Below are 230,686 nucleotides of genomic sequence, written 5' to 3'. Positions count from 1 at the left end.
GTTGGGTTCAACAACAGCCGCAGGTGGAGGTGACGGCGAGGCATTGAAGTTAGGGACAACATTTGGTTCTACTTTGGCAGCAGCAGAGGGCAATACTTGATTTGGTTGAACGGAAGGCGTTGGGGAAGTTGAAAGTAGTCCGTTTAAATTCCAGCTAGAATCCTTGCGGGAAAATGACCAAAACAGAATCGCTCCGATGGTGGCAAAGGCAATAAGAATGGCTATAAATTCATCAAAGCCAAGGGCAGTTCTTTGAGATGACTCCGGTTCAGAAGGAGGTCTATTTGTCATCGTGATTACCCTAATAGCAGTAAAATTTGTGTCTAAACAAATTAAGCCATAGATGTCTCTTTTATACCACTACTCTAATTAGCGCTAATACCGTTTCTCTAAAATATGACGAGAGATTCAACACTTCGGCTAGCGAGAGTGTTGAAGCGGAGCGTCTCCGGCTCCGCTCCTAAATTCTGGCTTCTGAATTCTTCTTCAATTCCTGCTCAAAGTACCCTGAGTAAGCTGGGAATACTGTCTATGGCTTCCAAATTGCGAATTTCTGCCAAAGCTTCCCGAAATTCCCCTTCCCTGACATCATGGGTAACAACTACAATCTCTGCTAGTTCTTCCTGAAAACCAGTTTGGACAATTGATTCTAAGCTCACACCATGATTACCAAAGCAAGTACCCAATTTGCCGATAACTCCGGGTTGGTCTTTGGTGAGAAAGCGGGCGTAAAATCGAGTCACAAGTTCTGTCATTGGCGCAATTTGACAGTATTCTTGATGCCCACAAGTTAACAGGGGATTTGGAACTGCTGTGTTGCTTTTGAGGGCTGCAACTAGATTCAAAATATCTGACGAGACGGCGCTGGCTGTTGCACCAGCTCCCGCTCCAGGCCCGAAAAACATAACTTGCCCGATGGGTTCTCCTTCAACAAGAATGGCGTTATACACACCATTTATGCTGGCTAGGGGGTGTGTTTTCGGTACTAAAGTGGGATGAACTCTGACAGAGAGGGGAGATGAGAGAGTAACTCGTTTGGCGATCGCTAACAATTTAATCACAAATCCCAATTTTTCGGCATAAACAATATCTGTTTTACTGACTTGCCGAATTCCTTCAGAATAAACATCTTGTAGGTTGATGCGTCCACCAAAACCTAATGATGCCAGGATGGCAATTTTATCTGCGGCATCCAAACCATCTACATCGGCTGTGGGGTCAGCCTCTGCATAACCTAAACGCTGAGCATCAGCTAACACATCACCAAAGTTGCTGCCTTCTGTTTGCATCCGCGTCAGGATGTAGTTAGTCGTACCGTTAACAATACCAGTGACAGTGTGAATCCGATTAACACTTAAAGACTGCTTCAGGGGTTGAATTACTGGAATTCCACCACCAACAGCGGCTTCTAGCATGACATACACGCCGGCTTTATTCGCAGTTGTGAAGATTTCCGCACCAAAACGAGCGATCGCGGCTTTATTCGCAGTTACTACGTGCTTACCATTACTTAAGGCTTTGAGAATAAGCGATCGCGCTGGTTCTAATCCACCCATCACCTCAACAACTATATCCACTGCTGGGTCGTTGACAATCGCTTCTAAATCTGTACTTAAAACTTCCGTAGGCAATTCTACTGCACGTGGTTTATTAAGCGATCGTACCCCTACCCGATAGATTTCTATCTCCTGTAACAAAGGATGACGCCCAACTTTATCTTGTAAAAGTTGCACCGTACCCGTTCCCACAGTGCCTAATCCCAATATACCTAGCTTTACACCCACAAATTTTGCACCCAATTCATTTTTAAATAAGAATTCAAAAGTCAGAATAGTGTGGAATTTAGATCCGCCACTCATTGTTCGCCTTTGGCGTCTCCCTTTGGGAGAAGACCATACTCATCAAAGATTCAATGGGGGATTTAGACCTCTTTATTTATCCGCCCAACGAGAACTTTAACACTTAGAACTTTTGCCTCAGTTAACCATACAAAACAATTGTAGGGTGGGCATTGCCCACCCTACTCATTTAAAACTCAAAACTCAGGGAGAAGTCAAAGAGGCTTGCGCCGTTCTGAACTTCTGTTACTTAGTAAGTTTCTACGTGCCAACGATGGGCTTTTTTGAGTTCCTTTTGGTAATCACTCCAGGTTACGCCTTCCTTAGCAGCTGCTGCTGTTAAGGCAGCATCGATACCTTCTTCCATACCTCGCAAACCGCAGATGTAGGTGTGGGTTTTTTCATTTTTAATTAATTGCCACAATTCGTCTGCGTGTTCGGCTACACGGTCTTGGATATACATCCTACCGCCTTGGGGATTTTTTTGTTCGCGACTGATAGCAGCAGTGAGGCGGAAGTTCTCAGGATATTTTTCTTGAATTTCTTCCAGTTCTTCCTTATATAAAAGGTTTGGAGTTGTCGGCACGCCAAATATCAGCCAAGAGAACCCCTTAAATTGGTATTCTGGGTTAGCAGCTCTTTCCTTATCTTTAAACTGACGCCACAGATAAGCCCGCATCGGCGCAATACCTGTTCCAGTTGCTAACATGATGACATTGGCATCCGGGTCGTCGGGTAATAGCATTTCCTTACCGACTGGGCCTGTGATTTTTACTTCTTCCCCAGGTTTGAGGAAACACAGGTGAGTAGAGCAAACACCGTAGACTGTTTCGCCAGTTTCTGGATGCTTGTATTCCAACTGACGGACGCACAGTGATACTGTCTTATCATCTACATCATCGCCATGACGAGTTGAGGCGATCGAGTACAGTCTGAGTTTTTCCGGCTTGCCGTTCTTGTCTAATCCTGGGGGAATAATACCAATACTTTGACCTTCTATATACTTTAAATCACCGCCGGAAAGGTCAAACTTAAGATGTTGAACAATACCAATTCCGCCTTCTTTTACTAACGGTTCATTGGATATTACCTTACCAATAAATGGGGCATTGGGCCGATAAGTATTAACAGGAACGTCGGCGCCTTTTTTGGCTTTCGCTTGAGTCATGGTGTTGCCTTTTTTGTCCTTCTTGGGCTGTTCTTCAGCACTGTTAGCATTTACAGGTGTGGCTTTACCATTCCCTTCACTGTTAGTAGCTTCCTCAGATGTGGCTAACTCACTGACTTCGCTGTTAGCATTCCCAAATGAGGCTTTACCATTAACCTGCTCTAAAGCACTTATGGAATGGATACTAACAATTTTGCCGCCTAGGCGAGTGATCCGTCGCATTTCTTGATTCATGCGGTTGTAAGGCACTCTGATGAACACACTGCCACTTTTACGAATTGGGTAGTTTGTTTTATCAGTCTCTTCGTTCTGACGCAGACCTACCACTTCGTAAACGAAGACGCGGCTACCTAATTCATTATTGGCAGCACCCTCAACAGCACCTTGATTGTACATTCGTTCTACCACTCCGATATTTACTTAACCGTTTTTCAAAAAAAACTATTCCCATCCAAGCCAGCTTTAGTTTACCGGATTTTCGTTTCACAAAACTGGCCCTCTGGGGAAACGGCATTATTAACTAATGCCTTGTTAAGTACACTCACCAAAGACACGCAGGCATAGCAAAAAACACACCTGTTCATCTTCTAAAGTAGAAGATAAGTCTTTTGGAGAATGTTAATAATGAGTCAATTTAATCTTTTTTTCGTTAACTACCACCCTGATCAGGAGATAGTTTTTTGCTATCTGAAGATATAAACGACAAAGGTATACACAGTGAGAGGTTTGCTTTGATTGGTAGAAATTACCACTCATGTTGCCTTCAAATGCTACCTATGCGCTTTCCTTCTCTAGGTTTTTATGGCGGGGAGTCTTAACCTTAAGAAGAGTTTCTCCCGATTGGTTTTACTTCCCCAATTTTACCAGTCTCACAAAATATTTTTAGCTATATTAGCCATCTAGTTATGGCTAATTACATAACTAGAATAACTTCAGCTACAAACATCACTATAGAGAGAGGCATTGTATAAGCAACTATAATAAGTTTTACTTGATGTGAAAAATCTGTCAACCTCTATTAAGTATCATGCTATAACTTTCACTCTTATATCTTAGATAACATCGAGAAAATTGCTACCCAGAATATTACTAATCCTAGTAGCTCTCTCATTCTTTAGATAGATTCTAGCTGTAAATAACTCATTTATCGCTCTAGTCGCAATTCAATTTCGCAATAAACAAAAAATTTGCTGCCAAAAAAAATTATACCTTATAGACTTGATTTATAGAGTCACAACTAGGTAACGGGGATCGCTACACCAATTATGGGTGGGAATGTTCGCTATTTTAAAAATAACAAGTAAATTATCAAGATTATTGGTGAACTCGTAAATTCTTCTTGACAGCAAATCTTGTAGGGGATACCCCATTCTGTTAAAATCAAATATACCACTAGGATTAAATACTTAGCTAGCACTGAATCCCGACTTATTTGACGAGTAACAACTATTCCTTTGTTGTCTACCCGTCTGACACTTTGTCGCAGTGCTGGGTAGCAAAGACGCAGGATAAACCAAAGGGGTAAACTCCTGGCTTAAAAATCTGCTGTGTGAAAAATTATTGATTGACACATCTTTAGCATCTAGAGGAGATTTATGACAAGTAAGCCGGAACGCGTGGTATTGATTGGAGTAGCCGGAGACTCCGGGTGCGGTAAATCTACGTTTTTGCGTCGTTTGATAGATTTATTTGGTGAAGAGTTAATGACAGTTATCTGCTTGGATGACTATCATTCCCTAGATCGCAAACAGCGTAAAGAAACAGGAATAACTGCACTTGACCCCAGGGCGAACAATTTTGACTTGATGTATGAGCAAATTAAAGCGCTCAAGGATGGTCAAGCGATTGATAAGCCGATTTACAACCACGAAACCGGTTTGATTGATCCGCCAGAACGGATAGAGCCGAATCACATTGTAGTGGTTGAGGGGCTGCATCCTTTATATGATGAGCGGGTGCGATCGCTGATTGACTTTAGCGTTTATTTCGACATCAGCGATGAAGTCAAAATTGCCTGGAAAATCCAGCGAGATATGGCTGAACGCGGTCACCGTTACGAAGATGTCGTAGCTCAAATAAACTCCCGTAAGCCCGACTTCAGCAAGTATATTGAACCACAAAGAGAATTTGCCGATGTGGTTCTCCAGGTATTACCTACAAATCTAATTAAAAACGACACAGAGCGTAAAGTCCTCCGGGTACGTATGCTCCAGCGCGAAGACAAGGAAGGCTTTGAGCCAGCCTACCTCTTTGATCAAGGGTCAACAATTAATTGGACTCCCTGTGGACGTAAGCTGACCTGTTCTTACCCTGGTATGCAACTGTACTACGGTTCAGATGTATACTACGGTCGTTACGTCTCAGTACTAGAGGTAGACGGTCAATTTGACAACTTGGAAGAAGTAATTTACATCGAAAACCATCTCAGCAATACATCCACCAAGTATCAGGGTGAGTTGACTCAGTTATTACTCCAGCACCGTGAGTACCCAGGTTCCAATAATGGTACTGGTTTGTTCCAAGTGCTGACAGGTCTGAAAATGCGTGCTGCCTATGAGCAGTTAACAGCTAAGGAAGCAAAGTTAGCGGTTAAAGTTTAAAGCAGCAGTGTTTGTGTCAAAGTTAGCAGGGGCGCTTTTTGGTGTCCCTCTTTTTTTGTCTAGAAATCTACATCTTGCAGGTAAGTGAGAAGATTAATAGTGTTTTTTGCTTAAACACCTGTTACTCAGCTTTACTAAGAGTGTAAAGCAAAACCACATAACGTGAATGGCTGCTTGTAGAGAAAAATTCAGGTTGCTTCAATTAGAAATAATTTTGATTCTATTTCTCAAATAAATTTTATCTATAAATATTACGTCCTTTTAACAATAAATATTATCTCTTGTACAAATTTTTCTGAACATAGTGAGAGATTCACTACTCAGGTATAAATATTGTTATGATTTCAGACATTAGTAGCTACACTAAATATTCACATTTTAGTTAGCTAAAAACTCTCAAAGGAGGAAAGACCTTTGTCTCGTCGCTATCTATTTACCTCAGAGTCAGTTACAGAAGGGCATCCAGATAAAATCTGCGATCAGATTTCTGATACCATTCTTGATGCTCTACTGACGCAAGACCCCAGCAGCCGAGTTGCTGCTGAAGTAGTAGTTAATACAGGCTTGGTACTAATTACTGGTGAAATTACTACCAATGCTAATGTAAATTACGTTAATCTCGCTCGGAAGAAAATTGCCGATATTGGCTATACCGATGCCATCAATGGTTTTTCTGCTAATAGCACCAGTGTTATTGTAGCTTTAGACGAACAATCACCTGATATTGCTCAAGGTGTCAATACCGCCCAAGAAACCCGCGAGCAAGATAGTGATGAACAGTTCGATAAAATTGGTGCGGGCGATCAAGGGATAATGTTCGGTTTCGCTAGCAACGAAACACCAGAACTGATGCCCTTGCCCATCTGTTTAGCTCACCGCTTTGCTCGCCGACTGGCAGCAGTTCGCAAAACAGGTGAATTGCCATACCTGCGTCCCGACGGCAAGACGCAAGTCACAGTCATTTATGAAGACGGACGCCCTGTAGGTATTGATACAATCTTGATTTCTACCCAGCATACAGCAACTATTGGAGAAATCACAGACGAAGCAGCAGTGCAAGCCAAAATTAAGGAAGACCTCTGGTCAGCAGTGGTGGAACCTGTTTTTGGTGACATTGATGTTAAACCTGATCAGGGAACACGTTTTTTAGTTAACCCCACCGGCAAATTTGTCATTGGTGGCCCACAGGGAGACTCTGGTCTGACAGGACGAAAAATCATTGTTGACACTTACGGTGGCTATTCCCGGCATGGTGGCGGTGCTTTTTCGGGTAAAGATCCCACAAAGGTAGACCGTTCTGCGGCTTATGCGGCTCGCTATGTGGCGAAAAATATTGTCGCTGCTGGTTTAGCAGAAAAAGTTGAAATCCAGCTATCGTATGCTATTGGCGTAGCACGTCCAACGAGCATTTTGGTAGATACCTTTGGCACTGGCAAAGTGGATGAAGACACCTTACTGGAATTAATCAAGCAGCACTTTGAACTGCGTCCAGCAGGAATTATCCATGCGTTCAATCTACGCAACTTACCAAATGAACGAGGCGGACGTTTTTACCAGGACGTCGCGGCTTACGGTCATTTTGGACGGACGGATTTAGACTTGCCTTGGGAACAGACCGACAAAACAGAATTGTTGAAAAAAGCAGTCAACGAATCATTGGCAGCGATCGCTCAGGCACTAACCTAAGTTTCTCTGCTACTGCAAAAATCTAATTTAGGTATATGAGGGTGTTAGCAACTTGCTTATGCCCTCATTTTTTTTAGAGGGAGACGAGAGAAAAAGAACTAATAAAGAAAACTCTGTAATCCGAAAACTGCTGGTATATCTGGGTTCAACGAGGAAAATACCGAAGTTGAAAATTGATGAAAAAGAATAACTCGTCTGCACCGGAGTTTACAACTACAAGCTTACAAGCACGTCGTTTTCGATTATCTTTTCTCTACGCAGTGCCGATTGGGGTATTGGGGGGATTGATTGGCTTGGGTGGTGCAGAGTTTCGACTTCCAGTCCTGGCTGGCACTTTGGGCTATTCAGTACGGCAAGCTGTACCTTTGAACTTAGCCGTCAGCTTAATTACGATCGCAGCTTCTCTGGCAATTCGTGGCAGTACGCTTTCCTTTAGCCAAGTCATTCCATTACTGCCTGTGATTTTATCTTTAATTACCGGAGCGGTGATTACTGCTTTTTTTGGGGCGGCGATCGCCCACAGACTATCAAACGAACAGCTTGAGCGAATCATCCTAGTGCTATTGGTTTTGATTGGCATAGCCTTGATAATTGAGGGTTTTCTACCTCAACAAATAGCAGCCTTGTTACCCCCTACTTTGAGTTGGCGCATTCCAGCAGGTATTTTTTTTGGACTAGCAATTGGATTAGTTAGCAGTCTACTTGGCGTTGCAGGTGGTGAGGTGATTATCCCAACGCTTGTTTTTGCTTTTGGTGTAGATATTAAAACAGCAGGGACAGCTAGTCTTCTAGTTAGCTTACCGACTGTGCTAGTGGGCGTGATCAAATATGCTAGTCGCGGTGCATTTGCAGATCGTACAGTCTTGGGCAACACTATAGCGCCTATGGGAGTTGGCTCAGTAATTGGAGCGATAATTGGAGGAATGCTTGTCGGGATTATTCCAGCAGCGTTACTAAAAATGATGCTAGGGGTAATTTTAAATATCTCCGCGTTTCGAGTTTTTCATAAAGCTAATTCCTCTAATCACAAATCTGAGAGCTAAATTTAGCAAATATTTTCAGTTTTGTAGGGTGTATTATCGCGTCAGCGTAACGCACTATCAGATTTTCGGTGCGTTAGGGCTAAAGTCCATAAAGCACCCTACTGGCGTGACTTTTTAGCGTAGATATCCGCTCAATGCTAATAAGAAATCCCCTCTGCCTTTGCCATAGAAAAGTAGTTACAAGGCAGCGGGGTTTCATTATCTTAATATTTTTGTAGGGGGTATTTTAGGGATAATGCTGGCAGATAACCAGTTTCTCTGATTTAAAACCGACGAAACCCCATAATTTATTTTTGAATCCGCCTACTTAGTTCAGCCTATTTCCAATCAGGAATTTCTGCGTCTTCCCCACCAATGCCGATTCCAGTGTTATAGATTTCTGCACCAGTGATATTCAGATTATCCATTGATGCTTTATACACATTAGAATCGTGGATTGTAGCGCGAGTAAAATTTACTCCATTGAGATTGGCTTGCTTCAAATTCACGTTGGTGACATAAGCCGATGTTAAATTAGCACCTGCCAAGTTTGCACCAGTTAAGTCTGCACCCTCAAGGTTAGCCCCTACAAGATTGGCTCCTTGCAACTTAGCTCCTCTCAAGTCAGCACCAATTAAATGAGCGCCACTGAGGTTTGCTCCTGATAGATTGCACTTGATACATTCCCCAGTCGATAACAACTTTTGCAAGTCTTGTGGATTCTCAGCTTTAACCACGCTATTAAACAGTAGGGGAGTTGCTAAGGCGATCGCCGCTAAGAGCTTAAGTTTCATAATTTTCCCCCTTCATAAATCAAGTTGCGTCCGTTCTTTCCCTCACGCTTCTATTATCTCACTAATTTTCTTGAGCATATAGATTGACCTTACAAATTAGTTGTGATATGAAACAGCGATGAGCGTGATGGTAAAAATGGGAATAAATCTGGTTTTATGCTGTTTTTTGGCGATAAATCCACAAAAATTGCCAGTATTAAATCACTGTTAAATGTTTTGAATAGCTGACATCAATTGCAATGATTTTGTCTGAGTTTGATAAGTATTTATACTTTGGAAATTAATTATTCTTCATAGAATAATTACGGTTGGTTTAAGACATTAAAAATTCTTGCATGTACTGATTAACCAACTCAGGTTTTTCTTGCTGCAACCAATGGCTACAATTGGCTATGTACTTGATTTGAAAGTCCCTGACATAAGCTTCTGTGCCGTAGCTGAGTTCCTTGCCAAGTGCGGTGTCTTTTTCTCCCCAAATCATCAGGGTTGGCACTTCTAAAACTCCCTTATTTGGATTTAAAATTTTCTGTTCAAAAACATTGCGGTAATAGTTTAACATCGCTGTCAGCGCACCGGGTTTTGCTACAGCTTTTTTATAAGCATCAATATCCGCTTGAGTAAAGACATTTTTATTAACTGCCATGCCTTTAAAAGCCATTTCAATTACTTGGTAGTCTGAAGCTTGTAGGAGTAATTCCGGAAGCCACGGGAGTTGAAAGAAAAACATATAAGAACTACGTACTAGTTGTTGAGGAGTACGGAAGCCTTCAGCGAATTTGGCAGGATGAGGTAGATTAAGTATAATTAATCGCTCTAGCATTTCGGGGTGTGCGTAAGCAAAATTCCAGGCGATCGCACCACCCCAATCATGTCCTACCAAAACACACTTTTGGTATCCTAATCCTTTAATTACTCCTTCTACATCTTTAATAAATTCATCCATCACATAAGCTGATTGTGCTTCTGGCTTATCACTGTCGTTGTAGCCGCGTAAATCAAGCGCAACAACTTTAAAATTCTGGGCAAATTCTGGTATTTGATATCGCCAAGAGTACCAAAATTCAGGAAACCCATGCAGCATTAACATCAAAGGGCCTTCGCCTTGAGTAACGTAATGCAATTTCACACCATTGGTAGTTATATATTCGTGTGTCAAAGAACTTTCTATTACAGACATTATTAATATTGCTCTACTTGTGTAAAAGGTTATCAACTAAGTAAAAGATATTTTAATTATTGTGTATTATTAGCTGCCTTAACATCTATAGATAGAAAGCATTATCACAGTATTCTTTTAGTCAAGCAGTTACACAACTCTTCTCTAGGTAGATGTATATTTTAGATAAATACTGCTAGAAGAAATATCATGACTCCATCCAACTAAAATGACACAACAGCTAATAGACCATCCTTCATTATGGATTGAGCGACTAGCGCGATTTGGTTATATTTCTAAGGGAATAGTTTATGGTATTGTTGGACTCTTAGCAGTACAGGTTGCGTTCGGTACGGGTGGAAGAACGACTGATACAAAAGGGGCTTTACAAACAATTGTCAGCCAACCATTTGGTAAATTGTTGCTAGCGATAGTAGCAGTTGGTTTAATTGGATACGTGCTTTGGCGATTTATCCAGGCAATAAAAGACCCAGAAAATAAAGGCACAGATGCTAAAGGTTTGGCAGTGCGAGTTGGTTATGCAGTTAATGGTTTGATATATGCTGGGTTAGCTGTTAGTGCTGTGCAAATTGTCCTTGGCTCAGGCGGTGGTAGTAGTAATTCCACTGAAGATTGGACAGCACGTCTGCTTTCTCAACCCTTTGGTCAATGGTTGGTGGGAACTGGAGGGGCATTTATTATTGGTTTGGGTTTCTATCAGTTGTATAAAGCTTTTACTGCTAAGTTTCAAAGAAAACTCAATTTAAGTGAGTTGACTGATACAGAACGCAACGGGGTGATAAGCATTTGCAGATTTGGTTTGCTGGCAAGGGGTGTTGTGTTCTGCATTATCGGCTGGTTTCTGATTCAAGCAGCAACTCAATATGATGCTAGTGCTGCTGGGGGTTTGGATGAAGCGTTACAAACTCTGGCACAACAACCTTACGGTTCTTGGCTTTTGGGTATTGTAGCCTTTGGTTTGGTTGCCTACGGGATTTATCTACTGGTTCTAGCGCGGTATAGCAATATAATTCGTAATTCGTAATTCGTAATTCGTAATTAATCAGTTTAGGATTGTATCCTCCACGCCCTTGAAGACCACCAAATCTGAAATGATGGTGCTTGCTCTGATACCAAGTAATTATAAATTACGAATTAGCAATTATTTGATCAGCTGGTCATGGGGTAAAAGAGATTGAAAACTAATGAGCATAGCAGAAATCCGCGGTGTATGGTTGACGACGACTGATAGTAAAGTTCTCAGGTCAAAGCAACGCATTGCTGAGGCAATGGACTTTCTGGCTGAGACGGGATTTAATGTAGTGTTCCCTGTTGTTTGGAACAAGGCAGTAACACTGTATCCTAGTCAAACAATGCAACAGACTTTTGGGGTGGGAATTGACCCTATGTGCTTTGGTCGTGACCCCTTAGAAGAAGTGGTGGTGGAAGCGCGGCGAGTTGGATTGAAAGTTATTCCTTGGTTTGAATACGGGTTTGCCAGTTCTTACAATTTGAATGGCGGTATGCTGTTGCAAAAGAAACCGGAATGGGCGGCACGTGACTGCAACGGAAATTTACTGAAGAAGAATGGCTTTGAGTGGTTGAATGCCCTTGACTCTCAAGTGCAAGAATTCTTATTAAACTTGGTGCTGGAAGTTGCAAATAATTATGATGTTGATGGGATTCAAGGGGACGATCGCTTGCCAGCATTACCCTGTGAGGGAGGCTATGATGAGGAAACTATCACACGCTATCGCCAGCAGTTTCAGAAAAATCCGCCACAGAACCCTAAAGATTTGCAATGGCTAAAGTGGCGTGCAGATATTCTCACTGAGTTCTTGGCACGTCTCTACCGAGAGGTGAAAGCAGTTAATCCTAACTTATTGGTATCGATTGCACCTAATATCTATGATTGGGCTTTTAAGGAATATCTGCAAGACTCACCCACATGGTTAAAGCGGGGACTAGTCGATATCATTCACCCGCAGATTTATCGTCGCGACTTTAGGAGCTATCAAGCGATCGCTGATAAACTGGTAAGCCAGCAGTTCACAAATAAAACACTGCCAAAGTTAGCACCGGGAATTCTGATGAAGCTTGGCTCTTACTGTATTAGTCCAGAATATCTGGTGCAAGCAGTTGAATATAATCGCCAGATTGGGATTCAAGGTGAGGTATTCTTTTTCTATGAGGGTTTGCGAGAGAATAATAATGCCCTTGCGAAAGTTTTGCGAAATGGCCCTTATGCTAAGTCTGCATTATTTCCCACTTTGTCAGATTTGAGTGGGAGTGATGTGAGTAATAAAAGGTCATCTTCAATTTTGCAAAGCTTGGGAAGATTTTTCCGAAATCTTTAATGACAAAGCATTTAGCCTAAATGCTTGCGGAAAATACCAAAATGAATGCGCGATATACTGAAATGAGTAAGCAAACCCCAGTTTGAGAAAGCAATATCTGTAAATGCTTGCTGAATCTACTGAAATGAGTAAGCAAACCCCAGTTTGAGAAAGCAATATCTGTAAATGCTTGCTGAATCTACTGAAATGAGTAAGCAAACTCCAGTTTGAGAAAGCAATATTTGTAAATGCTTGCTGAATCTACTGAAATCAGAAAGCAATCAAGGATATTGAGAAAGCAAACTGGGGTTTGAGAAAGCAATAAGGCATTTTGCTTATTGAATTCCACTTGAGCAGGAAAGACAGAGACCAGCAGATGATTAGACCACAACGGTTGTAAATATTCTTAACTCAGAATAAACCTGGTATGTACAGATGACAAAGCGATCGCGTCTCTTGCCTGGACAACTTGAATGCGATCGTCTCTAACTGGTAGTAGTATAGAGGCGATTATCACATTAGACTTATTATAAAAGTTTTGATATCAAACTCTTTCTCTGTACCTCTGCATCTCTGCGTGAAACAAAAAAATATTTATGTAAAAACCCTACAAAACAATAAAAGTACGTTTTGTTTCTGTCTTAAAAGCTCATGAACCTATTACTGATATACTATAAAATAAATAATTTATAAGCCTAAAATATAAAATGCAAGTAGAACAAATAATTAAGACTCTAAAACAGGATTTAGCAACACTTTTTGAAAAAGATATTTCCTATGATATATATACCCAAGATATCTATTTTCGAGACCCAGTAAACAAATTTAAATATAAATTTAACTACCGCATTATATTTTGGACTTTGCGATTTCACGCACGACTATTTTTTACCCAAATATACTTTGATGTGCATGAAGTATATCAGTCAGCCGAAGACATTATTTTAGCAAAGTGGACAGTACGCGGAGTTTTACGCGTTCCTTGGAAAGCAAAGGTATTTTTTAATGGTTATTCCACGTATAAACTAAACCTAAATGGTTTGATATACGAGCATATAGACACTTGGGATCGTAAACCAGGAGAGATTTTACGGCAGTTTTGGCAGAAGGGAGAAGACAGTTATTAGCTCAATAGGTTCTATCATGAGTTATTGATAATTATGTTGATATAAATTTGTTGATTTTAGATGAAGCGATCGCTTTTTGTAAAAAGTACCTAATTCAAACACAGCACTCAAGCTTGGGAAGTAATCAAGATGTCTAAACTGTAGACTCTATATCAGGACGTACGCCTGATCTAAGCCCTAGCGATACCAGTTTCTACGTCTAAGGATATAAATGGATATAAATTTGTTTAATTTTGACGTATTAATGAGATATTTATTAAATTGAAAAATTAATTCAGATAGAAACTTATGGCAACCGAGCAAGACCTTCAATCCCTTTTTAATAAATTAGATGGCGATCAAGACGGCAAAATCTCCATTAATGAGCTTTTTTTAAGTCCTGGCTTAAGTGCAATCATCTCATCAGAAACAAATACCAGTAGCCCCCAGGAGTTAATAGCACAGTATGATTCAGACAAAGACGGTAGTATTACCTTTGAAGAGTTCAAACAAGCAGTTGAGAAAGCAAGTAATTTAACTTAGCAGTCAAAAAACCCAATACCAAATAACCAATAGCCCAAATCCCTCTCTAGCCCAAGCTAAGAGGGATTTGCAATTTCTAGGTCATTGGTGACTTGCTAGCCCTTCAGGATGATCTTAGAGGCGAAAGGCTGGCTGTAGGCGATTGTGGGAGGGGATAAGAGCGATCGCATCTACAGAATACTGTTGAAGAACTTCTTTCTCGTCCTTATCCAATACGGTTCGGTTAAGTGAAGAGACGGCGATTTATCGCCGTCTCTACAAAGAACTAATTATTGTAAAGACGGCGATTTATCGCGTCTTTGTGATCTATAACTTTCATTAAAAAACCTTATCCGAACCGTATTGCGTCCTTATCTGACTGCTGAAGAAGATGCTTTGCTGGAATTAGTGTTAAAACTGATTGAAGATTTTGAAGAAAAGCACTATCAGCTTAATTCTTCAACACCTCATTCAAGGCTTTTTCATTTTATGGAAGTTAGAAGTTTAGAACAGGGTGATTTAGTGGAAATTCTTGGTTCAAGTGAGATTATTACTAAATTTATTAATGGTGAGTTAAAACTTACTAAAGAACAAGCTAAAGATTAGGGAAGTTTTTTCATGTTGATGTAAGTTTGTTTATTTTAGAGTAGGCGATCGCTTTTTTATAGAGACAGCTAGTTTAGATACACTAGCTGACCATTTCTTTTGCCCAACTTAATTGCGATGAAAGCTTCTAGCTATTATTAAATTAGAAGTTTCCTTGTATCGTTTTTAGCTAAGATTTTGTATATACTTATAATCAGTATAAAAAACTAAAGAGCCATTTAAAATGCCAAAGGATAGCCCAAAAGTTAGCCTAGATGCACTTATACCGAGAGAAGCATTTGAGGTTCAAGGACAACAAGCTCAAATTATACTCAATAATATTCCTATGATACAAATTCGTAATTTAGAGCAAAAAGATTTTTTCTATCCATTTTTACGAAAACCTGATTTTCAACGAGAAACAAATGAGTGGGATGCTCTGAAAATATGTGACTTTATTGAAAGTTTTTTAGATGGTGATTTAATACCAGCTGTTATTCTTTGGAGAAGTGATAGTGGTTATTTTTTCGTAATTGATGGCTCACATAGGCTAAGTGCTTTAATAGCCTGGATAAATGATGATTATGGCGATAAAAATATTTCCAATAAATTTTATGATGGATATATTACAGAAGAACAGAAAAATGCTGCTCAGGAAGTTAGAAAACTAATTAAGAGTAAGATAGGCTCTTACCAGGATTATGAATTATCAACACAGCACCTAGACAAAATAGATCAAAAAGCACTTGAGAGAGCAAGAAATTTGGGTAGTTTGGGTATCCAACTTCAGTGGGTTGGTGGTAATGCATCTAAAGCAGCAGATTCATTAAACTTGTCCGAAATATTAACTTAGGAAAAGAAAAATGGTAAAACGTTAGATTGGGCGTCTACCATTTTCCACAATTAGTTATGATTTTAGATTATATACAAAAGTATCCACTACGAACAAAACAGATTTTAGGGATTAGTTACGAACAATTGCAATCACTGCTAAATTGCGCCTTAAAACGAAATCGATACATCAAAGCTAAACAAGAGAGTCATAAAATTAGAATTAATGCGGCTGGTGGTGGTCGTCCCGAAAAGTTATCAACCGAAGAACAAGTATGTTTATGTCTATTTTATCTAAGACAGATGCCAACATTCCAAGTATTAGGAATGCTATTTGGTGTTTCCAAAACCGAAGCTAATGATACATTTCACGACTGGATACCAATTCTTCGTGATATATTACCTGCTAGTTTATTAGAACAAGTATCAAATAATGAAAGTGATTTACTATTTGTTCAAGAAGTATTAACAAATTTTAGGCTATTAGTCGATAGCTTAGAACAGCCAATATATAGGGATTCTGACCAAAAAGAGCAACAGAAATATTTTTCTGGAAAGAAGAGACAACATACATTAAAAAGTCTGATAATTGGCATACCAGAAGGCAAAGATATTGTAGAGGTAGAAGTAGGTGTTCCTGGGCCAACAGCAGATATAAAATTGTTTCGTCAATCTCAAAATAAATTTGATAAATCTCAACCCTTTTCAGGTGATAAAGGCTTTCAAGGAGGTGAGAATATCACTACTCCTCATAAAAAGAAACCAAAACGAGAATTAACTCAACAGCAAAAAGATGAAAATAAGGCTTTATCTAGTAATCGGATATTCATTGAACATTTGATTCGATTACTTAAAATATTCCGCATAGCCTCACAAAGATTTCGCTTAAAGCTTGAGACGTATGAGCAGATTATTTTAACAGTTTGCGGATTAGTTAGGTTAAGAATTGGTAGCTTAGTTCTGCCAACTTAGCTAGTAGCAAAAATCATAAATTTTTAGAAATTAGGAGTTAATTTTTATGCCTCTAAATTATCACTAACTATCTCAAAGCCTTATAATTACGTATTTACGAAGATATCAAAGTTTTGCCCCAAAGCTTTGAACAGTCTGGCTTTGGAATTTTCGGACAAGTCTATTTTTTAACATTAATCAAAAAGCAGCACCTATTAGCCCAACCGAAATGCGTTTATTGAAAGCTAGGAATAAACCTAATGGCGTTGCTGCTCGTGCAATTATGAGAAGTGGTAATGGTCATAAATATTGGTCGGAGTTCTCACAAGATAAACAAGATAAAATTGAAAAATTAGCTCAAGAAATACATCAACTTATTTTTGAGCCTAAGCTTAAAAATCCTATGAAAATTACAGATGTTCCAATGGTAGGAAATCTATCAACTTCACAGAAAAATGAATTTATCTTAGAATTTGTCAATATAGTTAACAATATAGAAGTAGAAAATGAACTGGATTTGAATGATGATTCAACAGGAGAAAATACTGTACAATTCTTAACGAATTGTCAAAAATTAGCACAGAGAATAAATGCTAATGATCCTTCATCTCTTGGACTTCATCCACTTATATACTTCTATACTCGTGATAGTCGATATAGAGTAGGTTCATTTTATGGTGTTGTTAGCTTAGTATTATATTTAGGAAAAAATAAATCCTATGATAAATTTATAAAATGTAGGAAGGATTTTGAATTTGTGATTTGGCAACATGATGATATAGTTCCACAAATTGTAAGTAAAAGTAGCGCAGTCAAGGCACGAGAAAAGGTTAGAGATTTTTATTTGAAAATAGTTGAAAAATTAACACAAGGTGTAGATAGAAAAAATGTTGTGAAGGAGATTGTAGCCGATAAAACTTTTGGTTCCTTAAAAATAAAAGCTAGAGCTAACATAAGTGAAACTCAAAGTAAATCTTTTTCACGGGAAACTAAAGCAGCTGCTTTCATCAGAGATGCTTTACCTAAAGTTCAAAGATGTAAAATCTGTGGTGGCCATCTTCACAGTCACTCTATATCTATAGACCACAAAATAAGAAAAGAAGATGGTGGCTTAGGTAATTTAGATAATGCACAGTTAACTCACCCATACTGCAATACAACATTCAAAAATTAAATGTTTTTAAAGCATATACTAAAGTATAAATAGATGGTGCTTTACAAGAAAGGCTCAACTTAGCATTCTCAACACGCTTTTTCAGATGCGTTACCTTTCAATAAAGCACTTACTATTTTTTCACCGCCGGATACTGCTGCAAAACCTGCTGTAAATATTGCCCAGTATAAGACTTAGAATTAGCTGCAACTTCCTCCGGCGTCCCCACAGCAATTAATTCTCCCCCTTTATCGCCACCTTCTGGCCCCAAATCTATCACCCAATCAGAACAACGAATCACATCTAAATTGTGTTCAATCACTAAAATTGAATTGCCTTTATCCACCAAACGTTGCAACACATCTAACAATTTGTGGACATCATAAAAAGATAATCCTGTTGTCGGTTCATCGATTAAATAAAGCGTCTTACCTGTAGCACGTCTAGACAATTCTGTTGCTAACTTCACCCGCTGCGCTTCGCCACCAGATAAAGTAGTCGCAGGTTGTCCCAATTGAATATAACCCAACCCGACATCAAATAATGTTTGCAAACGAGCGACAGCTTTCGGAATGTTTTGAAAAAACTCTAAACTCTCCTCAACTGTCATGTTGAGAACATCAGAAATTGACTTATCTTTGTACTTCACTTGCAAAGTTTCACGATTATATCTTGCACCTTTACAAACTTCGCATTGCACATACACATCAGGTAGAAAGTTCATTTCAATGACATTCACACCTTGTCCACTACAAGCTTCACAACGTCCACCTTTAACGTTGAAAGAAAATTGTCCAGGTTTGTAACCTCTAGCTTTAGCTTCTACTGTTTGCGAAAATACATCCCGAACTGCATCAAAAATACCTGTGTAAGTCGCAGGGTTGGAACGTGGTGTACGTCCAATCGGAGATTGATCTATAACGATCGCTTTATCAATAGCATTTAATCCCTGAATTTTATCTAACTCTTTCGGTAAAGGAACTTTTTTCGTCAGATGGTGTTGCAGAGATGGATAAAGTAACTCGTTAATTAGAGTTGATTTGCCAGAACCAGAAACGCCAGTAACCGCGACAAGTTTACCTAATGGGATTTCTACATCTATATTTCTTAAATTATTGCGGTGGGCATTTTTGATGATTAAACTACGTCCATTTCCTTCTCGACGTTCTGCTGGGGTGGTGATTACCCTTCTTCCTGACAAATAAGCACCCGTCAAAGAATCTTCTGCTGCTAGCAACGCCTGAAAATCACCTTGGGCGATAATATTTCCGCCATGAATTCCTGCACCAGGGCCAATATCTACAATGTAGTTGGCTGCACGAATTGTTTCTTCATCATGCTCAACTACAATTAATGTATTACCTAAATCGCGCAATTTAGTTAAGGTTGTGAGCAATCGCCCATTATCTCGTTGATGTAAACCAATACTTGGTTCATCTAAAACATAGAGAACTCCTGTTAAACCAGAACCAATCTGCGTTGCTAAACGAATGCGTTGTGCTTCCCCACCAGAAAGCGTCATTGCTGGACGGTCAAGAGTGAGGTAATTTAATCCTACATCTAACAAAAATTGCAATCTAGATTTGATTTCTCGGAGTACTAAATCAGCAATTTGTGTCTGGCGATCGCTTAACTTTAACTGATCAATTCTCTCCCGACAATCCCAAATTGATACGCTAGTTAAATCCAAAATATTATGTTGTCCCAACCGTACAGCCAAGGCTTCCGGTTTTAAGCGCTTGCCTTTACACACCTCACATGGCTGATCAATTAAATAATCTTCCAGTTTTTGCTTAATCAGTTCCGAACCACCTTCATACTGCCTTTGGAGTATCGGAATTACCCCTTTAAAATTTTGCTTCTTTTCTGCCTTATTACTTGCTTCTTCTTTCTCTCCAAATAGAACAATCTGTTGCTGTTCTCCTGTTAGATTGCTCCAATGTGTTTGTAATTCAAAACCATAAGCTTGCCCCAAGCTGTAGAGCAATTCTAGATAATAAGAATTATCTTTTTCAGACCACGGGGCGATCGCCGCATAAATTGGCGTGTCCGGGTCAGGTACTACTAAATCAGGTGAGAACCTTCTTAAAGTCCCGATACCATGACAATGAGGACACGCACCATAAGGTGAATTAAACGAGAACAATCGCGGCGATAATTCTTCCATTACCGCCCCATGTTCGGGACAAGCAAAATTTTCCGAAAATACTAATTCTTGTTCGTTGTCAGACCCCTCGCCTTCGGCTCCCCCCCTTGGCAAGGGGGGAGTTTCCTCAGAAGGTAGACTAACAAGAATGCTGGCAATGCCACCTGATTGCTTCAGACACGTAGACAAAGAATCGACCAGACGCTCCTGTATACCAGCCTTTTTAACGAGACGGTCAATCACCACTTCAATGGTGTGAGTAAGATTTTTATCTAATTCAATCGAATCAGAGAGTTCGCGCACTTCGCCATTGACACGCACACGGACAAAACCTTGGGAAGCCAAACTAGATAAAAGTTTGCGGTGAGTACCTTTTTTACCCCGAACCACAGGGGCGAGAATTTGGAATCGGGTACGATCTGGTAAATCTAAAATCCGATCGCACATTTCATCAATTGTCTGTGGCGAGATACAGCGATCGCATAGCGGACAATGAGGTTCACCAGCGCGACCATACAACAACCGTAGATAGTCATAAATCTCCGTCACCGTGCCAACAGTAGAACGGGGATTATGAGAAGTTGACTTTTGATCAATAGAAATTGCTGGACTTAAGCCTTCAATTGCTTCTACATCCGGCTTATCTAATTGTCCTAAAAATTGCCGTGCGTAGGCGCTGAGAGATTCCACATAGCGCCGCTGTCCTTCAGCAAAGATAGTGTCAAACGCCAGAGAAGACTTACCCGAACCAGAAACGCCAGTAAAAACAATTAGGCGATCGCGTGGCAATTCCAAGTCAATATTTTTCAGATTATGCTGCCTAGCACCCCGAATACGTATAGTATTCTGGCTGTTGCTGTTTGGGTGCGGAAGATGCCCATTTAACACAGAAGCTTGCGTGTCGGTTTCTGAGCTTCGGAAATTCTGGGATGCGGCTAGCTTTTTATCTGACATATTTGCAAGCTGATGGTGAGAGGCGGCGTGAAACAGTTCTTAATAATACTATCTTTATTGTCTTTATAGTAGAACAATCGTACTGTTTCAGCTACGATGATTAATCATCTACTGTTAATAGGGCAGGCATTGGGGAGCCACTGCGGTCTTCTCCCTTGGCGCTAGTCTCTCCCTTTGGGAGAAGGGGAAACGCCAAAGGCGATAGCGAAGTGGTAGCGAGTCATCGAGCGTCTGGGCTTTGCCCAAGTGGAGCAAGTGGCGTCATGGGGCATTGGAAAAGAGATTTTCATGCTCTAATCGTGTTGATTTATCATTTGGGTAGGTATTTAATTTGCAGCATTATTACTGAAAATACTCCTAAAGGTGTAAGCGATCGCTTAAAAAACGACTTCTCCTAAGTAGGGGTGGAGAAGTGAGAGAGTAGGACATCAGGCAGAATAATCAATGCCCCATGCCCAAAAGTAATTTTCTAATTTTGACTTGAGATATTTTGATTATGCTAGCCAACGCAGCCAGTTATCAAATTACTTGGGAGAAGTTACCAGATGATTTTGTTTTAGACGACGAGCCAGTGGATAACATTAATCAGCCTGCCCTTGCTGCGGCTCTCACAGAAAGCTTAGAACAGGCTGGAAGATTGCCAGCTAATGCCCTCGCCATTACTAACTATGGTGTCTGTGCCACTTTAAATGGTCGGTTCGTCGTTAAAGCACCAGATTGGGGATATGTGCCATCAATTCGGGTTTCCAGAGAGGAGATTAAGCGTAGTTATACCCCACGACTCCAAGGCGATATCCCAGTAATTGTTATGGAATTTCTCTCAGATACCGAAGGTGGAGAGTATTCCAGTAAACCAACCTATCCTCCTGGTAAATGGTTTTATTATGAGCAAATTTTACAAGTGCCAAACTATGCAATTTTTGAGCCAGACACAGGAGGATTAGAAGTTTATCAGCGAGATGATTCGGGACGTTATCAACTGCAAACAGCGGATGTGAATCAGCGCTACTGGATTGGTGAAATGAGCCTGTTTTTAGGCATCTGGCAAGGAAGCCGAGAAAATCGCATCGGCTATTGGTTGCGTTGGTGGGATGCTCAAGGAGAGCTATTGCTTTGGGGTTCAGAGTTAGCAGCAAAGGAACGACAAGCGAAAGACGCGGCTCAACAACAAGCAGAACAAGAGCGTCAACGGGCAGAACAAGAACGCCAGCGTGCTGCGAGATTGGTAGAGCAGTTAAAAGCGCTAGGAGTAGAACCAGAAGTATAAATCTCTTCAAAAAATCACCTAAGTAGAAACGTTGCATTGCAACGTTTCTACTTAGGAAAATCTCCAATTTTTTCCGAGCAATCTAAGCTAAATCCTAGACATTTTTTAGTTTCCAGCAATTGCCTAACTGCACTGCCCGGTAGACAAATCATCAAAGTTGCTGCGATCGCAGAGAGTGCAGCAATAGTAACTAGACTGACTACAGTAGTTCCTCGTCTACGTTTTATAACAGCAATTAAATTATCTATCCCAGTACCAGCACCAATAACCTGAATTGGCTTCAGCGCTTCTAAAGCCATAGCTGCATTAGCATAGCGACGTTTGCGGTTACGTTCCACCATTTTCAGTAACCAAGAGCCAAAACGCGGGCTGAGTTGAGGAACCAATTTTTGGAAATTAAACCGATAGTTATCGTCAATTAACTTAACAACATCAACAGAACGGGTATCAGTGAGTAAGCAAATCAATGTCACCCCTAAACTATACAAGTCTGATGCTTCAGTCAGAGCATGACCAAATTGTTCCTCTGGTGGCATGAAACCTGGGGTTCCGGCTACGAAACTGCTAAGAGCTATTTTTGCACCCTGCATCCTAGCCAAACCAAAATCAACTAGATAAGCATTCAGTTGCTCATCAACCAAAATGTTCTCTGGTTTAATATCTCGATGGATGATTGGGGGGGCTTGCTGTTGCAGATAAACCAAAATTTCTAAGATTGACAGAGCAATTTGCTTGATTTGTTCAGGATGAAAGCTGCGTTTTAACTGCAAGGATGGAGCATTCTTATACTCCTGCACCAAATAAAAAACCCCTGAGATTTCAAAAGAATTTATATAACGGGGGATATGGGGATGATTTAGTTGTTGAAGTATTTCTATTTCGCGCTCATACACTTTCACGCCCGACAAGTCACTACCCGCACTAGTAACACGAAACTCTTTGATCACTACCAGTTGATTGTAGTTGAGGGAATTAGCTAGGTAAGTGATGCGTCCACCTTCGCGGTTACGTCCTAGTTCACCGATAACTTGATAGCCTAGCCGGGAAAAATCTGGATGGTGATTTAAGGGAATTGCCCCTTCAAATCCATTACGCGCATCAAGCTCCATTACACACACCACATGAGTTTGATTTTGCCAAGGTGCAATTAAAAAAAGTAAGATCCACTCACCCAGATTGTTAGCTGCATTTCTACCCTGTCTGCGCCAAAACGCATAGGTACAAAGTTATTACTCGTGTGTTGCGTCTCGGCACAAAATAATCACCTTTGCGCTAGCCAATCGACAATCTGGGCATTTACTACATCTGGAACTTCATCGTGGGGACAATGACCGGCGTTAGGAATAGGAACAATTTTGATTTCCTTGCCATTCTTACGCGCCTCCTCGTAAATCTTAGCCCCTGAAATTGGTGTCCAGGGATCATCTGCACCCCAAATTACCAGTATAGGACGTTCTACTTTCGGCAAAAGTTCCACAGGACTTGGCCCAGGGGGTGCTGTCAGAATAGAAGCAAAAACTTGTTGCGCTCCTGGATCACAAGAGGGAGTATAAAGTAAATCAACTAGTTCATCAGTAACAGCTTGGCGATCGCGGTAAACTTGGTAAAGAGTCCGACGAATTTGGGCTTTTTGACGAATGCGGTTAAAAACAAATTTACCTGTAATTGGCGATCGCACAAACCTGTTAAAAGCTCCCATCACAATACGCAGCGGCGGATTCAATTCGTGAGGACGATGACTCAATCCACCCGCACAGTTAATCAAAACACCACCAGCAGCAATTTCTGGATGTTCTACTAGTACTATCAAGCCCAAAAGTGCGCCGATGGAGTTGCCAATAAATACAGCTGGTTCTTGAATGTGTGCTGTGCAAAAATCTTTCAGCAATTCCACCCATACTTCTGTGCTGTAATTAATTGGTGCTTTATCAGAACCCCCAAAACCCAAAAGATCCAAAGCAAAAACTTGGTAGCCAGCATTTGCTAAAATAGGAATATTTTTGCGCCAATGTCCAATGGAAGCACCAAAGCCGTGAACTAATACCAGAGGGCGTCCTGTACCCATGACGGTGTATTGAATTTTGTATCCCTGCCAAGTCCAAAAGAGTTTTTCAAAGCTGTCTTGTGTTCCTAGCTGCTGTGTAATGAAAGTCATTATTAAGATTCATAAAGTGTTTCTTAAATATAGTAATCTTCTCTGAGGGCAAACAGCCTGAACAAAATGCTATTTTTAAACCAGCCCAGTTGAGTTGAAGTCTTTACCCTATGACCCTTTCTGCCAACCAACTCAAGACCGAAATTATCTACCCCGACTCTGATGGTAAACCAATGGCGGAGAGTGACCCAGCACGGGATTATCTAATTTATGGCGTAGAAACCTTAGACATTTATTTCCAAGACCGAAATGATGTTTACGTCTCAGGGAATCTGTTCATTTACTACAAAAAGGGCATTCCTAGTGCCGTAGTTGCTCCTGATGTTTTTGTGGTGTTTGGCGTAGAAAAGAAAAAGCGCCTCAGCTATAAGGTTTGGGAAGAAGGGGGAAAAGTCCCTAATTTCGTTTTGGAAATCACTTCTGCAACCACCCAAGAAAACGATGAAGAGGATAAACCCAAGAAATACTCACTTTTAGGTGTGCAGGAATACTTTCAATATGACCCTACTGGCGATTATCTCAACCCACAACTCAAGGGTTCCAGTTTGGTTGAGGGTAAATATCAACCCATAACATCCAACCTTTTACCTGATAGTGTCTCGTCTATTCACAGTGAAGTATTGGGTTTAGACCTGGGACTGATTAACGGAGAATTGCGGTTTTTTGACCCCCAAACTGGGAAAAAACTGTTAAGTCATAAAGAAACAGAACAAGCCCGGCAACAAGCAGAACAAGCCCGACAGGATGCAATACCTCGATTATTGGAGTTGGGGTTGAGTGTGGAACAAGTTGCTAGCGCCCTGAGCTTACCTGTGGAAGCAGTAAGGCGCTTTGTCCAAGAATGATAAGGAAAAATCGCTATGCCCCCAACTTCCGTCAACCTATAGCTAGAACCAAGTCAAAAAGTCATTTTCGAGCCTGTTTATTGGCAAAGGTTTGCAGAGATTCTCTTGGAGTTGGGGCAACAGCACTCATCTTGAATTGTTTATACCAATGGGATTCTGGAAATCATAGCTCCGCTACCAGAGCATGAACGGTCAAAAATCTTACTTGCAGATTTAGTCAAAACCCTGCAAAGCTGACACGATTGATAATGAAGATAGGCGTTATCTTAATATAATTTATGTTCTTAACTTGGTTAGACAGCAATTCTTGGCTGCTGGAAATTGGCAGACAACGGATACTAATTGACCCTTGGTTGGTTGGTTCGTTAATATTTAGCAATTTGGATTGGCTATTTAAAGGCTCGCGACCTCAAGAACGTCCAATACCAGAGAATATTGATTTAATTCTGCTGTCTCAAGGTTTGGAAGACCATGCTCATCCACCAACACTCAAGCAGCTAGACCACAACATTAAGGTAGTAGCTTCGCCTAATGCAGCTAAAGTAGTACAGCAGTTAGGTTACACTCAGGTAACAGTTCTCGCTCATGGTGAAACTTTCACGCTGAATAATCAAATAGAAATCAAGGCTACTCCTGGCTCTCCCATTGGCCCTATGTTGGTGGAAAATGGTTATCTCCTCAAAGAGTTAGAAAGTGGTGTAACAGTTTACTACGAGCCTCACGGTTATCATCCCCCCCAAGTTAAGCAGGCTGCACCAATCGATGTAGTCATTACACCACTTATTGACATGAAGTTGCCTTTACTTGGGCCGATTATTCAGGGAAATAATAGTGCCTTGGAAGTAGCAAAGTCTTTACAACCCCAAGTAATGATACCTACAGCTGCTGGTGGAGATGTGCTGTTTGAGGGATTGTTGATGAAATTTATTCAGACTAAGGGAAGTGCTGAGGAATTTCGTTTGTTATTACAGAAGAACAATCTGGCGACGCAGGTAATGGAACCAAAACCAGGCGATCGCATTGAACTAACATTAGAAAAGCGTGCATTAGCAATCTAAGTTTGAGAACAAGTCGGTTGCCATGTTTGACAACGCGGCAACCACTAACTTTGTTCTATAGTTGAATCTTCTTGCCCATCTTTTTGCATATAAACTTCTCTAACGGGAAAGGGAATTGTAATCCCTGCTTGCTGATAGCGTTTGTGCAGTTTTTTAATAAATATATGTTTCCCAATCCGCTGGTCAAAGTATTCACTAACTCGCATATAGAGTGTAAAATCTATACTAAAATCACCAAAATTGTGAAATCTAATATATGGTTCATTTGCTATTAAGTTGGGTGCAATTTCTTGCATTACCTCTTTAGCAACTTCCACAGTCACTTTTTCAACTTTTTCCAAGTCACTATCATAACTGACTCCTACATCCAGGGTTAAAGTAATTTCTTTGGCAGGTAAATGATAGTTAGTAAAAATGGCAGAGGATAATTTAGAATTTGGAACAATTACTACGTTATTAGATATTTCTTTAATTGTCGTATTGCGCCAGGAAATATCGAGAACATATCCCTCATGACCAGCATCTAATTTTACATAATCTCCAGTTCTAACTTGTTTAGAAATAATTAAATAAAATCCTGAAAACAAATTTGCTAGTGTGTCTTGTAGTGCTAAACCAACTGCTAGACCACCAATCCCTAGAGTTGTGACTATCGGTGTAATCTCAACACCCACAGTTTGCAAGATGATTAATGTTCCTAAACTAAAAACAGCAATTTTAGCAAGATTAGAAATTAGTGATGTAGGAACACCTTCTGTTCTTTGAATAAATAAATTAACAAAACCAGCCGTAAATTTAGCTAAAACTAATGTTACTGAATACAGCAACGCAATAGTGAGAATTTTTTGCAGAACATTAGCAATATCCGGTTTGATGGGTGAACTCAAAATAGCCCCAAAAAAACCGCCGAGAACAAACCAAATAAAAGTCATCCGATGCAGAGAGCGAAATATAATATTACCCCCTGCGATTCGTTTGTTCTTAACAAATATTTCCATTCTTTTAAAGATAACTTTCTCCCCAATTATTCCAGCCAGTAAGCCAGCTAAAATAAAAGCGATGGGCGCAATCCATTCAATCATATAAATTTGAAATGTTGAGTTTTAAATTTGACTAATCAGCATCTTTGATGTGATTATGGCTAAATTCTACCTTGTTACTTGTCGGATCATCTGCTTAAGATGCTCTGGACTCAGGATATCTTACACTTTTAGAGATTGCGTTTGATCTCGTAAAATAAGTTTGAATTTTGAATGAGTGAATTTTGAGTTCCGCGCATCGGTGCTAAGCGTATTTGGCATCAGACTATGATTAAAAATTAATAACATGGACTTGCCAATTATTTACCACCCAGATTACATTGCCCCACTACCTGAAGGGCATCGCTTCCCAATGTCCAAGTTTCGGCAACTCTATGAATTGCTATTAGCTGATGGTGTAGCGAATCAAGAACAATTTCATACTCCTGAACGTCCGCCACAAGAGTTGATAGAGTTAGTTCACACCGCAAATTACGTTCAAGCTTACTGTCAAGGAACCTTAGATCCCAAAGCACAGCGTCGCATTGGCTTACCTTGGAGTCCAGCTTTAGCAAATCGTACTTGTGTAGCGGTAGGTGGTACGATACTTACTGCTAAGTTGGCACTAAGTCAAGGTTTAGCTTGCAATACTGCTGGTGGAACTCATCATGCTTTTCCCAGTTATGGATCTGGTTTTTGTATTTTCAATGATTTAGCGATCGCTTGTCGAGTTTTGCAAAAACTTGAACTTGTTCAGAAAATCTTGATTGTCGATTTAGATGTCCATCAAGGAGACGGCACTGCTTTTATATTCCAAGATGATCAAAGTGTTTTTACTTTTTCCATGCACTGCGAAGTCAATTTTCCTGGTACTAAACAAAAAAGCGATTTAGATGTGTCATTACCAGTAGGAATGGAGGATGACGCCTATCTACAAACTTTGGCGAATTATCTCTCAAACTTGTTGACAGAAGTCCAGCCAGATTTAGTATTCTATGATGCAGGCGTTGATCCTCATATAGGCGATCGCTTAGGAAAACTAGCCTTAACTGATACTGGGATTTTCCGTCGGGAAATGCAAGTTTTAAGTACTTGTATGAGTAGCGGTTACCCCGTCGCCTGCGTTATTGGCGGGGGTTATGCCGATGATATGAAGTCCTTAGTTTGGCGTCATTCACTGCTACATCGCGCCGCCACTGAAGTTTATCGGCAGTACAAACTATAGCCATTTAATGGATAATTATGATCATAATCAAGAAAACCTATATATAGCAATCCTAAATCCTTTATCAAATTCTTTATCTCTCTTTCCTTCGCGCCCTTCTCTGCGTTCGCGCAGCGTGTCGCAGACAGACGCTATGCGAATGCGCCCTTCTCCCAAAGGGAGACGCTAGCGCGTAGCTTGCTTCTCCGTAGGAGTATGTGGTTCGTTAAAAAGTATTTTTCATAAATCACCTAATATTAATATAGTTATTTTCACTCTCCAGAATGAGAGAAAATAAAACTCAGAAAACTTTGTGGGCAAAGGCAGCAGTGAATGAGCAACGCCAAAATAAAAATATATGAACTATCACAAGAATTAAACTTGGATAGCAATCAGCTATTAGCAATTTGCAAAAAACTCAACATTACAGCCAAAACCCAGAGAAGCACAATCTTAAAATCTGAAGCAGAACAAATTCGCGCAGCCGCAAAGAAATTAGTTGCTAAAGCTGCTAACTCTTTCCAAAAAAGTTCCTTAAATAACAAAACAGGTTCAGAAGATTGGGGCTATATATTAGGAGCTTCAGCAATTGATAGTTTGATTCGCAATTTTGAAGGTAAAACTGCTCTTGAAGCATATCCCGAATTTACCCAGCGGCGCGATCGCGCTAACGAATTAATGCTGGAATGTTTCAGCCGCGAACCTTGCATATTTTATGTACGACGCCAAGGCGCTGGGAAAGAACCAGGAGAAGAAATTTTAGAATTGACAATAGCAACAGATTGTGAATTTAAATTACCTACAAAACTTGAGAAGCTCGGAAAAATATTAGGATTTAGAGCATCTGTACAACAAGATGGATATGGTGGTTTAAAAATACTTTCCGTTCAGTTATTACAATCTTCACGTGGTCATGCCGATGGCTACGCAGTACCTTATCACTTACGTCTCTTATCTCATCACCGACATCGTATTGGCATTCCAACAGACACATTAACACATCTAGCAGCGATGCCAATTTGCGGCGACCATGTACCTACAGAAGACCAGCTAAAAGCGTGGAAAGCGTTTTTGCAGGTTGAAGAAAACATCGCTAAAGCACGTCAGTTTTGTGTGAGTTACGTCAATTACAGCTATGGCTCAGGTACAAAACGGATAAGTTTTGAGATTGATATAAAATCAGCTACCCTAGACGGTTCTAAAGAAAATTATTTAGATGTAGTGAACTTCTGGGAAAGAGTAAAACAGGCAAAAAATGATGACTTGAAGCTTTCTGAAACTCCTCCTACAGGAAAAAACTTATACAACAATCGCCCATTAGGAACTATTGAAAAAGTTGATGCTAAAGCTGGCATTATCAGCATCAGATTAGAACGCGAATTAGCTGAATATATAATATCAAAACGTTATCAATTACCAAATACTGGATTCTTATTTTTCGATGCAGCCGGGGACTTAAAACAAATCCAGCGCAAAAAAGAAGCCTTAGAACAATTAAAGCAAGGACGTACTCAAAATCCTTACTTGGGCAACTTTTTATTTGATGCTTCCCAGGCAAGAGGAATTAAAAAAACTGTTCAAATTCAACCACAAAATTTATTATTATCCTCTGCCAATCATGGACAAAAGACAGCAGTAGAAACTGTGCTAGCGGCTGATGATCTTGTACTCATTCAAGGGCCTCCAGGTACAGGTAAAACTACTGTAATTGCCGAGATTTGCTATCAAGTTGCCCTGCGCGGTGGGCGTACTCTAATTACTTCTCAAGCCAATCTCGCAGTTGATAACGCCCTAAGTCGATTAGTTCATAACCCTGTAATTCGGGCTGTGCGGAAGGGTAGAGCCGAAAGAGTTGGTGAGGAAGGACAGCCATTTTTAGAAGACCAAGTGATTGGCACATGGCTACAAAATACCGCTACTGATTGTGAAAATAATCTTACTCAACGGCTCGAAAATGTAAAACTTTTCCATCAATTACTGGCATTATTACCACGTTTTACAGCATATGTAAAACTTGAAGAAGATTTCAATCAGCTAGAAAATGAATTCAATAAGGACAAAGTAAATTTAGAAGCAGATTATAAAAATCAAGAAACAGTTTATCAGGAAGCTTTAGTACGTAACAGCGAAGTTGAATCTCTAGTTACTGGTTTGGAAAACCTGTTAAATACTGCATCAAATGTTAATTGGGAAGCTTCAGAAGTGACAAACTTTTTGCCACGTCTTCAGCCCTACACAGAAAGTAACAGTGTAGTCAAAGACTTTTTAGCTAATGTTCGCAAAGCTATTAAATATACTGATGAACTCGGCTTGGTTCGCCCGCCTCGTGGTGCATTTGGATTAGCAGTTTGGTTGCGTGAAACTGTAGCGTCTGAAATTTCTGAATTGAAAACAGCAGTTAGTTATGCTCAAAATGCGAGTGCAGCTATCTTAGAAGTGGCAGAGTCGGTGCAGATTTTCCGAGATAATTCTATCTATTTGAATCAGTTACAAACAGATTACCAAGAATTTTTTACCAAGCAGCAAATTTTACAACAAACAATCCGAAGTTGGGAAAATCGCAAACGTGAAATAGATTATATTGTTACAGCAGTTAAAGAATGGAAGTCCACTGCATATTCTCAAGTGTATCAAATATTAAAAGATTGTCAGCAATCAGGTTTACCCCTGACTGAAAACCTTTTGAATTTGCCATTGGGTTTATTGATGTTTGCTAACACGTTAAAATTACCAATTCTACCAATAGTATATAAAATTAGCTTACCAGAGTGGGAACTATTGGTAAAAGCGATCGCTTATGAAATTGATGGAGGTTTTAATGATAGGCGGGGTAAACAGCATAATTTTAGCTATTTTTTACAGCAAAGTTTTAGTGAGATTCCCATAGTACTATCAAAAAGCGATCGCACTCAATGGCAAGAAACTTATCAACAGTTTAATAATTATCAATTACTTACCCCAAAACAACGAAAATTACTAGTTGAGAATACCCAGTTTTTTCTCATTAGAATGCAACAAAATTATGGTAAATCGTGGGAATGGGATAATATAGATTCTACTCTCACCCGAATTACACAAGAACTACTAGATAGTGTTCTTGAAAATGCACGCAAATGCGTTTTAAAAGTCAAAACTGAAACTGAACAACAGCTTCAAAGTGTACAAAAACAACTAAATGAACTTCAGAGTAATGGCATTACCCAGGATAAAATATCTGCTACCCAATCTCAGGTAGAAGCAGTTAAACAAGATTCTCATTTGAAACTTGGGCGAGTTATTAATATTTTACAAGAACTTTACCAGCAAAAAAACTTACCTGTTCAGTTCCAGCTTTTAGCGGAACAATATCTTGCCAAGCAATCAAAAATTTGGGAACAGCCCCAAGAATTCGTCATCCAAATAAATTCTTGGGAAAGTTGTATAAATCAGCTTGAAAGTTTAATTTCATCATTAGAGCCTTTTAGCATACTAGAAATAATAAAAAATTATTTGGATGAATATCTTTCAACTATTAAAGAAGAAAATAAAGCTTCTAAGCAGCAACTTGATAAATTAAAAATTAAACTACGTAAGTTAGAAAAACAAGTACAGCCAAAAATATCAGAAAGTTTAATAATAGAACGTAACTGGTGGCAAACAGCATGGCAAGAAATATCTGCTAAAGTCAAGCTTAATATTTCTTATACTGACTTGTTTAATTTAGAATTTTTATACAGCATCAATCTTCAGTTTGAATCTTGGCAAAAGCAACTCAAAACAGAAGAAACTTATCTGAATCGATATCAAAATTTTGTACAAGATTGGATAGGAAAATTAAGAAATCCAACGGAACGCGATCGCAACGATTTAAGACGTGTTTATCTAGATAATGCCAACGTCGTCGGTATCACCTGTGTTCAGGCTGCAAATTATAATTTTTCCCAAGAGTTCAAATCCTTTGATGTCGTAATTATTGATGAAGTTAGTAAATGTACTCCACCAGAGTTATTAATTCCTGCTTTGAAAGCCAAAAAGTTAGTTATGGTAGGCGACCATCGGCAATTACCACCTATGCTCGATACTAGCACTGTAGAGGAAGTTGCTCAAACAATTGGCGGTTCACGAGAAGAACTACGATTTTTAGAAGAATCACTTTTTAAAAGTCAGTTTGAAGCTGCTGACCAAAGCATCAAACAAATGCTAACTACACAGTATAGAATGCACCCCATGATTATGGGAGCAATCAATCAATTTTATGATGGAAATCTAGAATGTGGTCTTGTAGAACCAGACACAAAACGCGCCCATAATCTAACAGGCGAAATTATCCAAGAATCTCATCATCTTATTTGGATAAAAACACCTATAGAGAATAACTTTTTAGAAGAACGAAACGGAACTTCTTATTTGAATCTTCGAGAAGTTGATATAATTGAACGCTTGTGTCAGCAGTTCGAGAGTGCTTGGTCTTCTAGAGTTGCTAATGGTGAAGCGAAAAAACAAATCGCCGTTATTACATTTTATGGCGCTCAACTGCGAAAAATTGATGAGCGACTGCAATCTGAACTTTTCCCTTCACTAGAAATTCGTACTGGAACAGTAGACAGATTTCAAGGTATGGAAAGACCAGTTGTAATTGTCAGTATGGTTCGTAATAACAGTAAGGGAGATGTGGGATTTGCCAAGAAACCAGAACGGGTAAATGTGGCTTTTTCTCGCGCTCAAGAACTACTAGTAATTGTAGGTTGTCACGATTTATTTACCCAACAAGTCGGTAAAGTCGGAAGTATGTATTCTGAAGTTTCAAATATTGTACGTCGTCATGGAGGTTTTGTAGATGTTTCTCGCTTCTTCTGCTAAACCTATTGATGATAGCCTTCAGAATTTGGTAGATGAAATTGAGACAAAATCCCCTAGCTTATCGGTTTTAGCAGCGCGTCAATTTCGCTATAGCTTGCATCAAACTTCTGTAGAAGTAAATATCAAAGAACCCCGACCGTTTAATGTACTTGAAGAATTTATTATCCGCGCTGCTATTGAATTTCAACCTCCTCCAACAGAGGAAGAATTAGCCTCTGTGCTTGGACTAGACCCTGTATTTATTAAAAGTACAATTGTAACTCTTCGTGAATTACAAACTATATCACTAACATCCCCAATTACAGTCACCTCTGAAGGACGTCTGTTTTATGAAAAAGGGACTGTACCACAGCCGCCGTATTCTGTACAAATTTATGCTATTACAGACCCTTTAAGTGCAAAGCTTACTTTTCAGTCTGAAGCTTTAAATGATATCTTAATAAATCTGCCTAACTTAGCAGATTTTATCACTATTAATAATACGATAACTCAAATTCCTTCGTTAAAACTTGAAGAAATCCAACAAAATATTCAGGATTCAGGTCTGGCTCTTCATGTACCAACAGAAGGGAAAATTGTCACTTCCTTTAGGGTATTAGCTTCGACTCAAACAATTTGGAAAAAAATATCGCTTTTCGTTCTCTTCGATGCAATTGAAGAGAAATTGAGCATTCAAATCAGAAATGGAAAGCAAATTTTAGATATAGCATCAAATTCACTAGAAAAGTTACACAATGAAGGTAAAATATCCTTACAAACATTATGTGAATTGTCAGATGAAACCATCACTTTTGAACGTAAGCTGATTCTCAAACAGAAAAATGCAGAAGTAGAGGCTCGACTTGAAAAAGTTAGACAACAGACTCTAGAAAACGCCACAAAACCAGTTGTAGAAACGGATAATTCTGTAATTGCAGGTACAGCGATACAGTTACGCGATGGACAAATTTCGCAAGCCTTTTCAGAAGTTTTAAATTCGGCACAATATCAGATTTTAATCTATTCTCCTTGGATAAGTCAGGCAGTGGTAGATGGCAAATTCCTGACTTTACTACAAAATTTAGTTAATCGCGGAGTTTGGATTTTGATTGGATATGGAATTTCGCGACGACAAGAAGATGAAGAACGACCAATACCATCAGAAGTAGAGAAAAAAATTCGAGCGATAAAAACGCCTGATGGTTTACCAGGTGTACAGGTTTTTTGGCTGGGAGATTCTCATATCAAAGAAATAATAGTTGATCAAAAAATCCATCTTTGCGGGTCTCATAACTGGCTGTCTTATCGTGGCGATTACCTACCACGAGGCGAATCAGTTTATCAAGTTACCATTCCCAATCAAGTCCAAGAAGCCTATGAATTTCTTGCTAGACGCTTCCAAAACTATGCTAAACAATTATGGGCAAATGCTCTAGAAAACCGCGATTTTAAACTAGCTGTAGAGCCTTTTTGGATTTGGGGTGCGCTAGGTATGGAAAAAGTTGCACTCGAAAAGGTAGAACAAAATAACTGGCTAGAACTTCTCCCAATGTGGCTGAATGTAGCACTTCAAGGTTTAAAGTCTAAAAATTTACTACCTGATTCAACAAGTTTTACAACTGCACTTTCTTTGCTTAATCAGGTTTCAGGTGAAGAAACTTTTATCGATTCATTGCAGCAAGGATGGCGTAAAGTTATAGAAGCGATCGCCACTAACAATCGTGATACAGCTTTAAACTTACTCAGCCCTGAAGTATGGGCTAATTTCCTCCGTCTCCACATTGCCCAAGAGAGTGATTTACCCGATACATTTATCTTGCAGCACACTGTACCTCAGAGGCAAGGAAAGGAGCAAATCAAGACAAAGGTAAAACGAAAAGGAACAATAACCTCATAATCCTCCAGTTTATCCAAGCTCTATTTATGAGAAGATAATTGAGCATTTAACTAGGAATTGAAAAGGTAATTGCGACTCTAAATAATTCTAAATGAGTAATTGACAATCAATTAAAAATTAACAATTAGGAACTATCAAGAGGTATATTTTTACTACTTCAGCATTCACAAATACTCCGCAGGATAGCGAAGATATCTGCCGTTCTAAGTTTTTAGTTAGATGATTCTTAAGTTTTTATTTACCTAAATAGAGATGTAAAAAATGCGTCTAATTCGATACAATTAATAGGCTCAGAGAGCCGAGGAGAACTAAAGTGGTCTTATTAAAAGGCTTTGAAATTGAGATGTACACCGGCACACCTCAGGGTGAAATCGTCGGTCTCTCCGATAAAATTATTGCCGCGTTGGATGGATTTGTGCGGGAGCCAGATAGCCGTAACGTGGAATACATTACTCAACCATCCCATAGTTATGAGGGTTTGTTGTGTGCGTTGTTACGTCCCCGGCGAGAGTTGCGAAACTACCTCAACCACTTGGGTAACTACACGTTGATACCAGGAAGCACCTTGTCTTTAGGTGGTAGCGATCGCTTTATGCGTTCCGATCCAACTAACCCCTATCACGACTACATCGAGAACACCTACGGTACAAAAGTAGTCACCGCCAGCGTTCACATCAACGTAGGCATTAGCGACCCAGAAATATTAATGCGGGCGTGTCGGGTAATCCGCGCAGAAGCACCTTTATTTCTCGCCCTGAGTGCCTCATCTCCCTTCATTGATGGCAAAGCTACAGGCTATCACTCCACCCGTTGGGGTGTGTTCCCGCAAACGCCTACCCATGTACCGTTATTTGCCAGCCACGCCGATCATATTCAATGGGTCGAAAATCAACTCGCCGCTGGCACAATGCAAAACGTACGGCACTTGTGGGCATCAGTACGACCAAATGGCGATCGCCGTCCCTATGACCTAAATCGCTTAGAACTACGAATTTGCGATTTAGTCACAGATCCCATTGCTTTGCTAGCGATTACTGCCTTGCTAGAAGCGCGTTTATTGCAAATCATCGAAAATCCCAGCATTGACCCATTAACCCAAAGTACCTTCTCTCCTGATGAACTTATCAGCCTGACCGCTGACAACGAAGTTGCTGCTGCTACTGCTAGTCTCGATGCTCAGCTAAGGCATTGGCAAGATGGTAGAAGCATCCTAGCTAGAGATTGGATTGCTCAAATGTACGATGATGTGTGGGCGATCGCAAAACAACAAGGCTTTGGCTGTTTCCTTTCTCCTTTGCACAAAATCCTCCGTGAAGGTAATGAAGCCCAACAGTGGTTGCAGCTATATAAAGTCGGTTTTGACAGCCACTGTGTAATTACCCAAGCTATTGTTGCTACCCAAGAACGCGAAATTGAACTTGAAGACAATTTATGTTCGTCTTTGACGGCTTAACATCCACTGTCGTCACACAAAAGGTAGATATCCAAGAGTTACTTGGCTCTGCGAAAGATAGTAACAATTACGTTTTCTACACAAAAAGTAACTTTGCCTGATAATAAGCCAAACTTACTCTCAGATAGTATTCTGGGAGTATTTGTGTCTCATTTTAAAAATCTAATCAATGGTGATAACTTGATGATTATTAACAAAACCTATATGTCGCCTCTACCTTTTGGTAGATTTCATATTGACCATTGATTGCTTTATACAATACGTAGATTCCACGAACAATGCCCCAGGTAGTTTTAGTTCACCCGCAAATCCCTCCTAATACAGGCAATATTGCTCGTACCTGTGCCGCAACGGGTACGGAATTGCACTTAGTGGGGCCTTTAGGGTTTGAAATCAGCGATCGCTACCTTAAAAGAGCTGGTTTAGATTACTGGCCGTATGTCAAGCTACACTATCACGAATCGCTAGAAGCCTTTAAAATAGTCCATCAGGAACGTGGAGGCAGATGGTTAGGTTTTACCGTCAAAGGAAGTTTTAACTATGTCAGCTTTGAGTTTCAAGCCGATGATTGGCTGTTGTTTGGCAGTGAAACTACAGGTTTACCAGCAACAGTTCTAACAGCAACTGATGCTAACCTCTACATTCCTATGGCTCAACCTGGAGTTCGAAGTTTGAACCTGTCTGTGAGCGTAGCTGTTGGTTTATTTGAAGCCCGTCGCCAGTTAGGTTGTTTACAATAACTGTTAGCAAGAACGTGGGTAAGTAATATTACTTAAGTGTTTTCCCAAAACAATTGATAAATCTAGCATTATTGCAACAAAACTTCTCTAGCTGTAACACTGATAATGTCAGTTAATATACTTAAAACTATAATTTATTCAAATTGTAGTCGAAGACACTTACACTTCCGGACAGTTTGTTATAAGAAATTTGTATATAAAATTCGGGACAATAGCAAATTTGAATGATAGATTTTGATGAATTCAAATCGTCTGAGATTGGGGAACAAAAACGCTTAACCTCTGTCTCATGGTGCATTTGAGCTATTTTTGCTCGAATAGCAGAAAAAAAGACCAAAAAACTGACTGTGAGTTCGTACGGTTGTTTTTTAGGGAATAATCAACGTAGAGTCTCGTGTTTAGGAAGACGGATTTGGTTGAAACACCTTGAAGATATCTACAGGAGAGGACAACACTTTTCCAAAAGCCGCAGCAATTAAATTCCTGGCAGCGGCAGGGGAATTGCCTCTATAGTGGTTATCCAACCTCCGCGATTGAAGCAAGACAGGCGCGGAAAATTGCAAAGAGCAAAATGTCTTAGTGTGTGAGGAGTAGTTGAGACAAGTAAGCACAGCAATTTTAAGTTTTGCTAACAGGTGTGAACTTGTCTAAATCAGAGAAGCAGGTTAATCTTGCGTAAGCATCTCTGGTGAAAATGATCTTGATCTGTAGTTCGTTGTGATCTAAATCATTGACTAGTATCCAGCTGAAAAATCGAGATCAGTTAAGCGCTAGTGATCATAGGAGGTCGTCTTTGAAACGAGCATTGAAAAAGAGAGTAAAGGCTGTGTTGAAAAATACCCCAAGCAGCGATGATGCCCCGGTAGAACAGTTAAATGTGATTAATCCAAAAGTTAACAGCCGGACGCGGACAAAAGCCGCCATGATTGGCTTGGCAATCTCAGTGGGAGCAACCAGCTTTTTGGTGACTCGACAAAGCGATCAAGCCCAAGCAGCCGTACCTGTGGGCAGCCAAAAAGCTACCTCAACGATTCCAACTGCTCCTGGCACTAAGGTGAAATTTGCCACCGCAAAGCTGAAGTCACCAGCCGTCTCCTTAGTGAGCGTGCCTGAAAATCCTCTCATAGTGGAACCTACAGCAGTTTCACAAGTGCCTGGGCTTGAAGCTAAATGGCAAGTTGCGGCAAGTGGAATGTCTGTGCAAGTTCCAGCATCAGAAGCGTTTTTCCAAGCAACAACAAATTATAAAAATTCCAATTACCTCAAACCTCAGTTGGCACAAGGATTGAACAATACTTCAGCCAATACAGGTTTACAAACAGCAAACAACCTATCTGAGACAATACAAAAAGATATTGTTGCTGGTGGTAAAAATGCATCCCTGGCTGCCCAGCCACAAACAGCGGCAGGATTGGACACAGCCAACAGTGAAGAAGTTGATGCACAACTCAGGGCGCAACAAGAGTTTGCACTCAATCGCTTACAAGAAAAGTCGAACCGTTTAAGAAAAAGTCTGGCGGAGTTGCGGTCTGGGGAGAGCAAAAATTTATCACAACCTAGTATTGGTTCAGCGCAGCCAACGACTGTTGTGGAAAAAACTTTACTAGCACAGTCAGAAACTTCTGGCGATGGCAGCAAAGCCAATTTGATATCGAGATTAAAACAGAACAGACAGACAAGTGAGTCAGCGCAGCAAGTAGCATCATCTGCAATCACTGCACCCAAAGTTGTCGCGTCGTCGTCTGCCACAGCTTATGAAGTTAAACCAGGAGATACACTAGCAGCGATCGCTAGTCAGCATGGTACTTCAGTAGCAGAATTGGTTCAGGCAAATAATCTCAGCAATCCTAACCAACTAAAAATCAGTCAACAACTGGTTATTCCTACTGCTGGCGTTGAGGCAACTGCATCAGTTAAGTCTACTTTTGTAGATTCCAGTAGTATTGTTGCCCAAGTACCCGCTACCCCTGTAAACACAGCTGGTATCAACTTAAATCTACCTGCTGCTTCACAGTTGCCAGCTATTGCTGACACTAGCAGCATTCCTGTTCCAACATCAGCACCTGTAAATAATCAGATTCGGGCAAACAATGCTGTTGTCCCAAAAACACGCCCCAGCGCTGTTGCCTCTTATGGCGTAGGTGGTGATATTCCAGAACCAGCAGTTTTACCTGCAACACAACCACCTAAAAAGCCAGCCCAAAAGGTAGCAAGGGCAAGAACTGAGCGCCTGGAAAGCTTACAGTCAGAAATCCAGAGATTACAGGCGAAGTACCGCGCTCAACAATCTGGAAATTTAGCTGTGACAGCAGCTACTGAAACTGATACAGCTGCTGTGCCAATTCCTGTTGCTAGTCCCAACAATTTCGCAACATCCAACATTGCTGCTCGACCAAATAATGTTGCAATACCGATTGCAGTTCCTACACCAATTGCAGCTAGTAGCTATAGCATCCAACCGATTAAACCCCAATTGCGTGCTACTAGACCTACTAACGAGCCAGTAAATCCAGAGTTCCTGCCTAATCTAGGGGCTGATGATCAGTGGACTCCCTCTGTCAATCCATCTGGCAAAAGGATAGCAACACCCCCCAGCAATTTAAATGCTACTGACTCTTTAGGAAAGCTGCGGGGAACAACTGTTTCTCCTCAGATGTCGATACCACCTTTGGCAGCAGTAGATCAATACCTGCCAAAACCGATTGACGAAACTACACCCCCCCCATCGACTTCAACCATAGCTTACGCTTGGCCAGCCGAAGGAGTTCTGACTTCTGGCTATGGCAAGCGCTGGGGAAGAATGCACAAGGGAATTGACGTTGCTAACTCCACTGGAACGCCAGTTGTAGCCTCGGCTAACGGTGTGATAGAAAAAGCCGGCTGGAACAGCGGTGGCTACGGCAACCTCGTCGATATCCGCCATCCTGATGGCAGCATGACCCGCTATGGCCATAACAGCAAGATTCTGGTGCAAGCTGGTCAGCAGGTGCATCAAGGAGAAACAATTGCTTTAATGGGCAGCACTGGTCGCAGCACTGGCCCACACACCCACTTTGAAATCCATCCTTCAGGCAAGGGCGCAGTTAACCCAATAGCTTTACTATCAGCTCGCCTGTAATTGTTGGCTGTCTGTGACTCAACACTGCTTTGTTTGTTGAGGGAGGAAACTCCCTCTTCTACCTACGATCATCACAATGAACTCGTGATACAGTTCGTAAGGCAGTCCGGTCTTCTCCCTACAGCCATTCTCCTAAAGGAGACCAAGGCGAACGGGCATCCTACGGCAGGCGCTAGCGCAGCGTAAAGCCTTTTCTTGTCTTCTATCGGTGACGCTGGGCGAACGGAGACACCAAAGCGTAGCTTACTTCCACCAAGTGGTACGCTTAGAGCAAACCTGTGAGCGCCACTCTTTCGCCTTGGTCTCCACAGGAAAAAAGTAATTTGTAATTAAGAGAGTTAGAAGCAATAAAAAAATTAATTGCACAATAGACTAGTATTTAGCAAATTCCTATGCTAGATTAGAAAACGATGTAAAAAGATATGGCTCAGTAGCTCAGTTGGTTAGAGCACGGGACTCATAAGCCTGGGGTCGTTGGTTCAAATCCGACCTGAGCCACTTTAAAAGTTATCAAGAGCGAGTTATGAAACTTGTGATTTAAGGAAGCCTTGACTCAAACTTGTTGCTGACTTGTGAGTCAGTTAGAGTAATTAAACTTACTCTCTAGGCACGATTTTTCCTCAAAATTTCAAAGCCCATAAATTAACTCTCAAAACTCCTAACTCAGAACTATTGTATATGGCGGATCATCTCAGCGACTGACCAAGCTTGAGCGATCGCTCCTCTGGGTGTATGAGGTGCGTCGCCATCAAAAATCTCAGAAATAGAGTTAAGACAAGCGTCAGACAAAAAGTGATCAACTAGCGGTTGCCAATCAAAAGGCAATGGTTGTTCTGGGTAAAAACGCTGCCAAGCACGAATATAAGGCCCAATCAGCCAACTCCAAACAGTGCCTTGATGATAGGCGCGATCGCGTTTGTGGGGGTTGCCTATATATTGTCCTATATACTCTGGATCGCCTGGATCGAGGCTGCGAAGACCATAGGGAGTGAGCAAAGTGGTAGCTGCCAGCTCCAAGACTTGACGCCCTTGCTGGGGAGAAAATCCACAATGATGTAATGACAGCGCCACAACAGCATTGGGACGAATCTGAAAATTTCGGCGATCATCAGGCTCAATGGTGTCGTATAGATACCCTAACTGAGAATTCCAGAACTTTTGTAAAGAGGCTTTTACCTGTTGTGCTTGCTGAGCATAACGCTGCCCTTGCTTAGCAAGGCGCACTGGTTCAGCAACCTCAAGCTTGCTCAAGCGTTCTGCCCACTGGCTTATCCAGCATAGAGCAGAATACCACAGCGCATTAATTTCTACTGGCTTACCGCGCCGAGGAGTGACAGGTTGCGCCTCAATTACCACATCCATCCAAGTAAGGGCTACACCACGAGCATCCCAACTTACCAGACCATCAGTCGCATCAACCTGGATATTGTAGCGTGTGCCACCGACAAAGGCTTTGTAGATTTGCTGTACAACTGGAAATTGCTCTGCCAAAAACTCCCAATCTTGCGTAGCTTCTAAATAAAGCCCTAAAATTTCAATCCACCATAGCGCTGCATCAATACTGTTATAAATCGGTTCGCCATTGACATCGGGAAATGCATTAGGAATCAAACCTTGGCGACAGTAATGTCCAAAAGTTCGTAATAGTCCTTTTGCTAAGTCAAAGCGCTGTGGAACTAGTGCCAAACCCGGTAAGGCAATCAAGGTATCACGTCCCCAATCATTAAACCAGTGATAACCAGCAATGATTGTGGGACTCGCAATAGAAGCTCGGTAGACAATGAACTGATCACCAGCTTTCAGCAGTTGCTGCAAGATTGGGGATGGGGTATCGGATATTGGGCATTCGGGAGCCATTGCTGTAGTGAGGCAGTCCGGTCTTCTCCCAAGGGGAGACGCCAAAGGCGATAGCGCAGCGTTAGCGAGTCCACGAGCGTCTGGGGGTTTCCCCCAGGAGGAACTGCCGAAAGGGTTTCCCGACTTGAGGTAACTGGCGTCATGGAGTATGAGGTGCTGGTAATTTTTCTCTTGCTCCCCTGCTTCCCTGCCAAAAAGTTGACAGAGCCGTTCTTGTTCAGCTTCCACGGCTTCTGGAAAGGTTTCGGTGGGGAGGATACTTTGCTCTGGGTCGGGAAAGCCTACTCGTGCTTCTAGAGTCACTGTATCTCCTGGTTGGAGAGTCACTGTTAAGTAACCAGGGCTGTAAAGGTCTTCCTTGTCTCCTAATCCTCGTTGTGTTTCCTCTGGTAATCCATAATTCCAATACCAAACTGCATCTGGATGATAATTTCCTTTTGTCCAGCGCAAATGCCAAGGTATGCCGAAGCGCCCAGAATTGATCGCTTGCAGACAGACTTGCTGTTGCTCCAGCAATTGCGAGAACTGTAATTCTGTACTAGCAGTTTGCTGATGGTGAAAATCGCGATCGCCTATTAGGAGTCTCAGCCGTAAAATCGCTGCATCTGTTCCCTCATAGCGGTACTGAATTAAAACGCGATGGCAAAATTGAGGTTGGGGGGATTGGACATGGGGCATTGGGCATTGAGTGAACTCTTCCCCTTGTCCCCTTGTTCTTTGCTCAGACTTCTCTCCTTGTCCTCCAGTCCCCAATACCCAGTCCCCAGTCCCTATCCCATAAGGCATGACCAATTGTCTGCTTAACTGCCAGTTCTCATCACCCCAAATCCATTTTGGAACTGGGTTAATATCAAAACAGCGCAGCAGTTTGTAGCCTGTCGGCTCAATCTGACGGTTGCCCCAAAAATTTGTCCCCAGAGCCACAACGCCCCCTAATACTTCTAAGCTAGCTTCTAAGTGCGAAAGCAGCAGAGTCCTTCCAGAAGGCGGGTTTGTAGCGGCAAACAGCCAGCCATGATAAGTGCGTGTACGGACATCAGAAACTGTACCACTGGCAAAACTTCCTAAGCCATTAGTCAGCAACCATTCTCTTGTATCTAAATCTGGCATTTGCTACTCAAAATCGTTATGACTATGATATAGTCGTAACAGATCGTAATTAAACTGTGAGTCAGCCCTGAAGGAAGGATTAACCCGACCTAACGGACTGCGTACCCGAAAGGGTAACAGCGTGGAAGGGTAAGTTTTAGCTAACCCAAACTCCAACGCTACTAACTAGACGGATATAAGTAGAAGGAGAAATAGGTTAATGTCCCTCACTTACGGAACAGAAGGAAGCCTCCGCGTTGGTCAACAGGCTCCCGATTTTACAGCAACGGCTGTGGTGGATCAGGAATTTAAGACAATTAAACTTTCCGACTATCGCGGTAAGTATGTCGTCCTGTTTTTCTATCCCCTAGACTTTACCTTTGTTTGTCCCACTGAAATCACAGCATTTAGCGATCGCTACGACGAATTCAAGAAAATTAACACGGAAATCCTTGGGGCTTCCGTAGATAGCGAATTCTCCCACCTTGCTTGGATTCAAACTGATCGCAAGTCCGGTGGTGTCGGCGACCTGAATTATCCTCTAGTTTCGGACATCAAAAAAGAGATTAGCGCCGCTTACAACGTCCTTGACCCAGCAGCAGGCATAGCCTTGCGTGGTCTGTTCATCATCGACAAAGATGGTATCATACAGCACGCTACAATTAACAACTTAGCTTTTGGTCGCAGCGTTGATGAAACCCTGCGGACATTACAAGCAATTCAGTATGTTCAGTCTCACCCCGACGAAGTTTGCCCAGCTGGTTGGCAACCAGGGGATCAGACAATGATTCCTGACCCAGTGAAGTCTAAAGTCTACTTCTCTGCTGTCTAAGATTCCGTTAGTTGGAAAACTCTAACCCAGCTTATTAGATTTAAAGGCAGAATCAATTACAACCACAGATAAACAGAGATAGACATTTATTAGTGTCAACTCAGGTCTATCTGTGGTTTTTTGATCAAATAGAATTTTTAAATACTCAAAGGTAGAAATATGCTTACTTCAACTGATTTTAGTGGTTTATTGAATGAGCGGTTCTTTCGCAATTTTTTACCAGTTCCTGCAACGCATCAACTGAGATTAGGAGTAGGAACACCAGACTTTCAATTGCCAGATATTACTAACGGAACTTTAGTAAAATTATCTGATTACCGAGGTAAGCAGCCAGTTTTGCTCGCTTTTACTCGCATCTTTACTGAAAAGCAATATTGTCCTTTTTGCTTTCCTCACATCAAAGCTTTAAATGAAAACTACGAGCAGTTTAAAAATCGGGGTATTGAAGTTTTAATGATTACTAGTACTGATGAAAGGCAGAGCCAAATAGTTGTTAAAGATTTAGGCTTAAAAATGCCATTACTGAGTGATCCTAGTTGTCGTGTATTTCATACTTATAACGTGGGGCAAGCTCTAGGAGCGCCTTTGCCAGCACAGTTCGTATTAGATCAAGAAGGCAAACTTCGCTACTGGCATTTATTTTCTTTTTTGGATCACAATGCTAGTGTTGAGACACTGTTAGAACAATTCAATTTAGTGGAAGCGTAGGATAGATTACCCCAGCTTTTCAAATCTCTAAATTGATTTGTGGAATAACTATAACTAAATTAAAAAAATTGCTAATCTTTTCAAAAGATTAGCAGATATTACTTATTATTAATCGGAGCGGCGGGATTTGAACCCACGACCTCCACTACCCCAAAGTGGCGCGCTACCAAGCTGCGCTACGCCCCGGTCAGAATTACTATCATACTGCAAAACTAGAGGAGAAGCAAGAGGCAAATTTAAAAAACCTTGAGCATCCCAACAGCTTGTAACAAACTTGGGACAGCAGCAGCATTCCATGTGCCTTCTGCACACCGCCCTGTATTCAAGATCAAGCGCAGGCTGTAGTCATCCGGATACCCCTCCACCTCCATCCATAACAAATCGGTTTCGGCTTCACAGGCAATTTTCTCCTCATCCATCAATTCAGCGGCGAGTTGTTTCATGGTGTCTGCTAACTGTGCCAGTAGACGACAAAAATCATTTAACTCAGCTTCAGTTAACTCGATCGCCCAATCATCTGTACCAACTAAACCTTTAAATTCAGGCGCATCAGGATTCCAGCCAATACGCCAACCAGATCCGCTTTTGAGAACACGTTCCATTAGTAGTAGAGACGCGATTCATCGCGTCTGTACAGGAGTTAAGAGTAGAGACGCGATTAATCGCGTCTGTACAAGAGTTAGGAGTTATATTTGTCTCCCTTGTCCCCCACTCGTCAATTATCTCAGCAGTTGTGCGCCTCCCTGTTGGGGTTGCTTTGGGGTAGGTGAAGGTGAAGTATTGGGGGTTGGGGCTATTGTGTTTTGATTCGGATTAAATATATTAACTAGAACTTGTACTAGGGCATTTCGCTGACTACGGTTGAGACGTGCGATCGCTGCTTTATCGCCTTCTATAGGATTTTCTCGCAATGTATCACTGCTTGGATAAGCGCTGTCATACATAATTTCATTCGCACCGAGGTAATCAGCTAAAGTCAGCTTCCAATCTAAGCGATAAATTGGGGAACGCGCTTTTACATAAATGTGATATCTAATCAGGCGACTTATTAAAGTATTGTTGTCGGCAACTTTCCCATTTTCTTTATTGATGTACTTATTTTCTTTTGGCAAATTAGGCAATTGCTGATATACCTGTTGCCATACATCACCAGGAGTGATTCTTTGAGCGATCGCAGGTTGGATACTGAGTAAATTTGGATGTATTGACCTACTCACCCCTGAACCAAAAACTATTACACCCACCACTATCAAAGCAGTGAGTGCCTGCCAAGGCTTGAACAGGGGTTGAATGAACGAGAAATTTTTGCTCATTCTACCTTTTCAAAAGCTTTTGCTTATAACTCGCCTATAATTTCTGGTTGGGTTAGTTCATCGGACATCTCGATGATTGCCCTTAGAACTGGCTTCATCATCGCATCTTCGGCGCTTTCAAAATCTTCGTAACGCCGACGCTTGGCACGATTTGCCACTTGAACCGTAATGCGATAGCGATTTGAGGCTGCACTAATCAGATCCTCAGCACGATGCATAATCTGAGACTGGGTTGTCTCGAACTTAGAACGCTTTAGCATAATCAGTGGTTCTTAGGGTCATTCCCCAGTGTAGCAGTACTAATCAATCTATTGTAATGTGTACTATCGCTAGCAACCTCTCTCTTGATAGAGGCTACAAGCTTCCTAGTCAAATTATAAGTAACTTGTAATACTACACGAATAAAGCAACACTACCTCATGGCTGACCTTTTAGAAACTGCTATCAACGCAGGAAACTTTAATACTTTGGTAAAGGCTGTTGATGCTCTCCAACTCAGAGAAACTCTTCAGAGTCCTGGCCCTTTTACAATTTTTGCACCAACTGATGAAGCTTTTGCCAAACTGCCAGAGGGTACTTTAGATTCGCTGCTACAAGACATTCCCAAGCTGAAAAAAATTGTGACTTATCATGTCGCTTTTGGCGATGTCAGGTCTGACGACTTGGTACAAATTAACGAGGCGGACACAGTTGAGGGATCAGTTGTGGCAATTGAGTCTAGTAACGGCAAATTTAAGGTGAATGACGCCAATGTTCTGAAAACTGATATTCTGACAGACAATGGCGTGATCCACGTGATTGATGCAGTGTTGATGCCTGCAATAGTGGCTGGGAAGTAAGGGGATTGAGAGTCCTGAGTGAGGAGTTAGGAATATAGACGCGATTAATCGCGTCTGTACAGGAGTGAGGAGTTATTTCTCGCTCATCTCCCCAATCCCCAACCCCTAGCCCCCAGTAGCCAGAATACATCCGCTGCGTGGAGGAATATCTAAGGATAATTTGTGAGTTTCTCCTTCACTATTCCACTCAATCTCGGCAGTGCCGTATAACAGCTTGTTGGGTTGAGTTCGCAAATTTGTGATATCTACATTCACTTTTGTTGAACCTGTACCAGCATTAACGCCAATAATTAATTCCTCTGTGCCTAAAGTTCGGGCAAATATGTAGACTGCTCCTTGAGCATAGAGGACTTGATAATCACCTGTACGCAAAGCTGGGTAAGCGTGACGGATGGCAATCAATTGGCGGTGAGTATCGAAAATATCCTTATCCCAGTTAGCTTCTAAAGGAAAGCCACGACGTGAGTCTGGATCTAATGCACCAGGTAAACCAACTTCATCACCATAGTAAATACTGGGTGCGCCAGGAAAGGTTAGTACTAGTAGGGTGGCTAATTCTACACTGGCTTTGTCGCCACCAGCAATGCTCAGCAATCTTGCTGTATCGTGACTTGCGAGCAAGTTGAGTTGAGTCAGCTGAATTTCCCAAGGGTAAAATTGCAGTAGTTCTTGGATTGTGCTGGCATACTCAGCCGCAAATAAGGGTGGATATGGTTTATAGTCGCGGCTTTGCACTTGTTCTAAGTCTACGCGATCGCCTGCTGCAAAGGCTATTGTTGGCCCGGCAAATAAATAATTCATCACGCCGTCAAATTGCGTACCATCTAGCCACTCACGAGAATCTCCCCACACTTCACCGACAATGTAAGCATCGGGATTGATAGCTTTGACTCGTTCACGAAACTCCTGCCAAAAACCAGGAGTTTTGATTTCAAACGGTACATCCAACCGCCAACCATCAATGCCGAATTTAATCCAATATTCGGCAATTTCCATAATATATTCCCGCACTTCTGGGTTGTCGTGGTTAAATTCTGGCAAGGCGCGATTGCCAGCCCAACCCGCGTAGTTAGCAGGAAATTCCCCGTTATAGGGTGAAAGCGGCCAACCTTCGATTTTGAACCAATTTACCCAAGGCGAATGGGGGCCATTTTCTAAAACATCGTGGAAAAAGAAAAAGCCCCTACTGGAATGGTTAAACACCCCATCCAGAACAACTTTGATATTCCGTTCATGGGCTGCGTCTAGCAATTCCTTAAAAGCCTGATTGCCGCCCAGCATCGGGTCAACTTGATAATAATCGTGGGTATGATAGCGGTGATTGCTAGCCGATTGAAAGATGGGTGTGAAGTAAATCGCGTTAATCCCTAAATTCTGTATGTAGTCTAATTCTTCTAGGACGCCCCACAAATCCCCGCCTTTATAACCTTGCAGTGTTGGCATTGCATCCCAATCTTCCCAACGGGCTTCACGCAACAGTCGTTTACGTGGCTGTTTGCTTCTGGCGAAGCGATCTGGAAATATTTGGTAGAAAATGGCGTGCTTCACCCAGTCTGGTGTTTGAATTTGCATGAATGACTCTCTATACCTTTAGAAGCAATGGTTGCAAATAGTTGCTTCTTTATGGCTCCTACTTATGATAGAAAATCGTTCAATAGTCAATAGTTATTTTAATTTTCTATATTTACCACTGCTTTATACACAAAAGCTAAGAGGATTAATTATTTTGTTTAATATATTATTTTGTGTTTAATATTTACTTACTTTGTTAATTTTATTTATTGTTAACAATTCTTAATATTTGTGACTTGAACTTTCTCCGTAATCACCGGAACAGGCATTGGATAGCTTTTATAGCTAATGAAAATTATCAATAATTCCGGACATAGGCAATAGTTGAATGTGGCTACTTATAGATATTGCACTAGCCATAGAATTACCTTGAAGGAGACATAGTTCGGGAACATGAGTTATTAATTAGCAATTCTGTTAAGAGCTATTTGATATTTTCTTAGCTTAGTTGAGTTGTCTATTAAAACAATAGATAACTATAGTTGCATAAAGTAATTAAAGCTAAAAAAATCACTAATTAATTTTCATCAAAGAATAAAAGTTGAGGTAAAAATGAAGCACGAAAAACTTTCGCCGGGATTACTTTTGGCATTTCAGGACTATCAAAGGGAAGGAGAGGCTGCTTTAATTACACATAAGCGATCGCTTGGGATAGTTGCACCCAAAAGCGTTGTTAAACCGACGAAAAGCGTTGTTTTTATCTACTGTGACCCTGATACAGACTTGAGCCACCTATCGCAACAAGGGATTGAAATTAATCAAAATTCCGGGAGTGTGCGGACGGCTTTTTTACCAATAGAAGGTTTAGACGCTATGTCTGAAGAGGCTAGTGTTTTGCGTGTCAAACCATCGCGCAAACTGAAATTGCAGATGGACGTTGCACCCGGAGCAGTCAACGTGCCAGCTTTTAAAAGTAAAACTGGACTGACTGGTAAAGGAGTGATTATCGGCATTATAGATAGTGGCATTGATGCCAAGCACCCCGCCTTTGCCGGAAGAATTTTACGCATTTGGGATCAAATCTTGCCAGGGCCAGGAGTGACAGAGGGCGGCTATGGAGCTGAATTTACAGGAGCGCAACTAATAATTTCTCAAGATACTGACGGGCATGGCACACACGTTGCTGGAATTGCCGCTGGTGCGGATGAAACCTATGGCGGTATTGCACCAGAGGCGGAATTGGTTATCGTCAAGTCAGACTTACAGGATGCTCATGTTGCCGATGGTGTCCGCTACATTTTCCGGGTAGCGAGTGAGCTAGGACGCCCAGCCGTAATCAATCTTAGCCTGGGTGGACACGCCGATGCTCATGACGGTAGCGACTCTCTATCAAAAATCATTAACGCGGAAACTGGTTCTGGCAGGGTTGTTTGCTGTGCTGCGGGCAATGAAGGGAACGCTAATATTCATGGTCAAGCGACTATACCCAGCGGCAGCACCCGTGGTATGCGCTTTAATGTTCCCTTAAATCAAGTAGGCATAGTTTGGTTAAATGCTTGGTATTCGAGTAACAGTGAGTTGGAGATATCGGTGCGGAGTCCCAACGATTTCGTTACACCTTTCCAAAAAGTTATTACCGACGGTAATCCTACGCAAGATTATGACTTACCAGATTCACAAGTACAAATAGCAACACCAAAAGCTGATCCAATCAACGGTGACTATAATTTCTTTGTGCAAATTCGTGGTAAGGGTAAAACGTTAGTACAGGGCGGTATATGGCAATTGCGGGTACGTAATAATTCCTCAACTGAGACTTGTTTGAACGTGTGGACGTTAGATGATGCCACATCGGTGTTTTTTACAGGTAAAAGCATCAAAGACTCTGTAAAAATTGGTTCACCTGCAACTGCCAGCAGTGCGATTACCGTTGCTGCATATACCACCAAACACAAGTACACAGATATAGATGCCCAAGAGCGAGAAATGGGCGTAGAGTTACATGGTATTTCTGAATTTAGTAGTGAAGGGCCTTTGCGGAATGATGCCCAAAAGCCAGATGTAGCAGCACCAGGGGCGATGATTGTTTCTGCCCTATCTGCTGATGCAAAGAGCGATCGCTCAGTTATGATAAATTCTAAGTTTGTGGCGATGGCTGGTACAAGTATGGCGACACCCTTCGTCACTGGGTTGGTGGCGTTGTTGTTACAACGTGACTCCAAACTTGACCCAAATGCTATTAAAGACTTACTACGTAAAAATAGTTCAATTCCCGGAAAACCTCCAGGTACATTTGATCATAAATGGGGTTATGGAGTGATTGATGCCACCAATCTGTAATTAGACTGATAAGGAAGTGTATTAAATCTATACAAGGGTAGGCGATCGCAACTTATAAATTTGATAAGTTATAAGCTAACAAGTTCCTGCCCTTTTGATCAAGAATAAAACCAAACTTTCCTTTGGAATTATTCTTTGTGTAACAGTGCTAAGTCATGGAAAGCTCTCATCATATCAAAGCTTTTTAAATCCGTCTTAATTACGAATTACGAATTACGAATTACGAATTAGTATGAGGTGTTTATGAATTACCAAAAGCTAGATGCTGCCTTGACTGTTGCGTTGAAAGATATTCCAGAGTCAGAGCAACCAAGTTTGGCTGTGTTTATTCACACCGAACCAGTTTCAGACCCAGCGGTAACTACTGTTTTAGAAAATCTAGGTATCAGTGGTGTTAGTCGTGGCAAGGATGCTTTCACAGCAACACTATCACCAAATGCGATTTACCAGTTATCAGATCAACCTTGGGTGAAGTATTTGAAGCTGTCGCAAAAACTGCGTTTGGTCAATAGAAAAACAGGTATAGCTGGTTTGGTAATTTAATATATATTTGGGATTGCGAGCGCACAGTTGGCTGATTTTTCGGTCAACAAATTGCTAATAGTTTTTATTAGGATAGTAGTCTTGTAATCTATATGTTCTAGATATTTCAGTTTACATAGTAGATTTTTCTGTTGATTATGGCGAAGGAATGTAACTAATAATACTATTTTGTTAAAAACTAAAGCTTAAAAAGTTAAGTCGCCGACACTTTTAAAATACGGCTAAAGGTTTTCAACTTCATAGGTGTATAGCTGCAAGCAAATGTCTCAAAATATTAGTTTTGTTAATCTAACCTAAGAGGTAGTAAGTCGCTAATAGTAAGAGCAATGTAGCGATCGCACCCCATTCTTCAATACCAATTAATACAAATGTTCTGGTTGTCTACTTCTAGGCAGCACTATCCACCACTAGTAGTATTTTGTAAAATTCATTCCTGAGAATCTCCGATCCCCCCTTATCAGCTGCCACATACAGTCCTAAACTGAAGATGAGAGTTGAAAGGCAGCTGGGAGAAATTTTGTGAAAAAAGTATTATCTATCATTCTTGGTGGTGGTGCGGGTACTCGGCTTTACCCGCTAACCAAACTCCGTGCGAAACCAGCCGTACCAGTAGCAGGGAAGTACCGCTTAATCGATATCCCTGTGAGTAACTGCATAAATTCTGAAATATTCAAAATCTACGTTCTGACACAATTTAACTCAGCTTCTCTAAATCGCCACATCGCCCGTACCTACAACTTTACTGGCTTCAATGAGGGATTTGTGGAAGTGCTAGCTGCACAACAAACACCAGAAAACCCTAATTGGTTCCAAGGTACTGCGGATGCTGTACGTCAGTACCTGTGGTTATTGGAAGAATGGGATGCAGAAGAGTATCTGATTCTCTCTGGTGATCACCTTTATCGCATGGATTATCGCCAGTTTATCCAGCGCCATAGAGAAACGGGGGCTGATATTACTCTCTCCGTTATCCCCATAGACGAACGCCGCGCCTCAGATTTTGGCTTGATGAAAATTGATGACACCGGTAGGGTAATCGACTTTAGCGAAAAACCCAAAGGTGAAGCCTTAATCCAAATGCGCGTTGATACAAGCGTACTGGGATTAACAAAAGAACAAGCCCAACAACAGCCATACATCGCTTCAATGGGGATTTATGTCTTTAAAAAAGATGTTTTGTTCAAGTTGTTAAAAGAAGCTGTCGAAAGGACGGATTTCGGCAAAGAAATTATTCCTGATGCCGCCAAAGATTACAACGTTCAAGCCTACTTATTTGATGACTACTGGGAAGATATTGGGACAATCGAAGCTTTTTATCATGCAAATTTAGCTTTAACTCAGCAACCCCAACCACCCTTTAGTTTCTACGATGAAGAAGCGCCAATTTATACCCGCGCTCGTTACTTGCCTCCGACAAAACTTTTAGATTGCCAGATCACAGAATCAATTATTGGCGAAGGTTGTATTTTAAAAAATTGCCGGATTCAGCACTCAGTGTTGGGAGTGCGATCGCGCATTGAATCAGGCTGTGTCATTGAAGAGTCGCTACTCATGGGTGCAGACTTTTACCAAGCTTCTGTAGAGCGCCAATGTAGCGTAGAAAAAGGTGTTATTCCTGTAGGTATTGGTACTGACTCGATCATTCGCCGTGCCATCATCGATAAAAACGCCAGCATTGGGCACGATGTCAAAATTATCAATAAAGATAACGTCCAAGAAGCTGACCGTGAAAGTCAAGGTTTCTACATTCGCAGCGGCATCGTTGTAGTGCTAAAAAATGCTGTAATTCCCGATGGAACCATTATTTAGTCATTCGTCATTCGTCATTCGTCATTCGTCATTAGTTAAGAATAACTGAGAAAAAGATAAGTCTGAGTGCCGATTCCTGGCGATTGTCCAAGGGGCAGTGCCAGAGGTAATCAGAACTTCAGAGAGAAATGACAAAGGACAAAGGACAAGGGACAAATGACAAATGACTAAACTGTTATTGCTGATTGGTCTTCCTGGTAGCGGTAAGTCCACTTTGGCAAAACAATTATTGGGAGAATGCCCCCAGATGCAACTAATTTCTACAGATAGCATCCGGGGGCAACTTTTTGGCTCAGAAGCAATTCAAGGGTCGTGGCTGGCAATTTGGCGGGAAGTAGAAAGGCAATTACAGCAGGCGATCGCTTCTCATAGAACGGCAGTTTACGACGCCACCAATGCCCAGCGACGCCATCGTCGTGAACTCATCGCCTTAGCCCGCAACAAAGGTTTTACCCACATAACTGGAATTTGGGTGGATACCCCAGTTTGGCTGTGTTTAGCACGCAATAAAAAGCGTTTTACCGCAGCTTCTCCAAAAGAAGCTCGCTTAGTTCCTGAAGAAATCATCTTGCGGATGCACCGTCAACTCCGAGATGCTCCCCCAAGCCTACAAGAAGGATTAGACTGCTTAATTCACTTCAAACAAGGACAGGAAAGACGGGAGTACGGAAATTGCGCTGACGCGGTGAGCAAGAACCACACTTGATTTTCTGTATTCTTTGTTAATTTAAAATCAGAGTATTATTGCTAGGCATTATACCTAAGCAAAGAATAAATCTCACATCTTAAAAATAAACATAACGCTAATTTATAGAGGAGGCTGGTAGATGGCTGCAACCGACTTCAAAGACTATTACGCAATTTTGGGAGTGAGTAAAGCTGCCAGTCAAGAGGACATTAAACAAGCTTTTCGCAAACTAGCCCGGAAATTTCACCCTGACGTTAACCCAAACAACAAACAAGCAGAGGCACGCTTTAAAGAAGTCAACGAAGCCTACGAAGTTTTATCAGACCCAGACAAACGCAAAAAATACGACCAATTTGGTCAATATTGGAAACAAGCTGGTGAAGGTTTCCCGTCCGGCGGTGCTGGCGTCGATATGGGCGGCTTCGATTTCAGTCAATACGGCAATTTTGATGAATTCATTAACGAGTTGCTAGGACGCTTTGGTGGCGCTACTCCTCGTGGTGGAAGACAAAGCTACTCTTACCGCACATCTACAGGCGCACCAAGTGGTTTTGGCGGCTTTAGTGATTTCGGTTATCAAGATCCAGGTGCAGGTAGTATCCAGGATAGCGAAGCTGCGATCGCTTTAACTTTTTCAGAAGCGTTTCATGGTGTGCAAAAACGCTTTAGTTTAGGTAATGAAACCCTTGATGTTCGGATTCCCGCTGGGGCAAAACCCGGTACTCGTCTGCGCGTGCGAGGCAAAGGACAAGTCAATCCCATGACTCAACAACGAGGAGATTTGTATTTAAAAGTCGAACTTCAACCGCACTCATTTTTCCAAATTGAAGGCGACAATTTGGTGTGCGAAGTCGCAATCACCCCAGATGAAGCTACTCTCGGTGCATCGATTGATGTGCCTACACCAGATGGTTTGGTGAATGTAAAACTGCCTGCGGGAGTGCGTTCTGGGCAATCTCTGCGGTTGCGTGGCAAAGGCTGGCCTCTAGCCAAAGGTGGACGTGGCGATCAGTTGGTGAAGGTGGCGATCGCACCACCAAAAGAACTCAGCCAACAAGAGCGGGAGTATTATGAAAAAATTAGGGCTATACGTACTTACAATCCCCGCAGTCACTTGCAGCAAGTTAGGCTGTAAAAAGGTAACTCTATGATGAAGCTCTACCAAATCTATGGCACGAGATGATATTGGGGTTGAGGCGATCGCTTAACCTCAATATCATCCTGTCTTAAATTTAGTTGTTGTACAATTATTCAGCCTAGTTATTGTTTTGTATAAGTCTTGTCATGCTCAGGGCTAAAATGGTGAGAACCCAACTGCTACAGTCTGTGGTTCTGCTTATTATTGGCCTTACCTTAGTCAGCGTGCATTCGTTTGGGCAAACAATTATGACATCAGCACCTCAGTTGCTGACCGATCCATTTTTGCAACTGCCGACTGAAACCTCAGTGAGAGTAGTTTGGTTCACCGAATTTGCTGGTGCTAAACATATAGTTACCTATGGTGAAAATCTGAAGCAAGCTGCCAAGGCAAGTACTACTAAACTCAGTCGCACTCGCGAAGACCAGCAATCAAGAGTAGCAAATCAAACTCAAAACGGACAAGTTTATCAACAACCTGTTGGCCGCAATATTTGGCGACATGAAGCTGAGGTAGCTGGATTAACTCCTAATGTGCGGGTGAACTATCGCGTCACAAGTGTGCGAGAAGATGGTGAGAATGTTAGCAGCAATATTTTTACCCTCGCACCCACCCCAAAAGCAAACACATCACTAAAAATTCTACTTACCTCCGACCATCAGCTTAAACCAATGACAGCTGCAAATCTGCAAAAAGTGGTAGAGACAGTAGGACAAGTGGATGGCGTATGGTTTGCTGGTGATTTAGTCAATACGCCCGATCGCGCTTCAGAGTGGTTTGATGATAATCAAGGTGGCGCGTTGTTTCCCGGTTTACAAGGTCGTGCCAAATATGAGATGCAACACAACGGTGTTAAAACAACCTACAGCGGCGGAGAAATTATTCAACACGCGCCGATATTTACTTGTATTGGCAATCATGAGGTCATGGGACGGTTTGCTAGAACAAGAAGTTTAAATGGTGAATTCGATGATACGATTCCCCGTGCTGTTGCCCAAAGATTTTATAGCGGAAAATCTTTAATAGATAATTCTTTTAACACCAATACTTACGAAGAAATTTTCACCCTACCAACAAGTAAAGAGGGTGGAAAAAGGTATTATGCAGTTAGCTTTGGTGATGTGCGTTTGGTCGTACTGTACATTACTAATATGTGGCGCACTCCCAAATTAGATGCCAAGCATAAGGGCAAATATCAAGAAGCAGAAAATAACTTAGATAACCCGGAAAATTGGGGTTATGGACAGCATATTTTTGAGCCAATAGCTAAAGGCAGCAAGCAGTACAATTGGCTAGAAGAAGAACTCCAAAGCCCTGAGTTTAAACAAGCAAAATACAAAGTTGTGATGTTTCATCATCCACCCCATACTTTGGGTGATAATATCGTTCCTGCCTATACAGATCCAATACAGATAATTGAACGAGATGGCACTGAGTCCACCATTAAAGCAGTGCGTTATGAGTATCATAAAAATGTAGATTATATCATCCGTGATGTTGTGCCGTTAATAGAAGCGGCTGATGTGCAATTCGTATTCTATGGACATTCGCATTTATGGAACCGCTTTGTTAGTCCGAGTGGAATGCACTTTTTGGAAACATCTAACGTTGGTAACTCTTACGGTGCTGCTTGGGGTGATAGAAAGCGAGAAGTACCAATTGGATATCAAGAGGATTATGTTAAATTAGGCGACCCCAACGGGTTAGAACCTGTAATGCCATCAATTGCGCCTTTATTAGGTGAAGATGGTCAGCCGCTGCCATATATTGCTAGTAATGACATCACAGTTTTTAGTATCTTCGATACGGCAATCGGTACAGTTAGCAGCTATCGTTTTGATACCCGCAAGCCAGATTCAAAAGTTGTGAAATTTGATGAATTTAAGTTGAAATAATAGCTCATTTAGTCTAAGTCAACACCAAGAGAACGTAATCTTTTTGCCAATTGTTCAGCACGTTGACGTTCCTGTGCTAACTCTAATTGTGCCTGTAATGCTGCTTCTTCTGGTGTTGGTATTAAACTACCTTCAGCAGTAAAGTAGCGCAGTTTTCCCGAATCGATACCAAGATATAAATCTAACTCCTGACTCCAACGCCAACCGCTGACATTAGATGTAATCTCTTGATATTCACTTCCTACTAAGCGAAAACCAGCAAATTCTAGAGTGTCTGGAGAGAAATAGAAATACTCTGGTGTATGGAAACCGTCTTGATACAGGTTTTTTTCAGATTTCGGTCTGTATTGACGGTGCTGTTCGATAGCAGTTCGATAATCAAATTAGGGTATTTGCCATCTAGTTAACAATTCAAGTTACTTTGACTTTAGAGAGCATCTGTAAATTCTGGATTTAAGAGTTCTAGGAAACACTAAATCTTAGAATTCACTTGTTATTGTTAACAAAAAAAACTTGATTGTAAAGCAATATTACAAACCTTGCAAAAATATTTAGAAATTGTCTAGAAGTAAAACATGGTTCTAAGGTAGAACCTATAAGGAGAGACTTGAGGCAAATGTGATGAGCAGAAATAATATTCAAAACTATCGGTTTGTCTGTACCCTGACCTTTGGTGATATTTACGGTCAAATAATTGTTTGGTTAATCACGATAACCCTTAGTTTGGCATCAGCCTTAGCGCTGATGGGTGCCAGAAAACCAGTGTATGCTTTAGCAACGGTGGGTCTCGTCGTTCTGCTATCACTGCCTTTCTTGCTGTTTGCATTTGTCACTACGTTATTAAATCATATTGAAGTAACTCCTGTAGATGCACAAACCAAGACTGAACCTATACCTGGCAATGTTTCTGAGCAAAGACCTGTACAAGCAACTAGTTAAAATAGAGACGCGATTATACTCTTACGAGAAGCCGCTCTTCGAGCGTCTACGCGTCTGTACAGAAGTTAGGAGCTATGAGTGAAGAGTTATGATTTACTCTATCTGCCCCTAACTCTTGATTTTTAACTTTTCATTTCTAGAAGGTGTCTATCTAAAGATAGATACCTTATTACTACAAAATTTGTAATAACATCCCTGTCTATAGGCAGGGAATTTTTTTTGTAGAGATGCAACGGCAGTTACCACAACTGCTTGATTAATTGCGTCTCTACAATAGAACAGCAAGCAGCTTTTTGCAGTCGGGGGTTGATTATGCTGGAACATGATGTGATTATTGTTGGTGGTGGATTGGCGGGATGCCGCGCTGCTGTGGAAATTGCCCGAACTGACCCCAGTTTAAATATTGCGGTGGTTGCCAAAACTCACCCCATTCGTTCCCACTCAGTTGCTGCTCAAGGTGGGATGGCGGCATCGCTGAAAAATGTTGATACTGAGGATAGTTGGCAAGCACACGCTTTTGATACTGTCAAGGGTTCTGATTATTTGGCAGACCAAGATGCGGTAGCAATTTTAGCCCAAGAAGCGCCGGATGTGGTGATTGACTTGGAACACATGGGCGTTTTATTCTCGCGCTTGCCGGATGGTCGCATAGCTCAAAGAGCTTTTGGTGGACATTCTCATAATCGCACTTGTTACGCCGCTGATAAGACTGGTCATGCAATTTTGCACGAATTAGTAAATAACTTGCGACGTTATGGTGTGCAAGTGTATCAAGAGTGGTACGTAATGCGCTTGATTTTGGAAGAGGATCAAGCCAAAGGTTTGGTGATGTTTAGCCTCTTGGATGGGCATATAGAGGTATTGCGGGCTAAAGCAATTATGTTTGCTACTGGGGGCTATGGTCGTGTTTATAATACCACCTCTAATGATTATGCTTCCACTGGTGATGGTCTAGCAATGACTGCGATCGCAGGTTTGCCCCTCGAAGATATGGAATTTGTCCAATTTCATCCCACTGGTTTATATCCAGTAGGAGTGCTGATTTCAGAAGCTGTACGCGGAGAAGGAGCATATCTAATTAATAGCGAAGGCGATCGCTTTATGAAAAACTACGCACCCAGCCGCATGGAACTAGCTCCTCGTGATATTACCTCACGGGCGATCACTTACGAAATTCGCGGCGGTCGTGGTATTCATCAAGATGGCAGTGCAGGCGGGTCTTTTGTCTATCTTGACTTGCGGCACATGGGCAAAGAAAAAATTATGAGCCGCGTTCCCTTCTGCTGGGAAGAGGCACATCGGTTGGTAGGTATTGATGCAGTGACTCAGCCGATGCCAGTCCGCCCGACAATTCACTATTGTATGGGTGGTATCCCAGTTAACACTGATGGTCGAGTTCGCAGTAGTGGCGATGGTTTAGTTGATGGCTTTTTTGCCGCTGGGGAAACTTCTTGCGTTTCTGTACATGGGGCAAATCGCCTCGGTAGTAATTCCCTACTCGAATGTGTTGTTTATGGCAAGCGAACTGGGGCAGCGATCGCTCAATATGTACAAAAACGTAAGTTGCCTTCTGTAGATGAGCAACGTTATCAAAGGGAAGCCCAGCAACAAATCCAAGCTTTGCTAGAACAGCCAGGACAGTATCGTATTAACCAAGTCCGTCAAGCCTTCCAAGATTGTATGACTGATTATTGTGGCGTTTTCCGTACCGAGGAATTAATGCGTGAAGGGTTGCACAAACTTGAACAACTGCAACAGCAATATCCACAAATTTATTTAGATGATAAAGGCAGTTGTTGGAACACAGAGATTGTAGAAGCTTTAGAATTGCGGAGTTTGATGGTAGTCGGGCAAACCATTCTGGCATCAGCCCTAAATCGCCAGGAAAGTCGCGGCGCACACTTCCGCGAAGATTATCCTCAAAGAGATGATACTAATTTCCTCAAACACACAATGGCTTATTATTCACCAGCAGGAATTGACATTCAGTATCGCCCAGTAGCAATTACCATGTTTGAGCCACAGGAGAGGAAGTATTAGCAAGAGTTCAACAGTTGACAATTACCTTTCCCTTACAGTGAGAGGATTGGTTAAAGGTTCAACAATTGACAGTTGATAGTAGACAAGAATTGGAATTTTTCAACTGTTAACTCTCAACTGCCAACTTTCAATTGATAAATGTGGGAGGCTTGAAACCTTAAATTAATTAATTGTCAATTATCAATTGGTAAAAACCTTAAGTCTAAAAACATGGATGCAAATCAAGGCGATGTATTGGCATAACGAGCCGATGCATTGGCATAACGAGCCGATGCATTGACATAACGAGGTGATGCATTGACATAACGAGGTGATGCATTGGCATAACAAGCTGATGTATTGGCATAACGAGCGATGCATTGGCATAACAAGAACTTTGTAAGGTGTGTTAGGAAGCCGTAACACACAATTCGCGGTTTTCGATGCGTTACGCTAACGCGGTAACACACCCTAACCCTTGTATCTAAGAAGAAGTAGTAGAGACCATCACACCGTAGCCTTGCAAAGGAGAGTGATGCCAATACGGTTAGGATAAGGTTTTTTAATGAAAGTTATAGATCACAAAGACGCGATAAATCGCCGTCTTTACAATAATCAGTCCTTTGTAGAGACGGCGATTTATCGCGTCTCTTCTCTTAACCAAACCGCGTCTCTTCCCTTAACCGAACCGTATTGAGAGTGATGTCTGATTGGACAGGGTGAGGTAGGTTGTTCAAGATTTTTGGGTAATTCCATGACTGTCTGTACACCGTAGCCCCTCAAAAGTCAGCACTCAGGACTTTCACAGCCTGAGACGGTATCCAAACAGTAAAAATTGAGCCAATGCCGACTGTGGATTCTACTTCAATTCGTCCACGATGCAGTTCTACAAGTTGTTTAGTTAAAGCTAAACCAAGCCCTGTGCCTTCGTAGCGGCGGCGATAGGGCGTATCGAGTTGCTGAAATTTTTCAAACAGTAGGGGTAATTGTTCTTCAGGAATGCCAATCCCAGTGTCTTCAACTTGAAAAACAGCAGTATCATCTTCTACCCAAAGACGCAAAATCACATTGCCACCTTCAGGAGTAAATTTAACGGCATTAGTTAACAAATTCAAGATAATTTGTTCTACGCGCTCTGCATCAGCGGTGAAGCGATCGCGTTGTGGATTGATTTGCAAATCAAGTCTCAGCTTGACTTGTTCGCTTGTGGCTTTCTCTAACAGAGATGCCAAAGTCTTTTCGGCAATACTCATCAAAGAAAATTCTGTAATATTTAAAACTGTCTTACCAGCCTCGATTTGCGACAAATCAAGGATGTCATTAATCATTTCTAATAAATGTTCTCCACTGTCGTGGATTGTTTGCAGATAATCTCTCTGTCGTTGGCTCAACTCACCCAAAGGCCAACGTAACAACGTAGATGACATCCCAATGACGTAAGTTAAAGGCGTGAGTAATTCATGGCTAATAGTAGCAAGGAACTCACTTCTCAAGCGACTAGCAGCTTCAGCGGCGAGTAAGGCATCACGCAATGCCATTGTCCGCTCAATCACTCTTTGTTCGAGAGTTTGTTTTTCTTGAGTCAGCGTTCGCGCAGCGTCTCGCAGAGATCGCATTAACTCAGACTGGTAAATGGCTACTGCTAATTGTTCGGCTATTGAAGTTAGCAAGCTTTTCTCACTCTCAGTCCACTCTCGTGACTCACTGCACTGATGAGCAATCAGCAGTCCCCAGAGTTTGTCTTCAAAAATAATCGGTGCTGCTAACTTTGCCCTGACTTGGCTTTCCCTTAAAAAATTCAACAAACACTCTTCTAAGGCATAAGTTTTTTCGACATCATTCACAGCTAAGGTAAAGCCTTGGCGATACTTTTCCCAACATCGAGAGCTTTGTGTAAAGCAATTTTGTTCCTGATAATTCAATACTGAGGGAATAGCATCTGTAGCACGGGCTTCATAAACAATACAACCTCCACAATAGGGGTAGGGTGCAGAGGGGCAGGGTGCAGACTGCTGTTCTGTTAAGCAACCTGCGATTCCATTCAGGAGAGTGATATCAGACTGACATTGTTGAGACTTGACTTTTGAACCCTCAAATTTATAAATTACTAATCTGTCTAATTCCAAAAACTCACGCACTTGTGTAATTGCCGTTGCCATAATCACTGGCAAGTCTAGGCTTTTGCGGATTTGCGTTGTCACCTGATTCAACAGCCGTTCTTGGGAAATCTGTTTTTTCAGGGCGTCTTCTACTGGCTGGCAAACATAAACTTCAGGGTGAGTTACGCTTGGAAGTTCTCTTTGTTCCTGGTTTTGTAGCGGCAGGAGATGTTCTAATAACAACAGTGTAAATTTACTTTGGAGAGTGGCATCATTAGAACCGACAATTTGACAATAGCGTTGGAGATTTTGGTGAGTGTAGGAATCATGCCCAAACAAATCTCGCAACTTGGAGAGAAAAAAAGCGATCGCTTCTGAATTAAAAGTAAACCTAGCACTGAGTCTTGAGTAAATTTCTTGCTCCCCTGCTCCCCTGCCCCCCTGCTCCCCCTCTCCCACCAACAGCGCACTAAACTGCTCAGAGACAACCAGTGTAAACCTTTGCCATTGCCACTCTACTGGTATGCGAATCCTTGCCAGCACAGCTTCTGTAAGTAGCAAAGCAGAATTTCCTACTGCTTGAGCCATCTGCTGTAACAATTCCCCAAGCTGATTAAATACAACTAAAGGCAAGTTTTGAGAAAAGCTCAAATCAGGAGAACTAAGCATTTTCAATGATGAGGTGAGAGGGATTAGTTGCTAGGTTGAAATATTTCGTGATTAGGTTCTAAACAACAGTTTAAAGCGGTAATACAGGATTATGCATCGTATAAGTGCCACATCAGGCGGATGGAATCAATCAGAAGGTGTATTTTTTCTGGAACAAACTCCAGCCCCTTTTGTGTTTATTACGGCTGCTGATACCGACATTCAAACCTTGGCAGCAACACTCCCAAAATTACCCGCAACATTTCCTGAATTAAGAGTCGCTAACTTGTTGCAATTACAGCAACAAATAAGTATAGATTCTTACGCAGAACAAGTCTTAGAACTTGCCCAAGTAATTGTACTGCGCCTTTTAGGAGGACGTTCTTATTGGGCTTACGGCTTAGAAGTATTGCAGGAAATTGTAGAACGTAATGGTACAACCCTAATTGTAATGCCAGGAGACGATGCTCTTGATCCCGATTTAATTTCCCAGTCTACTGTGCCATTAAATATTGTTAATCAAGTATGGGAATATTTTAGCGAAGGTGGCGTTGAAAATATTGTTAACGCACTCAAATTTATTGCTGATACTTGCTTATTGACATCATTTAATCCTCTACCACCGCGATTGGTTCCTCGTGTTGGATTGTATAAAGGGGAGTGGGGAATAGGGAGTGGGGAGTGGGGAATAGGGGACAAGGGGGACAAGGGAGACAAGAGTGATTGTGAATTCATCTTCCCCAATCCCCATTACCCCTTATCCCCAGAGGGGGCCCCACCTTCCCCAATCCCCAAAGTTGGCATCCTCTTCTACCGCGCCCATTATCTTGCGGCAAACACTAAGGTAATTGATGCTCTGTGTACAGCTTTAGCCGAGAGAAATTTACAAGCTGTGCCAGTGTTTGTTTCTTCATTGCGTGACCCTAGTGTTCAAGAAGAGTTGAGCGAGTTTTTTCAACCCAAAGACGCCGAGCCGATTGCGGTGCTGCTTAATACCACAAGTTTTTCACTGGCGAGTTTAGAAACAGAAACACCCCAGATTGACTTGTGGGAAAAATTAGATGTGCCAGTGTTACAAGTTATTCTCAGCGGCGGATTTGTTGAACAGTGGGAGTCGCAGATGCAAGGGCTATCTCCCCGGGATATTGCGATGAATGTGGCGCTACCAGAAGTAGATGGGCGAATTATTACTCGTGTTGTCTCTTTTAAAGCAGTGCAAACGCGAAATCCTCGCTTAGAAACAGATGTAGTAGTTTATGAACCAGTCAGCGATCGCATCGATTTCGTCGCACAATTAGCTGCTAATTGGGTGCGTCTGCGCTCCAAGCCACCCCAAGAACGGAAAATTGCTCTAATTTTGGCAAATTATCCTAACCGTAATGGCCGCCTAGCCAATGGTGTTGGACTAGACACACCAGCTAGTTGTGTAGAAATCCTTCAAGCTTTGCAGTTAGCGGGATATCAGGTAGAAAATCCTCCAATTCAAGGAGATGAATTGATTCAACGTCTGACTGCTGGTGTGACAAATGACCCTGAAGGTAGAGAATGGCGATCGGTTGAGCAAAGTCTTCCTTGGGCAGAATATGAAGAATATTTTGCGTCTTTACCCTCAGCAGTGCAGCAGGGTATTAGTGAACGGTGGGAACTGGGGACTAGGGATTGGGGACTGGAGACTGGGCAAGAATTTTCCCAATCCTCAATCCCAGTTCCCGGAATTCAACTTGCGAATATCTTCGTGGGAATTCAACCAGCAAGGGGCTATGATATTGACCCCAGTTTGAATTATCATGCGCCAGATTTGCCCCCTACCCATGCCTATTTAGCTTTTTATTATTGGGTAAGAGAATGTTTCGGTGCTGATGCTGTTGTTCATGTAGGGAAACACGGAAATTTAGAATGGCTACCCGGTAAAAGTGTGGCTTTATCGAGTAATTGTTATCCAGAAGTAGCTCTCGGCGCACTTCCTCACCTGTACCCGTTTATTGTCAATGATCCTGGCGAAGGTTCCCAAGCAAAACGTCGCGCTCAGGCTGTGATTATAGACCACTTAACGCCGCCGATGACTCGTGCAGAACTCTACGGTTCTTTGCAACAGTTAGAAAATTTAATTGATGAATATTATGAAGCTGAAAGCTTAGATCCTTCACGATTACCAGCTATTAGCGATCGCATCCGCGAATTAGTCGTCAAAGAAAATCTTTACCGAGATTTAGGAATCCAAAACGAAACAGAAATTAAGAATTTGGAATCTTTAATCTTGAATTCCATCGATGGCTATCTTTGCGAATTAAAAGAAGCACAAATCCGCGATGGATTACACATCTTTGGGCAATGTCCTCAAGGACGACAACTGCGAGATTTAATAGTTGCGATCGCTCGTACACCCAACCGCTATTCTATCGGTCTCACACGTGCCATAGCAGAATCTTGGGGTCTAGATTTCGATCCACTCACAACAGATTTGTCCACGTCTAGCGGCCAGTGGTCAGTAGTTAATGGCAAAAACTGTCGCACCATCGGCGATATTGTTGAAGTCCTAGAAGAACACGCCGCCCTCTTAGTAGAACAACTCATAGCTCAAAACTCTTGTACAGACGCGATTCATCGCGTCTCTCCCCCCAGCACAGACGCGATGAATCGTGTCTCTACCTGGATACGCGATCGCCTACTTCCTGCTGTACAACAAACCGACCAAGAAACCACCCAATTATTACGTGGACTCGATGGCAGATATATCCAGAGCGCTCCAGCTGGCGCACCCACCCGCGGACGCCCGGAAGTCCTACCAACGGGGAGAAACTTTTATTCTGTTGATATTCGCGCCATTCCCACAGAAACTGCTTGGGATGTAGGTAGAAAAGCAGCTGAAACCCTAATAGAATGCTACACTCAAGAACATGGTGAGTATCCAAAAACACTCGGATTATCATTATGGGGAACTGCCACGATGAGGACTGGCGGTGATGACATTGCTGAAGCTTTAGCTCTACTAGGTGTGCGACCTGTATGGGATGGTGCAGGGCGGCGGGTAGTTGATTTTGAGATTTTGCCCCTTGCGATTGTCGGGCGTCCCCGTGTAGATGTCACCTTGCGGATTTCTGGGTTTTTCCGAGATGCTTTTCCCAACTTGATTGATTTATTCGACTCGGCTGTGCAAGCCGTGGCAGCCTTAGATGAACCTTCAGAACAAAACCCTCTAGCGTTTGCAGTTCGCCAAGAAACTGAGTTGTGGACTAAACAAGGTTTAAATTTTGAAGAGGCGCTAATGCGATCGCGCTATCGCATCTTTGGTTCTAAACCAGGTGCTTACGGAGCCGGACTCCAAGGTTTAATTGAATCCCAAAACTGGACAGATGACCAAGATTTAGCCCGTGCCTATATCAACTGGAGTTGTTACGCTTACACCTCATCAAGAGGAGGGGGAGATAGGGAGAGGGGGAGAGAGGGAGATAAGAAAATAACAGTCACATCTCCTCCATCCACCTTATTTCCCCCACTCTCCCAGTCCCCCACTCCCCCACTCTCCCAATCCCCCACTCCCCCACTCTCCCAATCCCCCACTCCCCCAGCCCCCGCCCCCGAAGCCTTTAAGCAACGCTTAGGGCAGATGCAAATTGTGCTACAAAATCAAGACAACCGCGAACACGACTTGCTCGACTCCGATGACTATTACCAATTTCAAGGTGGATTAACAGCAGCGGTACGTTCTCTACAGGGAAAGAATCCCGAAACTTATTTTGGTGATAATTCTGTTCCCGCGCTACCACGCGTCCGCCAACTTCGAGAGGAAATCGGAAGAGTGTATCGTTCTCGTGTAGTTAATCCCAAGTGGATTGCAGGAGTGATGCGCCACGGTTACAAAGGTGCATTTGAAATGGCAGCAACGGTGGATTATCTTTTCGCCTACGATGCCACAGCTAAATGTGTGGAAAATTACATATACCAGGGAGTTGTAGATGCATATTTGCTTGATCCGGTTGTCTCAGAATTCATTCAGGAAAAGAACCCGTGGGCATTGCGTGACATGGCTGAAAGATTATTAGAAGCATATCAGCGCGGTTTATGGCAGGATGTAAATATACTGACATTAGAAACTTTGCGAAACCTAGTACATCAAGCTGAAGCAACTATCGAAGAAAAATAAGCGGTGTAGGAAAAATATATGGAAAACCTTGCGTATCTGCATCTAGCTTTCGCCTACGAAGACACGAAACCCAGCGAATTAATTTCCCTGAGTTCTTTATTAAACAAAACAGCCGCACCAGACTGGAGAAGGCTTTCTAGTAGAGCTTGGAAGTATATGTTACCCTTAGCTCTTTCCTTGTCTGTTCTCAGCGCTGTCAGCAGTGTCATGGCATTGGAAAGAGGCGATCAAGGCCCTTCTGTCAGGAATCTACAACAACAGTTAAAAAGAGCAGGCTTTTATTCAGCTCCTGTCAGCCAAATATATGACATATCCACAGAAGAGGCTGTGCGGCGTTTTCAAAAAACCGCAGGCTTACCAGTGGATGGTATTGTCGGAGCCAACACCTTGGATAAATTGTCAAACTGGCGGACAGCAACAGCAAGCACACAAGCCAACAAACCTGCTGCAAGTAAACAAGCTAAAAAAACCACTGTAGTGAGTTCAACTAGCAGCCAGCCCCGCAATTCCAATCTCCTTGTTAAAGGGGATGAAGGTGAAAATGTCAGGGTTTTACAAGAAAGATTGCGAATCGCAGGCTTTTACTACGGGAATGCTACAGGAATATTTGGCCCAATTACCGAAGAAGCTGTAAAACGTTTCCAAGCATCATACAAATTAGCTGTTGACGGTGTTGTCGGCCCAGCTACACTACGCAAATTACCACCAATCGGAGTTGGTGAGGGAGAAGAGGCTCCCGAAAAGGTAGCTAATCGCAGTAAACTTCGCATAGGCGATCGCGGTGAGCCAGTTAGAGTTCTTCAAGAACAGTTAATTAGGGCAGGATATTTAGAGGGAGAGCCAAATGGCTACTATGGCCCTTATACTGCCGATGCTGTACGTCGCTTTCAATCGTCCAATTTCCTAGCAGCAAGTGGGGTTGCTGGCCCAACTACCAGAGCTAAGTTATATAGCTTAGTTAGTACTGCTCCTAAAAGTGAGTTTAATGTTCTAGAAATCCAAACACGGCTGAGAGAGAGAGGCTTTTATAAAGGTGAGCTGAACGGTCTAATGGCAGATGACACCAAAAAAGCAATTAAACAAGCTCAAGAATTTTACGGTATCAGTCTCAATGACCTAAAGAGCGGACGCTTTTAGCATCCGCTTACGTGTCGTCAACATGAGTTCCCAATTGCTTACCTCCAAACAATAGCGAATTACAAATTATTGCTAAATTGAGTAATTTCGCTTTGTTATGCTACCCAGGTGCTAGAGGGGCATCAATGCCCGTTGGCACTTGGGGCAAACTGCATGAATTGTCATTTGACAGTCAAGCAGGTGAAAACCTTCTTTTTGAGCAGTTTTCGCCCCAATTTTTAAAATTGAGTCGTTTTTAAACTCAATGGTTGAGTTGCACCTAACACAGATCAAGTGGTGGTGGTGATGGGGGTACGGCTGGTTGAGTTCATAATGCTTATGTCCTTCTCCCAGTTCTAATTCCCGCAAAATTCCCATTCTTGCCATCAACTTTAAAGTCCGATAGATAGTTGATAGACTAATTCCTTCACCGTCAGTTTCCAACCGGTGATAAAGATCCTCCGCACTGAGATGTTCACCTTGCGGAAGTTCTTGAAAAATGTGTAAAATTGTTTCGCGCTGGGGAGTTAAACGCCAGCCTCGCTCGTTTAGTTCTGCCTTAAGTGAAGTAGATGAGTAGACAGTCATACTAAATTTTCTCAACAAAGCTTGTTAATTGCGAATATAGCAAATGTTCAGAGCAATTTGCAACAGTCATTACTTATTGATAAGCTTTACTAAATACTCAAAAATAATTCATTAAAGCTTAATAAAAAACAAGGTAATAAATGATTACTACCTTCCATATATAGTAAGGATAAAGCTGGTAAAACTCTAGTTCACCTAAATGCAAATAATTTGCTATAAGGTCTCAATAAATCCAGGGTGTGAAGGCGTGAGGGTGTAAGGGAAAGAAGGTATTTGTTTCATTTATGGCGGGTGGTGTACCACCAATTAGGCTGCTATTAAGAAACATTAAAACTAAAGAGCAAACCAGTTTGTAGAGTTAAAAGTCCAAAGTCCAAAGTAATTAATTCAGAATTTGGACTTTGGACTATTGACCATTGAATGCCAGTTGCTTCTCCTGTCGGAGACCAAGGCGCAGCTTGCTTCCCCGTAGGGGTACAAGTCTCACCGCACTGGCTCGTCTTTACCATCAACTAAGTAAGAGACTCTAAATAGTCGCGGATGAGGTTACGACGCTTGGGTTGGCGCAGCTTTTGCAAGGCTTTAGATTCAATCTGCCTGACTCGTTCCCGCGATAAGTCGAGAGCGCGTCCAATTTCTGCTAACGAGTAAGGATGACCATCTGCCAAACCAAACCGCATTAGAATTACATCACGCTCCCGGCTAGTTAAATCTGACAAAAGATGATGCAAATCTCTTTGTAAAGATTCTCGCATTAACATCTCTTCTGGGGTGACACTATCGGTTTCGAGTAATTCACCTAATTCAGTATCTTTATCTTTTCCTACCTTGGTTTCTAGAGAAACGGAGCGTGGCACGCGTAATAAAACTTCACGTACTTGCGTCGGTGTCATTTCTAGCTCAATTGCCAAGTCTTCTAAGGTTGGGGTACGACCTTTTTCTTGAGCAATTTTACGTTGAGCTTTTTTGATTTTGTTCAGCTTTTCTGTAATATGAACAGGCAGGCGGATCGTGCGGCTAGAAGTTGCGATCGCTCTTGTAATACCTTGACGAATCCACCAGTAGGCATAGGTACTAAAGCGATAACCCTTGGTGGGGTCAAATTTTTCTACAGCTCGCTCCAAGCCTAATGTGCCTTCTTGAACTAAATCCAACAACTCCAAACCACGATTTTGATACTTCTTAGCAACAGACACAACTAGGCGGAGATTAGCCTTAATCATGTGTTCTTTTGCTTGGAGTCCTTGGGACTGAATTTGCTCTAGCTCTTCTACTGTTATTTTGGCGATTTCCGCCCAGCGACGTTTGCCATCTGCCAAAGTCGGTCTGAGAGCCGATACCATAATGCCAGCAGTAGCGGCCCACCTTTCCAAAGACGGGCGATGTCCGAGTTCGGAAGCTAGGCGCTCCTGAACTTCAATTAACTTGAGATAAGCTGTAAGCACTTCATCTTCTTGCTTTGCGGCATTAGCAAGTACTATCCGCATCCGCAAATAGCGTTGGACTTTTTGAGCTTCGGAAACTTCTTCATCTCGTCCTAACAACCGAACTCGACCAATTTCCTGAAGATATAGACGTACCAAGTCTGTACTGCGACGGTTAGTGTTAGCAGCAAAGTGAACAGGGTCAACAGAAGCCATCTCCATCTCGTGCAGATCATCTACTGGTAACTCACCTTCATCAACGGTGAGATCCGGGTCTAATATCTGGCGGGACTTTTGGGTATTGTAGGCGGCATCTGCGTAAAAAGATGTTGCTGGCATAAGGGTCGTCTCAATGGCTCCAGGTAACAATAGATTACGGTCAGCTAAGATTATGGTCAGCTATTCAACTGTTGCTATTGTTCCCGTGATTCAAGATGATCTAACACGGTTAATGATTCCATCACAATATTTTTGTGAAAAACCTTGTGATGGTTTTATTGAATACAGTATTACTGAACTTAATCGGCTGCTAAGCTTCTGATTGAATCAATAGCTATTCAATTCCACAGCTAGGCTGTCAATTCCGAACTACTTAGTTAAAATTTCAACCTAGACAGTTTCTTAATGTTACTTTTGTAACAAAGTATAAACATATTTCAGTAAAAATCATGTCTATAATCGGCATAGTCATATTTACATGGCTATAGAAGTGGTTTCCTGACGATTTACTAATTTTTCCCTAGAGATTATTCGGTAATAAGAATAGCTAATAGGTTATGGAGAAGATATATAGTAAGCGCAAAGCATTTTAAGTTGCATACTGACTGATGTCGGTAGCCAGAATGCTAGTTAATCTTAGGTTTTGTTTGAACAGAGCCTGAGAAGCTCAGCCTCCAAAGAAGTCGGACGCTACTTCAGAGAAGCTAAGCGCTAAAGCGCACACTACCGCGGTAAGCGCAGCCATGCCCGCAGTACTTTATGGTCATTTTGAATTGTTTAGTTGTATTCTGGCTTGATGTCTCGCAGCATAAGTTCATCTAGCGCTTGTTGGGGTGTAACTTCACCCTGAAGTAACCAATAGACTTGCTCAGTAATTGGGACAGCAATATTTTCTTCCTTGGCTCGTTGCAGCAAAACCTGACAAGTATTCACTCCCTCAGCAGTTCCTTGTAAATTTGCGAGAATTTCTGTAAGTGTCTTACCACCTGCTAGCTGGTAGCCAACTTGGTAATTGCGACTTAAGGGACTATTACAGGTTGCTAGCAAATCCCCTAAACCAGACAAACCGTAAAATGTTTCCGTTTTCGCACCCCAGACGTTACCGATGCGAACCATTTCTGTGAGTCCACGGGTGACTAAAGCTGCTTTAGCATTTGTTCCTAATTGCAAACCATCGCATACACCAGCAGCGATCGCAATTACATTTTTCAGTGTTCCTCCTAATTCCACTCCCAAAGGATCGGAGTTGGTATATACCCGGAAACGATTAGAAGAAAATACCAGCTGCACGACTTCCGCCGCTGTAGGGACGTTACTGGCTACTACTGAAGCAGCTGGCAATTCTAGTTGTATTTCTTTAGATAAATTCGGCCCAGAGAGAACAACTACTGCATGGTTCGGAAATACTGTTTGCCAAATTTGCGAGGGAGTGCATTTCGTTTGCGGGTCTAAGCCTTTCGTCGCCGTGACAAAAATCGTTTCTGGAGAAAGGGGGACAGACTGTACTTGAGAGGCAACATCTGTCACACCTTTCATGGAGATAGCAGATACGACTATTTGGGCATCTTTAATCACTGCTTCCAGCGTTTGGGAACTCCGACGCGACCACACGCGCACCTGATGACCGTTTGCCTCTGCTATATTTGCCAAAGCCATGCCCCAAGCACCCGCACCCAGAATTGCTATGGTAGTTTCTTGCACCACTGCTAAGACCACTTAAAACTCAGGAAGAAGTTGGAAGGGCGGCTCCTGTCGATCTGAACTTTGGTCACTCAGGATTGATTTGCGGGGGTAATGTTCCATTAATTCCCTGACTTGTTCAGCATGATATGAGCTTCTGGTCAAAGGTGAGGAAACAACTTGTAAAAATCCTAGTTCTTGGCCAAATACCTTCCAAGCGTTAAATTGTTCCGGGCGAACAAATTCATCTACTTTTAAGTGTTTTTGGCTAGGTTGGAGGTATTGCCCAATTGTTAAAATATCGCAATCAACTGCACGTAAGTCTTGCATGACTTGGCGGATTTCTGCATCAGTTTCACCGAGTCCAACCATGATACCGGATTTAGTGTATGTACTGGGAGCAATTTCACGAGCGCGTTTTAATAATTCTAGTGTGCGATCGTAGTTCCCTTGGGGACGCACCCGGCGATATAGGCGTGAAACAGTTTCCGTGTTGTGGTTTAGTACCTCTGGTGCAGCTTGTAAAATTATCTCTAAAGCATTCCAATTGCCACACAAGTCAGGAATTAGCACCTCAATTGTAGTTTGAGGTGAGATGGTACGAACTGCTTGAATACACTCTACAAACTGGGATGCGCCACCATCTGGTAAGTCATCTCGGTTTACAGAAGTGATCACTACATGATTAAGTTTCATGCGGCGAACAGCTTCTGCTAGTCGTGTCGGTTCTGTAGAATCTAGCGGTTTAGGTTTTTTCTCAAAATCAATATCACAATATGGGCAAGCACGCGTACAAGCTGGCCCCATAATCAAAAAAGTGGCAGTACCAGCGTTAAAGCACTCACCAATATTAGGACATGACGCTTCCTCGCAAACCGTATTCAGGGCTAAATCCCGCAAAATTTCTTTAACGTTATCAACGCGCTCCCTCTGAGGCGCTTTTACCCGCAACCAGTCTGGTTTTACTGTCACAATCCGCTTGTACCACTAAAGTTATACAAATCTAATCGTAGCAAGCAAAGCCCTTACTGACGGCATATATAGATGTAGTTTTGAAATGCAGTTTTGTGATTTAGCACTGGTTGTGATATTTTGGATTTACGGTAAGTGCCATTTTTATGGCGGGATGTGGCGCAGCTTGGTAGCGCACTTCGTTCGGGACGAAGGGGCCGCTGGTTCGAATCCAGTCATCCCGATTATTAAATTTAATCCTAAAGTAAGTCTGATAATGCTGTTATAAGCTTGTTTTAAGCTAACTATAAATTATCTTACTAATTAAAACACTTTGTATTGCCTACCTAATTGAGTTAGTATCTCGGTTGAATTTAGGCTAAACATCTTGGAGTTCAGAGAAGCTTGTAACAGTTCACTGAGTGCATAGTTACAATCAACATTAACAGTTGAGAAAAATCAAAAAATACACTTGTCAGTACTAGCTAGCTAATAAGCTGTTATTAGCTAGCTAGTTATAATTTTATACTAAATGAAATTTAATTAACTTAATTGTTTGTCACATTAGTATACTGAATTTGTTGTAGTCTACTGTTGCTTAACATACTAATATATATTCTTGAGATTAGTTAGTATAAATTATTTCTAACATCTTAGTAGCTGTCTATCTGTTGATAGAAGAAATCGAATTGGTTATGTACTCACTACTTATTTTTTACTTTAGATAGCTGTTAAATATCTCTATAAATACATAGAGTATAGGAGTACCTAAGTATCGAAAAACAGCAATTTCTCGCAAAAATCTCGTTTTTTATTTTATTTTCTTTACAGATGCTTTATAAAATTAGGCAAAATTTAAAACAATGAATAAAGATATGATCCTCGTGTAGCAAGAAGGTTCAGGAAATGTTATAAATTAACCTAAGAATCAACAAAAGTGCATCAATAATTACACTGAAAATGCCTGTACAATTATCGACTGATCATTCTTGGGTAGTAGTCAATAAGAATCAAATTTTCTCTGAACTACAAGGAGAAGCAGTTATTCTCGATATCAACTCAGGAGTTTACTACGGATTAAATCAAGTAGGAGCTAGTATCTGGAATTTGATTCAAGATCCAAAGACTGTAAAAGAAATTAAGGATGCCTTATTGGCAGAGTATGAAGTTGATCCCCAAGCTTGTGAAACTGACATTTTAGTGTTACTTGAAGACTTAGCAACCAAAGGACTGATCGAGATAAGACATGAAGCAATTGCTTAAATTGCTACGCCTCATTAATAAAGATCGTTATCTTTTGATAAATAGCTTTATTTTGTTGGGATTAGTCAAATTAGGATTGTGGTTGCTACCATTTCAGACCTTACGGCAACTTTTAGCTAGAATTAGCCAGCCAAACCCAAGGCTAGACCAAGCCCCTATTAGTAAAATTATTTGGGCTATTAATGTCAGCACTCGGTATATGCCCAGTGGTGCTAAATGTCTGGCTCGTGCTTTAGTTTGCCAAGTATTAATGACTCGCCGTGGTTATTCTCCAGAACTGCGTATAGGAGTTGCCAAAAGTCAAGAAGGTAAATTAGAAGCTCATGCGTGGATTGAAAGTCAAGGACAAGTTGTAATTGGTGATCTTAAAGAGCTTCCACGCTTTACCCAACTGCCATCTTTGCCAGGAAACAAGATATGAGCGGTATCATCGGCATCTACAATCTAGATGGCAAACTGGTTGACCATCAGCAACTGACGCATATGGTCAATATTCTTGCCCACAGGGGGCCAGATGGGTTAGATGCCTGGTGTTCTGAATCTGTTGGTCTGGGTCATCGAATGTTATGGACTACTCCTGAATCTCTATTGGAGAAGTTGCCTTTAATCAATGACATTAGCAATTTAGTCATTACAGCGGATATTCGTATAGATAACCGGGATGAACTTATCTATGCGTTAGAGTTGAATGACTCTCCAGCAGAAAAAATAACTGATAGCCAGCTAGTATTGGCTGCTTATGAAAAATGGGGTGAGCAATGCCCAGAATATCTACTTGGTGATTTTGCCTTTGCGATTTGGGATCAGCGAAAGCAAATAATGTTTTGTGCCAGAGACCATTTTGGGATTAAACCCTTTTATTACTACTCGTCTAAGCAAACTTTTGTTTTTGCCAGCGAGATCAAAGCTATATTTTGTCTCCCAGATGTTCCTCAGCAAGTTAATGAAGTAAGGATAGGTGACTATCTGGTATCAATGTTTCATGAGCCAGAGATTACCTCCTATAAAAATATCTTCCGATTGCCTCCGGCTTACAGTATGACTGTGAGTACTGAAGGAATAAAATTACAATGCTACTGGTCTCTTGATCCTAACCGTGAATTGCGTTTAGGTTCTGATGAAGAATACGCCCAAGCGTTTCGTGAAATTTTTACTAAAGCAGTTGAGTGCCGTCTGCGTAGCGCTTTCCCTATTGGCTCTCATTTGAGTGGTGGATTAGATTCATCTTCTATTACCTGTATGGCGCGAAAACTGCTTGCGGAAAATGGAGGGCAGCGCTTGCATACCTTTTCGGCGGTCTTTGATGAGTTAACGGAATGTGACGAACGCCCTTACATCAATGCAGTTATTGCTCAAGGTGGACTTGAGCCGCATTATGTCAATGGAGATCAACTCAGTCCGTTGAAGAACTTAGACAAGATGTTTTGGCATCAAGATGAAGCCTTTTATGCACCGAATTGGTCTATGGGCTGGGCTTTGTATGAGGCTATTCAAAAGCAAGGTGTTCGTATTATTTTCGACGGTTTTGATGGCGATAACGTCGTATCAGATGGATATGGATATTTAAGTGAACTAGCACGGGCAGGTCGCTGGTTCACTTTGACTAGAGAAGTTAAAGAACTGGCTAAAACTTTCGGTGTAAATTTCTGGGGATGGCTATGGACTTATGTAAAACAGTATGGAATTAAACCAACAATTTCCAAATACCCACTCCTGAGACTATTGCAAGAGAATTGGCAAAGATTGACTGATTCCAAGGTGCGTCAAGACAAGCAATCTGCAAAGATTCCTGCTTGGAGTACTATATTGAATCCTGAGTTTGTTGGGCGTATAGGTCTTGAGAAGCGCCATGAGGCTTGGCAAAAACTTCAGAGTAACTTTGGCCAAGATGAGAGAGAAAGACACTATCGCAATCTTACTCAAGGTTTAACATCATTTGCGGCTGAGATGCAAGACAAGACTTGTGCAGCCTTTGCTCTTGAACAACGCTACCCCTTTTGGGACAAGCGTTTGGTAGAGTTTTGTCTCTCCTTACCTGCTGAACAAAAGCTGCATCTGGGGTGGAACCGGATAGTGATGCGTCGGGCAATGGCTGATATTTTGCCTGTGGAAGTGCAATGGCGTCGAGGTAAGGCGAATTTTTCTCCAAATCTCGTCCACGGTTTGTTATCCCTGGAGCGATCGCGCTTGGACAAGTTAATTCTAAATGATTTAGGAGAAATGGCACAGTATGTAAATGTTGATGTTCTCAAGCAGACATATCAAAGGTTTATCTGTTCACAATCTTTATCGAGAGCAAAAGATGTCCACACAATTTGGATCGCTGTTTCTTTAACTTTATGGTTGCAGTATGCTGCATCACATAGACCTAATGAACTTGCAAACAAGAGTTGAGATCAACAAAAGTTTTGATAATACTAGAAAACTTTTATTGATGTGTCAGATCATTGTCCTGTTGGCTGTTACCTAAAAAAGAACACCCAACAGCACAGCGAGTCTGATTATTACCCGAAGGGTGTAATTTCACACTCAGCTGCTTCCTCAGCATCTGAATAAAGCCGAGGTTGAAAATAAACCAAAAATCCCCAAAAAGCAAAGGAGAAAAATCATGATTAATCAAAAGAAGTCCTATGAAAAGCCCAAACTGACTGTTTATGGCGAAGTCGAAGTTCTGACCCAAGGTTTTGGCCTTGGCCTATTTACAGATAAGGATTTTCCCTTATCTACTCCTAAAGATGATCTGACTTTCTCCTAATAGGAGTTTGGCATAAAAAGTAGATAAATCAAGATATCTAAGTTTTTTGAGCCTAGATATTTTTGATGATCTACTTTTGATTGTGATGTATGGGCTGCTAAAGCCCGTACAACTCGTCTTATATCTTTACTTCTGTTTAGTGATAACTAAACAGGTGCATGAATTAAAATCACAAAATAACAGTCTTTAATTGTCATTTTTGGCTATCACTAAGGCTATGTGATTTTACATTCAGTCACTCATTTTGGTTCTAATAGAACCAATGTAAAAAATCAACAAACAGCAAAGGATACAACCATGACTTCTAACAAAAAGCTCTACGTTCAACCCAAGCTTACTGTTTATGGCGAAGTTGAAACTCTGACCCAAGGTCTGGGTGATGGAAATACTTTAGATAAAGCGTTTCCTGCAAAGACTCCCAAGAAGGATTTGACTTTTTCCTAGATTAGAAGTTTTGTAATAAGAATGGGTAAATCAAGATATCTGAGTTTTTTAACCTAGATATCTGTGATGATTTACCGCTAATTGTGGTGTATGGGCTAATGCCTATACAGTTCGTTTGATGCACTTACCTCTGTTTAGGTCGCAACTAAGCAGAGGTCTTTACACAAATTACAATAATTGTTCTTTGCTTTTAAGTAAAGTACAGCCATCAATTTAACAAAAATATAAGAATATATTGTCATAAATATTGTTTGCTATAGAAACTCTATATTTTCTATTTGTAAAATAAAGCTTTTAGGGGTAAGAATTTGCAGTAATTTTTGTTACGTGTACCCTGAATGGAGTTGATGAAATGTATAATCACACAGCTTATGGTTTGGGCATCTGCTCTGCTTTGCCTTTACCAGAATTACAAAGTTCAACACATATAGAAGCAGATGTAGTTATCCGCTTTGGAGAAATCAATTGGTCTTTACCTACGCCTCCCCCATCATGGAGTTACTTTGAGATAGATGGCGAAGATGCTTATTTATACTGGAAAGTAGTAGGTAAATTTTTAGTACGGTCTGGAAAAGAAATTATTATCGAACCCCTACCAGATGTAGAAGAGAGTGTGATTCGCCTTCCGTTGTTAGGAGCAGTCTTAGGAATGCTGCTTCACCAGCGGCAGTTTTTGGTGTTACATGGTAGCGCTGTGGCTGTCGATGGGAATGCTGCTGTCTTTTTGGGGCGATCGGGGCAAGGTAAGTCTACTATGGCTGCAACCTTGTATGGACGAGGACATAAACTAATGGCAGATGATGTAGCTGCTGTAGATGTTAACAACGCCAGCAGCCCAATATTAGTTCCAGGATTTCCGCGGATCAAGCTGTGGCCGGATGCAGCCAGTGCAGCATTGGGGGATGATCCTGAAACTTTGAGGAAGATTCACCCGGAAGTTGAGAAACGCGATCGCCCCACTTTCGACAACTTTTTACGTACACCTCTGACTTTAAAACGGATCTACATACTTTCTGTAGGTTCAACTCTGCAAATCAAGCCTCTTCAACCTCCAGCAGCAGTAACCCAACTGATTGCTAATTCTTATATTCCGATGTTAATTGGTCAGAAATTTATCCGAAGTGCTAATGCATCTGTACACTTGCATCAATGTACTCGTCTAATCAACAATCTGCCTATTTACAGTTTAGAACGACCCCGCTCTTTAGAATTGTTGCCTGATGTAGCACATTTGGTAGAAAAAGATTTAGCAGATAAAATCCAACCAGCCATAGCATAGGTTATGTGATTAGATTTAATCTAATTTAAATTAAAAATTCATTAAATGTAGAAATTTTAACTATGCGAGCAGGCAAAAACATCAAACAAAAAATCCAACAAACTTTACATCTTCTGCCTGCATTACGCTTAGTATGGCAAAGTAGTCCTGGTTGGACGATCGCTCGCATAGTATTGTTAATTATCCAAGGCATACTGCCTGTAATATCAATCTATCTCACCAAATTAATTATCGATGCAGTCGTTGCCAACCTGAATGTTGCTGATAAAACAGTTGCCTTTCGTAATGTCATACTCTGGGTTATTTTAGCTGGTGTTGTCACCCTTGTAAGTAGTATTTGCAGTTCTTTGTCGGAACTAGTCGTTACTGCCCACTCTCAGCGCGTAACTGACTATATGCAAGGAATTATTAATACTAAATCAATTGCAACTGACTTAGAGTACTACGAAAATCCTCAATATTTCGATACTTTACAACGAGCGCAGCAAGAAGCTCCTTACCGACCTCCCGAAATTCTCAATCGTTTAGCACAAGTTGGCCAGAGTAGTATTTCCTTGGTGGCGATGGTAGGCTTGCTGCTGTCGCTACATTGGGGAATCATCGGTGTTTTATTTATGGCGGCTCTACCAGCGCTACTGGTGCGGCTAAAATACAGTCGCGTCATGTATCATTGGCAGCGTAAACGCACACAGCCGGAACGGCAAGCAATGTACTTAGTTTGGATGCTGACATCAGACCAGTACGCTAAAGAAATTCGCTTATTTAATTTAGGCGAATACTTTAGTAAATGGTATCTCCGTATCCGACGACAAATATATAAAGAAAAGATAGCCATTTACACCAAACGCTCTGCGGCGAATTTCTTTGCAGAAGCGATCGCAGGTCTTTTTATCTTTGCTGTTTATGCTTTCATTGTCTATCAAGCTATCCAAGGCATTTTGCGTTTAGGTGATTTGGTACTTTATCACCAAGCATTGCAACGAGGGCAGAACGATATTAGAAGTTTGTTAGTTAGCGTGTCTAATCTTTATGAGGATAATTTATTTCTTGCTAATCTTTACGAATTCCTTGACCTGAAACCTAAGTTAGTTGATCCTTCAAATCCACAGCCAATACCCCAACCGATGCAAACTGGCATCGTTTTTAACAATGTAAATTTTCAATACTCTACTACTACCCGTCAGGCACTTAAAGATATCAACTTGACAATTAAACCGGGAGAAGTGGTGGCGCTAGTAGGGGAAAATGGCTCTGGGAAAACTACTTTAATTAAACTTTTATGCCGCTTATATGACCCCACTTCTGGCAGTATCACTATTGATGGTATTGACCTCAGTCAATATAAAATGGCAGATTTGCGCCGTGAAATCAGCGTGATTTTCCAAGACTACGCGAAGTATCACTTGACGGCACAAGAAAATATTTGGTTAGGTAATATTGATTTGCCAGCAGAGCGAGAAAGTATTATTACTGCTGCGCGTCGTTCTGGTGCTGATGACGTTATTAGCAAGTTACCTAAAGGTTATGACACCATGTTAGGTAAGTTGTTTGATCAAGGAGAAGAATTGAGTATTGGCCAGTGGCAAAAGGTCGCATTGGCGCGAGCATTTCTCCGCAATTCTCAGGTGATTGTTCTGGATGAACCGACCAGTGCAATGGATCCCAAAGCTGAATATGAAGTATTTGAACAGTTCCGTCAACTTATCAAAAATCAAGCTGCTATCCTAATCAGCCATCGCTTATCTACCGTCAAAATGGCCGATCGCATTTATGTCATGGCAGGTGGCAAAATTGTGGAGAGTGGCACTCATGACGAACTCATGCAGATGGCTGGGACTTATGCTTACTTGTTTAATACTCAAGCTCAACAGTATCGCTGAGGAGTCAACCCTTATGGGGAATTCAAAATTAAGAACTTAGCTACAGAATTGAGGTTTCCCAACCATAAACAAAACCTGTTCTCCTTCTAACTTCTACTATATTTTGTAGTTGAATCTTTAATCTACTACTTTGAGCAATCCTCTTTGCAAAGCATCAAACACTCGACTAATTTGCAACCTATCTTCTTCATTTAAGCCTTCTTTAGAAAGCAATGTTGACATTAAGAGCTGCTGATCTCGTCGTGTAATTCTGCGAACTGCAAATATGCGCTCCAAGACTTTCTCTAACGACATTTGAATTAAGGGGCTGGTGGCTTGCATATTCGTTACCTAAACTTTGTGTAAAGTTTACAACTAAGTATTAGTACGATACCAATTTATGTAAAAAATTAGCAATGGTAGCTCTACGGAAGAATAAAAAATTGTCAGTTGCTAATTTCCCACCTCTGTTACTACTCCCTTTTCGGTAAAATAACTAGGCGGCTCAGCAAGGAATTAGGTTGAGAATCATGGTTAGAGCTAGGATTGGGATTATTGGTGGCAGCGGTCTGTATAAAATGGATGCGCTCAAAGATGTGGAAGAGGTACAAGTCCAGACTCCCTTTGGCTCACCATCTGATGCATTGATTCTGGGGACATTGGAAGGTACAAGGGTAGCTTTTTTGGCGCGTCATGGTCGCAACCACACATTGCTACCTTCTGAATTGCCGTTTCGCGCCAATATTTATGCGATGAAGCAAGTTGGCGTAGAATATCTGATTTCGGCTAGTGCTGTTGGTTCATTAAAAGAAGAGGCTAAACCACTGGATATGGTGGTTCCAGATCAATTTATTGATAGAACAAAAAATCGGGTTTCGACATTTTTTGGAGAGGGAATAGTCGCTCACATTGCCTTTGCTGACCCGATTTGTAAAAGTTTAGCTGGAGTTTTGGCAGATGCGATCGCTTCTCTAAATTTACCAGAAATCACTCTCCATCGCGGTGGTACTTATGTATGCATGGAAGGGCCAGCATTCTCGACGAAAGCGGAATCGAATCTTTACCGCAGTTGGGGTGCGACAATAATTGGGATGACGAATTTACCAGAGGCAAAGTTAGCCAAAGAAGCAGAAATTGCCTATGCAACCTTAGCACTGGTAACAGATTACGATTGTTGGCATCCAGATCATCATAGTGTGACGGTGGAAATGGTGATTGGGAATTTGCTGCGGAATGCAGTTAATGCTCAAAAGGTGATTCAAGAAACTGTGCGACGTTTAAGTGAAAATCCGCCACCTAGTGATGCACATTCGGCTTTGAAGTATGCGATTTTGACAAATTTGGATAAAGCACCTGTGGCGACGAAGGAAAAGTTAGGCTTACTGCTGCAAAAGTATTTATAGAAAATTAACCGCAGAAGTGAGAGTGGAGAGATTATAGGCTAGAAAAATCGGCGTTGCTGAATTTGAGTATGAAAGTCAAAAATTCAATAGACCTCTTGGATAAATATTTTTTTGCCTCACGCAGAGGCGCTTTCGCGTAGCGTCTGTCTGCGACACGCTGCGCGAACGCAGAGAAGACGCAGAGAGAAAGTCTCACTCAATTCCTCAACATACAATTTTCCCAAATTGGCACGGTGACTCCTGCTTCTCCCTCTTCTCACTTTCGTTGAAACCAAAACTAAGTTTAGCCCTGTTTTGTTACTCTGGGAAAAGAAAAATCAAAGCCAAATTTTGAACTGTAGATAGAACAGGCATTTGAGTGTTTATTTTCTAACACAATGGCTGAAATCATGGTTTTTTAGTAAAAGTCTTATGCTGTAAGCATTCCAGATTATTCTCTCCCGAAAGTGATAAAAGAGGGTTAGTTTCAAGGTACTTTTAGCATATTCCTTGCACTGCAAAGGGCTTCAATGGCATCAATTCCAGTAAAGCAGTTGGCTGTGGTTGGGCAGTAGGTGTATCAACAAATAAAAATAATAAGACGAGTGAAAGCGCAAACCCAACCGAATTTGTGATTTTCATGAAAGTTTGCTACGTGTAAACTCACAATCCTTAGTCGTATACACAACTAAGATACAAGACTCCCTGTTTACACTACTTGAAAACTAAAACTAAGACTTGCCCAATTATTCACATCCAAAATATAAGAGTCAGCAGATGTGCTATTGACTTCAGTTTTGACTGCGCTAGCGTTGTGTAAGTCTTGTAGCAAAGCTTGGGCAACTTCTAGGGAGTTCAACAATGGGCTAATCGGCCGTTGGTCGGCTGTGGGATATTTAGCCGTATTCAAGGCGGCAAGAGTTTCAGTGAAAGGGGCAGTACTGAAGATTAGTTGATGTTCACACTCAAAAGCTGGCCCAGAAACTGCCCATTCAGACCCAGCAGTATTTTCTGGTAAGGCGAGGGTTTCGTTAGGGGCGATGACTATTTGTTTAAGTAGGGGTTGGGTATCCGAAATATTTGTGTCTGTGGGAGTTTCCCAAGGGTAGAAGGCAACTGTTGTCCGATTGTTTTTTAATCCTAGTAAGATTAAATATAGTGGGCGATCGCTCTGGTTTTGTACGCGATATTGCATCCGACTACCAATAGGCACAAGTTGTGTTAGCGGTAGCGGGGCGTTTAGCCCGTTCTGAGTTCTAAGTGGCTTAGTTGTTGAATTTTCAGAAATTTGATTTCGCAGTGTTGCGCGTTGCATGACTGCGCGAGGTGATATGCCGCTAATTATTTCTAAGGTTGCTTTAACTGCTAACCGGGAAGAACCTTCATTTTCTGTCAGCCGCCACAACTTTGCTGCTAGCAGCGGTTGAAATTTAGGTGCTAAACGCTGCATAGCTAATTTTACTGCTTCCCCAACTTCCCCAGCAGTGTTAGGAATTAGCTCACTGCCCAGAGTAAATAAACCATAGCGGCCAGGAGGTTGCTGTAATTTAGCAAATACGTAATCGGCTGGTTGTTCCCCTGCTACTACACTCGACACGTGGGGAAATGCGGCTAAAGCACTTGTTGCATCTACTCGTTCAATTCTTTCGAGTCCTGTATCCAAACCAATTTTTAAACCCACATTTCGGGGTAATACTCTGATTGTTTCTTGAACGAGTTGCCCGACTTGTAAGGAAGTTACGCCGATAATACCAGAAATTTGCGCTTTTGCTTTTAACCCGCTGCGCGATCGCAATACTAACTCTTCTCCAGTTACCAGCGACAGCCGAGAATTAACTCCATAGTATTCCAGCACTTGTGGAGGTAATCCACCTAACCACAGATGGGCTGTTTTACCGTCCTCTTCAATTGCTGTCACTGCCCCTTCTCCACCAACAATAGAGTCAGGGAGGAAATTCTCAGCAAGTAACACTGCTTGGGGATTTTTCTTTTCACTAATTAACGCTGGCTGCTGTTTGCTACCCAACTTATGAAGAGAAGTTCCGACGTAGGAAAGAGTGAATTGAATTTTTGTGGCTGGGGTTGATTCCCACAAGTACTGTGTTAAGGCGTAAGTAAATAATCCAGCACTAAAACCAGAAAATAAAGCTTCTCTGGCTAACTGCTTAGGGTCTGAGGTGGCTGTAAGAATAAGAGGACTGACTTTTGAGTTTTGAGTTTTGACTTTGTTTTGAAAGTCTAATTCTGCTGTCGATAGTTGTGCTTCTGTTGATTCTGGACGGACGCGAATTCGCGTTGCTGCTAACTGGGATGTGCTAGGAGTGTAGTAGCTGGTATCCAATACTGCTGTAACGTGTTCTGTAGGAAGCGATCGCAACAACAGCAATAAGGTTTCTTCTAATAGGTAGTTGACTATTTTTTCGTCTTGTGATTTTACTTGCTCATTGACTGGCACTAGAGCATTCTGCAATGTTTCTAGCGATGTTGGTAATTTGACGCGAGTCCCGTAACCGCTAAAGTGGAAGACAACCAAATCACCCGGTCTTGCTTGCTGACTGAGATGATCTAAAAAAGCAGCTTCGATGAATTCTCTATTAGCTTGTTCTTCAGTTAAGGTCAAGATATCTGAAGCTTGGAAGCCAAAGCGATGAATTAAAAGTTCTTTTTGCAGTTCCACATCAGTCAAACAACCGCTAAGGGCTGGACTTTCTGGATATTGATTGATACCGATTAATAATGCCAACTTGCGCGAATTAGGTTGTGCCAGCGCTTGGTAATAGCGACTTCCTAAAGTCAACCACTCAGCTTCAGTTACCCCCAATACCGCGAGTATTGAGCCAATTTTGTGTAAAAACGTCCGCCGTTCCATAATTAACTATCAGTCCTCAGCCCATAAGCTAACAGCTTATAGGCTTCAGGTCTGTAGAGTAAAGCGATAGTTTATACTGTTTGCTTGTTAACAATCTAGCTTAAGCCAATACTTGTATACGCATTGCCCGTGCCAACTCTGCTGCTACTTCTGGACGAGAAAATTCTGGTGGAGGTAATTCACCCCGGCGCAGCATTTCCCTAACTTTTGTTCCCGATAGGTGAACGCGTTCTTCTGGTTTGCTGGGACTGGTTTTAGTCGTTGCCATTTGCTTGGTACGCGTGCAGTAGAAAGCGTGTTCAAACTTCATTGGCACAATACCCAATTCACTTGGCTCAAACTCGTCAAAGATGTATTGAGCATCGTAAGTACCATAGTAATCACCAACGCCCGCATGATCCCGTCCAACGATAAAGTGAGTACAGCCATAGTTTTTGCGGACTAAAGCATGAAAAATTGCCTCGCGAGGCCCAGCATAACGCATTGCTGCCGGATTAATTGCCAAAATTACCCGATCATGGGGATAGTAGTGTTCCAACAAAATCTCATAACAGCGCATCCGCACATCGGCGGGAATATCATCGTCTTTGGTTGCCCCTACTAAGGGATGCAAAAATAAAGCATCTACTGTTTCCAAGGCGCACTTTTGGATGTATTCATGAGCGCGGTGAATGGGGTTGCGAGTTTGGAAACCAACAATCGTTTTCCAGCCATTTTCCCGAAATATTTGCCGTGAGGCAGCTGGATCAATTTGGTAGTTGGGAAACTGGGGATGGGTTACGCGTTGCAAAAGCCAGATATCACCAGCCAAATGTACAGAACCTTGATTATAAAGTACCTGCACACCAGGATGGTTCGCATCATTAGTGCGATAGACATTGATTGCCTCGCGGGTCTTGTCGTAGTTATACTTTTGGGTGAGTTGCAAAACTCCAATAAACCGACCGGCAGGGTTATCTAAGCGAATCAAACCGCCTTCTTTAAGAGAAGAAGCTACTTCTTCGGCAACCGAAAGTGTAATCGGCATCGACCAGACAAGACCGTTAGCAAGACGCATTTCAGTGACTACGCGATCGTAATCTTCCTGATTCATAAAACCTGTGAGTGGGCTAAAAGCGCCGATCGCAATCATTTCTACATCAGAAACGGCTCGCTCATCAAGTTGCACTCGCGGCAAAAAGTCAGCTTTTGAGAGAAACTCTTCCCTTTGTTCCGGTGTAGCGATACGGTTAACTAATTCTCCACCGTGGGGGGCAATGGCATCTGGATTTTGACTCAACGTAATCCCCTCTTTGCAATAACTGCTATTTCAGACTATGTACTAACTTATCAAATGCTGGTACGAGGAAAAAAAGAGTTTAGAAAATTGGGAGTAGACAGTGAGAGGAATTTTGCAAGTAATTTCTTATTTTAAGTTACATTGCTTAATTTTAGTAGTTAAGTATACTCACCATAAACTGAGTTGATTGGGAGGATGCTCCAAGTTATTCCAAGGTAGAGGTGGAATTGCTGTACCACTCTGTTCTAATAGCTGTTGGAAGTGACGGGCTGTGTTAGGCGATCGCTCTTCTGTTGGACAATGAACAAAGAAATAAATTCGTTTTCCCTGCTGTAACCATTGTTGAATCTGTGTTACCCACTCTTCCATAAAAGGCTGATTCACAGACAAATTCGGATGAGAAATAAATCTAATCAAGCTAAAAGGCGCTGTAACACTAAATTGCAATGGTAATTTAGGTTTACGTCGCTCTGATTCTATCTGGGGATCATCATCTCCAGCGTAGATTGGGCGCGAGTCTAATAGTACCCGTCCTACGCCTAGCTGCTCTAAAAGCGCTGTCAAATTTCTAGCATGGGGTTCCTTGAACCAATCGGGATGCCGAACTTCTAATGCTAGAGGTGCATCTGTGCGCGGCCAAGCTTCTAAAAAGTTGGTCAAATCGTCAAGCAATGTAGGTGTATAACTCGGCGGTAACTGAGCAAAAATCGGCCCAATGTGCTTACCTAAAGGGCGCATTCCTTCCAAAAATTTTAAAGCAGCCGGAATATTTGGTTTTAATAACCCTTTATGGGTGATATCTCGCGGTAATTTCAAGCAAAATTCAAATCCTGATGGTGTTTCCGCAGCCCATCGAGTTACAGTTTCTTGATTAGGCACAGCGTAGAAGGTGGTATTGCCTTCTACAGTGGTGAAGCGACGGCTGTAGAGATGCAGAAAGTCTGTAGTGCGAGTGCCTTGGGGATAAAGTTCGCCCACCCAACCTTTATATGCCCAAACAGCACAACCGATAAAAAATTTCACGACGCTTGAAAGCTTTGATTATTCATCTCGATTGTACAGTGTGATTCACCAACTCCAAGCATCTGAACATTTATTTTGAGGCGATCGCTACAAGCTTAAATTGGGTCTATAACTGTAGCACTACCCTCCAGTTTGACATAGCTACCAGAACTCTTTTTTTGAGCATATTCCATTAAGGCGATTCCAGCATGGGCGGTGCAGGAATTTAACCCCAAACTCTAATACCCAACCTCAAGACAAATCTTTTTATGTGAGTCTTGTTCTCTCTAATCGTTGATTCGATTGGTACGCAGCTAAACCAAACTAAAGTGCATAAAGTCAGCGGGTCTGGAATTAAGAACTTATAGACAGACTAGATTACCGTGGAGCCATTACTGTATAAATTGTTTGCTGACGATAAATTATCACTGACCTGATATACCTATGGGTGCTGCATTAAGATATTGGAGGCTAGTAAGAATTGATACTGCTGGTAAGCGACAAATCAAAGAAATTAAACCAGCTAAGGAGTTTTTCGCTGATACGTTTCCAGAATATACGGTTGAAAGCGATGTAAATGATACAGAAGTGCAACGGCTGCTATTGGAACTGTCTAGGGATGCTCCTGCTGACAGATGTTTGTTAGCAGAACGTTGTTTACTCTGCTTTATATCTTGGCAAATTGAGCAAGTTTGCTTGCAGCTAGAAGCTAATTTTGGGAATGTTCACGGTTTTAGTTGCACTGATTTACTGCCTTATGTCCTTGATGATGATGGCAGATTACAACCAGCAAGTTCTTATCAATGTCTTTCTCGAAAAGTTTTGCAGAGTTTTGACTCTGCACAAAGCAGTCTCACAAATTGGACAACTACAAGGGTAAAACAAGATCCGGCGTTAAATAAATTTTTGCTAGAGTTAGGAGTTTATCTTATAAGTGATTGGGCAATTCTTAACGATACTCGACCCAAACAGCTAGAGCGAATTTTAAGGGAGTTCCACTCGTTAACTGTTAGCGAGATTGAATATTTCTCAAAGCTTTTAGAAAGCTACCATCTTATTTATCGGGTACAACGATTACAACAACGTTCTTTAGGCATTAGGGGAAAGTGTTCTCCACCGACAACTCAACAACTAGAAGAAATTGCTTTGAAATTAGAAAGCCAAATCGGTCAGATACTCAAGAGTGAAACTGTGATGGCACAATTGCAAAATCTTGCCTCTCGCCTACGACAGTACAGAATTCATGCGCGGGGTGGTGCTCTACCTACAGTATCGAGAGATGCTATGGATAGAGAAGGAATTTCTGCTCCTCAAGTTACTAATTCTGAAGAAAATGAAGACAATCAAGCAGAGTTTTTGCAGTTATATCGTTCACAATTCTTAGTTTGTTTAGAGCAAGCATTAGCTTTGGTGATTGGGTCAAGAATAAGACAGCTACAATCTAAGAAAGCGGATAAAGCTAAAACATTCCTGGCAGCACTCCAGCTTATTTACTGTCAACAACTACCGATGACAGCAATCGCTAAACAGGTAGGGCTACGCGCACAAGATGCAGTAACTCGTTTACTCAAACTCAAAGAATTTCGTGCTGATGTACAACAGCAACTGATGTTAATTCTACGCGATCGCGTCCTCGTTTTGGCACAAAATTACTTTAATTTAGAACGAATTCAAATTTTAGAACACCAGATTGCATCTGCCCTTGATGAGCAAATCGCTATGGTAGTAGAAGAGGCAGATAAAAAATCTCGCACAACAAAAAATAGTCTTTTTGCTGACCAGATATGTCGCTATATCGATAAGATTAATAAGTAAATATGAGAAACTTATCAAGTAATACTACTCAATTAAACCTAGATTTTGAAGTTCTGGATACAGCCGCCATTCCTCTCTCAGATGAGCAAATTAATCAGGCTGTGGAACTTAGTAATACAATCCGCAATTCATCCCGGCAGTGGCAAACTTATATTAATGCTTTAGCGCTATTTGCTTTTGAGCAATGGCTAAAAGAACGAAACAATTCTCTAACTATTAATCGAGAACATTGTACAGTTTTACAGCCACCGCTCGCCAATGCGATCGCATCTGTAGCGAATTTACAAGTGGGAGAGTTTAAACTTTGCCTAATTTCCACTAGTAGCCTCTCTGATATGGAAGTGCCTTTATCTAAAATAGTCGTAGATTTACCAGAATATGTTCCTCATTTTTATGTATTGATAGAAGTTTTAGAAGAACAAGAATCGGCAGTTGTTTCTAATTTCTTATCTTATCAACAACTCGTAGAAAACCAGGTAAGAGAGAATTTACAAGCTGAGGAAGACTGGAATTATCAGATACCTTTAAGCTGGTTTGAGAATAATCTAGACCGCTTGTTATTATATTTGCGTTGTTTAGAACCAGATGTAATTACTTTACCAGATGTCAAGAGTCGAACTCAGCTTTTATCGACAATGCAAAGCGAATTAGTCGCATTGTTACCCCAATTGCAATCACCAGAAAGTGAACTATGGGAAGTTTTGACTTGGGAGCAAGGAATTGCTGTACTTACTAATCTAGAGTTGCTCAATTGGGTTTACAATTCGCAGCAAGCAGATAATTCTTCAATAAAAACCAGCTTAAAGGATTTACTCAAATTGTTGACACAGCCGGCGCTGAATGTAGGGCGTTGGTTATGGGATGAATTGGATGAATTAGGGCAGCAATTTTCATGGGTGCTGTTACCTAGTTTGACACCTACGGCGGCAATGCGATCGCCTACAGAAGAATTTCAGGCAATTATCACGCAACTTCAAAACAGAGGTTTAGAAATTCCCTCTCAAGCGCGGGGTGCTTACCACGATTTATTATTAGCAGGAATTCCGCTGCGGTTGTATGCTGTAACTTGGCATATCCTATCTGAATCAGACCCCCATTTATGGACATTGTTGTTAGTTTTAGGCACAGCTTCGCATGATGCTTTACCATTACGTTTAAAACTTCGGGTGAGTGACCAAACTAGCATTTTATTAGAACAAGAGACAAATCAAGAACAGGGTGATTCTTATTTGTTTACTCGTGTGGTTGGTGGCTGGAATGAGAAATTTTTGGTGAGTGTGAGTTTAATGGATGGCATTGAGTTGAGCTTGCCTCCATTTGCATTTTATCCGGGGCGATCGCTTTAACTTTATTTGGTTACGTTTTTTGCAACAGGTAATTATCTTACGCAGAGAAAGATGAAGGGGCGAGGAAATAATTATTATTCCTTGTTTTCCTTTATCGCTATAATATCTACGTCATAACCACTTTCTTTTTTGCTTAGGCACAGAGATGGAAATTATCAAACTGTCTAATGAAGGACAAGTAATTATTCCTGAAGTATTGCGGAAAGCTTATGGCTGGGAAGTAGGGCAGGAATTAATACTAATTGAAATGGGTGATGGGATTCTTCTAAAGCCGAAGAAGTTATTTCCTGAAACTAGTTTGGATGATGTTGCAGGGTGTTTAAAATATCAAGGTAAACCAAAGACTCTCGAAGATATGGAAGATGCCATCCGTCAAGGTGCAGAGGAATTATGGCATGATTACAGTTGATACTAATATTGTAGTACGACTGTTGACTCAAGATAATGAGTTACAGTACCAAAAGAGTTTAGAACTTTTTCAGAATAATCATGTTTTTATACCAGATACTGTCATTTTAGAAATAGAATGGGTTTTAAGATTTGCCTATAAGTTTAAATCAACAGAAATATGTGCAGCATTACAAAAGCTTTTTGGTTTAGCGAATGTTCATCTTACTAATGCGAGTTTAATTACTCAAGTACTGCAATGGCATGAGGCTGGCTTAGATTTCGCAGATGCTTTTCATCTCGCTCAGGCTCAAAATTATAGCCAACTTTATACGTTTGATGAGAAATTTGTGAAACGAGCCAAAGGACTAACAGTTTGCGAAGTCAAAATACCTTGAGTTTAGTTTAGCGATCGCTTTAACTTTATCTGGTTACGTTTTTTGTAACATTAATTATCTCACACAGAGGAGCAAGCGTGTTGTGTGGGTTAAAGTGATCGCTAAATAGTTTAATGCTAAAAAAAATTGGCGTTGCTGAATTTGAGTATGAAAGTCAAAAATTAAAACTCTCAAACTCTTATTCTCTGTGCCTCTGCGTGATACAAATTCATATCTTTACTCAGCAATGCCAAAAAATTGATTAATTTTGGCAAGCCAATGCATTAATGATGCAGGTCGATGCAATGGCATAACCACTCGATGCAATAGCATAACCGACCGATGCAATAGCATAACCGACCGATGCAATGGCATAACCACTCGATGCAATGGCATAACCGACCGATGCAATGGCATAATCACTCGATGCAATGGCATAACCGACCGATGCAATGGCATAATCACTCGATGCAATGGCATAACCGACCGATGTAATGGCATAACCACTCGATGCAATGGCATAACCGACCGATGCATTAACAATCTGAAAAGTTGCATTTAGATCAATACGCTTGAGATAACATAATTTGCATAACTGATAACCTCTGTAAAGAGGTTAAATTGCAACCTCTTTATACCATTTCATTTTAATAATGATACAAATACGCTGCTAGGGGCATGGCAATGCCATGCCCCTACGAGAAATCTATATCTATCAGGTTTTTCGTGAATTGATATTACACGTATAAAATTCGTACAAACAATCTTTGACTCAACTTTGTTGGGTTAAATTTATTAACCGCAGACAAAACTTTTGCATAACCCCCCTAAGCGTGAGAAATATAGAAAGTTAGCAAGTAATTTACTCTCACCCTACTTGGAGGATTGTTTATCGTGGATTACCGTCTTAAATGCCTCTCTCTTGCTACTTTAGTGCTTTCCTTGTCTTTATCTGTGAGTGTTGCTGAATCAAAGACAAGGAAAATTGTGCAAACTCCTCTGACTGCACAGGCGCAAACAACACAACAACGCAGAGACGAAGCATGGCGGCTGACAATATTAGGCGTTCAACAGTTAAATCAAGGAGAGTTACAAGAAGCGTTAAAGACCTTTGAGCAAGCTTTACCCATTCACAAACAAATCGGCGACACAGCAGGGGAAAGCATAACTCTCAACAATATTGGTGCAGTTTATAACAGTCTGGGGCAGTATAGCAAAGCTTTAGAGTACTATCAGCAAGCTTTGGCAATTAGCAAACAAATCAGAGACATCAGCGGTGAAGGGATTACTCTCAATAATATTGGTGCAGTGTACAACAATCAAGGACAGTATGGCGAAGCCTTGGAGTACTATCAGCAAGCTTTAGCTATTTTCACACAAATCAGCGATACAGCAAGTAAAGGAAAAGCTCTCAACAACATTGGCGAAGTTTACATCAATCAGGGGCAGTATAGCAAAGCCTTGGAGTACTATCAGCAAGCTTTAGCCATTGCCAAACAAATTGACGACAAAGCAAGTCAAAGCACATTTCTCAACAATATTGGTGCGGTTTATGACAATCAGGGACAGTATGGCAAGGCTTTGGATTACTATCAGCAAGCTTTAGCAATTAGCAAACAAATCAGAGACATCAGCGGTGAAGGGATTACTCTCAATAATATTGGTGGAGTGTACAACAATCAAGGACAGTATGGCGAAGCTTTGGAGTACTATCAGCAAGCTTTAGCCATTGCCAAACAAATTGGCGACACAGCCAGTCAAGGGCGAACTTTCAACAATATTGGCTTAGTTTACGACAGTCTGGGACAGTATGGCAAAGCCTTAGAGTACTACCAGCAAGCCTTAACCATTCGCAAACAAATTGGTGATGCAGCAGGTGTAGGGGGAACTTTCAACAATATTGGGGCAGTTTACAACAGTCAAAGACAGTATGACACAGCCTTAGTGTATTATCAGCAAGCCTTAGTCATTGCCAAACAAATCGGTGACACCGCAGGTGTAGGGAATGCTCTCAACAGTATTGGTGCAGTTTACAACAGTCAAGGACAGTATGGCAAAGCTTTAGATTACTATCAGCAAGCCTTAGCCATTCGCAAACAAATAGGTGATACAGCAGGGAAAGCTACTGCTCTCAATAATATTGGGGAAATTTACCGCAGTCTCGGACAGTATGGCAAAGCCTTAGAGTACTATCAGCAAGCTTTAGCCATTATCAAACAAATCGGCGACACCGAGGGGGAAGGAAGAACTCTCAACAATATTGGGACAGTTTACAACAGTCAAGGACAGTATGCTGATGCGGAAAAAACTCTATTTGCTGCTATTGAGGTTTTGGAATCTTTGCGAACACGAGAATTAGCTGATGACCAAAAAATATCTATTTTTGAAACACAAGCTCAAACTTACCGTTTTCTACAAAAAGCTTTAATTGGTCAAAATAAAACTAATACAGCATTAGAAATTGCTGAACGAGGTAGAGCTAGAGCTTTAGTAGAGTTATTAGCTTCAAAGATATCCGAAAACCCTGGCAATACACAAACTATCAAACCACCTACCATTGAGCAAGTTAAACAAATTGCTAAAGCACAAAATGCTACCCTAGTCGAATATTCAATTATTTATGAGCCATTTAAAGTTCAAGAAAAAGAAGAATGGCTTCAATCAAAACTTTATATTTGGGTTATCAAACCAACTGGTGAAATTGCATTTAAGCAAGTAGACCTCAAATCCTTAGATATATCACTAACAGACCTTGTGAATAGAAGCCGTGTATCTATAGGTGTTGGAGGTCGCGGGGGTATAAACATCAAACCTACAGGTAAACCAATTCAAAAGCAAAACTTAGAAAAATTGTATCAGGTATTAATTGAACCGATCGCATCTTTTCTCCCGGCAAACCCAGATGAACACGTTATCTTTATCCCCCATGAATCGCTGTTTTTAGTTCCGTTCGTGGCACTGCAAGATAAAGACGGCAAATACCTGATTGAAAAACATACTATTTTAACTGCACCAGCAATTCAAGTATTAGACCTGACACGTCAGCAACGCCAAAGGGTGACAGGTAAAGATGTATTAGTTATAGGCAATCCGACAATGCCTAAAGTGGGTATTCCACCTGTGCAACTTCCAGCATTAGCAGGCGCACAAAAGGAAGCGGTAACAATTGCTGGTTTATTTAAGACTAAACCTATCACTGGCAAAGATGCCACAAAAGCAGCTTTTAAACAAAAATTATCATCTGCCAAGATTATTCATCTGGCAACGCATGGATTGTTAGATGATTCTGATAAGAGTATACCAAATGCGATTGCTTTTGCTCCCTCACCTCAAGATGATGGTTTACTCAAACCAGAAGAAATTGTCGATTTAAAAATTAATGCTGAATTAGTTGTTCTCAGCGCTTGCGATACCGGCAGAGGCAAAATCACTGGTGATGGTGTAATTGGACTTTCTCGTTCTTTGATTATTGCTGGTGCGCCGAGTGTGATTGTCTCATTATGGTCGGTTTCAGATTCACCAACATCAGAATTCATGACTGAATTTTATCAACAGTGGCCGCGAAATCTTGATAAAGCTGCGGTATTAAGAAGCACTATGTTAAATACTATGAAAAAATACCCCAATCCAGCTTATTGGGCGGCATTTACTTTAATTGGTGAGTCTAAGTAATGCTATTTATATTTATGGAAGTAATTTCTTTGTTTCTTGCATCTGATGACTAAAAATCGCTAGAAATTTTATATCTATAAATTTTTTATAAATTTTTTATATTTATTATGAATGTTTCAGCTTTTTACCTAAAAGTTCAACAGCTAGATAAAAAATGTTTATTTGATTTATCTTGGGGTACTGGGCAGAACATTGGTGTTACATTTGCCTATCCTGAAAATCTCACTGCACTATACCAAGAATGGCAGCGTGTTTATTTACGTTTTTATAACACAGCCCTGCGAGGCAGAGTAGAAGAAATTGGCAGTTTGACTACGCCTCCTGTTGATTGGCACGCGAAATTAGTACAAGCAGAAGCACAACTTTTATCTGAATTTCATCATTGGTTACGCAGTGCAGAATTATATGAAATTCGTGCAGCGATCGCTCAAGCAACCAATACAATAAAAACGCCCTATATTGATGTCTTTCTCAGTTGTAATCCTTTAGAATTAGCGCGATTACCGTGGGAAGTCTGGGAAATTGGCATAGAATTTGCTCTAGATGCTCGTAAAATTCGCATTGTTCGTACACCGACAAATAGGCGAGAAACAGTAACTAATTTTAATCGTCGTGATTTACGTAAAGCCAGGATTCTAGCGATTTTAGGAGATGATAGTGGTTTAGACTTTCAAGCAGAAAAGAAAGCTATAGGTTCCCTCACATCTCTAGCTGAAGTTACTTTTGTAGGTTGGCAACCAGGGGAAAGTATTAGTGAATTAAAAACTAAAATTGTGAATGCGATCTCCTCAGATTTAGGTTGGGATATTTTATTTTTTGCTGGTCACAGTAATGAAACAAATTTAACCGGAGGAGAAATTGCGATCGCTCCGAAGGTAGCTTTGTTAGTTAGTGAGATAGAGCAATCATTAACTATTGCCAAATCAAGAGGATTACAAGTTGCGATTTTTAATTCTTGTAAAGGGTTGAGTATTGCTAATAAACTTATTGACTTGGGTATAAGTCAAGTTGCAGTAATGCGAGAACCAATTCATAATTGCGTTGCGGAAGAATTTTTTCTGCGATTTTTGCAAGCATTATCTCAATACGAAGATGTTCACACATCATTATTAGCAGCCTCGAAATATCTCAAGTTAGAAAAGAATCTTACTTATCCTAGCGCTTATTTAATTCCCTCTCTATTTCGTCATCCAGAAGCAGAATTATTTCGGCTAAAACCACTTGGATTTAAGCAATTTCTCAATAGTTTTAAACCCAGTCGTCAAGAAGCGATCGCAGTTTCAGCTTTATTAGTAATTAGTTTATTACTACCAGTACAGAGCTTTTTATTACAGCGACGTATATTAACACAAGCTATCTATCGTCAAATTACAAGACAAGTTGCACCTGCGACAAATCCGCCACCAGTCCTCTTGGTGCAAATCGATGAAGAGTCGATTAGAAAAGCAAATATCTCTAACCCTAAACCAATGGATCGCAAGTATCTAGGAAGTTTAGTTAATCGGCTCAAAGCTGACAACGCTAGAGTAATTGGTATTGATTATCTAATGGATCGACCTCAACCACAAAGCGATCGCATCCTTGCTAAATCTATTCAAACTGCTATAGCCTCTTTGTCCAATCCCACATGGTTCGTATTTGCAGGAACTTACAACGATAATGTCTGGTTAAGAGTGCTACCTGAAATTGCTAGTCTGCATTGGAGTTTAGAAGGCGAAATTGATAATTATCCTTGGTATATGGAACTGTTACCCCATGATAATTTTCAATCTCAGCCTTGGCATTTTGCTGGTTTATTAGCTCTAACGCATCAATTGCAGCAAATCCCTAACGCGCCACAGCCAAGATTAGACAGCAAAACTGACTTATTTCAACAGATTAGTGATTTTTTTAACCATAGTCACAAAGATGCTCAAACCATCTTGACATCAAAGCGAACGCATCTGCAATTAATTACAGTCTTGAGTTATCAAATCCAGCAAACTTGGTTGCATCCCATCATTGACTTTTCCATTCCTCCTCATCAGGTATACCATTCCATCCCCGCTTGGCAACTACTAGAAAATCAAGCTGCTGCTGTAAATTTACAGCAGCAAATTGTGATTATTGCACCCGGAGGATATTACGAAGCTGGAATTGTCAAAGAAGGTGATGATAATTTCCGAGATTCGGAGTCACCACTTGGTATTAAATACTGGCGCTCTCAAGAGCAACCAGCTAATAACAGCACAGTTTTTACAGGCGGTGAATATCATGCTTACATAATCCATCACTTCTTAACACAGAGATTAGTTATACCGATTCCCGACTTATGGGTGATTGGTGTAGCAATATTTTTAGGAAAAAATTTGTATTTATGGATACATATAAACAAGTACAAACGCTGGCAGTTACTGGTACTACCAATACTCATCACAGGGATTTATGGACTGCTTAGTTTACAAGTTTATATTTCAGCAAGTGCAGTACTTTTACCTTGGTTTTTACCATCCATAACATTATGGTTTTATGTTCTACTTACTGTTCTGAGAAGAAAAATTGATGAATAAATTTATACTCTCTACTTCAATTTTATCAGCCCTAACTATCAGTACTTCGGCTGTCTTAGCTAATCAAGCAGTTAACACTAAAAAAACTCCAACACAACAAAGATTTTCTTGGGCAAGTATTGCAGAAGTTCTATTTAATACTAAAAAACCTCCTGTAGAACCGCGCAAAGGTGGTTCTCGTGGTGATATTTGCATGATTTCTCCAGACAAACCCAATAAAACCAGAATTGTCTGGAGCGATCGCCCCTTATTTCTTTGGCAAGGTCGGGTGCAAAAAATAGCACTACGTACTCAAGGTAGCAATAAAGATATTTGGAGCCAAGCGGTGACAACAGAAACTCAGAACATAACTTATACAGGTCAACTACTGCAACCAGGACAAGTTTATGCATGGGTAGTCAACTCATCTATGTTCATTCCGTTTCAGGTGATGGAGGCGCAACAACGCGATCGCATTAGTGCAGAATTGCAGACTCTAGAAAATCAACTTAAAGCCAAAGGAGAACATACCGAAGCGATCGCCCTTGCCAAAGCTAATTACTTTGCCAAAAATCAATTATGGTCAGATGTCTTGCAACAAATTTACTCTGTACCAAAACCTGAGTTAAATCAAATTCGCCAAGAGATTTCTAATAAGCTGTGCAGTACACAATCACTACAGAGCGATAACTCCACAACTCATTAAGGTATCGCTTCAGTACAGCACCGCAAAAATAACTAAACAGTTAAAAGTTGCTTTGATAAGCATCACTGTCTCTTGTCTTGAAAGTGCTAAGTCTAGAGTTATTAATTATTCTCTATGTTCTCCTTGCACTTTGTCATTCATAATAGCGTACGAAATTCATAAGAGAGTGTTCTTTAGGGAGTGGAAATAAAGCAGTGACAAATATGAATTACAAGTAATTATAACTGCCTAAACTGACACTAATTTTAAAAAGTATTGAAATGAGAGTTAGCAAAAATGAACCAAGCTTTACCAAAAGAGACATCAGTTCAAATCTTTTTAATAGATTGTCACGAGATATGTCTAGGTGGAACAATCGAGGTGCTACATTCTCAGTACCCAAACGCTACAATTCTCACTGCTCAAACTGCCGAAAATGCTCTTCATCAATTAACTATTTCCCAACCGGATCTCGTTGTTATTGATATTTACATACCAGAAAAACCTGGAGTAATGGCATCAACTAATGCGGGTATACAACTCCTCAGAAATTTAATGGAGAATTATCCTAATCTGAATATTATTGTTCATAGCGCTCATATTAAGTCAGTGGTGCGGATTATTCCTGAGATTGATGCCCATACAGGAGGTTTTACAGTCGCTGATAAAACTCTTTCGACTAAGGAAATGCTAGCTAGAGTTGATTGGGCATTACAGGGATTAACTCATACAAAAGAGATTAAAGAAATTTACGCGGAATTAGAATTAAAACCAGAGTGGCATAATCTTCTAACTCTAGCCTTTCAAGAAGGATTACAAGATAAAGCGATCGCTCAACGTATCAGTGTATCTGAACGCATGGTGCGTCACTACTGGGATAAATTACAAAACGCTTTGGGTATTGATGGCGAAGAATTAAAAAATCAAGGGAAAAATCTCCGAATAATAACTCAAATTCGAGCTAGAGAAGCTGGTTTAATCGACTAAATTTATTTTCTCTGTGTCCTCGTATAAGCATAGTCTTGAAAAAGCGATCGCGCGTCTTTTTAACACCGAAGCACTCATAGGCTATACCACTACAGAAAGCACAGTTGCACAACGAATGCCGCAAGCAAACACAACAATGCTAAAATATCCCGAACCCTTAAATTGGGCTGCATTTACCTTGATTGGGTAATCGTGAACAATCCAATCGGTCTCTTTGTAGAGACGCGATAAATCTTAGATGGGAGACGCGATAAATCTTAGATGGGAGACGCGATAAATCGCCGTCTCTACAAAGATGGTGACTTATCAAAAAACTGAATTTTGCATATCCTTCCACCGATAGGAGATATATATTCGTAAATTTACTAACACTTATGAAACGCAGCATTACATCTGGGATCTTACTCACTGGTTTTGTTTGGTCTAGCTTGGGTCTGTTTTCCATCCCACCACAGGTTACAGCTATCGCTCAAACTCAAGAAAATGGTAATTTATTTTACCTTTATAAAGGACAACGCATTCCTTTAAATCAACGGCAGGATGCGATCGCAGTTGCTTTTAAAAAGGTGGCTACCCGTCGTCTTGGCGGTCAACCTCTTTACCTGCAACTCCAACAAGCTTTACAGGGTGGCATTCGCGGCACTAATCCGCCGAAAGTCAGTCCTCTCGGTGAGAACTATGCACTGGTGAGTCTGCCAAAAGGAACTGGGGAAGCTTTGCAGCAACGTATTCAACAGCAACCCTATGTGCAAACAACCTTACCAGTGTTGAGTCGCAGCCAACGCCAAGAAATCATTGTTATACCCAATGAAATTATTGTCAGCTTTGAGCCAAAAATCTCTGAAAGTCAGAGACAGACTATCTTACAGCAAAACAATTTAGCAGTCGTGCGTCCCTTGCGTTTTAATCGCGATCGCTATCTCGTCAAATCTACATCTACTGATGCTGCAAAAGTTCTCAGTATTGCCAACCAGCTAAACAGTGTCAAAGGTGTGAGTTCCGCTGCACCCAACTTCATCCAATCGATTACTGAGACTGGGGACTGGCGACTGGGGACTAGGGATGGGGGACTGGGTAAGAGTTTTGCTAGTAATCAATCCCGCAGAAGTATTTCTCCGAAAACAAATTTACTGGGATTAGCATGGCATCTCGACAGCTTACCCTTAAAACAATGTCTGCAACAATCAATATCAGACTGGGAATCACTGCAAACCTGCTTACAACAGCCAAGTGCAGCCACAAAATCTGCTGTTTCTCGCACAGATATCCGCGTCACAGATGCCTGGAAACGTAGCAATGGGGGACGAGGTGTCGTCGTCGCAGTTATAGATAGCCTCATACAGTGGGATCATCCCGATTTGGCAGATAATTTGTACACCGTGAAAGCTGCTGATAAATGTCCAGGGGAAGTTCACGGGTGGGATTTTTCTGCTGGTGGTGATAGCACCGACCCTTGCAACAACGGTGATGCGGATACTCGCATCAATCCTACAGAACTCGCTAGCCTTGGGTCAAAATTTCAGGATACCTTCCAATTATCTGACGCCAAATTAATCCAGCAATATCCGCAAGAAGCGCTGGAGGTGAAGCAACAAAACCCAGATTACTCTCTTGAACAAATTGCTGATGTTCTGCGTTACGTTTTTCGCACTTATAAAGTCGGTGGAGAATTTCACGGTACTTATGTGAGTGGCACAATTGCGGCTAAACCTAAAGATAGTCAAGGAATAGTAGGTGTAGCTCCCAATGCTAAAATTTTACCTGTGCGAATATTCGGGTTGAATGGGAGTTATGTTCCTTCAGCTTACATAGAAGCCATTGGCTATGCAGCCGATCGCGGTGCTGATATCATTAATCTCAGCTTAGGTTCTACCCTACCAACCCAGGGAGAAGAAGAAGCGATCGCTGATGTTCTCAAAGCGAATCCTAAACTCGTAATTGTCGCTGCTGCTGGCAACGAAAACTCCAGTCAGGTATCATTCCCGGCTGCATACACAGGAGTAGTTGCAGTTGGCGCAACCAATATTGTGGGTAATCGTGCGCCTTACAGTAATTACGGCAAAGGATTAGACGTAGTTGCACCCGGAGGCGACCTAGATACACCGGGATTGTTGGGTGGAATTCCCACCACAGGCGGCACTTGGCTGGATGCCTTCTGGCAAGGTATACCAAATCCCAAATCTCGTTGGTCTGCTGTAGTTGATCCGAGAGGTAGATATTGGTGGGTGCAAGGTACTTCCTTTTCTTCGCCAGCAGTGGCAGGGGTAGTGGCATTAATGAAAGGGGAAAATAGAGAAATTAGCCGAGAACGATTAGTTAATATTCTCAAATCTACAGCTAGTTATCAAGGGCTGAACATTACTGAGGAAGATGCCAAACTATATCTTTCTCAGCAAAAACAAGGTGGAGTATCTTCTTCAGTTAAAGAACAACAATATTTCTTTGGTAGAGGACTTGTGAATGCCGATGCAGCAGTTCAAGCAGTGAAGCAAAGGTGATAAAACGGAAAGTATAAGTTAAAAACAAATAGCTATTAGCAGGGTGTGTTAATACGACAGCGTAGCACCCATTATCTGTTGACGGTGCGTTAGGCTTAACGCCGTAACGCACCCTACGAGCTACGAGCATTAATTTGTTATAAATCCTAATTACTTTCTTGTTGCTCAAACCATGTTTCTAAATCAGACACATCTGTAAAATCGAATAATGCTTGTGCTAAATTTTCTAACTGTTCAATAGATAATCCCCGCACTCTTTCAATTAATGATGTGTCTATTGAATTAAAGCGCCGATTAAGCAAAAGTATAATCACCCTTTCTTCACCTTGTTTGTTACCCTTTTGTAATATGTCTTGATAAATTACTGACTCTTGCATAATATCCTCAGTTAATAATTGACGAATCAAATTTTTATCAAACCGCAAACCTGCTAATATTTCTGTGTATCCGGCAATATTTTGTCTTGTATCTCTATCTGAAATTGTAGCGACCCTTTGGGCAACCTGCGATAATAACCCTTGAGGTGAGCTTGTTTGTGTTAATGGTGCTAATGCGAGCAATGCTTGATTATTCAGAAATAGCGCTGAATCTTGTTCCCACATTCGGATGACTCGATAGCGATGCACTGTGGTTTCGTCTACATACTCTTCAAGAAAAGCAACTTCGTCGTTTGTTTCTTGTAAGAAAATTATCACCTGCGTTACAAAAATATTATATTGCCGTTTGAGTCTGACAGAATAATCCAACATTCGGAAGGGAATTGGAGGTGCAGATTTTGTTCTAGTTTGAAATTCGATGTGTAAAATCCGATTTTCTGTTTGCAAAAATGTCACGGAGTCTGCACGAATTGGTTCTATACTCAACTCAGTTTTTAATACTTTGATTTGTTGTGGTTCTACTGGTAATAGCCAGCGAGCAAATTCCAATGGATATTGTTCAGCTAATATTTTACAAACGTTATCAAAAGCCACAGTTAACACTCAGTTCTACTGAATTTATTTTATTTATAAATAAAATAAATCAGATTTTTATGGTGAATTTATGTTTAATGCGTAATTCTTATCAAAGGTTCATTCACGAAGCTTAGAGGTTCATTCGCGAAGCTCAGAGGTTCATTCACGAAGCTCAGAGGTTCATTCACGAAGCTCAGAGGTTCATTCACGAAGCTCAGAGGTTCATTCACGAAGCTCAGAGGTTCATTCACGAAGCTCAGAGGTTCATTCGCAAAGCTCAGAGGTTCATTCACGAAGCTCAGAGGTTCATTCACGAAGCTCAGAGGTTCATTCACGAAGCTCAGAGGTTCATTCACGAAGCTCAGAGGTTTATTTATGAGCCAACAATGTTGTGCGATCGCTTAATTTTCTTCTAAAACGGTTGAGATACCTTGATTCGCATTGCCCTCACAATAATAAGCCGCCCTTTTTAACAAACAAAACTTTTGACAATCGCCTCTGTTCACTCTTGCACTGTGTATCTAATTTGCATATCCTTCAGCAGGTGAGACATATATCTCCTTAGATTCCCTGCTTTACTCTTGACTTCAAAATCTATGCGCGATCGCAAACTTAGTTTAACCGCATTGATCACTCTCCTCTTGACTATTTCACTGCCGATTGCAAATTTGCCTCCACTATTCCAAGCGTCGCTGGTATTGGCGCAAACACCACAAGACCGCAAAGCAGAAGCAGATCGACTGTTTCAGCAAGGTAAGGAGCAGTTTCAAATCAACCAATTTGAGGCTGCATTACAATCTTGGCAACAAGCACTAATTATCTATCGAGAAATTAAAGACCGTAAAAGGGAGGGACAATCTCTGGGCAATCTGGGAAATGCTTACTATGCCCTTGGAGACTACACCAAGTCGATTGAGTACCAGCAGCAGAGTTTGGCGATCGCTAGGGAAATCAAAGACCGTAAATGGGAAGGACAATCTCTGGGCAATCTGGGAAATGCTTACCAAGCCCTGGGAGACTACAGCAAAGCCATTGACTACCACTCCTCAAGTTTGGCGATCGCCAAGGAAATTAAAGACCGCAACGGTGAGGGAAAAGCTCTGGGTAATCTGGGAATTGCCTACAATTTCCTGGGAGACTACGCCAAGGCGATTGAGTACTACTCCTCAAGTTTGGCGATCGCCAAAGAAATTAAAGACCGCAACGGTGAGGGAAAAGCTCTGGGTAATCTGGGAATTGCCTACAATTCCCTGGGAGACTACGCCAAGGCGATTGAGTACTACTCCTCAAGTTTGGCGATCAAAAGGGAAATCAAAGACCGTTTAGGGGAGGGTCAATCTTTGGGCAATCTGGGACTTGCTTACGATTCCCTGGGAGACTACGCTAAGGCAATTGATTACCACCAGCAGAGTTTGGCGATCAACCGAGAAATCAAAAACCGTTTAGGCGAGGGACAATCTCTGGGCAATCTGGGACTTGCTTACTATTCTCTAGGAGACTACAGCAAAGCCATTGACTACCAACAGCAGAGTTTGGCGATCGACCGAGAAATCAAAGACCGTTTAGGTGAGGGACAATCTCTGGGCAATCTGGGACTTGTTTACAATGTCTTGGGAGACTACGCTAAGGCAATTGAGTACTATCGGCAGAGTTTGGCGATTGCACGAGAAATCAAAGACCGTTTAAGTGAGGAACAATCTCTGGGCAATTTGGGACTTGCTTACTATTCCCTGGGAGACTACGCTAAGGCGATTGAGTACTATCGGCAGAGTTTGGCGATCGCACGAGAAATCAAACACCTTAATGGGGAAGGATTAATCTTGAATAATTTAGGATTGGCTTTCTACAAATCTAGCAATCTTGCAGAAGCAGAAAAAACCCTACGTACTGGGATTGAGGTCTTGGAATCTCTGAGAGGAAGATTGGGTAAGAATGATAGCTACAAAGTATCAATCTTCGAGGAACAAGCTCGCACTTACCGCATATTACAAGAAGTTCTAATTGCTCAGAATAAAACCAAAGAAGCGTTAGAAATTTCTGAACGAGGACGTTCTAGGGCGTTTGTGGATTTATTAACTTCACGCTTGGAGAGCAAAAATGCAGGTCAAACCTCAGAACGTCCTGTTGATAAACCGACGATATCGCTATTGCAACAAATCGCCAAACAACAAAACGCCACTCTCGTTGAATATTCGATTATTTATGATAAGTTCAAAATTCAGGGTAAACAAGAAACTCATGAATCAGAACTCTACATTTGGGTAATCAAACCCACAGGTGAAGTTACCTTCCGCAAAGCTGACCTGAAACCACTGTGGCAAAAAGAAAATACAACTCTTGACAACTTCGTTATCACTAGTCGTAACTCCATCGGTGCAATAAGTACAGCTTTTCGCGGTGCTATTGATGTAGTTGGCAAACCCAATGCACCCAAAGCCAAAAACAATTTAAAGCTAAAGCGTCTACACGAATTATTAATCAATCCCATCGCTGACTTATTACCCAAAAATTCTAGCGACAGAGTTATCTTCATTCCCCAAAGTAGCCTATTCCTCGTCCCCTTCGCCGCATTACAAGACGCAGACGGTAAATACCTGATTGAAAAACACACTATTCTCACATCACCATCAATTCAAGTTTTAGACTTAACCCACAAACAGAAACAACGAATCAGCACAAAACCCATAGAAGGCAAAGATACGCTGATTGTAGGTAATCCAACAATGCCTTTTATCGCACCTAAAATCGGCGAAACTCCGCAACAATTACAACCTTTACCTGGTGCAGAACAAGAAGCGATCGCCATTAGCAAATTACTCAAAACTCAACCTCTCATCGGCAATAAAGCTACAGTTGCAGCTGTAATGCAGCGTTTACCCAAAGCGCGATTTGTTCATTTAGCAACCCACGGTTTATTTGATGATATCCAAGGATTAAATAGCGGTATTGCTTTAACTCCATCAGGTAAAGATGATGGTTTATTAACTGCCTCGGAAATCCTCGACCTGAAGCTAAATGCCGAGTTAGTCGTGTTAAGTGCTTGTGACACTGGACGGGGACGCATTTCCGGGGATGGGGTAATTGGTTTATCTCGTTCCTTAATTAGTGCTGGTGTACCCAGTGTCCTAGTGTCGCTGTGGTCAGTTCCAGATACGCCCACAGCACTATTAATGACGGAATTTTATCAGAATCTTCAAAAAAATCCTGACAAAGCCCAAGCACTGCGGCAGGCGATGCTGACAACGATGAAAAATAATCCAAATCCCGTTGATTGGGCAGCTTTTACCCTTATTGGGGAAGCAGAATAGTTTAACTAATTCGTAATTGTTAGAGATTCCTAAAAGATAAATTACATAACGCTAATATGACCAAACTACATCCTCTAAGATTAATCCTGTTGCTGTGCCTATCCTTGTGTTCAGAAACAGCCAGCGCCTATCCCAAACCAACACCCTCAACCTCTCAACTAATAACCCAAACCAACACCCCAGATAGCAATCGTGCTGCGGCCCAAAAAGCAGAAGCAGAAGCCCAACAATTAGGCAAACAGAAAGCACCCTTCTTAACCCAAATCATTCCTAAATGGGAAGAAGCCCTAAAATATTGGCGTTTAGCAAAAGACCGCAAAAAAGAAGCCACAACTCTTGATCAAATTGCTAAATTCTACTGGCTTCGAGGTGAATATCCCAAAGCTTTGGAATATGCTAAGAAAGCCCTACTTATTTGTCAAGCTTTAGGGGATAAGGAATGTGAGGGTGGAGCCACTACTTCACTTAGCTTGATCTACGACCAAATGGGAGAATATCAAAAGGCAATTGATATCCGCCTGCAAATTCCATCACTCTTTCCTAAAAATGTTGACTTCCCATCTATCGTTTACACCACGATTGGACAGATTTACAATGGCAAATTAGGCGAAAAAAAGAAAGCACTTGAGTATTACAACAAAGCTTTGGATTACTGGAAAGAAAAAGGTGATGTCCTCAAACAAGCTGAAATCCTCGAAAGGATTGCTTTTTTTTACATCAGTTTAGGTGAAATAAACAAAGGCTTTGATTACCTAAAGCAGGCTAATAATCTCGATCCAGAATTGAAGAGAAATACAGACAAGTACGATTTGATATACCTCGGGTTAAACGGCTCAATTTGTGCCGATAAATTAGCATCAATAAAAAAGACTCCCAATATTGAGAAATTAGGGAATTCGTCGAAGCAATCAATAACTCCAAATTCTGACGCAGCTCAGACCAATCTTATCGAATACTTCAAACAAAAAGCTGAAAAATGGCGCAAGCTAGAGATTATTAGGGCTGAGGCGGATACTCTATCAGACCTTGCTAATCTGGGATACTACAACATTGGAGAATATACAAAATCCCTTGCAGAATATCAAAAAGCACTAAAACTAAGGCAAGTAATGGGCGGTAAGCCGGAAGAAGCAAAGACACTTACCGATATTGCTAATATTTTAAATAAGCAAGGTAAAAAACAAGAAGCGATTGATAAACTCAATCAAGCCTTAGAGATTCAACGTCAGATAAAAAGTCGTCCAGAAGAAGTTAATACTTTAGAGACTCTTGGTGATGTTTACTTATCTTTAGGCGCATATCCTGAAAGTTTAAATGCTTATGAAAAAGTATTATCCCTAGATCAAATTATCGGTAATGCTATGGATGAAAGCCGTACTCTGAGTAACATTGGAGATGTCTATCGCAAGTTGCAAAATTACCCCCAAGCTCTGAATTATTATCAGAAATCATTAGAAATATCCAAAAAAGCTGGAGATTGTAACTATGAAGCCCAATCACTAGAGCGTATTGGTCGAACTTACCTCGCTGCGGGCAATTATCAACAAGCAATTAATTTTGCTAACCAGACTCTAAATTTATCTCGAAATTTAGGGGTTAATGAGTATAAATCAGCCAGAGAAGCAGCTACATTTAATATCCGCGCTCAAGTTGAGCTTAAACAAGGAAATTATTCCCAGGCTCTAGAAGACTCTCAAAAAGCCAGAAAAGCAGCACGAGAATCTCGCTATAGGGACTTAGAGGGAATAGTGATTGGCTCAACTGCTGAAGCTTACGCAGCCCTCAAACAACCAGATAAAGCTATACAAGCCTATCAAGAACAACTTGCTCTTTATCGTGAAATGGGCTTACGTTCTGAACAAGCCCAAAGTCTCTACAATATCGCCAAACTGCAACGCCAAAACAAGCAATTCCAAGCAGCCCTCACCGAGATAGATAAAGCAATAATAATCATCGAAAATATCCGCAAAGAAGTCGCTAGTTCAGACTTACGAACCTCATTTTTTGCCACGGTACAAGATTATTACCGACTCAAAATCGACATCTTGATGGAACTGCACAAAAAAGACCCATCAAAAGGATACGATGCCCAAGCAATTGAAACAAGCGATCGCTCTCGTGCTAGAGGGCTTGTAGAACTTTTAACTGAAGCACGCGCCAATATCCGCAAAGGTGCAAACCCAAAACTTTTAGAAGAAGAACAACGCTTACAAGCCTTAATTGATGCTAGAGAAAAACTGCGGCAAGAGATAGTTAATAGTAACAAAATTAAAGACCCCATTTCTCAAGCCAACGCTGACAAGTTGAAAACAGAGATCGATCAACTCCTAAACCAACAAAAGGAACTAGAAACCAAAATCCGCCAAAGTAGTCCAAAATACGCCAGCCTGAAGTATCCCCAACCCCTGAATTTACCGCAAATTCAGCAACAACTCAATCCAGACACGCTGCTGTTACAGTATTCCTTGGGTGAAGAACGTAGTTTTCTATGGGTGGTAAGCCCCAATTCTCTCGACACTTACCAACTTCCCAACAAACAAGAGATTGAAAAAAGCGCCATCAATTTATTTTGTCTCATCAGCCAAAACACTTCTAAACCACCTTCGGTAACAAATAAAGAAAACCCGTGTGCAGATATCAAAACTCGGCGAATTGACAAAGCAGCTACCGAACTTAGTCAACTGATTCTCGCACCCGTAAAAGATAAATTAGGCACTAAACGCTTAGTTATTGTTGCGGATGGAGCTTTGCAATACATTCCCTTTGCGGCATTGGCTGACCTAACTTCCCAACCCGCTACCCTGCAAGAAAATGAGGAGAAAGACAAACTCCCCTCTTCTACCGTAATCATTCCAAGAGATAATAATAGAAGAGGTATTAATGTTACCCCAAATATTCCAGCATCAGGGAACAACTTTAACTACCAACCGCTATTCGTTAACCATGAAATAGTCAATCTACCTTCTGCATCAGCGATCGCTATTCAACGCCAAGAACTCGCCACACGCAAACAAGCACCCAAAACCTTGGCTATCCTCGCTGACCCAGTATACACTGCTACCGATGCGCGAGTTACTAACGCCCAAAACAAACAGCAAAACCAACAAGAATCCCTCGAAGTAGAACTAGAACGGTCTGTTCTCAAACGTTCTGGCGATACACTTAATTTCCAGGGATGGGGACGGCTGCTAGGTACTCGCTCAGAAGCCCAGACAATTTTAAAACTTGTACCTGATTCCAATCGTCAGCAAGTCTTTGATTTTGCGGCTAACTACACCTGGGCTACTAGCAACAACCTCAATCAATTTCGGATTTTACACTTTGCCACCCACGGCTTTGTTAACGATGCCAACCCAGAGTTATCAGGTATCGTCCTTTCACTAGTAGATCAACAAGGTAAAAACATCCGGGGATATCTGCGCTTAGGAGATTTGTTTAACCTCGATTATCCAGCCGATTTAATTGTTCTAAGTGCTTGTGAAACGGGATTAGGCAAGGAAATCCAAGGTGAGGGCTTGGTGGGTTTGACAAGAGGATTGATGTATGCGGGTGCAGAACGGTTGGTGGTGTCGTTGTGGCAGGTTAGCGATGAAGGTACATCCGTGTTTATGCAGGAATTTTACAAGCAAATGTTGCAGCAAGGCAAACCAGCGAATCAGGCGTTGCGGGCAACACAGTTAAAAATGTGGCGTCAGTCGAAGTGGCGTAATCCCAATTATTGGGCGGCGTTTACGTTCTTGGGTGAGTGGCGATGAAAACTTCACACTGATCTACTCAATTGCAAAGCGCTGTCATATTTTGCATAACCTCACACAAACCAGAAATACAATACTTTAAAGCGATTTCAGGCAAGATATAAAAAATCCTATGTTTTACATCAAACGCCGTCATTTCCTGCAATTTTCCGCTTCCACTCTCGCAACATTAGGTTTAAGCCAGTTAGATATTATGCAACAGGGCGAACGCTATGCCCAAGTCCTCGCCCAAAGTACACCCCGCAAACTCGCGCTACTAGTAGGAATTAATAAATATACGGGTAATGGGATACCTCCTCTAGCTGGTTGCACAAATGATGTCAAGTTGCAGCAAGAGTTGTTAATTCACCGCTTTGGCTTTAACCCCAAAGATATCCTCACCTTGACCGATGAAAAAGCGACTCGTCAGGGCATTCTCACAGCTTTTGAAGAACATTTAATTAAACAAGCAAAACCTGGAGATGTGGTAGTCTTTCACTTTTCTGGGCATGGTTCGCAAGTAGTAGATCGCGATCGCGATTCACCAGATGGACTCAACAGCACTTTTGTTCCAGTAGATAGTGCCTTACCAGCAGGATATCCTGTGTCTGGTGGTGCAGTGCAAGACATTATGGGACACACACTGTTTTTACTCATGTATGCGTTAAAAACAGAAAACGTCACTGTTGTTTTAGATAGCTGTCATTCTGGCGGTGGTAAGCGGGGAAATTTCCAAGTGCGATCGCGTGATGGTGGAGAACTACTACAACCCAGTCAAGCAGAACTTGATTATCAACGGCAATGGCTAGGAAAACTGGGGCTTTCACCACAAAAATTTATTGAACTTCGTAGAAAAGGCATTGCTAAAGGAGTTGTCATTACCAGTGCTAAACGCGATCAATACGCTGTCGATGCGCCTTTTAGTGACTTCAATGCAGGCGCATTTACCTATTTATTTACTCAATATCTTTGGCAGCAAGCTGGAAATCAACCCCCCAACAAAATAATTTTTAATGTTGGTCGAAGTACGAGAGTCTTAGCTATTGAAAACGGCAACTATCAAGATCCAGAATTAGAAACGAATCTCAGCAAAGAAAATACTAACGCACCTATCTATTTCACAAACGCGCAGGTTGTCTCTGCTGAAGCTGTAGTTACTCAAGCTAAGGGCAACCAAGTAGAATTGTGGCTGGGTGGGCTAGATTCACAAAGCTTGGAAGTATTCAAAAAAGATGCAATTTTCACAGTCTTAGATGGTAAAGGTAGTAAAAGAGGACTAGTAAAATTAGAGTCTCGTCAAGGATTAATCGGACAAGGTAAACTGCTAACGTCGGCACAGCGACAGTCACAACTACAGCCAGGAATGTTATTACAAGAACGCATTCGCAGCATCCCCAGCGGTTTGACTTTAAAAATTGGGCTTGATGACTCCTTTGATAAGCAGACCACCCAGCAAGCAACACAAGCTTTACAAGCAATCAATCGTATTGAACCAAAACCCTTGGGTAGGCAAGAAGTGCAATACATATTTGGTCGCCTAACTCAAGCTAAGTTACAGGAATTACAGAAAAAACGGGTGTCGAATCTCCCGACGGTGGGTAGTTTCGGCTTATTTTTACCCACGCAGGATCAGATTATTTCCAACTCTTTTGGGCAAAGTAACGAAACCGTGAGTCAGGCTGTAGCGCGATTGCAACCTAAACTAAAATCACTACTTGCAGCCCGAATTGTCAAGCAAATACTCGGAAATACCAACACCTCACAGATTGCAGTGACGGCATCAATGAATATCGCGGATAATAACAACTTGCTTGGCGAAACTTTCACGATTCGCGGTGCTAACAAAGTAACTGGGGGAACAAATAAACCAGTAGCTGTTAATTCTTCTAACTCTGGGATCTCAAAATTATCGGTGGGAACTGAAATCGCTTTTCAAGTTCAAAATAATGAATCTCGCCCACTATATGTCAGCATTTTGGTGATTGACGCTGTTGGAGATATGACAGTAATCTTTCCCTATGATTGGTCAGCTACAGAAAGTGCTGCACTAATAGAGGCAAAACAAAAGCGGGTGATTCCGGTGACTGATGACGGGTTTAAACTCACTATTGGCGAACCTTTGGGATTATCAGAAGCACTAATCATTGCCAGTACTTCGCCTCTGCAAAATTCTCTCAAAGCCTTGCAAGACGTTGCCAAATCGCAAGGAGTTGTCAATCGTAATAGTCCAATTGCTTTGAATGATGAACTCTTAGATGTTACCAATAGTTTGCTTAATGATCTAGATGCAGGCACTCGTGGCGGCAATAATGACGGAAGTTTGGCACTTCCTGCCGATGTTCGTGGTATTGATACCGAAAAACTGGCAGCAATGGCGATCGCATTTGAGGTAGTTGCTGCAAATAGCTAATAATTGTTATCACTTACTCTACGATCGCTGTGCCATTTCCATCAAAATATTTTGAGCGCAGCGTTCTGGCTCATTTTTCTCAGGACGACGTTGGATATAAGAACCATCTGACCGTAATTCCCAAGCTTGACGATTATCTGCCAACATTATTTCGAGAATTTTTTCTAAATGTTGCAAAATCTCATCGTCTTCTATTGGTACAACAGCTTCCACACGGTTATCTAGGTTGCGGGGCATCCAATCAGCACTACCAATGTACACTTCATCTTGTCCATTATTATGGAACTGAAATATCCGCGAGTGTTCTAAAAAACGACCGATAATGCTAATAACGCGAATATTTTCGCTGATTTCTGGAACTCCAGGACGCAAACAACAGACACCGCGCACAATCAAGTCAATTTGTACCCCAGCTTGAGATGCTTCATATAAAGCAGCAATAATCTGGGAATCAACCAAAGAATTCATCTTGGCGATAATCTGTCCTTTGTTGCCATTTTTACTATGTTCGATTTCTCGGTGAATTAGAGCGATAATGCGATCGCGCATATTCACAGGCGATACTAACAATTTGCGATAATAACTCTGGCATGAATAACCAGTCAAATAATTAAATAAATCAGTTAAATCTGCCCCTAAATCTTCTCGACAGCTCAGTATTCCTACATCAGTATACAATTTTGCTGTTTTAGGATTATAATTTCCAGTTCCAATGTGAACATAACGACGGATTTCTTCTCCTTCCCGACGTACCACAAGCGCAATTTTTGTGTGAGTCTTTAATCCCACCAATCCGTAGACTACATGAACGCCATATTTTTCTAACTTATTAGCCCAGGTAATATTATTTGCTTCATCAAAGCGGGCTTTTAATTCTACGATAACAGCAACTTGTTTACCATTTTCAGCCGCAGCAATCAGAGAACTGACAAGTTCAGAATCACCAGTAGTGCGATAAAGTGTCATCTTAATTGCTAACACATTCGGATCATTAGCAGCTTGAGAAATAAATTGCTCTACAGAAGCAGTAAAAGATTCGTAAGGATGATGCACCAACAAATCTTTTTGTTTAATCACTGCGAAAATATTTTTTTCTTCATCATTTATGTTGGCAATCTTACTCAGTTGATGAAAATCACGCAGTCGAGGCGGAACTACAGCTGTCCAAGAGGGATCTTTCAATTCAGGTAAAGGCAACCCCATCAAAGACATTAAATCTTTCAAATTTAACAACCCATCTATCTCATAAATATCGCTTTCATTGAGTTCCATTTCTGCCATCAGCATCCGTTTCACAGACTGAGGCATTGATGATTGAACTTCTAAGCGCACTACAGAACCGCCAATATTCCGCTTACGTAACTCTTGCTGAATTGCTAACAATAAGTCTTCAGCTTCTTCTTCTGCTAATTCTAAATCGGCATCACGAGTTAGTCTAAATAGGTAATATTCATTAATAATCATCCCCGGAAATAAAGCTTCTAAATTATGAGCAATCACTTGCTCTATAGGCACACCTGTCCAGTGGTTTATTTTTCCATTTTCTACTTGTGAATTGTTAGGTAAGGCAATAAATCGAGGTAGAATACTTGGAACTTTAACTCTAGCAAACTTTTCTTCTCCTGTTTGTGGAGCTTTGACTACCACTGCTAAATTAAGGCTGAGATTTGCCATTAAGGGAAAAGGATGACTAGGATCTACTGCTAAAGGAGTGAGAACCGGAAAAATCTGTTGTTTAAATAAGTGTTGGAGATAACTTCGCTGTTCTAAACTAATATCAATGTAATTCAGTAAATGGATGCCGTGTGATGCCATTTCTGGGCGAAGTTTCTGCTCAAAGTAACGATGTTGCTCACTCACCATTGGATGTAAGTGGTGATGGATTGCCTCTAATTCTTGTTGTGGAGTCATTCCATCAGCAGTTTGCTGGCTTAGTTGTGCTGCAACTTGTTCTTTGAGAAGTGCCACACGAACCATGAAAAATTCATCTAGGTTAGAACTGAAGATAGCAGTAAATTTTAGTCTTTCTAGTAATGGAGTCCGAATATCTAATGCTTCATGTAAAACTCGCCGATTAAATTCCAACCAGCTTAATTCTCGATTAAAGTAGTACTGTGAATCATTTAAGTTAATAGTTTTACTAATTTTTTTAGCTTTAGACATAATTATATTTACCAAAATTCAATAATTGGCTACTGGAAATTATTTGTAACTTAGCATTATGTATGTAATCTGTTTTACACCAGACAAAATAACGTTTAGTTTGCAAACAATTTTATTCAATTGTCTTTATTTTGAGTGTTTCAATTTCCTATTAAATACAGGTAAAAGAAAGGTTAATTATAGTTTAACAGCTTATTTTCTGATAAATTTTAGAAGCCATACTAAATTCAACCTAAACTAATATGCCGAAAGAAATAGAGCGTAAATTTTTAGTCAAAGGAGATAGTTGGAGAAGATTAGCTGAGGGTAGTTTCTATTCCCAAGGGTATATTTCTACTCAAAAGAAAGCTACTGTACGTGTTCGCATAGCAGGAAACCAAGGTTACCTAACGATTAAAGGCCCTAGCGTAAAATATAGCAGGTCAGAGTTTGAGTATCCGATTCCGATTGAAGATGCTCAGGAAATGCTAGATACATTGTGCGATCGCCCTTTAATAGAAAAAACCAGATATAAGGTAGAGTACAGTGGTTTGATTTGGGAAATAGACGAGTTTGATGGTATTAATAAAGGACTGATAATAGCAGAAGTAGAACTCAGTGATGAAAATCAGCAGATTGAACTACCAATCTGGATTGGAGAAGAAGTTTCAGACGACCCCAAGTATTTCAACAGCAATTTAGTAAAACACCCCTTTTCACAGTGGTAATTAGTTAGTACTTACCCAGATTCTACGAATTATTAGTGTTCTTTTTTGCGTCTTCGCGCCTACTCTGCGAGTTCCGCCCTTGGCGGTATGCGTGAGCTAAATAAGAATCTATCAGCAAAGCCAAAATACTTCTAAAATCTCAGTGAATGTTACCGAACTAGTTAAAATTTCAATTGTTCTCCTGCTAGTTGCCACAGGAGTAGCTTTACTAACTCGCAGGCTAAGAATTCCTTATGTCGCAGGTTTAGTATTAGCAGGATTAGCAATTACTGAACTGTTGCCACGCCGCATTGGGTTAAATGATTCTCTAATTTTGAATTTGTTTTTACCAATTCTCGTATTCGAGGCAGCAATTAATACCGATATTAGCCGCCTGCGTAGCACTATTAAACCAATAGCCCTACTAGCGGGGCCTGGAGTTGTGATTTCCTCTGGCGTGACGGCGATACTATTAAAATTGGTGCTAGGGCTGAATTGGACTGCCGCACTTTTAGCTGGCGTAATTTTAGCAATTACAGACACCGTTTCCATGATTGCTGTATTTAAAGAGGTCTCTGTCCCTCCTCGACTTTCTACTATTGTTGAGGGAGAAAGCTTATTTAATGATGGTGTGGCGCTAGTTTTATTCAGCCTAATTTTAAAAGTAAACGCTGTTGGTTCACTCACAATTCTGGATGGATTCCAAGAATTGTTTGTAGTAATTCTCGGTGGTACTTTAGTAGGGCTAATTTTAGGCTATTTAAGTACGGGTTTATTTGTGCGTTCAGATGAGCCGCTCAGCACCATTTTACTAACAATGGCAGTTGCATTAGGAGCTTTTCAAGCTGGGGAATTTTTCCACGTTTCTGGTGTAGTAGCAGTTGTTGTCGCTGGCTTAATGGTTGGCACTAATGGGCTTTCAGGTGGTGTATCAGCTTCGACTCGTTTGACGTTACTCAGCTTTTGGGAATCTCTCGGTTTTGGCGTCAATAGTTTTATTTTCTTATTAATTGGTATAGAAGTTGACCTGGTAACTTTCTGGAAAACTTTACCTGCGGTATTGCTAGCAATTCTTGCCTACCAAATCGGACGTTTACTTTCTGTTTATCCACTCTTAGCTATGGTAGGTTGGTTTGACCGCCCTATACCGTGGCGTTGGCAGCACGTATTATTTTTAGGAAATATCAAAGGTTCTCTTTCAATGGCACTAGCACTCAGTATCCCCGCAACATTTATGGGGCGAGAGCAATTGATTGCCATAGTATTCGGAACAGTTTTACTATCTCTGCTTGGACAAGGAGTAAGTTTACCTTGGTTAGTAAAACGTTTAAATTTGTCTATGTTGTCCCCATTTTTTCAGGAAGTGGAACAACTGCAAGCCCAACTAATTACAGGTAAGGCTGCACAGGATGAATTAGATAGCTTGTTAAAATCAGGGGTATTACCAAAAGCCGTCTATGAAGAGATGCGTTCAGCTTATCAAGTGCGAATAGCTGGGGCAGAAAAGACACTACGAGAATTCTATAATCGGCGTCCTGAAGAGTATGAAAGTACAAGCGAAGATCCCTCCGGCGGACTTCGCCGACGTAGTAAACTTGATGCTATTCGCCGCCGTTTACTAGAAGCAGAGAAAGGAGCGCTTGATGAGGCAATGCGGAAGCGAATTCTTTCAGAAGAAATTGTGCACGGGCGAATACAAACGATTGATGAACAATTACTCCAACTTGAGGACGATTAATAGTAATTCGTAATTAATAGACATCTCCAAAAATTAAATATGCATTATCCAGAACCCTTGTAGAGACGTAGCACTGCTATGTCTCTACATTCTGTTGTTTTGTTTTTTAATAACCCTACCAGGACTGGTAAAAGAAATTCCTTGCTGATAGTCAGTACCAATCATAACTGCCTCGACTATAGGCTCAGATATTTTCGTTTGAGAAACCCACTCTACAATAAAGTTTGCTCCTAAACCTCCACTAGTGTCATTTCTATTTACAAAAAAATCTGTAGAAGCCAATGCATCAAGTTGAATAGGTTGCTCTAAATACTTTTTAACTAACTTACCGTCTGAGTCATAGTAGCGTACAGAAGTTAGAACGAGAGAATTAGTCAAATCTGTATTACGAATACTCAATGTTACTGCTAAATTAAAAATTTCCTGTTTATTGTGATGATAGATGTGAGAATAAACAGGAACATAAATAGTTTCTGTTGTTGCTATCTTGAAATTTTTATCCAAGGTCACTATTTTCTGAAATGGGGTTGCCTGAGTAGTAGCGGGTTGTGACTTTGGCAGATTCTCTGAAGATTGACAAGACACAAGTAAAATAAGAGCGATCGCTAAATAATGATGTGAAAACAGTCTCATTAAAACTATTTACAACCTTCGATAAAATCAATAACTTGATGTAAAATACCTGGTTTAGTTACCATCAGCACAGTTGAATCTGGTTCTAATACCGTACTACCATTAGGAATCATCAAATCTTCGTGGGGATGGGGTTGATAGCCAATAATTAGAGAGCCAGTAGGAAATTTAGGATTTTGAGCAATTTCCGCAATGCTACGACCAACAACATAGCAATTATGAGGAATAGCAAGTTTTAGCACCTCAATTTGCCCCTGCTCAAAATGCATCATCGATTCTACTTGTGGATACTCAATCGCATTCACCATCGTAGAAACCGCTAAATCAACGGTACTAATAATATGGTTGGCTCCTACTAAACGCAGTGGTTCCGCAAAATCGGGGTGTCGCATCCGTGCCAAAAGATGAGAAACACCATAGTGCTTGGCAAGAGTTATCATCGCCAGATTCAAAGCATCATCTCTCAAAACGGCCGCCAATGAGTCAGCTTTTCGAATCCCAGCTTCTAACAACACTTCTGTACTCACAGCACTGCCTTCAAACGCCATTGCTCCTACTTGTTCACGGGCATAGCGGCAAGCATTAGGGTCAATATCAATTACAGCAACAGTATGTCCCAATTCTACAAGTTTTTGGGCTAAACTCAGCCCCACTAACCCAGCTCCACCAATTAATACATACATAATTGCTCTTTCATACTCTATGAGTTTTTACTTTGTGTCTTATATGTCTTCGTGATTCAAAAAGAAATTTATTTAACCATGTTAGTGTTGGCGTAGCCTCTCGCAGAGAAGGCACAAACGACACAAAGGGAATTTAACAAGAGTCAAGAGTAGGGACAAGACAGTAATACGCCCTTACTTAATTTAAGACAAAAAAATTGGGATAAATCCAAGACGCAAATTTTTTTCAGTTCTTGGGTGGGCTTTAAGTCTCCATCCTAATTGTTTTTGACTTTTGACTCTTGACTCTTGACTCCCCAAAGAGGTTTTAGTTACTCGTGGCGATGAAAAATATTTTCTAGGCGTTGTCTAATGCTAAAAGAAATGACTTTTTCTAACATATTAATGATTAATCGTGAGATAAAAAGCACCTCTACTAAATAGTTGCTCAATGCTTCCAGTCCGGCAAACCAGCGACTCAAACCTACTGGAACTTGGTCTCCATAACCAATTCTAAAAAAAGTTCCCATACTAAAATAGAGCATTCCCAAAAAATCGTTTTCACGTTGGCTTTCTCTATTTAATATCCATCCCCAATTGAGAGCGTTGATACTCCAATAGCAAACGGTAAAGAAAACTATAATAGCGCAACAAATTAGTACTAATTGAGGCAGGTAAACGTGCCAACGGATTTTCCAGGGGTGGTGCATGACAAAAGAAATATTAGTGTAATCTTAGGAATTAGTCTGTTGTTAGTCATGAGTAAATAGCCCGCAACTGGAACTCAGAGGCTACTAACGAACCCTGTGATTATGTTTATTGATGCTCAGTTACTAACTAGCGGTTCAAAAAACAGAATTATTCCAGTGCAAGTAATATCTATCTAATTGTAATTTTTGTATTGGTATTTTTCTAGCAGTTCTTTAACTTGAGCAGCCACAAGCGGGTGCGGATCTTTTTGCAGCTGAGGTAGGATTTCGTAAAGCACGCGGTGTGAAACCATGTTGAGGTATGCGATCGCAGCTTCTCTAACAAAGCCAGTTGGATGACGCAAAGTTGACAAAATCTCTGAACTTGTCAGTCTAATCCGAGTAACTTGGGCAAAATGAAAGCAGCAAGCCAAGCACCAGTCAGAAAGCAAATTACTCAGCGTCAGCAATCTGTGCAGGCGATCGCTAACTAATATATTCTCATATACCACGACCTTGGCATCCACAAGATGTTGCAGTTTTTCTTGGTAGGGGTGGTTATCTAAAATATTTAATAACAGCGACTTTGAAGACAAACTCACAGTATGCTCTAAAATTTCTAACCCCCGCGCTAAGTTTACCCCTGATGGCGATCGCAGATTGAATGCCGCAGCCTGCATCTTTTCTGGAGAGTAAAGCAGCCTCAGTAGCAACAGCAACCGCTCTTTGACATCCAATTCCAATTCTAGGAGTGCGCGTTGCAGTAAATCACAAACAGTCACAATCCTCTGATTGGATTGCTGATATTCTAAGGTGTCGAGTGTTTTGAAATCTATATAAGCAGCGTAAATCTCGCCTAAAAACCTTAATTCTTGCTCGATTAAAGCTTCCACCTTAGTTTCATAAAACCGATCCATTAAACCTTTAATTCCGGGTTGTTTGTGTATTTTCAGTAAGCTGCGGAGAATATGATCTCTAGTAGTACCGCGGGCAGTTTCTAGGTGTTGCCATAAAGTCTCCATCGCTTCCTGAGTAGCGATTTGGGCAATAGTACGCCAAGCATACATTCGCACTACTTCTGGTTTGTAAGTATTTTTAGCCAGCCGCAACAACATCTCTAAAGCTTCATTCTCCAGTCGTACTAAAGCTAACATTGCTGTACCGCGAGTTGACTTATAGTAAAGTGCGGCAATCAGTGCCGAGTAATACTCCTCTAAATGAGTTGCAGCAATCATTTCCAATACAGCACACCGCACCCGCAAAGACTCATCTTGCAACAAATTCGGGATGTGAATCCGCAACGCCTGCAAATAAACTGCTTCTCTTAAAGCTTTGACTCCATTTATCCGTTCCCGTTCTTGCTTATGAGTCAGCATCCGCCGCATGGTTTTGGTAGCTGCTACCTTTTGTATTGGCGTTCCCTGGCGCAAAACCAAAGCCGCGGCGGTGGCACGGATAAGTGAGTTTTGGCGAGGATGCAAATAATCTTCTAACAGGCTTAAATTGGGATTTGGTTCAGCCAGCCAAACGTAGCGTAGTGCTAGGGCAAAAACTTCTGGCGCAGTTTCTTGCGGTTGTTCTAATAAAGGCCGAATGGCAGGTAAATAGGCGGGATTTGCACCAGTCATCAGCATCACCTCCAAACTCTGACACTGCAAATCTGGGGATAGCTTGACTAGTAGAGGCGCTAGAATCTCCGCAGCCCCTGGGGAATCAATTTGCGCTAAAAGTTCAATACAAGAGTGTTTGTCTGCGTCGCTGCCTTTTTCTGCTAAAGCTTTGACTACGCCTTGCTTGAAGAATCGCAGACCAACATTAGATGCACTCAAGTGACCGCGTGCGACACTTAAGACTAACAGGTCAACATAGCGCGATCGCAATTCCCAAACTACTTTTAAACAGGTGGCGGCTGCCAGAACTGTTTCTGCGACTAACACCCACTTTTGCAGTGGTACAGGTAAAAACCGTCCACAAAAGAACACGGTGACAAAAATTACCAATCCTGTCAAACCAGTTGCGATCGCTTCTGCTGTTCCACCAGATAATGTTTGCATCCGGCTACGAATGCCTTCTGGGATTGGTTGATAAAGTATTGGGCCGCTACTCATCACAAAGGTATAGCGCAGCAGTTCATCGCAGAATTTGAGAACTATCAAACCCCAGAAAAAGCTTTGCGATTGGATGCCTGGGATTAAGTTCAGCAATATCAGTACAGTTGGTAGTAATAAGCCAACGGTGATTGGTAAAAGTGTAGCAGTGAAAAATACCCCCATACGGATGATAAGTCGGCTGGAAATAAACCACTGTGTCAGTAATTCGCATAGTCCGACGACGCCACCAAATAGACCCAAGAAACTAGCGAGTTCGCGATCGCCTAAAGTTGATTGGAGTTCGCGCAGATATTGAAAATCTATTAACAACCCAATGACCTGCAACAAACCCACAAAAGCAAACAACTGCCAAGCATAGCGTTTGAGGGGGCTTTGAAGGGAACGTTGGCGCGAGGCTTGTTCTTCAGGAATCAGTCTTTGAGGAGTTTCGGGAAAAGCTGCTTGATAATGATGGGTTAAATAAAATAATATTGCCGCTCCCAATAGAATCACTACACAAGCGATGAGAATGATCTTATTCAGCTTGGCGTATTGCACCAGCCAAGGCAAACTAAAGCCACTGATCACATCAGCTACCAATAGGCCACTGCTGACAAGTGGATAAGTGCGCTTAATTTCCCGAATATTAAATAGTTGGTTAGCGACGATAGAGGTGTTGAGGTCATTAACTACATAAAGCGCATCCACCCATAGCCGCAGTAGAAAGACCAAAACAACTGCTAGGTAGGAAATGTGTACTCCCCAACGCAGTAAAACTAATAAAACTAATGGCGTCACCATGCAAGGTGCGATCGCCACAATTACCTGGCGTAAGGGAAAAATCTTTTGCAACCAAGAATATAAAAAAACTAGTCCTGCACCTACCGCAGCACTAGCAATATACATCCAAGGTAGTAAATCAGTTCCATATTCATTCAAAAATAGCGCTACTGTACTGTCCTCTGCCCACCGCAATCCTACAGATACAGTGGTGTAAAAAGCAAACATCAACCAAGTCCGTTCGCTTTCCTCTGGCCGGAGATTTACCCAATGTAGCAGTCGTGGTAGAACACCTCTGTTTACAGCCAACCAGTGATTTTTCAGTTCCATGCAGTTTTAGTATCTGGTAGTATCACCGCGTCATGAAGGAGTGATGGTACAGACGCGATTAATCGCGTCTGTGCAAGGAGTAGGAGATGAGGAGAAATAACTCGTGTCTTTTGATTCCCCAGTCCCCAATCCCCAGTCCTCAGTCCCCAATCCCCAATCCCCGGAAATAGCAAAAGTCCTGAGCAACTGAGTATTATCTTTCCCACTCAGCTCTCAGGACTATCGATTTTAAATAAATTTCAACGACTTCAGTGTCGTTTTTAGTTTTTGAGTTTGCTAGTAACTACGTATTTAGAACAGCAAGAAGTTTATTTTTTCGGCGATATCAGCATCATCATGTTTCGCCCTTCTTTTTTCGGCACTTGCTGAACTTCTCCAAACGGTTCTAGATCCTTTGCCATTCGCTTGAGTAAATCTTCTGCCAGATCACTATGTTGAATTTCTCGACCCCGGAACATCACAGTCGCTTTGACTTTATCACCATCTTTCAAAAAGCGCTCTGCTTGCTTGACGCGCACGTTATAGTCGTGTTCTTCTATCTTGTAGCGCATCTTAACTTCTTTGACATCAGCCGTGTGCTGCTTTTTCCGGGCTTCCCGCGCCTTTTTCTCCTGCTCAAACTTGTATTTCCCATAGTCCATAATTCGACAAACTGGTGGGTCAGCTTTGTCACTGAGTAGCACTAGATCCAGCTCTTTTTCCTCTGCTAGTTGTAGTGCTTCCTGTGGTGGCATAATTCCGAGTTGGGCGCCATCAGTGTCTATGACCCGAATTTTTGGGAAGCGAATTCGTTCGTTAATTTGTGGCAGATCGCGAGTTCTTTTTTTCTCAATCACTGGCATTATGATTCGTGGGAGCTACTTTGTTAAGGATTTGGTTTGGTCTTGATTACTGTCGGCTTAATGAGTGTGCCTCAAAGGCAAAATACTTAAATACCTAAGGGCTGAGCAAATAGTCTATAGTTCTAGAGTAGCCAATTCATAAATTAGTTAGCGTCTTGTATTTGTCATTCTACTCACTCTGAGATAATTTCTCTGCAATCGTTAATCTAAATTACACAACTTCAATCAATATTAAACATTGTCACAAATTTTTAACAATAGTTGTTAATAGTGAAATTGGGTAATATGTCTCCAGAATAGCAAGATTAGATTATATATAACAGCCTTATCAAAAATAATGTAACATATTATATTACATTAGCTAGCTGTAGTCCAATTTTGCGGAATTTAAAATTTCAAATACTTATAATGGCTGTGCTGCTAGGACTTAATCAAGCCCATAAGCTGCGATACATTTATTTTACCATGTTGGAAAAGGGAAGTCCGCTCTGGAGTTGGGTACTGACCTAAGAGTGGAGGAGGAATAGAACTTTGTTTGGTGTGTGCTTGTAGTATCGGTGAAGCTTGTACTCTGTAAATAGACTGTTGAAGCTGCTATCAAAGAAAGCACAATAATATGGGTTCTTCTCATGACTTTCAGCACTACAGGAGCGCTCCCCCAGGAGATATGCTCGTTAGTCTAGTTACTTCTATCCTTCTGCACTCTATTTTATTGGTAGCGAGCAGTTATTGGCTCAGAGCTTTTGTACCGCAGCCTAACCAAAAAATTTCTCAAGAAACTCCAATTGAGGTAGTTGAAGTCACTCCTGATAAAACACACATACCCCCTCAAACCTCGCTCCGGGCAGTCAAAGATTCTATTGCAGGTGGTAAAGCTTTACCTGAAAGACCTGTTTCAGCAGTTAAGTCAGCTAATCCAGCTGCACATCAAGCCTCTACAAAAAATCCTAAAGACTTAATAGCTTCATCTCCAACAAAGGTATTCCAGCCAAAACGGAAGCAGCAAAATTCGGAATCACCAAATCTATCTCTTCAACAACCGCAAGCCAAACCGCGAAAAACATCACCAGCGCCCTTGCCGGAGAAAATCGCAGTTGCACCTAAGACCATACCAGTAGCGCCGAAACCAGAACCAACAGCAGCACCTACTAAATCACCAGCACCCCTGCCTGAGAAAATCGCAGTAGTACCCAAGACCATACCAGCAGCGCCGAAACCAGAACCAACAGCAGCACCTACTAGATCATCAGCACCCCTGCCGGAGAAAATCGCAGTTGCACCTAAGACCATACCAGCAGCGCCGAAACCAGAACCAACAGCAGCACCTGCTACTAAATCACCAGCACCCTACCCTCAGAAATCCGGGCAGTCGGAAACTAGATTGAGTGGGCGAACATCGTCTCAAGGTCAGCCATCTCTAAAAACAACAGGTGCAGCAAGTTTGTTAGGTGGCCCAGTTAGTGTATCTAGTCGGAGTTTTAATGGTGATTATCTGGCAGCTTTACCTAATTCCAACCGTGATAACCAAGCTCCTGCTGGTATTGATGCTAAAAGACAAGATATAGATATCACCTCTTACTTAAACCAACTACAGCAACGTGTGAAGCAGCAGTGGCTACCTGGTATCAGTCAGTCTTCTCGGCGCACGGTGCTTGATTTTACTGTTAACCGTTCAGGTCAAGTGAGCAATCTCCAAATTGCACAAACTTCTGGATTTAGTGTGACAGATAAAGGGGCGCTCAATGCAATACAAAGGGCTGCACCCTTTGCACCTTTGCCTACAGGATATAAAAGCAACTATATCCATATTCAATTTACGTTTAACATTAATGTCTATGGAGAGTTAAATGTATCGGGGGATGGTGGCTAACAATAGTCATTCGCTGCCCCAACTTGAGTTTTATCTCATGAAGCTCAGACAGTAATTCTTCTATTAGCTCGGCTTTATCCATTCTGCTGGTGCGATCGCCACTTTATTCTTGAGTCTTCAGACGAAGCTATAATGATTAACCAAAAGCAAAAAACTTATATTGGAATTAATAGTGTTTTAATGCTGATGAATCGGAGGGAAGCGTGATCACTGCGGTACACTGGCAGGAACGGGTTGGTAATCAAAGAGATTGGGTTTGGCGAGGCTGGCAAACGCGCTACACTTATATCCGCCCAAGCCAAAATCACCACAAGGCAACACCTCTGATTTTGCTACATGGCTTTGGGGCTTCTATTGGTCATTGGCGACATAATTTAGAAGTGTTGGGTAATTACCACACAGTCTATGCTCTAGATATGCTGGGTTTTGGCGCTTCTGAAAAAGCCCCAGTTAACTACAGTATTGAACTCTGGGTAGAGCAAGTTTACGACTTTTGGAAAACGTTTATCCGGCAACCAGTGGTATTAGTGGGTAATTCCAATGGTTCATTGATTTCTATGGCCGCCGCTGCTGCTCATCCTGACATGGTGCAAGGTATGGTGATGATGAGTTTGCCTGATCCTTCACTAGAGCAAGAAGCAATTCCCCCCCTTCTGCGGCCAGTCGTCAGAACAATTAAAAATATTGTCGCTTCTCCGTTTATCCTTAAACCTGTTTTTAACTTTGTGCGTCGTCCAGGGGTGCTGCGTCGCTGGGCTAGTCTTGCTTACGCTAACCCAGAAGCAATTACTGATGAACTCATAGAAATTTTAGCTGGCCCTCCTCAAGACCGGGGTTCTGCTAGGGCTTTTAGTGCTTTGTTCAAAGCTGCGATCGGAATTAATTTTAGTCCTAGTGTCAAGACAGTTTTACCAACCTTAACAATTCCGATGCTGCTAATTTGGGGGCAGAAAGACCGCTTTGTTCCCTCAGCACTGGCTAGCCAATTTGCCCAGTACAACGAGAAATTAGAACTTCTTAATCTAGAGGATGTGGGGCATTGTCCCCATGATGAATGCCCAGAACAAGTCAACCAAGCTATTTTAGATTGGATTGAGAGATGGATTGGCGATCGCTCAAGGGGCAGCGCCAAAGGCGATCGCCAATGAAAGTTTGCATCCAGTCAATCGCCGGAAGTACACTGGCGATCGAGTTCCATCATTGAAATCTTGAATTGCTTAGTACTTAACCAATAGTCGCTTGGGTTGTATCAACATTTGTAGCGCCATTCACTGAACTTGCTACAGAAACCATCTTATTAAGAATGTCCTGACTGGGAACTTTGCCTTTCAATACTACAGTAGAGCCTGTCTGAGCAACCCAGAGTGTATTAACATCGTCAAGTTGGGGATCTTGGTCAAATGCCAATGCTACCCGCTTTGCCAAGCCACTTTGGTCATATTCTCCGTTCAATCCCAGACGTTCTGGAGGTATTGATTGAGTGGCGGTAGGAGCAGTAGTAACAGCTTGTGGTACTGCTTGCGGAGTCGGATTTACTTCTGCATTTTGAGGTTTTTCCATTCCAAATAGTCTTTTTAACCAACCCATAAATGCTTCTCTCCTGTTAAAGATTTATCACAAGTAAACTATAAAAGCTTTAGAAAAAAGTAGCATCTGCCAATGAAAAGATATGCATTTGGGTAGATACTGCTTACGGAATGATTTCTGCACAAATTCTGCTAGATAAATGCAAGGATTGCAGCCATTAAGTTTAAAATAGAAAGTCATACTTAAAATTTAGTGCAGCCGTTAGTTAGTGTCTGCGTTGTTCAAGTTCTGCTCTGGCCTCTGTTGGCAAAGATGAAACATACCCTTTCGGTTCTAGTAGAAGATGAGGCGGGCGTTCTTTCCCGCATTTCTGGTTTATTTGCCCGTCGCGGTTTTAATATTGAAAGCCTTGCTGTAGGCCCAGCTGAGCAAGGAGGAGTCTCTCGAATTACGATGGTTGTACCCGGTGACGATCGCGTGATTGAGCAACTCACCAAACAATTATATAAGTTAGTCAATGTCCTGAAGGTACAGGACATTACTGAAACTCCTTGCGTAGAGCGAGAATTGATGCTACTCAAGGTGAATGCTACTAGTAGTAATCGCTCAGAAGTGATTGAACTATCACAGATTTTTCGGGCGCGAGTTGTAGATGTGGCGGAAGATTCTCTGACTTTGGAAGTTGTGGGAGATCCAGGTAAAATGGTGGCGATCGTGCAGGTGTTGCAAAAATTTGGTTTGAGGGAAATTGCCCGCACTGGCAAAATCGCCTTAACCCGTGAATCAGGAGTGAATACTGAGTTACTTAAGTCCTTGGAAGCAAAAGTTTAGCGAAAAAGCATTAGTAGTGGTCTTTTTTACCCAATGATAAGCCCTCTCCTCCTTGCAGGAGAAAGGTTTTGACTCCCCTAACCTGTGAGGGTTGGGGGTTAAGTCTATACTATATTTTTTAAAGTTGACATACTTATACCAATTCTCTGTGAGGCTGCACATTATTTTGACCTCTCTCAACCTCCCCAAGGCATCGGGGAGGTTGGGAGGGGTTATTTCTATGCATCTTCATACAGAATTGCTATTAACAAAACTAGACTATCAAATAAAGCAACAATTTATATCATATTTGCGGCTTATTCATATTGTAACAAACATACCTCTTGATGATTGTCTGAATATGATTGATAAGTATCAAATATTTGATTTAATCCTCTATAACTTGTCTTAAATATGGCGGACTTTTAACATTGAACTCTCTCTTATAAAGCAAATTTAGGTAGATACTACAGATTCCAAGTTGATTAACTACACAACATAGGTTTAAAAACCAAGCATAAAGCCTGTTTTACTTCTGACTTTTGAATTCTGCTGTTTATAACAGGTTGATTTATTAGCAAAGACTTTCGAAACATTATCTAATACCAGTTTCAAAAATCTTTGCAACAACCAAATTCACTGTATGAGCTTACAGATGTACACTTATACCAACGTATCTTGAGCTGGGATTTCATGAAATGGTAAGAGTGAGAGTTTATTACAGATAATGGAAAACTGTTATAAAACTTTTGCCAAAGTGGCGTGACTTGAACAATAAAAAATTGGTACAAAATAAATAATTAACACCACTAGCTATCAATACCAGTAAAGGAATCTAACATAATTGGTATCAAAAAATTTGGTGGAATGAAAAAACCTTTCCATATTTTCTACTCTTTTTTAATTACTTTAGTCTAATATTTCCTAGCTAAATAGGAAATTCTCAAAGTATATAAAATGAGTTCTCAACAGAGGAACTTTTTGACATATGCAGCAGAAAAAATCATTAACACTGCGCCATAATTTCTCTTGGGCATTTACTGGCAATGCAGTCTATGCAGCTTGCCAGTGGGGGATGCTTGTGGTGTTAGCTAAACTTGGTAGTCCAAAAATGGTAGGGCAGCTTGCCTTGGGTTTGGCGATCGCAGCGCCTATAGTCGCATTTACGAATCTGCAACTACGATCTGTGCAAGCAACAGATGTAAAAAAACAGTACTGTTTCAGCGATTACTTGGGGTTGAGGCTAATTTCAACAGCACTAGCACTTCTAGTTATTGCTGTAATTAGTTTGTCTGGAGGGTATGCGTGGGAAACATCTTTAGTTATCTTCTTGGTTGGTTTGGCGAAAGCATTAGAGTCTATTAGTGACGTATTTTATGGACTCATGCAGCAGCACAAACGTGTAGATAAAATTGCGATATCCCTAATAATGAAAGGTTTTTTATCGCTGCTATTACTGAGCATCGGCGTACATCAATCCAGTAGTATTTTATGGGGCGTAACGGGATTAGTCTTCGCTTGGGCTGTGGTGCTGATTAGCTACGACATCTTTAATGGTGTGTTGGTACTCAAGCATTTATCACAACTACAACCACATTGGAAACGTCCAATTTTAGCAAAGCTGGTATGGCTTTGTTTACCATTGGGGTTTGTCATGATGCTAGTTTCGCTTAACAACAATATTCCCCGCTACTTTATTGAACAATATTTGGGCGAACAGCAACTGGGGATTTTTGCAGCCATAGCCTATCTAATGGTGATAGGAGGGATGTTAGTAAATGCTTTGGGGGAATCAGTTAGTCCCTGGTTAGCCAAATACTATGCAGCAGGAGATGCCACAGCATTCCGCACCCTTTTGCTCAAGTTTGTGGGCGTAGCTAGTTTACTGGGCGGAACTATTGTTTTAGTTGCTCTTGTGGCTGGAGGGCAGATCCTGACTTTTTTGTATCAGCCCGAATATGCTGAGCAAACAAATTTATTTGTCTGGTTAATGGTTGCTGCTGGAATTAGCTATGTATCATCCTGCTTGGGCTATGCAATGACGGCAGCTAAGTATTTTTGCATCCAAGTACCTATGTTTTTGGCAGTAGCTGTTATTTCACCCGTTGCTTGTATTTGGTTGCTGCCCTATATGGGATTACTAGGTGCTGCGATCGCTTTAATTATTGCAGCTACGGTGCAAACTGTGATGAATTTAGGGGCGGTTATTCATAGTCTGCACAAACTCGACAGCAAAAACCTCAATCCATCCACAAGGCTAAGCTGAGAGTGAAATAGAAAGCAGGGACAGGAGACAGAAGGGGCAAGTTGCTTGTTGTAAGGGTTTTAATTGTTAGATCAGAAAGTTTCCTGTAAAGAAAGTTGGAAAATATCTTGATTCGTCTGCCAATTTAAATAATCAATTTCTCTTTGTATTGAGAATTATGGTGGCAATCTGGGAAGACAATTCATCCTTTAGCAGCTTGGCTAATACCAAAAATATCTATTTTTATAACTTAATCATAGATAGCTTAGAGAGCGCAAATGACATTTTTCATAAGTATAAATTTCAACCGAATATTAGTGACATAACTGGCGAAGTTTTCTGTATTAAAAACAAAGCAGGGACAAAATTCCAAAATGCCTGTTTTATAACTACAGATCAAAACCGAAATAACTATTACAGCTATCCCACAATCGTAAATATCACAGCTACAAAATTAGACATATCTCAAATTGAGGAAACTGGGAAGTTTGTCATCAATCGCATAGGTGATATAACTCAAGCTTTAACTGTGAAATACAGTATCTGGGGAACGGCTGAAAATGGAGTAGATTATCAACCAATTCCTAACTTTGTCACAATTCCGGCTGAGGCAAGTGAGGCAGTGATTCTAATTCAGCCCGAAAAAAGTCAGCAGCATTATGGTCTGAAGACAGTCTTGTTGAGTTTAGAAAATTTTGCCAAAAGCACGCAATATATGCTCGGAAAAAACTTTTATGCAGTGATAAATATTCTTGGTTATTAAAGTTATCAGGAAGTGGGAATAATCAGCTGAAGATACTCGTGGATTGTAGTTTGCGCTTTAGCACTAAAGCGCAAACTATGAATTTTAATTAATTTATATCTACCTACTTATTAATACTATTTGCCGTTTGCGTGGCAACAATTTAAGTAAGTTAACTAATTATTGTATTGTCAATCTAGATTTTAGCTTCATTGAGGCTAGTTGTCATATAATCCTACTAATTACCTCTCCTAAAAGTAAGGGATTGGAGTAAAAATTTAAGATTAGTATTACTAATGATTTCTATCTTAAGAAGGAATTAATCAAAATCTGAATAGCGAGAATAAAAGTAGTTGAATGCAAGCTTTTGTATAAGCTTGTCAGTTAATCATTTTGTTCCTACTAGTAATTTATCTACCTCCGTTTGTTGTATGCGGAGGTCTTTTGCTATGAAAAAGCGTATTGATAAAATGTTTTGTCAAAATAAATCACTGATATCATTAACAACTTTATTCAGCTTAAGTGCTACTGCTTTTACTCCCTTAGTCATCTCTTTGACTATTCGTCCTGTACTTGCTCAGTCATTGGGTGTTAGTACTTCTTTTCCGGTTCCACAATCTGTTAAGAGCGGAACAAAAGTGCAGATTAATAGCACAACTAGTATGGGAAACATTAATCAGGCACTAGCAAAACGGTTCAAAGCAAAGTTTCCTGGTACAGACGTTAAGATTGCTTATGATGGCACAGATACATCTTTAAAAGCATTGCCAAATGGAAAAATTGATTTGGCTGCGATTGGGCGATCGCTCACAGAAGCGGAGAAAGCACGAGGACTTGTTAGCACTCCTATAGCCCGTAATAAGATTGCTGTAATTGTTGGCAAGGACAATCCATATAAGAACAGCCTGACTTCTGAACAGGTTGCCAAAATCTTTCAAGGTGAAATTAACAACTGGTCACAAGTTGGTGGTTCTCCACAACCGATTCGCTTGATTGACCGCCCAGAAAATAGTGAGCTGCGGCAAGCATTGCAAAATTATCCCGTCTTTAAAAAAGCTTCATTTAAAACAGGTGCAAACACCGTCAAACTTCCAGCAGATAACACAGAAGCGGTCATCAAAGAACTAGGAACGAATGGCATTGGATATGCGATCGCAGATCAGGTAATCAATAACCCTAATGTGCAGATTGTCTCCCTACACAAGGTTTTTCCAACCGATCCTCGTTATCCATTTTCCCAGCCTTTGGGATATGTTTACCAAAAATCTAATCCCAGTCCAGCGGCAAAAGCCTTTTTAGGTTATGCAACTGCTCCAGAGAATCAAAGAATCATTGAAGAAGCTAGGGCTGGAAATGCAACACTGGCAAAGCCAATCGTGCCAAAGGCAGTGCCAGAGCCAATCGCAACTCCTCCAGCCAAAATTGCTTTTGTTCCAATGGCTGTAAGGGAATCGCAACGTGAATTTCCGTTCTGGTTGTTGTTAGTTCCGCTACTGGGTGTACTGGGTGGATTGCTGTGGTGGTTGCTGAATCGACGCACACCTACTTCTGTTTCTGCTAGAGTTGCAGCACCAGAACCTGTCCGCACCCCAGAAGGTCGTATTATCCTCACGCCCCGGAATTGCAGGGATGTTTATGCTTACTGGGAAGTACCAAACGAAGTGAAACTAGACCTGCGACGGCAAGGCGGACGTTATTTAAAAGTACGTGTTTACGATGTCACTGATATAGACATGGCTCGTCAACCGCCGCACAGCATGAAGGAGTTTGACTGCCATGAACAGGCGCAAGATATTCATATTCCCATCGCAGTAGACAATCGTGATTACGCTGCTGAGCTTGGTTACTTTACTAATAGCGATCGCTGGCTGAAAATTGCTCGTTCGGCTCCTGTACGGGTTCCCGCCTGTCAACTTGTTGGTGTTACTCCTGTTACAGCCACAGCTGGGTCTTTAGAAAGCAATCATCCTGCAAGCATCGAAGGTGAAAGTCGTGTGATCCTCGTGCCTCGCAACTCTAAAAATGCTTATGTCTACTGGGAAGTTCCCGAAGCACACAAGGCACAGCTACAACACCAGGGTGGACGGAAGTTGGCGCTTCGTGTTTACGACACTACAGGTATTGATCTGCAAGGACAACCTGCTCGCATTTTTCGACAGTTTGAGTGTGATCAGTCAACGCCCGATTTACACATTACCATTGTCCAAAGCGATCGCGACTATGTTGCAGAATTGGGCTATCTCACCAACGATGGTCGTTGGCTAAAACTTGCTCATTCTGCTCCTGTAAAAGTTACATATGCGATGAGCGTGACCAAGACAAGCATATTGCAATTCGGGTGAGCAATCGCGTTTCTACGCAGATGACAATTTATTCGTTCCTTCCACGTTCATGCACCATCAAATAGCACATCCTAAATCCTTAACCTAGCTGTTCCCTCTATACCCTTATCTGGAGGACATTTGTCATGGGACTTTTTTTTGATGTTCTAAGTACAATTAATAATCCCAATCAACAGGGAAGTGTTGCTCAGCTAGAGTCAATCACAAACTCGGTTCAGCAAGTGATGGTTAGTCGCGGAATTCAACCATCTCAAATGCAAAATGTAATGTCAATTGTGGGGAATATGCTTCGTCCCGCGCTCAAGCAACAACAGTCAACTTTGGATGGTAATCAGTTACAGAATTTGATTGATCAAGTTGTTGATCCTAAACTGGATACATTTGCACTGCAATCTTTACTATCACCTCAGTTACAGCAGCAAATCGTTGAAGCAGTTTCTCAACAAACTGGGCTAAGTCCTAATGTGATTCAAGCTGCTTTGCCAACGCTCACTTCAGCAGTGTTAAGTCTGCTAAATATGGGTTCTACTAAATCTGGGACTCTAGGTTCAAACTCTCTTTTGAGTACTTTTTTAGATAGCGATAGTAATACAGATATGGGGGATGTTCTGAAATTTGCCAATCGTTTTCTTAATCCATACCCCACCCTGCATAATTCTTAATACCAATACTCTAAAATGAGACTACAGATGCAAGCCTAGAAACCCAGATTCACTAATTACGAATTGGTATTAGTTTATGTATTTGCGACTAATATCAAGTTCCATTAATTACTTATAAAATGTATGTTTGTAGTTGCGCTTGAGCGCAAGAGTATATATGGCGCTCAAGCGCAACTACGAGCCTATTTATAAAATAAGCTCAAAAAGCACTAAAAAGAAAATCTGCCCAGTTTCCTTACTTTCCAAGGAGACTGGGCAGATTTTCAAAGGCTAGGGTACATCAGGAGAGGTTGCTACTTCAGATAGATTCTGGAAATAAACCTCTAATGCATCATTTACCAACTCAGTCATTGGCTTGCCTTCACGTACAGATGCCTCCTTTAACTTCATGTAAACCTCATCCTTGAGATTTACCCGGTGGCGTGATTTGCCCCCGCCATTAGCGGTTTGAGGTTCGTAAGTGGCAGCAAATTCACGAATGGCATCAAAAGTAATGCGATCGCAAAAATCGCCGAAGCGTTCCTTTGATTTACGTGACTTCTTAAAGAAGACAAAAATCGGCTCCAAGAAGCTTTCCAAATCATTATGGTGCAGCTTATCTATGTAAGGTTGCGCCAGTCGTGTCTGATCTGGCGAACCCCCTAACCATAATTGGTAACTTTCTGGAGCGCTACCCACTAACCCTAATTCTGCCATGTAGGGACGAGCGCAGCCGTTAGGGCAGCCTGTCATCCTTACTACAAAATGTTCCTTTTGTAAACCAAGTTTATTTAGCAGAGCGCGGATTCGCTCTAAAATACCGGGTATTGCCCTTTCTGATTCAGTAATTGCCAAACCGCAAGTAGGCAAAGCGGGGCAAGCCATCGCAAAACGTACTAAAGGCTCGATTTGGCTGGGGTCAGAGACGACACCATATCGGTCGAGAATCTCTTGAATGGCTTGCTTATTATCTGGTTCGACGTCGGCAAAAATTAAATTTTGGTGGGGTGTCAGACGGATGGGCAAGTTAAATTGCTCAACAATTTCCCGCAAAGCAGTTTTCAGTTGCAGGGAACCTTCATCTTTAATCCGACCATTGTCAATGGAAATTCCTAAAAATAACTTGCCGTCACCTTGTTCATGCCAACCGAGAAAATCCTGATATTTAAACTCTGGTAGTGGTTGGAAGGGTGCGACTGTTTTTCCAAAGTATTCTTCTACCTTGGCGCGGAATTTATCCACACCCCAATCGTTAATCAGATATTTTAATCTGGCATGACGACGGTCAGTGCGATCGCCATAATCTCTTTGGGTAGCAACAATCGCTTTTACTAAGTCGTAAACATCATCTTTTGCTACATAGCAAATTGGATCTGCAAGCCTTGCAAAAGTTTCTTCTTTACCGTGTGTCCTGCCTAAACCACCACCAGCAAAAATATTAAATCCTTCTAGTTTTCCCTTCTTATCAGTAATTACTACTAAAGTCAGGTCTTGGGAATACAAATCAATTGAATTATCGCCTGGCACTGTCACGCAAACCTTGAACTTACGGGGCATATAATGCGTGCCATAAATCGGTTCTTCGTTATCATGAATGATTGTGCCATTCCCATTTCGCTGCCGCGCTGCCTTCACCTCTGGGTTTTCTCCAGCGCTAATTACCTTTTCCCCATCCAACCAAATTTCGTAATAAGCGCCCGTTTGGGGTGAAAGTAAATCAGCAATGTTGTGGGCATACTCCCAAGCATATCCATACTCTGGGCGATTTTTAAAAGGGACTGGTGGAGCCATCACATTACGATTGATGTCGCCGCAAGCACCCAAAGTTGAACCCAGATTTTTGACGATAGTGGCAATCGCTGTCTTGAGATTCTTCTTTAAGATCCCATGCAGCTGGAACCCTTGACGCGTAGTTACTCGTAATGTGTGATTGCCATACTCATCAGCCAGCTTATCTAAAGACAGATATAGCTGCGGCGGCACAAAACCACCAGGGTTTTTTGTCCGCAGCATAAACTGGTAATCTTTTTCCTGTCCCTTGACGCGATTATCGCGGTTATCCTGCTGGTAAGACCCGTGAAACTTCAAAAGCTGCACTGAATCTTCACTAAAGTGAGTGGTGTCTTGAAGGATCTCAGTTGCTACGGGTTCACGCAAAAAATTACTATTTTCCTTGATTCCTTCTACTTTGGAAGGCTTACGGCTGGCAATTGGGGGAGGAGCAGATTTAACCATTAGAACTGTATAGTATTCTCAATAAAGCATCAGTGAACGCCGAAGCCGCAAACTTGAAATCAAGATATCAGCACCCTTTCGGCTTGTTGATCCCCGGTAATCCGCCCGGAATTATGAGGAATATCCTAATTTTAACACGGCGAAAAGCTGGCTTTGTCAGTGATGCAACACTTAACAATACCAGCTTTTTACATATATTAATCCTGAGTACCTTGTAAATTATACAGTAATTAAGGACTCGGTAATCTTTGATTTCAAATCATAACTTATACGACTACTAATTTTAACAGCAGAAGCATCGCTATTTTAGTAAGCAGTGAGTCCTAGTTTGGCATTGGTTTGTGTACTTCATAAACTTGAAATCTGCTGTAGTTAGCTGATGGGAGACAAAATACTAACTTAAAGTCCTTCCGCAAGCTTTTCACATAGGGTGAAAAAGTAGGCTGTAGCATCTATTGCAATAAATTATAGTGGGATCTATTAATTTAAGTTTTGTAAGACCTAGCAGTCAGAATAGCTAAAAAATCGGGAAGTAGTTTTACTAATACATATGCTAATGACACCGAAGCATTATAAATTCTGACTTCTGAATTCTTAGTAATTTTTAGTGATTCATAGTGGAGATTCAATAATGCTAACCGCTGCAAAAACGTTGTCTGGTTTGATGGGTTTATGTGTCGGTGATGCATTAGGTGTGCCTGTGGAGTTTACTACTCGTGCTGAGAGAGTGAAAGCTCCGGTGACCAAGATGTTGGGTTATGGTACATGGAATCAACCAGCAGGAACTTGGTCAGATGACAGTTCATTAACCTTTTGCTTAGCGGAAAGTCTTTGTAGAGGTTATTCGTTGGATGCTATAGCCAGTTGCTTCTGGCGCTGGTACAAAGATGCTTACTGGACTCCCCGTGGCGATGTCTTTGATATTGGACAAACCACTCACACAGCAATTATGCGCCTGAAACAAGGAGTTTTACCTCATCAGGCAGGCGGTAAGGTTGAAAATAGTAATGGCAATGGCTCGTTAATGAGAATCTTGCCAATGGCCTATTGTCATAGAAGTTTGACTTTAGGCGAATTGATAGCGCGAGTGCATGATGTTTCTGCGATTACCCATGCCCATGCGCGATCGCAAATGGCCTGTGGCATTTATATTAGTATCGCAGTGGCACTCTTAGAAGGGGCTGACCTTCAAACAGCTTATTTACAAGGGTTGCAAGACATCCAAACAATTTATTCTGTCCGCGAATATCTCTTAGAAAAGCCGCATTTTGGCAGAGTTTTCAGTGGTGAGATTGCCAAGTTGCCAGTAGAAGAGATTAGTTCTGGCGGCTACGTGATTGATACTTTAGAGTCATCCTTGTGGTGTTTATTAAATAGCTCATCCTACTCTGAGGCGGTACTCAAAGCTGTCAATTTAGGGGGAGACACAGATACTACTGCTGCTGTCACTGGCGGTTTAGCAGGAATTTACTACGGCGTGGAAAATATTCCCCAAGAATGGATGAATCAAATTGCCCGCAAACAGGACATTATCAACTTGGCAGAACGTTTTGATAGGGCGGTTTACAGTTAGAAGTTGAGAGTGAGGAGTCATGAAATGTCAAACTCCTAACTCCTGTAGAGACGCGTAGACGCAGGGAGTGCGGCTTTTCGTAAGAGTATAATCGCGTCTCTACTTTTAACTCCTAAACCGTAGACAAAGAATAAACCTGACCATCAATCAACAACCGAGTAATGCCCTTGGCTTGTAGATGGGTACGAGCCTTATGCAGCATTTTACTATCAGGAACTTTAATCACGCGATCGCGCTTGGTAGAAAAGCGCTTGGCGACTCGATGATTGTCGAACACTGGCAGAGTTCTTTGCTGGGTTTCAAGGCTAGGAATTTGCCCCAAGTCACCAAAGTCTTTAAGAGGACGAGTAATTAGTTCAGAAGAACGGTCAATCACCAAGTAGCAAGTTTTGGGCAAATGGGCTGCCGACAGTGGTAAAACTTGAACTGCCGCTTCACCTGGCTTACGTCTTGTAACTAGAGGTCTTGCTTCCTCAAAATCATCTTCCTCGAAGTCATCTTCCTCGAAGTCATCCTCATCTAAATCGTCCTCATCTAAATCGTCCAAATCTTCTGAGTCTTCTAGCAATTCTTCGCCCAGCATTTCGGCTATAACGGTTGCTTCTGGATGTTCATCCTCTAGCACAGGGCTGGGAATATTTACTATTTCCGGCGGCTTTTGTTCTGGAGTTTCTAATTTGTCTGCTATTCTTAGCTTCGGTTTTTCCGTTGCTGAGGAACGCCGCTTCACTCGTCTAATAGCATTAATCGACTCTAACTCTAGAGCAGTATGCTCTAATTGAGCTTCTTCCTGTTCTTCCTGTTTCTCCTCTACTACAGGCGGCTGTAGCTCAACTTTCGGTAACTCCACCAAGGGGCGGCTTTGGCTACTCGGAAGTTCTATCTCCGGCTGTGGTTGAGTCAACAAGGGCAATTGCTCGTAGTTTACCTGCGCCCTCCCTTCAGGAGTTCTAGCTGCACGCTTTAAAGAAACGAGGTATTCATACTCGTCTTCTGGTAAGGTACTTTTGAGCAGGCGGCTAATTGTCGAGTTACTCACACCATAATGGTCTGCCAAAGTTGAGGTTGTTTCGGCAGTCTCTCGATATAACTTTAGAATTTCTTGCTTGTCTGAATCTGTTAATTTTCTCACGGTAGATACCAAAACTCTTTACTAAGCTCGTTTTCGTCCGCTTGTACGCCGATTTCGCCTCAATGATGCGTCATATTCTAGGGCAGCACCCATACCAAATAACACTCCGCTAAACACCCAAAAGACTTCTAGTACTTCCCCACTTTGATAAGTGGGACTCTGGGCGTATTTAAACCACATATCTGCAATGTAGAGCGAGAATGCTGCCGCTGCAATCATTCGCCAAGACTGGGAAACTCTTCCTCCCCAAAAGGCTAAAAGTAGAGTCGTGGCAATAATTAACAGAACCACATCACTAACTACATAAAACCAATTCAAGATGTTGCCTAGCAGTTCTTCGGGTGCAGCGTGTTGCATAGAAATCCACCATGCTAACAAACTACCAAAAACTGCAATTGCTAAAACAATTAGCCACTGCCATCTTTCTAGATTGATTCGCCTAGAAGCCACAGCTAAAATCATGCCTGTGCCAAGTAACAGATAAGTCAGTACAAAAAATATATCGCCTAGAGAGACGTCCGGTTCTTGTTTTAAAACTATTTCGGTATAACCGAAAAATATCCCTCCCACGAAATAAGAAAGCATACCTAAGCCAATTGAGAGCCATACATTCCTACCACTGACTATTTGCGGACTAAGCCAGTTCCTCAAGCATAAAACACTGGCACTTAGATAAGCTAAGGCTTCAAAAATATTTGTCCCAATCATGTACCACTCGGCACGGCTTTCTGTTCCATCTGCTGCGGGAATTTTGGCGCTAAATAACAAAAAGTATAACAGTGCCAGTACAGCCCAGCCAATGTTAGCTAGAACAATGTTCTGAATTGTGAAAATGGATTTAGAACGCAATGAATTTTCGTAAGAGTTATTCATAGGACTTGACTATAGTAAATGCACTCTGGAAGTACTTTTGCTTACGGCGCTCTGTCACTGGTAGTCTGTCTACCAATAAATGCATAATCAGACTCCAAAAACAAGTACCAATAGCATGACTTTTAAAGAAAATTCCATGCTACTGCCACAGTTTACTCAGTGCCGATTGATTTAGCCAACTAATAAACAGCGATCGCTCAGCCTCTGGCATATCTTCTAGCCGATAAATCGCTTGATGGGCAAAATTAGCGTTGCCAAAATATGCCTTTCCTAGTCGATGCAGTTCTTGCAAGAGGCTAACTATATGATTTTCTTGCCAAGCTGGCAGTTTCGCTGTTTCTAAAGGATTTGTAGACACTAAGTATTTAACTGTGTCTGAGGAAGATGCTTGAGGAAGTTGCTTTTGGCGTAATACTTCCGCAATATCTTTCTCAAATAATGCTGCTTGCCGAGTACCCAAAAGCTCTTCGATATCGATATATACGGCTTGTAGTAGCAGAATACTAGCTTGGATCAAAATCTCCGTCCTACCATGACCACCTGTATCATTATCTATCTGCTCTAAACGGATTTTACCCCAAACGCTAAAGCGCTCTGGTTCTTCGAGCAAGACACAGGCTTTACCCCGGTTATCAGTTAATTCTCTCCACAAGCTTCTAGCTTCTTCCTCTTGACTAGCTTTGAAGACGCTAATCAAGCGAAAGGTTTGCCCTTGATAATGGAGGATCGGCACTTGCTGATCCCGTTTTGGGTGCTGAATGCTTGATATTTCAACATCCTGCCGTTTGAGAATAAACATGGCACTAGCAACTAACTCCTCACAGGGGCATTCTTAATATTGGATAAATAATCGCATTTGGCAGCATCGCCAAGAGTAGAATCACTTAGCATTTTGTTGTAGAAGCATGGCGATTGCCAGTTGTTTGCTGAGAGCAAGTCGCCCAGAGGGCGTTAGCGTTAACGGGTCAATAGCCCCTTGACAAAACAATATATCCAACCAGTACCCCATCTGCCTCGTTTTTAGTGTACATTTACTAACTAGCGACTAGGATCTTAGCCTTGCTAGTGGCAAATCTGCAATTTTTGATTGCTTCTTGGTAAGGGTGAGCGATATAATTATGCAGGTGACTCCTTTTGGAGCCTAAGTTTTAACTTGGGCGCGTAGCTCAGTGGATAGAGCAATTGCCTTCTAAGCAATCGGTCGCAGGTTCGAACCCTGCCGCGCTCGTTTTAATTAAATAGCAATCTTAAGCGTTGTAGCGTGAGATGTGACTTAGGTGATATTTCTGCTAAGAAGGCGATCAGAACTTTAATAATACTTTTGTACTAAGTTATTGATGAATTTATTGTTTAGTATCTAGAAGAGAACAGTTTTATTAAGTATTTCGCAGTACACGCACAAAATCCTAGAAACTTATTATTAATAGCATAATTTCTAGATTTCGATGCATTATAGAAAGCGGCAACGTTCCGTAGAACCCTAGATTTTAAAGCAACCCTCAAGCTACTTAGTTATCAACGTTTATTCTTTTTATTTAGTTATATAAAAAAGCCCGTGACGAGGATTGAACTCGTGACCTCACCCTTACCAAGGGTGTGCTCTACCACTGAGCCACACGGGCGAATTGTTTTTGAATTCTAGATTTTGAATTTAGATAAAATCCAAAATCTAAAATTAAGGTGGGCCGGGCTGGATTTGAACCAGCGTAGGCGTAAACCAACGGATTTACAGTCCGTCTCCATTAACCACTCGGACACCGACCCGCTTGTCCTACGATTTACAATCTTAGCACCAGATTTTGGTAATCGCAAGTAGTTTCTAAAAATGGCGGTGAAGCCCCACCGCCATCTTACTAACTCAGGAGTTCTCCTGTTTCTTGCAAAGAGTGCAAGCGGCGGTAAATGCCCTCGCGACGCAAAAGTTCGTCATGGCTACCAACTTCCACAATCCTTCCTTGATCGAGAACCACAATTTTATCTGCTTCCCTCACTGTACTTAGACGGTGAGCAATGACGATGGTGGTGCGAGTTCCCTGAATTGATTTCATTGCCAGCTGGATAGAACGTTCAGACTCGTAATCTAGGCTAGAGGTGGCTTCGTCAAAAATCAGTACATCTGGTTCCACTAGCAGCGCCCTAGCAATTCCCAATCGCTGTCTTTGTCCTCCAGACAACCTAACACCACGTTCCCCGACAACGGTGTAATAACCTTGGGGTAGGTGCTGGACTACTTCATCGACTTTGGCAATTCTACAGGCTTCTTGAACCTGCTCAAAACTGGCATTCGGCTTGCCATAGGTAAGGTTATCCAATACAGTACCGTTAAAAACGTCTACTTCTTGGTGAACGATCGCTAATCTCCGTCTATACTGACCCACATTTAAAGTGCGAATATCTTGACCATCAATTAGAATTTGACCTTCTTGAGGTTCAAAATATCGCAACAGCAACTTCACTAGCGTAGACTTACCAGAACCGGAACGCCCAACTAATGCCACTGTTTGATATGGCTCAATTAACAAATTAATATCTTGTAAAACTTGTCGGTCAGCATCATATCCAAAATTAATGTGTGACAACTCAATTTTTCCAGTAAATTGATAGGGCGATTCTGCTTGGTTATCTTCTAAAAGATCAACTGAATCAAGTCCAGTTGGCTCTTGAAGAAATTCGTGAAACCGCAGCATAGAAGAATAGCGACGGGTAAAAACCTCTGCTACGGTGCTGATAGGTTCTAGTTCGGCAAATGCCATGCTGGAAAGAGTTAAGGTCATAACAAAGTGACCGAGAGAAATTCTACCAGCTACTGTTGCTGCTAAAGTCAAAGCTAGAATTGTAAATACGCAAAACTGGATTACGCTTTTTTGCCAAGTAACAAGTTTTACATAATCTTTGTGGATACGATAATCAAGCACGTTTAGTTCACGATCTAAACGTTGGTTTTGCCGCTTCAGTTCTTTAGCTTCAGTGGCAAATGCTTTGACTGTTTTGATATTGGTGATCAGCTCAGATGTACGGCTTTCGGTGTTTTCTGCGTATTTATCCAAGCGGCTTTCGTGCCACATTATCCGCTGTAAATCTTTTAAGCTAAAAGTGAGGATAACTACGAAGGAAATTAGATATAAAATCGCAATTCGCCACTCAATCAACAAGATGAACACAAAAATTCCTAATACACGCAACAGTTTAGGAATCAGCTGTCCGGCGATTTCGGGATATGTCCAACTGTGATTAGTAAGACCTCTAGCTACTCTTCCAGCAATACGTCCGGGGTTATTTTCATCATAAAATTCTAATGGCAGGGTAAGAATTTTAGCAATGGCTGTTTGAGATTTATCCCGACGCGCCCTGATAGCTATATCCCAGTGAAACCAGTTGGTTAACCAAGGCTGTGTAGGCGCTCTGACTACGGTGACAACAAAAATTAAACCCAGTAACACACTTAAAGATAAAGACTTATTTACTGGGTAATTGGTGTAGTCTGAGAAGATTGCGATCGCTCTTTGAAGTGGTTTATCCAAAGGTTGATCAGACAAAACATTTAAAATCTGTCCAATCGCATAAGGAACAACCAAATCAATAATTTCGTAAATGCTGGCTGCGGTAATACTGAAAATACTCAGCTTCCAGTCGCTGCGAAAGTAATTGAGAATATCTGTAAATTTTGCCATGATGCACACTGTCCAAGAGCGCGATCGTTAGCTTGGAATTTATATACTACATTTATAATACAAGATAGTCAAGAGTTAGATAACTAAATCACTCTTTTGGAGTACCTAGCTATTTTATAGAGAAAAATTCTAGCCGATAGCGGTAAAGAGCAACTGGTTGAGATCCAGCTTTAAAATAATCTGGATCTTGAGGTGAGAGATAGACAGCAGTAACTTGATCTGCTTCAATTGATGGAATAGATGTAAGAAGTTTATGGTAGGCGGTAGTAGATTCTACAGAGTTTAAATAGGGGACTGAACCACCTTTAAATAGTTGTTGAAACGCTTCTGTAGTAATGAATTTGTCATCAGAAGTAGTTTCCGTAGCACGTGCAGTAACAATGGAAACTAGTTGGCGTTCTCCTCGCAAGAATGTAATCTGGCGATTAGGCGAATCTGGATCGGTTTTGACTGATAAAACAGCTTCATCCCCTAAATAAGCTCTTGCTAAATTCAAGCTATTGTATGCTCTATCTGCTACTAAAATTAGTGATTTTTTATCTATCCCAGAAAATACTTTTAAACCAAGATTAAGATTAGGCGATCGCTGCTTAACAAACCTTACTAAAAAACTTATAGGCTGATTGAGTTGTCGGCGATTACCTTCAAACCCAGGTGTCACAATATCTGGTGCTAAAGGCGCAGCTAAATCTACCAAAGTACTTTTAACTTGCCAATCACCAGCCATCCACTCAGGATAAACTAAATCTCCTGAAGCTGGCTGTACGGAAGTTAATTTATCCCACTGAGGAAAATTGGCTAACCGTTCAGATAACTCTCCGGCTTTAGCATCACTGCCCCCCAACACGAATAAAAGAACTAAGCAAAAATTGCAAATCACCTTTATTGCAAGCATTAAATTTAGTTAGTTTGCTGAATTACAAACTATTTATATCGTGAATTATTCGATCATCTCAAATCTTTTCAAGCTCACAAATGGTAATCTAGTAAAAGCCCTTCAGATTAGTGCAGGTTTGCTTAGTAGGCTTTTCTGATGCGTGACATCATTTTATCTAAAAAATTGTAAAATTGTAAGAGACTTTAGGTTTTCCCAATTACCAATTATTAATATTAAATCTCTGCTGGTAAAGGTTGCCAAACTTCACCATATTTTTCCCGTAAAGCTTGCCAAGCTTCTACTTGTCCTGGTTCATATTCTCCTGGTTTACCCCATTGCAAAAATAGGCTTAAAGCAGACTCATGCTTCTCATCTATAAACCGAATAGCATAGGTCGTAAAATTACCTCTTTTTGCTTCACCCGTTTCAAATTTTACTTGAATAATTTTGTCCATATTCAAGTGAAACTCAAAACCTTCAGTGTGCATATTGGCATACTTCCCTTTGGGTAACTCTGCATAAAATAGCTTTTCTACTTTACCTCGTGCTTCTAAAACAGCGGCGCTGCTAGTAACAATTAGACGCAGAGTTCCTAAAGTATCACAAGCTTCTAAAAATTTTTTCAAAGTAGCACTCATAAATTTTTGTCCTTAGTCTTTAGGTGATTTATGATGAAAAAAATACTTATGTTGATGAGTTTCGACTTCGCTCAACTCTCGACCACTCAGTTGGCTGAGCGACTTGTGCCGAGCGGAGCCTAGGTAAGTCGAAACCAACAGCTATGGTAAATTTATTACTAGAATTCACCTTAACAGTTGTTTTCTGTTGATCTCCAATGCCTATTTTTCGTGTTGTTCATAAGCAGCAACAATACGCTGAACTAAGGGATGACGCACAACATCTTTTTGGGTAAATTCACAAAAAGCAATGCCTTCAACGCTTTTTAAAACTTGTAAAGCAACTCCTAAGCCTGATTGTTGATTAAGTGGCAAATCAGTTTGTGTCGTGTCACCCGTAATCACCATTCGGGAACGGAAACCCAAACGGGTCAAAACCATTTTCATCTGAGCAGGTGTAGTATTTTGGGCTTCATCCACAATTACAAAAGCATTATTCAGGGTGCGTCCTCGCATATAGGCAAGTGGCGCAACTTCAATTACACCTCGTTCTATTAAATTGGGGACTTTTTCTGGATCAATGAATTCATTAATAGCATCATAAAGTGGACGAAGATAAGGATTAACTTTCTGCTGCAAGTCTCCAGGTAAAAAACCCAGTTTTTCGCCTGCTTCGACGGCAGGACGAGTTAAAATTATCCTTTCAAATTGGTTAGCTAAAAGTGCTTGCACAGCGACAACAACAGCAAGATATGTCTTACCTGTTCCAGCAGGGCCAATACCAAAGGTGAGGTCACGTTTTCGGATCGCCTCAATGTACTGTCGCTGGCGAAAGGTTTTAGCGCGGACTTCTTCACCTCTACGAGTTTTGGAGAGGATATCTCGCTGTAACTCATGCAGTTCGTCTTGCCGATCGCTATCCAAAGCTTGACGGGCTGTAAAAATATCAGCACTGGAAATTGTATTGCCTTTAATCCAGATGTCTTCAAGCGATCGCACTAATCGAGAAGCTAGCTCAATTTGCTTTTCTGTGCCAGAAATGAGTAGTTCTTGTCCGCGTAGTACCAAGCTAGCTCCAGTTTGCCGGGATAGAATTTTGAGATTTTCTTCTGCATCTCCCGCTAGAGCGATCGCACTGGGAATATTCGGCAGCTGAATTGTTAAGGCATCTGCCATAGTATTTCTTAATTCTTTAGGAGCATTTTTTGACAAAGGTAAATATTTTCCTCTAATGGCGCAACAGCGCAGTTCTTTACCTGATTTTTGTACTAATTTTTACTATTATAAAATATAGTTTCTTTAGCGCACAATAAAAACTAGAGACGCTATTAATTGCGCCTTTATCTTTTCTAGTTATTGGTGTAGGTTTGATTCAAAAAAATGTTTTCAAACCTTTAATTAAAAAATTAACACCAGTTAACTAACCTTACCAAAGACATTGCTCTGATTTAGTAGCGAATACCTTTGCGTAGGGCTTTTGCTTTACGCTTACGGCGTAAACTAGGTTTTTCGTATCTTTCCCGGCGTCTGATTTCTGATAAAATCCCGGCTTTTTGAATTTTCTTTTTAAAACGTCTGATTGCTGAATCTATCGACTCATTTTCACCCAAACGAACTTCGGCCACTCCCTAGTCTCACCTCCTTAGAGGGATTATCTAAAGTTGCATACAATTTTAGCCGACTGTAAGTACAAAGGCTTTTACTTTCTCCTGATGAGAAATACCCACCTGTTCAATCCTCAAGAGAATTGGAAGAATTTTATATTTACCTACCAAATTTAGCAGTTTTTCAGCCTTATCCACAATTTAATAGGTCAAAGCGAAGTTAATACTACACAAGTCTATGTTAAATTTTGATGATCACATACTTAAAAAAAGTACAAGAGTGTTCTTCCTGCTAGCAATTGAAAGTGAAAATTCTGAGCGGAGGTATCCACACCCGCTCAGAGTTTCTCTAGTTTTGGTCTAGCGGATACGTGGTTTAACAATAGGCATAGGCCCGTTACCAGTCCGTTCTCTTGTTTTTGGTGATGGCGATCGCTCTTCTTGATCTTCATCAAAAGAGCCACCCTCCCGACCAGGAGCGGTGTTGCCGTAGATGTCGAGGTAGACTGATTGTCCAGCCAACTCCGCCGCTGCGGCAATTACTGTACGAATCGCTTGAATATTGCGTCCACCTCGACCAAACACTTTTCCTTTATCTGTGCTGTCAAAAGCTATACGAACCCAAGCCCGTTTGAGGGTATGAGAAATTTCACAATCGACGCTTAAAGTCTCTGGAGATTCTAAAAACGGCTGCACTAGAAAGTGTACTAGCCCAGCGTAGTTAGGGCTAGCTGTTGGGGATTTAGTTCCGACGTTAGGATGGGGCTGTGGCACTGACCTGTTCAAAAACATTAGCTTTTACTAGGAGGCGACGGACGGTATCAGTCGGTTGAGCGCCTTGTTGGAGTCGCTTGACGATGCCGGGAACATCTAGTCGCACTTCATCGGTTCTGGGGTTGTAGAATCCCAGTTCTTCTAGGGGACGACCATCGCGGCGAGCGAGGCTATTAATGGCGATAATGCGGTAACTCGCTTCCCGCTTTTTACCGTATCGCTTTAAGCGCAGTTTGATCATAGTTGAAGATTGATTCTCCTAATTGTTGAAATGCTAATTTTAACACTTGCCTAGTATTTACGGCTAGGAGGCAGGGGATTGGGTACTGGGGATTGGGTACTGGGAGGACAAGAAAAACAATAATAACTTTTAACTCACCACTCTAAAGATTCCCGAAGCCTTTTTTCTTTTTCTCCTTCTTTTTCTTTTTTGCGCCTGCGTCGGTATTGTATCCCCGCCAGCCAGGGGCAGGGGGACGATTGCCTCCTCCGGCAAAAGCGTTGCCCATGCCACCGCCAAACATTCCTGGCATTCCTGGGAAGTTACCTTGACCCATTTGCTGCATGAGCGATCGCATTTTTTGGAAATCAGCCACGAGTTTACTTACATCTGTTTCTCTATAGCCAGAGCCAGACGCAATCCGTCGCCGCCGACTAGGAGAACTTGCTAATAAATCGGGGTCGTGGCGTTCCTGGCGAGTCATGGAATTAATCATCGCCTCACAGCGCTTCAGCTGGGTTTCTCCCTGCTTGAGCTGATCATCTGAAAGCTTGTTCATCCCTGGAATCATCTTGATGATGCCTCCTAGAGATCCCATGTTCTTCAGCATACGTAGCTGCTTGAGAAAGTCAGTAAAATCAAACTTCGCTGACAGGATTTTCTCCTGCATTTTCTCAGCATCTGCTATGTCAAATTCTTCTTGGGCTTTTTCGACTAAGCTCAGAACATCGCCCATTCCCAGAATCCGCGACGCCATCCGCTCTGGATAAAACGGTTGCAACGCCTCGACTTTCTCACCCACGCCCACAAATTTAATTGGCGCTCCTGAAATCTGCCGCACCGACAGCGCCGCACCACCACGGCTATCACCATCTAGCTTGGTGAGAATCGCCCCAGTAATGCCAATTTGGTCATGGAAGGTACGGGTAAGATTGGCTGCCTCTTGTCCAGTCATCGAGTCCACCACTAACAAAGTTTCGTGGGGTTGGACAGTTTGTTTGATGCGGGCTAATTCCGCCATCATGTCTTCGTCAATTTGTAAGCGACCCGCCGTATCAATAATTACCGTATTGACACCTTCTGCTCTGCCGCGTTCAACACCTTGGCGGGCAATTTCTACTGGGTCAGCATCGCTTCCCAGTTCAAAGACTGGCACATCAATTTGCTTACCTAGAGTCAGCAACTGATCGATAGCTGCTGGACGATACACGTCTGTGGCCACCAATAAACAGCTGCGATCTAATTTACGGAGATGTAAGGCTAGTTTAGCAGTAGCTGTGGTTTTACCCGTACCCTGCAACCCTGCCATTAGCACAATAGTGGGTTGCTCTTTGGCTTCTGCTAAGGGAACATTCTCTTCCCCCATCACCTGCACCAGTTCATCGTAGACAATTTTGATAAACTGTTGGTCGGGTCGCACCCCGGAGACTACCTCGGCTCCCTGTGCTTTGGTTTCGACTTCGCTAATAAAATCTTTAACTACCTGGAGATTGACATCTGCTTCCAACAAAGCGCGGCGTACTTCCCGCAAAGCATCTTGAATGTTGGATTGAGAAATTTTGTCCTGTCCTCGTAGTTTCTTCCAGGCGGCTTCTAAACGGTCAGATAGAGCATCAAACATAGTGTAGTTACAAGTAATTCGCCAGTGATAAAGCCTGAATCATTACTTAGTCAGATTCAGAATTTTCGGTAGAGTTTTAACGTGCTATCTACCAGCTTAGTAGTTTTCAACGCGAGTGTAGCAACCAAATACCTACCTTTATCTTGGTGGCAAACCGTCCTTTGTTAGAACTGACGTTTAGAATTGCTTGTTTAATTTAGTTTGATGCCTGCTTGGTAGTGGTAGATTTTGGATAACTAGCTAGTTGTTACCATAAATTATCAAATACAATTACTGAAACTTTCTATTTTTCAGCAGTCAAGTTTTTTAGATATCTTGCAGGATTACGGATATATACACAATTTGCTGGTACGTCCTTTGTAACGATCGCACCAGCACCAATTACAGAATTATCACCAATTCGGATACCTGGAAGAATTACTGCGCCAGTACCTATCCAAACATTTTTCCCAATCTCTATAGGTTTCAAAATAGTAGGAGCATCAAACCTATTTGCACAATTGATTGGATGGGTAATTGTTGTTATGGAACAGTGAGATGCAATTAGGGTTCCATCACCTATTCGGACTCCGCCATTTGCAACTATATGCGTGAATTCGCCGATACAGACGCGGTTTCCCAGTTCCAGACCAGCTTCATGAACAATGCAACTAAGTGGGCTGATAGATCCAACTTCTCCACAAGATTTAAAAGATTTAATTCTTTTTCTAATTAACAAAGCATGATGTACTTTAGATAAAAAATTAAAAATTAACCAATATAATTCCTCCAATATATTAAATATCTTTAACTGGGAAGCCCATTTAGCTAGCATTATAGGCTGAAGCCGATTTACTGTTCCGTTGTGATTCATAGGCTATTTGTTAAAGGGAATATTTGAAATTCATCACATTACTGAAAAAATTTCCCAGGGCGATCGCTTACTTGAAATTGAAATGTCCTGTATCTGCTATTACTGATTTGATGAGATTAGCAGCGAGTTCCAGTTGTTGCACATCGCGTTCAGTAAAATGGTGAAATTGTAACTTGCCGATATGCAAGACGCCAGTCATGCTTTGTTTGATCGGCAATGGGATACCAAGGAGCGATCGCAAACCCTTGTCGCGCAGGATGGGACTTACAACCTCTAGCATCGATAGATTATCCACTATCATTGGTTGCATACTCGCAGCAATGTGACCAGCAAAGCCTTGTCCGACGGGGATGTGAATTTGTTGTACAATCTCTTCTTCAAGCCCAATAGTGGCATACACTGTCAGATTCTGCTGGTCTATAACAGGTAGTAGCAGGGTTACTGTATCTACAGATAAGTAATCTCGCAACCACTCAAGTAGTTTACTGAGGGAAGTACTACACTCGTTTTCTATGCGTATTGGTTTTTCACCTCTAAATACTAAATCTTGGGATTTATAAGACTTTGCTAAACTAATGCCTTCTCGCTTCTTGGATTTTAGATTAGACGAGAACTGAGACATGAAGGGTCGCTCAAAAACTCTGTGGAATAAGTAACCAAACACTAATGATAATGGCACTGCAATTAGTAACCATTTAGCAGCTACTACTGAAGGCGATAACTTTTGGCTGATGAGGAATTGATGCACAAGCCATACAATGGGAGCGTGTGTAATATAAAGGCTGTAAGAGAATATTCCTAGCGCAACTAGCGATCGTGATTCCAATAACCGTAGAATCGGCGGAAGTGCCTTAGCCTTAATTGAAAAGTTGGTGCAGTAAATTAACAGGCAAGCTGTTGCTAAGGCAATACCATAATGGACTATCCATTCTGGTAATTCTTTAAGCAACGAAAATCGTAACCACTCAATCAAAAAAGCAACACCAGCAAAAACAGCAGCTAGCACACCCCAAGATAGGGAATTTTTCAGTTGCTTGAAAGATGTTTTCTGAGAAAAACTGATCTCTGCACTCGCCATTCCCAAAGCAAAAAGACCTAAAAACCACGGACAAATATTAGAGGCGACATCTTCACCCAGTAAATAGGTCAATGTAAGTCCTAGTGAGAAGGCGATTATTACAGTAATAAATATACCGAAACGCCGCCATATTGGGATTAAGAAAACAGCAAAGATAAAGTAAATTTGCCACTCTACAGCAACAGTCCACGTTGGGCCATTAATCTCATTCAGATGTAAGCCGAAATTTTGAATGAGTATAAAATAAGCAAGCACATCGCGAAAATAAAAGACGGGAGAGAATAAGCCATTTAAAGCATTTACTCTTTCATCATTCCATTGGAAAATAGCAGTTCGATCTAGCCATAAAATTAATCCACCTACCAATACGCAAAATATCATAGCGGCATAGTATGGTGGCAAAATACGACGAATTCGTCGTTTAAAGAAACCTAATAAACCTCCTGACAAATACCCTTTGTTGGAGCGAACTACCGGTAACATAAGACAGTAACCGGAAAGAACAATAAAAACGACAACTGCAAAAATTCCATATCTGAGGAATTTTGCCAAAGGTAGCCATAGAAGCGCAGGTTGTAAAGCCTCAGCCACATTAACATCCCAACAGTGAACTAGCACTACATAAAGAGATGCTAAACCACGTATGCCGTCTAAGTAAGCCAAGTGGAGTCGCTGGTTACTTAGGGTTTCATGGCGAGTATTTGAAGATTCTTTAACTTGATTCATTAGTATTAAAGTTAGACATACTGAATTCAGTCAATTTTGACTGCAAGGTTGATGTAGATGCTGACGCTGTTCAGAATGTGTCTAACATTGTTGCGTAAATAATTAATCAACAATATTAGACCAAGCAATTCCTGAGAATTAGCTATAATTCTTCGAAAAGGATGTTTGAAGAGTTTAGTTGAGATAGTCTGTGAATTCAGCTAAATCAACTGCTAAAAAAATTTGATTAGTAGATGTACGGCACTACTAAATTACCTCTGCAAAAAAGAAAGAGATTGTTTTTGAGGTAATGCAATTAATAACTTAGTGCCTAACTATTTTTTCAAGGCTTTGTAAGATGTTGAGCAATCAGTTTATTTAGCAATGTGACACTAGCTTCATTCAGTCCTAATAGGTTTATGAACCGTTTCAGCCGAAATTGAACACTGTCTTATCAATAGCTGTACCCGCTGTATAATCCCAAATATGGGTCTGACTGAGATTAATCTTGAGCAGTTTGACCTCTGAGTACTTGATGTGGAGTTTTTAGTGAAGTCTAGCTAAAAGTGCTGATGAAAATTCTAATTATTACTGCTATGAAGATACCATTTAAATTGGTTATACACAGTAATAAAATTCTTAGCACAAGCTCAAAACTTTTGTTTTGATAATTGAAATAGCTACATTTTCAGTTGTTCGCTCATCAATATAAAAGTTGCGATCGCCTAAAGGACAGGGGCAAAGCAAATCGCAGTAAATTACATCTATTGATAATCGTAAGTACTAACATTCTCTTACTTTCATCAAAATGTATTTTTTTAATATGTTATGAAATTTTCTAAAAATTATAAGCACATCAGGGCGGAGTATCTCCGACTTCAGCCATTACGTTGAAGTTTAACATCGGAGCAAATAAATAAATACTTCCCCGACTACTATAACGGCTTCGTTGTTGCCAGTTTTTAGAGTCTGTTACTGTAATCATGATGTGCAAAGATAATTTACATATTAATCAGGGTGCGCGTGTAGTGATAAAGGTAATTCAATACAACCTAGCTTATATCTAAATAGTAAAAACTTTTTAAAGTATTGATAAACTTTTTATAAAAAATATTTGTTTTAAATCTAGAGTTAATTGTATAAATTAATATTTGTATAATTACATACTTAAAGCGATCACTTGCAATTTTTACAAGACAGAATGCAATAATATATTGATAACAGAATGCAATAATATATTGATAACAGAATGCAATAATATATTGATAACAGAATGCAATAATATATTGATAATGGAACACAACTTGGTTGGTTAATTGACAGAAAACAACGCCAAGTATTTATTTATCGTTCTAATATTGCAGTTGAGGTATTAGATAACCCCAAAACACTGAATGGTGAAGCGTTGCGACCTGGGTTTGTTTTAGATTTAAGTCAGCTTTGGTAGGGAGTAAGCTAGTTTTACAATACCCAAAAAGATTAATCTAGATACAATACCAGTGTTTACACTAAGATTTAGCTATATATTCTGAATGATAGTGAAGTAGTCGCAGAAGTTGCCTCTTACTAGCAGATATTCAAAACTGGACTGGCTTAATAAAAAAAATCGGGACTGAGAAATAAATCTCAGTCCCGAAAAAAAAGCGGGCTAACCGCTATTGACTTGGTTAACCCGTGCAGCTTTGGGAACGCGCAGAGAAATTGTTATTGCAATACCAACTTCACATTGGCGTTTTGTAGACCGCGCTGTTTTACTTCAGCCAAGGTCTTGTTAACGGCATACTTTTGGTTGATTGAGTTGATCAACTCGGTTTGGTTGTGCTTCTTAGCAACGCCCCACAGGTCAGCGATTAGGTCAAAAGAACCATCGCTGTTGCGAGACCAACCGAGGTCATATTCGCCTTCCAATACAGCAACGATGTCGGAACGGACGCGCTGGCCATTATAACCACGGACATCAGCTTCAGTCTTTACGCTGATACCGAGGTCGCGCAGGGAAGCTTTGAGGATTTCGGCATCGGTGATCTTGGTACGCAGAGTGCTAAAGTGAGACATTTGGGTTTCCTCCAATGAGAAGATTGAGAAAAACGACAACGGTTTGTTTTGGGCGAAGCCGCGCTTAATGGGAGGCGGCTTTTTTTATAACTGCTAGCATTTTTCAGCTAGCCTTTCCCCCTGGGATAGCAGAGGAAAGCTTTTAAAACTCCATTCGCTGATATTCAGCAACGGAGGATGCGGCTGGTCTTGCTCGCTGTCTGGCCCAATCTCTTAGAGCCGTTACCTGTTCTTGCATGGTACGAGACAGTGGCAGTGTTGCCTTTAATGCCGCAATAATATCTAACTGGGTGAACTCCCGATCTTGGGCAAAAGCTTCATACATTGCCGCAACGATCGCTTGCTCTATTTCTGCCCCAGAAAAGCCGTCAGACATCTTGGCTAGTTGCTCAAGGTCGAATCGAGTGATGTCTTCACGACGTTTAGTTAAGTGAATCTTGTAAATATCTTGCCGTTCTTCTGGAGTCGGCAGATCAACAAAGAAAATTTCATCAAAGCGACCTTTCCTCAAAAATTCTCCAGGCAAACGTTCCACTCGGTTGGCAGTTGCCATTACAAACACTGGAGATTTCTTATCTTGCATCCATGTGAGGAAAGAACCGAAGATTCTACTTGAAGTTCCACCATCAGAATCGGATGAACCTGCACTACCAGCAAAAGATTTATCCAACTCATCAATAAACAAAATCGCTGGCGAAATAGATTCTGCTGTTTTTAAAGCGTTACGCAGATTTGCCTCGCTTCGTCCCACCATTGAGCCGTCGTAGACTCGCCCCATATCTAACCGCAACAGTGGTAAACCCCACAACCGAGAAGTAGTTTTGGCAATCAGCGACTTTCCACAACCAGGAACTCCTAGAATCAGCATCCCCTTTGGCTGGGGTAAACCATACTCTCTTGCTCTTTCTGTAAAAGCATTAGAGCGTTGTTTGAGCCATTTCTTTAGTTCCTCTAAACCACCTACAGCATCAATGGTTGCATCTTCTTCGATGTATTCCAGTATACCATTGCGGCGAATAAGTTGCTTTTTCTCAGATAATACTATATCTACTTCATCTTCCGTCAAACGCCCTGTAGTTACCTGCGCCTTACGGTATACTTTCTCAGCTTCATCTTTAGTTAAGCCCAAAGCTGCCCTGAGAAGCTTTTCTCGCGCCTCTGTTGTCAGACGTCGCCCACGATTTTGTTCTAGATGGTAAGTCAAAACTTTGTTCAACTCAGCCATATCTGGCAATTTAAAGTCAAGTACAACAACTTCCTTTTCCAACTCAATAGGCACTTGTTGCATTGGCGACATCAAAATGATGTTCTTTTGCATACCCTTGAAGCTGGCGATCGCATCACGCAACGATCTCGTTGTTGCAGGCGCATCAATAAATGGATGTAAATCTTTAAGAATAAATATACTAGGTTCTCTCTGCCGGATTATCCACTCTATCGCCGCCTCTGGAGAAACGGTGTTGTGTTGAGTGACATTCCGGGGTTGACCATACTCCACAATGCCGTGAGTTACTGTCCAAACATATACTCGGCGTTGGGGTTTTAACACTTGGGCGATTGTGGAAATTGCCTGCTCAGCCCGCTCTTCCTCGGAGGTCACAAGGTAGATTAGAGGGTATTGAGCTTGAATTAAAATATTGAGCTCTTCTTTCATACAATCGACCTACTTGAGACCTTTATAGAGACAGTACAGACGTTGCTTTTGGTGAAGATAACTGAAGTTATGAATTATCTATTCATAATTCCTATCTAGCAAGGAACCAATTCTTCCTCACCCTTAGGATGGGTTTCATCCTGCTCCATCTCGCCAATGGGAAGATGCTCTTGACCGATGACTCCTGGTTGATTACCCAAAGCAACCAATTCCCCATCACGCAAAACTAGTGAACTCTCACAATTTGGACAGGAATAAAGCCTATGGGTTCGCCCGTATGAAGAATCTTCTATTTCTTCTACCAACTCCGAATTGGACAGATAAAAAACAAGGGCACGCTCTGCAAGTTCTGACATTGGTTCAGAATCGACTGCTGAACGAATCTTCAGTCTCTTGTGCAGTTCTGGCGATAGATACAATGTAACCTTTTGCTTAGCTTGCATATAACTCTTTAACGGTCTTACCCGGGTATGTATATCACGTTATCGGCTCCCCTATTAATTGTCAAGACGTTAAAACGCTATGACGCCTAATTTTTTACATTTATTTACAAAACTAGGGAGGCTAGGGAGACTAGGAGAGAATAACGCCTAATGTGAATTAGAAAAAAAGGCGGGAGAAGTAAGAAGATGAAAGTTACCAGACTTTTAACTCAGACTTCCCCCATGACTAGCATAGACTTTGGAACATTAATTACAACAATATTTGTAGTAGTCGATGATTGGTATCAAAAGCAAGTAAAAAATGAAACTTTGATAAAACCGGGTGCGAAGACGAGAATGAGTGATAGCGAAATCATGACACTAGCATTGGTCATGGATTATCTACCATTTCCCGGAGAAACACAATTTCTTGGTTTCATCAGGGGAAATTACAAGCAATGGTTTCCAAATTTACTCGACCAGAGTCAATTTAATCGGCGGTTACGCAAATTAGATGGGATGTTAGAGAACTTACGCCGCAGTTGGGTAGAGCAATTGGTTGAAGGAAGTGAAAAATATTTCCTTCTCGATACTAAACCGTTACCAGTATTAGGACTCAAACGAGACAAGCGATATAGTGACTTTGCCGGAAACGCTGCCCCTGGTCGATGTGCTGCTAGAGAAATGAGTTATTTTGGCTACAAGCTAGTAATGCTATCAACGTGGAATGGAATTGCCGTTGCTTATGACATAGTACCTGCTAATACTGATGAAAGAATTGCCGCTGATGCTGTTTTAGAGATGGTTCAGCACAGCGATATTTACGCAGATAAAGGCTTTATTTCTGCCGACTGGCAAGCTGCCATCGCTCGCCGCACTGGTAATCGTATCTGGACAAACAAGCGCGATAACCAGCATCTTCAACATTCTCATGCTTTGAAACGTTTTATTAGTCGTGTTCGCCAACGCGTTGAAGGTGTTTTTCACGAAATTCAAAATACTGGCCGTAATCCCGAACGCCTACTTAATAAAACTGTTGATGGCTTTTGTGTACATATTGCTGCCAAAGTTGCATCTCACACACTACGTCTATTGCTTCGCCGCCGTTTTGGCATCAATGTTCTCACTTTTCAGTCTCAACCTATTTAATTCACATTAGGCGTGAATAATAACTTGTAACTGCTGCCTTATAGGCTTATAGCACTTGTCATACAAATCATATCTGTTCTACTGTGTATCAAACTATTCACTGACTTTAGCTATGTATAAAACGGTGAATTGGTTTTGACTAGATTGCATTTAAAATCAATAGCTAACCTCTTACTCGCCCATATGTTGTCTTTCTGGGATTTCTACAAAATCATTGACTTTGGCAAAAGGTGTAACAATGACGACTGCTGCCGTTAAAACTCGTGGTTTTGGAGGCAAAATTTATACTTTTGCTTCTGGCGTTAGCGGAACTATTGCTCTGTTGATGATGCTGTGTGGATGTGTAACTGGTTTTAACGCTGGAACTCTTACATGGAAGACATATAGTAATTACCGATATGGCTTTGAGTTTCCATATCCCAGTAACTGGACTGCTTTAGCAGCTCCAGAAAACGGTGATGGAATTGCATTGGTTTCGCCGGAAAGCAACTCTGTGGAAATTCGGGGTTGGGCGAGTAATCAGTTACCGGATTCGACGACAGACAAGGAGGCAATTAAAAAGATAAATTCTAACTTTCAGACTACCCAAGGGGTATCTGGGATGCTGGTTGTGGAAGTTAATCAACAGGTAAGTTCCATGACACTTACATTAACTCAAGGTCAAGTGAACTACTACTGGCAGGGGCGAAGCGAGAGCAAAAAATTTAAGGATTATTACCGTTTCTTTTATTACATTGCACAGCAGTATCGAATTCCAAAGTCTTAAATGTTCAGGCAGGAGTTAGGAGTTATGCTTCTCCCCGTGTCTCCCTTGCCCTTGTTCCAAGATTTCCCCCAGAATGATGATTGATAAGGGACACAAACCTGATAGATTTAGCTATCAGCGAGTAAAAACTGGTTAAGATGAAAGTCCTGGTTATTGGTGGCGATGGGTATTGCGGTTGGGCAACTGCTCTTTACCTTTCCAATCGAGGTTATGAAGTTGGAATTTTAGATAGTTTGGTGCGGCGGCACTGGGATAATGAACTGGGTGTCGAAACTCTTACTCCGATCGCACCAATTCAACAACGCCTCCAGCGCTGGCAAGATTTGACTGGCAAAGCTATAGACCTTTTCATCGGGGATATTACTAATTACGAGTTTCTCCAGAAAACCTTGCACAAATTCCAGCCAAACGCCATAGTGCATTTTGGTGAACAGCGTTCGGCTCCATTTTCGATGATCGACCGCGAACACGCGGTTTTGACGCAGGTGAATAACGTTGTTGGGACGTTGAACTTGCTGTATGCTATGCGAGAAGATTTCCCAGACTGCCACTTGGTGAAGTTGGGGACAATGGGTGAATACGGTACACCTAACATCGACATCGAAGAAGGGTATATCACCATTGAACACAATGGGCGTAAAGACACCTTACCTTATCCTAAGCAACCTGGTTCAATGTATCACTTGAGCAAGGTGCATGATAGTCATAACATTCACTTTGCTTGCCGGATTTGGGGATTACGAGCAACCGATTTAAATCAAGGTGTGGTTTACGGCGTCTTAACCGAAGAAACGGGAATGGACGAACTGCTGATTAATCGCCTAGATTACGATGGCGTATTTGGTACAGCACTGAACCGTTTCTGCATTCAAGCAGCGATCGCACATCCTCTCACTGTCTACGGTAAAGGTGGACAAACTCGCGGATTTTTAGATATTCGTGATACAGTGCGATGTGTTGAATTAGCGATCGCTAACCCTGCTGAAGCTGGAGAATTCCGCGTATTTAACCAATTTACTGAACAATTCAGTGTTGGTGACTTAGCGGCACTGGTAAAAAAAGCTGGTAATGCGATGGGATTGAACGTAGAAATCAATCACCTAGATAATCCCAGAGTTGAAAAGGAAGAACATTACTTCAACGCTAAAAACACCAAATTGCTTGATTTAGGCTTACAGCCACACTTTCTCTCTGATTCTTTACTTGATTCTCTGTTAAACTTTGCGATCAAGTATCAGAAACGAGTTGATAATAAACAAATTCTCCCCAAAGTCTCTTGGCATAGAAATTAGGGTATAGGCTGCGTGCAGCTCATAACAAAACCCTATTTAACTTAACTGAGTTGCTGACTTAAAACTGGTCGCCGTATTTTAGCCCAATATGACGACCAGTTAATTGTTTTTTATTAGGCGTCTGCATTCTCGTGCAAATAGTTCCACCAGCATAGCTGCCTTCTTTAACAGGCATATAATCTAGCTATTAGTAGGTTTGTCGCTTTTTCCGTTTATTTTGACCCTACAGAATTGATTACATCACGGTAGACAGTTTAATCTTTGATTAATAGCCAAATCCACAAGAAACTGGGATTATCCGCCTGTACTGAATAGTTTTTTATGAGAATTGCCCTATTTACCGAAACCTTTTTACCAAAGGTTGACGGCATTGTAACGCGTCTGCGCCACACTGTAGACCATCTACAACGTCATGGCGACCAAGTACTGGTAGTTGCGCCGGAAGGCGGCATCACTGAACACAAAGGAGCGAAAGTTTACGGCGTCACTGGCTTTCCTCTGCCATTGTATCCAGAATTGAAGATGTCATTACCCCGCCCAGCCATTGGCTACGCTTTAGAAGAGTTTCAGCCAGATATCATTCATGTTGTAAATCCGGCAGTTTTGGGTTTATCTGGGATATTTTATAGCAAAATTCTCAAAATCCCCTTGGTAGCTTCTTACCATACGCATTTACCCCAATATCTCCAGCATTACGGTTTAGGGATGCTTGAAGGGCTGCTTTGGGAATTGCTCAAAGGCGCTCATAATCAAGCAGCATTGAACCTATGTACCTCTACAGCGATGGTGGAAGAACTAACAACACACGGCATCGAACGGGTAGACTTGTGGCAACGTGGAGTAGATACAGAATTATTTCAGCCTGATTTAGCTAGTCTGGAGATGCGATCGCGTTTATCACAAAATCATCCTGAAAGTCCCTTACTGCTTTACGTTGGGCGTCTTTCTGCTGAAAAAGAAATTGAGCGCATCAAACCAATTTTACAAGCAATTCCCGAAGCCCGATTAGCATTGGTAGGCGATGGGCCACACCGCCAAGCGCTGCAAAAACACTTTGCTGGTACAAATACCAATTTTGTGGGATATCTCATGGGGCGAGAATTGGGTTCTGCCTTTGCTAGCGCTGATGCCTTTATTTTTCCTTCCCGTACAGAAACTTTAGGATTAGTATTATTAGAAGCAATGGCAGCTGGGTGTCCAGTCGTAGCAGCTCGTTCTGGAGGAATTCCTGATATTGTCACAGACGGGGTAAATGGATATCTTTTTGATCCTAAAGCAGATATTCAAGAAGCAATTTCTGCTACCATCCGCCTCTTACAACAGAAACAACAACGAGATACCATCCGTCAAAATGCTCGCAGTGAAGCAGAAAAGTGGGGATGGGCAGCAGCCACGCGCCAGCTACAAAATTATTATCAAAAGGTGATATTTTCTGAAAAATTGACCAAATAGGGAAGGGAGTACTGAGTGCTGAGTGCTGATTTAAGAGTTATTATTCTCTCTCTAGTCCCCAGTCCCTAGCCCCCAGCTCCCAGTCCCCAATCTAAAATTTCCATGACACTCCCCAATCCAGGTAGCGTCTTGGCTACATTAACTGAACTTACTCAAGTTAATCGTACTCATACCCTACTGCGTCGCGTTAAAGAATTATCTGTTAATGAATTTGTTTGCTTACTAGATTTCATTACGGCTGAGTTCCAGCAATTTCTCAGAGCTATTGAGTTAATCAATAATGAAGCTCTAGAAACTATGTTGGAAAAGGTACTAGAAGCAATCACACTCAAAATTGGTCAAATTCTTCAAGCAGAACACACAGCCATTTTTTTAGTTGACAACGACAAAAGTCAACTGTGGTCAAAAGTTCCCCAGGACAAAACCCAAAGATTTTTAGAAATTCGCACTCCCATCACCGTTGGTATCCCAGGTCATGTTGCGAGTACAGGCCAATATCTGAATATATCTGAAATCTCTAATCATCCCCTATTTAGCCCAGAATTGGAAAAACAACTGGGGTATAAGACTCGCAATATTTTATGTATGCCTGTTGTGAGTAGCAAAAATCAGATTGTAGCAGTAGTACAACTGGCCAATAAAGCTGGAAATAATCCGTTTGATCACGATGATGAAGAGCGTTTTCGAGACTTTGCTGCTTCTATTGGTATTATCCTCGAAACTTGTCAATCTTTCTATGTAGCAGCTCGTAATCAGCGGGGAGCAACGGCTCTGTTGCGGGCGACTCAGACACTGGGGCAAAGTCTAGATTTAGAAGCAACTTTGCAAATTGTCATGGAGCAAGCGCGGATTCTTATGCAAGCAGACCGTAGCACGCTGTTTTTGTATCGGAAAGAAATGAATGAACTCTGGACAAAGGTTGCAGCGGCAGATGGTACAAACTTGATTGAAATCCGCATTCCTACTAACCGTGGCATTGCTGGCTACGTAGCCTCAACTGGTGAAGCATTAAATATCGCCGATGCCTACAAAGACCCCCGCTTTGACCCGTCCACAGATAGAAAGACTGGATATGTCACCCGCAATATCTTGTGTTTACCAGTGTTTAATTCTGCCAATGAATTAATTGGGGTAACGCAATTAATTAATAAGCAACAAGGCAGTTTTACTGCCTCTGACGAAGAGTTTATGCGGGCTTTTAATATCCAAGCTGGAATTGCCTTGGAAAATGCCCGGCTATTTGAAAATGTGTTGTTAGAAAAACAGTATCAAAAAGACATTTTACAAAGTCTATCGGATGCTGTAATTTCGACAGATATGATAGGGCAGATTGTCACGATTAATGACGCAGCATTAGAGTTGCTGGGTTGTCCTCTCAGAGATGCTAATACTAAAAACAACAAGCTTTTTTGGGAACACAATTTGATTGGCCGTTTAGTTTGGGAGGTAGTGCCAATTGAAAATCTACAACTGCGGTTAGAAGATAGTTTAAAAACTGGGGCTAAACATTATGTACCAGAACAAACTTTAACAGTAGGACTGTATCAATTTTTCCCTCCTGAGTCTAAAGCAACGAGTGAAACTCAGGATTCAGCCGTTAGGAATTTCAGTTGTTATTATCCTCCTGGCTTCAACAACTCAACAGAACCAACAGCAGTTGCTATCTCCTTGAAAGAGGCTGAGCGAGCAACAGAGGTTCCCTCGGCTATTCAGTACCCAATTCTAGCAGTGCGCGATCGCAATAACCCAGATGTTTTTATTCCCTGGAATTTACCCTTAACTCCCCAATCTGACTTTCTCAGTTCTAATCAAGTGCAAAAATTAGAACGCAGCATTAATCTAACTGTTAATCCTCTAACTAACCCAGAAGGGGGAGCCAGAGGTGGTTTGGTCGTTTTGGAAGATATTAGCCAGGAAAAACGCCTGAAAACTACTATGTCTCGATACCTAACACCCCATGTAGCAGAGCAAGTTTTGGCATTGGGTGAAGATGCTTTAATGGGCGGGGAACGCAAGGAAGTCACCATCTTGTTTTCTGATATCCGAGGCTACACAACGCTGACAGAAAATATTGGTGCAGCTGAGGTAGTATCCTTGCTCAATCAGTATTTTGAAACGATGGTGGAGGCTGTTTTTAACTATGAAGGCACTTTGGATAAGTTTATTGGCGATGCTTTAATGGCGGTATTTGGTGCGCCACTACCACTTACAGAAAATCATGCTTGGAGGGCGGTGCAATCGGCATTAGATATGCGTCACCGCTTGGAGGAATTTAACCAGCGGCAAATTATTCAGGCGCAGCCACAAATTCAAATTGGCATTGGAATTAGTTCTGGAGAAGTAGTTTCAGGAAATATCGGTTCCCGCAAACGGATGGACTATACCGTAATTGGGGATAGTGTGAATTTGAGTTCGCGCTTAGAAGCAGTAACTAAAGAATATGGATGCGACATTCTTTTAAGCGAATTTACTTACCAAATGTGCAGCGATCGCATTTGGACGCGGCAGTTAGATAAAATTCGAGTCAAGGGGAAACATCAGGCTGTAAATATTTATGAGCTAATTGGCGATCGTACTACTCCTTTAGATGCCAATACTCAAGAATTTTTGTCTCATTACCACGCTGGACGTTCTGCTTACATAGCGCGTGACTTCTCACAAGCAATTTCCTACTTTGAAACTGCTAAACGCATCCGACCGACAGACCAAGCTGTCGATATCCATCTACAACGAGCTCATAATTACCAACAAACGCCGCCTCCAGAATCTTGGGATGGTGTTTGGACAATGAGCGCCAAGTAGTTAACAATCAAGAGTTATTTTCCTCTTTACCTGCCTAACTTCTTACTCTTCACTATTAGTATCGTTACTTTGAAACGGGTCTTCGCCAATTTTCAGTTGTTTTTTAGTGCGTTTCAACTGTTTCCACAGATTCTTGATTTGTTCGTAAGCTTCACCTGGAGGCAATTTTCCACCTGTTTCTAAATTGCAGATGTAGCTGACTCGCTGGGCAAATTCCTGTAGATTCGCATTAAAAACTAAGTTTTCAGGCTTTACCTGACCATAGTAGCGACCACGAGGATAGAGAAAATCATCTTTGTCCACTATTTTTTTCTCCATTTATTAAACTCCTACTTTTGTTTTAATTTCTAAAGCTGAATCACAACCTAGTCTGATTCTCTCTTTTAAAAAACAGAAACATTTCTTTACATTACTTGGTAAAGCAATTGTTTTGGGCAGTCTGCGAACTGCGATCGCTTCCATCGGACACTATTGTGATATGCAAGAGAAGTTAAATCATTGAACCACTATCCTGGCAAGGTTGTGGCAGAACTGGTTGATTATGATTTTGAGACTAGAAAATAAAGCTTAAATACTCACAGTACAAGTTTTGCAAAAAATCTACTGTAAAAATGATCACCGAGGATAGCTTACTTCCTCCTATTTCACTACACTAAATTCATTTTAAATTACGAAATTGTAGTAATTGTAATTGCCTTTGCCTTACACTCACTTCAATTCAGCATATTTACTTAAGCGTATCTTTCGAAACTTATTTTACCCTTATATATTGATAAAGCTTTATGGTAAAAAAAGATACATAATAATTTCCATAGTAAAATACATTAGGGATATTTGTCTTCTGTTAAAGGTTAGATATTATTATGAAGTTTTTATAAGTAACTATGTGACTAAAAATTTTAGACTGAAAATTTTCGATACAAGATTTTTCGGTTCATACACCACCCACACACCCTTATGCTGGGGTCAATTCAAACAAAATTGTTGGACTAATGGGTCTTAACTTGTCACTGCCGCCCAATGGTTAATCACAAAAGATAAAATGGTTAAGCCTGAAAGCGCAAAAGCTGCTCATCGCTCAGAACTTTACCTGCTACCATGTCTGTTAATTCCAAGCTATACGAAGGCAAAGCCAAAATTCTCTATACAACAGACGATCCAGAAGTCTTGTTGGCTGATTTCAAAGATGATGCGACTGCATTTAACGCCCAAAAGCGTGGCAGCATTCAAGGAAAAGGAAAAATTAATTGTATTATTTCCAGCAAGCTATTTGAGCAGTTGGAAGCACATGGTATCAAAACTCACTTTATTGCTAACCCTGCTCCAAATCAGATGCGGGTAAGAGCAGTAAACATTTTGCCCTTAGAAGTAGTTGTCAGAAACATTGCCGCTGGGAGTCTGTGTCAGCAAACAGGATTGCCACTGGGTACCGTTCTGAAAAAACCTTTGGTAGAGTTTTATTACAAAAACGATGAATTGGGAGATCCATTACTAACAAGCGATCGCTTGTACCTGATGGAACTAGCAACCCCGGAACAAGTAGATGCCATTACACATCTAGCACTACAAATTAACGAGTTTCTGAGGGGTTTTTGGCAACGGTGCAGTATTACCCTAGTGGATTTCAAACTAGAGTTTGGTCTGGACTCACAACAGCAGTTGCTCTTGGCAGATGAAATTAGCCCCGACACCTGCCGTTTGTGGGATATAGCAGAAGGTGACTCTAACCGCCGAGTCCTCGACAAAGACCGCTTCCGTCGAGATTTAGGGAATGTAGAAAATGCCTACCAGGAGGTCTTACAAAGAGTAATAAAAGCAGTAGAGACTAAAAATTAAGTGGCAAAAATAAATTAAACTCGTGTGGATTGTCGTTAGTCATTTGTCACTTATCCAAATAATACATAGCAAAATCAAAAGTCCGGATGAAAAATACTTGACTAATGGCTAATGAACGCTACTTACTTCTCCCAAAAAGAGACGCTGTGCGAACAACGGGGGGAACCCTCCGCTCTAAATTCTCTCCGCAACGTAGTGGCTCCCAATGACTAATTTGTGATGGTGTGTGGTCGTGAAGAGGAATCCAAATAAAATGCGTTTATCCCCCGTATTGGTGGCAGCAGTTGCAATTGCAGCCCCTTTGGGCGGTTCAATGAGTGCAAATGCACAAACCGCTGACGATTTCAAACAGACAACAGAGGTTTTTACACTAGAAACGAATCAGCAGCCAGAAAAAGACACGGGTCAAGTTGAATCTACCGAAAATGTGCAGTCTTTCCCCAACTCAACAGTAGTTCTACAGTCAAAATATCTCCAGCCTCCATTTGGCAAAGTATTAAAAGTCAACTCAGCAACAATGGCGTCACCAAAAGCAGTATTACCATTGGTGACGCCAATTCCTGTACAAACTCCCCAAATAAAGTCAAAGCTTACTCAACTACAGCCCTCTCCCACTCCAGAAACTACACCTCCAAGTAATCAACAAACACCTTCCCCCACTCCTAGCACAACCCCACCCGCAGCGGCCCCTGCATTTCCCACAACTCCAGGAACTACTCAACCCAACGCCGCCCCAGAAATTACACCTCCAACTAATCAACAAATACCTTCTCCAACTCCTAGCACAACTCCAGGAGGGGAGAATGTTAACCCACCCGCAGCGGCCCCTGCATTTCCCACAACTCCAGGAACTACTCAACCCAACGCTGCCCCAGAAGTTACACCTCCAAGTAATCAACAAATACCTTCTCCAACTCCTAGCACAACTCCAGGCAGGGAGAATGTTAACCCACCCGCAGCAGCACCTGCATTCCCAACAACTCCAGGAACTACTCAACCCAACGCTACCCCAGAAGCGGCTGAACCACGTGTACTGGTGTCAGAAGTAGTTATCGTTCCTCAAACAGGGCAAATCACACCGGAACTGGAAAATCAAGTTTACCGAGTCATACGTACGCAACCAGGGCGGACGACAACCCGTTCTCAACTGCAAGAGGATATCAACGCCATCTTTGGCACTGGCTTTTTCTCTAACGTCCAAGCACAGCCAGAAGATACCCCTTTGGGAGTGCGAGTCAGCTTTATCGTGCAGCCCAACCCCGTCTTGACTAAGGTACAAGTCCAAGCTAATCCTGGCACTGGCGTTGCTTCGGTATTACCAGCTAATACTGTCGATGAAATTTTTCGTAATCAGTATGGCAGAATCCTCAACCTGCGTGATTTGCAAGAGAGCATCAAGCTGTTAACCAAGCGTTATCAAGACCAAGGTTACGTATTGGCAAACGTAATTGGAGCGCCGCAAGTAGCTGAAAACGGAGTTGTGACACTACAAGTAGCAGAAGGGGTAGTGGAGAATATTAGAGTCCGATTCCGCAATAAAGAGGGTCAGGAGACAGACGAAAAGGGACAACCAATTCGCGGGCGGACTCAAGAGTATATTATTACACGAGAAGTGGAGTTGAAACCAGGACAAGTATTCAACCGCAACACGGTGCAAAAAGACCTACAGCGGGTATATGGGCTGGGATTATTTGAAGATGTAAATGTCTCTCTTGACCCTGGTACAGACCCCAGCAAAGTGGATGTAGTGTTAAATGTGGCTGAGCGTAGCAGTGGTTCTATTGCCGCTGGGGCAGGGATTAGTTCTGCCAGTGGCCTATTTGGTACTGTTAGCTATCAGCAGCAAAACTTGAATGGCAGGAACCAAAAACTAGGGGCAGAAGTGCAGGTGGGAGAACGGGAACTGCTATTTGATTTGCGGTTTACAGACCCCTGGATTGCAGGCGACCCGTACCGGACTTCTTACACAGCCAATATTTTTCGCCGCAGTTCGATTTCCTTAATTTTTGATGGCGACAATCGCGATATTAGAACCTTTGAGAACGGGCAAACAGATGAAGGCGATCGCCCCCGTGTTCTGCGTTTAGGTGGCGGTGTCACCTTTACCCGTCCCCTTTCCGGCAATCCTTACGAAAGATCAGAATGGACGGCTTCAGCAGGTTTGCAGTATCAACGAGTTTCCACCCGTGATGCCGATGGCAACCTGAGAAAGAGAGGGGCATTATACGATCAAGATGGAAATCTCATCCTCAAAGATGGAAATGTCCAAACAACTCCACTAACTTTATCTGATTCAGGTCAAGACGATTTACTACTAGTCCAACTAGGGGTACAGCGCGATCGGCGTAATAACCCGTTGCAACCCACCAGTGGTTCTTATCTCCGCTTCGGGGTCGATCAATCAGTGCCAGTAGGATTAGGCAGCATTTTTCTCACTAGATTGCGGGGTAGCTATAGCCAATATGTACCCGTCAGTTTTATTAACCTCAGCAAAGGGCCACAAACCCTAGCATTTAACTTGCAAGGGGGAACAATCCTTGGTGATTTACCTCCTTATGAAGCCTTTACCCTCGGTGGTAGCAACTCCGTCCGAGGTTATGAAGAAGGGGCTTTGAGTAGTGCGCGGACTTATGTGCAGGCAACAGTTGAGTATCGGTTCCCAGTTTTTTCAGTGGTCAGTGGCGCACTATTTGTAGATGTTGGCAGTGACCTGGGAAGTAGTACCCAAGCGGCTGATTTGCTGAAGAAAAACGGTAGTGGCTACGGCTATGGTCTCGGTGTGCGCGTGCAATCTCCACTAGGGCCAATTCGTATTGACTATGGTATCAATGACGATGGTGATAGCCGCATCAATTTTGGTATTGGTGAAAGGTTTTAAGTTAGTCAAGAGTCAAAAGTCAAAAGTCAAGATTTAGACTTTTGACTCTTGACCTCTAGTAGCTTGCTAATTTTCACATTTACCTCAATACTATTCCGGTAAAGGGAGTAGTTACATTTTTAGGGTATATCAGGGATTCTGCCATAACTAACTATGAACAATACTAAACAAAATATATTGGCTTTCCGCGTATGCAACAGCACACTTTAGCTGCGGAAATCACCCAGACAGGAGTGGGGCTGCATAGCGGTGTGACTACCCGTGTGCGGATATTACCAGCTGAGGCGGGAAGAGGACGCTACTTTGTGCGGGTGGATTTGCCAGATTTACCAATTATTCCAGCCCAAGTTGCAGCAGTTAGCCAGACTGTTCTGTCGACTCAGCTGGGTAAAGGTGAAACGTGCGTTTGCACGGTAGAGCATTTGTTGGCATCGCTGGTGGGTATGAGTGTGGATAACGCCCGCATTGAAATTGATGGGCCAGAAGTCCCGCTTTTAGATGGTTCAGCCGGGGTGTGGACAGCCAATATCGCTGAAGTTGGTTTAGTATCACAAACAGCCACCACCAATGAAATTACCTTAAATATTGATGCACCAATATGGGTCTATCAAGGTGATGCCTTTGTTTGTGCCTTACCAACATTAGAAACCCGCTTTAGTTACGGTATTGACTTCGACCTACCCGCTATTGGTAATCAATGGCACAGCTGGTCACCATCTGCCGATTTAGAGAATGCTTCTGCTAGCTTTGCTGCGGAAATTGCCCCTGCCCGTACCTTTGGTTTGCTGCATCAAATTGAACATTTACAGCAGTCAGGGTTAATCAAAGGTGGCAGCTTGGATAATGCACTTGTTTGTGGGTCTGAAGGTTGGCTAAATCCACCATTAAGATTTGCAAATGAGCCAGTACGTCATAAAATCTTGGATTTAGTAGGAGATTTAAGTTTACTGGGTACTTTTCCCAAAGCTCATTTCTTAGCGTATAAAGCCAGCCATAATTTACACATTCAACTGGCTCAGAAAATTTTAGATTTGGCAGAAAGTTAAGCCAATCATGTCAGCAGGTTTGCCGACTTGAGCGAACTGGTGTGCCAGGGGGGTTTACCTCTGTCGCAAACTTTCCAAAACGGATTTTAGATTTTGGATTCGCTCTAAAGTATAAAATTTGATCGTATCAAAAGTTTCAATATACGCCACTCAACTCCCAGATTAAAAATCAACCACACTGCTAATGTCAATTCTCACTGAAGTTAATAGCACCGACACTTTGGCGCCAGCATCTACCGAACAACAACCCACTAATGAAAGTACAACCACATCTGAGATTAAAACGACTCTGACATCTGAAGAAATTCAGCAATTGCTACCCCACCGCTATCCATTTTTACTTGTAGATCGGATTATTGACTACGTACCACAGAAACTAGCTGTAGGCATTAAAAATGTCACCGTCAACGAACCCCATTTTCAAGGACATTTTCCAGGACGACCATTGATGCCAGGAGTGCTAATTGTAGAAGCAATGGCACAGGTTGGGGGAATTGTCTTAAAACAACTGCCAGGGTTTGAAGACGGACTGTTCGTTTTTGCTGGTATCGATAAAGTCCGCTTCCGCCGCCAAGTAGTACCAGGAGATCAGCTGGTAATGACCGTGGAACTGTTATGGGTAAAACAACGTCGTTTCGCTCGGATGCAAGCCCGTACTGAAGTTGACGGCAAGATTGCTACTGAAGGCGAATTGATGTTTTCTCTGATTAACTAAAATTTTGTTAGCGCGGTAAGGGTGCAACCGTGATGCGCCCTCACTAAATCCTGCAAAGGACAGCAGTAAAACAAACTACCCACAAGAGCATTTTATAATTTCTTGATTTTCGACGCCCTCTCTTCTCCTAACGGAGACCAAGGCGAACACACTTAACTTGCTTGGCCCGACACTTTTGATCGCTGAATACTCACACAATTCAGTAACGCTAGTCGCCTCAACTCTGTCAACTAGAGCGCGGTGCTAGCTCATAAAGACAGTTCTGGAGATTCACCCTTGAAGACGCTTATTCATCCAACTGCTGTAGTTCATCCTAACTCGGAACTCCATCCAACGGTGCAAGTCGGTGCTTATGCTGTGATTGGAGCGCATGTCAAAGTGGGTGCTGAAACAATAATTGGCGCTCATGTAGTGCTTGAAGGCCCTTGTGAAATTGGAGTGGGAAATCAGATTTTCACAGGTGCAGCTATCGGCATGGAACCCCAGGATCTAAAATTTGTGGGAGAACCTACCTGGGTCAAAATTGGTGACAACAACTTAATTCGTGAGTACGTTACTATTAACCGCGCCACTGGTGCTGGTGAAGCAACGGTAATTGGGGATGGCAATTTGCTAATGGCTTACGTTCATGTGGCTCATAACTGCGTGATTGAAGATCATGTAGTAATTGCCAACTCTGTAGCGTTAGCAGGTCATGTCCACATAGAGTCACGCGCTAGGCTAAGCGGGGTTTTGGGTGTCCATCAATTTGTACATATTGGTAGACACGCAATGGTAGGAGGCATGGCTCGTATTGACCGGGATGTGCCGCCATATATGCTAGTTGAGGGAAATCCGTCGCGGATACGCACCCTCAACCTTGTAGGACTCAAACGTTCTGGTATGGACTCAGGCGACCTGCAAATCCTGAAGAAAGCCTTCCGCATTCTCTACCGTTCTAACTTAACCTTTAAGGACGCCTTGGAACAGCTGGAACTGCTGGGAGATAGTAAAGAATTACAGTACCTGCGTCGCTTCCTACTACTTTCTCAGATGCCAGGACGGCGTGGCTTGACTCCAGGAAAGAGTAAATTCGGCGTGAGTGATGAGTCGTGAATAGTAAGTTAGGAGTAGAGACGCGATTAATCGCGTCTGTACAAGAGTTAAGAGTAGAGACGCGATTAATCGCGTCTGTACAGAAAATAGATTAAATTTTTAACTACTCACTCTTGACTTCTAATTAGCTAATTAACTCCTAAGTATTAATTCCTGATTATTGGCTCTTAACTCTTAACTTATCACTACTCACTCTTAACTTTTAATTACTAATTTTTACTATCTATCAATTATAAAATGCGGATATTTATCAGCACTGGCGAAGTATCTGGTGATTTGCAAGGGTCGCTGCTAATTAAAGCGCTGAAGCGTCAAGCCACTGCTGCAAACTTGGAATTAGACATTTTGGCTCTAGGGGGCGAAAAAATGGTAGAGGCAGGGGCAACTCTGCTGGGCAATACTAGTGGCATCGGCTCAATGGGTCTTCTAGAAAGCTTGCCTTATATTTTGCCCACTCTCCAGGTGCAGCGAAAGGCGATCGCTTCTCTAAAACAAAATCCACCTGACTTAGTGGTGCTGATTGACTACATGGGGCCTAATATCGGCATTGGCACTTATATGCAACAGCATTTACCACAAGTGCCTGTGCTGTATTATATTGCTCCCCAAGAGTGGGTATGGTCAGTCAATGTACGTAACACTGCCAGAATAGTTAGCTTTACACACAAGCTGTTGGCAATCTTCCCAGAAGAAGCCCGTTACTTTCGCGACAAAGGCGCAAAAGTAACTTGGGTGGGGCATCCTTTAGTTGACCATATGCAAAATGCTCCGAGTCGCCAAGCAGCCCGTGAAAAATTGGGAATTACGCCCGAACAGATAGCGATCGCTCTCCTCCCTGCTTCTCGCCATCAAGAATTAAAATATCTTTTACCAGTTATTTTTCAAGCTGCTCAAACTATTCAAGCCAAATTACCCGAAGTTCATTTTTGGATTCCTCTGTCTTTGGAAATTTATAGACAACCAATCGAGGAGGCAATTAGGCGTTACGATCTGCGAGCGACAGTCGTATCAAGTCAACAAAAAGAAGTTTTTGCCGCAGCTGATTTCGCTATCACTAAATCTGGCACTGTCAACCTGGAACTTGCTTTGTTAAACGTGCCGCAAGTTGTAGCTTACCGCTTGCATCCGATTACTGTTTGGTTTGCCAGGAAAATCCTTAAAGGTTCTATACCCTTCGCTTCGCCAGCCAACTTAGTTGTGATGAAAGAGATTGTGCCAGAGTTCTTACAAGAGCAAGCCACACCAGAGAATATCACTCAAGCAGCAATGGAATTACTACTCAATCCTGACCGCAGACAGCAAACTTTGGTAGATTATGAGGAAATGCGGCAGTGTTTAGGAGAAGTAGGCGTATGCGATCGCGCTGCTCAAGAGATTTTGCAGATGCTACCGGGGGCTGGGAACTAGGGGCTGGGGACTGGGAACTAGGAATTAGTAAATAATTGTCCTAAGTTCCAACCTATTTAGAGGTGTGATGGCTCATGAGATGAGAAAGCAAAGACCGATCGCAGTTGATTTGTTCGCAGGCGCTGGCGGTATGACCCTCGGCTTTGAACAAGCTGGTTTTGATGTGCTAGCAGCCGTAGAAATTGACCCTATCCACTGTGCAATCCATGAGTTTAACTTCCCTTTTTGCTCAGTGTTATGTAAAAGTGTTGTTGAAACAACAGGGGAAGAGATTAGAAACCGATCTGAAATTGGCGATCGCGAAATTGATGCAGTAATTTGTGGTTCACCATGTCAAGGTTTTTCACTAATTGGTAAACGCGCTTTTGATGACCCACGGAACTCTTTGGTATTTCACTTTCATCGGTTGGTTTTAGAACTACAACCGAAATTTTTTGTGATGGAAAATGTCCGAGGTATCACAGTTGGGGAACATAAACAAATTCTCAAAACTTTGATTAGCGAGTTTAAAATTCATGGCTATCAGGTTGAAGAAAATTATCAAGTTTTAAATGCTGCTCGTTACGGCGTACCACAGTCCCGTGAAAGATTATTTCTTTTGGGAGCAAGGAAGGATGTAGAGTTACCGAAATATCCTCTACCAATTACTAAACCAGCTCAACCAAATGATTCGACACGAGAAAATTTATCTGTGCTTCCAGATAGCCCAACTGTTTGGGAGGCGATTGGAGATATACCTGAAGTAGAAAAATACTCAGATTTACTCAAGCAGGATTGGGTAGTAGCAGAGTACGGTAAGCCTAGTAATTACGCTCTTAAACTTCGCCGCATCAGCACTTTAGTAGATGATTATTCCTATGAGCGTGAATTCGATTCCCGAATTCTCTCTTCAAGTTTACGTACAAAACATTCAAGCGAAACTATTCAACGCTTTGCTGCTACAACCCAGGGAGAAAGAGAGCCAATTAGCCGTTTTCATAAATTACATCCTGCTGGTGTTTGTAACACTTTAAGAGCAGGAACAGATATGTATAAAGGTTCTTTCACATCTCCTAGACCAATTCATCCATTTACACCCCGATGTATTACAGTTAGGGAGGCGGCAAGACTGCATTCTTACCCTGACTGGTTTAGATTTCATGTGACTAAATGGCACGGATTTCGGCAAGTCGGCAACTCTGTACCGCCACTATTAGCAAAGGCTGTAGCAACAGAGATTGTTCGTAGATTAAATATATTACCTTTTAAGGCGAGTTTCCGGCAGCAATTGGGAGACGAAAAATTACTACAATTGCAGATGTTACAAGCTGCACAACGCTATTCTAAATACTAGCTGTAATATCTACTTACATTAATGCCAAGCACGGAAAAATGTACTATCTTCCCAGATACTAGCAGTTTGTTCGGCGATCGCAGCCAATTCTTTCTCATTAAGGGGTTGAAAAGCACGCGCTATCTTGACGTTACCCTCTAATTGTGCAACTGTTTCAGCCGCAATCACGCAACAATGAACTCCAGGCTGAGACAAAGCATATCCTAAAGCTTGCTGCATACCTCTTAACCCACCTGATTTAAAAAGCCGACCGTAAGCCGGGACTTTCATCGCAATCACACCAACATTTTTTTCTTGAGCAACTGGTAAAACTACAGGAATGAAGGGTTGCGGGTGGTGTTTGTCAGCGGCATTAATAGGAATTAGTGTAGTGTGGAAAGGATAGCGTCGCAAACCTTCAGCAATCACTTGCGGATCATGATGTCCGGTAATACCTGCGAACCGCACAAGTTTCTGCTGTCTTGCTTCTTCAAAAGCTTTAATTGCCCCAGACTTACTAAAGATGGTATCAAGTTCTTCGGTAAAAGAGACATGATGCAACTGCCACAAATCGAGATAATCTGTATTGAGACGTTTAAGCGATCGCTCTAATTCTCGCCATGCACCATCACGGTCTCTTTTATCTGTCTTGCTCGTTAAGAATATCTTTGAGCGGTGTGCTGGTAAGACTTTGCCTAAATAATCTTCACTTGGCCCATAACTAGCTGCCGTATCAAAGTAGCGGATGCCAAGTTCGAGTGCTTTTTGAATCATTTCTACAGCCTCACGCTCTTTTCCTTCCGTGGATAAGGGCGTTTGTCCTGCACCTCCCAACCCGAAGATAGGCACTTTTACTTCCGTACGTCCCAGAACTCTTTCTGGCATTGTTGCTGGCGGTGAAGCGGTGTTGGTGGCATTTTGTTGCAAACTAGTAGTTGCCATAATACCTCCAGCAGTTGCAACGGTGGTAATCAAGAAATTGCGCCGCGTCTGTTTTTCTGTCATGACTGGCTTTGAGGGCGAAATTGCTTTGCTTCTTGTATCCTAACTAAGAAGAATTAATTCGTGAAAGTAAAATTACTGATAGGCCAGGGACACTCTCAAAGCGCTGGTCATTAGTTAAAAAAGTAGAGCATTGAGTCAGCAGTGCTGTTGCTGCGTGGATAGCATCAGGTAACTTAATCTTGACAACGGCACGGAGTTTAGCAGCTTCAATTAAAACTTGACGACTGACAGGAACCACTATTAAATTTTGTGAATTGTTAATGGCCTGTTTGTAAGTTGTTTGTTGGGCTAAGTCCTGATTTTGGAATGGTTTTACTAATGCTTCAGCAAGTGACAATTCACTTGTTACAGCACTCAAATTGCCTTGCTCAATACTTTGGAATAGCTGAGTTAAATCTTGGATAAACTCTGGATATCCTTCTAAAGCATAAATCCAGATATTGGTATCGAGGTAAACTAGCTTGCCTTGAATAGTATCTAGGATTCCCATGTATCCCGTTCTTGGCGAACAAAGTTATCAACTTCCTGTGGAGTGGTAAAAGTACCTTTCGCAGCTCCTATAAAGCTGGTTAGAGGCTTTTGAGGCTGCTGTTGGGTTGATTCTATAAGTACTATCACTTCTACAGTTGCGCCTGCTGGAAGTTCTGGGGAACAGATTTCTACTACACCACCAGTTTTGACTATCGTTTTTTGCTTGAATCCATTAAGCATAATAATTTATTCCTTATTTACATGAATTGCCTCACTGCTTGATATTCTAGGCAATCTAGGCATAGCTAACCTCTATACTGGTTACAAACCTGGGACTAGTATCAGTATCAGATAAAGGACATTCTTCTAAATATAATCTTGTTGCTTCTTTGAGATTAGCAATAGCCTCTTCAATTGTTTCGCCTTGAGCAACTGTCCCAACTTAAGGACACTCAGCAACATACATATCTTCTTCTTTATCGAAGAATGATAGTAAAAGTTTTGCTCTTAATAGTATATTATTTTCTTGATTAATATTTAAAGTTGAGTGATCGCACTTTTTTCTAGCTTATCTTTTAGTAGCGATAGCTTGAGTTTTGTGAATCTTAATCAACTTCAGACAAACCAGCAGGACAGACTGGCTGTTTTACATTAAGTTGTGGCGATTTTGGAGATATTTTCGATGGTGCATTTGTTTCGCACCTAACTGCAACTGTAGTAGTTTCGCCATTTTCTAGGACTAAAAAAACGGCTCCTACATAACTTTTTAGTTCATCAATTTTAGCGGTGGCTGTTACAAAGGAGCTACTTGAGTCTGTAGTAATGTTGTAAACGTAGTTTTCAGTTTCTAATTTTAAACTCAGCCCCAGTTCTTCAATTGTGTTAGCAAAAGTCATTTTTTCGAGATAGTTAGCCTGTTGTGCGCGATTGATAGAGCCTATACCAATCTTGGCTAGAAGTTGGGTTGACTGTAACAACGATTCTTTCGCTTCAACCTTCAGTTTTTCGCTATTTTCTCTAATCTTTGCTTTTGTAGCTGGTCGCTTAAAAATAACTTCGTAGAGTCCTCGGCTGGAAGACCCTTCACCAGAAATCGCTCTTCGAGCCGAAGTTAATTCCCAACCCTCAGCTCCTATGCGATGCATAGCAGCATCAAATGCTGCGTCATCAATGCTCTCGACCTTATATTCCCATAAGGTTGGTCTAGATTTGTTATTAATAAATAAGTTAGCAGTTAAAGTTAGAAAAATACTTAGTAAAAGAATTATATTTATAACTTCTCTTGCATCCTTAACTACCCTTAAAAAGCTTGTTAATCTATCTATTATGGATATTTTATTTTTAGATTTGTGGCTAGTGACAGGTAAACTATTGATGAATTCTAGTTGCTCCTGTTGCACTGTAAGATCAGATTTTATCTCAAACGATTCTCGCCATACTGAAGTGTTATTCCCAGATACTCGACCATGTATTACTACCCGCTTAATTACTTCAGCTTTTAATTCTGTTATACCCTTACAAATGAAATCAACTAAAAATGATTGTTCTGGGACATTCTCTGATTCTGCAATTACCATAAAACAACCAGATGTTAGATTAGTTTTTACTTTAATACCCTTGGGTTGTAATTGACGGTTCATTAGAGATGCGATCGCTTGTGCATCTCCTTGTTTAGCAAGTTCCAAAAGATTCGGCTGTGTCATAACTAATAAATGTAAAAGCCTGAGTAGATATTGTCTATCTCAGGATTCCCCATTTAAAAGCTAAATTAACATTATTAAAACTTTTTAAGCTATCTTTTCAATATTTAGATAGACTTATGTTAAGTCGTAGATGACTCAATATTACGAATATAAATGTTAGATTAAAACTTTTACCATAGAACATTTCACATATTAGCGTTCTTTTGTAATTACAGAGCTACCGTTACTAATACAGACTTTTTTAATACAAGCGTAATTACAAGATGAAAAAATATCAGTTGACATCTTATCTGCAATAATTTCAAAATCTTTGGTTGTTAATTCTCGTGCAGTATCACCACTTAAGTTAATAGCAATAGTTAGCCCATGAGGATTTGTGGAAGGCTGTTCATCATCTACATATTTTGATTCAGTGTTTACTATCCCTAAATAAAATTTTTGTTTCCAAGCGGGGAACTCTTCACCAGTTTGTCGTGCGGAAACTTCTACTACTTCAATAGATGCAGCACCTAAACCAGTTATTCCTTTTTGAACAAACGCAACCAAAGCTTGCTGATTTAGCATTTGAGTAGATTCCAGCATTACCTGTAAGCAAGCATCTTTAAAGGCAACTGTGGCGGTGATACCCCTGGGTTGTAGTTGGCGGTTAATTAGAGATGCGATCGCCTCTGTATCTCCCTGTTTAGCAAGTTGCAGAATATTAGTCTGTGTCATAACCAATAAAAGAAGAAAGCTGAGAAAATAATTTTCTATACTCAGGATTCCCCGTTTATGCGTACAAGCAACATTTTTATAAATTTTTAGACAAAATTTTCAGTTTCTAAGTATATTTACTTAAATTAATCAGATTACATAATTTCACAACCAAAGCCATGACAGTGACAGAATTAAAAAAGCTAGTAATTAATCGTCATGCCGCCTTCACCGACATTTAGCTACGAACCTTGGGCAGAAACTTATAGTGAAATAATAGATGTGCGATCGCCTAGTGAATTTGCAGAAGATCATATCCCTGGTGCGATCAATTTACCAGTTCTCAATGATGCTGAACGTGGTGAAGTAGGAACTATTTATAAACAAGTTTCGCCCTTTACTGCACGGAAACTTGGCGCTGCTTTAGTATCAAAAAATATTTCCCAGCATTTAAGTCAGCACTTTACTAGCAAAGAAAAAGACTACCATCCCCTACTGTACTGCTGGCGCGGTGGACAGCGTTCTAATAGTATAGCTTTGGTGCTGTCGCAGATTGGCTGGCGCGTTACCGTACTCGAAGGAGGTTACAAAACCTATCGCGCTTATGTGCGTCAGCAATTAGAACATTTGCCAGCACAATTCACATACAAAATATTGTGTGGTTTAACTGGTAGCGGTAAAACTTATATTTTAGATAAGTTACGTCAGTATGGCACTCAAGTTTTAGATTTAGAAGGTTTAGCTAATCATCGTGGTTCCTTGTTGGGTGAAGAATGGCAAGGAAAACTTTCGCAGCAACCCTCGCAAAAATATTTTGAAACACTTCTATTGCAACATTTACAAAACTATAATACTCATCAGCCAATCTGGTTAGAATCAGAAAGTAAAAAAATCGGGCAAGTATATTTGCCCGATATCTTGTGGGAGAACATGAAACAAGGTAGTTGTGTAGAAATTCGACTACCTGTAGCTACTAGAGTTAAGTTTCTCTTACAGGAATATCCACATCTGGTTACTCATCCTGATATTTTAAAAGATAAGCTGGAGAAACTTAAATCTCGATGTGGTTCAGCAAAATTAAGTGAGTGGTATCAGTTGATTGATGCAGGCGACTGGGAAATATTTGTGCAAGATATCTTACAGTTTTACTACGATCCAACCTATACCCAGTCAATAAAGCGTCTTTTTAGTAAACCTGAGCTAGTGCTATCTATACCAGATTTATCTGATGATAGTATTGATACCTTGTTAGATTCTTTGTTGCCGAACTATGTGGTAGTAAAATAAGGAAGAATAAAAATTTTTATCACGCAGAGGCGCAGAGACACAGAGAATAAGAGTTTGAGGATTTATTTTTTGACCTTCATACTTAAATTCAGTAATGCTTATATTCGTTCCTTATTAAAACTTGTAAATAAGAGAAAATTACTGTTTATTATCTTTGGTGGCTAAACTATCGGGATTAATATTAATTAATGGTAGCGAACTATTACCACCAATCACCATCGGAAAACGTCCGTCCCATTTTTCTATCGCTTGCTTTTGCAACAACTCTGCTGTTAAAGTTTGCCGTTGTAATCTTTGCGCTTCAGCTTGCCCTTTTGCACGGTTAACTTCTGCTTGAGCTTCCTGAGTTGCTTTTTGAGCAATAAATCCTGCTTGCTTCGCCTCTTGTTCAGCGATTTGTTTAGATTCAATCGCCCGGCTAAACTCTGGAGAAAAGGCAAAATTTACTAGAGAAACATCATCTACTACTACACCATAAGCAGCTAAACGGTTTTTCAAATTTGCATCAATTTCTTCTTTGAGTTCTGTCCTTCTAGTTATAATTTCTTCTGCTGTCTTTTTAGCAGTTGCTGCTTTAAGAACTTCAGATACAGCTGGAGTGATTATTCCCGTAATGATTTGTTGCTGATCGCCAACTTGCTGAAAAACTTTATTGACTCGTGCCGGATCAACGTGCCAATTTACAGCAAGTTCTGTTGTAACTTTCTGGAGGTCTTTAGAAGCAGCATCAGATTGAAAAGTGTTTTGCTGCACGCGTACACTCAGCCTTCTGACTGATGTTACAATTGGCATAATCGGATGAATACCTTCATCTAAGACTTGATCCTGAACTTTGCCAAATTTCATGAGAACGCCTCTTTCGCCTGCATTAACAATACTAAAAGGGCGAAAAATAATTGCCACAATTAATAAAACTAGTCCTCCAGTTAAGTAAAACCAAATTGGAACTTCAGAGTTAGGGTTTCTATTGATGTTACGCATATCTTTTTAGCAAAGTAAAGTAAAAAATTTTTCGCTAATAATTGAATTCGCAATAGTTTTACTTTCCTAAAACGCTGCAAAAACTTTAAAATTAAGAATAGTGGTAAATACACCGTTATCAAGAAAGGTTTCGGAAAAAATATTTTATAATTCCTAATTTTGAATATGAAGATTTATCAACCTCATACTTGGCCTCGAACAGTAGAGGAAGCTATAGTCATCCAAGAAAAGTTGCGATCGCAGGTAATTACAGAGGATCAACTCGAAGAACCCGTCCAGTACGTAGCTGGTGTGGATATGGGTTTTGAAGCCGATGGTACAATTAGCCGTGCAGCAGTGGCTGTACTGAGTTTTCCTGATTTACAAGTCATCGAAACAAATCTCGCTTACCGTCCTACTTCGTTTCCCTACATTCCTGGTTTTTTGTCATTTCGAGAAATACCAGCGGTAATCGACGCATTAGAAAAGATTAAAACAACACCAAATATCATTCTGTGTGATGGCCAAGGTATTGCTCATCCTCGAAGATTAGGTATAGCCAGCCATTTAGGTATTATTGTAGATATACCGACGATTGGTGTAGCAAAATCATTGTTGATTGGCAAGCATGAAGAATTACCAGAAACTAAAGGCAGCTTGCAACCTCTGATACATAAAGGTGAAACGATTGGAGCAGTTTTAAGAACACGTACAGGAGTCAAACCTGTGTATGTATCCAGCGGTCATAGAATCAGCTTAAACACAGCAATTAACTACGTATTGCACTGTACTCCTAAATATCGGTTGCCAGAAACCACACGCATTGCTGATAAATTAGCGTCTGCAAGATAAAGCATCCAGAAGTCAGGAGTCAGGAGTTTTTCTGACTTAGGAGTTCAACAGGTAACTAAATAAAAGAGTTTAATAAAAAGTGTAAGACGGGGACTGATTGTATTCTGTATTCTGGCTCCTGAACGCCAGTTTGCTCAATGCAGGGAACCTCCGCACGCAACTGGCTTATCTGTATTCTTCTTCAATGAAGTTTTTTCTAAATACTTGCTTGCGCCTAGTAATTCGTGTTAGGAATCGCACAGGAAGGAGTTGAAGTAACTAAATACGAGTTACCCAAGTTAGAACAATGAACGCACTAACTTTACAGTGGCACGATGCAGGTCAAGATAAAACTCAGAATATTTACGAACAACAGCCAAGTAAAAATCCTGGCACCGTCCGCATTGGTCGCGATCCACTACGGTGCGATATTGTTCTGAGTAATCCTACCGTATCTGGTCTGCATACTGAAATATTTTTTCATGCCCAGCAGCAACGCTTCTATATCAGAAATTTGCGATCGCAAAATCCCCCCCTTGTAAATGGACAGCAACTAGTCCAGGGTGAAAGACCTTTAACTGAAGGTACTGTAATTTATTTAGGACAACTGAAACTTCAAGTCACTAGTGTTTCAGTTAACAGTATTCCAGCCACAATTTTGTCACCACCGCAACAACCAGTAGCAAATACTTATTCCACCAAGCCCCCAGAATATCAGCAGCAGCGAGTGCAACCAGTACATCATCACCATCATCACCAAGCGCACATAGCACCGCCCCCAGGAGTTTATGGTCTAGAATGCCCCAGATGTCATAAAGTTTCCCCAGTTGAGAACCTGAATACTGGTTGTCCCTGGTGTGGCACATCTTTGGCTGCGGCTGTCAGTGTTTTAGTAGCACCTAGTAATTAAGAAGACGGGCAGAAGGGGAGATGAGGGGGATGAGGAAGCAGAGGAATAATTAACTTAATTAATGCCCAATGTCTAATGACAAATGACCAATGACCAATGACCAATGACTAACTTACAAATTCAATTGAGTTGGGAAGATCCAGCGACGGGGGAACGGCGAGAACCAAAGTTGAATGTGCCTATAGCCTTTGGTCGAGAATTCCCTCGTTTACCTGTTGAACACGAAGGACAGCGCGTTTCTAGGATGCTGCTCAACAGTAATGAAGTTTCTCGCTACCATGCGCTGATAGATTGGGAGCAAAATCAACTGGTGGTGACTGACCAAGGCAGCGTTAACGGTATATTTGTCAACGGTCAACAACAAACGCGCAGTATTCTGGCTAATGGTGATACTTTGCAAATTGGCCCGTACATGATGACGGTGACGTTTGCTACTAGCGCAACTGCATCAATCACAAGTCCCCCTTCTACGATTCAATTCAACCCAAACACCAATCTCCCAGACCCCAGGTTGACACCCGACCAGTCTGTGACGCCCTTGAGGAGTAATTTTCCACCTTCAGCATTCCAGGCGCAAACAGTGGTTGTGCAAGCGCTTCATGCTACAGGCTTGCCTGTTGATGAATCTGATTATCTCGCGATCGGGGCAGGATTAGGTAGCTTTATCTGGGTTGATTTGCTGCGAATTAGTGGTGTTAGTGCTGATAAGATTCTGGCTTTGGGATTAGAAGCAGAACCTTATGCTCGTTACAAGCGGCTATGTCTGAATTCACAAATTCCTTTATATGAAAGACTGCGCTCTAATTCTGACTCTTGTCCAGATAATATTTGGGGCTGGCCTAGTTATGCTCTGCGGGAATCTTGGGTTGATTTCACCCAAGGGAAGTTGAAGTCAGCATTTGGGTATTTGTGGCAAGTGTTTTCTGAACCAACATTTGCCGAAACTTATACACCCCGTGCGGGTAATGTCTTTAATTCTATAGACCGAGAAGCAAAGCGCATTGGCTGGAATCAAATTTATCGCTATGGACGAGTTAGGGGAATTCGCAAAACAGATGATGGCAGATATTGCGTAGCCTATTCTCGTGGTTCTGGAAATCATGCTTTTATAGTTAGTCGTTATTTACATTTAGCAACAGGCTACCCAGCAATTCAGTTTCTTCCAGATTTACAAGCTTATAGAGAAAGATATCAAGATTTTAAATCGGTCGTTAATGCTTATGAAGCACACGATCATGTTTATGAACAGCTAGAACGACAAGGTGGTACGGTTTTGATTCGGGGGCGGGGGATTGTCGCTTCGCGGATTTTTCAGCGCATTTATGAAGCTAGAAAACGCAATCAGAATATTACAGTTTTGCATTTGATGCGATCGCCTAAACCCCAAGGTAACAAATTCCAAAAAGCCCAGCGTCAAGTCAAAAATCATTACGAATTCCAACCCTTTAACTGGCCCAAAGCCTGTTGGGGCGGAGAACTCCGTGTCATGCTAGAAAAAGCTACTCCTGATGAACGCAAGCGCTTACTAGCAGACTGGGGCGGTACTACCACTGCTGACCGCCACGACTGGCAAGACATTACTGAGCAAGGGTTACGTGAAGGTTGGTATCAAATTACCTTCGGTGAGGTGCTAGGCGTAGAACGGGATGCCAAAAACTTCACTATTACCCATATCCGAGAAAAAGGCTTTGGGGAAATGAAACTAGCCGCTGACTTTATTATTGACGCTACCGGACTAGATGCCAAAGTCGAAACCAATCCTCTACTGGATGATTTGGTAAAACATTACAACCTGCCGATAAATCACTTGGGACGGTTGGTTGTGGCGAATAATTTTGAGCTGGTAGAAATGCGTAGTGGTAAAGGTCAGATGTATGCAGCTGGGGCAATTACCCTTGGTGGCCCTTATGCAGCAGTTGATAGTTTTCTTGGTTTACAGTACGCCGCATTAGTCGCTGTTGATGGACTCGCCGCCGCCCGTGCGCCTGGAGTCCATTATCTAAATACTGTAAGTTCCTTAAGGCAATGGTGGAAGTGGGCGTTGAATCAGTCACCTTAGTTAGGTGAAAGTAAAGAAATTATAGGCGATCGCCTACTATCCATTTATGACAACTCAAAATTTCGATAATCCATTCCGCAGGCTCAAAGTTCGTAATTTGATTTTGCGGTGTTTTCTACTAATATTTGGTCTCAGCTTTGCATTAGGTTTTGTGCAAGGTTTTAGTAGTTTTAAATTAAACAATCAAGTTGCTCCCTTAATACTATACATTTTTATCTTTGGGTTACTTTGTCTCTGGGAACTGGCAGACTTCAAACGCTTAGGAATCAATCTGAAGTATGTGGTGGGGAGTGTACCAAATAACCACAGATGCTTACCTTTAGTAGGCTTAGTCATGCTAGTCATCCTGTTTTCACTCAGTGCCTACTTAGTATCATTTTATTTGTTGTCATTGGTCGCGCCTGCCTTTGTAGAGGGAATCATCCGTCAGGTTGCTACAAATCCATCTCCTAAAGGTTCAGAACCACTGGTATATCAACTATTAGGAGGGATGGTTTATGTGGTAATTGGCCCAATTGCAGAGGAATTTATCTTTCGAGGGATTATTTTGCAGAGTTGGGCTGCTAAGTGGGGAGTTCGAAGTGCGTTGGTTGTTTCATCACTTTTATTTGGAATTCTGCACGCAAATATTTTGGGATTGTCCCTGTTTGGGTTAATCATGGGGGTGTTATACATCAAAACCCGAACGCTAATAGTACCCATCGCTTGCCATGCATTAAATAACTTAACCGCAGTCACAATGGGGCTTCTATCCAACGACTCGAACACTACCTCAGTTGCGGAGAGTTTAGAACAATTACGTTCTAGCTGGGGGCTAGGTGTCTTATTGATGCTAATCTCACTGCCTTTGCTAGTTCGCTTTCTCTTCCAGAATTGGCCTCGCCAGGATGCGGCAGTTCCTTACACAATCAACGCTTATCAAGGAGAAAGATAAAGTTTAAAGGATGAAGCAAAAGTAAGATACTCTGTAATGGTGTAGAAATGTATAGAATCTTGTAAAGATATAAAATATAGTCTTTTTAAGATGCAAACCTTCGAGCTTCCTTCCTCAATGCAGCTGTCTGTACCACCAAACCAATGTCAGCCTTTGAAGATTATCGCACTGGGGGATAGCTTAGTCTATGGATACGGCGATCCCGAAAGAGGAGGTTGGGTAGAACAACTCCGGCGATGGTGGATGTTACCAGATAGTGCTGGTCATGTTCTTTATAACTTAGGCGTCAGAGGCGATCGCACACAACAAGTAGCTCAAAGGCTAGAAGTTGAATTTCGCCATCGGGGTGAACTGCGAAATCGCGTCCCTGACTTAATTATTCTCTCAGTAGGTGTCAATGATTCAGCGCGGTTGGCTCGTCCTAATGGTCGAAGTTATACAGATTTTGCAGCATTTGAATCAGAAATTGCTTCTCTGTTAGATTTAGCACAGCAACTGTGTCCCGTGTTATTTGTAGGGATGGTGCCAGTGGATGAAGCCAAAATGCCATTTCTCGATTGCTTTTACTACAATCATGCCGATCAATGCCGCTACAAAGAAGCTACTCAAATTGCTTGCAGCAAACGGCAAATTCCCTATTTAGATATTTTTGAGCAATGGATGGCACGTGGTGAAACTTGGCGACTCAAGCGCCTCAGTGAAGATGGTCTCCACCCCAACACATTAGGCTATCAAGCCTTATTAGAGGATGTACTAAATTGGGAACCATTAGCAGCTTATCATTCTATATATGATTGCCACTTAAGATCATCTTAGCAACATAATTAAGTAATAGCGACATAACAAAACTGAAGATACTTTATGGTTCGTCGCTTGCGTTGTTTTCGAAGACAGCACAAACTCCCAACTTTGTTTTCTTCATGCCTAGCTACTTATCTACCTAATTAATAATTTAGGATTGCTGTATAGAAAGAAGATACCCAACTTATTTATTTGAGATGTCGGGTATCTACGGTTTTCAATGCTCATAAATAAAATAAAATTACTATATGATGATTTTGTTCTCCTTAATCATCCAAACATAATAAAATTAATCGAAAAACATCTCATCTTTCTTTCTGTTATTTAGCGAGTATTTAGGACTCTTATGACCCCAACTTTATTTGGTCGCTGGCAAACACGATTATTATTGCTTTCAACTGTGGGTGTATTAGTATCATTGCCCTTTGCAGTCGGCTTAATTGGCCCTAGTGCAAATTCAGTTTATTTTTGGATTATTAGTTATGTTGCAATATTTGGCTTAGGTTGGGATGTTCTCTACAACTATCTTCAAAAATCACGCTGGGATAGGGATTGGCCCGCAGCTTATCAACTCCTAGCTGGTATTTGGGAATTAATATTTATTTTTTGTGGGATAAAAATTTTTGGTTTTTTACCAATACCTTTGCCTAAAGAAGAACTACCACCAGAAGTATTTCTGTTACATTATAGTGTCGTCTGGTTAGCAGTTTTTATTGGTTCCCAAAGCTTGATGCGAATTATCTTTCCCCGTTGGCGTTTCCGAGGTGGAGAGTGGTTGTAAAATCTTAAATACTCTCGGCTTTCTGCTGACTGGGTGGTATAACAACACTCTTCTTTTTACAAAAAACTGTGGATTTAATAATTTAAAAATAAAAATTATGTATTTTTATTTTCTATAGAGATTGACATAGGCAACAAAATATATATTGCGTTTATGCAGATAGATTTGCGAATTTTGACACATCTGCATTGGCTGACTGAAAAAACTTGGTGTCTCTGTGCCTTAGTGGTAAAAAATCTTCAACCACTAAGACGCTAAGACACAAAAATAGAAAGGGTTTTTATTTGTAATCGTCTACCCAGCTCATGACGAGTATTCAACAAGATGATTTATAAAAAACATTTTCTTACATTAACTAGTAAGTAACATCAATAGTCTGTTTCCGAAATTGGCAATGGTGCTGATGTATTAGTCATGCATGAGAAAAAGCAGAGCAAGGGTTGAAGTTTTAAAGAACTCTAATGCAGAGACACAAATTTGTGCATCTCTACATTTTATTTATTCTCTTTGCTCTGTTTTGTTCTGTTCACTTAAGATTGGTATATTTAACTACTTCATCTCTTTTTTGTCCAAGGAAGTCAAATGTCAAATTTTGATTTGGTTATTAGGCTATTTCTGCAACTCACAGTGATTTTAGCCACTTGTCGCATTGTTACAATCTTTGGACGACGCTATCTTGGCCAAACTGATGTTGTCTGCGAAATGATTGCAGGCGTCATGCTAGGCCCATCACTATTAGGCTTACTTGCACCCGAATTACAACAATGGCTGTTTCCTAAACTTCCTATCTTGACTGCGATAGGAACAAAGATCCCGAATCCTTCCATGTCGATTCTTTATGCCATCAGCCAAATTGGGTTGGCAATTTATATGTTTTTGATTGGGCTGGAGTTCGATACCAAACTCTTAAAACACCACATTAAAAGTGCAGGATTGCTATCTGCTGCCGGAATTATTACTCCATTTATCTTAGGAGCGATCGCTTCTTTTTTACTTTATAACAATGGCGATTTTTTTAAAGCTAACGTAACGCCTTGGGCTGCTGCTTTGTACATGGGTGCATCAATGACGATTACGGCTTTTCCTATGTTAGCTCGGATTATTTACGAGCGCGGTCTTGCGAAAACACGCTTCGGTACTTTAGCACTAGGTGCAGCATCAGTTGATGATGCAGTTGCTTGGTGTTTACTAGCAGTTGTGCTTGCCAGTGTCAAAAATTCTATGGGCATAGCTGTCTTAGCAATTGGTGGTGGTATTGTTTACGTAGTATTTGCGATTTTCTTAGGGCAACCTTTACTTAGCATCTTCACGCGGATGACAAAACGCGATGCAGGTGTAAGTCGGCAAACCCTGACTTTATTATTGGTAGTTTTGATGTTCTGCGCTTGGTTTACTGATGCCACAGGTATCTATGCAATATTTGGTGCATTTGTACTTGGTGCAGCGATGCCACGTGGAGAATTTTCTCAACAAATTCGCCAACACACCGAGTTTTTTACTACTTCATTCTTACTACCGATTTTCTTTGTTTTCTCTGGACTCAATACTCAAATTGGATTGGTAAACACACCTTTTTTGTGGGGAGTCACAATATTAATCGTGGCGATCGCTGTTTTAGGTAAAGGCGTTGCTTGCTTCTTTGCAGCAAGGATTGGAGGCGAGAATTGGCGTAATTCAGCGATAATTGGTTCATTGATGAATGCTCGTGGTTTGATGGAGTTAATCATCCTTAATGTTGGGCTGGAGCAAGGTATCATCACTCCAACTTTATTTACTATCATGGTTATTATGGCAATTATTACTACACTTATGGCATCGCCATTAATTACTTTCTTTTTACAGGGCAAAAACTATGAAAAATCTTCTGTTTAACTAAAGTGCAATAATAAATTGAGTACCAATTACTTGATATTAAATATTTAATAATTGGGCAGTGAATATAGGTATTTATTAGGCTACTAGTAGCGATTAAGCGTTACTAGTAGCTAGTTTTTAAGACTGAATACTTGTTGGTAGCTATATTGTAAATTGATGAGTAAATATACTGTTAATTATTAAAGAAGTTAAAATTTATTTTCTCTAGCTGCAATTGTGTAGTAATAAAAATAGGCATTACCAATAAGTAGAAATGAAGTTGAAGTATATCTAACAAGGTTGACATTTTCGACTAGTTTAAAGAATCATCTTAGGTAAACCGAATAGTTGCTTTTGAGGAAATCATGCATACAGTTATTCTCGTTCTGCTTGAGGTGCTGATTGTTATTGGACTGTCACGACTGGTGGGATTAGCATTCAAGTCAATTAAGCAACCACTTGTAATTGGTGAGATTGTCGCCGGGATTATGCTCGGCCCATCTTTATTGGGTTTGGTTGCTCCCCATCTAGCAGTTACCTTATTTCCACCAGAAACTATTCCTTTTTTAAATGTCTTGTCTCAAGTGGGACTGATATTTTTCATGTTTCTGATTGGATTAGAACTAAATCCTAAATACTTAAGCGGTCAATTAGAAGTAGCAGTTTTAACTTCTCATGTAAGTATTTTGGTTCCGTTTTCTTTAGGAACATTGCTAGCGGTACTACTTTATCCCCTGGTTTCTAATGCAAATGTATCGTTTACTGCCTTCGCTCTATTTTTAGGGGCGGCAATGTCAATTACTGCCTTTCCAGTATTAGCGCGAATTATTACTGAGAACAATTTACAAGGCACGCGCTTAGGGACTTTGGCGTTAACTTGTGCAGCGGTAGATGATGTGACAGCTTGGTGCTTATTAGCAGTAGCGATCGCAGTAGCTCGTACTGGTAATATGGCTGGTGCATTCCCCACAATTATTGCAAGTGTGATCTACATCGGCTTCATGTTGACGGTGGGACGTTGGTTTCTTAAACGCCTTGCTGCCCACTACCGTCGTGCTGGACGTTTGAGCCAATTGCTTCTAGCCGGGATTTATATGGCAGTAGTTGCCTCTGCACTGATCACCGAACTAATTGGCATTCACCTGATTTTTGGGGCATTTTTACTGGGAGCAGCAATGCCCAAGGATGCAGACTTAGTAAGGGAAGTCGCAGTAAAAACTGAAGATTTTGTACTGATATTTTTGCTGCCAGTGTTTTTCGCCTACAGTGGTTTGCGGACGGAAATTGGTTTGCTTAACCGTCCTGAATTATGGATATTATGTGTATTGGTTTTAGCGGTGGCGATCGCAGGCAAGTATATTGGTACTTACATAGCAGCTCGTGTCAGTGGTATTAATAAACGGGAAGCATCGGCGCTTGGTTGGTTGATGAATACTCGTGGTTTGACCGAGTTGATAGTGCTAAATATAGGTTTGGAGTTAGGAGTAATTTCTCCATTGTTATTTACCATGCTGGTAATTATGGCCTTGGTAACTACGTTTATGACCTCGCCGCTGCTGGAATGGACGTATCCGAAAAGGCTGATCAGGCTGGATGTCATGGAACCAGACTCGCAAGCAGAAACAGATATAGATACTGCTGGCGGCGAATCTTCCACTCGTCCATATCGAATTTTAGTACCAGTAGCTAATCCCAGTACCCAAAAAGGTTTGTTACAGTTGGCAGTAGCCTTGGCGCAGCCTGCGGCAGGCACTGCTCTCAACTCTCAAAACCCAGCCGTTGTTCATCCCCTGAGCTTGATTGAGTTTCAAGAAGATTACGCTTTTGAAAATACCCCAGTTGAGGCAGATCGATTAATTGCACAGCGCCGCCAGCAGTTAGAAGAATTAATTAATACTCTTGAACCACCAGAAACACGCTCTCATGTGCATCCTTTAGTTGGCATATCGAGTAATGTCGCAAGAGAAACGGCACAGATTGCTGCACTCGAACAAGCAGATTTAATTTTAGTAGGATGGCATCGCCCGGCTTTTAGTAGCAATCGTTTAGGCGGACGAGTTGGTCAAATTCTCATCACCGCGCGTGTGGATGTGGCAGTATTTATAGACCGGGGAGGCGAGCGATTAGAAAGCTTGTTAGTGCCTTATTCTGCAAATACCCATGATGATTTAGCGCTGATACTTGCTCTGAGACTGCTAATTAACCGAGAAACTTCTAGGTTGCAGATTTTACAGGTAGTAGCAAATCATCTCAAGGATGAATTGAGTTACGAACTACGGACAATGATGGAGCAATTGCCGACTAGTGTACGCGATCGCATAGATATCACAATTGTTGAAGCCCAAGATCCTATCCAAGCCGTAGTCGAAGCATCAAAAGCTGTAGACCTGACTATTGCTGGTACTAGCCGTACTTGGGGTATCGAGCGTCAAACCTTGGGACGTTACACAGACCAATTAGCCATCCAGTGTCGCTCCTCTCTACTAATTACCCGCCGCTACAGCCAACTTACCCCTCACCTTACCTCTGTACTATCTGAGGTTGGTAATCAAGAATCAACAGTTGGGAATTGAGACTATGAATCATTTCAACTTTAAATCTTTAGCCTTTTATGGAGTAGCAATAGGTATAGTAGTGCTGTTGTTTAAAACCGTAACCGCTTACGGGGAAAAGAATCTCCAAGCTTCTCCCGTAATTAATGGACGCTATCGTCTAATGCTGGCTGAAAATTTGCCTAATTGTCAAAAATCAGACCCCCTGATATTAAACATTCAGCAATCAGGTATTTATTTTAATGCCTCTTTATTACCAGCAACAACTAACGCAGATACTGACGAAAAGCACTCTCTAACAGGACTTTTGACAAATCAACAGTTGAGTTTAGCTGGAAAAGTTCAGCGCTCCATCCTTTGTAATAGCCCTCGTTCCCAAGATAATCAAATAAAGTCAGTAACAATTCAAATGCAACTGTTGGATAAAAACAGTATCAAAGGTCAACTAGCTGTAAGTGATATCTCGCAAAATTGGACATTTACTGCTATACCAGAACAAACTAAAGAAAAATCTCAGAAGCAAAATAGTCATTAAGTAGAAATCAGGAGACAGCAGGCAGAAAGCAGAAGGGAAAAGGCACTTTCTGAGAGAGTTTCAATTGTTGGCATTTTACGTTGTACAAGGAATTCAAATAATGCAACAGGGACTAAGAACTAGGGAATTTTTTCAATGCTGTAAACAGCTGTTTAGCGTCAGCTTGTTTGGCTTGTACGCCGTAATTGCCATTGAAACTGGTAGCAGTGCTGCCGCACCTGTAGCGAAGCTAAATAATTGGCGGTTTTATCCAGAGAAACTGCGACTGGAAATTAACCTCTCAGCAGGAACAACCCCCCGCTATTTCTACCTTGCCCAACCCCCTCGTATCGTTGTAGATTTGCCGGATACTAAATTAGGCTCTGTTGCCACTCAACAAAATTATTCTGGAGCAATCCAAAAAATTCGCGTTTCTCAACTCAGCCCCAGTGTCACACGCATTGTTTTAGATTTAGCAGCAAATACTTCTTTCAATCCAAAGCAACTGCAACTGCAACCCTTTTCCCCAAAGAACCCCACTCGCTGGGTATTACGTCCTGTTAGCCGTAGTTCCAGTACTGCTGTGCAACCAAAAAAATCACCGGCTTCTTCCAACAAACCGCCTCAAACAACTTCTAAATACCAGCCACCTAGTAACCTACCTCAAACACAATACAACTACTCACAGCCGCCTAATAACCAACCCCTGACTAGTACGAACCTAGAGCAGACTTCATTCATGGTTTTGCCTCCATCTAGCAACCTACTGCCAACAAATACTAACTCTCAGCAACCTTTTGTCACTGTACCTCCCTTGACTCCTAACAACCCTTCTCAACCACCTAGTTCTATTCTTCCTCCTCCTAGTTTCTCAAATCAACCCAGTAACTTGAATAATCTTCCCCCTCTCAAGTCAGAGTTTCCAACTCCAACAAATCCCAACTATCCACCCAATGTTCCGAAAATTGAGGTGATTGAGTTTGGTCAACCTTTACCCAAAAACAGGTAATAGGGACTAGAGGAGCAACTAATAACCCAGGAGTTATGCACTCTCGACGTAAAATCAAGGTTTGAGATTGCTTGTCTGCGACACCAAGCCGAACACTTCCTTATCGTTACGTAAAGCTCTTCTCTTGACGGAGACTAAGGCGTAGCTTTGCGACTCAGCTATGCCGTTCGCCCTTAGCGTCTCCGTTAGGAGAAGGCTTTACGCTACGCTAACAGCAGTCCACAACGTTCCTCCGTTGCTACCGCTGAGGCTAACGGCGGCAAAGCCCTTACGGGTGACGCTCCTTCGTCGCTAACGCTTCGCTATCGCTAACGCTGCGCTAACAGCAGTCCCTCTATTTGGAGAGACCTCAACCGGGCTGCTGAACTGCACGTGTAGCTGCACTCACCACCCACAAGACTGGCTCCCTAATGCTCAAAGCCCCATACTTAGAATCTATCTGTTTCCTGTGGCGTTGTAACTGCTCCTGGTTGAGAGGTAAAGAAGTTTTGAGCAGCTTCATTCTGATATATACACCTAATATCAGGTTTATCACTCTCTAAATTACCAGTAAAGCCAAAGGTATTTAGGCGATTCTTGCAATCTCTTACCTGGTCAGATGTCACCAGCTTACGGTTCTCTAAAAGCGCCCAGTTATTTTGTCGAATCACACATCCAGGACGCATACTCGGCTGGGCAACGTAGACATTGAAAGGGTTGAGAGTGACAAACAGTCTAGCGTCCATCACCATAGCGCTAGCTCCATACTGCACACAAATTTCAGGGTTCGGTGCTTTTGTGTCAATGAATTCACGAGAAGCCACATTTGAGGGGGTCAGTGTAGTTGTAGAACTAAAGGCAATGCCAATCCCAATTCCTAAAATCAATACCCCTCCCAAAATTGCAATGGTGGTGAAGTTAAACAGAGGGGATTGAAAAGCAGAGGGTTTAGAAGTAGTAGCTGATCTACCAGTGGGTTTACGTCTCATTTTTGCTTAATCACCTTCACGCCGATTGGCAGGGAGTTGTCTAAACTGTTCTCCCTCTTTCAGTATGCCTAGTCTTGACTGTAATTGCCTGTAACTTTCTGTGCAATATTCTTGTTTAATCAAGAAAATAGCAGACGGGCTTAATGTCATAACATAATTTAAACCTTGTAGGTTATTGTTTTCATCTATAAAAATTGCTGAGTATTCTTATCTATTTGCTTATTAGTAACTTTCAATTACTTAATTACAGTTTTCCCTTACTTGATTTCCAAATTACAATTAAATTTGTTTTGTAATAACTTTTAGCTATACATTATAGCATATTTTTACTTTTTTCAAAAAAATAGATATTAATTCAGCAGAAGATTAGAAACACGATGCCATCCGAATGCACAACTGATCTAATTTTAACGTTGTTTAAATTTGAATTTATCAGTATTGGATTTTTTGATTACCCCTAGTTATTGCTGTATCAAAAAATGTAAATTAATAGTAGTAAAATTTTTATACTTAACTGGAAGCAAGTGACATTTCAAAGAGCGCTACTCTCAAGTAAGAAGTTCAAAACTTCGCAATTTCAACTCCTTTTAGCTGATAGTTTGACTATTTTTTGGGGAGATTGGCTTGATTTACGGGTAAGAATAGTACAAGTTGCTGCATCAGGCTTAATATCTCCCCTGATATACATTTTAGCTTTTGGTTTGGGTCTGGGTAGTTCAATCAAACCCGGCTCAGGCATCAGTGGGAACTATGACAACTATTTGGAATTTATTTTGCCGGGGATGGTAGCGCTGTCGTCGATGACGATTAGCTTTGGTGGAACCACATTTTCGATTTGCGGAGACAGAATATTTACTAAAACGTTTGAGGAATTACTGCTAGTTCCCATACATCCCTTAGCGTTGCATATCGGAAAAATGTTAGCGGGGATAGTGCGGGGGTTGATGACTTCTGGTTCTGTGATTTTGGTAGCGGTGGTGTTGACTGGGAACTGGAATTTTCTCAATCCGTTATTTCTGCTGTTGCTAGTGCTGAATTGTGCTGTATTTGCTGGTTTGGGGGTAATTGTTGGGTTGAGTGTGCGATCGCTCGAATCAGTGGGACTCTACAACAACTTTATAATTATCCCTATGTCTTTTTTAGGAGCCACTTTCTTCGACCCTAGTACATTACCAGTTGCTCTAAAAGTTGTAGTTTACCTGTTGCCCTTAACCTATGCCAGCATCGGACTGCGTGCCGCTGCTCATTTGCCATTGTCGCAATTTCCTTGGTATAGCGTGCCGATTTTGTTGGGAATTGCGATCGCTCTTTCTCTATGGGGTAGTTATAAATTTGCTCACCAACAGGATTAACTCAGCAGGCATCTTGCCATTTAATGCTGGAAACAAAGTTTTTCTAAGTTTATCTCCGTGCTGTGTCAACAAAACGCTAATCTGACTAGTTAAGTGGACACAAATCCAGCAATGAGCTAATCTTCTGTTCTTCAAGAACTTATGCTAATCCGCTCCGCCACGCCAGCTGATGTACTCGCAGTTTTACCGATGGTTGCTAAGATTTGTGCTTTGCACGAGTCTTGGGATTCTGCCAAGTATGGTTTTATGCCGCATCCAGAACAGCGTTATGAAAAATGGTTAACGCGGCTGGCCAACAACGAACAGAGCGTATTTCTAGTAGCTGAAGAGGAAGGGCAACTAGTAGCATTTATAGTTGCAACAGTAGAGCAAGAAATACCAATTTATCGTTTACAAGAATTTGCTTTTATCCATGATCTGTGGGTTGAGCCAGAACACCGCCAAAAAGGTATTGCACGACAGATAGTGATGCTGAGTGTTGAACGCTTTCATCAAATGGGAGTCAAGCAAATTCGGTTAGATACAGCAGCAGTCAACGAGAGCGCACGGCGGTTATTTGCATCCTGTGGTTTTCGTTTTAGCACTATCGAAATGCTAAGAGAGTGAGAAGTTAGAAGCTGGAAATTTAAAACTTCTAACTCCTCACTCTTAACTTCTAACTCCTAACTTTTCTAGATATTAGCTAGCTAAGAGAGTTTTTTCTAGAGATGTCCAACGGAAGTAGCGATCGCCACCCCTTTCGATGACTACTTTCACCCGTGGTTCCAAGGTGGGCAAAGTTACTAAAAACTCAAGTTCCTGATTGGAAAGAATATGCCCTTCAATAATCCACAACACCAGCCCTTTTGACTTTGGTGGTAGCTGTTCTAGATGCGAATTGACTAGTGGTGGCAAATAGTATCTATAACCTACTGCCGCACCACTACCACTACTTTTTTTACCAAGATGAGGAGGTCTGACTCCATGAACTTTTGTGAGATAGGCAGCCACGTCGCCTAATCCCCTAGCAGTAATGTGGAGGGTGGTATAGCCAGCCGCACGCAGTCGGCGTTGATAACGACCTTCATAACCCCCTTCCAGAGGTACGTACACGCCAAGAGCGCCAAATTTTTCCAAATCGCGAATCAAACCGTTGCCAGTGGTAATTAGTGCCATAGATTTTCGTCTTATCCCACTTAGATATCTCTATTATTTACCGTGAACGGCTAGATTCGGTTCAACAATTAACTTATGAAATAGATTTGGAGAATTGGGTATTGAACATTGGGAGTTAGGAGTCAAGAGTCAAGAATTATATTTGTCCTTGTTCCCTTGTCCTCCTTGTTCTCCTTATCCCCCTCATCCCCCTCATCCCCCTCATCCCCTTCACTCCACCTCACCAATCAAAGTGAATGCAGCCCAGTTTCTGGGATTGGGATGTTGTTTCATCGTTTTAAGCATGGCGTTTCGCAATGCTGTAGCTTTATCTTGCTTATTCAGGATATTTTGATAAAAATCAGTCATCAACGAGGCTGTGGGTGCATCCGGTATCGCCCATAAGGACACAATCACGCTAGGAACGCCAGCAGAGATTAAGGAGCGAGATAGCCCTACAACGCCATCACCTGTAATCCTTCCACGCCCAGTATCACAAGCACTCAATACAACTAATTCAGCAGTGAATTTGATATCTAGGATTTCTTCAGCCGTCAGCAAACCATTACCTAGCTTTTTTAGACTAGAGTCTGGAGCCAGAGCGAGCCTTCCTTCGGAAGGAGCAAAAGCTAACGCACTTCCCAACCCGCGGATATCATCTAATATTCCATGTGTTGCTAGGTGAATAATCCGCGCTTTGGGAAGCATTTGTGTAATTGCAGACTTTGTTGCTTGATTTCCTGTAAGGGCTTTGGTACTAAAAAGAAGTGCGATCGCTTTTGCTTCTGTTTCAGCACCCGGTAATGGCGGTAATTGTACAGGCGTTGTCCCCAGTTTTAGCGGTACACTGGGCATTGTCGGATTTCCAACAATTAGAGAACTTACATCTGATGTCGGTGCGAGGCGTTGTCGTTGCTGACGTGTCAGTTGTAAAACCTGAATTGACGGTGCAGTTAAAATAGTGTGCTTTTCAATTAGATATTTACCTGCTTTATCTTGCAAAGCTGGGAAGGGAACCAGATTCAAAGATTGTTGCGGAATGAATACGACTCTTTCACTTTCTGACTTGGGTAATAAATCAGCGATCGGTTGAATTAATATTTCATGCAGTTTCTGTAACCTTTCTTGGCTGCTAATTTTTGGTTTTGCATCAGCTACAGGTGTTGAAAAAATAGCACCTCTTACATCAATAGACTCACGAGTGCTAGCAACAAAATCTTCCAAAGATTTTGGGCAAACCTGTTGTTGACACTGCCACAATGGTTTGAGGTCAACTTGCCGAAATACAACTTCTCCTGTAGGCTTGATTACCCAAATAAATAGTTGAGATTCTTGATTATTACCCTGAATTTTGACATTATCTTTAATAATCGAATATTCGACTAAAGTAGCATTGTGAGACTTAGCCACTTGTTTGATTTGCTGAATATTCAAGGGAGCAGTTATGGACGGATTTCTCTCTGCACCCGATAATTTTGAGGCTATTAACTCTGCAAAAGCACGAGCGCGTCCACGTTCAGAAATCTCTAAAGCCGCTTCCTGTTTCTTTTGCGCAATGTAGACTTGCTGTAGTACTTTGTATCTACTAGCTTGTCCCTCAAATAACGAGACTTTAAAGTTATCTTCTGTGCCTAATTTTCCTCGAACAGATTCGCTAATTGAGATGGCATTAATTAAATATTTTTCTGCTTCGACTAGATTTCCAGATAAAAAATAAGTATTTCCCAAATTAGTCATAACTATAGTTTCATCACTCTCGCCTTTAGCTTGAGAAATTTTTAAGGCTTGCTGTAAATAATTAAGTGCTTGAGTATATTTTTTCTGGCTAGCGTATACAGTTCCAATATTATTCAAAGCAGTATATTCATTTTTATCACCAATATATTGATGAATAGCTATAGATTGTTGATAAAATTTTAGGGCTTGTTCTGAATTATCTAAATTATCATAAACAAAACCTAAGTTATTTAGAGTTTGGGCTTCTTGAGAGCGATCACCTATATTGTTAGCAATTTTCAAAGCTTGCATATAAGTATTTCGTGCTTGCTCATACTGATTTTTTTGGCGGTAAATTGACCCAATATTGTTTAGAGAAACCGCTTCGCCACTTCTATCACCAATAAATTTTTGAATATCTAAAGTTTGGTTATAAAATTTTAATGCTTCATCATACTCTCCCAAACTTTCATAGATCCGGCCAAAATTATTTAAATTCGTTGCTTCTAGAGAACGGTTTCCCAGTGACTTAGCAATATTTAAGGCTTTTTGGTGATTTTCTAAAGCTGCTAAATACTCACCTTGGCTATTGTAAATTACTCCAATATTATTCAAAGAAAATCCTTCACCATTCTTATCTCCTATTTGTTTGTTCATTGCTAAAACTTGTTGATGTAACTCTAATGCTTCGCGATATTTACCTTGTTTTTGATAGACTGAGGCAATATTATTAAGAACCAGTATTTCATCAGTTTTATTTTCTAAAGATTGAGCCATTGGTAAAGATTTTTGGTAATACTCCAAGGCTTTGTCATACTTACTCAAATTATCATAAACTGCACCTAGATTAACTAAGGTGTTTATTTCACCTTCTTTATCGCTAATTTCTTGTGAAATCTGTAAAGCCTGCTGAAGGATTTTTATTGCTTGTGTATATTGGCTCAACGGAATATAAGTAGAGCCAATATTATTTAAACTTAGCGCTTCTCCAGAGCGATCACTAATTACTCTGCTAATTTCTAATGATTGTTGATATAATTTGAGCGCTTGCTGAAACTTACTCTGAAAGTTATAAGTATGTGCAATATTATTTAACGTAGTGGCTTCCCCTTTCTGGTTACCAATTTTTTGAGAAATTACTAATGCTTGTTCAAACAAGTCTAAAGCTTTTGGATATTGATTTAGTTTAGTATAAACTAATCCAATATTGTTTAAAATTGTCGCTATACCTTCTTGATTATCATTCTTTTTATCTATCTCTAAAGCTTGCATATATAACTTTAAAGCCTGAGAATATTTTCCTGTTTTTTCATAGACAAGACCAAGATTATTAATCGTTCTACTATCAGTTTTTCCTAATTCTTTTTGAATTTTCAGTGCTTGATTTAATAAGTCAGTTGCTTTAATATAACTACCCAAATCTGTGTACAGCGTCCCCATATTATTCAAAACTCCATCAATATATTCTTTGGTATTTAGACTTTGAAATATTGATAATGAACGCTCGTAATAATTTAATGCTTGGCTATATTCACTTAAATCATTATGAATTTTGCCAATCAAGAACAAAGTTAAAGCAATATTAGAAGAAGATTTAAGTTGCTGGAATTTAACTAATGCTTGCTGGTAAAACTGTAAACCTTGTGAATGTTGGTTTAACTTACTATAGTTAGTACCTATACTCATTAACGTGGATGCTTCTAGTTGAGTGAGATTAAAATCTTGAAAAATTGGTAATGCTTGCTGATAATATTTCAATGATTGAGAATATTTACCCCAATGTTGATAAACTGCTCCAATACCAGCAAGTGTAAAAGCAATACCTTGTTTCTCTTTAAGTTCTTGAAAAATTGCTAGTGCTTGCTGATAAGAATCTAATCCTTGAGGAAATTGACGCAATAAGTTATGAAGGAGTCCGATAGAGTTAAGCGTTAATGCAATATTTGCACGGTTATTTAATTGCTTATATACATCTAAAGCTTGTTGGTAAAACTGCAACGCTTGGGGATACTGATCTAAGCTTTCATATATAGAACCAATTTTTTTGAGTATATTTGCCTCTGCTGGACGTTTATGGAGTTTTCTAACAATAGAAAAAGCTTGCTGATAATATTTTAATGCTTCAGTATATTGACTTTGAGTTTCATACATTGAAGCGATCGCAAACAGAACATTCGCTTCTTGATTTTGTTCTTTTTTTTCTTTAAAAATTCCCAATGCTTGCTGCAAAGGTTCCATTGCTTGGGAATACTGCTGCATTTTATTATGTACTGTTGCTATACTAACGAGAGTTTCTGCCTCTGCAATTCGTATACCAATTTGTTTGTAAATAGGTAACGCTTGCTGATAAAATTTCAAAGCTTCAGAATACTTGCTTTGCTGCTCATAAACTATCGCTGTAATTCTTAAAGCGTTTGCTTCTCCAAGACGATTTTTCGCTTCTCTATAAATAGTTAAAGCTGACTGAGTTAATTCCAAAGTGCGCGGATATTCTTTCAAATTTAGATTCACTAACCCAATTAACGCTAAGGTTTCTGCTTCTCCCAACCTGTCACGCACCTCGCGCCGTACTACCAACGCTTGTTGCAAAATTTCCAAAGCTTTAGGAAGTTGGTTGAGTCTCCTATAGACAGCACCCAGGTAAGTTAGAGTTTCCCCTTCCCCAGTACGGTTTTTGAATTCCTTGTGAATAGCCAGTGCTTCCTGTAAGGTTTTTAATGCTTGCTCATTTTGGTCTTGATTTGAATAAGTCACACCAAGTTTTGTGAGAGTTTCCCCCTCCCCAACGCGGTCTTTTAATTCTCGACGAATTGTCAAAGCCTGCTGCAAAACTTGCAATGCTTGCGCTTTTTCACCAAAATCTAGGTAAACTTCCCCAAGATTAGTGAGAGTTGCGGCTTCTCCTGCTTTGTTATTAAAGTTTCTATAAATACTTAATGCTTGTTGCAAATACTGTAAAGCAGCTTGAAAATCACTTGTTTTATACTTATCAATACCTTGCTGTCTAAGCTTATCTGCTTCTGACTGTCCAGTCTGGGCGTTTTCAGCTAGCGCAGGAGATGTAATTAATGAAACTTGGAATTTCAGATTTAAAGGCGTAGAAGCGATCGCAACTAAAAGCGTAAGACAAGTACAACCAATCTGTGATAAACGCATATTTGTATAGAAAATAGCTATTCCATTAGATATACCTCTGAAGTTTGCCCAGTTATGCAGAATATTGATGTGATACTGCCTTTAAGGCCGCAAAATTAAACAGTTGTATTCAGATGGGTGTGCGATCGCCTAACCTAATGTAAACCGCATTGATTCTGGGTTTCCCGCCTCTACTTGAATGAGCAAAAGAGTTTTTCAACTTTATAGACAAAAATAAATAAATGATATATATTATTAGATTGTGACCAAACATAGAAATTAGACTGCCATCTTATTGCTATTCTTTAGCTGGTTCAAGCATCAAAAATTGATGACTAAATTCCTAACAGGATTGACCATCTCAGATTGGTAAATAACTGGTACACTAGATAAGCCTAACGGTTAACTATGAAGGTTGTGGCTAAAAATCCCAACCAGAAATTAGGTCAAAGCTACATTCACTCCTGTAGCCACCGGAAAAGCAAGCAAAACCTTAATCCGTTGTTTAAGGTTTTTGGTGAAGTAGAAACTGAGCAGTAATGTTGGTTTCATTGCTTTGCATCAGTCTCAGTTAATGGATACTGAGTGGAAGACAACCGCTTAAGTCCTACTACAACTAGGAAGTGCCAGAGCAATTGCTTATACGAAAGCATTGCTGCACACAGCACGAAGCTGTAGCGCATTGCATTGATTCCACAAACTTCTTCAGATTGAGAAGGAGCCTGTGGCTGTCCTGGTGAGCCAGTGAGTGAAAGTAAACGGATTCACCAAACAGTTAAGACACGGTTTGTTGTGTCCTAAAAGAACTTGGAGCGACGTCAGCCCCTCCAATTTTCTTGGGTTTACCACAACCCAAACAGACGTTTACAAAACGTGTCCTCTAGACCCCGAATCTCAACTCAGCAAGTAGAAAGGAGAACCAGTTACTGTGTCTGTAGGTATTCTCGGCACCAAGCTGGGCATGACTCAAATATTTGACGAGGCAGGAGTAGCCATTCCTGTTACCGTCATCCAAGCAGGGCCATGCACCGTTACACAAGTTAAAACTAAACAGACAGATGGTTACGCTGCCATTCAAGTTGGTTATGGCGAAGTAAAACCTAAGGCTCTTAACAGACCACTGCTGGGTCACTTAGCAAAATCATCTGCTCCAGCATTACGTCATTTAAACGAGTATCACACTGATACATCAAATGATTATGCTTTAGGTCAACAAATTAAAGCAGATATTTTTAGTGCAGGCCAAATTGTAGATGTAGTTGGTACAAGTATTGGTCGCGGTTTCGCGGGTAACCAAAAACGCAACAACTTTGGTCGAGGGCCCATGTCACATGGTTCCAAAAATCATAGAGCGCCTGGTTCAATTGGTGCTGGTACAACACCAGGTCGTGTCTATCCAGGTAAGCGGATGGCAGGACGTTTGGGTGGATACCGCGTCACTATTCGCAAGCTAACTGTAGTCAGAGTAGACCCAGAACGCAACTTATTACTAATTAAAGGAGCAATTCCTGGTAAACCAGGCGCTTTAGTAAGTGTAGTTCCTGCAAAGATAGTTGGTAAGTAGTCAACAGTCATTAGTCATTGGTGAGCCAGTGTGGTTTTGGGGGTCTCCCCTATAAACAACTTACGTTCGCGTAGAGTGCGCTTTGCGCTCACCCGTAAGAGTCATTAGTCACTAGTCATTGGCTAAAGACAAAATGACAAACAGAGAAGTCGGAGCGCCGACTTCCGGCGTTAGTGTTAAGCTCCTCCCTTAGCGAGGCTCTGAACTTCAAAGACAAATGACAAACGACAAATGGCAAAGGACAAGTAGGGAAGATGGTTCAAAGTGTAGTTAAAAATTGGCAAGGAGAACAAGTCGGAGAGACAAGCTTCGAGTTGAGAGTTGCCAAAGAAGAAACAGCAGCGCATATTGTGCATCGAGCCTTGGTACGACAATTAAACAATTCTCGCCAAGGAACTGTCAGCACAAAAACTCGTTCTGAAGTGAGAGGCGGCGGTCGCAAACCCTGGCGGCAAAAAGGTACTGGTCGCGCTCGTGCTGGGTCTATTCGTTCACCACTGTGGCGTGGTGGTGGTGTAATCTTTGGGCCAAAACCCAGAGATTTCGATCAGAAATTGAACCGGAAAGAACGACGTTTAGCATTACGAACAGCGCTAGTCAGTCGTATTGATGATTTGATCGTAGTAGAAGAATTTAGCAACGAGCTATCCCGCCCAAAAACCAAAGAATTAATTGCAGCGTTGGCTCGTTGGGGAGTAGCACCAGAAAATAAATCCCTGTTAATTTTGTCTGAGCTTCCCGAAAACGTGTATTTGTCAGCCCGCAATATAGAGAATTTAAAGCTGATTGCAGCTGACCAACTAAATGTTTATGATTTGCTGCACGCTGACAAAATTGTACTTACGGCATCAGCCTTAGAAAAAATTCAGGAGGTCTACAGTGCCTAACTTTGACCCCCGTAACCTTGCCGACCTAGTTCGTCGCCCCATTGTCACCGAGAAGGCGACAATCTTAATGGAGCAAAACAAATACACTTTTGAAGTAATTCCCAAGGCGACCAAGCTAGAAATTAAAGCGGCGATTGAAGATTTATTTCAAGTCAAGGTTGTAAAAGTCAATACCACGCTACCACCACGCAAAAAGCGGCGTGTTGGCAGATTTATTGGTTATAAGCCCCAATATAAGCGAGCCATTGTTACCGTCGCGACTGGGGACGAAGAGAAGATTAGACAAGTTCTATTCCCAGATGTCTAATGAGTTATAAGTTGTGAACCATAACTTAAATACACTCAAATCTCATCACTCAAAACTTAAAACTCAGCGAGAAGTCGGAGCAGCGGCTTACGCTAACGGCGTAAGCTCGTCGCTTTGCAAAGCTCTGAACTTCGGTCACTCAGCACTCAAAATTTAAAAATATGGGTACTCGTTCTTATCGCCCTTATACCCCTAGCACTCGCCAGGTTACGATATCCGACTTTGCGGAAATCACTAAAACCGAGCCGGAAAAATCGTTAACTACCTATAAGCATCGTCCTAAAGGTCGTAACAATCAGGGGCGGATTACTAGCCGTCGTCGCGGTGGCGGACACAAGCAACTTTATCGGATTATCGACTTTAAAAGAGATAAGCGTAATATTCCTGCTAAAGTTGCAGCTATTGAATACGATCCCAACCGTAATGCTCGAATTGCGCTGTTGTTTTATCAGGATGGCGAAAAGCGCTATATCCTCCACCCCAATGGGTTGAAAGTCGGGACAACAGTTATTGCCGGGTCAGACGCTCCCTTTGAAGATGGCAACGCGTTGCCTCTCTCCAACATTCCTTTGGGTACCAGTGTTCACAACGTAGAACTGACTCCTGGCAAAGGTGGTCAAATTGTACGTTCCGCTGGTGCTACTGCTCAAGTTGTGGCAAAAGAAGGGAACTATGTAACACTCAAGTTGCCTTCTGGAGAAGTCCGCTTAATCCGGCGGGAGTGCTACGCGACCATTGGACAAGTAGGTAATACTGACGCCAGAAACCTGAGTGCAGGTAAAGCCGGGCGAAATCGCTGGAAAGGCCGTCGTCCAAAAGTCAGAGGTAGCGTTATGAACCCTGTTGACCACCCACACGGCGGTGGTGAAGGTAGAGCGCCCATCGGAAGATCGGGACCTGTAACACCTTGGGGTAAACCAACCTTGGGTGCAAAGACACGCAAACCCAAGAAAGCAAGCAGCAAGTTGATCATACGTCGTCGTCGTAAATCTTCTAAACGCGGTCGCGGTGGTCGTGAATCTTAAAGAGTCATGAGTTAAGAGTTATAAGTCATATGTAACTCCTAACTCCTAATTTTAAAATCCAAATCCAAAATTGAATTATGGGTCGTTCTCTAAAAAAAGGTCCTTTCGTTGCCGATCATTTGCTCAGCAAAATTGAAAAGCTGAATGCAAGAAACGAAAAACAAGTTATTAAAACTTGGTCGAGAGCCTCGACAATTTTGCCCCTCATGGTAGGTCATACCATAGCTGTTCACAACGGACGCCAACACGTTCCAGTATTTGTTAGCGAGCAGATGGTGGGACATAAGTTGGGGGAATTTGCCCCGACCCGCACCTACAGGGGTCATGGAAAAAGTGACAAAAAAGCAGGTAGGTAGTCATTAGCCATTAGTCATTGAGTCATTAGCTAAAGACAAATGACAAATGACATATGACAAATGACAAACAAGGAGAAAACTATGGCTACTGATACTACTGAAGTGAAAGCGATCGCCCGTTATATACGCATTTCTGCTTACAAAGTGCGTCGTGTACTCGATCAAATTCGGGGGCGATCATATAGAGAAGCGCTAATTATCTTGGAGTTCATGCCTTACCGAGCCACTGAACCCATATTAAAGGTACTCAGAAGTGCCGCCGCTAATGCTGAACATAACGCTGGGTTAGATAGAACTCAGTTGATCATTACTCAGGCATACGCAGATCAAGGCCCGGTACTGAAACGCTTCCAACCAAGGGCACAAGGTCGCGCTTATCAAATTCGCAAGCCGACGTGTCATATTACCGTGGCTGTTGCTGCTAACGCTGATGCTAAATAAGCACGCCTACACAAAAAATAGCTTAAAGTAAGAAATTTTAGAGGAAGCATTAGTGGGACAGAAAATTCATCCAGTAGGTTTTCGTCTGGGTATTACACAAGAACACCAATCCCGTTGGTTTGCAGTTCCTGACCGCTATCCAGAACTTCTACAAGAAGACTACAAACTCCGTCAATACATAGAAAAAAAGCTTGGTAGACTCGCTCAAAACAACGCCGGGATTTCCGAAGTGCGAATTGAGCGAAAAGCTGACCAAATCGACTTAGAAGTACGCACGGCTAGACCAGGCGTGGTCGTAGGTCGGGGAGGACAAGGTATCGAATCATTGCGTACCGGACTCCAAGAACTGTTGGGTAGCAATCGTCAAATTCGCATTAACGTAGTTGAAGTACAACGAGTTGATGCTGATGCATACCTGATTGCTGAATATATTGCTCAACAATTGGAACGCCGCGTTTCGTTCCGTCGGGTAGTACGGCAAGCGATTCAACGCGCTCAGCGAGCTGGCATTCAAGGTATTAAAGTCCAAGTTAGCGGTCGGCTCAACGGAGCGGAAATTGCTCGGACAGAGTGGACTCGTGAAGGTAGAGTACCTCTACACACTTTACGAGCTGACATTGATTACTCTTACTGCACAGCCAAAACCGTATACGGTATTTTAGGCATCAAAGTTTGGGTGTTTAAGGGAGAAATTATCCCAGGACAGGAAGAAACTCCACCGCCGCCAGCTACACGCGATCGCGAACGTGAACGTGAGCCTCGTCGCCGTCAACAACAACGCCGTCGCCAGCAATTTGAAGACCGCTCAAATGAAGGGTAAATAGAGATTGGGAACTGGCAGATGGCGACTGGGTAAAAATTGCACCCAATCCCTAATCCCTAATCCTTAATCCCTAATCCCCAATACCTAATCCCCAGTACCTAGTCATGTTAAGTCCTAGAAGAACTAAATTCCGTAAACAACAGCGCGGGCGGATGGAGGGACTCGCCAACCGTGGCAGTACCCTGAACTTTGGCGACTTTGCTCTCCAAGCTCAAGAGCCAGCTTGGATTACCTCACGGCAAATAGAAGCGTCTCGGCGAGCAATGACCCGTTATATTCGCCGGGGTGGACAAATTTGGATTCGGATTTTCCCTGACAAACCCGTAACTATGCGTCCCGCTGAAACCCGGATGGGTTCTGGTAAAGGTTCACCAGAATTTTGGGTAGCTGTAGTTAAACCAGGGCGAATTTTGTTTGAAATCGCTGGTGTTTCTGAAGAAATTGCCCGTGAAGCTATGCGCTTGGCTTCATTTAAGTTGCCAATAAAAACTAAGTTCATTACGCGCTCTCAACCACAGGAGCAGGAGTAGGTTATGCCTCTTCCCAAGATTTCAGAAGCTAGAGAATTAAATGATGAAAAACTAGCCCAGGAGATTCTCGCAACTAAAAGGCAACTGTTTCAATTGCGGTTGCAAAAAGCAACGAGACAACTAGAAAAACCTCATCAGTTCAAACACGCTAGGCACCGATTGGCCCAGTTGCTCACTGTAGAGACAGAGCGCCAACGGGTTGCAAGTCAATCGGTTCAAGAAGAAAAGTAGGAGATTATGGCAGTCAAAGAACGAGTTGGCTTGGTAGTGAGTGACAAAATGCAAAAAACGGTAGTAGTTGCCGTCGAAAACCGCGCTCCTCACCCCAAGTACGGCAAGATTGTAGTTCAAACCCGGCGCTATAAAGCTCACGACGAGGAAAATAAGTGCAAAGTGGGCGATCGCGTTCGCATTCAAGAAACCAGACCTTTGAGTAAAACCAAACGCTGGCAAGTCACAGAAGTCCTCAACGTCAAGCCTGCCTAAACCTCATAGTTGTTAATTTTCTAACAACACCATAAGGGAGACAAATCGTGATTCAACCCCAGACCTATCTGAATGTCGCTGATAACAGCGGTGCCCGTAAACTAATGTGTATCCGCATCTTAGGCGGGGGCAATCGCCGTTATGGTGGCATCGGCGATAAGATTATTGCCGTTGTCAAAGACGCTACACCCAACATGGCTGTAAAAAAGTCTGATGTTGTGGAAGCAGTAATTGTCCGTACTCGCAAAGGCGTAAATCGCGACAGCGGTATGAGTATTCGCTTTGACGATAATGCCGCCGTAATTATCAACAAAGACGGTAATCCTAGAGGAACACGCGTCTTTGGCCCAGTTGCACGCGAACTGCGCGAGAAAAACTTCACTAAAATCGTTTCTCTGGCTCCGGAGGTGCTGTAATGGCAACCAAAAAGGATACGCCCAAAGTATTCCACAAAATGCACGTCAAAACTGGTGATACCGTACAGATCATCGCTGGCAAAGACAAAGGTAAAGTTGGCGAAATTATTCAAGCATTGCCCCAACTCAGTAAAGTTGTGGTAAAAGGTGTCAACATTAAAACTAAACACGTAAAGCCGCAGCAAGAAGGAGAGTCAGGGCGCATAGTGACCCAAGAAGCTCCAATTCATAGCTCTAACGTCATGCTTTACTCTACTAAGCAAAACGTGGCTAGTCGTGTAGCTTACACCTTCACACCAGAGGGCAAGAAAGTCAGGAAGCTCAAGAAAACTGGTGAAATTCTGGATAAATAGTTAGAAGTTAGAAGTGAGGAGTTAGGAATTAAATTTAACTCATAGCTAATAGCTCATAACTTATAAATTTTTCCCTGACCAAGCCCAGGGATAATCAGGACAAAAAACTATGGCGACAACAAGACTCAAAAACTTATACCGAGAGACAATTGTCCCCAAACTGATTAATCAGTTTCAATATACCAACGTTCATCAAGTCCCGAAGTTGGTAAAGGTAACTGTTAACAGAGGTTTGGGAGAAGCAGCGCAGAATGCGAAAGCGCTAGAAGCGTCTTTAAACGAAATTGCGCTGGTTACTGGTCAAAAACCAGTCGTGACACGGGCAAAAAAGGCGATCGCTGGCTTCAAAATTCGTCAAGGTATGCCTGTCGGCATTATGGTTACCCTTCGAGGGGAACGAATGTACGCCTTTCTCGACCGACTTGTTAGCTTGTCACTGCCCAGAATTCGAGACTTTCGCGGTGTTAGTCCGAAAAGCTTTGACGGTCGTGGCAACTATACTCTAGGTGTCAGAGAACAGCTAATTTTTCCAGAAGTCGAGTACGACAGCATCGATCAAATTCGTGGTTTGGATATTTCTATCATCACCACGGCGAAAAACGACGAAGAGGGCCGCGCCTTGCTTAAGGAATTGGGAATGCCCTTTCGCGATCAATAAGTTCATCTAAAGAGGGAACGATGGCGGCTAACGACACAATTGCAGATATGCTGACGCGCATCCGCAATGCCAACTTGGCAAGGCATCAAACTACACAAGTGCCAGCCACAAAACTAACTCGTAGTATTGCTAAAGTACTGCGCGAAGAAGGCTTTATTTCGGAATATGAAGAAGTAGAAGAAGGGGTAAAACGCAATCTGGTGATTTCCCTGAAATACAAAGGTAGAAATCGTCAGCCTCTCATTACCGCCTTGAAGCGGGTGAGTAAGCCTGGTTTGCGCGTTTACTCTAATAGAAAAGAATTGCCAAGGGTACTAGGCGGTATCGGTATTGCAATTATTTCTACATCCAGTGGTATCATGACTGACCGCGAAGCGCGTCGTCAGAACTTGGGTGGCGAAGTGCTTTGCTACGTTTGGTAGTCATTTGTGATTAATCATTTGTCATAAATATAAAGACAAAGGACAAATAACAAAGGACAAATAACAAAGGACAAAAGGTCATGTCTCGTATTGGAAAACGTCCAATTACAATTCCCGCCAAAGTACAAGTAACGATTGATGGCACAAAAGTCGTTGTGAAAGGCCCTAAAGGAGAACTTTCTCGCGATCTTTCAACCGCTGTGACAGTTTCTCAAGAAGGGGAAATCCTGCAAGTTAACCGTCGGGATGAATCTCGCACCTCTAAGCAACTGCACGGCTTAAGCCGCACTTTAGTTGCCAACATGGTTGAAGGAGTTTCTCAAGGGTTTCAGCGTCGTTTGGAAATTCAAGGTGTTGGTTACCGCGCACAAGTTCAAGGCCGTAACCTAGTTTTGAATATGGGTTACAGCCATCAAGTACAGATTGTTCCACCAGAAGGAATTCAGTTTGCAGTGGAAGGTACTACTAACGTCATAGTTAGCGGCTATGACAAAGAAGTGGTAGGCAATACAGCAGCTAAAGTTCGTGCTGTTCGTCCCCCCGAACCTTATAAAGGTAAAGGTATTCGCTATGCAGGTGAAGCGGTAAGACGTAAAGCTGGTAAGACTGGTAAGGGTGGTAAGAAGTAAAAATGAAACTTACTCGTAGAGAATCTAAGCAGCGTCGGCATCGACGCGTCCGTGGTCGAGTCATCGGCTCACCAGAACGTCCCAGGTTAGCCGTATTTCGCTCTCATGAGCATATTTACGCGCAAGTAATTGATGACACTAACCATCATACGTTAGTAGCAGCCTCGACTGTAGAACCAGAATTGAAATCTAGTTTAGGTTCAGGCGCTAACCGTGACGCCTCAGTACAAGTTGGCAAATTGATTGCAGTGCGATTGCTAGAAAAAGGTATCACCAAAGTAGTCTTTGATCGCGGTGGCAACTTGTATCATGGTCGAGTCAAAGCACTAGCTGATGCAGCACGCGAAGCTGGTTTGGATTTCTAAAGTCATTGGTCATTAGTCATTGGTCATTAGTCATTGGACAAATGACAAAGGACAAATGATAAAAGACAAATGACAACTGACAAATGACATTAAGAGAGCATTGATTATGGCAACGGGTCGTCGTAAAGCTAACCGTACAAAAAAAGAAGAAACCACCTGGCAAGAGCGGGTTATCCAAATCCGACGTGTAAGTAAGGTTGTGAAAGGAGGTAAAAAACTCAGCTTCCGAGCGATTGTAGTCGTTGGTAACGAACGCGGTCAAGTTGGTGTTGGAGTAGGCAAAGCATCAGATGTAATTGGTGCCGTCAAAAAAGGCGTAGCCGACGGCAAAAAACATTTAATTGATATCCCAATTACTAAATCCAACTCGATCCCCCATCCTATTGATGGTGTTGGTGGTGGGGCTAAGGTAATGATGCGACCAGCTGCACCAGGTACTGGTGTAATTGCTGGTGGTGCTGTCCGCACAGTTCTAGAGTTGGCAGGGGTTCGCAATGTTTTAGCTAAGCAACTTGGCTCTAACAATCCACTCAACAATGCTAGAGCAGCAGTCAACGCCCTATCTACACTGCGTACCTTATCCGAAGTTGCTGAGGATAGAGGCATTGCTATTGAAAATCTCTACATCTAAATTAAAAGTCATTTGTCTTTAGTCCTTTGCTCTAAGCTTAGACAAATGACCCTACAGGTGAGCGCAAAGCGCACCAAGGCGAATACCAGTTACTCATAGGGGAGACCTCAGATGCTTTCTGCGAGATACTACGCTAGCGCCAAGGGAGAAGACCGCACTGGCTCACAAATGACAAATAACAAACGACAAATTTTAGCTTATGAGACTCAATGATGCTAAGCCCCAAAAAGGCTCAAAAAAACGCCGCCGCCGTGTAGGTAGGGGTATTGCTGCCGGTCAAGGTGCCAGTGCTGGTCTAGGTATGCGAGGTCAAAAATCTCGCTCTGGTAGTGGTACTAGACCAGGTTTTGAAGGTGGTCAGCAGCCATTGTATCGTCGTCTACCCAAGTTGAAAGGCTTTCCAATCGTTAATCGGAAAATTTACACTACGATTAATGTAGAAAAGCTAGCCTCTCTTCCTGCCAATACAGAAGTAACTTTGAACTCCTTAAAAGCAGCAGGTATAATCACTGCTATCAAGGGGCCACTGAAAATTTTGGGTAATGGAGAATTGAGCATTCCGCTCACAGTGCAAGCGGCAGCTTTTACGGGACAAGCTCGGAGCAAAATTGAGGCAGCTGGTGGGAGTTGTGAAGTCTTAGTGTGAGCCAGAACAGCGCACTTAAGTGCATACCAACTCGCTGCCAGGGCGTGGTTCACTATAAAGGTAGCACTCTATGATCAGTCGAGACAAAGCCCCAACGGCTCAAGAAACTTTTATGCAGATGGCACAAGCAGCTGGGCTGAGAGGCAGGCTGCTTGTCACCGTCGGTATTTTAATTTTGGTTCGCCTGGGCATCTTTCTGCCAATGCCAGGTATTGATAGAGATCGGTTTCACGAAGCAATTTCGGGCAATAATTCCATATTTGGTTTATTGGATATATTTTCTGGGCGAGGACTTTCTACTTTAGGAGTTTTTGCCTTAGGGATTTTGCCCTTCATTAATGCCTCAATTATTATCCAATTGCTGACTGCGGCAATACCTTCTTTAGAAAATTTACAAAAAAATGAAGGCGAAGCAGGGCGGCGGAAAATCTCGCAAATTACCCGCTATGTGTCTTTAGGTTGGGCAATTGTTCAGAGTGTAGCTTTTTCGGCATTGTTTCTTCAACAATTTGCTCTTACTCCAGGCCCATTATTCGTAGCTGAAACTGCGATCGCTCTTACCGCTGGTTCTATGTTTGTCATGTGGGCATCAGAACTAATTACAGAACGAGGGATTGGAAATGGTGCATCATTGTTGATTTTTGTCAATATTGTGGCTTCATTACCAAAATCCTTGGGCGATACCATTGACTTGGTGCAAGTTGGTGGTCGGGAAATAGTGGGTCGTGTGATCGTCTTAGTCTTAATCTTCCTGGCAACAATTGTTGGTATTGTGTTTGTGCAGGAAGGAATGCGGCGCATCCCAATTATTTCGGCTCGTCGTCAAGTAGGTCGGCGAGTTTTGGCAGAACAGCGTAGCTTTTTACCCTTGCGGCTAAATCAAGGTGGCGTAATGCCAATTATTTTTGCTGCTGCTATCCTCAGTTTGCCCTTGTTGATAGCTAATTTCACGAAAAATTCAGACTTGGCAAATATCGTTAATACTTATTTGAGTCCAAGTGGTTCTGGGTCTTGGGTTTACGCGCTGGTGTACATGATTTCCATTATTTTCTTCAGCTATTTCTATTCTTCATTGATCCTTAACCCAGTAGATGTAGCGCAAAACTTGAAAAAAATGGGTTCTAGTATTCCTGGCATTCGTCCGGGAAAAACAACTAGTGAGTACATTGAGCGCGTGTCTAACCGACTCACCTTTTTGGGTGCTATCTTTTTGGGCTTGGTTGCTATTATCCCAACCGCTGTCGAAAGAGCTTTAGGCGTACCGACCTTTAAAGGATTAGGTGCAACCTCTTTGTTAATTCTAGTTGGCGTAGCAATTGATACAGCAAGACAAGTCCAAACTTATGTTATCTCTCAGCGCTATGAAGGAATGGTGAAACAATAGTGACGCGATTAATATTCTTGGGCCCACCTGGGGCTGGTAAAGGAACTCAAGCTCAAGCCTTGGCTGAACATTTGCATATTCCCCATATTTCTACGGGAGAAATATTGAGGCAAGCCATGAAAGAGCAAACTCCTTTGGGAATCAAAGCTCAAAGTTATGTCAATAGCGGCGAGTTGGTTCCTGACCAGCTAGTGCAGGATTTGGTACAGGAACGCCTCAGTCAACAGGATGCTGAATCTGGTTGGATTCTGGATGGTTTTCCCCGGAAAGTAACACAAGCGGTTTTTCTGGAAGAATTACTGGAAAAAATCCATCAAGGTGGCGAAAGGGTAGTTAATCTGGATGCGCCAGATGAAGTTGTGGTAACACGGTTACTAGCTAGAGGACGAAAAGATGACACCGAAGAGGTAATTCGTCGTCGCCTAGAAGTATACCGCACTGAAACTGCACCCTTAATTGACCATTATCGCGATCGCCAAAAACTTCTAACTATTAATGGTGATCAGTCCCAAGAAGAAGTCACTACTGAATTGCAAAAGCTAATAGCGTCTTGAAAAAATAGGGGAAAAGGAGAGAAGTTGGAGCGGAGGAAGCCTCCGCTCCAAACTTCGGAGGGACATGAGTGGTTCTTTTCCACCTTCCCTACTCCCCCACTACTCTACTGACAGAAAATAGGTAGATTTTAGCTAAGATATATTAATAAACTGTTGATATATTTCTCAAAGTATGTTCTTTGGCTGACGAAGGTACTGCAATAGAACATAAGATTGTTGAGTTGAGGAAAAAATAAATTGTCTAAGCAAGATTTAATTGAAATGGAAGGCACGGTTACCGAGTCTTTGCCCAATGCAATGTTTCGCGTTGATTTGGATAATGGCTTTAACGTGCTAGCACACATTTCCGGCAAGATTCGCCGCAACTATATCAAAATTCTACCTGGCGATCGCGTCAAAGTGGAGTTAACTCCCTATGATTTAACAAAGGGTAGAATTACCTATCGACTACGGAAGAAGTAAATCTCTGTAGAGAATCTTACCATAAAACCACCTTTTTTGGTGTTCCCTAGTTACTTAACTGAAATATTTTCCCCAGAAATGCTATAATTCACTATTTGGAGTCAAAGAAAAAAGGCATGAAAGTCAGAGCCTCAGTTAAAAAGATTTGTGAAAAGTGTAACGTGATCAAACGCCGTGGTCGCGTCATGGTGATTTGTGTCAACCCAAAGCATAAGCAACGTCAAGGATAACGCTCTTATCAACACCAGGCTTAGTGCGACACACTTATCATCATTACAACGAAAAGACGCGATTAATCACGTTTTTCCACCAGCAATTGTGAGAACAATAGGGAGAAATTTATAGTGGCACGTATTGCCGGAGTAGACCTTCCACGCGATAAACGCGTCGAAATTGGTCTGACTTATATCTACGGAATTGGTTTATCACGTTCGCAAGAGATCCTATCAGCTACAGGTGTAAACCCAGACACTAGAGTTAAAGACTTAAGTGATGCCGATGTTGCAGCTCTAAGAGGCGAAGTAGAAAGCAATTATCAAGTTGAAGGTGACTTGCGACGCTTGGAATCCTTGAATATCAAGCGGTTAGTCGACATTGGCACCTATAGAGGGCGTCGTCATCGCATGGGCTTACCAGTAAGAGGACAAAGAACTCGCACTAATGCTAGAACCCGTCGTGGAAGAAGGCAGACAGTGGCTGGTAAGAAGAAAGCACCAGGGAAATAATTTTGCAACCTTTGCTAATGAGAGCAAGTTTTACCTTAAATTACCTCAACAAATATGGCTAGACAACCAACAAAGAAAAGTGGGAGCAAAAAGCAGAAACGGAATGTACCAAGCGGAGTTGGCTACATCCAGTCTACTTTCAACAATAGCATTGTCACCATTACCGATCAAAATGGAGATGTTATTTCCTGGGCGAGTGCTGGTTCTAGCGGCTTTAAGGGAGCAAAAAAGGGAACTCCCTTTGCAGCGCAAACCGCCGCTGAAAGCGCAGCTCGCCGAGCGATAGATCAAGGGATGCGCCAAATTGAAGTAATGGTTAGTGGCCCAGGAGCAGGTAGAGAAACAGCTATTCGCGCCCTTCAAGGGGCAGGACTGGAAATTACCCTGATTCGGGATATTACCCCAATTCCTCACAATGGTTGCCGTCCGCCTAAGCGCCGTAGAGTTTAAAAGATTTGGACGGTGAGGAAGAGAAGTTGTAATCAAGAAATCACTGATAACGGCTGGTTGGGCAAACAGAAATGCAAACTACCGTGAAGTGATGGCTCGTCAACTTCAGACAAATTGGGTAGGCACAAGGGCGTCAGTTCTTCCATTAGGGAGGGCTGCTAAACTTTGGACAACCCAAAATATTCTCAGCGCCTGAAGGGTTAGTAGGAGAGTCAAACTCTACTGGCACTGAATGTCAGCAGTTTGATAGTCCTATATCCACAGGGCATAAAGTAAATTCTGTAAGACACAGGTTAAGACGGTTTGTTGAAGTGATGCTCGCCGTAAGCCGATGCTCAGACTTTTCTTTACCGTAACCAAGTGTCTGTTGAGGCAATTGATTTGCCTGCTAGCAGCACCTTAATAGAAGGGAGGCTAATCCGTGGCGCAGTTTCAAATTGAATGTGTAGAGTCTAATACTGAGGAAAGTCGGAACCATTACAGTAAATTTGTGCTGGAACCTCTGGAGCGTGGCCAAGGAACAACAGTTGGCAACGCGCTGCGGCGGGTTTTACTTTCCAATTTGGAGGGTACAGCAGTTACAGCAGTGAGGATTGCAGGTGTATCACACGAATTCGCCACAGTTCCGGGCGTGCGGGAAGACGTGCTAGAAATCCTCATGAGAATGAAGGAAGTTATCCTGAAAAACTATTCCTCTCAACCTCAGATAGGTCGCTTGCTCGTTAACGGTCCGGCAACAATTACTGCGGCACATTTCGACTTGCCCAGCGAAGTAGAAGTCATCGATCCGACTCAGTATGTCGCTACCCTAGCTGAGGGAGGCAAACTGGAAATGGAATTTCGGATTGAGAAAGGCAAAGGCTATCGCACTGTAGAAAGAGGACGTGAAGAAGCCACATCATTGGACTTTCTTCAAATCGACTCAGTGTTTATGCCAGTGCGAAAAGTCAACTACAGTGTTGAAGAAGCCCGTGTAGATGGCTCAAGCACAAAAGACAGATTACTGTTGGAAGTCTGGACAAATGGTAGTGTGTCTCCTCAAGAAGCGCTATCCTCTGCTGCTGGGATCTTGGTAGAGCTATTCAACCCGTTGAAAGATATCTCCTTGGAGCCAACAGATACAGGAGCTGAAATTTCAGAAGACCCAACTGCTCAAATTCCCATCGAAGAGTTGCAACTTTCTGTACGGGCTTATAACTGTCTCAAACGAGCGCAAGTGAACTCTGTGGCAGACTTGTTGGATTACACCCAAGAAGACCTCCTAGAGATTAAAAACTTTGGTCAGAAGTCAGCGGAAGAGGTAGTGGAAGCTTTACAGCGACGCTTAGGTATTACCCTACCGCAAGAAAGAGGCTCTAAACATCCTTAAGCTAAAAACGTTCATCTTTATATTATGCGTCACCGGAATCGAGTCAAAAAACTCAGTAAACCAGCTGACCAGCGCCGCGCTCTATTACGAGCGCTAGCTACGGAGCTGATCCGTCATGGTCGGATTACTACCACTTTAGTTCGAGCTAAAGTTCTGCGGAGTGAAGTAGACAAAATGATTACCCTAGCCAAAGATGGCTCTTTGGCAGCACGCCGGGAAGCCCTTGGCTATATCTTCGACAAACAACTAGTTCACGCCCTGTTTGAGCAAGCTGCTACTCGTTATGGTAATCGCGAAGGGGGTTATACCCGCATTCTACATACCGTGCCACGTCGTGGTGATAATGCTCAAATGGCAATAATTGAACTGGTTTAAGTCATTAGTCATTAGTCATTAGTGAGTAACAAAGGACAAATGACAAAAGGCAAAAAGAGAAGTCTGAGCTAAGGCTTCCTTAGATCAGAACTTCGGGGACAAAATCTGTATGTTAGAAAGCCACCAGCCTAAACCTACTCAAAGAGTAGCCCTGGTAATCCAATACCTGGGCACTCATTTTCATGGCTGGCAACGCCAAAAACAGCAGCGTACAGTTCAAGAAGAGATAGAAACAGCGATCGCCACTGTTCTTGGGCATCATGTAACTTTACATGGTGCAGGCAGAACTGATGCTGGAGTTCACGCTGCCGCTCAAGTAGCCCATTTTGAAGCGACAAGTTTAATTCCCGCTCACAAGTGGGCAACAATCCTTAACAGCTATCTGCCCAAAGATATATTAATCAGGGCTTCAGCCAGTGTAGATCACCGTTGGCACGCTCGTTTTAGTGCAGCTTATCGACGGTATCGCTATACGCTATACACTGAAGATCGACCGAACTTATTCGTGGAACCCTTCAGTTGGCATTATTATTATGCACCCCTGGATGAATCTTTAATTAAAGCTGCTCTGAAGCCCCTGATGGGAAAGCATCATCTAGCTGCTTTTCACCGTGCTGGATCAAAGCGATCGCATTCTTGGGTAGAAGTGCAAGCAGTAGAGTGTCATCGCAGTGGGCCATTTATCCATATTGAAATACAGGCAGATGGATTTTTGTATGGCATGGTACGGCTGTTAGTGGGGATGTTGGCACAAGTAGGCTCTGGCAAGCGATCGCTTGATAACTTCACTGAACTTTGGCAAGAACAACGTCGGCAAGAAGTGAAACACGCCGCACCTGCCCAAGGCTTGTGTTTGTTGCGAGTCGGCTACCCAGATTTTCCCTTTCCCAAAGAGATTTGGTACGATACCCAGCCAAAGTTAGTTATTAGTCAAGAGTCGTAGAAACGCGATTAATCGCGTCTGTACAAAAGTCAAGAGTCAAATACTTTTACTATGGACTATGGACTATAGACTCTGAAAAACAAATGACAAAGGACAAATAATCAATGACAACAAGTAAAACATACCTTCCTCCTCAACAAGCCCTTGAGCGTGAGTGGTACGTAGTAGATGCTACTGACCAACGTCTCGGTCGTCTCGCCAGCGAAATCGCTCAGATATTGAGAGGCAAAAAGAAAGCTGAATATACTCCCCACTTAGATACAGGGGACTTCGTTATCGTTGTTAATGCTGAAAAAGTAGCAGTCACAGGCAAAAAACGTACCCAAAAGATTTACCATCGCCACTCTGGTCGTCCTGGCGGGATGAAAACAGAAACCTTCGCCAAGCTCCAACAACGTCTACCAGAGCGGATTGTAGAACACGCTGTTAAAGGGATGCTACCTAAAAATAGTTTGGGTAAGCAGTTGTTCACCAAGCTCAAAGTCTATGCTGGCCCGGCTCATCCCCACGAAGCGCAAAGACCCAAAGAATTAAAAGTTAGTACAATTCCTGGAGTAGAAAATTAATGGTAGTAGCAGATGTTAATAGCGGCCGTGCCGTGTATTGGGGTACTGGCCGTCGTAAGTCCTCAGTCGCACGAGTACGCCTAATTCCAGGTAACGGTCAACTGACTGTTAACGGCAAAGATGGAAACTTGTATTTCCAGTTCAATGCCAACTACCTTGGAGTCATCAAAGCACCTCTAGAAACTCTGGGGCTGGAAAACGAATATGACATTCTGGTGAAAGCTGAAGGCGGCGGTTTAACTGGCCAGGCTGATTCAATTCGCTTGGGAGTTGCCCGTGCCTTGTGTCAACTAGACCCAGAAAATCGCTCACCTTTGAAAACTGAAGGGTACTTAACTCGTGATCCTAGGGCAAAAGAGCGAAAAAAATATGGTTTACACAAAGCCCGGAAAGCACCTCAGTACTCGAAGCGATAAGCGATTGGGGGCTGGGGAGTGGGGACTGGGTACTAGCTGCTGGGTAGAGGAGATTAGGTATTAAGGATTGAGTATTAAAAAAGTCAGTTTTTTATCTCTTTCCCAGTCCCTAATCACTAATACCCAGTCCCTAATACCTAGCCCCAAGAGAAAGCTGAAAGTTATAATTAATATAGATTCATCAAAAAAAGAACAATGGCCAAGTCTGATATTCATCCAAAGTGGTATCCAGAAGCTAAAGTTTACTGTAACGGTCAAGTTGTAATGACTGTTGGTTCTACAAAACCAGAATTACACGTAGATGTTTGGTCTGGAAATCATCCCTTTTACACTGGTACTCAAAAGATTATTGACACTGAAGGTCGAGTTGAGCGCTTCCTTCGTAAATATGGTATGAGCAGTACTCAAACATCTGACGACCAAAACAAAAAGTAGCGGGTTGGCTCTGCTGTTAACGACGACCCTGCATCTGCTGGGTCGATTGTCATTTAATGCTCGAGCCAACTTGTTATTTTTTTAGGAGCGATCGCACTTGTCATGGCTGAATCATACTTACTGGATAAATTAAAATCCGTTGAACAAACATTTAATGAATTAACACGTCGCCTTGGCGACCCCGATACCGCTAGCAACCCTGATGAGTATCAACAAATTGCTAAGTCTCGTTCTTCTTTGGAAGAGGTAGTTAATACCTATGAAATTTGGAAAACAGCCCAAGAGGACTTGATTGGAGCGCGTCAGGTTTATAAAGAATCGGCGAGTGACCCAGAGTTGCAAGAGATGGCAGCACTGGAAGTAAAGCAACTTGAAGAAAAAATAGAATATTTAGAATCTCGCTTGAAAGTCTTACTATTACCACGCGACCCCAATGATGAAAAGAATATCATGTTGGAAATTCGCGCTGGTACTGGTGGCGATGAAGCAAGTATTTGGGCTGGTGATTTGATGCAGATGTACACCCGCTATGCCCAAACTCAAGGTTGGAAAGTTTCTCTAGTGAGCGAATCTCGAGGAGAAATGGGTGGCTGGAAAGAGGTCATTCTAGAAATTAAAGGTAATGACGTTTACAGCCAGCTGAAGTTTGAAGCTGGAGTGCATCGTGTGCAGCGCGTGCCGGCAACTGAATCTGGGGGACGGGTTCATACTTCCACAGCTACCGTGGCGATTATGCCGGAGGTGGATGATGTGGAAATTCACATTGACCCCAAAGATATTGAAATGACTACAGCTCGTTCTGGTGGTGCTGGCGGGCAAAACGTCAACAAGGTGGAAACTGCGGTTGACTTGATGCACAAGCCGACGGGAATCCGAATTTTCTGTACGGAAGAACGTAGCCAGTTACAAAACAAAGAACGGGCGATGCAAATTCTGCGGGCGAAATTGTATGAGATGAAGTTACGCGAACAACAAGAGGCTGTAACTTCTATGCGGCGATCGCAGGTTGGTACAGGATCGCGATCGGAAAAAATTCGCACTTATAACTATAAAGATAACCGTGCTACTGATCATCGGTTAGGTCAGAATTATTCCCTTAACCCTGTTCTGGAAGGTGATTTAGAGACTCTTATCCAATCTTGTATATCTTTAGACCAACAGGAACGTCTCGCGGAGTTAGCGACTTCTGCTGCTAACTAATTTTTACTGTTAAAGTTTCTGTAGAACCACTTGTTGTAATGTTGCTTTTAACATACACAGGTGGTTTTCTAATATCGCGTGGAGTGCATTTTCCATTTCAACGGGATAATCTAAGAGGCTATGGACAAACCTTTTTTGTATGACCAAGACTTTTATGGCTGGACACAGCAACAGGCTAAAGCGTTAGAGCAGAGGCTAGTTACGCAACTAGACTGGCAACACCTGCAAGAGGAAATTCAAGCTTTGGGCAGGCAGGAGTATCGGGAACTCGTGAGCCGTCTGAGTGTATTACTCGGTCATCTGTTGAAGTGGGAGTATCAACCCGAACAGCGCTCTCGCAGTTGGTTTTTAACAATTCGGGAACAGCGTCGCGCCATCCACAGACATTTGCGACAGAACCCCAGCTTAAAGTCTCGAATAGAAGAAGCTTTGTTAGATGGCTTTGAAGCGGGAGTCGATTTAGCGCTACGAGATACTAACTTACCATTACGAACTTTCCCAGAACATTGCCCCTATTTATTTGATGATGCGATCGCAGACAATTTCCTTTGCGATACTAGTCAAGACTGGGAAGGATAATTTCTGCCATTTTTATTACGTTTATTTATTATTTGGAGACACGTTATATTTGTCCATATGTTATGGAAACTAGTTTTTCAAAATCTTGGTAATTTAAGCTTTGCCAGTTTTCACCATTTTTAAGATATTTCACCTTATGATCTTGAAATTCAAAGAAAGTACCTGATATAGGTAATTGTTCACCTTTAAGTCTAAAAATTATAGTATTAAGTTTATGTGTTCCATATTTGTTAACAAGGTAATTAAAGCTATCAAAACTTCCATTTACAGCTTTTTCAAATTCTAGTATGTCCTTATCTAATTGATTAGAACTTTGCAAGATTAAAGGTGGTATATCTTCAAGACTATTAAGATGATTACTCGTAAATCCTGCGCCTATTTTCGTATATGCAATAATTTCATAATAATTATATAAAATACCTATTTCTGAATCAGATTTTTTTAGGTATCTTTCAATCTGCTCCTCATGATTCTGTAAGTATTCTTCTTCTCGCTTCACTTCCACAATCAGCAGAGGAGGGTGATATGGTCTAAAACATTTATTTTTGACAGTTGTATATAGTTCTATATCATGATTATTAGATTCAACTTTGATATCAATTTCATTTGGAAATAAACCACTTTTATTTATCATAAAGTAGATAAATATTTGCCTAACTTTTTCTTCTGGTCTTCCATCAAGAACAATTTCTCTTCCTCTAATCAAGCATTTTGTATATTCTGTATAACTTCTCTTGTATGTCTTTAGTTTGATGGATATTTCTTCACTTAAGCTTTTCATAGATAGTAAAATTTATTTAGTGACAAAAGAATTTGAAGGACGCGATCAGATAGCGTCCTCTGTGTTTTCTATGTAATTTAAAGTTTATATTTGTCTATTTGTCTCCGAAAAAGCTTAATAGTTTAATAACTAATTGTTCCCAATCTTTCACTGCTTGAATTTCTAAAAATGTATTTAAACTTTTCCCTTTTTCAAGCTCGTTTTTCAGTGTCTGGCATACATTATCGGTATAGGTTTCATCTGGAGGTCTTACTTTACCTTTTTCCTTAATTAGAGCCTCCCAGAATTTAGAAGTTTCGCTTTGAGGTGAGAGTTTCTCTTCAGCTTTCTTTTGAATTTTTTTTCCTACTTCACTTATAAACTTGTCGTACAATGAATGAAATTGTATAACTAATTCAGGAATAAATGTTTTTAAAGATTCATTTGCAGATGTAAGCTCATTAAGGATATTTTCTAATTCCTGTTTTGCTGGTTTTGTAAACTTCTTCAACATTTCATCTTCATTTCTTCCCTCAGCAATAACCCTGATATCGTAATATATGTCTATATTCTTTGGATCATAGTAACCGAAGTTACTATGGATAGCATGTTTTGTATTCCATGCTTTAGGATTAGTACGATAGTGTTCAACATATTTAGTAACAAAACCTTTATCTTGACCTTGGTCTTTAAAATTATGACTTGGTACACTTTTACTTAAATCCCGTAAATCTTTTATCCTCTGAATCGCATTTTCAATTGCTTTGATTTCTGCTATGGTCAAAGCATCACCATTTTTTATTCTCGTAAAGTTTTCTTGGATATTCTTTATTTCATCCAATAAAATATTTTGTCTACGTTCTACTACATCGGCTATGGCTTCGATAAATTCATTTTTATCCGCCTGTACATCTTCTTTGGTGTATATATCATCCCCATAGTACCTAAAAGCATCATAGAACAAAATATTCTCCAGGAAAAAATCTAAATTCAAATTCCTGAATGTAGTTTGAACTTCTTCTTTTCTGATTTGAATTCCTGTATCCCAATCTCCATCACATCCATTGACTTGTTCAGGTTGATTTTTGTGAGGCAATACCAAAGTTACAAATCTATGATGAAAATCTTTGGATTTAGATGTAAGATGATAACCTATTAAATTCCTAATATTAGCTTCAGGGGCATCATTAAAGGGAGTAACAAAGAGACAGATAGTATCCTGACTCTCAATATATTTCTGCAAGTCTTTACGAATTGGATTTTCATCAAGTCCTTTAGTATCCACAACTGAATCGAACTGAGATAAGTTTGAGCCAGATAAAATATCATAGCTCAAATAAAGATATATTTTTCTAGGAATAGCAAACTCCTCAAGCTCAACATTATTTATAGCTGCAAAGGTGTTCTTTATCCATTCTTGCTCATTTTTTTGATAATCAAATTCAATTTTATTCGTAATCCTAGATTGTAGATTTGCATTATTCAAAGCAAGTTTTTTAAATTCCACGAATCCGAATAAATCAAGCTTTTCCTTAGCTGTGTCAATTCTTTTCGTTTTATTTCTAACACCATCAATTTTTTTATTGTAAAAATTCATTTTTATAATATTTCTAATAGCCCTTTCAACTTCTGTAGAAATAATTGTTTTTTGATCTGCTTGAGTATTATTTTTATCTGCAATATATTCGCAGAATTCAAAAATAAGATTTTCCATCTCATCAACTGTATAAGGCTCTATTTCTATATAAGTTTTTTCCGCAGCTTTTATAATTACTTCACATATAGTAGTTTTACCTGATCCCGTTGATAGTAACTCTTTGGTATTTTTGGAAACATGAAAGTCGCTTATTAAGTTAAAAATATGACAAATAGCTGTAGTCTTTCCTTGCCCAACAGTACCTATAAAAGCAATTTTATATTTTTCTATACTAAGAATTTTTTCTATTTCATCTAATCGCTCTAACTTGGATTTCAGGTTATTGATGCAAATATGATTAGGTATATTAATTTCAGATTTTCCTGATATTTTTTCAATTTCCTTGCTCAAATCTTGTTTCAAGGATGTAATCTCTTCTTGCCAGGTTATCGTCAACATACTGTTTACTCTATTTCGATGCTACTCGCTTGATATTTACAGTATGCCCACTATGGTTAAATATCTAACAAAAGCCTCATAACGCCACCAAACACGCCTCTGGTAAACCTTTAGCCACTTTGTGATGATCAGGGCGAGATCGCACCTCAGTTGGTGTAGAGGTTTTGGTTGTAATAAAAAAGGAATGTAAGTGAAGCCCAAAATGTCGACTATTCTTAAATTTGAGCTATCACCAGTTATAATTTTTTTCAATACCTGGAAAAGAACGGAGTTTGTGATTCAAATTCCTATGCAGCAGCAAATCCGTCAAATCTAATACAAACTCGTAATTAACATGACTTTTGACTATTTAAAATACTCAAAACACTAACTTGTCAAATGGATAAAGAATTTGACACTCGATATTCAAATAGCTAACCACGACGAATTTTTAGTTAATTTTTGTTAATATTAGACACGATATTGGTAATTCTTCCTCAACTACCCATTCCCTACCTGAGAGAAACTTAATGCTGCGACTCGAACATATCAGTAAAATTTATCCTACAGGCGAAGTTCTCAAGGATATCAACTGGGAAGTTAAACCAGGCGATCGCATTGGCTTAGTCGGTGTCAACGGTGCCGGAAAATCCACCCAACTCAAAATCATCTCTGGGGAAATTGAACCCACCGCTGGCGAAATCATCCGTCCTAATAGCTTACACATAGCCTACCTCAACCAAGAGTTTGAAGTAGACCCTAGCCGCACAGTTAGAGAAGAATTCTGGACAGTCTTTAAAGAAGCTAACTCTGTGCAGCAATCTCTGGCGCAGGTACAGCGTGATATGGAAACAGCTACCCCAGAGGAACTGGATCGACTAATCGACAAGTTGGATCGTTTGCAGCGCCAATTTGAAGGCTTGGATGGTTACGGCTTAGACGCACGCATTGGGAAAATTTTACCAGAGATGGGGTTTGGGCTAGAAGATGGCGATCGCCTCGTCAGTGCCTTCAGTGGCGGTTGGCAGATGCGGATGAGTTTGGGTAAAATTCTCCTGCAAAAACCCGACTTGTTGCTGCTGGACGAGCCTACTAACCACCTGGATTTAGAAACCATTGAGTGGCTAGAAAATTACCTCAGAGGGCTGATTACGCCGATGGTAATAGTCTCCCATGACCGGGAGTTCCTTGACCGCCTCTGCACCCAAATTGTGGAAACTGAACGTGGTGTTTCCGCTACTTACCTTGGTAACTACTCGGCATATTTGGAACAAAAAGCTGAAAATCAATCTGCACAACTTAGTGCTTACGAACGCCAGCAAAAAGAATTAGAGAAACAGCAAACCTTTGTTGATAGATTTCGCGCCAGTGCTACCCGCAGTACCCAGGCAAAAAGCCGGGAAAAGCAACTCGACAAAATTGAGCGTATTGAAGCACCGACAGGTGGGGTAAGAACTTTACACTTCCGCTTTCCTCCTGCACCTCGTAGTGGACGAGAGGTAGTGAACATCAAAGATTTAACTCATGTTTATGACGATAAGATTTTGTTTTTGGGAGCAAACCTCTTAATTGAAAGAGGCGATCGCATTGCTTTTCTTGGCCCCAATGGTGCGGGAAAATCTACGTTGCTGCGCGTAATTATGGGTATGGAAAAACCCACAGAAGGTTCTGTTAAATTAGGCGATCACAACGTTCTTCCCGGTTATTTTGAACAAAATCAAGCTGAAGCTTTGGACTTAAAGAGAACTGTTATGGAAACCATCCATGATGAAGTTCCTGACTGGGATAATCAAGAAGTCCGTACACTTTTGGGACGGTTCTTATTCACTGGTGACACTGTATTTAAAGCAGTTGGGGCGTTGAGTGGGGGAGAAAAAGCTCGTCTGGCATTGGCAAAGATGCTCTTACGTCCTGCTAATTTACTAATTTTAGATGAGCCGACAAACCACCTAGATATTCCAGCTAAAGAAATGTTGGAAGAAGCGCTGCAAAATTATGATGGCACGGCAATTGTGGTTTCACATGACCGTTATTTTATTTCTCAGGTAGCCAACAAAATCGTCGAAATTCGTGATGGCGAATTCCGCGTTTATCTAGGAGATTATCATTACTATCTCCAGAAAATTGCTGAAGAAAAAGAAGAAGCAAAGTTAGCTGCGATCGCAGCAGAAAAAGCTGCAAAGAAAGCGGCAAAAGCTGCTAAAGCTGGTACAAAACGCAAATGAGGCAATGGCAAATAGCTCAGTAGTAGCGCTTAAGCGCTACTACTAAGTAATCAATTAATTAGTGACCTTCAAAAATACCAGGAAAATATTACTAAAATTTAAAAAAATTCTAAAAAAACTCCAATTACTTCATAAAACAAGTTAATAAGCAGAAATTCACTTGCGGCGACGATTAGCAGTGGTATCATTCGGATATTACAAAAAGTAAAGGGCAGTTTTACTATGACCAAAGCACCTGTTGCTCCTGTGGTGCTAGTCATTTTAGACGGATGGGGCTACTGCGAACAGACGCGAGGAAACGCTATTGTCGCTGCTAAAACTCCAGTTGTGGAAAGCTTATGGGCAGCTTATCCGCATACACTCATCCGCACTTCAGGCAAAGCCGTAGGGTTGCCAGAGGGTCAAATGGGCAATTCGGAAGTTGGTCATTTGAACATTGGCGCTGGGCGAGTAGTACCGCAAGAATTGGTACGCATCTCTGATGCGGTCGAAGATGGTTCTATTGCTTCCAACCCAGCACTTGTCAAAATTTGCCAAGAAGTTCGCTCTCGGAACGGCAAGCTACATATGGTAGGGCTTTGTTCTGAAGGCGGCGTACATTCGCATCTCACCCATTTATTCGGACTACTTGACTTAGCCAAGAAAGAGCAAATTTCAGAAGTTTGTATTCACGCCATCACAGATGGTCGTGACACTGCCCCAGTAGAGGGTATAAAAGCAATTACGCTCTTACAAGACTATTTAGACCGCACAGGAATTGGCCGGATAGTTACCCTCAGCGGTCGCTACTACGCGATGGATCGCGATCACCGCTGGGATCGTGTCAAACGCGCCTACGACGTGATCACACAAGATGGTGCTGGTAATGGTCTCAAACCTGTGGAAGTCTTGCAAGCATCTTACGCAGAAGGAGTGAATGACGAGTTTGTCCTCCCAGTCAGAATTGCGCCTGGTGCAGTAGAACCAGGGGATGGAGTCATATTCTTTAACTTTCGTCCCGATCGCGCCAGACAGTTAACTCAAGCTTTCGTCAGTCCTCAATTTAACGGTTTTGAAAGACAGCAAATCAAGCCGCTGTCATTTGTTACTTTTACGCAATACGATTCAGACTTACCAGTAGCTGTGGCATTTGAGCCGCAGAATCTCAGCAATATTCTTGGGGGAGTAATTGCTCAGCATGGTCTGAAGCAGTTCCGCACAGCTGAAACAGAAAAATATGCTCACGTTACCTACTTCTTCAATGGGGGTTTAGAGGAACCTTTTGCTGGAGAAGACAGAGAACTTGTCGGTAGCCCGATGGTAGCGACTTACGACAAAGCCCCAGCAATGTCAGCAGCAGCAGTCACAGATGTAGCGATCGCCGCAATTAAAAAGGGAATCTACTCCCTAGTTGTGATTAACTATGCTAACCCAGACATGGTGGGGCATACAGGTCAAATCGAAGCTACGATTACGGCAATTGAAACGGTTGATAACTGTTTGGGACGCCTACTAGAAGGTATTAGCAAAGCTGGTGGTACAGCAATTATTACTGCCGACCACGGCAACGCTGAGTATATGCTAGATAAAGAGGGTAATCCCTGGACAGCTCACACTACTAACCCAGTTCCTTTAATATTGGTGGAAGGAGAGAAAGTTCAAATCCCTGGACATGGTACAAATGTCGAACTGCGAAGCGATGGCAAGCTAGCCGACATTGCTCCTACGATTCTGGAGATTTTACAACTACCTCAACCACCAGAGATGACAGGGCGATCGCTCTTGCAAGCAGCAGAATATGATGTGCAACGCACTCGTACTCCTGTGCAAGCCGGTCTGTAAAAGAGTTAGGAGTGAAGAGTTAATAGTGAAAAGTGTGAATTAAGACTTTTCTAACTTTTAACTCCTGTACAGACGCGTAGACGCTCGAAGAGCGGCTTCTCGTAAGAGTATAATCGCGTCTCTTCTCTTTTTTGAAACTTTTTATAAATGAGATTGCTACCATGACAGTTACTAACATTGTGCAAGGCATTTGGGCATTTTCCGCTACTGGTTTGATTATCTTGGTGTTGCTACATAGCCCTAAAGGTGATGGTATTGGAGCTATAGGTGGACAAGCCCAGCTGTTTAGCAGCACTAAGAGCGCAGAAAACACATTAAACCGAGTTACTTGGGCGCTGACAGTTATTTTTCTCGGTTTAACGGTAGTTTTAAGCGCCAATTGGTTGCCTAAGTAAGAGGAAGTAGGGAGATGGGAAAAAGAACCCAATACCCGACATCTAATACCCTCAAAAATTTAATTACACGGCGGTTATTAGCAGCTCTTGCCTTAGTTATTGGCACAGGGCTGCTAGTCATTTTAACTGACTTCCAATTAACTGATACTTTGACAAAATCACATTTATATGCACAAGAATCCATAATTTCTTTCCCTCTTTCCATCTCACCTTTGGCCAAACCTCATCCTCTACCCTCTACACTCTCACAGTGGCAAGATAAGACAAACAGTGGTGATTACTTTTCCCAAGTCACAACAACCAAAGAGGGTTATTTGGTCTGGTCGCAATTTCCTGTTCGAGTTTACGTAGAAACACCAAAAGCTGTAAATAACAAACAAGCCGAAGCATGGATTAATAGGGTTTTGCAGGCTGTGCAAGAGTGGAGTAATTATTTACCTTTAATAATAGTTGAACAGCCAGAGGTTGCTGATATTACTATTTTGCGAAAAGCGCCACCTCTTCAGATTTCCCGTGGGGACAAAATTCCCCGTGCGCGTTCTGCACAAACCACTTATGAATTATATGTAAGCAACCAAGTTTTATCCCACCGCTTCACCATTTTTCTGAGTCCCAGCCAAACAGGTGAGTATCTGCAAGCTGCGGCACGTCACGAACTTGGTCACGCCCTGGGAATCTGGGGTCATAGTCCACTACAAACTGACGCCCTATATTTTTCTCAAGTTCGCAACCCGCCGCCTATTTCTCCTAGAGATGTGAATACTTTAAAGCGAGTTTATGAACAACCTACGAGTTTAGGATGGTTAGTAATTAAACGTAAGTAATTGGGCTTGAAAATCTAAAAACTTATCTTTAATCAAGTTAACATCGTATATATTGTGTAGATGGTATGCATAAATTTTAAATTATAAAAAAATTAAAGGCGTTGCTGAGTGAAAATATGAATTTGTTTCACGTAGAGGCACAAAGACGCAGAGAGCAAGAGTTGAGAGTACCCGATTTTTGCATTTCATATCTAAATTCAACAACGCCAAATTAAAGACTGAATTAAGGAGCAAACAACTTAATGGCTGCAATTGAATCTCGTGATTATACCTTAGAAGAACTATTTCAGGACTTTTATGTAGTTAAAGCCTATCAACGTGAGTATGTTTGGGAAGAAAAACAAGTTTTAGAACTTCTTGAAGATGTCTATGAGCCATTTTTAGACAACAAATCTGGGACTGACTGGGAGTGTTTTATAGGAAGTATTATTGTTTGTAAATCTCAGGAATTATATGAGCTTATCGACGGTCAACAGAGAATGACAACTGCATACTTAATTCTCTGTGCAGTAAGAGATTTCTTACAAAAATTAAATCCTAATGAACCTGTAGGTAAGCTTGAGGAATTTATTACTTCATATTTTGTAGAACAAAACGGTAATGAGAAATTTAAAGAAAGAATAGAACTTCAGTATGATGAGGAAAGCAGAAATGTTTTAGAAAAAATTGCTAAAAAACAGAATTTTGAGGATATTTCTGATAATAGCTCTGTACAACGCATCAAAAATGCTTATCAAGTTGCCCTAACATTTCTCAAAGATGAATTTACTGAAGATGAGGCTGCTATTCAGCAAGTTAAACTATTTTTTGCACGCTTTATTAAAAATGTGAGAGTAGTCCGTGTAGAAACTAAGAGTATGTCACATGCACTTAAAGTTTTTGCAACTATCAATAACCGTGGTGTTGGTCTTGATGCTGTAGACTTACTCAAAAATCTAATGTTTATCCAAATCAAAGATAAAGACTTTGAAAAACTTAAAAACAAATGGAAGGAAATGCTTAAAATATTGTATAAGTCCAACGAAAACCCTATAAGATTTCTCCGTTACTTCATTATTTCAAAATATGATTCAGAACGTATAAGAGAGGATAAAATTTATGAATGGTTTGATAAGAATAAAGAAAAATGTGGATATGAAGATAAGCCATTTGAATTTATTGATTCTCTTCTAAAATCTGCAAAAGCATTTGCAAACTTTAAAGAAGGTAATGATATGTTTGGCAAAATGAATCGCTATTTGGTAAATATATCTTATCTTTCTACCAGTCAGCATTTTGTATTACTTTTAGCTGCTCAGCATCTTTCTAGAGAAATGTTTACAGAACTCTGTAAACATATTGAGAATTTTTTATTTATCTATATTATTACACAAGCTAGGTCGAGCAAACTTGAAATTTTATTTGTTGAATGGGCATCTAAGCTAAGACAAATTAATGATAAACAGTCACTAGATAAATTTATAACTGAAGAAATTAGAACTGAAAAGCAAAAACTATGTGAAAAATTTTTACTTGCCTTTCGTCAACTGAATGAAGATTCTGTACGAAAAAAAATAATGCAATATATATTAGCTAAACTTACCCAGTATATTGATGAATTAGCTTATGGAGAAATAGAAGCTCATACTTATTTAAAAAACTATATAAATAAAAACGTTGAAATTGAACATATTTTACCGCAAAACCATGAGGTAGTGAAATCTTTATTTAATAAACCAGAGCAAATATATAAAAAATATGTCAAATATCTTGGAAATCTTACCTTAATAGAGAAGTCTATTAATACTTCAATAAAGAATAAGCCATTTGAATTTAAGAAAAATGCTTATCAAAAATCTAAGTTTTTAATTACTAAGTCCATAGCAGAACGAGTTAATATCGGTATAAATACAGCAATTGATCGTGCAGTAAAAGACTTAACTATATTTGACGAATGGAATTCTGATTCAATAGAGTGTCGGCAAGAAATGCTAGCTCAATTGGCAAAGAAAGTTTGGGATATTAGCTAAAATAAAGTATTAATCTCTTAAAAATAAAGAGGCAGCAAATTTATAGCTTGCTAGCCTCTAATATGTTGGAGATAATTTAAAATCCCAAACAAGGTTACAACTCAAGTAATTACTCTTTACTTATGCTCTACGACTCAGCGGTAAAGGTTGCTGTGTTAAAACTTCCCGATAAAGTTCTTCCAGCAAAGTAATATTTTTAGTGAGAGTATAGCGGTCTAACACCCTGTTTCTAGCTTTCTGCCCTAGTAGGGTTGTTAACTCAGGATGATCTTGTAAAAGTGGTAAAAGAGTTCTTAATTGCGATCGCGCGGTTTTAGTATTAATGACTATACCTGCACCCTTTTCCAAGACTTCACCATCTGCACCTACATCTGTTGCTAAACAAGCCACACCACAGGACATTGCTTCTAACAAAGAAAGAGATAAACCCTCTACCAATGAAGGCAAAACGAATACATCTGCGCCTCGCAATATTTCGATGCGTCGGTCTTCATCAGCAACAAATCCTAACCAATTAATGCCATATTCCCAATCATAAAAAGGCTCTAAAGAAGGCTTCAAAGGCCCATCTCCAACAATCAACAGCTTACTACCAGATCCCATAGCCGATTGCTTCCAAGCCCGGAGAAGGGCTTCAACGTTTTTCTCTGGGGCTATCCGACCTTGATAGACAAACAAGCGTTCAGCTTGAAATTCTGCTTTGACTTGAGAAGGGCCAGGAGAATATTTAACAGTATCTACTCCGTTGGGAATTATGGCAATATTTTCTTCTCGTACACCCATACGTGCCAATAATTCTCGCTGAATTTGGGAAAATACAATCACGCGATCGTAATTAACCAAAAAAGGCGCGTAAAGCTGATAAGCCAAAAGCTGTGTTCCCGATATCAGTTTTGCACCCTTACCTGCAAACGGTGTGTGAAAAGTGGCAATCAGGGGCAAATTAAGTTCCTGACAAATTTCTGGTAGAACAAAATCAAGAGGAGATAGGGTCAAGGAAGCATGAACTATATCCGGCTTGATTTGTCGCAGCGACTGAGTTAAAACTTTAGTCGCTTTAAATGTAGGAATTGTGTAAACCTGAGACTTGTAAATGAAAGGTAGGGAAACTTCTTGGAAATTTGGCCAGTTCTCTGGTACTGATTCTTCTTGAGCGAAGTGAAGAAAGCTAACTTGGTGTCCTCGGTCTAGCAGAGCATTTGTAATTTCTCGACTATAGGTGACATTACCGCAAAAGGGTGATTTTTTTCCGATCCAGGCTATACGCATTCTTTGTTAGCTATAAGAAAAGCAGGTTTTATTAATCAGCTATCTGTCCTTTGTTTTTCTTTTAGCTTGCTGGTTATTTAGTTATTATAAATTCCTACCACAATTTAGCTTAAAAAGTAGATTTCTCAACTAATTAAACTACTGGTTTATGGATATATTTATTTTACTTATAAGTTGTTTATTTCATACCTGTAAACAACTTATTTTGGCTAAGTACCAGATTGAACTCCAGCAAGTCTGTGATAAATTTTAACTGAATTTAGTTTACCACGATCACAAAAGCTTTAAATAAATTCAGTGATTATGTCAATGTCAGGAAGAATAACTCTTGTTAGCTGATAATTACTGATGCGAGTTATACCAAGTTAATATAGCTCCTGAAAAGACGAACGCTGCTAATCCCAAAAAAACTACCTGTAATCCGAAAAAGGTTTCTGCGACACCTGCTAATGCTAAAGGTAAGGAAAGAGCAATATTAATCACATTGTTTTGCAG

The 230,686-nt window shown here is 41.4% G+C and carries 195 protein-coding genes, 6 tRNA genes and 2 pseudogenes (2 of these 203 only partly in view); 132 read left to right on the top strand and 71 right to left on the bottom strand.

Annotated features, from left to right (window positions below; genetic code table 11):
- The 3 genes from WKK05_RS28650 to WKK05_RS28640 all read right to left on the bottom strand — a co-directional run.
- A protein-coding gene (locus WKK05_RS28650; protein WP_341526412.1) for an S-layer homology domain-containing protein crosses the window boundary here: on the bottom strand, positions 1–291 show its start. The gene continues 852 nt to the left of window position 1, outside the view; 291 of the gene's 1,143 nt are visible here — the first part of the coding sequence; it begins with the start codon at positions 289–291; its stop codon lies off the left edge, out of view.
- Between the two features lie 206 nt (positions 292–497).
- A complete protein-coding gene (locus WKK05_RS28645; RefSeq protein WP_341531216.1) occupies positions 498–1,784 on the bottom strand; it encodes a homoserine dehydrogenase in 1,287 nt (428 codons plus the stop codon).
- Between the two features lie 304 nt (positions 1,785–2,088).
- Entirely contained in the window at positions 2,089–3,402 is a 1,314-nt protein-coding gene (locus tag WKK05_RS28640) for a ferredoxin-NADP reductase (protein ID WP_341526411.1), read from the bottom strand.
- Positions 3,403–4,601: 1,199 nt separating this feature from the next.
- On the opposite strand from WKK05_RS28640, the gene WKK05_RS28635 reads away from it, so the two are divergent.
- The 3 genes from WKK05_RS28635 to WKK05_RS28625 all read left to right on the top strand — a co-directional run bounded on the left by WKK05_RS28635 (position 4,602) and on the right by WKK05_RS28625 (position 8,335).
- Positions 4,602–5,606, top strand: a complete 1,005-nt coding sequence (locus WKK05_RS28635; protein ID WP_341526410.1) for a phosphoribulokinase — start codon at positions 4,602–4,604, stop codon at positions 5,604–5,606.
- 414 nt (positions 5,607–6,020) lie between these two features.
- Positions 6,021–7,292 (top strand): methionine adenosyltransferase, encoded by a 1,272-nt coding sequence (gene metK, locus WKK05_RS28630; RefSeq protein ID WP_341526409.1) that lies wholly within the window; start codon positions 6,021–6,023, stop codon positions 7,290–7,292.
- 176 nt (positions 7,293–7,468) lie between these two features.
- On the top strand, positions 7,469–8,335 hold the full coding sequence (locus WKK05_RS28625) for a sulfite exporter TauE/SafE family protein (RefSeq protein ID WP_341526408.1): 867 nt from the start codon (positions 7,469–7,471) through the stop codon (positions 8,333–8,335).
- Positions 8,336–8,652: 317 nt separating this feature from the next.
- Here WKK05_RS28625 and WKK05_RS28620 read toward each other — a convergent pair whose 3' ends face one another.
- Together WKK05_RS28620 and WKK05_RS28615 are read right to left on the bottom strand one after the other, a co-directional pair.
- Positions 8,653–9,108, bottom strand: a complete 456-nt coding sequence (locus WKK05_RS28620) for a pentapeptide repeat-containing protein (RefSeq protein WP_341526407.1) — start codon at positions 9,106–9,108, stop codon at positions 8,653–8,655.
- A 313-nt stretch (positions 9,109–9,421) separates the two neighbouring features.
- Positions 9,422–10,285, bottom strand: coding sequence for an alpha/beta hydrolase (locus WKK05_RS28615; protein ID WP_341526406.1), 864 nt, complete (start codon positions 10,283–10,285; stop codon positions 9,422–9,424).
- A 208-nt stretch (positions 10,286–10,493) separates the two neighbouring features.
- Between WKK05_RS28615 and WKK05_RS28610 the strand changes: the two genes are divergently transcribed.
- The 8 genes from WKK05_RS28610 (at position 10,494) to WKK05_RS28575 (ending at position 17,769) form a co-directional block, all read left to right on the top strand.
- Positions 10,494–11,309: a DUF1206 domain-containing protein gene (locus tag WKK05_RS28610; RefSeq protein WP_341526405.1), complete on the top strand. Its 816-nt coding sequence runs from the start codon at positions 10,494–10,496 to the stop codon at positions 11,307–11,309.
- 160 nt (positions 11,310–11,469) lie between these two features.
- Positions 11,470–12,621 carry a family 10 glycosylhydrolase gene (locus WKK05_RS28605; protein ID WP_341526404.1) on the top strand — a complete coding sequence of 384 codons (1,152 nt, stop codon included), beginning with the start codon at positions 11,470–11,472 and terminating at the stop codon, positions 12,619–12,621.
- Between the two features lie 686 nt (positions 12,622–13,307).
- A complete protein-coding gene (locus WKK05_RS28600) occupies positions 13,308–13,727 on the top strand; it encodes a DUF2358 domain-containing protein (RefSeq protein ID WP_341526403.1) in 420 nt (139 codons plus the stop codon).
- A 288-nt stretch (positions 13,728–14,015) separates the two neighbouring features.
- Positions 14,016–14,249 (top strand): EF-hand domain-containing protein, encoded by a 234-nt coding sequence (locus tag WKK05_RS28595; RefSeq protein ID WP_341526402.1) that lies wholly within the window; start codon positions 14,016–14,018, stop codon positions 14,247–14,249.
- 342 nt (positions 14,250–14,591) lie between these two features.
- Positions 14,592–14,834: a hypothetical protein gene (locus tag WKK05_RS28590; RefSeq protein WP_341526401.1), complete on the top strand. Its 243-nt coding sequence runs from the start codon at positions 14,592–14,594 to the stop codon at positions 14,832–14,834.
- 223 nt (positions 14,835–15,057) lie between these two features.
- Positions 15,058–15,666: a DUF262 domain-containing protein gene (locus tag WKK05_RS28585; RefSeq protein ID WP_341526400.1), complete on the top strand. Its 609-nt coding sequence runs from the start codon at positions 15,058–15,060 to the stop codon at positions 15,664–15,666.
- Positions 15,667–15,722: 56 nt separating this feature from the next.
- Positions 15,723–16,616 (top strand): transposase family protein, encoded by an 894-nt coding sequence (locus WKK05_RS28580; protein ID WP_341525207.1) that lies wholly within the window; start codon positions 15,723–15,725, stop codon positions 16,614–16,616.
- A 208-nt stretch (positions 16,617–16,824) separates the two neighbouring features.
- The gene (locus WKK05_RS28575) at positions 16,825–17,769 is read left to right on the top strand and encodes an HNH endonuclease signature motif containing protein (RefSeq protein ID WP_341526399.1); all 945 of its coding nucleotides are present in this window, start codon (positions 16,825–16,827) and stop codon (positions 17,767–17,769) included.
- 112 nt (positions 17,770–17,881) lie between these two features.
- Here WKK05_RS28575 and uvrA read toward each other — a convergent pair whose 3' ends face one another.
- Positions 17,882–20,848, bottom strand: a complete 2,967-nt coding sequence (gene uvrA / locus WKK05_RS28570) for an excinuclease ABC subunit UvrA (protein ID WP_341526398.1) — start codon at positions 20,846–20,848, stop codon at positions 17,882–17,884.
- A 155-nt stretch (positions 20,849–21,003) separates the two neighbouring features.
- Here uvrA and WKK05_RS28565 point away from each other — a divergent pair, with 155 nt between their 5' ends.
- Both WKK05_RS28565 and WKK05_RS28560 read left to right on the top strand, forming a co-directional pair.
- Positions 21,004–21,246 (top strand): hypothetical protein, encoded by a 243-nt coding sequence (locus WKK05_RS28565; protein ID WP_341526397.1) that lies wholly within the window; start codon positions 21,004–21,006, stop codon positions 21,244–21,246.
- A gap of 98 nt (positions 21,247–21,344) precedes the next feature.
- Positions 21,345–22,115 (top strand): Uma2 family endonuclease, encoded by a 771-nt coding sequence (locus WKK05_RS28560; RefSeq protein WP_341526396.1) that lies wholly within the window; start codon positions 21,345–21,347, stop codon positions 22,113–22,115.
- Between the two features lie 47 nt (positions 22,116–22,162).
- Here the strand turns inward: WKK05_RS28560 and WKK05_RS28555 are convergent, their stop codons facing one another.
- The gene (locus WKK05_RS28555; RefSeq protein WP_341526395.1) at positions 22,163–23,224 is read right to left on the bottom strand and encodes a serine/threonine-protein kinase; all 1,062 of its coding nucleotides are present in this window, start codon (positions 23,222–23,224) and stop codon (positions 22,163–22,165) included.
- Between the two features lie 152 nt (positions 23,225–23,376).
- Positions 23,377–24,270 (bottom strand): alpha/beta fold hydrolase, encoded by an 894-nt coding sequence (locus WKK05_RS28550; RefSeq protein WP_341526394.1) that lies wholly within the window; start codon positions 24,268–24,270, stop codon positions 23,377–23,379.
- 110 nt (positions 24,271–24,380) lie between these two features.
- Here WKK05_RS28550 and WKK05_RS28545 point away from each other — a divergent pair, with 110 nt between their 5' ends.
- Positions 24,381–25,115 carry a Uma2 family endonuclease gene (locus WKK05_RS28545; RefSeq protein ID WP_341526393.1) on the top strand — a complete coding sequence of 245 codons (735 nt, stop codon included), beginning with the start codon at positions 24,381–24,383 and terminating at the stop codon, positions 25,113–25,115.
- Positions 25,116–25,393: 278 nt separating this feature from the next.
- Entirely contained in the window at positions 25,394–26,173 is a 780-nt protein-coding gene (locus WKK05_RS28540) for an MBL fold metallo-hydrolase (protein ID WP_341526392.1), read from the top strand.
- Positions 26,174–26,217: 44 nt separating this feature from the next.
- Here the strand turns inward: WKK05_RS28540 and WKK05_RS28535 are convergent, their stop codons facing one another.
- On the bottom strand, positions 26,218–27,255 hold the full coding sequence (locus tag WKK05_RS28535) for a mechanosensitive ion channel domain-containing protein (protein ID WP_341526391.1): 1,038 nt from the start codon (positions 27,253–27,255) through the stop codon (positions 26,218–26,220).
- 244 nt (positions 27,256–27,499) lie between these two features.
- Here WKK05_RS28535 and WKK05_RS28530 point away from each other — a divergent pair, with 244 nt between their 5' ends.
- The 7 genes from WKK05_RS28530 to WKK05_RS28500 all read left to right on the top strand — a co-directional run bounded on the left by WKK05_RS28530 (position 27,500) and on the right by WKK05_RS28500 (position 40,920).
- Entirely contained in the window at positions 27,500–28,417 is a 918-nt protein-coding gene (locus WKK05_RS28530; protein ID WP_341526390.1) for a histone deacetylase, read from the top strand.
- 312 nt (positions 28,418–28,729) lie between these two features.
- Positions 28,730–33,235, top strand: coding sequence for a translation initiation factor IF-2 N-terminal domain-containing protein (locus WKK05_RS28525; protein WP_341526389.1), 4,506 nt, complete (start codon positions 28,730–28,732; stop codon positions 33,233–33,235).
- The gene (locus tag WKK05_RS28520; RefSeq protein ID WP_341526388.1) at positions 33,213–35,111 is read left to right on the top strand and encodes a hypothetical protein; all 1,899 of its coding nucleotides are present in this window, start codon (positions 33,213–33,215) and stop codon (positions 35,109–35,111) included. The genes WKK05_RS28525 and WKK05_RS28520 overlap by 23 nt, the downstream gene beginning before the upstream one ends.
- A 313-nt stretch (positions 35,112–35,424) precedes the next feature.
- Positions 35,425–36,564 carry a glutamate--cysteine ligase gene (gshA, locus tag WKK05_RS28515; RefSeq protein WP_341526387.1) on the top strand — a complete coding sequence of 380 codons (1,140 nt, stop codon included), beginning with the start codon at positions 35,425–35,427 and terminating at the stop codon, positions 36,562–36,564.
- Positions 36,565–36,842: 278 nt separating this feature from the next.
- Positions 36,843–37,304 carry a tRNA (cytidine(34)-2'-O)-methyltransferase gene (locus tag WKK05_RS28510; RefSeq protein ID WP_341526386.1) on the top strand — a complete coding sequence of 154 codons (462 nt, stop codon included), beginning with the start codon at positions 36,843–36,845 and terminating at the stop codon, positions 37,302–37,304.
- A gap of 793 nt (positions 37,305–38,097) precedes the next feature.
- Entirely contained in the window at positions 38,098–40,422 is a 2,325-nt protein-coding gene (locus tag WKK05_RS28505; RefSeq protein WP_341526385.1) for a peptidoglycan DD-metalloendopeptidase family protein, read from the top strand.
- Between the two features lie 424 nt (positions 40,423–40,846).
- A tRNA-Met gene (locus WKK05_RS28500) sits at positions 40,847–40,920 on the top strand.
- A gap of 171 nt (positions 40,921–41,091) precedes the next feature.
- On the opposite strand, the gene WKK05_RS28495 is transcribed toward WKK05_RS28500, so the two are convergent.
- Positions 41,092–43,389: an amylo-alpha-1,6-glucosidase gene (locus WKK05_RS28495; RefSeq protein WP_341526384.1), complete on the bottom strand. Its 2,298-nt coding sequence runs from the start codon at positions 43,387–43,389 to the stop codon at positions 41,092–41,094.
- 199 nt (positions 43,390–43,588) lie between these two features.
- Here WKK05_RS28495 and WKK05_RS28490 point away from each other — a divergent pair, with 199 nt between their 5' ends.
- Entirely contained in the window at positions 43,589–44,200 is a 612-nt protein-coding gene (locus WKK05_RS28490; RefSeq protein WP_341526383.1) for a peroxiredoxin, read from the top strand.
- Positions 44,201–44,359: 159 nt separating this feature from the next.
- Positions 44,360–44,908, top strand: coding sequence for a peroxiredoxin (locus WKK05_RS28485; protein ID WP_341526382.1), 549 nt, complete (start codon positions 44,360–44,362; stop codon positions 44,906–44,908).
- 112 nt (positions 44,909–45,020) lie between these two features.
- Here the strand turns inward: WKK05_RS28485 and WKK05_RS28480 are convergent.
- From WKK05_RS28480 to WKK05_RS28465, 4 genes are all read right to left on the bottom strand, one after another.
- A tRNA-Pro gene (locus WKK05_RS28480) sits at positions 45,021–45,094 on the bottom strand.
- 50 nt (positions 45,095–45,144) lie between these two features.
- Positions 45,145–45,510: a DUF1818 family protein gene (locus WKK05_RS28475; RefSeq protein WP_341526381.1), complete on the bottom strand. Its 366-nt coding sequence runs from the start codon at positions 45,508–45,510 to the stop codon at positions 45,145–45,147.
- A 117-nt stretch (positions 45,511–45,627) separates the two neighbouring features.
- A complete protein-coding gene (locus tag WKK05_RS28470; RefSeq protein ID WP_341526380.1) occupies positions 45,628–46,221 on the bottom strand; it encodes a hypothetical protein in 594 nt (197 codons plus the stop codon).
- A gap of 23 nt (positions 46,222–46,244) precedes the next feature.
- Complete coding sequence (locus WKK05_RS28465) at positions 46,245–46,481, bottom strand: DNA-directed RNA polymerase subunit omega (protein WP_086689544.1); 237 nt, start codon at positions 46,479–46,481, stop codon at positions 46,245–46,247.
- A gap of 159 nt (positions 46,482–46,640) precedes the next feature.
- On the opposite strand from WKK05_RS28465, the gene WKK05_RS28460 reads away from it, so the two are divergent.
- Positions 46,641–47,060 carry a fasciclin domain-containing protein gene (locus tag WKK05_RS28460; RefSeq protein ID WP_341526379.1) on the top strand — a complete coding sequence of 140 codons (420 nt, stop codon included), beginning with the start codon at positions 46,641–46,643 and terminating at the stop codon, positions 47,058–47,060.
- A 105-nt stretch (positions 47,061–47,165) separates the two neighbouring features.
- Here WKK05_RS28460 and WKK05_RS28455 read toward each other — a convergent pair whose 3' ends face one another.
- Positions 47,166–48,632, bottom strand: coding sequence for a glycoside hydrolase family 13 protein (locus WKK05_RS28455; protein ID WP_341526378.1), 1,467 nt, complete (start codon positions 48,630–48,632; stop codon positions 47,166–47,168).
- 552 nt (positions 48,633–49,184) lie between these two features.
- Here WKK05_RS28455 and WKK05_RS28450 point away from each other — a divergent pair.
- The 6 genes from WKK05_RS28450 to WKK05_RS28425 all read left to right on the top strand — a co-directional run bounded on the left by WKK05_RS28450 (position 49,185) and on the right by WKK05_RS28425 (position 56,985).
- The gene (locus WKK05_RS28450; RefSeq protein WP_341526377.1) at positions 49,185–50,912 is read left to right on the top strand and encodes a S8 family peptidase; all 1,728 of its coding nucleotides are present in this window, start codon (positions 49,185–49,187) and stop codon (positions 50,910–50,912) included.
- A gap of 243 nt (positions 50,913–51,155) precedes the next feature.
- A complete protein-coding gene (locus tag WKK05_RS28445; protein WP_341526376.1) occupies positions 51,156–51,455 on the top strand; it encodes a hypothetical protein in 300 nt (99 codons plus the stop codon).
- Between the two features lie 519 nt (positions 51,456–51,974).
- The gene (locus tag WKK05_RS28440; RefSeq protein WP_341526375.1) at positions 51,975–53,264 is read left to right on the top strand and encodes a glucose-1-phosphate adenylyltransferase; all 1,290 of its coding nucleotides are present in this window, start codon (positions 51,975–51,977) and stop codon (positions 53,262–53,264) included.
- A 163-nt stretch (positions 53,265–53,427) separates the two neighbouring features.
- Positions 53,428–53,970, top strand: coding sequence for an AAA family ATPase (locus WKK05_RS28435; protein ID WP_341526374.1), 543 nt, complete (start codon positions 53,428–53,430; stop codon positions 53,968–53,970).
- Positions 53,971–54,091: 121 nt separating this feature from the next.
- On the top strand, positions 54,092–55,087 hold the full coding sequence (locus WKK05_RS28430; RefSeq protein ID WP_341526373.1) for a DnaJ C-terminal domain-containing protein: 996 nt from the start codon (positions 54,092–54,094) through the stop codon (positions 55,085–55,087).
- Between the two features lie 251 nt (positions 55,088–55,338).
- Positions 55,339–56,985 carry a metallophosphoesterase family protein gene (locus WKK05_RS28425; RefSeq protein WP_341526372.1) on the top strand — a complete coding sequence of 549 codons (1,647 nt, stop codon included), beginning with the start codon at positions 55,339–55,341 and terminating at the stop codon, positions 56,983–56,985.
- 8 nt (positions 56,986–56,993) lie between these two features.
- On the opposite strand, the pseudogene WKK05_RS28420 reads toward WKK05_RS28425, so the two are convergent.
- Positions 56,994–57,385 (bottom strand): annotated as a pseudogene (locus WKK05_RS28420) (Uma2 family endonuclease); the annotation flags it as partial.
- Positions 57,386–57,606: 221 nt separating this feature from the next.
- Here WKK05_RS28420 and WKK05_RS28415 point away from each other — a divergent pair.
- Positions 57,607–57,924 carry a hypothetical protein gene (locus WKK05_RS28415; RefSeq protein WP_341526371.1) on the top strand — a complete coding sequence of 106 codons (318 nt, stop codon included), beginning with the start codon at positions 57,607–57,609 and terminating at the stop codon, positions 57,922–57,924.
- A gap of 312 nt (positions 57,925–58,236) precedes the next feature.
- Positions 58,237–59,964 carry a succinate dehydrogenase/fumarate reductase flavoprotein subunit gene (locus WKK05_RS28410; RefSeq protein ID WP_341526370.1) on the top strand — a complete coding sequence of 576 codons (1,728 nt, stop codon included), beginning with the start codon at positions 58,237–58,239 and terminating at the stop codon, positions 59,962–59,964.
- Between the two features lie 221 nt (positions 59,965–60,185).
- Here the strand turns inward: WKK05_RS28410 and WKK05_RS28405 are convergent, their stop codons facing one another.
- Entirely contained in the window at positions 60,186–60,335 is a 150-nt protein-coding gene (locus WKK05_RS28405; RefSeq protein WP_341526369.1) for a hypothetical protein, read from the bottom strand.
- 173 nt (positions 60,336–60,508) lie between these two features.
- Here WKK05_RS28405 and WKK05_RS28400 point away from each other — a divergent pair, with 173 nt between their 5' ends.
- On the top strand, positions 60,509–60,640 hold the full coding sequence (locus WKK05_RS28400) for a hypothetical protein (protein ID WP_341526368.1): 132 nt from the start codon (positions 60,509–60,511) through the stop codon (positions 60,638–60,640).
- A gap of 82 nt (positions 60,641–60,722) precedes the next feature.
- Here WKK05_RS28400 and WKK05_RS28395 read toward each other — a convergent pair whose 3' ends face one another.
- Positions 60,723–62,711, bottom strand: coding sequence for a GAF domain-containing sensor histidine kinase (locus WKK05_RS28395; protein ID WP_341526367.1), 1,989 nt, complete (start codon positions 62,709–62,711; stop codon positions 60,723–60,725).
- 91 nt (positions 62,712–62,802) lie between these two features.
- Here WKK05_RS28395 and cobN point away from each other — a divergent pair, with 91 nt between their 5' ends.
- Both cobN and WKK05_RS28385 read left to right on the top strand, forming a co-directional pair.
- Positions 62,803–66,834: a cobaltochelatase subunit CobN gene (gene cobN, locus WKK05_RS28390; RefSeq protein ID WP_341526366.1), complete on the top strand. Its 4,032-nt coding sequence runs from the start codon at positions 62,803–62,805 to the stop codon at positions 66,832–66,834.
- A gap of 18 nt (positions 66,835–66,852) precedes the next feature.
- Positions 66,853–67,971: a peptidoglycan-binding protein gene (locus tag WKK05_RS28385; protein WP_341526365.1), complete on the top strand. Its 1,119-nt coding sequence runs from the start codon at positions 66,853–66,855 to the stop codon at positions 67,969–67,971.
- Between the two features lie 111 nt (positions 67,972–68,082).
- Here WKK05_RS28385 and WKK05_RS28380 read toward each other — a convergent pair whose 3' ends face one another.
- The 5 genes from WKK05_RS28380 to lipA all read right to left on the bottom strand — a co-directional run bounded on the left by WKK05_RS28380 (position 68,083) and on the right by lipA (position 72,833).
- Positions 68,083–68,538, bottom strand: coding sequence for a transcriptional repressor (locus tag WKK05_RS28380; protein ID WP_341526364.1), 456 nt, complete (start codon positions 68,536–68,538; stop codon positions 68,083–68,085).
- A 317-nt stretch (positions 68,539–68,855) separates the two neighbouring features.
- Complete coding sequence (locus WKK05_RS28375) at positions 68,856–69,047, bottom strand: hypothetical protein (RefSeq protein ID WP_341526363.1); 192 nt, start codon at positions 69,045–69,047, stop codon at positions 68,856–68,858.
- A gap of 3 nt (positions 69,048–69,050) precedes the next feature.
- Positions 69,051–70,301, bottom strand: coding sequence for an RNA polymerase sigma factor SigC (gene sigC / locus WKK05_RS28370; protein WP_341526362.1), 1,251 nt, complete (start codon positions 70,299–70,301; stop codon positions 69,051–69,053).
- A 657-nt stretch (positions 70,302–70,958) separates the two neighbouring features.
- Positions 70,959–71,882 (bottom strand): NAD(P)H-dependent glycerol-3-phosphate dehydrogenase, encoded by a 924-nt coding sequence (locus tag WKK05_RS28365; RefSeq protein WP_341531215.1) that lies wholly within the window; start codon positions 71,880–71,882, stop codon positions 70,959–70,961.
- A 15-nt stretch (positions 71,883–71,897) separates the two neighbouring features.
- Entirely contained in the window at positions 71,898–72,833 is a 936-nt protein-coding gene (lipA, locus tag WKK05_RS28360; RefSeq protein WP_341526361.1) for a lipoyl synthase, read from the bottom strand.
- Positions 72,834–72,983: 150 nt separating this feature from the next.
- On the opposite strand from lipA, the gene WKK05_RS28355 reads away from it, so the two are divergent.
- From WKK05_RS28355 to WKK05_RS28320, 8 genes are all read left to right on the top strand, one after another.
- Positions 72,984–73,057, top strand: a tRNA-Pro gene (locus WKK05_RS28355).
- A 715-nt stretch (positions 73,058–73,772) separates the two neighbouring features.
- On the top strand, positions 73,773–74,075 hold the full coding sequence (locus WKK05_RS28350; RefSeq protein ID WP_341526360.1) for a lasso peptide biosynthesis PqqD family chaperone: 303 nt from the start codon (positions 73,773–73,775) through the stop codon (positions 74,073–74,075).
- Positions 74,059–74,496, top strand: coding sequence for a lasso peptide biosynthesis B2 protein (locus WKK05_RS28345; protein WP_341526359.1), 438 nt, complete (start codon positions 74,059–74,061; stop codon positions 74,494–74,496). The genes WKK05_RS28350 and WKK05_RS28345 overlap by 17 nt, the downstream gene beginning before the upstream one ends.
- Positions 74,493–76,469, top strand: coding sequence for a lasso peptide isopeptide bond-forming cyclase (locus WKK05_RS28340; protein ID WP_341526358.1), 1,977 nt, complete (start codon positions 74,493–74,495; stop codon positions 76,467–76,469). The genes WKK05_RS28345 and WKK05_RS28340 overlap by 4 nt, the downstream gene beginning before the upstream one ends.
- 214 nt (positions 76,470–76,683) lie before the next feature.
- The gene (locus tag WKK05_RS28335) at positions 76,684–76,830 is read left to right on the top strand and encodes a lasso RiPP family leader peptide-containing protein (RefSeq protein ID WP_341526357.1); all 147 of its coding nucleotides are present in this window, start codon (positions 76,684–76,686) and stop codon (positions 76,828–76,830) included.
- Between the two features lie 297 nt (positions 76,831–77,127).
- A complete protein-coding gene (locus WKK05_RS28330) occupies positions 77,128–77,274 on the top strand; it encodes a lasso RiPP family leader peptide-containing protein (RefSeq protein ID WP_341526356.1) in 147 nt (48 codons plus the stop codon).
- A gap of 352 nt (positions 77,275–77,626) precedes the next feature.
- A complete protein-coding gene (locus WKK05_RS28325; RefSeq protein WP_341526355.1) occupies positions 77,627–78,553 on the top strand; it encodes a serine kinase in 927 nt (308 codons plus the stop codon).
- Between the two features lie 62 nt (positions 78,554–78,615).
- Positions 78,616–80,433: an ABC transporter ATP-binding protein gene (locus WKK05_RS28320; RefSeq protein WP_341526354.1), complete on the top strand. Its 1,818-nt coding sequence runs from the start codon at positions 78,616–78,618 to the stop codon at positions 80,431–80,433.
- Positions 80,434–80,550: 117 nt separating this feature from the next.
- On the opposite strand, the gene WKK05_RS28315 is transcribed toward WKK05_RS28320, so the two are convergent.
- Positions 80,551–80,754, bottom strand: coding sequence for a hypothetical protein (locus tag WKK05_RS28315; RefSeq protein ID WP_341526353.1), 204 nt, complete (start codon positions 80,752–80,754; stop codon positions 80,551–80,553).
- Positions 80,755–80,942: 188 nt separating this feature from the next.
- On the opposite strand from WKK05_RS28315, the gene WKK05_RS28310 reads away from it, so the two are divergent.
- Entirely contained in the window at positions 80,943–81,815 is an 873-nt protein-coding gene (locus WKK05_RS28310) for an S-methyl-5'-thioadenosine phosphorylase (RefSeq protein ID WP_341526352.1), read from the top strand.
- Positions 81,816–82,292: 477 nt separating this feature from the next.
- Here the strand turns inward: WKK05_RS28310 and WKK05_RS28305 are convergent, their stop codons facing one another.
- The 4 genes from WKK05_RS28305 to WKK05_RS28290 form a co-directional block, all read right to left on the bottom strand.
- On the bottom strand, positions 82,293–82,436 hold the full coding sequence (locus WKK05_RS28305; protein ID WP_341526351.1) for a hypothetical protein: 144 nt from the start codon (positions 82,434–82,436) through the stop codon (positions 82,293–82,295).
- A 67-nt stretch (positions 82,437–82,503) separates the two neighbouring features.
- Positions 82,504–84,663, bottom strand: a complete 2,160-nt coding sequence (locus tag WKK05_RS28300) for a caspase family protein (RefSeq protein ID WP_341526350.1) — start codon at positions 84,661–84,663, stop codon at positions 82,504–82,506.
- Positions 84,664–84,763: 100 nt separating this feature from the next.
- Positions 84,764–85,942, bottom strand: coding sequence for a sulfate adenylyltransferase (gene sat, locus WKK05_RS28295; RefSeq protein WP_341526349.1), 1,179 nt, complete (start codon positions 85,940–85,942; stop codon positions 84,764–84,766).
- Between the two features lie 168 nt (positions 85,943–86,110).
- Positions 86,111–86,965, bottom strand: coding sequence for a DUF72 domain-containing protein (locus tag WKK05_RS28290; RefSeq protein ID WP_341526348.1), 855 nt, complete (start codon positions 86,963–86,965; stop codon positions 86,111–86,113).
- Positions 86,966–87,388: 423 nt separating this feature from the next.
- Between WKK05_RS28290 and WKK05_RS28285 the strand changes: the two genes are divergently transcribed.
- The 4 genes from WKK05_RS28285 (at position 87,389) to WKK05_RS28270 (ending at position 90,890) form a co-directional block, all read left to right on the top strand.
- Positions 87,389–88,759, top strand: coding sequence for a hypothetical protein (locus WKK05_RS28285; RefSeq protein WP_341526347.1), 1,371 nt, complete (start codon positions 87,389–87,391; stop codon positions 88,757–88,759).
- Between the two features lie 2 nt (positions 88,760–88,761).
- On the top strand, positions 88,762–90,105 hold the full coding sequence (locus WKK05_RS28280; protein WP_341526346.1) for a DUF1822 family protein: 1,344 nt from the start codon (positions 88,762–88,764) through the stop codon (positions 90,103–90,105).
- Positions 90,106–90,250: 145 nt separating this feature from the next.
- Positions 90,251–90,514: an AbrB/MazE/SpoVT family DNA-binding domain-containing protein gene (locus tag WKK05_RS28275; RefSeq protein WP_341526345.1), complete on the top strand. Its 264-nt coding sequence runs from the start codon at positions 90,251–90,253 to the stop codon at positions 90,512–90,514.
- On the top strand, positions 90,501–90,890 hold the full coding sequence (locus WKK05_RS28270) for a type II toxin-antitoxin system VapC family toxin (protein ID WP_341526344.1): 390 nt from the start codon (positions 90,501–90,503) through the stop codon (positions 90,888–90,890). Before WKK05_RS28275 ends, WKK05_RS28270 begins: the two co-directional genes overlap by 14 nt.
- Positions 90,891–91,106: 216 nt before the next feature.
- Here the strand turns inward: WKK05_RS28270 and WKK05_RS28265 are convergent, their stop codons facing one another.
- Positions 91,107–91,406 carry a hypothetical protein gene (locus WKK05_RS28265; RefSeq protein WP_341526343.1) on the bottom strand — a complete coding sequence of 100 codons (300 nt, stop codon included), beginning with the start codon at positions 91,404–91,406 and terminating at the stop codon, positions 91,107–91,109.
- Between the two features lie 357 nt (positions 91,407–91,763).
- Here WKK05_RS28265 and WKK05_RS28260 point away from each other — a divergent pair, with 357 nt between their 5' ends.
- From WKK05_RS28260 to WKK05_RS28235, 6 genes are all read left to right on the top strand, one after another.
- Entirely contained in the window at positions 91,764–94,541 is a 2,778-nt protein-coding gene (locus WKK05_RS28260) for a tetratricopeptide repeat protein (RefSeq protein WP_341526342.1), read from the top strand.
- 107 nt (positions 94,542–94,648) lie between these two features.
- Positions 94,649–97,090: a CHASE2 domain-containing protein gene (locus WKK05_RS28255; protein WP_341526341.1), complete on the top strand. Its 2,442-nt coding sequence runs from the start codon at positions 94,649–94,651 to the stop codon at positions 97,088–97,090.
- On the top strand, positions 97,083–97,775 hold the full coding sequence (locus tag WKK05_RS28250) for a hypothetical protein (RefSeq protein WP_341526340.1): 693 nt from the start codon (positions 97,083–97,085) through the stop codon (positions 97,773–97,775). Before WKK05_RS28255 ends, WKK05_RS28250 begins: the two co-directional genes overlap by 8 nt.
- 276 nt (positions 97,776–98,051) lie before the next feature.
- On the top strand, positions 98,052–98,741 hold the full coding sequence (locus tag WKK05_RS28245) for a response regulator (protein WP_341526339.1): 690 nt from the start codon (positions 98,052–98,054) through the stop codon (positions 98,739–98,741).
- Positions 98,742–98,754: 13 nt separating this feature from the next.
- On the top strand, positions 98,755–98,931 hold the full coding sequence (locus WKK05_RS28240) for a hypothetical protein (RefSeq protein WP_341526338.1): 177 nt from the start codon (positions 98,755–98,757) through the stop codon (positions 98,929–98,931).
- 184 nt (positions 98,932–99,115) lie between these two features.
- Positions 99,116–101,239 carry a S8 family serine peptidase gene (locus tag WKK05_RS28235; RefSeq protein ID WP_341526337.1) on the top strand — a complete coding sequence of 708 codons (2,124 nt, stop codon included), beginning with the start codon at positions 99,116–99,118 and terminating at the stop codon, positions 101,237–101,239.
- A gap of 146 nt (positions 101,240–101,385) precedes the next feature.
- On the opposite strand, the gene WKK05_RS28230 is transcribed toward WKK05_RS28235, so the two are convergent.
- Positions 101,386–102,210: an Rpn family recombination-promoting nuclease/putative transposase gene (locus WKK05_RS28230; RefSeq protein ID WP_341526336.1), complete on the bottom strand. Its 825-nt coding sequence runs from the start codon at positions 102,208–102,210 to the stop codon at positions 101,386–101,388.
- A gap of 578 nt (positions 102,211–102,788) precedes the next feature.
- On the opposite strand from WKK05_RS28230, the gene WKK05_RS28225 reads away from it, so the two are divergent.
- From WKK05_RS28225 to WKK05_RS28215, 3 genes are all read left to right on the top strand, one after another.
- Complete coding sequence (locus WKK05_RS28225; RefSeq protein ID WP_341531214.1) at positions 102,789–105,500, top strand: CHAT domain-containing tetratricopeptide repeat protein; 2,712 nt, start codon at positions 102,789–102,791, stop codon at positions 105,498–105,500.
- A gap of 56 nt (positions 105,501–105,556) precedes the next feature.
- Positions 105,557–109,255, top strand: coding sequence for a tetratricopeptide repeat protein (locus WKK05_RS28220; RefSeq protein WP_341526335.1), 3,699 nt, complete (start codon positions 105,557–105,559; stop codon positions 109,253–109,255).
- Positions 109,256–109,367: 112 nt separating this feature from the next.
- On the top strand, positions 109,368–111,644 hold the full coding sequence (locus WKK05_RS28215) for a caspase family protein (protein WP_341526334.1): 2,277 nt from the start codon (positions 109,368–109,370) through the stop codon (positions 111,642–111,644).
- A gap of 18 nt (positions 111,645–111,662) precedes the next feature.
- Here the strand turns inward: WKK05_RS28215 and ppk1 are convergent, their stop codons facing one another.
- Positions 111,663–113,807 (bottom strand): polyphosphate kinase 1, encoded by a 2,145-nt coding sequence (gene ppk1, locus WKK05_RS28210; protein WP_341526333.1) that lies wholly within the window; start codon positions 113,805–113,807, stop codon positions 111,663–111,665.
- 242 nt (positions 113,808–114,049) lie between these two features.
- On the opposite strand from ppk1, the gene WKK05_RS28205 reads away from it, so the two are divergent.
- Together WKK05_RS28205 and WKK05_RS28200 are read left to right on the top strand one after the other, a co-directional pair.
- Complete coding sequence (locus tag WKK05_RS28205) at positions 114,050–114,514, top strand: CYTH domain-containing protein (protein WP_341526332.1); 465 nt, start codon at positions 114,050–114,052, stop codon at positions 114,512–114,514.
- 142 nt (positions 114,515–114,656) lie between these two features.
- Positions 114,657–116,231: a sodium:proton antiporter gene (locus WKK05_RS28200; RefSeq protein WP_341526331.1), complete on the top strand. Its 1,575-nt coding sequence runs from the start codon at positions 114,657–114,659 to the stop codon at positions 116,229–116,231.
- Between the two features lie 84 nt (positions 116,232–116,315).
- On the opposite strand, the gene WKK05_RS28195 is transcribed toward WKK05_RS28200, so the two are convergent.
- From WKK05_RS28195 to infC, 5 genes are all read right to left on the bottom strand, one after another.
- Positions 116,316–116,864 (bottom strand): DUF3124 domain-containing protein, encoded by a 549-nt coding sequence (locus WKK05_RS28195; protein WP_341526330.1) that lies wholly within the window; start codon positions 116,862–116,864, stop codon positions 116,316–116,318.
- A 5-nt stretch (positions 116,865–116,869) separates the two neighbouring features.
- Positions 116,870–117,547 (bottom strand): TrkA family potassium uptake protein, encoded by a 678-nt coding sequence (locus WKK05_RS28190; protein WP_341526329.1) that lies wholly within the window; start codon positions 117,545–117,547, stop codon positions 116,870–116,872.
- A gap of 311 nt (positions 117,548–117,858) precedes the next feature.
- A complete protein-coding gene (locus WKK05_RS28185) occupies positions 117,859–118,236 on the bottom strand; it encodes a potassium channel family protein (RefSeq protein ID WP_341526328.1) in 378 nt (125 codons plus the stop codon).
- Between the two features lie 173 nt (positions 118,237–118,409).
- Positions 118,410–121,415, bottom strand: coding sequence for an MFS transporter (locus WKK05_RS28180; RefSeq protein ID WP_341526327.1), 3,006 nt, complete (start codon positions 121,413–121,415; stop codon positions 118,410–118,412).
- A 308-nt stretch (positions 121,416–121,723) separates the two neighbouring features.
- Positions 121,724–122,257: a translation initiation factor IF-3 gene (gene infC / locus WKK05_RS28175; protein ID WP_341526326.1), complete on the bottom strand. Its 534-nt coding sequence runs from the start codon at positions 122,255–122,257 to the stop codon at positions 121,724–121,726.
- Between the two features lie 616 nt (positions 122,258–122,873).
- On the opposite strand from infC, the gene WKK05_RS28170 reads away from it, so the two are divergent.
- Positions 122,874–124,127, top strand: a complete 1,254-nt coding sequence (locus WKK05_RS28170; RefSeq protein ID WP_341526325.1) for a TonB family protein — start codon at positions 122,874–122,876, stop codon at positions 124,125–124,127.
- A gap of 203 nt (positions 124,128–124,330) precedes the next feature.
- Entirely contained in the window at positions 124,331–125,275 is a 945-nt protein-coding gene (locus WKK05_RS28165; protein WP_341526324.1) for an alpha/beta fold hydrolase, read from the top strand.
- Positions 125,276–125,351: 76 nt separating this feature from the next.
- Here the strand turns inward: WKK05_RS28165 and WKK05_RS28160 are convergent, their stop codons facing one another.
- Positions 125,352–125,714 (bottom strand): phospholipid-binding protein, encoded by a 363-nt coding sequence (locus WKK05_RS28160; protein ID WP_341526323.1) that lies wholly within the window; start codon positions 125,712–125,714, stop codon positions 125,352–125,354.
- A gap of 252 nt (positions 125,715–125,966) precedes the next feature.
- On the opposite strand from WKK05_RS28160, the gene ilvN reads away from it, so the two are divergent.
- The 5 genes from ilvN to WKK05_RS28135 all read left to right on the top strand — a co-directional run bounded on the left by ilvN (position 125,967) and on the right by WKK05_RS28135 (position 132,455).
- Entirely contained in the window at positions 125,967–126,485 is a 519-nt protein-coding gene (gene ilvN / locus WKK05_RS28155) for an acetolactate synthase small subunit (RefSeq protein WP_099070215.1), read from the top strand.
- A 967-nt stretch (positions 126,486–127,452) separates the two neighbouring features.
- Positions 127,453–128,730: a lipopolysaccharide biosynthesis protein gene (locus tag WKK05_RS28150; protein ID WP_341526322.1), complete on the top strand. Its 1,278-nt coding sequence runs from the start codon at positions 127,453–127,455 to the stop codon at positions 128,728–128,730.
- A gap of 157 nt (positions 128,731–128,887) precedes the next feature.
- Positions 128,888–129,472: a hypothetical protein gene (locus WKK05_RS28145; RefSeq protein WP_341526321.1), complete on the top strand. Its 585-nt coding sequence runs from the start codon at positions 128,888–128,890 to the stop codon at positions 129,470–129,472.
- Positions 129,473–129,900: 428 nt separating this feature from the next.
- Entirely contained in the window at positions 129,901–131,793 is a 1,893-nt protein-coding gene (locus WKK05_RS28140; protein ID WP_341526320.1) for a DUF4912 domain-containing protein, read from the top strand.
- Between the two features lie 125 nt (positions 131,794–131,918).
- Entirely contained in the window at positions 131,919–132,455 is a 537-nt protein-coding gene (locus WKK05_RS28135; RefSeq protein ID WP_341526319.1) for a DUF937 domain-containing protein, read from the top strand.
- A gap of 270 nt (positions 132,456–132,725) precedes the next feature.
- Here the strand turns inward: WKK05_RS28135 and sir are convergent, their stop codons facing one another.
- The gene (sir, locus tag WKK05_RS28130; protein ID WP_341526318.1) at positions 132,726–134,669 is read right to left on the bottom strand and encodes a sulfite reductase, ferredoxin dependent; all 1,944 of its coding nucleotides are present in this window, start codon (positions 134,667–134,669) and stop codon (positions 132,726–132,728) included.
- Between the two features lie 631 nt (positions 134,670–135,300).
- On the opposite strand from sir, the gene WKK05_RS28125 reads away from it, so the two are divergent.
- A complete protein-coding gene (locus WKK05_RS28125) occupies positions 135,301–136,242 on the top strand; it encodes an ADP-ribosylglycohydrolase family protein (RefSeq protein ID WP_341526317.1) in 942 nt (313 codons plus the stop codon).
- 112 nt (positions 136,243–136,354) lie between these two features.
- Here the strand turns inward: WKK05_RS28125 and WKK05_RS28120 are convergent, their stop codons facing one another.
- From WKK05_RS28120 to WKK05_RS28110, 3 genes are all read right to left on the bottom strand, one after another.
- On the bottom strand, positions 136,355–137,374 hold the full coding sequence (locus tag WKK05_RS28120; RefSeq protein WP_341526316.1) for a transposase: 1,020 nt from the start codon (positions 137,372–137,374) through the stop codon (positions 136,355–136,357).
- Between the two features lie 21 nt (positions 137,375–137,395).
- Complete coding sequence (locus WKK05_RS28115; protein ID WP_341526315.1) at positions 137,396–138,247, bottom strand: hypothetical protein; 852 nt, start codon at positions 138,245–138,247, stop codon at positions 137,396–137,398.
- Between the two features lie 139 nt (positions 138,248–138,386).
- Positions 138,387–139,046, bottom strand: a complete 660-nt coding sequence (locus tag WKK05_RS28110; protein WP_341526314.1) for an Npun_F0813 family protein — start codon at positions 139,044–139,046, stop codon at positions 138,387–138,389.
- 356 nt (positions 139,047–139,402) lie between these two features.
- Between WKK05_RS28110 and WKK05_RS28105 the strand changes: the two genes are divergently transcribed.
- Positions 139,403–139,475: transfer RNA gene (locus tag WKK05_RS28105), tRNA-Arg, on the top strand.
- A 322-nt stretch (positions 139,476–139,797) separates the two neighbouring features.
- Here WKK05_RS28105 and WKK05_RS28100 read toward each other — a convergent pair.
- The 13 genes from WKK05_RS28100 to WKK05_RS28040 all read right to left on the bottom strand — a co-directional run bounded on the left by WKK05_RS28100 (position 139,798) and on the right by WKK05_RS28040 (position 151,252).
- Positions 139,798–139,869: transfer RNA gene (locus WKK05_RS28100), tRNA-Thr, on the bottom strand.
- 59 nt (positions 139,870–139,928) lie between these two features.
- Positions 139,929–140,011 (bottom strand) — tRNA-Tyr (locus tag WKK05_RS28095).
- An 89-nt stretch (positions 140,012–140,100) separates the two neighbouring features.
- Positions 140,101–141,918 carry an ABC transporter ATP-binding protein gene (locus WKK05_RS28090; protein WP_341526313.1) on the bottom strand — a complete coding sequence of 606 codons (1,818 nt, stop codon included), beginning with the start codon at positions 141,916–141,918 and terminating at the stop codon, positions 140,101–140,103.
- Positions 141,919–142,027: 109 nt separating this feature from the next.
- Positions 142,028–142,813: a DUF6816 family protein gene (locus WKK05_RS28085; RefSeq protein ID WP_341526312.1), complete on the bottom strand. Its 786-nt coding sequence runs from the start codon at positions 142,811–142,813 to the stop codon at positions 142,028–142,030.
- A gap of 215 nt (positions 142,814–143,028) precedes the next feature.
- Positions 143,029–143,433 (bottom strand): ChuX/HutX family heme-like substrate-binding protein, encoded by a 405-nt coding sequence (locus WKK05_RS28080; RefSeq protein WP_341526311.1) that lies wholly within the window; start codon positions 143,431–143,433, stop codon positions 143,029–143,031.
- 201 nt (positions 143,434–143,634) lie between these two features.
- A complete protein-coding gene (locus tag WKK05_RS28075) occupies positions 143,635–144,588 on the bottom strand; it encodes a PhoH family protein (RefSeq protein WP_341526310.1) in 954 nt (317 codons plus the stop codon).
- A 272-nt stretch (positions 144,589–144,860) separates the two neighbouring features.
- A complete protein-coding gene (gene rpsU, locus WKK05_RS28070) occupies positions 144,861–145,037 on the bottom strand; it encodes a 30S ribosomal protein S21 (protein WP_341526309.1) in 177 nt (58 codons plus the stop codon).
- Between the two features lie 339 nt (positions 145,038–145,376).
- Positions 145,377–145,808: a KH domain-containing protein gene (locus WKK05_RS28065; RefSeq protein ID WP_341526308.1), complete on the bottom strand. Its 432-nt coding sequence runs from the start codon at positions 145,806–145,808 to the stop codon at positions 145,377–145,379.
- Complete coding sequence (gene rpsP, locus WKK05_RS28060) at positions 145,771–146,031, bottom strand: 30S ribosomal protein S16 (protein ID WP_341526307.1); 261 nt, start codon at positions 146,029–146,031, stop codon at positions 145,771–145,773. The genes WKK05_RS28065 and rpsP overlap by 38 nt, the downstream gene beginning before the upstream one ends.
- A 142-nt stretch (positions 146,032–146,173) precedes the next feature.
- Positions 146,174–147,631 (bottom strand): signal recognition particle protein, encoded by a 1,458-nt coding sequence (gene ffh / locus WKK05_RS28055; RefSeq protein WP_341526306.1) that lies wholly within the window; start codon positions 147,629–147,631, stop codon positions 146,174–146,176.
- A gap of 283 nt (positions 147,632–147,914) precedes the next feature.
- On the bottom strand, positions 147,915–148,484 hold the full coding sequence (locus WKK05_RS28050; RefSeq protein ID WP_341526305.1) for an acyltransferase: 570 nt from the start codon (positions 148,482–148,484) through the stop codon (positions 147,915–147,917).
- A 67-nt stretch (positions 148,485–148,551) separates the two neighbouring features.
- Positions 148,552–150,288 (bottom strand): acyltransferase family protein, encoded by a 1,737-nt coding sequence (locus WKK05_RS28045; RefSeq protein ID WP_341526304.1) that lies wholly within the window; start codon positions 150,286–150,288, stop codon positions 148,552–148,554.
- 835 nt (positions 150,289–151,123) lie between these two features.
- Positions 151,124–151,252: a hypothetical protein gene (locus WKK05_RS28040; RefSeq protein ID WP_341526303.1), complete on the bottom strand. Its 129-nt coding sequence runs from the start codon at positions 151,250–151,252 to the stop codon at positions 151,124–151,126.
- A 285-nt stretch (positions 151,253–151,537) separates the two neighbouring features.
- On the opposite strand from WKK05_RS28040, the pseudogene WKK05_RS28035 reads away from it, so the two are divergent.
- Positions 151,538–151,714: pseudogene (locus WKK05_RS28035) on the top strand (Uma2 family endonuclease); the annotation flags it as partial.
- Between the two features lie 257 nt (positions 151,715–151,971).
- On the opposite strand, the gene WKK05_RS28030 reads toward WKK05_RS28035, so the two are convergent.
- The 3 genes from WKK05_RS28030 to WKK05_RS28020 form a co-directional block, all read right to left on the bottom strand.
- Complete coding sequence (locus WKK05_RS28030) at positions 151,972–152,322, bottom strand: DUF1257 domain-containing protein (RefSeq protein WP_015136553.1); 351 nt, start codon at positions 152,320–152,322, stop codon at positions 151,972–151,974.
- 142 nt (positions 152,323–152,464) lie between these two features.
- Positions 152,465–153,976, bottom strand: coding sequence for an AAA family ATPase (locus tag WKK05_RS28025; protein ID WP_341526302.1), 1,512 nt, complete (start codon positions 153,974–153,976; stop codon positions 152,465–152,467).
- 95 nt (positions 153,977–154,071) lie between these two features.
- The gene (locus tag WKK05_RS28020) at positions 154,072–154,419 is read right to left on the bottom strand and encodes a hypothetical protein (protein WP_341526301.1); all 348 of its coding nucleotides are present in this window, start codon (positions 154,417–154,419) and stop codon (positions 154,072–154,074) included.
- Between the two features lie 186 nt (positions 154,420–154,605).
- On the opposite strand from WKK05_RS28020, the gene WKK05_RS28015 reads away from it, so the two are divergent.
- The 5 genes from WKK05_RS28015 to WKK05_RS27995 all read left to right on the top strand — a co-directional run bounded on the left by WKK05_RS28015 (position 154,606) and on the right by WKK05_RS27995 (position 161,859).
- Positions 154,606–155,547, top strand: coding sequence for an IS982 family transposase (locus WKK05_RS28015; RefSeq protein ID WP_341525064.1), 942 nt, complete (start codon positions 154,606–154,608; stop codon positions 155,545–155,547).
- Positions 155,548–155,785: 238 nt separating this feature from the next.
- Positions 155,786–156,313, top strand: coding sequence for a hypothetical protein (locus WKK05_RS28010; RefSeq protein WP_341526300.1), 528 nt, complete (start codon positions 155,786–155,788; stop codon positions 156,311–156,313).
- Positions 156,314–156,450: 137 nt separating this feature from the next.
- Positions 156,451–157,605 (top strand): NAD-dependent epimerase/dehydratase family protein, encoded by a 1,155-nt coding sequence (locus WKK05_RS28005; protein ID WP_341526299.1) that lies wholly within the window; start codon positions 156,451–156,453, stop codon positions 157,603–157,605.
- 321 nt (positions 157,606–157,926) lie between these two features.
- Entirely contained in the window at positions 157,927–159,057 is a 1,131-nt protein-coding gene (locus WKK05_RS28000; protein WP_341526298.1) for a glycosyltransferase family 1 protein, read from the top strand.
- Between the two features lie 102 nt (positions 159,058–159,159).
- Positions 159,160–161,859, top strand: a complete 2,700-nt coding sequence (locus tag WKK05_RS27995) for a GAF domain-containing protein (RefSeq protein WP_341526297.1) — start codon at positions 159,160–159,162, stop codon at positions 161,857–161,859.
- 42 nt (positions 161,860–161,901) lie between these two features.
- On the opposite strand, the gene WKK05_RS27990 is transcribed toward WKK05_RS27995, so the two are convergent.
- Entirely contained in the window at positions 161,902–162,177 is a 276-nt protein-coding gene (locus WKK05_RS27990) for a hypothetical protein (protein WP_341526295.1), read from the bottom strand.
- Positions 162,178–162,957: 780 nt separating this feature from the next.
- Here WKK05_RS27990 and purC point away from each other — a divergent pair.
- From purC to WKK05_RS27955, 7 genes are all read left to right on the top strand, one after another.
- Positions 162,958–163,695 carry a phosphoribosylaminoimidazolesuccinocarboxamide synthase gene (gene purC, locus WKK05_RS27985; RefSeq protein ID WP_341526294.1) on the top strand — a complete coding sequence of 246 codons (738 nt, stop codon included), beginning with the start codon at positions 162,958–162,960 and terminating at the stop codon, positions 163,693–163,695.
- 253 nt (positions 163,696–163,948) lie between these two features.
- Positions 163,949–166,573, top strand: coding sequence for a BamA/TamA family outer membrane protein (locus tag WKK05_RS27980; protein ID WP_341526293.1), 2,625 nt, complete (start codon positions 163,949–163,951; stop codon positions 166,571–166,573).
- Positions 166,574–166,764: 191 nt separating this feature from the next.
- A complete protein-coding gene (gene lpxC / locus WKK05_RS27975) occupies positions 166,765–167,619 on the top strand; it encodes a UDP-3-O-acyl-N-acetylglucosamine deacetylase (protein WP_341526292.1) in 855 nt (284 codons plus the stop codon).
- 184 nt (positions 167,620–167,803) lie between these two features.
- A complete protein-coding gene (fabZ, locus tag WKK05_RS27970; RefSeq protein WP_341526291.1) occupies positions 167,804–168,334 on the top strand; it encodes a 3-hydroxyacyl-ACP dehydratase FabZ in 531 nt (176 codons plus the stop codon).
- 276 nt (positions 168,335–168,610) lie between these two features.
- Positions 168,611–169,429, top strand: a complete 819-nt coding sequence (gene lpxA, locus WKK05_RS27965) for an acyl-ACP--UDP-N-acetylglucosamine O-acyltransferase (RefSeq protein WP_341531213.1) — start codon at positions 168,611–168,613, stop codon at positions 169,427–169,429.
- Positions 169,430–169,666: 237 nt separating this feature from the next.
- Positions 169,667–170,836 (top strand): lipid-A-disaccharide synthase, encoded by a 1,170-nt coding sequence (gene lpxB, locus WKK05_RS27960; protein WP_341526289.1) that lies wholly within the window; start codon positions 169,667–169,669, stop codon positions 170,834–170,836.
- A 67-nt stretch (positions 170,837–170,903) separates the two neighbouring features.
- The gene (locus WKK05_RS27955; RefSeq protein WP_341526288.1) at positions 170,904–172,169 is read left to right on the top strand and encodes a DNA cytosine methyltransferase; all 1,266 of its coding nucleotides are present in this window, start codon (positions 170,904–170,906) and stop codon (positions 172,167–172,169) included.
- Between the two features lie 18 nt (positions 172,170–172,187).
- Here the strand turns inward: WKK05_RS27955 and WKK05_RS27950 are convergent, their stop codons facing one another.
- From WKK05_RS27950 to WKK05_RS27930, 5 genes are all read right to left on the bottom strand, one after another.
- Complete coding sequence (locus tag WKK05_RS27950) at positions 172,188–173,153, bottom strand: aldo/keto reductase (RefSeq protein ID WP_341526287.1); 966 nt, start codon at positions 173,151–173,153, stop codon at positions 172,188–172,190.
- Between the two features lie 43 nt (positions 173,154–173,196).
- Entirely contained in the window at positions 173,197–173,643 is a 447-nt protein-coding gene (locus WKK05_RS27945) for a PIN domain-containing protein (RefSeq protein WP_341526285.1), read from the bottom strand.
- Positions 173,631–173,864, bottom strand: a complete 234-nt coding sequence (locus tag WKK05_RS27940) for a hypothetical protein (RefSeq protein WP_341526284.1) — start codon at positions 173,862–173,864, stop codon at positions 173,631–173,633. The genes WKK05_RS27945 and WKK05_RS27940 overlap by 13 nt, the downstream gene beginning before the upstream one ends.
- A 365-nt stretch (positions 173,865–174,229) precedes the next feature.
- Positions 174,230–175,327: a type IV pilin-like G/H family protein gene (locus tag WKK05_RS27935; RefSeq protein WP_341526283.1), complete on the bottom strand. Its 1,098-nt coding sequence runs from the start codon at positions 175,325–175,327 to the stop codon at positions 174,230–174,232.
- Positions 175,328–175,519: 192 nt separating this feature from the next.
- Positions 175,520–176,041: a hypothetical protein gene (locus tag WKK05_RS27930; RefSeq protein WP_341526282.1), complete on the bottom strand. Its 522-nt coding sequence runs from the start codon at positions 176,039–176,041 to the stop codon at positions 175,520–175,522.
- Between the two features lie 198 nt (positions 176,042–176,239).
- On the opposite strand from WKK05_RS27930, the gene mnmH reads away from it, so the two are divergent.
- Positions 176,240–177,307, top strand: a complete 1,068-nt coding sequence (mnmH, locus tag WKK05_RS27925; RefSeq protein ID WP_341526281.1) for a tRNA 2-selenouridine(34) synthase MnmH — start codon at positions 176,240–176,242, stop codon at positions 177,305–177,307.
- A gap of 138 nt (positions 177,308–177,445) precedes the next feature.
- On the opposite strand, the gene WKK05_RS27920 is transcribed toward mnmH, so the two are convergent.
- Positions 177,446–178,288, bottom strand: a complete 843-nt coding sequence (locus tag WKK05_RS27920; protein WP_341526280.1) for a prohibitin family protein — start codon at positions 178,286–178,288, stop codon at positions 177,446–177,448.
- 165 nt (positions 178,289–178,453) lie between these two features.
- Here WKK05_RS27920 and nfi point away from each other — a divergent pair, with 165 nt between their 5' ends.
- The 10 genes from nfi to WKK05_RS27870 all read left to right on the top strand — a co-directional run bounded on the left by nfi (position 178,454) and on the right by WKK05_RS27870 (position 190,512).
- Positions 178,454–179,119, top strand: a complete 666-nt coding sequence (gene nfi, locus WKK05_RS27915; RefSeq protein WP_341526279.1) for a deoxyribonuclease V — start codon at positions 178,454–178,456, stop codon at positions 179,117–179,119.
- Positions 179,120–179,405: 286 nt separating this feature from the next.
- Positions 179,406–180,008 carry an FHA domain-containing protein gene (locus WKK05_RS27910; RefSeq protein ID WP_341526278.1) on the top strand — a complete coding sequence of 201 codons (603 nt, stop codon included), beginning with the start codon at positions 179,406–179,408 and terminating at the stop codon, positions 180,006–180,008.
- A 103-nt stretch (positions 180,009–180,111) separates the two neighbouring features.
- Positions 180,112–182,067, top strand: a complete 1,956-nt coding sequence (locus tag WKK05_RS27905; RefSeq protein ID WP_341526277.1) for an FHA domain-containing protein — start codon at positions 180,112–180,114, stop codon at positions 182,065–182,067.
- A 46-nt stretch (positions 182,068–182,113) separates the two neighbouring features.
- Positions 182,114–183,001 (top strand): type II CAAX endopeptidase family protein, encoded by an 888-nt coding sequence (locus WKK05_RS27900; protein WP_341526275.1) that lies wholly within the window; start codon positions 182,114–182,116, stop codon positions 182,999–183,001.
- Between the two features lie 90 nt (positions 183,002–183,091).
- A complete protein-coding gene (locus WKK05_RS27895; RefSeq protein WP_341526274.1) occupies positions 183,092–183,817 on the top strand; it encodes a GDSL-type esterase/lipase family protein in 726 nt (241 codons plus the stop codon).
- 331 nt (positions 183,818–184,148) lie between these two features.
- A complete protein-coding gene (locus tag WKK05_RS27890) occupies positions 184,149–184,583 on the top strand; it encodes a hypothetical protein (RefSeq protein ID WP_341526273.1) in 435 nt (144 codons plus the stop codon).
- 582 nt (positions 184,584–185,165) lie between these two features.
- Complete coding sequence (locus WKK05_RS27885) at positions 185,166–186,455, top strand: cation:proton antiporter (RefSeq protein WP_341526272.1); 1,290 nt, start codon at positions 185,166–185,168, stop codon at positions 186,453–186,455.
- A gap of 347 nt (positions 186,456–186,802) precedes the next feature.
- Positions 186,803–189,010 carry a cation:proton antiporter gene (locus tag WKK05_RS27880; protein WP_341526271.1) on the top strand — a complete coding sequence of 736 codons (2,208 nt, stop codon included), beginning with the start codon at positions 186,803–186,805 and terminating at the stop codon, positions 189,008–189,010.
- A 4-nt stretch (positions 189,011–189,014) separates the two neighbouring features.
- On the top strand, positions 189,015–189,524 hold the full coding sequence (locus WKK05_RS27875; protein WP_341526270.1) for a hypothetical protein: 510 nt from the start codon (positions 189,015–189,017) through the stop codon (positions 189,522–189,524).
- Between the two features lie 100 nt (positions 189,525–189,624).
- On the top strand, positions 189,625–190,512 hold the full coding sequence (locus WKK05_RS27870; RefSeq protein ID WP_341526269.1) for an AMIN domain-containing protein: 888 nt from the start codon (positions 189,625–189,627) through the stop codon (positions 190,510–190,512).
- Between the two features lie 428 nt (positions 190,513–190,940).
- Here the strand turns inward: WKK05_RS27870 and WKK05_RS27865 are convergent, their stop codons facing one another.
- The gene (locus tag WKK05_RS27865) at positions 190,941–191,480 is read right to left on the bottom strand and encodes a DUF3172 domain-containing protein (protein WP_341526268.1); all 540 of its coding nucleotides are present in this window, start codon (positions 191,478–191,480) and stop codon (positions 190,941–190,943) included.
- Positions 191,481–192,004: 524 nt separating this feature from the next.
- Between WKK05_RS27865 and WKK05_RS27860 the strand changes: the two genes are divergently transcribed.
- Together WKK05_RS27860 and WKK05_RS27855 are read left to right on the top strand one after the other, a co-directional pair.
- Entirely contained in the window at positions 192,005–192,832 is an 828-nt protein-coding gene (locus WKK05_RS27860; RefSeq protein ID WP_341526267.1) for an ABC transporter permease, read from the top strand.
- Between the two features lie 141 nt (positions 192,833–192,973).
- Positions 192,974–193,438, top strand: a complete 465-nt coding sequence (locus WKK05_RS27855) for a GNAT family N-acetyltransferase (protein ID WP_341526266.1) — start codon at positions 192,974–192,976, stop codon at positions 193,436–193,438.
- A 72-nt stretch (positions 193,439–193,510) separates the two neighbouring features.
- Here WKK05_RS27855 and WKK05_RS27850 read toward each other — a convergent pair whose 3' ends face one another.
- The gene (locus tag WKK05_RS27850; RefSeq protein ID WP_341526265.1) at positions 193,511–193,987 is read right to left on the bottom strand and encodes an NAD(P)H-quinone oxidoreductase subunit N; all 477 of its coding nucleotides are present in this window, start codon (positions 193,985–193,987) and stop codon (positions 193,511–193,513) included.
- Between the two features lie 210 nt (positions 193,988–194,197).
- On the bottom strand, positions 194,198–198,838 hold the full coding sequence (locus WKK05_RS27845) for a tetratricopeptide repeat protein (protein ID WP_341526264.1): 4,641 nt from the start codon (positions 198,836–198,838) through the stop codon (positions 194,198–194,200).
- 907 nt (positions 198,839–199,745) lie between these two features.
- On the opposite strand from WKK05_RS27845, the gene rplC reads away from it, so the two are divergent.
- From rplC to WKK05_RS27685, 32 genes are all read left to right on the top strand, one after another.
- A complete protein-coding gene (rplC, locus tag WKK05_RS27840; protein ID WP_341526263.1) occupies positions 199,746–200,381 on the top strand; it encodes a 50S ribosomal protein L3 in 636 nt (211 codons plus the stop codon).
- Between the two features lie 254 nt (positions 200,382–200,635).
- Positions 200,636–201,268: a 50S ribosomal protein L4 gene (gene rplD, locus WKK05_RS27835; protein ID WP_341526262.1), complete on the top strand. Its 633-nt coding sequence runs from the start codon at positions 200,636–200,638 to the stop codon at positions 201,266–201,268.
- Positions 201,261–201,575 carry a 50S ribosomal protein L23 gene (locus WKK05_RS27830; RefSeq protein WP_341526261.1) on the top strand — a complete coding sequence of 105 codons (315 nt, stop codon included), beginning with the start codon at positions 201,261–201,263 and terminating at the stop codon, positions 201,573–201,575. The genes rplD and WKK05_RS27830 overlap by 8 nt, the downstream gene beginning before the upstream one ends.
- Before the next feature lie 161 nt (positions 201,576–201,736).
- Positions 201,737–202,600: a 50S ribosomal protein L2 gene (gene rplB / locus WKK05_RS27825; RefSeq protein ID WP_341526260.1), complete on the top strand. Its 864-nt coding sequence runs from the start codon at positions 201,737–201,739 to the stop codon at positions 202,598–202,600.
- 77 nt (positions 202,601–202,677) lie between these two features.
- Entirely contained in the window at positions 202,678–202,956 is a 279-nt protein-coding gene (gene rpsS / locus WKK05_RS27820) for a 30S ribosomal protein S19 (RefSeq protein WP_162396596.1), read from the top strand.
- An 81-nt stretch (positions 202,957–203,037) separates the two neighbouring features.
- Complete coding sequence (gene rplV, locus WKK05_RS27815) at positions 203,038–203,397, top strand: 50S ribosomal protein L22 (RefSeq protein WP_341526259.1); 360 nt, start codon at positions 203,038–203,040, stop codon at positions 203,395–203,397.
- Positions 203,398–203,449: 52 nt separating this feature from the next.
- The gene (rpsC, locus tag WKK05_RS27810; protein WP_341526258.1) at positions 203,450–204,217 is read left to right on the top strand and encodes a 30S ribosomal protein S3; all 768 of its coding nucleotides are present in this window, start codon (positions 203,450–203,452) and stop codon (positions 204,215–204,217) included.
- Positions 204,218–204,324: 107 nt separating this feature from the next.
- Positions 204,325–204,750 carry a 50S ribosomal protein L16 gene (rplP, locus tag WKK05_RS27805; protein WP_341526257.1) on the top strand — a complete coding sequence of 142 codons (426 nt, stop codon included), beginning with the start codon at positions 204,325–204,327 and terminating at the stop codon, positions 204,748–204,750.
- A 3-nt stretch (positions 204,751–204,753) separates the two neighbouring features.
- The gene (gene rpmC, locus WKK05_RS27800; RefSeq protein ID WP_341526256.1) at positions 204,754–204,981 is read left to right on the top strand and encodes a 50S ribosomal protein L29; all 228 of its coding nucleotides are present in this window, start codon (positions 204,754–204,756) and stop codon (positions 204,979–204,981) included.
- Positions 204,982–204,987: 6 nt separating this feature from the next.
- Positions 204,988–205,236: a 30S ribosomal protein S17 gene (gene rpsQ / locus WKK05_RS27795; RefSeq protein WP_341526255.1), complete on the top strand. Its 249-nt coding sequence runs from the start codon at positions 204,988–204,990 to the stop codon at positions 205,234–205,236.
- Positions 205,237–205,283: 47 nt separating this feature from the next.
- Positions 205,284–205,652 carry a 50S ribosomal protein L14 gene (gene rplN, locus WKK05_RS27790; protein ID WP_162396590.1) on the top strand — a complete coding sequence of 123 codons (369 nt, stop codon included), beginning with the start codon at positions 205,284–205,286 and terminating at the stop codon, positions 205,650–205,652.
- Positions 205,652–206,005: a 50S ribosomal protein L24 gene (gene rplX, locus WKK05_RS27785; RefSeq protein ID WP_341526254.1), complete on the top strand. Its 354-nt coding sequence runs from the start codon at positions 205,652–205,654 to the stop codon at positions 206,003–206,005. Before rplN ends, rplX begins: the two co-directional genes overlap by 1 nt.
- A 109-nt stretch (positions 206,006–206,114) precedes the next feature.
- Positions 206,115–206,663 (top strand): 50S ribosomal protein L5, encoded by a 549-nt coding sequence (gene rplE / locus WKK05_RS27780; protein WP_341526253.1) that lies wholly within the window; start codon positions 206,115–206,117, stop codon positions 206,661–206,663.
- A gap of 20 nt (positions 206,664–206,683) precedes the next feature.
- Positions 206,684–207,085 carry a 30S ribosomal protein S8 gene (gene rpsH / locus WKK05_RS27775; protein ID WP_341526252.1) on the top strand — a complete coding sequence of 134 codons (402 nt, stop codon included), beginning with the start codon at positions 206,684–206,686 and terminating at the stop codon, positions 207,083–207,085.
- Between the two features lie 80 nt (positions 207,086–207,165).
- Entirely contained in the window at positions 207,166–207,714 is a 549-nt protein-coding gene (rplF, locus tag WKK05_RS27770; RefSeq protein ID WP_341526251.1) for a 50S ribosomal protein L6, read from the top strand.
- A 2-nt stretch (positions 207,715–207,716) separates the two neighbouring features.
- The gene (gene rplR, locus WKK05_RS27765) at positions 207,717–208,079 is read left to right on the top strand and encodes a 50S ribosomal protein L18 (RefSeq protein ID WP_341526250.1); all 363 of its coding nucleotides are present in this window, start codon (positions 207,717–207,719) and stop codon (positions 208,077–208,079) included.
- 106 nt (positions 208,080–208,185) lie between these two features.
- A complete protein-coding gene (rpsE, locus tag WKK05_RS27760; RefSeq protein WP_341526249.1) occupies positions 208,186–208,710 on the top strand; it encodes a 30S ribosomal protein S5 in 525 nt (174 codons plus the stop codon).
- Between the two features lie 199 nt (positions 208,711–208,909).
- Entirely contained in the window at positions 208,910–209,356 is a 447-nt protein-coding gene (gene rplO, locus WKK05_RS27755; protein ID WP_341526248.1) for a 50S ribosomal protein L15, read from the top strand.
- 70 nt (positions 209,357–209,426) lie between these two features.
- Entirely contained in the window at positions 209,427–210,740 is a 1,314-nt protein-coding gene (gene secY / locus WKK05_RS27750) for a preprotein translocase subunit SecY (protein ID WP_341526247.1), read from the top strand.
- The gene (locus WKK05_RS27745) at positions 210,740–211,294 is read left to right on the top strand and encodes an adenylate kinase (RefSeq protein ID WP_341526246.1); all 555 of its coding nucleotides are present in this window, start codon (positions 210,740–210,742) and stop codon (positions 211,292–211,294) included. The genes secY and WKK05_RS27745 overlap by 1 nt, the downstream gene beginning before the upstream one ends.
- Positions 211,295–211,531: 237 nt before the next feature.
- Positions 211,532–211,756 carry a translation initiation factor IF-1 gene (infA, locus tag WKK05_RS27740; protein WP_006276978.1) on the top strand — a complete coding sequence of 75 codons (225 nt, stop codon included), beginning with the start codon at positions 211,532–211,534 and terminating at the stop codon, positions 211,754–211,756.
- Between the two features lie 116 nt (positions 211,757–211,872).
- Positions 211,873–211,986, top strand: coding sequence for a 50S ribosomal protein L36 (gene rpmJ, locus WKK05_RS27735; protein ID WP_015129703.1), 114 nt, complete (start codon positions 211,873–211,875; stop codon positions 211,984–211,986).
- A 114-nt stretch (positions 211,987–212,100) separates the two neighbouring features.
- On the top strand, positions 212,101–212,481 hold the full coding sequence (gene rpsM, locus WKK05_RS27730; RefSeq protein ID WP_341526244.1) for a 30S ribosomal protein S13: 381 nt from the start codon (positions 212,101–212,103) through the stop codon (positions 212,479–212,481).
- 54 nt (positions 212,482–212,535) lie between these two features.
- Positions 212,536–212,931 (top strand): 30S ribosomal protein S11, encoded by a 396-nt coding sequence (gene rpsK / locus WKK05_RS27725; RefSeq protein WP_341526243.1) that lies wholly within the window; start codon positions 212,536–212,538, stop codon positions 212,929–212,931.
- A gap of 421 nt (positions 212,932–213,352) precedes the next feature.
- A complete protein-coding gene (locus WKK05_RS27720; RefSeq protein WP_341526242.1) occupies positions 213,353–214,300 on the top strand; it encodes a DNA-directed RNA polymerase subunit alpha in 948 nt (315 codons plus the stop codon).
- Between the two features lie 24 nt (positions 214,301–214,324).
- Complete coding sequence (rplQ, locus tag WKK05_RS27715; protein WP_341526240.1) at positions 214,325–214,675, top strand: 50S ribosomal protein L17; 351 nt, start codon at positions 214,325–214,327, stop codon at positions 214,673–214,675.
- A 109-nt stretch (positions 214,676–214,784) separates the two neighbouring features.
- Complete coding sequence (gene truA, locus WKK05_RS27710) at positions 214,785–215,618, top strand: tRNA pseudouridine(38-40) synthase TruA (protein ID WP_341526239.1); 834 nt, start codon at positions 214,785–214,787, stop codon at positions 215,616–215,618.
- Positions 215,619–215,722: 104 nt separating this feature from the next.
- Positions 215,723–216,184, top strand: coding sequence for a 50S ribosomal protein L13 (rplM, locus tag WKK05_RS27705; protein WP_341526238.1), 462 nt, complete (start codon positions 215,723–215,725; stop codon positions 216,182–216,184).
- Positions 216,184–216,600: a 30S ribosomal protein S9 gene (rpsI, locus tag WKK05_RS27700; protein WP_341526237.1), complete on the top strand. Its 417-nt coding sequence runs from the start codon at positions 216,184–216,186 to the stop codon at positions 216,598–216,600. The genes rplM and rpsI overlap by 1 nt, the downstream gene beginning before the upstream one ends.
- Before the next feature lie 195 nt (positions 216,601–216,795).
- The gene (rpmE, locus tag WKK05_RS27695; RefSeq protein ID WP_341526236.1) at positions 216,796–217,035 is read left to right on the top strand and encodes a 50S ribosomal protein L31; all 240 of its coding nucleotides are present in this window, start codon (positions 216,796–216,798) and stop codon (positions 217,033–217,035) included.
- Positions 217,036–217,137: 102 nt separating this feature from the next.
- The gene (prfA, locus tag WKK05_RS27690) at positions 217,138–218,235 is read left to right on the top strand and encodes a peptide chain release factor 1 (RefSeq protein ID WP_341526235.1); all 1,098 of its coding nucleotides are present in this window, start codon (positions 217,138–217,140) and stop codon (positions 218,233–218,235) included.
- Positions 218,236–218,355: 120 nt separating this feature from the next.
- A complete protein-coding gene (locus tag WKK05_RS27685) occupies positions 218,356–218,814 on the top strand; it encodes a DUF29 domain-containing protein (RefSeq protein ID WP_341526234.1) in 459 nt (152 codons plus the stop codon).
- Positions 218,815–218,857: 43 nt separating this feature from the next.
- Here the strand turns inward: WKK05_RS27685 and WKK05_RS27680 are convergent, their stop codons facing one another.
- A complete protein-coding gene (locus tag WKK05_RS27680; RefSeq protein ID WP_341526233.1) occupies positions 218,858–219,595 on the bottom strand; it encodes a type I restriction enzyme HsdR N-terminal domain-containing protein in 738 nt (245 codons plus the stop codon).
- Between the two features lie 94 nt (positions 219,596–219,689).
- Entirely contained in the window at positions 219,690–221,633 is a 1,944-nt protein-coding gene (locus WKK05_RS27675; RefSeq protein ID WP_341526232.1) for a hypothetical protein, read from the bottom strand.
- A 545-nt stretch (positions 221,634–222,178) separates the two neighbouring features.
- Here WKK05_RS27675 and WKK05_RS27670 point away from each other — a divergent pair.
- The 5 genes from WKK05_RS27670 (at position 222,179) to WKK05_RS27650 (ending at position 228,922) form a co-directional block, all read left to right on the top strand.
- Entirely contained in the window at positions 222,179–223,873 is a 1,695-nt protein-coding gene (locus WKK05_RS27670; protein WP_341526231.1) for an ABC-F family ATP-binding cassette domain-containing protein, read from the top strand.
- A 222-nt stretch (positions 223,874–224,095) separates the two neighbouring features.
- Positions 224,096–225,694 (top strand): 2,3-bisphosphoglycerate-independent phosphoglycerate mutase, encoded by a 1,599-nt coding sequence (gpmI, locus tag WKK05_RS27665; protein WP_341526230.1) that lies wholly within the window; start codon positions 224,096–224,098, stop codon positions 225,692–225,694.
- Positions 225,695–225,855: 161 nt separating this feature from the next.
- Positions 225,856–226,089 (top strand): preprotein translocase subunit SecG, encoded by a 234-nt coding sequence (gene secG / locus WKK05_RS27660; RefSeq protein WP_341526229.1) that lies wholly within the window; start codon positions 225,856–225,858, stop codon positions 226,087–226,089.
- A 14-nt stretch (positions 226,090–226,103) separates the two neighbouring features.
- A complete protein-coding gene (locus tag WKK05_RS27655; protein WP_341526228.1) occupies positions 226,104–226,913 on the top strand; it encodes a peptidase in 810 nt (269 codons plus the stop codon).
- Positions 226,914–227,155: 242 nt separating this feature from the next.
- Complete coding sequence (locus WKK05_RS27650) at positions 227,156–228,922, top strand: DUF262 domain-containing protein (RefSeq protein WP_341526227.1); 1,767 nt, start codon at positions 227,156–227,158, stop codon at positions 228,920–228,922.
- 120 nt (positions 228,923–229,042) lie between these two features.
- Here WKK05_RS27650 and WKK05_RS27645 read toward each other — a convergent pair whose 3' ends face one another.
- Together WKK05_RS27645 and WKK05_RS27640 are read right to left on the bottom strand one after the other, a co-directional pair.
- Complete coding sequence (locus WKK05_RS27645; RefSeq protein WP_341526226.1) at positions 229,043–230,191, bottom strand: glycosyltransferase family 4 protein; 1,149 nt, start codon at positions 230,189–230,191, stop codon at positions 229,043–229,045.
- A gap of 342 nt (positions 230,192–230,533) precedes the next feature.
- Positions 230,534–230,686 carry the 3' end of an MFS transporter gene (locus tag WKK05_RS27640; RefSeq protein ID WP_341531212.1) on the bottom strand. The gene runs 1,500 nt beyond the window's last position, so only the last 153 of its 1,653 coding nucleotides appear in the window; its start codon lies off the right edge, out of view; its stop codon occupies positions 230,534–230,536.

Origin of the sequence: Nostoc sp. UHCC 0302 (assembly GCF_038096175.1) — a bacterium.
In the GTDB taxonomy this organism is placed as follows: Bacteria; Cyanobacteriota; Cyanobacteriia; order Cyanobacteriales; family Nostocaceae; genus UHCC-0302.
Note: the sequence above shows the minus strand (reverse complement) of the source record. Positions and strands in the feature narration are given on the sequence as shown.

Bases quoted from the DNA above. Each gene is read 5' to 3' on its own strand.
- WKK05_RS28640 (WP_341526411.1), bottom strand. From the start codon at position 3,402: ATGTACAATCAAGGTGCTGTTGAGGGTGCTGCCAATAATGAATTAGGT.
- WKK05_RS28635 (WP_341526410.1), top strand. From the start codon at position 4,602: ATGACAAGTAAGCCGGAACGCGTGGTATTGATTGGAGTAGCCGGAGAC.
- WKK05_RS28625 (WP_341526408.1), top strand. From the start codon at position 7,469: ATGAAAAAGAATAACTCGTCTGCACCGGAGTTTACAACTACAAGCTTA.
- WKK05_RS28620 (WP_341526407.1), bottom strand. From the start codon at position 9,108: ATGAAACTTAAGCTCTTAGCGGCGATCGCCTTAGCAACTCCCCTACTG.
- WKK05_RS28615 (WP_341526406.1), bottom strand. From the start codon at position 10,285: ATGTCTGTAATAGAAAGTTCTTTGACACACGAATATATAACTACCAAT.
- WKK05_RS28610 (WP_341526405.1), top strand. From the start codon at position 10,494: ATGACACAACAGCTAATAGACCATCCTTCATTATGGATTGAGCGACTA.
- WKK05_RS28605 (WP_341526404.1), top strand. From the start codon at position 11,470: ATGAGCATAGCAGAAATCCGCGGTGTATGGTTGACGACGACTGATAGT.
- WKK05_RS28600 (WP_341526403.1), top strand. From the start codon at position 13,308: ATGCAAGTAGAACAAATAATTAAGACTCTAAAACAGGATTTAGCAACA.
- WKK05_RS28595 (WP_341526402.1), top strand. From the start codon at position 14,016: ATGGCAACCGAGCAAGACCTTCAATCCCTTTTTAATAAATTAGATGGC.
- WKK05_RS28585 (WP_341526400.1), top strand. From the start codon at position 15,058: ATGCCAAAGGATAGCCCAAAAGTTAGCCTAGATGCACTTATACCGAGA.
- WKK05_RS28580 (WP_341525207.1), top strand. From the start codon at position 15,723: ATGATTTTAGATTATATACAAAAGTATCCACTACGAACAAAACAGATT.
- WKK05_RS28575 (WP_341526399.1), top strand. From the start codon at position 16,825: ATGCGTTTATTGAAAGCTAGGAATAAACCTAATGGCGTTGCTGCTCGT.
- uvrA (WP_341526398.1), bottom strand. From the start codon at position 20,848: ATGTCAGATAAAAAGCTAGCCGCATCCCAGAATTTCCGAAGCTCAGAA.
- WKK05_RS28560 (WP_341526396.1), top strand. From the start codon at position 21,345: ATGCTAGCCAACGCAGCCAGTTATCAAATTACTTGGGAGAAGTTACCA.
- WKK05_RS28555 (WP_341526395.1), bottom strand. From the start codon at position 23,224: ATGGAGCTTGATGCGCGTAATGGATTTGAAGGGGCAATTCCCTTAAAT.
- WKK05_RS28550 (WP_341526394.1), bottom strand. From the start codon at position 24,270: ATGACTTTCATTACACAGCAGCTAGGAACACAAGACAGCTTTGAAAAA.
- WKK05_RS28545 (WP_341526393.1), top strand. From the start codon at position 24,381: ATGACCCTTTCTGCCAACCAACTCAAGACCGAAATTATCTACCCCGAC.
- WKK05_RS28540 (WP_341526392.1), top strand. From the start codon at position 25,394: ATGTTCTTAACTTGGTTAGACAGCAATTCTTGGCTGCTGGAAATTGGC.
- WKK05_RS28535 (WP_341526391.1), bottom strand. From the start codon at position 27,255: ATGATTGAATGGATTGCGCCCATCGCTTTTATTTTAGCTGGCTTACTG.
- WKK05_RS28530 (WP_341526390.1), top strand. From the start codon at position 27,500: ATGGACTTGCCAATTATTTACCACCCAGATTACATTGCCCCACTACCT.
- WKK05_RS28525 (WP_341526389.1), top strand. From the start codon at position 28,730: ATGAGCAACGCCAAAATAAAAATATATGAACTATCACAAGAATTAAAC.
- WKK05_RS28520 (WP_341526388.1), top strand. From the start codon at position 33,213: ATGTTTCTCGCTTCTTCTGCTAAACCTATTGATGATAGCCTTCAGAAT.
- WKK05_RS28510 (WP_341526386.1), top strand. From the start codon at position 36,843: ATGCCCCAGGTAGTTTTAGTTCACCCGCAAATCCCTCCTAATACAGGC.
- WKK05_RS28495 (WP_341526384.1), bottom strand. From the start codon at position 43,389: ATGCCAGATTTAGATACAAGAGAATGGTTGCTGACTAATGGCTTAGGA.
- WKK05_RS28490 (WP_341526383.1), top strand. From the start codon at position 43,589: ATGTCCCTCACTTACGGAACAGAAGGAAGCCTCCGCGTTGGTCAACAG.
- WKK05_RS28485 (WP_341526382.1), top strand. From the start codon at position 44,360: ATGCTTACTTCAACTGATTTTAGTGGTTTATTGAATGAGCGGTTCTTT.
- WKK05_RS28475 (WP_341526381.1), bottom strand. From the start codon at position 45,510: ATGGAACGTGTTCTCAAAAGCGGATCTGGTTGGCGTATTGGCTGGAAT.
- WKK05_RS28470 (WP_341526380.1), bottom strand. From the start codon at position 46,221: ATGAGCAAAAATTTCTCGTTCATTCAACCCCTGTTCAAGCCTTGGCAG.
- WKK05_RS28465 (WP_086689544.1), bottom strand. From the start codon at position 46,481: ATGCTAAAGCGTTCTAAGTTCGAGACAACCCAGTCTCAGATTATGCAT.
- WKK05_RS28460 (WP_341526379.1), top strand. From the start codon at position 46,641: ATGGCTGACCTTTTAGAAACTGCTATCAACGCAGGAAACTTTAATACT.
- WKK05_RS28455 (WP_341526378.1), bottom strand. From the start codon at position 48,632: ATGCAAATTCAAACACCAGACTGGGTGAAGCACGCCATTTTCTACCAA.
- WKK05_RS28450 (WP_341526377.1), top strand. From the start codon at position 49,185: ATGAAGCACGAAAAACTTTCGCCGGGATTACTTTTGGCATTTCAGGAC.
- WKK05_RS28445 (WP_341526376.1), top strand. From the start codon at position 51,156: ATGAATTACCAAAAGCTAGATGCTGCCTTGACTGTTGCGTTGAAAGAT.
- WKK05_RS28435 (WP_341526374.1), top strand. From the start codon at position 53,428: ATGACTAAACTGTTATTGCTGATTGGTCTTCCTGGTAGCGGTAAGTCC.
- WKK05_RS28430 (WP_341526373.1), top strand. From the start codon at position 54,092: ATGGCTGCAACCGACTTCAAAGACTATTACGCAATTTTGGGAGTGAGT.
- WKK05_RS28425 (WP_341526372.1), top strand. From the start codon at position 55,339: ATGACATCAGCACCTCAGTTGCTGACCGATCCATTTTTGCAACTGCCG.
- WKK05_RS28415 (WP_341526371.1), top strand. From the start codon at position 57,607: ATGAGCAGAAATAATATTCAAAACTATCGGTTTGTCTGTACCCTGACC.
- WKK05_RS28410 (WP_341526370.1), top strand. From the start codon at position 58,237: ATGCTGGAACATGATGTGATTATTGTTGGTGGTGGATTGGCGGGATGC.
- WKK05_RS28400 (WP_341526368.1), top strand. From the start codon at position 60,509: ATGAAAGTTATAGATCACAAAGACGCGATAAATCGCCGTCTTTACAAT.
- WKK05_RS28395 (WP_341526367.1), bottom strand. From the start codon at position 62,711: ATGCTTAGTTCTCCTGATTTGAGCTTTTCTCAAAACTTGCCTTTAGTT.
- cobN (WP_341526366.1), top strand. From the start codon at position 62,803: ATGCATCGTATAAGTGCCACATCAGGCGGATGGAATCAATCAGAAGGT.
- WKK05_RS28385 (WP_341526365.1), top strand. From the start codon at position 66,853: ATGGAAAACCTTGCGTATCTGCATCTAGCTTTCGCCTACGAAGACACG.
- WKK05_RS28380 (WP_341526364.1), bottom strand. From the start codon at position 68,538: ATGACTGTCTACTCATCTACTTCACTTAAGGCAGAACTAAACGAGCGA.
- WKK05_RS28375 (WP_341526363.1), bottom strand. From the start codon at position 69,047: ATGGTAAAGACGAGCCAGTGCGGTGAGACTTGTACCCCTACGGGGAAG.
- sigC (WP_341526362.1), bottom strand. From the start codon at position 70,301: ATGCCAGCAACATCTTTTTACGCAGATGCCGCCTACAATACCCAAAAG.
- WKK05_RS28350 (WP_341526360.1), top strand. From the start codon at position 73,773: ATGCCTGTACAATTATCGACTGATCATTCTTGGGTAGTAGTCAATAAG.
- WKK05_RS28345 (WP_341526359.1), top strand. From the start codon at position 74,059: ATGAAGCAATTGCTTAAATTGCTACGCCTCATTAATAAAGATCGTTAT.
- WKK05_RS28340 (WP_341526358.1), top strand. From the start codon at position 74,493: ATGAGCGGTATCATCGGCATCTACAATCTAGATGGCAAACTGGTTGAC.
- WKK05_RS28335 (WP_341526357.1), top strand. From the start codon at position 76,684: ATGATTAATCAAAAGAAGTCCTATGAAAAGCCCAAACTGACTGTTTAT.
- WKK05_RS28330 (WP_341526356.1), top strand. From the start codon at position 77,128: ATGACTTCTAACAAAAAGCTCTACGTTCAACCCAAGCTTACTGTTTAT.
- WKK05_RS28325 (WP_341526355.1), top strand. From the start codon at position 77,627: ATGTATAATCACACAGCTTATGGTTTGGGCATCTGCTCTGCTTTGCCT.
- WKK05_RS28320 (WP_341526354.1), top strand. From the start codon at position 78,616: ATGCGAGCAGGCAAAAACATCAAACAAAAAATCCAACAAACTTTACAT.
- WKK05_RS28315 (WP_341526353.1), bottom strand. From the start codon at position 80,754: ATGCAAGCCACCAGCCCCTTAATTCAAATGTCGTTAGAGAAAGTCTTG.
- WKK05_RS28310 (WP_341526352.1), top strand. From the start codon at position 80,943: ATGGTTAGAGCTAGGATTGGGATTATTGGTGGCAGCGGTCTGTATAAA.
- WKK05_RS28305 (WP_341526351.1), bottom strand. From the start codon at position 82,436: ATGAAAATCACAAATTCGGTTGGGTTTGCGCTTTCACTCGTCTTATTA.
- WKK05_RS28300 (WP_341526350.1), bottom strand. From the start codon at position 84,663: ATGGAACGGCGGACGTTTTTACACAAAATTGGCTCAATACTCGCGGTA.
- WKK05_RS28285 (WP_341526347.1), top strand. From the start codon at position 87,389: ATGGGTGCTGCATTAAGATATTGGAGGCTAGTAAGAATTGATACTGCT.
- WKK05_RS28280 (WP_341526346.1), top strand. From the start codon at position 88,762: ATGAGAAACTTATCAAGTAATACTACTCAATTAAACCTAGATTTTGAA.
- WKK05_RS28275 (WP_341526345.1), top strand. From the start codon at position 90,251: ATGGAAATTATCAAACTGTCTAATGAAGGACAAGTAATTATTCCTGAA.
- WKK05_RS28270 (WP_341526344.1), top strand. From the start codon at position 90,501: ATGATTACAGTTGATACTAATATTGTAGTACGACTGTTGACTCAAGAT.
- WKK05_RS28265 (WP_341526343.1), bottom strand. From the start codon at position 91,406: ATGCATCGGTCGGTTATGCCATTGCATCGAGTGGTTATGCCATTACAT.
- WKK05_RS28255 (WP_341526341.1), top strand. From the start codon at position 94,649: ATGAATGTTTCAGCTTTTTACCTAAAAGTTCAACAGCTAGATAAAAAA.
- WKK05_RS28250 (WP_341526340.1), top strand. From the start codon at position 97,083: ATGAATAAATTTATACTCTCTACTTCAATTTTATCAGCCCTAACTATC.
- WKK05_RS28245 (WP_341526339.1), top strand. From the start codon at position 98,052: ATGAACCAAGCTTTACCAAAAGAGACATCAGTTCAAATCTTTTTAATA.
- WKK05_RS28235 (WP_341526337.1), top strand. From the start codon at position 99,116: ATGAAACGCAGCATTACATCTGGGATCTTACTCACTGGTTTTGTTTGG.
- WKK05_RS28225 (WP_341531214.1), top strand. From the start codon at position 102,789: ATGCGCGATCGCAAACTTAGTTTAACCGCATTGATCACTCTCCTCTTG.
- WKK05_RS28220 (WP_341526335.1), top strand. From the start codon at position 105,557: ATGACCAAACTACATCCTCTAAGATTAATCCTGTTGCTGTGCCTATCC.
- WKK05_RS28215 (WP_341526334.1), top strand. From the start codon at position 109,368: ATGTTTTACATCAAACGCCGTCATTTCCTGCAATTTTCCGCTTCCACT.
- ppk1 (WP_341526333.1), bottom strand. From the start codon at position 113,807: ATGTCTAAAGCTAAAAAAATTAGTAAAACTATTAACTTAAATGATTCA.
- WKK05_RS28205 (WP_341526332.1), top strand. From the start codon at position 114,050: ATGCCGAAAGAAATAGAGCGTAAATTTTTAGTCAAAGGAGATAGTTGG.
- WKK05_RS28195 (WP_341526330.1), bottom strand. From the start codon at position 116,864: ATGAGACTGTTTTCACATCATTATTTAGCGATCGCTCTTATTTTACTT.
- WKK05_RS28190 (WP_341526329.1), bottom strand. From the start codon at position 117,547: ATGTATGTATTAATTGGTGGAGCTGGGTTAGTGGGGCTGAGTTTAGCC.
- WKK05_RS28185 (WP_341526328.1), bottom strand. From the start codon at position 118,236: ATGCACCACCCCTGGAAAATCCGTTGGCACGTTTACCTGCCTCAATTA.
- WKK05_RS28180 (WP_341526327.1), bottom strand. From the start codon at position 121,415: ATGGAACTGAAAAATCACTGGTTGGCTGTAAACAGAGGTGTTCTACCA.
- infC (WP_341526326.1), bottom strand. From the start codon at position 122,257: ATGCCAGTGATTGAGAAAAAAAGAACTCGCGATCTGCCACAAATTAAC.
- WKK05_RS28170 (WP_341526325.1), top strand. From the start codon at position 122,874: ATGGGTTCTTCTCATGACTTTCAGCACTACAGGAGCGCTCCCCCAGGA.
- WKK05_RS28160 (WP_341526323.1), bottom strand. From the start codon at position 125,714: ATGGGTTGGTTAAAAAGACTATTTGGAATGGAAAAACCTCAAAATGCA.
- ilvN (WP_099070215.1), top strand. From the start codon at position 125,967: ATGAAACATACCCTTTCGGTTCTAGTAGAAGATGAGGCGGGCGTTCTT.
- WKK05_RS28150 (WP_341526322.1), top strand. From the start codon at position 127,453: ATGCAGCAGAAAAAATCATTAACACTGCGCCATAATTTCTCTTGGGCA.
- WKK05_RS28145 (WP_341526321.1), top strand. From the start codon at position 128,888: ATGGTGGCAATCTGGGAAGACAATTCATCCTTTAGCAGCTTGGCTAAT.
- WKK05_RS28140 (WP_341526320.1), top strand. From the start codon at position 129,901: ATGAAAAAGCGTATTGATAAAATGTTTTGTCAAAATAAATCACTGATA.
- WKK05_RS28135 (WP_341526319.1), top strand. From the start codon at position 131,919: ATGGGACTTTTTTTTGATGTTCTAAGTACAATTAATAATCCCAATCAA.
- sir (WP_341526318.1), bottom strand. From the start codon at position 134,669: ATGGTTAAATCTGCTCCTCCCCCAATTGCCAGCCGTAAGCCTTCCAAA.
- WKK05_RS28125 (WP_341526317.1), top strand. From the start codon at position 135,301: ATGCTAACCGCTGCAAAAACGTTGTCTGGTTTGATGGGTTTATGTGTC.
- WKK05_RS28115 (WP_341526315.1), bottom strand. From the start codon at position 138,247: ATGAATAACTCTTACGAAAATTCATTGCGTTCTAAATCCATTTTCACA.
- WKK05_RS28110 (WP_341526314.1), bottom strand. From the start codon at position 139,046: ATGTTTATTCTCAAACGGCAGGATGTTGAAATATCAAGCATTCAGCAC.
- WKK05_RS28090 (WP_341526313.1), bottom strand. From the start codon at position 141,918: ATGGCAAAATTTACAGATATTCTCAATTACTTTCGCAGCGACTGGAAG.
- WKK05_RS28085 (WP_341526312.1), bottom strand. From the start codon at position 142,813: ATGCTTGCAATAAAGGTGATTTGCAATTTTTGCTTAGTTCTTTTATTC.
- WKK05_RS28080 (WP_341526311.1), bottom strand. From the start codon at position 143,433: ATGAGTGCTACTTTGAAAAAATTTTTAGAAGCTTGTGATACTTTAGGA.
- WKK05_RS28075 (WP_341526310.1), bottom strand. From the start codon at position 144,588: ATGGCAGATGCCTTAACAATTCAGCTGCCGAATATTCCCAGTGCGATC.
- WKK05_RS28065 (WP_341526308.1), bottom strand. From the start codon at position 145,808: ATGTTTTTGAACAGGTCAGTGCCACAGCCCCATCCTAACGTCGGAACT.
- rpsP (WP_341526307.1), bottom strand. From the start codon at position 146,031: ATGATCAAACTGCGCTTAAAGCGATACGGTAAAAAGCGGGAAGCGAGT.
- ffh (WP_341526306.1), bottom strand. From the start codon at position 147,631: ATGTTTGATGCTCTATCTGACCGTTTAGAAGCCGCCTGGAAGAAACTA.
- WKK05_RS28050 (WP_341526305.1), bottom strand. From the start codon at position 148,484: ATGAATCACAACGGAACAGTAAATCGGCTTCAGCCTATAATGCTAGCT.
- WKK05_RS28045 (WP_341526304.1), bottom strand. From the start codon at position 150,288: ATGAATCAAGTTAAAGAATCTTCAAATACTCGCCATGAAACCCTAAGT.
- WKK05_RS28040 (WP_341526303.1), bottom strand. From the start codon at position 151,252: ATGATTACAGTAACAGACTCTAAAAACTGGCAACAACGAAGCCGTTAT.
- WKK05_RS28030 (WP_015136553.1), bottom strand. From the start codon at position 152,322: ATGTCTCACTTTAGCACTCTGCGTACCAAGATCACCGATGCCGAAATC.
- WKK05_RS28025 (WP_341526302.1), bottom strand. From the start codon at position 153,976: ATGAAAGAAGAGCTCAATATTTTAATTCAAGCTCAATACCCTCTAATC.
- WKK05_RS28020 (WP_341526301.1), bottom strand. From the start codon at position 154,419: ATGCAAGCTAAGCAAAAGGTTACATTGTATCTATCGCCAGAACTGCAC.
- WKK05_RS28015 (WP_341525064.1), top strand. From the start codon at position 154,606: ATGAAAGTTACCAGACTTTTAACTCAGACTTCCCCCATGACTAGCATA.
- WKK05_RS28010 (WP_341526300.1), top strand. From the start codon at position 155,786: ATGACGACTGCTGCCGTTAAAACTCGTGGTTTTGGAGGCAAAATTTAT.
- WKK05_RS28005 (WP_341526299.1), top strand. From the start codon at position 156,451: ATGAAAGTCCTGGTTATTGGTGGCGATGGGTATTGCGGTTGGGCAACT.
- WKK05_RS28000 (WP_341526298.1), top strand. From the start codon at position 157,927: ATGAGAATTGCCCTATTTACCGAAACCTTTTTACCAAAGGTTGACGGC.
- WKK05_RS27995 (WP_341526297.1), top strand. From the start codon at position 159,160: ATGACACTCCCCAATCCAGGTAGCGTCTTGGCTACATTAACTGAACTT.
- WKK05_RS27990 (WP_341526295.1), bottom strand. From the start codon at position 162,177: ATGGAGAAAAAAATAGTGGACAAAGATGATTTTCTCTATCCTCGTGGT.
- purC (WP_341526294.1), top strand. From the start codon at position 162,958: ATGTCTGTTAATTCCAAGCTATACGAAGGCAAAGCCAAAATTCTCTAT.
- WKK05_RS27980 (WP_341526293.1), top strand. From the start codon at position 163,949: ATGCGTTTATCCCCCGTATTGGTGGCAGCAGTTGCAATTGCAGCCCCT.
- lpxC (WP_341526292.1), top strand. From the start codon at position 166,765: ATGCAACAGCACACTTTAGCTGCGGAAATCACCCAGACAGGAGTGGGG.
- fabZ (WP_341526291.1), top strand. From the start codon at position 167,804: ATGTCAATTCTCACTGAAGTTAATAGCACCGACACTTTGGCGCCAGCA.
- lpxB (WP_341526289.1), top strand. From the start codon at position 169,667: ATGCGGATATTTATCAGCACTGGCGAAGTATCTGGTGATTTGCAAGGG.
- WKK05_RS27955 (WP_341526288.1), top strand. From the start codon at position 170,904: ATGGCTCATGAGATGAGAAAGCAAAGACCGATCGCAGTTGATTTGTTC.
- WKK05_RS27950 (WP_341526287.1), bottom strand. From the start codon at position 173,153: ATGACAGAAAAACAGACGCGGCGCAATTTCTTGATTACCACCGTTGCA.
- WKK05_RS27945 (WP_341526285.1), bottom strand. From the start codon at position 173,643: ATGGGAATCCTAGATACTATTCAAGGCAAGCTAGTTTACCTCGATACC.
- WKK05_RS27940 (WP_341526284.1), bottom strand. From the start codon at position 173,864: ATGCTTAATGGATTCAAGCAAAAAACGATAGTCAAAACTGGTGGTGTA.
- WKK05_RS27935 (WP_341526283.1), bottom strand. From the start codon at position 175,327: ATGACACAGCCGAATCTTTTGGAACTTGCTAAACAAGGAGATGCACAA.
- WKK05_RS27930 (WP_341526282.1), bottom strand. From the start codon at position 176,041: ATGACACAGACTAATATTCTGCAACTTGCTAAACAGGGAGATACAGAG.
- mnmH (WP_341526281.1), top strand. From the start codon at position 176,240: ATGCCGCCTTCACCGACATTTAGCTACGAACCTTGGGCAGAAACTTAT.
- WKK05_RS27920 (WP_341526280.1), bottom strand. From the start codon at position 178,288: ATGCGTAACATCAATAGAAACCCTAACTCTGAAGTTCCAATTTGGTTT.
- nfi (WP_341526279.1), top strand. From the start codon at position 178,454: ATGAAGATTTATCAACCTCATACTTGGCCTCGAACAGTAGAGGAAGCT.
- WKK05_RS27910 (WP_341526278.1), top strand. From the start codon at position 179,406: ATGAACGCACTAACTTTACAGTGGCACGATGCAGGTCAAGATAAAACT.
- WKK05_RS27905 (WP_341526277.1), top strand. From the start codon at position 180,112: ATGACTAACTTACAAATTCAATTGAGTTGGGAAGATCCAGCGACGGGG.
- WKK05_RS27900 (WP_341526275.1), top strand. From the start codon at position 182,114: ATGACAACTCAAAATTTCGATAATCCATTCCGCAGGCTCAAAGTTCGT.
- WKK05_RS27895 (WP_341526274.1), top strand. From the start codon at position 183,092: ATGCAAACCTTCGAGCTTCCTTCCTCAATGCAGCTGTCTGTACCACCA.
- WKK05_RS27890 (WP_341526273.1), top strand. From the start codon at position 184,149: ATGACCCCAACTTTATTTGGTCGCTGGCAAACACGATTATTATTGCTT.
- WKK05_RS27885 (WP_341526272.1), top strand. From the start codon at position 185,166: ATGTCAAATTTTGATTTGGTTATTAGGCTATTTCTGCAACTCACAGTG.
- WKK05_RS27880 (WP_341526271.1), top strand. From the start codon at position 186,803: ATGCATACAGTTATTCTCGTTCTGCTTGAGGTGCTGATTGTTATTGGA.
- WKK05_RS27875 (WP_341526270.1), top strand. From the start codon at position 189,015: ATGAATCATTTCAACTTTAAATCTTTAGCCTTTTATGGAGTAGCAATA.
- WKK05_RS27870 (WP_341526269.1), top strand. From the start codon at position 189,625: ATGCAACAGGGACTAAGAACTAGGGAATTTTTTCAATGCTGTAAACAG.
- WKK05_RS27865 (WP_341526268.1), bottom strand. From the start codon at position 191,480: ATGAGACGTAAACCCACTGGTAGATCAGCTACTACTTCTAAACCCTCT.
- WKK05_RS27855 (WP_341526266.1), top strand. From the start codon at position 192,974: ATGCTAATCCGCTCCGCCACGCCAGCTGATGTACTCGCAGTTTTACCG.
- WKK05_RS27850 (WP_341526265.1), bottom strand. From the start codon at position 193,987: ATGGCACTAATTACCACTGGCAACGGTTTGATTCGCGATTTGGAAAAA.
- WKK05_RS27845 (WP_341526264.1), bottom strand. From the start codon at position 198,838: ATGCGTTTATCACAGATTGGTTGTACTTGTCTTACGCTTTTAGTTGCG.
- rplD (WP_341526262.1), top strand. From the start codon at position 200,636: ATGGTTCAAAGTGTAGTTAAAAATTGGCAAGGAGAACAAGTCGGAGAG.
- rplB (WP_341526260.1), top strand. From the start codon at position 201,737: ATGGGTACTCGTTCTTATCGCCCTTATACCCCTAGCACTCGCCAGGTT.
- rpsS (WP_162396596.1), top strand. From the start codon at position 202,678: ATGGGTCGTTCTCTAAAAAAAGGTCCTTTCGTTGCCGATCATTTGCTC.
- rplV (WP_341526259.1), top strand. From the start codon at position 203,038: ATGGCTACTGATACTACTGAAGTGAAAGCGATCGCCCGTTATATACGC.
- rplP (WP_341526257.1), top strand. From the start codon at position 204,325: ATGTTAAGTCCTAGAAGAACTAAATTCCGTAAACAACAGCGCGGGCGG.
- rpmC (WP_341526256.1), top strand. From the start codon at position 204,754: ATGCCTCTTCCCAAGATTTCAGAAGCTAGAGAATTAAATGATGAAAAA.
- rpsQ (WP_341526255.1), top strand. From the start codon at position 204,988: ATGGCAGTCAAAGAACGAGTTGGCTTGGTAGTGAGTGACAAAATGCAA.
- rplX (WP_341526254.1), top strand. From the start codon at position 205,652: ATGGCAACCAAAAAGGATACGCCCAAAGTATTCCACAAAATGCACGTC.
- rplE (WP_341526253.1), top strand. From the start codon at position 206,115: ATGGCGACAACAAGACTCAAAAACTTATACCGAGAGACAATTGTCCCC.
- rpsH (WP_341526252.1), top strand. From the start codon at position 206,684: ATGGCGGCTAACGACACAATTGCAGATATGCTGACGCGCATCCGCAAT.
- rplF (WP_341526251.1), top strand. From the start codon at position 207,166: ATGTCTCGTATTGGAAAACGTCCAATTACAATTCCCGCCAAAGTACAA.
- rplR (WP_341526250.1), top strand. From the start codon at position 207,717: ATGAAACTTACTCGTAGAGAATCTAAGCAGCGTCGGCATCGACGCGTC.
- rpsE (WP_341526249.1), top strand. From the start codon at position 208,186: ATGGCAACGGGTCGTCGTAAAGCTAACCGTACAAAAAAAGAAGAAACC.
- rplO (WP_341526248.1), top strand. From the start codon at position 208,910: ATGAGACTCAATGATGCTAAGCCCCAAAAAGGCTCAAAAAAACGCCGC.
- secY (WP_341526247.1), top strand. From the start codon at position 209,427: ATGATCAGTCGAGACAAAGCCCCAACGGCTCAAGAAACTTTTATGCAG.
- rpmJ (WP_015129703.1), top strand. From the start codon at position 211,873: ATGAAAGTCAGAGCCTCAGTTAAAAAGATTTGTGAAAAGTGTAACGTG.
- rpsK (WP_341526243.1), top strand. From the start codon at position 212,536: ATGGCTAGACAACCAACAAAGAAAAGTGGGAGCAAAAAGCAGAAACGG.
- rplQ (WP_341526240.1), top strand. From the start codon at position 214,325: ATGCGTCACCGGAATCGAGTCAAAAAACTCAGTAAACCAGCTGACCAG.
- truA (WP_341526239.1), top strand. From the start codon at position 214,785: ATGTTAGAAAGCCACCAGCCTAAACCTACTCAAAGAGTAGCCCTGGTA.
- rplM (WP_341526238.1), top strand. From the start codon at position 215,723: ATGACAACAAGTAAAACATACCTTCCTCCTCAACAAGCCCTTGAGCGT.
- rpsI (WP_341526237.1), top strand. From the start codon at position 216,184: ATGGTAGTAGCAGATGTTAATAGCGGCCGTGCCGTGTATTGGGGTACT.
- rpmE (WP_341526236.1), top strand. From the start codon at position 216,796: ATGGCCAAGTCTGATATTCATCCAAAGTGGTATCCAGAAGCTAAAGTT.
- prfA (WP_341526235.1), top strand. From the start codon at position 217,138: ATGGCTGAATCATACTTACTGGATAAATTAAAATCCGTTGAACAAACA.
- WKK05_RS27685 (WP_341526234.1), top strand. From the start codon at position 218,356: ATGGACAAACCTTTTTTGTATGACCAAGACTTTTATGGCTGGACACAG.
- WKK05_RS27680 (WP_341526233.1), bottom strand. From the start codon at position 219,595: ATGAAAAGCTTAAGTGAAGAAATATCCATCAAACTAAAGACATACAAG.
- WKK05_RS27670 (WP_341526231.1), top strand. From the start codon at position 222,179: ATGCTGCGACTCGAACATATCAGTAAAATTTATCCTACAGGCGAAGTT.
- gpmI (WP_341526230.1), top strand. From the start codon at position 224,096: ATGACCAAAGCACCTGTTGCTCCTGTGGTGCTAGTCATTTTAGACGGA.
- secG (WP_341526229.1), top strand. From the start codon at position 225,856: ATGACAGTTACTAACATTGTGCAAGGCATTTGGGCATTTTCCGCTACT.
- WKK05_RS27655 (WP_341526228.1), top strand. From the start codon at position 226,104: ATGGGAAAAAGAACCCAATACCCGACATCTAATACCCTCAAAAATTTA.
- WKK05_RS27650 (WP_341526227.1), top strand. From the start codon at position 227,156: ATGGCTGCAATTGAATCTCGTGATTATACCTTAGAAGAACTATTTCAG.
- WKK05_RS27645 (WP_341526226.1), bottom strand. From the start codon at position 230,191: ATGCGTATAGCCTGGATCGGAAAAAAATCACCCTTTTGCGGTAATGTC.